Annotated in this window: 208 protein-coding genes, 1 tRNA gene, 1 other RNA gene, 1 pseudogene and 1 riboswitch (2 of these 212 cut by a window edge); of the genes and pseudogenes, 81 read left to right on the forward strand and 130 right to left on the reverse strand. The window is 42.7% G+C overall.

The window, feature by feature from the left end:
* Positions 1-1091, reverse strand: the start of a protein-coding gene (locus LDO73_RS12175) for an ATP-binding protein (protein WP_224058108.1). It extends 1459 nt beyond the left edge of the window; the window shows 1091 of its 2550 coding nt (coding positions 1-1091); its start codon is at positions 1089-1091; its stop codon lies off the left edge, out of view.
* 632 nt (positions 1092-1723) lie between these two features.
* Between LDO73_RS12175 and LDO73_RS12180 the strand changes: the two genes are divergently transcribed.
* Together LDO73_RS12180 and LDO73_RS12185 are read left to right on the forward strand one after the other, a co-directional pair.
* Positions 1724-2230, forward strand: coding sequence for a helix-turn-helix domain-containing protein (locus LDO73_RS12180; protein ID WP_224058110.1), 507 nt, complete (start codon positions 1724-1726; stop codon positions 2228-2230).
* Positions 2231-2235: 5 nt separating this feature from the next.
* Positions 2236-3072: pseudogene (locus LDO73_RS12185) on the forward strand (IS3 family transposase); the annotation flags it as partial.
* A 113-nt stretch (positions 3073-3185) separates the two neighbouring features.
* Here the strand turns inward: LDO73_RS12185 and zinT are convergent.
* Positions 3186-3827 carry a metal-binding protein ZinT gene (zinT, locus tag LDO73_RS12190; protein WP_423810854.1) on the reverse strand — a complete coding sequence of 214 codons (642 nt, stop codon included), beginning with the start codon at positions 3825-3827 and terminating at the stop codon, positions 3186-3188.
* Positions 3827-4090 carry a type B 50S ribosomal protein L31 gene (locus LDO73_RS12195; RefSeq protein WP_154602595.1) on the reverse strand — a complete coding sequence of 88 codons (264 nt, stop codon included), beginning with the start codon at positions 4088-4090 and terminating at the stop codon, positions 3827-3829. Before LDO73_RS12195 ends, zinT begins: the two co-directional genes overlap by 1 nt.
* A 365-nt stretch (positions 4091-4455) precedes the next feature.
* Between LDO73_RS12195 and LDO73_RS12200 the strand changes: the two genes are divergently transcribed.
* From LDO73_RS12200 to LDO73_RS12210, 3 genes are all read left to right on the forward strand, one after another.
* A complete protein-coding gene (locus LDO73_RS12200; RefSeq protein ID WP_224058112.1) occupies positions 4456-5433 on the forward strand; it encodes a DUF1852 domain-containing protein in 978 nt (325 codons plus the stop codon).
* A 44-nt stretch (positions 5434-5477) separates the two neighbouring features.
* A complete protein-coding gene (locus LDO73_RS12205) occupies positions 5478-6509 on the forward strand; it encodes a methionine synthase (protein WP_224058113.1) in 1032 nt (343 codons plus the stop codon).
* 222 nt (positions 6510-6731) lie between these two features.
* The gene (locus LDO73_RS12210) at positions 6732-7760 is read left to right on the forward strand and encodes an isoaspartyl peptidase/L-asparaginase family protein (protein WP_224058114.1); all 1029 of its coding nucleotides are present in this window, start codon (positions 6732-6734) and stop codon (positions 7758-7760) included.
* Between the two features lie 131 nt (positions 7761-7891).
* On the opposite strand, the gene LDO73_RS12215 is transcribed toward LDO73_RS12210, so the two are convergent.
* From LDO73_RS12215 to LDO73_RS12245, 7 genes are all read right to left on the reverse strand, one after another.
* Positions 7892-9274, reverse strand: coding sequence for an amidohydrolase family protein (locus LDO73_RS12215; protein ID WP_224058115.1), 1383 nt, complete (start codon positions 9272-9274; stop codon positions 7892-7894).
* Between the two features lie 57 nt (positions 9275-9331).
* The gene (locus tag LDO73_RS12220) at positions 9332-10282 is read right to left on the reverse strand and encodes a carbamate kinase family protein (RefSeq protein ID WP_132495710.1); all 951 of its coding nucleotides are present in this window, start codon (positions 10280-10282) and stop codon (positions 9332-9334) included.
* Between the two features lie 74 nt (positions 10283-10356).
* Entirely contained in the window at positions 10357-11919 is a 1563-nt protein-coding gene (locus LDO73_RS12225) for a xanthine permease (RefSeq protein ID WP_224058116.1), read from the reverse strand.
* A gap of 157 nt (positions 11920-12076) precedes the next feature.
* Complete coding sequence (locus LDO73_RS12230; RefSeq protein WP_036951080.1) at positions 12077-13492, reverse strand: DUF1116 domain-containing protein; 1416 nt, start codon at positions 13490-13492, stop codon at positions 12077-12079.
* Entirely contained in the window at positions 13492-15042 is a 1551-nt protein-coding gene (gene fdrA, locus LDO73_RS12235) for an acyl-CoA synthetase FdrA (protein ID WP_224058117.1), read from the reverse strand. The genes LDO73_RS12230 and fdrA overlap by 1 nt, the downstream gene beginning before the upstream one ends.
* Positions 15032-15955 carry a DUF2877 domain-containing protein gene (locus LDO73_RS12240; RefSeq protein WP_224058119.1) on the reverse strand — a complete coding sequence of 308 codons (924 nt, stop codon included), beginning with the start codon at positions 15953-15955 and terminating at the stop codon, positions 15032-15034. The genes fdrA and LDO73_RS12240 overlap by 11 nt, the downstream gene beginning before the upstream one ends.
* Before the next feature lie 18 nt (positions 15956-15973).
* Entirely contained in the window at positions 15974-16579 is a 606-nt protein-coding gene (locus LDO73_RS12245) for an ankyrin repeat domain-containing protein (protein ID WP_224058121.1), read from the reverse strand.
* 600 nt (positions 16580-17179) lie between these two features.
* On the opposite strand from LDO73_RS12245, the gene LDO73_RS12250 reads away from it, so the two are divergent.
* Entirely contained in the window at positions 17180-18115 is a 936-nt protein-coding gene (locus LDO73_RS12250) for a LysR substrate-binding domain-containing protein (protein WP_224058123.1), read from the forward strand.
* Here the strand turns inward: LDO73_RS12250 and LDO73_RS12255 are convergent.
* On the reverse strand, positions 18112-18966 hold the full coding sequence (locus tag LDO73_RS12255) for a LysR substrate-binding domain-containing protein (RefSeq protein WP_224058124.1): 855 nt from the start codon (positions 18964-18966) through the stop codon (positions 18112-18114). The two genes, LDO73_RS12250 and LDO73_RS12255, sit on opposite strands and share 4 nt — an antisense overlap.
* Positions 18967-19123: 157 nt before the next feature.
* Here LDO73_RS12255 and LDO73_RS12260 point away from each other — a divergent pair, with 157 nt between their 5' ends.
* Together LDO73_RS12260 and LDO73_RS12265 are read left to right on the forward strand one after the other, a co-directional pair.
* The gene (locus tag LDO73_RS12260; RefSeq protein WP_224058126.1) at positions 19124-19591 is read left to right on the forward strand and encodes a nucleoside deaminase; all 468 of its coding nucleotides are present in this window, start codon (positions 19124-19126) and stop codon (positions 19589-19591) included.
* 2 nt (positions 19592-19593) lie between these two features.
* Positions 19594-20778: a cyanate transporter gene (locus LDO73_RS12265; RefSeq protein ID WP_224058133.1), complete on the forward strand. Its 1185-nt coding sequence runs from the start codon at positions 19594-19596 to the stop codon at positions 20776-20778.
* Positions 20779-20821: 43 nt separating this feature from the next.
* Here LDO73_RS12265 and LDO73_RS12270 read toward each other — a convergent pair whose 3' ends face one another.
* Entirely contained in the window at positions 20822-21262 is a 441-nt protein-coding gene (locus tag LDO73_RS12270) for a PACE efflux transporter (protein ID WP_224058137.1), read from the reverse strand.
* Positions 21263-21359: 97 nt separating this feature from the next.
* Here LDO73_RS12270 and LDO73_RS12275 point away from each other — a divergent pair, with 97 nt between their 5' ends.
* The 7 genes from LDO73_RS12275 (at position 21360) to LDO73_RS12305 (ending at position 28763) form a co-directional block, all read left to right on the forward strand.
* Positions 21360-22244 (forward strand): LysR family transcriptional regulator, encoded by an 885-nt coding sequence (locus LDO73_RS12275; RefSeq protein WP_224058139.1) that lies wholly within the window; start codon positions 21360-21362, stop codon positions 22242-22244.
* Between the two features lie 217 nt (positions 22245-22461).
* Positions 22462-22653 (forward strand): hemin uptake protein HemP, encoded by a 192-nt coding sequence (gene hemP, locus LDO73_RS12280; RefSeq protein WP_336431843.1) that lies wholly within the window; start codon positions 22462-22464, stop codon positions 22651-22653.
* 395 nt (positions 22654-23048) lie between these two features.
* Positions 23049-25070 (forward strand): TonB-dependent hemoglobin/transferrin/lactoferrin family receptor, encoded by a 2022-nt coding sequence (locus LDO73_RS12285; protein ID WP_224058140.1) that lies wholly within the window; start codon positions 23049-23051, stop codon positions 25068-25070.
* Positions 25071-25095: 25 nt separating this feature from the next.
* Positions 25096-26145 carry a hemin-degrading factor gene (locus LDO73_RS12290; protein ID WP_224058142.1) on the forward strand — a complete coding sequence of 350 codons (1050 nt, stop codon included), beginning with the start codon at positions 25096-25098 and terminating at the stop codon, positions 26143-26145.
* Positions 26146-26160: 15 nt separating this feature from the next.
* Positions 26161-26982, forward strand: coding sequence for a heme/hemin ABC transporter substrate-binding protein (locus LDO73_RS12295; protein WP_224058143.1), 822 nt, complete (start codon positions 26161-26163; stop codon positions 26980-26982).
* A complete protein-coding gene (locus LDO73_RS12300) occupies positions 26979-27980 on the forward strand; it encodes a FecCD family ABC transporter permease (RefSeq protein ID WP_224058145.1) in 1002 nt (333 codons plus the stop codon). The genes LDO73_RS12295 and LDO73_RS12300 overlap by 4 nt, the downstream gene beginning before the upstream one ends.
* 3 nt (positions 27981-27983) lie before the next feature.
* On the forward strand, positions 27984-28763 hold the full coding sequence (locus LDO73_RS12305; protein WP_224058147.1) for a heme ABC transporter ATP-binding protein: 780 nt from the start codon (positions 27984-27986) through the stop codon (positions 28761-28763).
* A 56-nt stretch (positions 28764-28819) separates the two neighbouring features.
* On the opposite strand, the gene LDO73_RS12310 is transcribed toward LDO73_RS12305, so the two are convergent.
* Positions 28820-29737, reverse strand: a complete 918-nt coding sequence (locus tag LDO73_RS12310; RefSeq protein ID WP_224058148.1) for a bestrophin family protein — start codon at positions 29735-29737, stop codon at positions 28820-28822.
* Positions 29738-30240: 503 nt separating this feature from the next.
* On the opposite strand from LDO73_RS12310, the gene LDO73_RS12315 reads away from it, so the two are divergent.
* Entirely contained in the window at positions 30241-31182 is a 942-nt protein-coding gene (locus tag LDO73_RS12315; protein ID WP_224058150.1) for an ATP-grasp fold amidoligase family protein, read from the forward strand.
* A gap of 79 nt (positions 31183-31261) precedes the next feature.
* Here LDO73_RS12315 and LDO73_RS12320 read toward each other — a convergent pair whose 3' ends face one another.
* Entirely contained in the window at positions 31262-32404 is a 1143-nt protein-coding gene (locus tag LDO73_RS12320; protein ID WP_224061182.1) for an MFS transporter, read from the reverse strand.
* Positions 32405-33106: 702 nt separating this feature from the next.
* Entirely contained in the window at positions 33107-34684 is a 1578-nt protein-coding gene (gene prpR, locus LDO73_RS12325; RefSeq protein ID WP_263422572.1) for a propionate catabolism operon regulatory protein PrpR, read from the reverse strand.
* Between the two features lie 296 nt (positions 34685-34980).
* On the opposite strand from prpR, the gene prpB reads away from it, so the two are divergent.
* The 3 genes from prpB (at position 34981) to LDO73_RS12340 (ending at position 38569) form a co-directional block, all read left to right on the forward strand.
* A complete protein-coding gene (gene prpB / locus LDO73_RS12330; protein WP_224058154.1) occupies positions 34981-35871 on the forward strand; it encodes a methylisocitrate lyase in 891 nt (296 codons plus the stop codon).
* Between the two features lie 74 nt (positions 35872-35945).
* Entirely contained in the window at positions 35946-37100 is a 1155-nt protein-coding gene (prpC, locus tag LDO73_RS12335) for a bifunctional 2-methylcitrate synthase/citrate synthase (RefSeq protein ID WP_224058157.1), read from the forward strand.
* 14 nt (positions 37101-37114) lie between these two features.
* A complete protein-coding gene (locus LDO73_RS12340; RefSeq protein WP_224058161.1) occupies positions 37115-38569 on the forward strand; it encodes a bifunctional 2-methylcitrate dehydratase/aconitate hydratase in 1455 nt (484 codons plus the stop codon).
* Between the two features lie 86 nt (positions 38570-38655).
* Here LDO73_RS12340 and LDO73_RS12345 read toward each other — a convergent pair whose 3' ends face one another.
* The 5 genes from LDO73_RS12345 to LDO73_RS12365 form a co-directional block, all read right to left on the reverse strand.
* The gene (locus tag LDO73_RS12345; RefSeq protein ID WP_224058163.1) at positions 38656-38823 is read right to left on the reverse strand and encodes a hypothetical protein; all 168 of its coding nucleotides are present in this window, start codon (positions 38821-38823) and stop codon (positions 38656-38658) included.
* Positions 38811-39092 carry a type II toxin-antitoxin system RelE/ParE family toxin gene (locus LDO73_RS12350; protein WP_336431844.1) on the reverse strand — a complete coding sequence of 94 codons (282 nt, stop codon included), beginning with the start codon at positions 39090-39092 and terminating at the stop codon, positions 38811-38813. The genes LDO73_RS12345 and LDO73_RS12350 overlap by 13 nt, the downstream gene beginning before the upstream one ends.
* 403 nt (positions 39093-39495) lie before the next feature.
* Complete coding sequence (gene dbpA, locus LDO73_RS12355; protein WP_224061184.1) at positions 39496-40869, reverse strand: ATP-dependent RNA helicase DbpA; 1374 nt, start codon at positions 40867-40869, stop codon at positions 39496-39498.
* 64 nt (positions 40870-40933) lie between these two features.
* Positions 40934-41974 carry a galactose-1-epimerase gene (locus LDO73_RS12360; protein WP_224058165.1) on the reverse strand — a complete coding sequence of 347 codons (1041 nt, stop codon included), beginning with the start codon at positions 41972-41974 and terminating at the stop codon, positions 40934-40936.
* 148 nt (positions 41975-42122) lie between these two features.
* Entirely contained in the window at positions 42123-43052 is a 930-nt protein-coding gene (locus tag LDO73_RS12365; RefSeq protein ID WP_224058166.1) for a cation diffusion facilitator family transporter, read from the reverse strand.
* A gap of 377 nt (positions 43053-43429) precedes the next feature.
* On the opposite strand from LDO73_RS12365, the gene LDO73_RS12370 reads away from it, so the two are divergent.
* Positions 43430-43867, forward strand: a complete 438-nt coding sequence (locus LDO73_RS12370) for a universal stress protein (protein WP_224058168.1) — start codon at positions 43430-43432, stop codon at positions 43865-43867.
* A 60-nt stretch (positions 43868-43927) separates the two neighbouring features.
* Here LDO73_RS12370 and eco read toward each other — a convergent pair whose 3' ends face one another.
* On the reverse strand, positions 43928-44404 hold the full coding sequence (gene eco, locus LDO73_RS12375; RefSeq protein WP_224061185.1) for a serine protease inhibitor ecotin: 477 nt from the start codon (positions 44402-44404) through the stop codon (positions 43928-43930).
* 265 nt (positions 44405-44669) lie between these two features.
* On the opposite strand from eco, the gene LDO73_RS12380 reads away from it, so the two are divergent.
* From LDO73_RS12380 to LDO73_RS12390, 3 genes are all read left to right on the forward strand, one after another.
* Positions 44670-44882 carry a DUF465 domain-containing protein gene (locus tag LDO73_RS12380; protein WP_036951125.1) on the forward strand — a complete coding sequence of 71 codons (213 nt, stop codon included), beginning with the start codon at positions 44670-44672 and terminating at the stop codon, positions 44880-44882.
* 251 nt (positions 44883-45133) lie between these two features.
* Positions 45134-45490 carry a nitrous oxide-stimulated promoter family protein gene (locus LDO73_RS12385; protein WP_224061186.1) on the forward strand — a complete coding sequence of 119 codons (357 nt, stop codon included), beginning with the start codon at positions 45134-45136 and terminating at the stop codon, positions 45488-45490.
* An 890-nt stretch (positions 45491-46380) separates the two neighbouring features.
* Entirely contained in the window at positions 46381-47196 is an 816-nt protein-coding gene (locus LDO73_RS12390; RefSeq protein ID WP_224058170.1) for a helix-turn-helix transcriptional regulator, read from the forward strand.
* A gap of 152 nt (positions 47197-47348) precedes the next feature.
* Here LDO73_RS12390 and LDO73_RS12395 read toward each other — a convergent pair whose 3' ends face one another.
* From LDO73_RS12395 to xerD, 7 genes are all read right to left on the reverse strand, one after another.
* Positions 47349-50528, reverse strand: a complete 3180-nt coding sequence (locus LDO73_RS12395) for an FKBP-type peptidyl-prolyl cis-trans isomerase (RefSeq protein WP_224058172.1) — start codon at positions 50526-50528, stop codon at positions 47349-47351.
* Positions 50525-51025, reverse strand: a complete 501-nt coding sequence (locus LDO73_RS12400) for a hypothetical protein (RefSeq protein ID WP_224058174.1) — start codon at positions 51023-51025, stop codon at positions 50525-50527. Before LDO73_RS12400 ends, LDO73_RS12395 begins: the two co-directional genes overlap by 4 nt.
* A 691-nt stretch (positions 51026-51716) precedes the next feature.
* Positions 51717-53234: a lysine--tRNA ligase gene (gene lysS, locus LDO73_RS12405; RefSeq protein ID WP_224058176.1), complete on the reverse strand. Its 1518-nt coding sequence runs from the start codon at positions 53232-53234 to the stop codon at positions 51717-51719.
* A 7-nt stretch (positions 53235-53241) separates the two neighbouring features.
* Positions 53242-54343, reverse strand: a protein-coding gene (gene prfB / locus LDO73_RS12410) for a peptide chain release factor 2 (RefSeq protein ID WP_224058178.1) whose coding sequence is annotated in 2 segments (ribosomal slippage) — positions 53242-54264 and positions 54266-54343 — 1101 coding nt in all. Because the reading frame shifts where the segments join, the coding sequence is not laid out codon by codon here.
* A gap of 127 nt (positions 54344-54470) precedes the next feature.
* Entirely contained in the window at positions 54471-56204 is a 1734-nt protein-coding gene (recJ, locus tag LDO73_RS12415) for a single-stranded-DNA-specific exonuclease RecJ (RefSeq protein ID WP_224058180.1), read from the reverse strand.
* A gap of 8 nt (positions 56205-56212) precedes the next feature.
* A complete protein-coding gene (dsbC, locus tag LDO73_RS12420) occupies positions 56213-56914 on the reverse strand; it encodes a bifunctional protein-disulfide isomerase/oxidoreductase DsbC (RefSeq protein WP_224058181.1) in 702 nt (233 codons plus the stop codon).
* An 18-nt stretch (positions 56915-56932) separates the two neighbouring features.
* The gene (gene xerD, locus LDO73_RS12425; protein ID WP_224058183.1) at positions 56933-57835 is read right to left on the reverse strand and encodes a site-specific tyrosine recombinase XerD; all 903 of its coding nucleotides are present in this window, start codon (positions 57833-57835) and stop codon (positions 56933-56935) included.
* Positions 57836-57952: 117 nt separating this feature from the next.
* Here xerD and fldB point away from each other — a divergent pair, with 117 nt between their 5' ends.
* On the forward strand, positions 57953-58471 hold the full coding sequence (gene fldB, locus LDO73_RS12430; RefSeq protein WP_224058185.1) for a flavodoxin FldB: 519 nt from the start codon (positions 57953-57955) through the stop codon (positions 58469-58471).
* Between the two features lie 25 nt (positions 58472-58496).
* Here fldB and LDO73_RS12435 read toward each other — a convergent pair whose 3' ends face one another.
* Together LDO73_RS12435 and sdhE are read right to left on the reverse strand one after the other, a co-directional pair.
* Complete coding sequence (locus LDO73_RS12435) at positions 58497-58907, reverse strand: protein YgfX (RefSeq protein WP_224058187.1); 411 nt, start codon at positions 58905-58907, stop codon at positions 58497-58499.
* Positions 58888-59154 (reverse strand): FAD assembly factor SdhE, encoded by a 267-nt coding sequence (sdhE, locus tag LDO73_RS12440; RefSeq protein WP_036951240.1) that lies wholly within the window; start codon positions 59152-59154, stop codon positions 58888-58890. The genes LDO73_RS12435 and sdhE overlap by 20 nt, the downstream gene beginning before the upstream one ends.
* A gap of 291 nt (positions 59155-59445) precedes the next feature.
* On the opposite strand from sdhE, the gene ygfZ reads away from it, so the two are divergent.
* From ygfZ to LDO73_RS12455, 3 genes are all read left to right on the forward strand, one after another.
* Positions 59446-60432 (forward strand): tRNA-modifying protein YgfZ, encoded by a 987-nt coding sequence (ygfZ, locus tag LDO73_RS12445; protein ID WP_224058189.1) that lies wholly within the window; start codon positions 59446-59448, stop codon positions 60430-60432.
* Positions 60433-60443: 11 nt separating this feature from the next.
* Positions 60444-61064, forward strand: coding sequence for an HD domain-containing protein (locus LDO73_RS12450; RefSeq protein ID WP_224058191.1), 621 nt, complete (start codon positions 60444-60446; stop codon positions 61062-61064).
* 90 nt (positions 61065-61154) lie between these two features.
* Positions 61155-61892 (forward strand): hypothetical protein, encoded by a 738-nt coding sequence (locus LDO73_RS12455; RefSeq protein ID WP_224058193.1) that lies wholly within the window; start codon positions 61155-61157, stop codon positions 61890-61892.
* Between the two features lie 306 nt (positions 61893-62198).
* Here the strand turns inward: LDO73_RS12455 and gcvP are convergent, their stop codons facing one another.
* The 7 genes from gcvP to LDO73_RS12490 form a co-directional block, all read right to left on the reverse strand.
* Positions 62199-65075: an aminomethyl-transferring glycine dehydrogenase gene (gene gcvP / locus LDO73_RS12460; RefSeq protein ID WP_224058195.1), complete on the reverse strand. Its 2877-nt coding sequence runs from the start codon at positions 65073-65075 to the stop codon at positions 62199-62201.
* 191 nt (positions 65076-65266) lie between these two features.
* Positions 65267-65659, reverse strand: a complete 393-nt coding sequence (gcvH, locus tag LDO73_RS12465) for a glycine cleavage system protein GcvH (RefSeq protein WP_036951141.1) — start codon at positions 65657-65659, stop codon at positions 65267-65269.
* Positions 65660-65751: 92 nt separating this feature from the next.
* Positions 65752-66846 carry a glycine cleavage system aminomethyltransferase GcvT gene (gcvT, locus tag LDO73_RS12470; protein WP_224058201.1) on the reverse strand — a complete coding sequence of 365 codons (1095 nt, stop codon included), beginning with the start codon at positions 66844-66846 and terminating at the stop codon, positions 65752-65754.
* 475 nt (positions 66847-67321) lie between these two features.
* Complete coding sequence (gene ubiI, locus LDO73_RS12475) at positions 67322-68548, reverse strand: FAD-dependent 2-octaprenylphenol hydroxylase (protein ID WP_224058203.1); 1227 nt, start codon at positions 68546-68548, stop codon at positions 67322-67324.
* A 25-nt stretch (positions 68549-68573) separates the two neighbouring features.
* Entirely contained in the window at positions 68574-69752 is a 1179-nt protein-coding gene (gene ubiH / locus LDO73_RS12480; protein ID WP_224058205.1) for a 2-octaprenyl-6-methoxyphenyl hydroxylase, read from the reverse strand.
* A gap of 37 nt (positions 69753-69789) precedes the next feature.
* On the reverse strand, positions 69790-71112 hold the full coding sequence (gene pepP, locus LDO73_RS12485) for a Xaa-Pro aminopeptidase (protein WP_224058207.1): 1323 nt from the start codon (positions 71110-71112) through the stop codon (positions 69790-69792).
* Positions 71113-71275: 163 nt separating this feature from the next.
* Positions 71276-71854 (reverse strand): YecA family protein, encoded by a 579-nt coding sequence (locus LDO73_RS12490; RefSeq protein ID WP_224058209.1) that lies wholly within the window; start codon positions 71852-71854, stop codon positions 71276-71278.
* Between the two features lie 221 nt (positions 71855-72075).
* On the opposite strand from LDO73_RS12490, the gene zapA reads away from it, so the two are divergent.
* The 3 genes from zapA to LDO73_RS12505 all read left to right on the forward strand — a co-directional run bounded on the left by zapA (position 72076) and on the right by LDO73_RS12505 (position 73437).
* Entirely contained in the window at positions 72076-72405 is a 330-nt protein-coding gene (gene zapA, locus LDO73_RS12495) for a cell division protein ZapA (RefSeq protein ID WP_036951152.1), read from the forward strand.
* Positions 72406-72515: 110 nt separating this feature from the next.
* Positions 72516-72698, forward strand: a non-coding RNA gene (gene ssrS / locus LDO73_RS12500) — 6S RNA.
* Between the two features lie 136 nt (positions 72699-72834).
* Positions 72835-73437 (forward strand): 5-formyltetrahydrofolate cyclo-ligase, encoded by a 603-nt coding sequence (locus LDO73_RS12505; RefSeq protein ID WP_224058211.1) that lies wholly within the window; start codon positions 72835-72837, stop codon positions 73435-73437.
* A 37-nt stretch (positions 73438-73474) separates the two neighbouring features.
* On the opposite strand, the gene serA is transcribed toward LDO73_RS12505, so the two are convergent.
* Both serA and rpiA read right to left on the reverse strand, forming a co-directional pair.
* On the reverse strand, positions 73475-74725 hold the full coding sequence (gene serA / locus LDO73_RS12510) for a phosphoglycerate dehydrogenase (protein ID WP_224058212.1): 1251 nt from the start codon (positions 74723-74725) through the stop codon (positions 73475-73477).
* A 444-nt stretch (positions 74726-75169) separates the two neighbouring features.
* On the reverse strand, positions 75170-75829 hold the full coding sequence (gene rpiA, locus LDO73_RS12515; protein ID WP_224058213.1) for a ribose-5-phosphate isomerase RpiA: 660 nt from the start codon (positions 75827-75829) through the stop codon (positions 75170-75172).
* A gap of 197 nt (positions 75830-76026) precedes the next feature.
* On the opposite strand from rpiA, the gene LDO73_RS12520 reads away from it, so the two are divergent.
* Complete coding sequence (locus LDO73_RS12520) at positions 76027-76947, forward strand: LysR family transcriptional regulator ArgP (RefSeq protein WP_224058215.1); 921 nt, start codon at positions 76027-76029, stop codon at positions 76945-76947.
* On the opposite strand, the gene LDO73_RS12525 is transcribed toward LDO73_RS12520, so the two are convergent.
* From LDO73_RS12525 to nadC, 11 genes are all read right to left on the reverse strand, one after another.
* Complete coding sequence (locus tag LDO73_RS12525) at positions 76937-77665, reverse strand: oxidative stress defense protein (protein ID WP_224058217.1); 729 nt, start codon at positions 77663-77665, stop codon at positions 76937-76939. The two genes, LDO73_RS12520 and LDO73_RS12525, sit on opposite strands and share 11 nt — an antisense overlap.
* A gap of 115 nt (positions 77666-77780) precedes the next feature.
* A complete protein-coding gene (gene argO, locus LDO73_RS12530; protein WP_224058219.1) occupies positions 77781-78398 on the reverse strand; it encodes an arginine exporter ArgO in 618 nt (205 codons plus the stop codon).
* Positions 78399-78615: 217 nt separating this feature from the next.
* A complete protein-coding gene (mscS, locus tag LDO73_RS12535) occupies positions 78616-79488 on the reverse strand; it encodes a small-conductance mechanosensitive channel MscS (RefSeq protein ID WP_036951161.1) in 873 nt (290 codons plus the stop codon).
* A gap of 152 nt (positions 79489-79640) precedes the next feature.
* Positions 79641-80006: a YacL family protein gene (locus LDO73_RS12540; RefSeq protein WP_036951163.1), complete on the reverse strand. Its 366-nt coding sequence runs from the start codon at positions 80004-80006 to the stop codon at positions 79641-79643.
* Positions 80007-80139: 133 nt separating this feature from the next.
* Positions 80140-82737 carry a bifunctional aconitate hydratase 2/2-methylisocitrate dehydratase gene (acnB, locus tag LDO73_RS12545; RefSeq protein ID WP_224058221.1) on the reverse strand — a complete coding sequence of 866 codons (2598 nt, stop codon included), beginning with the start codon at positions 82735-82737 and terminating at the stop codon, positions 80140-80142.
* A 586-nt stretch (positions 82738-83323) separates the two neighbouring features.
* A complete protein-coding gene (locus LDO73_RS12550; protein WP_224058222.1) occupies positions 83324-83563 on the reverse strand; it encodes a hypothetical protein in 240 nt (79 codons plus the stop codon).
* A gap of 290 nt (positions 83564-83853) precedes the next feature.
* The gene (gene lpdA, locus LDO73_RS12555; RefSeq protein WP_224058224.1) at positions 83854-85281 is read right to left on the reverse strand and encodes a dihydrolipoyl dehydrogenase; all 1428 of its coding nucleotides are present in this window, start codon (positions 85279-85281) and stop codon (positions 83854-83856) included.
* Between the two features lie 205 nt (positions 85282-85486).
* Positions 85487-87364, reverse strand: coding sequence for a pyruvate dehydrogenase complex dihydrolipoyllysine-residue acetyltransferase (gene aceF / locus LDO73_RS12560; protein ID WP_224058225.1), 1878 nt, complete (start codon positions 87362-87364; stop codon positions 85487-85489).
* A gap of 13 nt (positions 87365-87377) precedes the next feature.
* Positions 87378-90044, reverse strand: coding sequence for a pyruvate dehydrogenase (acetyl-transferring), homodimeric type (gene aceE / locus LDO73_RS12565; RefSeq protein ID WP_224058227.1), 2667 nt, complete (start codon positions 90042-90044; stop codon positions 87378-87380).
* 213 nt (positions 90045-90257) lie between these two features.
* Entirely contained in the window at positions 90258-91034 is a 777-nt protein-coding gene (gene pdhR, locus LDO73_RS12570) for a pyruvate dehydrogenase complex transcriptional repressor PdhR (RefSeq protein ID WP_224058229.1), read from the reverse strand.
* A gap of 584 nt (positions 91035-91618) precedes the next feature.
* Complete coding sequence (gene nadC / locus LDO73_RS12575) at positions 91619-92536, reverse strand: carboxylating nicotinate-nucleotide diphosphorylase (RefSeq protein WP_224058231.1); 918 nt, start codon at positions 92534-92536, stop codon at positions 91619-91621.
* 101 nt (positions 92537-92637) lie between these two features.
* Between nadC and ampD the strand changes: the two genes are divergently transcribed.
* The 7 genes from ampD (at position 92638) to yacG (ending at position 98234) form a co-directional block, all read left to right on the forward strand.
* Positions 92638-93174: a 1,6-anhydro-N-acetylmuramyl-L-alanine amidase AmpD gene (gene ampD, locus LDO73_RS12580; RefSeq protein WP_224058233.1), complete on the forward strand. Its 537-nt coding sequence runs from the start codon at positions 92638-92640 to the stop codon at positions 93172-93174.
* 296 nt (positions 93175-93470) lie between these two features.
* Entirely contained in the window at positions 93471-93896 is a 426-nt protein-coding gene (gene ppdD / locus LDO73_RS12585; protein ID WP_224058235.1) for a prepilin peptidase-dependent pilin, read from the forward strand.
* 13 nt (positions 93897-93909) lie between these two features.
* The gene (locus LDO73_RS12590; protein ID WP_224058236.1) at positions 93910-95304 is read left to right on the forward strand and encodes an ATPase, T2SS/T4P/T4SS family; all 1395 of its coding nucleotides are present in this window, start codon (positions 93910-93912) and stop codon (positions 95302-95304) included.
* 4 nt (positions 95305-95308) lie between these two features.
* On the forward strand, positions 95309-96493 hold the full coding sequence (locus LDO73_RS12595; RefSeq protein WP_224058237.1) for a type II secretion system F family protein: 1185 nt from the start codon (positions 95309-95311) through the stop codon (positions 96491-96493).
* A gap of 155 nt (positions 96494-96648) precedes the next feature.
* Positions 96649-97254, forward strand: coding sequence for a dephospho-CoA kinase (gene coaE / locus LDO73_RS12600; RefSeq protein WP_224058238.1), 606 nt, complete (start codon positions 96649-96651; stop codon positions 97252-97254).
* 8 nt (positions 97255-97262) lie between these two features.
* Complete coding sequence (zapD, locus tag LDO73_RS12605) at positions 97263-98021, forward strand: cell division protein ZapD (protein WP_224058239.1); 759 nt, start codon at positions 97263-97265, stop codon at positions 98019-98021.
* Between the two features lie 15 nt (positions 98022-98036).
* On the forward strand, positions 98037-98234 hold the full coding sequence (gene yacG, locus LDO73_RS12610; protein ID WP_132495795.1) for a DNA gyrase inhibitor YacG: 198 nt from the start codon (positions 98037-98039) through the stop codon (positions 98232-98234).
* 82 nt (positions 98235-98316) lie between these two features.
* On the opposite strand, the gene mutT is transcribed toward yacG, so the two are convergent.
* The 3 genes from mutT to secM form a co-directional block, all read right to left on the reverse strand.
* The gene (mutT, locus tag LDO73_RS12615; RefSeq protein ID WP_224058240.1) at positions 98317-98715 is read right to left on the reverse strand and encodes an 8-oxo-dGTP diphosphatase MutT; all 399 of its coding nucleotides are present in this window, start codon (positions 98713-98715) and stop codon (positions 98317-98319) included.
* Between the two features lie 60 nt (positions 98716-98775).
* Positions 98776-101487: a preprotein translocase subunit SecA gene (gene secA, locus LDO73_RS12620; protein ID WP_224058241.1), complete on the reverse strand. Its 2712-nt coding sequence runs from the start codon at positions 101485-101487 to the stop codon at positions 98776-98778.
* A 95-nt stretch (positions 101488-101582) separates the two neighbouring features.
* Positions 101583-102110 (reverse strand): secA translation cis-regulator SecM, encoded by a 528-nt coding sequence (secM, locus tag LDO73_RS12625; RefSeq protein WP_154602537.1) that lies wholly within the window; start codon positions 102108-102110, stop codon positions 101583-101585.
* 86 nt (positions 102111-102196) lie between these two features.
* Here secM and LDO73_RS12630 point away from each other — a divergent pair, with 86 nt between their 5' ends.
* A complete protein-coding gene (locus tag LDO73_RS12630) occupies positions 102197-102718 on the forward strand; it encodes a DUF721 domain-containing protein (protein WP_211886293.1) in 522 nt (173 codons plus the stop codon).
* A 36-nt stretch (positions 102719-102754) separates the two neighbouring features.
* Here the strand turns inward: LDO73_RS12630 and lpxC are convergent, their stop codons facing one another.
* The 21 genes from lpxC to leuO all read right to left on the reverse strand — a co-directional run bounded on the left by lpxC (position 102755) and on the right by leuO (position 127960).
* Positions 102755-103672, reverse strand: coding sequence for a UDP-3-O-acyl-N-acetylglucosamine deacetylase (gene lpxC / locus LDO73_RS12635; protein ID WP_006660764.1), 918 nt, complete (start codon positions 103670-103672; stop codon positions 102755-102757).
* Positions 103673-103771: 99 nt separating this feature from the next.
* A complete protein-coding gene (gene ftsZ / locus LDO73_RS12640; protein ID WP_036951193.1) occupies positions 103772-104929 on the reverse strand; it encodes a cell division protein FtsZ in 1158 nt (385 codons plus the stop codon).
* Positions 104930-104986: 57 nt separating this feature from the next.
* The gene (gene ftsA / locus LDO73_RS12645; RefSeq protein WP_036951194.1) at positions 104987-106243 is read right to left on the reverse strand and encodes a cell division protein FtsA; all 1257 of its coding nucleotides are present in this window, start codon (positions 106241-106243) and stop codon (positions 104987-104989) included.
* A 44-nt stretch (positions 106244-106287) separates the two neighbouring features.
* Entirely contained in the window at positions 106288-107100 is an 813-nt protein-coding gene (ftsQ, locus tag LDO73_RS12650; RefSeq protein ID WP_224058243.1) for a cell division protein FtsQ, read from the reverse strand.
* Between the two features lies 1 nt (position 107101).
* Positions 107102-108022 (reverse strand): D-alanine--D-alanine ligase, encoded by a 921-nt coding sequence (locus LDO73_RS12655; protein ID WP_224058244.1) that lies wholly within the window; start codon positions 108020-108022, stop codon positions 107102-107104.
* A gap of 2 nt (positions 108023-108024) precedes the next feature.
* Positions 108025-109443, reverse strand: a complete 1419-nt coding sequence (gene murC, locus LDO73_RS12660; protein ID WP_154602698.1) for a UDP-N-acetylmuramate--L-alanine ligase — start codon at positions 109441-109443, stop codon at positions 108025-108027.
* A gap of 115 nt (positions 109444-109558) precedes the next feature.
* Complete coding sequence (gene murG, locus LDO73_RS12665) at positions 109559-110632, reverse strand: undecaprenyldiphospho-muramoylpentapeptide beta-N-acetylglucosaminyltransferase (RefSeq protein WP_224058245.1); 1074 nt, start codon at positions 110630-110632, stop codon at positions 109559-109561.
* Positions 110629-111822 carry a cell division protein FtsW gene (gene ftsW, locus LDO73_RS12670; RefSeq protein WP_224058246.1) on the reverse strand — a complete coding sequence of 398 codons (1194 nt, stop codon included), beginning with the start codon at positions 111820-111822 and terminating at the stop codon, positions 110629-110631. Before ftsW ends, murG begins: the two co-directional genes overlap by 4 nt.
* Complete coding sequence (gene murD / locus LDO73_RS12675; protein ID WP_224058247.1) at positions 111822-113147, reverse strand: UDP-N-acetylmuramoyl-L-alanine--D-glutamate ligase; 1326 nt, start codon at positions 113145-113147, stop codon at positions 111822-111824. Before murD ends, ftsW begins: the two co-directional genes overlap by 1 nt.
* 1 nt (position 113148) lies before the next feature.
* Complete coding sequence (mraY, locus tag LDO73_RS12680) at positions 113149-114231, reverse strand: phospho-N-acetylmuramoyl-pentapeptide-transferase (protein ID WP_224058248.1); 1083 nt, start codon at positions 114229-114231, stop codon at positions 113149-113151.
* Complete coding sequence (murF, locus tag LDO73_RS12685) at positions 114225-115583, reverse strand: UDP-N-acetylmuramoyl-tripeptide--D-alanyl-D-alanine ligase (RefSeq protein WP_224058249.1); 1359 nt, start codon at positions 115581-115583, stop codon at positions 114225-114227. Before murF ends, mraY begins: the two co-directional genes overlap by 7 nt.
* Positions 115580-117067: a UDP-N-acetylmuramoyl-L-alanyl-D-glutamate--2,6-diaminopimelate ligase gene (gene murE / locus LDO73_RS12690; protein WP_224058251.1), complete on the reverse strand. Its 1488-nt coding sequence runs from the start codon at positions 117065-117067 to the stop codon at positions 115580-115582. The genes murF and murE overlap by 4 nt, the downstream gene beginning before the upstream one ends.
* Positions 117054-118820: a peptidoglycan glycosyltransferase FtsI gene (gene ftsI, locus LDO73_RS12695; protein ID WP_224058253.1), complete on the reverse strand. Its 1767-nt coding sequence runs from the start codon at positions 118818-118820 to the stop codon at positions 117054-117056. Before ftsI ends, murE begins: the two co-directional genes overlap by 14 nt.
* Before the next feature lie 12 nt (positions 118821-118832).
* The gene (gene ftsL / locus LDO73_RS12700) at positions 118833-119153 is read right to left on the reverse strand and encodes a cell division protein FtsL (protein ID WP_224058255.1); all 321 of its coding nucleotides are present in this window, start codon (positions 119151-119153) and stop codon (positions 118833-118835) included.
* Positions 119153-120106: a 16S rRNA (cytosine(1402)-N(4))-methyltransferase RsmH gene (gene rsmH, locus LDO73_RS12705; protein ID WP_224058256.1), complete on the reverse strand. Its 954-nt coding sequence runs from the start codon at positions 120104-120106 to the stop codon at positions 119153-119155. Before rsmH ends, ftsL begins: the two co-directional genes overlap by 1 nt.
* A 2-nt stretch (positions 120107-120108) precedes the next feature.
* Positions 120109-120567, reverse strand: coding sequence for a division/cell wall cluster transcriptional repressor MraZ (gene mraZ / locus LDO73_RS12710; RefSeq protein WP_036951207.1), 459 nt, complete (start codon positions 120565-120567; stop codon positions 120109-120111).
* Positions 120568-121287: 720 nt separating this feature from the next.
* Positions 121288-122298 (reverse strand): catabolite repressor/activator, encoded by a 1011-nt coding sequence (cra, locus tag LDO73_RS12715; RefSeq protein WP_224058257.1) that lies wholly within the window; start codon positions 122296-122298, stop codon positions 121288-121290.
* 84 nt (positions 122299-122382) lie between these two features.
* Positions 122383-122874: an acetolactate synthase small subunit gene (gene ilvN, locus LDO73_RS12720; RefSeq protein ID WP_036951209.1), complete on the reverse strand. Its 492-nt coding sequence runs from the start codon at positions 122872-122874 to the stop codon at positions 122383-122385.
* Positions 122875-122876: 2 nt separating this feature from the next.
* Positions 122877-124604: an acetolactate synthase 3 large subunit gene (ilvI, locus tag LDO73_RS12725; protein ID WP_224058258.1), complete on the reverse strand. Its 1728-nt coding sequence runs from the start codon at positions 124602-124604 to the stop codon at positions 122877-122879.
* Positions 124605-124933: 329 nt separating this feature from the next.
* Positions 124934-126691: an AMP-dependent synthetase/ligase gene (locus tag LDO73_RS12730; RefSeq protein ID WP_224058259.1), complete on the reverse strand. Its 1758-nt coding sequence runs from the start codon at positions 126689-126691 to the stop codon at positions 124934-124936.
* Positions 126692-127012: 321 nt separating this feature from the next.
* Positions 127013-127960 (reverse strand): transcriptional regulator LeuO, encoded by a 948-nt coding sequence (gene leuO / locus LDO73_RS12735; RefSeq protein ID WP_224058260.1) that lies wholly within the window; start codon positions 127958-127960, stop codon positions 127013-127015.
* A 911-nt stretch (positions 127961-128871) separates the two neighbouring features.
* On the opposite strand from leuO, the gene leuA reads away from it, so the two are divergent.
* The 7 genes from leuA (at position 128872) to LDO73_RS12770 (ending at position 137722) form a co-directional block, all read left to right on the forward strand.
* A complete protein-coding gene (leuA, locus tag LDO73_RS12740) occupies positions 128872-130452 on the forward strand; it encodes a 2-isopropylmalate synthase (protein ID WP_224058261.1) in 1581 nt (526 codons plus the stop codon).
* 2 nt (positions 130453-130454) lie between these two features.
* Positions 130455-131546: a 3-isopropylmalate dehydrogenase gene (gene leuB / locus LDO73_RS12745; RefSeq protein ID WP_224058262.1), complete on the forward strand. Its 1092-nt coding sequence runs from the start codon at positions 130455-130457 to the stop codon at positions 131544-131546.
* A 1-nt stretch (position 131547) separates the two neighbouring features.
* A complete protein-coding gene (gene leuC, locus LDO73_RS12750) occupies positions 131548-132951 on the forward strand; it encodes a 3-isopropylmalate dehydratase large subunit (protein WP_224058264.1) in 1404 nt (467 codons plus the stop codon).
* Between the two features lie 11 nt (positions 132952-132962).
* Entirely contained in the window at positions 132963-133565 is a 603-nt protein-coding gene (gene leuD / locus LDO73_RS12755) for a 3-isopropylmalate dehydratase small subunit (protein ID WP_224058265.1), read from the forward strand.
* Between the two features lie 434 nt (positions 133566-133999).
* Positions 134000-135676 (forward strand): HTH-type transcriptional regulator SgrR, encoded by a 1677-nt coding sequence (gene sgrR / locus LDO73_RS12760; RefSeq protein WP_224058266.1) that lies wholly within the window; start codon positions 134000-134002, stop codon positions 135674-135676.
* 569 nt (positions 135677-136245) lie between these two features.
* Positions 136246-136929 (forward strand): DNA mismatch repair endonuclease MutH, encoded by a 684-nt coding sequence (mutH, locus tag LDO73_RS12765; RefSeq protein ID WP_224058267.1) that lies wholly within the window; start codon positions 136246-136248, stop codon positions 136927-136929.
* Between the two features lie 61 nt (positions 136930-136990).
* Positions 136991-137722: a TerC family protein gene (locus LDO73_RS12770; RefSeq protein WP_224058270.1), complete on the forward strand. Its 732-nt coding sequence runs from the start codon at positions 136991-136993 to the stop codon at positions 137720-137722.
* Positions 137723-137727: 5 nt separating this feature from the next.
* On the opposite strand, the gene LDO73_RS12775 is transcribed toward LDO73_RS12770, so the two are convergent.
* Entirely contained in the window at positions 137728-137967 is a 240-nt protein-coding gene (locus LDO73_RS12775) for a helix-hairpin-helix domain-containing protein (protein ID WP_224058272.1), read from the reverse strand.
* 216 nt (positions 137968-138183) lie between these two features.
* On the opposite strand from LDO73_RS12775, the gene LDO73_RS12780 reads away from it, so the two are divergent.
* Positions 138184-139059: an alpha/beta fold hydrolase gene (locus LDO73_RS12780; protein WP_224058274.1), complete on the forward strand. Its 876-nt coding sequence runs from the start codon at positions 138184-138186 to the stop codon at positions 139057-139059.
* 61 nt (positions 139060-139120) lie between these two features.
* On the opposite strand, the gene speB is transcribed toward LDO73_RS12780, so the two are convergent.
* On the reverse strand, positions 139121-140041 hold the full coding sequence (gene speB, locus LDO73_RS12785; protein WP_154602511.1) for an agmatinase: 921 nt from the start codon (positions 140039-140041) through the stop codon (positions 139121-139123).
* Positions 140042-140054: 13 nt separating this feature from the next.
* Positions 140055-141959, reverse strand: coding sequence for a biosynthetic arginine decarboxylase (gene speA, locus LDO73_RS12790; RefSeq protein ID WP_224058276.1), 1905 nt, complete (start codon positions 141957-141959; stop codon positions 140055-140057).
* Positions 141960-142648: 689 nt separating this feature from the next.
* Here speA and metK point away from each other — a divergent pair.
* Together metK and LDO73_RS12800 are read left to right on the forward strand one after the other, a co-directional pair.
* The gene (gene metK / locus LDO73_RS12795; protein WP_006661136.1) at positions 142649-143800 is read left to right on the forward strand and encodes a methionine adenosyltransferase; all 1152 of its coding nucleotides are present in this window, start codon (positions 142649-142651) and stop codon (positions 143798-143800) included.
* A gap of 171 nt (positions 143801-143971) precedes the next feature.
* Entirely contained in the window at positions 143972-145090 is a 1119-nt protein-coding gene (locus tag LDO73_RS12800; protein WP_224058278.1) for a Fic family protein, read from the forward strand.
* A 100-nt stretch (positions 145091-145190) separates the two neighbouring features.
* Here LDO73_RS12800 and LDO73_RS12805 read toward each other — a convergent pair whose 3' ends face one another.
* From LDO73_RS12805 to LDO73_RS12815, 3 genes are read right to left on the reverse strand one after another with little or no spacing between them, the layout of a single operon-like run.
* Positions 145191-145607 (reverse strand): DUF6691 family protein, encoded by a 417-nt coding sequence (locus LDO73_RS12805; RefSeq protein WP_224058280.1) that lies wholly within the window; start codon positions 145605-145607, stop codon positions 145191-145193.
* A gap of 4 nt (positions 145608-145611) precedes the next feature.
* Positions 145612-146049, reverse strand: coding sequence for a YeeE/YedE family protein (locus LDO73_RS12810; protein ID WP_224058282.1), 438 nt, complete (start codon positions 146047-146049; stop codon positions 145612-145614).
* Position 146050: 1 nt separating this feature from the next.
* Entirely contained in the window at positions 146051-146386 is a 336-nt protein-coding gene (locus tag LDO73_RS12815) for an ArsR/SmtB family transcription factor (protein ID WP_154602506.1), read from the reverse strand.
* A gap of 117 nt (positions 146387-146503) precedes the next feature.
* Between LDO73_RS12815 and LDO73_RS12820 the strand changes: the two genes are divergently transcribed.
* Positions 146504-147031 (forward strand): SprT family zinc-dependent metalloprotease, encoded by a 528-nt coding sequence (locus tag LDO73_RS12820; RefSeq protein ID WP_224061187.1) that lies wholly within the window; start codon positions 146504-146506, stop codon positions 147029-147031.
* A 31-nt stretch (positions 147032-147062) separates the two neighbouring features.
* On the opposite strand, the gene LDO73_RS12825 is transcribed toward LDO73_RS12820, so the two are convergent.
* From LDO73_RS12825 to hcp, 3 genes are all read right to left on the reverse strand, one after another.
* Positions 147063-148133, reverse strand: a complete 1071-nt coding sequence (locus LDO73_RS12825; protein ID WP_224058284.1) for a magnesium transporter — start codon at positions 148131-148133, stop codon at positions 147063-147065.
* 73 nt (positions 148134-148206) lie between these two features.
* A riboswitch (M-box (ykoK) riboswitch) is annotated at positions 148207-148379 on the reverse strand.
* Positions 148380-148707: 328 nt separating this feature from the next.
* A complete protein-coding gene (hcr, locus tag LDO73_RS12830) occupies positions 148708-149712 on the reverse strand; it encodes an NADH oxidoreductase (protein ID WP_224058285.1) in 1005 nt (334 codons plus the stop codon).
* 51 nt (positions 149713-149763) lie between these two features.
* A complete protein-coding gene (hcp, locus tag LDO73_RS12835) occupies positions 149764-151416 on the reverse strand; it encodes a hydroxylamine reductase (protein WP_224058287.1) in 1653 nt (550 codons plus the stop codon).
* Positions 151417-151688: 272 nt separating this feature from the next.
* Here hcp and clcA point away from each other — a divergent pair, with 272 nt between their 5' ends.
* Positions 151689-153077 (forward strand): H(+)/Cl(-) exchange transporter ClcA, encoded by a 1389-nt coding sequence (gene clcA, locus LDO73_RS12840; RefSeq protein ID WP_224058289.1) that lies wholly within the window; start codon positions 151689-151691, stop codon positions 153075-153077.
* Between the two features lie 172 nt (positions 153078-153249).
* Here clcA and tehB read toward each other — a convergent pair whose 3' ends face one another.
* The 5 genes from tehB to LDO73_RS12865 all read right to left on the reverse strand — a co-directional run bounded on the left by tehB (position 153250) and on the right by LDO73_RS12865 (position 157757).
* A complete protein-coding gene (gene tehB, locus LDO73_RS12845; protein ID WP_224058291.1) occupies positions 153250-154137 on the reverse strand; it encodes an SAM-dependent methyltransferase TehB in 888 nt (295 codons plus the stop codon).
* Between the two features lie 140 nt (positions 154138-154277).
* Positions 154278-155357 carry a linear amide C-N hydrolase gene (locus LDO73_RS12850; RefSeq protein WP_224058293.1) on the reverse strand — a complete coding sequence of 360 codons (1080 nt, stop codon included), beginning with the start codon at positions 155355-155357 and terminating at the stop codon, positions 154278-154280.
* Positions 155358-155579: 222 nt separating this feature from the next.
* Positions 155580-156353 carry a topoisomerase IV gene (locus tag LDO73_RS12855; RefSeq protein ID WP_224058294.1) on the reverse strand — a complete coding sequence of 258 codons (774 nt, stop codon included), beginning with the start codon at positions 156351-156353 and terminating at the stop codon, positions 155580-155582.
* 254 nt (positions 156354-156607) lie between these two features.
* Entirely contained in the window at positions 156608-157186 is a 579-nt protein-coding gene (locus LDO73_RS12860) for a YceI family protein (protein ID WP_224058296.1), read from the reverse strand.
* 13 nt (positions 157187-157199) lie between these two features.
* A complete protein-coding gene (locus LDO73_RS12865; RefSeq protein WP_036952053.1) occupies positions 157200-157757 on the reverse strand; it encodes a cytochrome b in 558 nt (185 codons plus the stop codon).
* Between the two features lie 433 nt (positions 157758-158190).
* On the opposite strand from LDO73_RS12865, the gene LDO73_RS12870 reads away from it, so the two are divergent.
* Entirely contained in the window at positions 158191-158820 is a 630-nt protein-coding gene (locus LDO73_RS12870) for a glutathione S-transferase family protein (RefSeq protein WP_224058297.1), read from the forward strand.
* Positions 158821-158907: 87 nt separating this feature from the next.
* On the opposite strand, the gene LDO73_RS12875 is transcribed toward LDO73_RS12870, so the two are convergent.
* Positions 158908-159528 carry a malonate decarboxylase holo-ACP synthase gene (locus LDO73_RS12875; protein WP_224058298.1) on the reverse strand — a complete coding sequence of 207 codons (621 nt, stop codon included), beginning with the start codon at positions 159526-159528 and terminating at the stop codon, positions 158908-158910.
* 223 nt (positions 159529-159751) lie between these two features.
* On the opposite strand from LDO73_RS12875, the gene LDO73_RS12880 reads away from it, so the two are divergent.
* Positions 159752-160729 carry an FUSC family protein gene (locus tag LDO73_RS12880; RefSeq protein ID WP_224058299.1) on the forward strand — a complete coding sequence of 326 codons (978 nt, stop codon included), beginning with the start codon at positions 159752-159754 and terminating at the stop codon, positions 160727-160729.
* 84 nt (positions 160730-160813) lie between these two features.
* Here the strand turns inward: LDO73_RS12880 and LDO73_RS12885 are convergent, their stop codons facing one another.
* Positions 160814-161506 carry a DAPG hydrolase family protein gene (locus LDO73_RS12885; protein ID WP_224058302.1) on the reverse strand — a complete coding sequence of 231 codons (693 nt, stop codon included), beginning with the start codon at positions 161504-161506 and terminating at the stop codon, positions 160814-160816.
* Positions 161507-161610: 104 nt separating this feature from the next.
* Between LDO73_RS12885 and LDO73_RS12890 the strand changes: the two genes are divergently transcribed.
* Entirely contained in the window at positions 161611-162246 is a 636-nt protein-coding gene (locus LDO73_RS12890; protein WP_224058304.1) for a TetR/AcrR family transcriptional regulator, read from the forward strand.
* Positions 162247-162334: 88 nt separating this feature from the next.
* A complete protein-coding gene (locus LDO73_RS12895) occupies positions 162335-162976 on the forward strand; it encodes an NAD(P)-dependent oxidoreductase (protein ID WP_224058306.1) in 642 nt (213 codons plus the stop codon).
* Between the two features lie 530 nt (positions 162977-163506).
* Here LDO73_RS12895 and LDO73_RS12900 read toward each other — a convergent pair.
* The gene (locus LDO73_RS12900) at positions 163507-163761 is read right to left on the reverse strand and encodes a helix-turn-helix domain-containing protein (RefSeq protein WP_224058308.1); all 255 of its coding nucleotides are present in this window, start codon (positions 163759-163761) and stop codon (positions 163507-163509) included.
* Between the two features lie 963 nt (positions 163762-164724).
* On the opposite strand from LDO73_RS12900, the gene LDO73_RS12905 reads away from it, so the two are divergent.
* Positions 164725-165609, forward strand: coding sequence for a helix-turn-helix domain-containing protein (locus LDO73_RS12905; RefSeq protein ID WP_224058309.1), 885 nt, complete (start codon positions 164725-164727; stop codon positions 165607-165609).
* Positions 165610-165697: 88 nt separating this feature from the next.
* Here LDO73_RS12905 and LDO73_RS12910 read toward each other — a convergent pair whose 3' ends face one another.
* From LDO73_RS12910 to napF, 19 genes are all read right to left on the reverse strand, one after another.
* The gene (locus LDO73_RS12910) at positions 165698-167740 is read right to left on the reverse strand and encodes a TonB-dependent copper receptor (protein WP_224058311.1); all 2043 of its coding nucleotides are present in this window, start codon (positions 167738-167740) and stop codon (positions 165698-165700) included.
* A 181-nt stretch (positions 167741-167921) separates the two neighbouring features.
* On the reverse strand, positions 167922-168350 hold the full coding sequence (locus LDO73_RS12915) for a DUF2946 domain-containing protein (RefSeq protein WP_224058313.1): 429 nt from the start codon (positions 168348-168350) through the stop codon (positions 167922-167924).
* Between the two features lie 179 nt (positions 168351-168529).
* A complete protein-coding gene (locus LDO73_RS12920) occupies positions 168530-169447 on the reverse strand; it encodes a DMT family transporter (RefSeq protein ID WP_224058315.1) in 918 nt (305 codons plus the stop codon).
* Entirely contained in the window at positions 169398-170081 is a 684-nt protein-coding gene (locus LDO73_RS12925; protein ID WP_224058317.1) for a hypothetical protein, read from the reverse strand. The genes LDO73_RS12920 and LDO73_RS12925 overlap by 50 nt, the downstream gene beginning before the upstream one ends.
* Positions 170078-171193 carry a HesA/MoeB/ThiF family protein gene (locus LDO73_RS12930; RefSeq protein ID WP_224058319.1) on the reverse strand — a complete coding sequence of 372 codons (1116 nt, stop codon included), beginning with the start codon at positions 171191-171193 and terminating at the stop codon, positions 170078-170080. The genes LDO73_RS12925 and LDO73_RS12930 overlap by 4 nt, the downstream gene beginning before the upstream one ends.
* A gap of 52 nt (positions 171194-171245) precedes the next feature.
* Positions 171246-171347, reverse strand: a complete 102-nt coding sequence (locus LDO73_RS12935; RefSeq protein WP_224058320.1) for a pantocin A family RiPP — start codon at positions 171345-171347, stop codon at positions 171246-171248.
* 383 nt (positions 171348-171730) lie between these two features.
* Positions 171731-172804 (reverse strand): cytochrome c-type biogenesis protein CcmH, encoded by a 1074-nt coding sequence (locus tag LDO73_RS12940; protein ID WP_224058328.1) that lies wholly within the window; start codon positions 172802-172804, stop codon positions 171731-171733.
* On the reverse strand, positions 172801-173358 hold the full coding sequence (dsbE, locus tag LDO73_RS12945) for a thiol:disulfide interchange protein DsbE (RefSeq protein ID WP_036952089.1): 558 nt from the start codon (positions 173356-173358) through the stop codon (positions 172801-172803). Before dsbE ends, LDO73_RS12940 begins: the two co-directional genes overlap by 4 nt.
* The gene (locus LDO73_RS12950) at positions 173355-175286 is read right to left on the reverse strand and encodes a heme lyase CcmF/NrfE family subunit (RefSeq protein WP_224058330.1); all 1932 of its coding nucleotides are present in this window, start codon (positions 175284-175286) and stop codon (positions 173355-173357) included. Before LDO73_RS12950 ends, dsbE begins: the two co-directional genes overlap by 4 nt.
* Positions 175283-175762 (reverse strand): cytochrome c maturation protein CcmE, encoded by a 480-nt coding sequence (gene ccmE / locus LDO73_RS12955; protein WP_224058332.1) that lies wholly within the window; start codon positions 175760-175762, stop codon positions 175283-175285. Before ccmE ends, LDO73_RS12950 begins: the two co-directional genes overlap by 4 nt.
* A complete protein-coding gene (gene ccmD / locus LDO73_RS12960) occupies positions 175759-175971 on the reverse strand; it encodes a heme exporter protein CcmD (RefSeq protein ID WP_224058334.1) in 213 nt (70 codons plus the stop codon). Before ccmD ends, ccmE begins: the two co-directional genes overlap by 4 nt.
* A complete protein-coding gene (locus LDO73_RS12965) occupies positions 175964-176707 on the reverse strand; it encodes a heme ABC transporter permease (RefSeq protein WP_224058335.1) in 744 nt (247 codons plus the stop codon). Before LDO73_RS12965 ends, ccmD begins: the two co-directional genes overlap by 8 nt.
* 136 nt (positions 176708-176843) lie before the next feature.
* Positions 176844-177446 (reverse strand): cytochrome c-type protein NapC, encoded by a 603-nt coding sequence (napC, locus tag LDO73_RS12970; protein ID WP_224058337.1) that lies wholly within the window; start codon positions 177444-177446, stop codon positions 176844-176846.
* Between the two features lie 9 nt (positions 177447-177455).
* Positions 177456-177905: a nitrate reductase cytochrome c-type subunit gene (gene napB, locus LDO73_RS12975; protein WP_224061188.1), complete on the reverse strand. Its 450-nt coding sequence runs from the start codon at positions 177903-177905 to the stop codon at positions 177456-177458.
* Between the two features lie 11 nt (positions 177906-177916).
* Positions 177917-178780, reverse strand: a complete 864-nt coding sequence (gene napH / locus LDO73_RS12980; protein WP_224058345.1) for a quinol dehydrogenase ferredoxin subunit NapH — start codon at positions 178778-178780, stop codon at positions 177917-177919.
* Positions 178767-179462, reverse strand: coding sequence for a ferredoxin-type protein NapG (gene napG / locus LDO73_RS12985; protein WP_036952102.1), 696 nt, complete (start codon positions 179460-179462; stop codon positions 178767-178769). Before napG ends, napH begins: the two co-directional genes overlap by 14 nt.
* Positions 179463-179468: 6 nt before the next feature.
* Positions 179469-181955 (reverse strand): nitrate reductase catalytic subunit NapA, encoded by a 2487-nt coding sequence (napA, locus tag LDO73_RS12990; RefSeq protein ID WP_224058347.1) that lies wholly within the window; start codon positions 181953-181955, stop codon positions 179469-179471.
* Positions 181952-182221 carry a chaperone NapD gene (gene napD, locus LDO73_RS12995; protein WP_006660695.1) on the reverse strand — a complete coding sequence of 90 codons (270 nt, stop codon included), beginning with the start codon at positions 182219-182221 and terminating at the stop codon, positions 181952-181954. The genes napA and napD overlap by 4 nt, the downstream gene beginning before the upstream one ends.
* Positions 182205-182696 (reverse strand): ferredoxin-type protein NapF, encoded by a 492-nt coding sequence (napF, locus tag LDO73_RS13000; RefSeq protein WP_154638098.1) that lies wholly within the window; start codon positions 182694-182696, stop codon positions 182205-182207. Before napF ends, napD begins: the two co-directional genes overlap by 17 nt.
* A 758-nt stretch (positions 182697-183454) precedes the next feature.
* Between napF and nrfA the strand changes: the two genes are divergently transcribed.
* The 7 genes from nrfA (at position 183455) to LDO73_RS13035 (ending at position 190552) form a co-directional block, all read left to right on the forward strand.
* Positions 183455-184888 (forward strand): ammonia-forming nitrite reductase cytochrome c552 subunit, encoded by a 1434-nt coding sequence (nrfA, locus tag LDO73_RS13005; protein ID WP_224058348.1) that lies wholly within the window; start codon positions 183455-183457, stop codon positions 184886-184888.
* A 45-nt stretch (positions 184889-184933) separates the two neighbouring features.
* Positions 184934-185506 carry a cytochrome c nitrite reductase pentaheme subunit gene (gene nrfB / locus LDO73_RS13010; protein WP_224058350.1) on the forward strand — a complete coding sequence of 191 codons (573 nt, stop codon included), beginning with the start codon at positions 184934-184936 and terminating at the stop codon, positions 185504-185506.
* Positions 185503-186174, forward strand: coding sequence for a cytochrome c nitrite reductase Fe-S protein (gene nrfC / locus LDO73_RS13015; protein WP_224058351.1), 672 nt, complete (start codon positions 185503-185505; stop codon positions 186172-186174). Before nrfB ends, nrfC begins: the two co-directional genes overlap by 4 nt.
* Positions 186171-187127 (forward strand): cytochrome c nitrite reductase subunit NrfD, encoded by a 957-nt coding sequence (gene nrfD / locus LDO73_RS13020; RefSeq protein ID WP_224058353.1) that lies wholly within the window; start codon positions 186171-186173, stop codon positions 187125-187127. Before nrfC ends, nrfD begins: the two co-directional genes overlap by 4 nt.
* Positions 187128-187150: 23 nt before the next feature.
* On the forward strand, positions 187151-188956 hold the full coding sequence (locus tag LDO73_RS13025; RefSeq protein ID WP_224058355.1) for a heme lyase CcmF/NrfE family subunit: 1806 nt from the start codon (positions 187151-187153) through the stop codon (positions 188954-188956).
* Positions 188949-190043 carry a heme lyase NrfEFG subunit NrfF gene (gene nrfF, locus LDO73_RS13030; RefSeq protein ID WP_224058357.1) on the forward strand — a complete coding sequence of 365 codons (1095 nt, stop codon included), beginning with the start codon at positions 188949-188951 and terminating at the stop codon, positions 190041-190043. The genes LDO73_RS13025 and nrfF overlap by 8 nt, the downstream gene beginning before the upstream one ends.
* Before the next feature lie 107 nt (positions 190044-190150).
* The gene (locus LDO73_RS13035) at positions 190151-190552 is read left to right on the forward strand and encodes a hypothetical protein (protein WP_154602475.1); all 402 of its coding nucleotides are present in this window, start codon (positions 190151-190153) and stop codon (positions 190550-190552) included.
* A gap of 57 nt (positions 190553-190609) precedes the next feature.
* On the opposite strand, the gene LDO73_RS13040 is transcribed toward LDO73_RS13035, so the two are convergent.
* Positions 190610-190846, reverse strand: a complete 237-nt coding sequence (locus tag LDO73_RS13040) for a GDCCVxC domain-containing (seleno)protein (protein WP_224058359.1) — start codon at positions 190844-190846, stop codon at positions 190610-190612.
* Between the two features lie 184 nt (positions 190847-191030).
* Here LDO73_RS13040 and yegD point away from each other — a divergent pair, with 184 nt between their 5' ends.
* Positions 191031-192383 carry a molecular chaperone gene (gene yegD / locus LDO73_RS13045; RefSeq protein WP_224058361.1) on the forward strand — a complete coding sequence of 451 codons (1353 nt, stop codon included), beginning with the start codon at positions 191031-191033 and terminating at the stop codon, positions 192381-192383.
* 55 nt (positions 192384-192438) lie between these two features.
* Here yegD and LDO73_RS13050 read toward each other — a convergent pair whose 3' ends face one another.
* From LDO73_RS13050 to LDO73_RS13105, 12 genes are all read right to left on the reverse strand, one after another.
* Positions 192439-193110 (reverse strand): ABC transporter ATP-binding protein, encoded by a 672-nt coding sequence (locus LDO73_RS13050; RefSeq protein WP_224058363.1) that lies wholly within the window; start codon positions 193108-193110, stop codon positions 192439-192441.
* Positions 193111-193140: 30 nt separating this feature from the next.
* Positions 193141-194844, reverse strand: coding sequence for an ABC transporter permease (locus LDO73_RS13055; protein WP_224058364.1), 1704 nt, complete (start codon positions 194842-194844; stop codon positions 193141-193143).
* The gene (locus tag LDO73_RS13060) at positions 194828-195874 is read right to left on the reverse strand and encodes a Fe(3+) ABC transporter substrate-binding protein (protein WP_224058366.1); all 1047 of its coding nucleotides are present in this window, start codon (positions 195872-195874) and stop codon (positions 194828-194830) included. Before LDO73_RS13060 ends, LDO73_RS13055 begins: the two co-directional genes overlap by 17 nt.
* A 433-nt stretch (positions 195875-196307) precedes the next feature.
* Positions 196308-197249 (reverse strand): fimbrial protein, encoded by a 942-nt coding sequence (locus LDO73_RS13065; RefSeq protein WP_224058368.1) that lies wholly within the window; start codon positions 197247-197249, stop codon positions 196308-196310.
* An 8-nt stretch (positions 197250-197257) separates the two neighbouring features.
* Positions 197258-197749, reverse strand: coding sequence for a fimbrial protein (locus LDO73_RS13070; RefSeq protein WP_423810891.1), 492 nt, complete (start codon positions 197747-197749; stop codon positions 197258-197260).
* A gap of 34 nt (positions 197750-197783) precedes the next feature.
* Positions 197784-198287 carry a fimbrial protein gene (locus LDO73_RS13075; protein WP_224061189.1) on the reverse strand — a complete coding sequence of 168 codons (504 nt, stop codon included), beginning with the start codon at positions 198285-198287 and terminating at the stop codon, positions 197784-197786.
* 43 nt (positions 198288-198330) lie between these two features.
* Entirely contained in the window at positions 198331-200967 is a 2637-nt protein-coding gene (locus LDO73_RS13080) for a fimbrial biogenesis usher protein (protein ID WP_224058371.1), read from the reverse strand.
* Positions 200968-201053: 86 nt separating this feature from the next.
* Positions 201054-201752: a fimbria/pilus periplasmic chaperone gene (locus LDO73_RS13085; RefSeq protein WP_224058372.1), complete on the reverse strand. Its 699-nt coding sequence runs from the start codon at positions 201750-201752 to the stop codon at positions 201054-201056.
* A gap of 63 nt (positions 201753-201815) precedes the next feature.
* Positions 201816-202352 (reverse strand): fimbrial protein, encoded by a 537-nt coding sequence (locus LDO73_RS13090; protein WP_224058374.1) that lies wholly within the window; start codon positions 202350-202352, stop codon positions 201816-201818.
* 77 nt (positions 202353-202429) lie between these two features.
* Positions 202430-202978, reverse strand: coding sequence for a type 1 fimbrial major subunit FimA (gene fimA / locus LDO73_RS13095; RefSeq protein WP_224058376.1), 549 nt, complete (start codon positions 202976-202978; stop codon positions 202430-202432).
* 145 nt (positions 202979-203123) lie between these two features.
* Positions 203124-203399, reverse strand: a complete 276-nt coding sequence (locus LDO73_RS13100) for a helix-turn-helix domain-containing protein (RefSeq protein ID WP_036952128.1) — start codon at positions 203397-203399, stop codon at positions 203124-203126.
* Positions 203400-204601: 1202 nt separating this feature from the next.
* Positions 204602-204678 (reverse strand) — tRNA-Arg (locus tag LDO73_RS13105).
* Between the two features lie 188 nt (positions 204679-204866).
* Here LDO73_RS13105 and folD point away from each other — a divergent pair.
* Positions 204867-205724, forward strand: a complete 858-nt coding sequence (gene folD / locus LDO73_RS13110) for a bifunctional methylenetetrahydrofolate dehydrogenase/methenyltetrahydrofolate cyclohydrolase FolD (RefSeq protein WP_036952132.1) — start codon at positions 204867-204869, stop codon at positions 205722-205724.
* Between the two features lie 17 nt (positions 205725-205741).
* Positions 205742-205954: a ribosome-associated protein YbcJ gene (ybcJ, locus tag LDO73_RS13115; RefSeq protein WP_224058378.1), complete on the forward strand. Its 213-nt coding sequence runs from the start codon at positions 205742-205744 to the stop codon at positions 205952-205954.
* A gap of 47 nt (positions 205955-206001) precedes the next feature.
* On the opposite strand, the gene LDO73_RS13120 is transcribed toward ybcJ, so the two are convergent.
* Both LDO73_RS13120 and cysS read right to left on the reverse strand, forming a co-directional pair.
* On the reverse strand, positions 206002-207075 hold the full coding sequence (locus tag LDO73_RS13120; protein ID WP_224058379.1) for a protein-tyrosine phosphatase family protein: 1074 nt from the start codon (positions 207073-207075) through the stop codon (positions 206002-206004).
* Positions 207076-207476: 401 nt separating this feature from the next.
* A complete protein-coding gene (gene cysS, locus LDO73_RS13125) occupies positions 207477-208865 on the reverse strand; it encodes a cysteine--tRNA ligase (RefSeq protein ID WP_224058381.1) in 1389 nt (462 codons plus the stop codon).
* A 300-nt stretch (positions 208866-209165) separates the two neighbouring features.
* Here cysS and ppiB point away from each other — a divergent pair, with 300 nt between their 5' ends.
* The 5 genes from ppiB (at position 209166) to LDO73_RS13150 (ending at position 213538) form a co-directional block, all read left to right on the forward strand.
* On the forward strand, positions 209166-209660 hold the full coding sequence (gene ppiB / locus LDO73_RS13130) for a peptidylprolyl isomerase B (protein ID WP_224058383.1): 495 nt from the start codon (positions 209166-209168) through the stop codon (positions 209658-209660).
* Positions 209661-209671: 11 nt separating this feature from the next.
* A complete protein-coding gene (lpxH, locus tag LDO73_RS13135; RefSeq protein WP_224058385.1) occupies positions 209672-210394 on the forward strand; it encodes a UDP-2,3-diacylglucosamine diphosphatase in 723 nt (240 codons plus the stop codon).
* Between the two features lie 169 nt (positions 210395-210563).
* On the forward strand, positions 210564-211079 hold the full coding sequence (gene purE / locus LDO73_RS13140) for a 5-(carboxyamino)imidazole ribonucleotide mutase (protein WP_224058386.1): 516 nt from the start codon (positions 210564-210566) through the stop codon (positions 211077-211079).
* Positions 211079-212164: a 5-(carboxyamino)imidazole ribonucleotide synthase gene (purK, locus tag LDO73_RS13145; RefSeq protein WP_224058387.1), complete on the forward strand. Its 1086-nt coding sequence runs from the start codon at positions 211079-211081 to the stop codon at positions 212162-212164. Before purE ends, purK begins: the two co-directional genes overlap by 1 nt.
* Positions 212165-212284: 120 nt before the next feature.
* A complete protein-coding gene (locus LDO73_RS13150) occupies positions 212285-213538 on the forward strand; it encodes a CynX/NimT family MFS transporter (protein ID WP_224058390.1) in 1254 nt (417 codons plus the stop codon).
* Between the two features lie 107 nt (positions 213539-213645).
* Here the strand turns inward: LDO73_RS13150 and LDO73_RS13155 are convergent, their stop codons facing one another.
* From LDO73_RS13155 to ybbA, 3 genes are all read right to left on the reverse strand, one after another.
* Positions 213646-215025, reverse strand: coding sequence for an esterase-like activity of phytase family protein (locus LDO73_RS13155; RefSeq protein ID WP_224058392.1), 1380 nt, complete (start codon positions 215023-215025; stop codon positions 213646-213648).
* Between the two features lie 232 nt (positions 215026-215257).
* Complete coding sequence (gene ybbP, locus LDO73_RS13160; protein WP_224058394.1) at positions 215258-217705, reverse strand: putative ABC transporter permease subunit YbbP; 2448 nt, start codon at positions 217703-217705, stop codon at positions 215258-215260.
* A complete protein-coding gene (gene ybbA, locus LDO73_RS13165; RefSeq protein WP_224058396.1) occupies positions 217702-218388 on the reverse strand; it encodes a putative ABC transporter ATP-binding protein YbbA in 687 nt (228 codons plus the stop codon). The genes ybbP and ybbA overlap by 4 nt, the downstream gene beginning before the upstream one ends.
* Here ybbA and tesA point away from each other — a divergent pair.
* The 5 genes from tesA (at position 218356) to LDO73_RS13190 (ending at position 222259) form a co-directional block, all read left to right on the forward strand.
* Positions 218356-218991 (forward strand): multifunctional acyl-CoA thioesterase I/protease I/lysophospholipase L1, encoded by a 636-nt coding sequence (gene tesA, locus LDO73_RS13170; protein ID WP_224058398.1) that lies wholly within the window; start codon positions 218356-218358, stop codon positions 218989-218991. The genes ybbA and tesA overlap by 33 nt on opposite strands.
* A 121-nt stretch (positions 218992-219112) precedes the next feature.
* Entirely contained in the window at positions 219113-219898 is a 786-nt protein-coding gene (locus LDO73_RS13175) for an SDR family oxidoreductase (RefSeq protein ID WP_224058400.1), read from the forward strand.
* Between the two features lie 63 nt (positions 219899-219961).
* Positions 219962-220819, forward strand: coding sequence for a co-chaperone YbbN (locus tag LDO73_RS13180; protein ID WP_224058402.1), 858 nt, complete (start codon positions 219962-219964; stop codon positions 220817-220819).
* Between the two features lie 13 nt (positions 220820-220832).
* A complete protein-coding gene (locus tag LDO73_RS13185; protein WP_224058404.1) occupies positions 220833-221783 on the forward strand; it encodes an SPFH domain-containing protein in 951 nt (316 codons plus the stop codon).
* Positions 221780-222259 (forward strand): NfeD family protein, encoded by a 480-nt coding sequence (locus LDO73_RS13190; protein WP_224058405.1) that lies wholly within the window; start codon positions 221780-221782, stop codon positions 222257-222259. The genes LDO73_RS13185 and LDO73_RS13190 overlap by 4 nt, the downstream gene beginning before the upstream one ends.
* Here LDO73_RS13190 and cueR read toward each other — a convergent pair.
* On the reverse strand, positions 222213-222623 hold the full coding sequence (gene cueR, locus LDO73_RS13195; protein ID WP_154637801.1) for a Cu(I)-responsive transcriptional regulator: 411 nt from the start codon (positions 222621-222623) through the stop codon (positions 222213-222215). The two genes, LDO73_RS13190 and cueR, sit on opposite strands and share 47 nt — an antisense overlap.
* A 117-nt stretch (positions 222624-222740) precedes the next feature.
* Here cueR and copA point away from each other — a divergent pair, with 117 nt between their 5' ends.
* From copA to ybaK, 4 genes are all read left to right on the forward strand, one after another.
* On the forward strand, positions 222741-225479 hold the full coding sequence (copA, locus tag LDO73_RS13200) for a copper-exporting P-type ATPase CopA (RefSeq protein ID WP_224058407.1): 2739 nt from the start codon (positions 222741-222743) through the stop codon (positions 225477-225479).
* A 144-nt stretch (positions 225480-225623) separates the two neighbouring features.
* A complete protein-coding gene (locus LDO73_RS13205; RefSeq protein WP_224058408.1) occupies positions 225624-226196 on the forward strand; it encodes an HdeD family acid-resistance protein in 573 nt (190 codons plus the stop codon).
* A 189-nt stretch (positions 226197-226385) separates the two neighbouring features.
* Complete coding sequence (locus tag LDO73_RS13210) at positions 226386-227192, forward strand: TraB/GumN family protein (protein ID WP_224058410.1); 807 nt, start codon at positions 226386-226388, stop codon at positions 227190-227192.
* Positions 227193-227228: 36 nt separating this feature from the next.
* Positions 227229-227708: a Cys-tRNA(Pro)/Cys-tRNA(Cys) deacylase YbaK gene (gene ybaK / locus LDO73_RS13215; RefSeq protein ID WP_224058412.1), complete on the forward strand. Its 480-nt coding sequence runs from the start codon at positions 227229-227231 to the stop codon at positions 227706-227708.
* A 44-nt stretch (positions 227709-227752) separates the two neighbouring features.
* On the opposite strand, the gene ushA is transcribed toward ybaK, so the two are convergent.
* The gene (ushA, locus tag LDO73_RS13220) at positions 227753-229423 is read right to left on the reverse strand and encodes a bifunctional UDP-sugar hydrolase/5'-nucleotidase UshA (protein WP_224058414.1); all 1671 of its coding nucleotides are present in this window, start codon (positions 229421-229423) and stop codon (positions 227753-227755) included.
* 272 nt (positions 229424-229695) lie between these two features.
* Here ushA and LDO73_RS13225 point away from each other — a divergent pair, with 272 nt between their 5' ends.
* Positions 229696-230686, forward strand: partial view of an MFS transporter gene (locus tag LDO73_RS13225; RefSeq protein WP_224058416.1) — the 5' portion only. It continues 224 nt past the right edge of the window; 991 of the gene's 1215 nt are visible here — the first part of the coding sequence; its start codon is at positions 229696-229698; the stop codon falls past the right edge of the window.

The raw sequence follows: 230686 nt of genomic DNA on the forward strand, positions 1-230686 counted from the left end.
TCTTTAGCTTTTGATTTTTCTGCTTCAACATTTTTTACTTCAAACTCTAACTCTGATTTTTTACTTGAAATGAGTCTCTCTAACTCATTAAGCTCCTTATCTAATTTTATTTTTTGAATTCTTGTTACTTCCTCCAGTTCCTCTGATTTTTGTTTCACTAATAAATCTTTGTTTTTAGCAAAGTAATTATCTAAATAAAGCCTTCCATCTCTACTTTCAGCTAAAAATTCTTGAACTATTTCTTGACCAAATGGACTAGAATCTAAAAAGTCACCTAACAGTTCTTTAAGTCTTATCAATCGTTCACTATTCTCTAGAACTTTATTTTTTTTTACATATTCATCAATGCCTAGAGATAACTTTTGAGCTTCACTTTTTCCTAACGGATTTTTGTTCTTAGACACTCCGTTACCAAAACCATTTTTAGTGAAATATGATACTAAACGAGTATCAGATATATAATCAACTTGCTCATAGGGTAGAATTGAAATATCTTTCAAGTTATTTATATAGTTTTTATTTTCACCTTTTATAGCCCAATCAGAAATTAATTTATTTTCGACTATACTTTTTAATTCTATTTTTGCAATATGGTCTTGTTTTAATTGTAATGGAGAAGGTGTTGATAATGGCGATAATTGCCAGTTGTTATCTTGTTTAGATGCTTTGAATGGACCATAAATATAATCATTATTTTCGATAAAAAATTGGTTACTCGATGCATCAATATCATGGCTAATATAACCAGTTTTAATATCAGGAAGTTCAGATTTTATAATTGGAATAAAATAATTTCGCTCAAGTCTCTCTACTTTATTCCCTAGTCCAAAATGTTTTTGATATCTAGAGTTATTCTTCCAATCATCATCGTTACTTTCATAAAATTCAGTAAGAATGAAAAGCTCATCATTTCCAAATTGTTGGCTAATATTTGTAAATCCTTTAGATATAAATATTCCACCATTTGGAAAATCGTTAGGGTTTATTTTTTCATACTCTCCACCTTCATTTATATAGGCAACTGGAATAACTAATCCCATATCTGGATTAGATATATGGTTTTCTTCTTTAATAACTAACACCCTATTCATAAGCTCTCTTTATCATAGTAATCAAACGCAATAATAACGCTATATATAATTTACAATGGTTACCATATTGAAATAATAAAAATCATCAAAACTTTTACTGTTCACCATCAAGAAAAATCAATTAAATTCATTTAATTTCAATTAATTACAAATAAAACATCATATTGTATCTTTAAATAATCTAATTATAATATCACTATTCCCGCTTATATCCACAGTGCTTCATCTATATTAGACATGCATCTCATAATTTAATTTTATGTACTATGCATATCGAATTGAAGAATTTCACTTAAGATTCATACCAACCACTAATGATGCTGAAATACTGAAAAACTTTAATAAGTTATATAGTTAGTCTTATTAAAGATAAAAAATAAGAAATTAGTTATTATTGCTGATTATGTAAAAATAATAATATTTTATACTGAATCAATTTGCATGGAGATGTAAAAAGAATTACCTAGATGTGCACATGATTTAGGTTACGTAAAAATATCTTTTCATAATCAATGCATTAAAAAATCACAGACTCAGTTCGACTCCCTCCAATCCAGAAAAAACCAAAAGCCCGCCAATTAATCATGAAGTGACCCCCAATAGTTGGACAACCAATTACTGGGGGTCTTTTTATGTCAAAATACAGTCGCGATTTAAAAATTATCATTGCTAATCAGTGTCTAGCCGGTGAAGCATCTCGCAAGCTTTCAAGAAAATATTCAATATCTTCTCGGCAAATTCGATATTGGTCACAAGTCGTTGCCATTCATGGCGATAACGCTTTCTTGCCCACACCCCATTTGCGTTGTGCAACTGCCAAATTTCAAGCACTTAAACTTATGTGGACAAACGATTGGTCTCTCGGTCACACTAGCGCCATACTGAATTTAATTTCCCCTGGGATCTTATCTGTCTGGCTTGATAGATATAATAAAAATGGATTCAAAGGGCTTGAATGTGGACCCAGAGGACGACCGACAATGAAACACCCTCGTATAACACCAGTACGCTCTGATGATGAAAAAACACTTGAAGAACTCAAAGAAGAGGTTGCTTATTTACGTGCAGAAAATGCCGTTCTAAAAAAGTTGGAAGAGCTGGAACAGATAAAACGACGCCAAGCAAAGAAAAAACGTTAGTTGTTTTAGCTCTTAAAAATAAGTACCCCTTGAAACACTTACTTTATGCAGTAAGCCTTGCAAAAAGTGTGTTTTATTATCATGTTAGCGCACTTAAGAAACCTGCAAATTATGAGAACGAACTGACACGTATTAAGTCTATTTATTATGAGCATAAAGGGCGTTATGGCTACAGGCGTATTCATTTAGCGCTAAAAAATGAAGGCATTACACTCAATCATAAAACCGTTCAGCGGTTATTGGGACAACTTAATTTAAAGTCGACAGTTAGGCCAAAAAAATATCGTTCATACCGTGGTGATGTAGGTAAAACAGCGCCGAATTATCTTAATAGAGATTTTACGGCAACCAAGCCGAATGAAAAGTGGGTCACGGATGTGACAGAATTTAAAGTCAATGAACAAAAAGTTTATCTGTCTCCCATAATTGATTTATATAATCAAGAGGTTGTCGCGTATAAGGTCGCTAAAAATACACGCTTAACGTTGGTCACGGAGATGCTAAAAAGAGGTTTATCTCGATTAACCAAAACACAAAATCCGTTATTACACAGCGATCAGGGTTGGCAATACCGAAACCCTAGCTATCAGAAACAGCTAGTTGATAATGGAATTAAGCAGAGTATGTCTAGAAAAGGAAACTGCTTAGATAACACAGTCGCTGAAAACTTTTTCGGCTTATTAAAATCAGAAATGTATCATGGGCATGATTTTCAAAATGCCGATGAATTAATTGAAAAAATTGACGAATATATAGAGTATTACAATACCAAACGGATCAAAGCCAAATTAAAAGGCCTGACTCCGGTTGAATATCGAAATCAGGCCTTACAAGCCGCTTAACTCAAAGTGTCCAACTTTATGGGGTCACTTCAATCGATGGGCTTTTTTTATATCCCACACAGCCTAATATAACCTAACTACCCCAATCACTTTAGGCTTCCTCCAGCAACCCATCAATGCTCCATCATTTCATGCACAATATCCTTACCGCTCATAGAATATGGATAATACGTTGGCCAATTCTCTAATTGAGTCAATAAAGCCTCCTGAGATTCATTCCCCATATAAAGATGGAAATGCCCAGCTTTCTCTGGAGCAATAATATGATCACTAAACTGGATAAACCTAGGGGCTTGGCTATTTTTAGCCTTACACTCAAATAAATAACGGACGCCCTTCTTGCCTGAAGAATAATTTAAAACTCGGTAACCCGCATAATCATATTGGCACTGAGAGACTTTATCCCCTCGGTGGAATTCAATAATATTATTCTCAATGCCAATCATATCCACATCGGTTTTATACCCTTTGGCATAATAATCTCGATACTCTTGCGCAGTTTTACCCTTATTCTTTTCAGCCTTATCTTGCATTACAGGGTCTAACGTTCCATTAGCAAGATAAGGCTCCACAGATTGCCAAACACCGTCCCAATCACTCAATTTACGATCTTTAACATCACTATCCTCAAAAATACCTTTTGCAGCATTGCGTTGCGCTTCTGTCTGCGGCTTATCATGGTGATGCCCATGCGCCATCGCTGTGTGGCTGAATAAACTGGCTAACACAAGCAGTGAAAGAATATTTTTTGTCATCATTTTTCCTCTCTGGTTTGAACAAAATTCCCAAAACGCTTATTAAAGCGAGCAACATTCCCTTCCTGTGAATGGGTTTTCTGTTTCCCGGTATAAAACGGGTGAGAATGCGAGGACACATCGAGAGGAACATACGGATAACTTTGCCCTTCAAACTCAATGGTTCTTTCTGTTTTTATGGTTGACCCAACCTTAAAATAAGCATCTGCCGCGGTATCGTGAAAGATCACCACTCGGTAATCTGGATGAATATTTGGCTTCATCGCCAGCTCCTTTGTTATGTTATAATATAACATTAATATTTTTTGGAGCGATTGACCACTCTTTTTTAACCATGAGTTTTATATGGGAAATACACGACGAATATCGACTTAAGATGCACTGAAATAATCTGCACATAATCCCATCAACAATAAATAAACTTGAATTTCCTTTACCTTGAATGCTGATCATGAACTTTCTTCATGTTCGAAGTGAAATTAAGTCGCTTTAACTCACCTATCCACTCTGGCATAAATTAAACATATTAACTTACTGGCTACATAAAATTGATGAATGAGAAAACGTGCAACATCTCTGTAATCAAGAAATAAACGCCGTTTTCCTATTAGAGCTAGGATGCAAAATCATGAATACAGAATTTACCTTTAATATTACGCGCAGCCTTTTTGATGAAAACTACAACCCATCGGAAAATACGCGGATTACCACCAACTTTGCGAATTTAGCCAGAGGCAAAAACCGCCAAGAAAACCTGCGTAACGCATTGTCGATGATCAACAACCGCTTTAATTCATTGGCGTATTGGGATAACCCTAAAAGCGATCGCTATGCTGTTGAGTTGGAAATTATCTCTGTCGAGATGAATATCGAAGAAAAAGACAGCGCCTTCCCTGTCATTGAAATCTTAAAAACCAACATCATCGATAAAAAAACACAGCAGCGTATCGAAGGGATTGTGGGGAATAATTTTTCATCCTACGTACGGGATTATGATTTTAGCGTTTTACTCTTAGAACATAACAAAGACCAAACAGAGTTTAGTATTCCGACTAAATTTGGCTGCCTGCATGGCAATATTTTTAAATCGTTTATTAACTCCGAAGAGTACAAAGCGAACTTTAATAAATCACCAGTGATCTGTTTAAGTGTCTCAAATAGAGATACCTACCATCGCACAGGAAATCAACATCCTATATTAGGCATTGAATATCAACCAAGTAACGCATCTTTAACGGAGCAATACTTCGCCAAAATGGGCTTACAGGTCCGTTACTTTATGCCGAAAAATAGCGTTGCCCCTTTGGCCTTTTATTTTACGGGAGACTTGCTGAGCGACTACAGCAACCTTGAGTTAATCAGCACTATTAGCACTATGGAAACATTCCAAAAAATTTATCGTCCTGAAATTTATAATGCCAACACGGTGGCGGGTGAATGCTATCAACCGAGCTTAAATCAGCAGGATTACTCATTAACCAAAATTGTTTATGACCGTGAAGAGCGCAGCCAACTTGCCATTGAACAAGGTAAATTTACTGAAGAGCACTTCATTAAGCCTTACCAAACGATCCTTGAAAAATGGTCAGCAAGCTATTCGCTTTAATAAACTCGCGCATTTAGAAAAAATAAAATAAAAGGTCACCTGCAATGAAAATATTATTACCCACTTCCACAGCCGGCAGCTTGCCGAAGCCATCTTGGTTAGCAGAACCTGAGAAACTCTGGTCGCCATGGAAATTGCACAACGAAGAACTTATCGCCGGCAAACAAGATGCCCTACGTTTATCACTGGACGACCAATTACGTGCAGGTATCGACATCGTGAGCGATGGCGAACAAACTCGCCAGCACTTTGTGACCACTTTTATTGAACACTTGAGCGGCGTGGATTTTGAAAAACGCCAAGTGGTAAAAATTCGTGACCGTTACGATGCCAGCGTACCGACCGTTGTTGGTGCTGTTGCTCGCCAAAAACCGGTGTTTGTGGATGATGCCAAGTATCTGCGTCAACTCACGGACAAACCGATTAAATGGGCATTACCAGGCCCAATGACCATGATCGACACTCTCTATGATAGCCACTATAAAAGCCGCGAAAAATTAGCGTGGGAGTTTGCTAAAATTCTTAACCAAGAAGCGAGAGAGTTAGAAGCCGCAGGCGTCGATATCATTCAATTTGATGAACCCGCATTTAACGTCTTTTTTGATGAGGTGAATGACTGGGGGATCGCTGCCCTTGAAAGAGCCATTGAAGGGCTGAAATGCGAAACAGCGGTACATATTTGTTATGGCTATGGCATCAAAGCCAACACCGATTGGAAGAAAACGTTGGGTTCTGAGTGGCGACAATATGAAGAAGCTTTCCCGAAACTGCAAAGCTCGAATATCGATATCGTTTCACTGGAATGCCACAACTCCAACGTCCCGATGGACTTGATTGAACTTATCCGTGGTAAAAAAGTGATGGTCGGCGCAATTGACGTGGCAACCAACACTGTCGAAACCCCGGAAGAAGTCGCCAACACATTGCGAAAAGCCCTACAATTTGTTGATGCAGACAAACTTTACCCATCAACTAACTGTGGGATGGCACCATTATCTCGCGATGTTGCTAGAGGTAAACTCAACGCGTTAAGCGCAGGCGCTGAAATCATCCGAAAAGAACTTGGTGCAAAATAAATTAACCCAGATTTGGCGATCTCATCAATCGCCAAATCTCATCATTTTTAAACCTTTTATCGCCATTCACACCCCTTATTCGTATTTACTGAAAATCCTTGAAATTCTTTCAACCATTATCACAGAAACCCTCTATCAATGTTGCTGGCTAGGTATTTTCCCTCCTATACTTTTTTTTGCTTAAAAAGTGACTAATAACAAAATAACTGGAAGGAAATAATCATGAAATTATCTCTACTAGGATGTTTATTGGCAGCTTCATTTTCTCTGCACGCTTACGCCGCAAGCGAGCCACCAATCCGATTAGTGATCCACGGGGGAGCCGGTACTATTACCAAAGACACCATTACTCCAGCACAAGAAAAAGAGTATCAAGCAAAACTGACCGAAGCCTTAGAAGCAGGCTACGCGGTACTCAACAAAGGCGGTAGTAGCCTTGATGCAGTACAAGCCTCTATTAACGTGATGGAAGATTCTCCGCTATTTAACGCAGGAAAAGGCGCTGTATTTACCCATGAAGGCAAAAATGAAATGGATGCGTCGATCATGGATGGCAGCAACCGTAAAGCGGGTGCTGTTGCTGGCGTCACCAACATTAAAAACCCGATTAATGCCGCTTATGCCGTCATGACCAAAAGCCCTCATGTCATGATGGTTTCTAAAGGTGCCGAGCAATTCGCCGCGGAACAAGGTATTGAAATCGTTGACCCATCGTATTTCCGAACTGATTTCCGTTGGCAGCAACTTCAAAAAGCCAAAGAAAAAGAGAAAGTGGTACTCGACCATGATGGTAAAACTGCCGCTCTCTTTATTGACCCAATGATGTATGACTACAAATATGGCACCGTTGGCGCGGTCGCTCTCGATAAAAACGGTAATATCGCCGCAGGGACATCCACAGGCGGCATGACCAATAAACGCTTTGGTCGTGTCGGTGACTCGCCAATCATTGGTGCGGGTAACTACGCAGACAACAATACCGTCGCCGTTTCAGCCACTGGCTCTGGCGAGATGTTTATCCGTACCGCCACCGCCCACAATATCGCCGCCCAAGTTAAATACAACAAAACGCCTATCGACCAAGCCGCCCGTAATGCGTTGGATGAAGTCAAAGAGCTGAATGGAAGTGGTGGTGTGATTGTGTTGGATAAATCCGGTAACTACGCGATGGAGTTTAATTCAGAAGGGATGTACCGCGGAACAATCGGTAATGATGGCAAACCTCAAGTCGCGATTTATAAAAACGATTAAGTTCATCGCATTTAAACTCGCTACGCAATAAAAATACAAAAGCCCACCAATGTGGGCTTTATAAACTATATCTATAAGCACGTTTCTATAAAATATGTCTCTACGGACTATGCCTCTATAAACAACGGCCCTCAGCCCAATGACTTTTGAACTGCGCCACTGGCCAAATACCCTTTATGGAACGCAGCTTGCCTTGGAGAGATACGCGCAACCGCCTCTGCTGAGCAAGAGGCATCCACCAGCACAAAACTGGCATCATCGCCTTTCGCTGGCCACACTTGCTTGCCCTTTTCATCCAATGGCAATACGTTGCCCGTGGCGATAGCAAGGGAGCGAGATAATGCCAGCTCATCAGGGCGCGTGTACAACTGCGCATATAAATTGGCTTTTTCTAACATATCCCCGAGACCAAATGGCGACCAGTGATCAATCACACTGTCAGTGCCTGTCATCACAAACACACCATTTTTATTCAGCGTTTTTAATGGCATATGTAATGTACCGATAGGCACGGTCGACGCTATCGTGATCTGCTGCTCAGCCAAGCGTTTTGCCATTGCATCGGCGTCTTCAGGGTTTAACATGGCTAATGCAAATGCATGACTAATCGTCACCTTGCCACGCAAGCTGCGGTTTTCATCCACGGTTTTTATCATATAGTTGATAGCGGCAAGTCCTGCCGGGCTTGTCTCATGCAGATGGATATCAACCCCTTTATTATAATCCAGTGCAATTTGGAACATCGCATCAAGAGATTTTTCCATCGCGCCATCCACATTGGTTGGATCTAGCCCACCCACATAGTGCGCACCCGCCTGCATCGCTTCTCGCATCAAAGGGACTGATTTTGAAAGCAGTAAACCATGTTGAGGGAAAGCCACAATTTCGCACGTGAGATCTTGCTGACGTTTATCCAACACCGTTTGCAGTGCTTCAAGGTTTTTTAACCCAGAAACAGGCTCAATATTGCAATGGCTGCGTGCGATGGTCGAACCGTGAGATTGAATTAAATCAATTAGCGCATGCGCCCTTTCTTGAGTAAAGGGTTGCAACTCAGGCAACATTTTCTGCTCTAAGGTAATCATATCCATGATGGTTTTACCTTCACGAGACTGTGGCGCTTGCCATGGTCCTCCGTAAAAGGTTTTATCCAGATGAATATGCATATCTCGAAATGCAGGAAGCATCAATTTACCTTGCGCACTGTATGCATTCAGAACGGTATTTGGATGCTGTTTATTGGGTAACACCGCCACGATTTTACCATCATTAATTTCGATGGTTTTTAGCTCAGTTTGTGTCCCAATCACCGTACTATCACGGAAATTAAAGCCTGTTTCGAGTAACGCATCATCAAGATAATAATGTTTATCTGTGATGCGAGAAACACCGGACTGCGGTACGCTTTGCGCCGCCGCGCCTGCAGAGACTGAACCTAATAATGTACAAGCCGCCACCACTTTTACACTTGTCGTCAGAAACTCTCTACGTCCAGATAACTGTTCTACATTCATAGCAATTCCTTATCATCGAGAGTTCGACCCCATCGTATGAGGCCGAACGAGTGAGGCTTAGCCTTGAATAATATGGGTTCCCGTCTCACCACGTAACGCCGCTGGTAGAGCTTCAGGCGTGGTGATAATCACGCGCTTACCGCCATTAGCGATAAACGATAAACTGGCTTCGATTTTCGGCAGCATGCTCCCCGCAGGGAAATGCCCCTCTGCCATATAGCGCTGCATGTCCGTCGTTGAGGTTTCACCAAGGGCTTTTTGTTCCGGTTTGCCAAAGTGAATACACACTTTTTCCACGCCCGTGGTGATGATTAATATGTCCGCATTGAGCTCTTTCGCCAGTAGCGTAGTCGATAAATCTTTATCAATAACGGCATCCACACTTTGATAGCCGCCCTGCCCATTATTCACAACAGGGATCCCACCGCCGCCTGCCGCAACAACCACATAGTCATGTTCGGTTAATGTGCGAATTGCCGCTGACTCAATGACACGTTTAGGTTCAGGGGATGCCACTACACGGCGATATCCACGCCCTGAATCCTCAACAAAGTGCCAATCAGGGTTTTCCTGCTGCAATACATCCGCTTGTTCTTTACTGAAAAACGCGCCAATCGGCTTAGTCGGTGCAGCAAAGTTCGGGTCATTTTTATCGACTTCCACTTGGGTGACTACCGTTACTGCTTGGCGATGTTGCTGTTTAGCTAATACGTTAGTGAGTGCTTGCTGAACTAAATAGCCAATCCCCCCTTGCGTATCCGCCACACAGTTAGCTAGAGGTGTTAGCGGTAAGCCTTCAGTCACATGAGCAATTTCAGCACGACGCAAATCCAACCCAACCTGCGGCCCATTACCGTGAGTCAGCACAATATTGTAATTACCTTTGAGCATATCGCTGATGTGCTGAGCCACTTCTTGAACCGCTTTTTCTTGAGCTTCAATGGATTGGCTGCTGTTATCTTTAATAATACTGTTGCCCCCGATGGCAACAACCACGAGTTCTTTCATGATTAAGGATCCTGATACCGAAAATTTGGTAGATAGCAGGTGTACCACGTACACCTGCTATAAAGATTGGCTTATTACGCTGATTTACTGAGCTTCTCAGCTTTTTCAGCTTGTTGCTGCTCCACTGATTGGCGACCATCTAAAAAGTGTTTGATAACAAACAAAGCCGCCATCATGAGGTATGCGTAGACAAACATCAATGCCGGGCCTGTTGCAATACCCACAGCCGGAGAATGGATGATGCCAAAGAAGACCAATACCGCCCCCACTGCCGCTGCAATCGCGCCACGTAACGGCTTGTTTAAAATAGCGAAGATAGCGATACAGCCCCATAACATACTTGCCAACGGTGCGCCGTTACCTAAGTGAACCAGACCTTGATAATAAACGCCTTTATGTAACAGAACTTCTGTACCAATAGCGCTTGCAGACGTCCCAGCCGCTCCCATGACACTATTAACCATCGTCAATGCCCAGTTCGCAATCCATGGGAATAGACAGATGAAAATCACAGGCACTTCGACTTTCGGTGTTTCTCGCACCACTTGGTTGGCTGTCACGACACCGATAAACACTAAGATAGGGACAATGGCCGTCATTGGGATAACCGCAAGCATAAATGCTCCGATACCAAATAACGGGACGATAAACATAGTGATACCGGATGCTAATGTATAGCCCACACTCGCGCCCATCGCTTTCCAACCCGCATGGCCCACATACACAGTCACCGGGAATGGGTTACCCAGCACGACACCCACGGTTGAAGATAAACCGTTTGCTAGCATCACTTTACGTGTGTTGTATTCATCACCCGCTGCGTGAGCACTTTCAATATTTTCAAGGTCAAAGATGTAGTTCGCTAAACCTAAAGGTACCGCTGAGGCCAAGTACGGCAGTGCGTGCGGTAAACCTTGGAAGAAGCTATCCACATGGATACTTGGCGGGTTAAAACCAAATGATGCCATGGATGCCGTAATCGCTTCTGGGCTTTGTAAGCCAGAAATCCAGGCTAAGGCTGAACCTGCGATAAGCAGCAGCAACCCTGTAGGAATACGTGCAAAGATAGGCTTTTTACCAAACCAGTTGATGAAAATTAACAGCAGGACAATAAACGAAACCGTTGGTGCTTCAAATGCTTGCAGCATCGGGTTCATTGCCAGTAACAATAATCCGAGACCCGATAAGCACGATAATAATACGGTACGTGGGATCATTTTACGGATGGTTTCACCAAGGAAAGATCCACCCACTAAAATCATCGATTCCACAAAACACCAAACCAACGCAATTTGCAGAGCAAATTCAGGATCTTTGGTGGTTTGGTAGACCGGCATGATCACTAAGAAGGTCACGGTGAAGATAGAAGGTGCGCTTGGCCCTGATGGTAGTGCCGTGACGTCATTGCGTCCCGTTTGCTTGATCATCTGCTGACCAAAGTAAGCGTAACTTATACTGGCAAGTAATACAGCAAAACCAAACGCTGGAGCGATACGACCATAAACAATTTCCGCTGGGATGCCGACAACAAAAATCAGTAAGCCCATCATGGTGAGTAGGTTCGTGAGGTTATTGGTCATCAAACCAAAATAGGCCGCCAAATCACCACGTTTCCATTTAATATTTAATAGACTCATATTTTTACTCCCATTCCCTTCAGACCTTGAGCAGCACGTTGTTGACGGTCTATCTCTTATGCCACTGAATAATTTAGGGAATGCGTTGCTTTATTTTTATCGCCCGACCGGAGCCGGGCATTATTTTTTGCTTAGTGAGCTTTGGGCTCAATCACCACTATGCATAGTGTTTCGCGTAAGAAAGCATCGCTTTTTCGAAGCAATCAAACGGAGGATGCACAATCCCTGCCCCAATCATTCCAATACCCGCATCTTTATGCGCAATCGCCGTGTTAATCACCGGAAGAATGCCACTTGCTGCGACTTTCGTGATATCAATCGCTGTCGGAATTCCCATAAAACCTAGCAATGGAATGGTGACGTTCGGGTTTTCACCAAGGGTGATTTCACGCATTTGGCGAGAGAAATCCACCGCTTCCTCAACGGTTCCCCCTACAAGCGCCACGATAGCCGGTGCTGTCGCCATCGCAAATCCACCAATCCCGTAAGTTTCTGTGATAGCCGAGTCACCAATATCTAAACCTGAATCTTCCGGTTTATAACCCGCGAACATTGGACCAATCACTTGCTGAGAAGGACCTGTAAACCATTGCCCCGGTAATCCGCTAATACGTAAACCAAACTCATAACCATTACGCGCCATGGTCGTAACAACAGTACTGTATTCAATGCCGTGTGCTGCATCCATTGAGGCTTTACACATTGCCATCCATGTAGGACCGGAGAAATAGTCGCTACTTGCAACGAAATCAAACACCTCTTTTTGCTGTGCAACCGTAAAATTGGTTTGAATAATTCCCGTGGTCAACGCTTGGATCAGCAGTGTTGTTCCCGCATTGTTACGGTTATGGCATTCATCCCCCATATGTAATGCTTGTGCCAACATTAAACGCAGGTCAATTTCACCCACGATTTTCATGGCGTCACGCAGCATTGGCCCCAGCACATCACGCATCCAATTCAAACGGTCAATAACGCTTTGGTCATTGGCACCCATGCGCAAAATTTTTGCCATCTGCTCACTCAAGTTAGTGAATGCGCGGTTGCCGTAAGTTTTGTTTTCGACAATATGCATAAACATCGATGCAGATGTCACGCCAGCCATTGAACCTACGCAATCATGTTCATGGCATGGGGAAAAGATAATTTCACCAGAAGCCGCAACGCGTTCCGCATCCGCTAAGTCTTTTGCCAATCCTTCAAAAACTAAAGCACCAGTCACCGCGCCTTTCATCGCGCCACACATATCCTTCCATGCCACTGGCGGGCCTGCATGTAGAATGGTGTTTTTCGTCATGCCCGGTACCACATTAATGGCTTGGTCATAACCCACGAGCACTGGCTGGGACTGAATAATGCGCTCAAGCGCTTGTGCGTTCGCCACTGCGATTTTTTCTTGTAACGCTGCGTTGCCTTCAATTTGGTCAAGCGCGCGGATCACGGCAACGTTACCTTGTCCCGGCGGCGTCCAATTCAGTTGAGTCACCGGAACGTGCTGTTTTTTCAGATCATCACTGAACATCTCAATGCCGATATTGATAACGTTCAATGGTTGTTTAAATAATGAAGTCATTACGCTTTCTCCCCTTTCCAGACAAACTCACGTCCTAATAAACCTGTATTGGTACTGCTACTCGCCCAAATAACACCTGCGTCAGTGAGCATCTTGACCTGAGCATCCATCGATGGCGTATCTTGGTCAGTACCCAGCACATAGCCGAGGATCACCAGTTCACGCCCTTCTTGTTTCGCTATCTCTTTTGCTGTTTTGATAGCGTCAATCATCACACCAACCGGATCTTCATGAGAGCCAAAGCCAAGCACGAAATCCATCATGATCACGCCAACTTCTGGGTCACGAGCTTCTTGCAGTAAACGTTCGATACGGTTTGTTGGGTCGATCATTGGGTGTGGCTTACCGTTGGTAAAATCATCATCACCAAAGTCGAGGAAGGTATGGGCGACACTTTTATTGATATCTTTCAGACGGAAGTCAGGGTTAGGCTGAATATTGCTGTAGACGTCATCGTATTTTTCCAGCGCTGCAAACATTGCTTCATCACACAATGTACCGCCACAGAAAAGACCACGAATGTATTTTTGTTCCGGTTTGAGTAAAGCTCTCACTTCATCAATCAATGGCAGATTGAGAGGATGAAGGTCTAAATCCTCTTTGCGAATGCCAGTCAGCAAAACGGCTTTCAGAGCAGCTTCTTTGGTGCTTTGGGCAAAGGTTAAGCCTGGTTTATCATCCGGCAACGGTTGGCTTCCTAAGAAACAAACCACCACTGGCTTATGGCATTTTTCAGCTTGTTCTAACACTTTTTTGGCAACCGCTGGCGCTGGTGGCTTAGAAATGAGCGCAATGACTTGGGTTTCATCATCCGCATCCAGCATTTTGAGTGCATCAATCATCATGATGCCACCAATTTTTTCACTCAGGTCACGACCACCCGTACCAATTAGCTGAGAAACCCCCGCACCAAATTCATGGATGCGAACACTCAGTTCTTGGCTCCCTGTACCGGATGCCCCAATAATTCCGATGCTACCGCGACGAACATTGTTACCAAAACACAGGGCTGTCCCATTAATGATCGCCGTTCCGCAGTCTGGCCCCATCATTAACAACCCTTTTTGACTCGCCAACTGTTTCAGCGCCAGCTCATCGTCAATCGAGACGTTATCAGAGAACAGCATCACGTTGAGATCATTTTCGAGTGCAATACGCGCTTCACGAGCCGCAAATTGCCCATTAACAGAAATAACCGCTAAGTTGGCATCAGGAATGTGCGTTTTTGCAGAATTAGTCGTGGCATATTTGGCTTCATGCTGCCCGCCACCTTGGTTTTTCTTATTAAACAGTTCTTCGATAGCAATCAATGTCGCATCATTGGCTTCATCACTAGGCCCTTTAATCACTATCATTAAATCGCCGTTTTTTGCTTCTTCTAATTCCGGTGTTAATAAACCTAAGTTTCTTAATACGCCTTTATTCATTTCTGTTGCCATTGCCACAAATGCTTGCTCAACATTTTCAAGTTGGTTGGCTTTGGTGGAAATAGACATCAATGACACGGAATCAAAATAGGTATTCTTTTTTATGACCACTTTAGTCGACATGTGTTTCTCCGAAATAATGAGTCAGAAACAGCGCATCGCGAATGCCAAATAGCATGTCGCAACCTGAACTAGACCCGATATTTAAAATCTCTAAAATTTGTGGATAAATATTTGTTTCTCGCCCATCAACTAAACACTGGATCAGTTGATGCATATTTTCGCGATACTCTTGGTTTAATGCTTTTTCTAACGTGATGGCACTGATAGGTGTTGTATTCGCCTTGCTTTGCGAAATTCCTTGATAAAAACTCTGATAGAAGGAATTCGCAGGGTGATGTTTCAACAACAAAAAAGCCATCAGTCCCACTAAATAATCATCTCCCGAAGGTGTTAACCCAATTCCTAACCCAACAAACTGGCTTACAATATTAATCAATGCTTGGTGCCGTTTATTGAAAAATAATTTAATTAAACTAGAGCGTAATTCATTTAATTTCTTTGATGATTCAAGATAAAAATAATTCTCCCCTTGGTAGTTAAAAAGAGAGTGTGTTTTATCATTTAAAATAGAATCAATTTCGTTAATTTTAGACTGAAGAAAATAACGGTATTTTTCTTCGGTTAATTTATCATTAATAAAATAAACCGTTGGTGGGATCCATTTCTTACATAATAAAAATGAAACAGCATATTTCTCACCAATATGAATTTCATTATTTAAAATACAAACAGAATCCCCCGCCATGATATTTAACGGTAAAAAATCCTTATTAATTATTCGGCAACTATTGGGTCCATTATCCGTTTGCGAACTAAGCAAGGTATAAAGTTGGTTATTAATAGAAAAATTAATGGCTTTATTGAATACTTGCTCGACATTCCCTGTTAATAATGGCTGATGCAAAAGATCCAAGAAATGCACATCAGCCGTTAACCCATAAATGTTTTGCCGCTGAGATTGGTGTCTGTCCACAATCCCCCTTATGGGTGGTTACGCACCCGCTGCAATCAGTAATTCAGCGATTTCGTGATAGCCTTTTTCCTGTGCCAGCTCTAACGGTTTTTTGCCATATTTGTCCGTCATATGTGGATTAGCACCGTGCTCTAACAGCATTTTTACGATTTGCTGCTGTTTTACACCACCATCATTCAACACAATCGCTTCTAGCAATGGCGTCCAGCCGACAAAGTTGGTGTGGTTAACATTAATGTCCGTGTTTTCAAGTAATTCACGCACAATTTCCACATGCCCTTTTTCACTCGCTGGCGTGATCCCAACACCACCAAAACGGGTTAATAAATCTAAATTCGGGTTAGCAGGTAATACCAAGCGTAATAATGTTAAATCATTATTTAGGCAACTTAATAAAAATGGGTTAAAACAGGTTTGATCTTGTTTATTAATATCAGCACCCGCATGAATAAGAAAATCAACGCACTCATAGTGCTGATTTAAACTGGCATTCACAATAGCAGTTCGACCTTGGCGATTGGTGCTATTAATATCAACACCTTTTTCAAGGCAATTTTTTAAAATAGCTAATTGGCCTTGCTCTGCTGCTTTAAGAAAATCTTGAACGAGTGTGCTTTCTGTCATAACGCTCTCCAAATTTAGCTATTTAAATTTCCAGATAGCCAAATTAAATATGAATTAAAGATTATTTAGCATGGTTAGAGCATATCAATTGCCATTAATAAATAGAATCCATTTAAATTTAATTCATCAATCCGCCACCTTATTATTGATTTAAATTCAACAATCGAGCATTTTTGTGCGTGAAAGCATCCTTCACTGACCTTTATTGATGTTTTTTTGTCTGTTTTCTATGCAACTTGACCAAATTATTTTGTTAATCTGTTGGCCAATTTATTCTTTCTTCAATTTTGTGACAGCCATCAAATCAAAGGTTTTTAAATTGTTAACATTGTGATTTTTTTGTTTATAAACTCGATATCCCCTAATGGTTATTTTTCCATTTAATTCAATAATATTAATTAGTTTGAATGTAAACATACGTTTCATTAGTTGCTTTTTGTGGTGACATAAATTAAATACTATTTATTGTACAGAATAGATAAATATCCCCGCAGAGGGCTATCAATAATAATCGATAAAAAGCCTGTTTTTTAAGCTATTGAATTGTATTCACAGAAAATGTTATTTAGGCTAATTTTTACACACTTTGGGACACGACACATGAACTCTATTTTTACCGAAGAAAATTTATTGACCTATACCACCGCCGCTAAATTTGCCAGTTTCAGTAAAGCGGCTGAAGAACTTGGGATTACTACCTCAGCAGTAAGCTACACCATAAAACGTATCGAAACCTATTTAGATGTCGCCCTGTTTATCCGCGATACCCGTAATATTGAGCTGACCGAAGCGGGATACTATTTTTATCGCAAAGCCACCGACCTTCTGAATAATTTTCATCTCATCAAAAAAAGTATCGATTCCATTGAACAAGGGATTGAAGCCCGTGTTCGCATCTGTATCAATCAGTTGATCTACACCCCTTACCATACGGCGAAATTACTGCAAATCTTGAAAAAGCAATTTGGTACCTGCCAGATAACTGTTACCACGGAAGTGTATAACGGTGTTTGGGATGCCATTATCAATAACCATTCGGATATTGCGATTGGGGCTCCGGGTACACTCATGGATGGCGGCGGGATTGATTACACAGAAATTGGAGCCATACACTGGCAGTTTGCGATAGCGTCTAGCCACCCTTTAGCCTTAATGCCTGAGCCAATTGCCGAAAGCCAGCTACGCCTCTATCCAAATATTATGGTGGAAGATACCGCGCATACCATCAATAAACGCGTTGGGTGGCTACTGCACGGGCAAGAGGCAATTCAAGTGCCCGATTTCAACACTAAATGCCAGTGCCAAATCTTAGGTGAAGGGATCGGATTTTTGCCAGACTATATGGTCAAAGAACATGTAAAAAACGGTGTCTTAGTCACTAAGCAAATACAAAACCCAAGGCAGGATTCTCACATGCTATTAGCCACTCAGCACTCTGCAACAGGGTTAGTCACCCAATGGATCAGAAAAGAATTTATGGCAAATGGGGTATTAACAGAGCTTTACAGTGACTTACTCAAGCCCATCGCCAATTAACACGGTTCTAATTGATGAGCCAACTGCTCCGCCAATACTGAAACCATCTCCGATGATTCTTTGTGAAAATGCATCGCCAGTTCCATCTCTTGGGCAGGAGGAAAACCCTCTTCTGCTATCAAGATTCGATGCTGGGGTAATTTAGCGCGTACGGGTAACAGGCTAACCCCTAATCCGTCGGTAATCGCACTTTGGATACCCGCCAGACTGGTGCAAGTGTAAGTGATGTGCCAAGGGCGTTGCTCATTATCTAACAATCTAAACATATCATTCCGGTATAGCCCATTTTCTGGAAAAACAATCAGTGGAATAGAATCAGTGAGGAGAACATGTTGCTGGCGACTCGCTAGCCAGCAAAGAGGCTCTGACCAATGATAATCACTATGAAATTCCCCTTTTCGTTGTTTCACAATGATCAAATCCAACTCACCATGCTGATAGCGTTGCTGTAGTTGACGACTCAATCCGCTAGTCACTTCTAATCGGACATTAGGATGCGCTTGCATAAATGCGGCTAATGTCGGTGTCACTAATCCCGACGCCAAATCTTCAGGAAACCCTAATCGCAGAGTTTGAATAATCGCATTTCCTGTTATTTTCATAAAAAACGTATCATTAAGTGCCAGAATATTTTTTGCGTATCCCAGCAAGACTTCTCCCGTTTCTGTCAGGGTTAACATCCGGTGCCCCCTGACGAACAGCGGTTGCCCAACAAGACTTTCTAATCGCTGAACTTGCTGGCTCAACGTCGATTGCGTTGAATTTAATTGTTGTGAAGCCACCGTAAAATTTCCCGTTTCCGCGATGGTAACGAATGTTTTCAATAACACAAAATTAAGCAGTGAATTCATTTTATTAATACCTGGGATTTAATTATTTAATTTTTAAATATCATAATTTTTGATTAGATTGAAGGGAACAACGCATTTGATGGACATTACTGAAATGACACCATGTCAACTCATCAGTAATCTTATTAGAATACTCGATAAATCAGGAGCACAAGCCATGCTCGATAAACAATTTTTACAACATGCAATCACCCTCGCCGCTGACAATGTCGCCGCAGGTGGACGCCCGTTTGGTGCAGTGGTAGTCAAAGATGGGCAAATTATCGCCACTGGCGTAAATCAAATGCTGGAACGGCACGACCCTACTGCACACGCTGAATTACTTGCATTACGCCAAGCGGGAGAAGTGCTAAATAGCGTCAGACTCGATGACTGCACCGTCTATGCTAGCGGTCAACCTTGCCCGATGTGCCTTGCTGCTATCCGTATGTCTGGCATTAAACGTGTCGTTTATGCCTATTCGAACCAAGATGCAGAACCTTTTGGATTATCGACTGAAGCGATAGCTGAGGCATTAAGAGTCTCTCCTGACCGACAAAATGGTTTGCAATTTATCCAATTAAAACTGAAGGATGAGACGCAATCCATGCTGTATCAAACTTGGTGGCAACGGCATCACGCGTGAACATGAAAAAACCACTTTCTGCCTCTTTCGGCTTGATTCTGACGATTGCCCTTGTCGGCATCAATTTACGCCCCTTTATGACAGGGCCTGGGCCCGTCATCGATAATATTATTCAAACCACAGGAATGAGCTACCAGAGCGTTTCGCTGTTAACGCTGATCCCCATGTTACTGATGGGTTTTGGGGCTTTGGTCGTCCCCGCGTTAAATCAAAAATTAGGCAACAAGTTGGGTATCAGCCTCGCGATGTTACTGCTGCTGATAGGCTCTTTCTGCCGATTATTTGTTTCTGATGCGAACGCACTGTTAATGACTGCATTTTTGTGTGGAATGGGAGCGGCTTATATTCAAGCTGTTTTCCCCGGTTTGATAAAATTTTCGTTTCCACAAAAAATGGCCGCCATGACGGGGTTATATTCAGCCACGTTGATGGTTGGTGGCGCGCTCGGAGCGCAATTAACACCGCTAATTACCCACCTTTCTGGAAATTGGCAGAGTGGACTCGCATGGCTTGCATTTCCAGCACTGATCGCCCTGATTGCCGCCATAATCAATATTCGCTCTTCAGAAACGAAAAATACACCAGCTCAGCTGAGTGTATTGACCTATCTTAAACAGCCCAGAGCGTGGTTATTAATGGCGGGATTTGGTTTAGTGAATGCGGGTTACGCAACTGCCGTAACATGGCTAGCGCCTTTCTTCCAACAACAAGGATTCAGTGCCACAGAAAGTGGTTCTCTGGTGGCGATTTTAACCATTTTCCAAGCTGCGGCGGCACTGATGATCCCGGTATTAGCGTCCCATAATATTGACCGCCGTTTTTGGCTCACTGTCACGCTGGTAAGCCAAGCATTCGGGTTTGCTGGGTTAATCCTGTTTCCTAACTCGATACCGTTGCTGTGGGTGGGTCTGCTGGGCTGCGGTTTGGGTGGTTGCTTCGCCTTAACCATTATTACCTCTTTAGATCATATTCCTCATCCTGCTAGCGCTGGGATCCTGACTGCCTTAATGCAAGCAGGCGGTTTTATCATCGCGGCTTTTGGACCTTTGGTTGCGGCAGCATTACAGCAATTTAGCCACAGCTTTACCCCTGTTTGGTTGCTACATTGTGTCTTGGTTATTATGACATTACTGCTATTTCTGCGTTTAAATCCTAAAGGATATCATCAGATTTTTAGCGTAAAATAAGCTTAGTCACCTAGGGGATGGCCTCATTGCCATCTCCATCACATTACGCTGTGGTTTCTTCTTGCGCCAATACAGATTTTGGTAACCCAAAAATTTTGTCAAATGCCCAGTTAAAGAAAAAAGTATAAATCGGGATAAAGATAATCAGGGCAAAATCTAAAATAAGTGCCTGCCAGAGCGATATTGATAGCCACCATGCAATCAGTGGGATCAAAAATACCACCAGCGTTAGCTGGAATAGCACCGCATGGACGAAACGACGCCTAAACGTTCTAATTCTTGATTTCTGCTTTGATTCCCAATATTCAAATGCCACATTGAAAATAAAATTCCATGTCACTGCAATTGTGGTGATCACCAGCGCTAAAGGTCCTGTGGTTCCCGCGGAATTCCCCGAAAGAAAAGCCAGTGCCAATGATGAAATCATCCAACCAATAACTTCGTAGCTCGTAATAAAAACGACTTTACGTTTAATACCTTGCATTTTTTATCTCATATTCTGTTTGCCGAAGACTGGTAAATTAAATCAACATTAATGATAATAAAAGTCAGCTACTATCAATAAAACTGAAAGGTCTGAGATGCCATTTAATAGCGAAAACCTGATGATTTTTTTAACCGTACTCGATAAAGGCTCCTTTTCCGCAGCGGCAAGAGCGCTGCATAAAGTGCCTTCCGCAGTCAGTATGGCGATTGCCAACCTTGAAGCAGAGCTTGGTTTTTCGCTGTTTGAGCGCCATACACGAGAACCCAAACCTACAGAACAAGCGCTTTCCCTTGCTCCATATGCCCGTAATATCGTGGATAGCTTGCGTCAGTTGAATGTTTTCTCACGGGAGCTCACTCAAGGCGTGGAAAGCACACTCACGATCGGAGTTGCCGAGGGGGTTAACCCCAATGTGTTAGTTGAGGCATTGCACACGCTGAGCCAACGTTATCCATTGATGCATGTAGAGCTGATTACTGCGCCTCAAGACGATATTTTACCGTTACTGCACAGCGATCGCCTTCAACTGGCTATTGCCTTTGGTGGGCTATATGTCAATGCTCAGGAACAATTCGAATGTATTGGTTATGAATCATTAACGGCGATCATCAGCGCCGATTATTCCTCAAGTAAATCGAATAATGTGCTGTATATTGAAGATCTCGTTCAGACACGCCAAATTATTGTCGCGAGCCCTCACCACCCTATCAGTGATTTTCGCTCTATCGTTTCTAGCCATTATTGGCGTACGGATAGTTTTACCATGGCGTTAGAATTGGTTAAAAAAGGGATGGGTTGGGGAAATTTACCTGCTTCATTAATCAAAACTGACTTAGAGGCAGGTTTACTCAAGCGTTTAGAATTTAAAAACACCCCGAATGGCTTAGTGCTTCCTGTCCATGTCGTTTGTTTAAAAGGTCAAGTACTCAAACGTGGCGCTCAAGAGTGCATAGAGCTTTTAAAAACGAATATGTACTAACAATTTTGAGTCATTTCAAAATCGGTTCAATCCCCCCAAAACGTCGAGTAAATTCCTATTACATCATAAATGTAGCTCCCATTCGCGATGCGACTCTTTTGCCGGTGAGCTATGTTTGTTGATCAATTGTGAAAATCACTTGATATTGCCAATGCTTTTAAAGATAATAATTATCAATATCATTCTTATTGACAACAAAATCTATGTGGTGAATAACATGACCAAGCCACTTTCTGACATTATTGAAGAAACCGCAAAATCGACCTCATTGACTGATTTTGCTGCTAAAAATGGGCTTATTGAAAGCCAAAAATTATTAGGTGCATCCGGCAAAATTTCCATTGAGCACCGGGGTGAAATTTATCAATTGCGCCAAACTCGCACAGGTAAATTAATTCTGACCAAATAGTATTTTAATCTTCACAACGCAGTTTGCTTTAAAAATACTGTTTGTTTTAAAAATATTGTTTGTTTCAAAAATACAATTAGCTTTAAAAACACAATCTATCTCGCAAGCCACCTAAGTCGTCATGCTAGGCAGCCAGCTTAACTCTATACATCAGGACACAGTTTCTTATGGTGTTTATTACGGGCTTTGCTGCTGTAAATCTGGATAACCTCAAGGCGAACTTTCGAACCCTATCATCGCTTGTTGGGTTCAAATACCCCTTTTCCCCTATTCCGTTGAAAGCGTCTTTGTCTCAACACCCTATAAACACGCCATAACGCTCTGATGATAAGTCTGTCTTTAACGGTGCATCGCACTCATCAAAGAGTTAACAATTTTTAGGGAGTATCACCTGTATGTCTCAAGTATTACGCTTATCTGTGCTGGCGAGTGCCTTGCTGCCTCTAATGGCAACCGCGCAGACTGAAAAATCACCAACGAACAATAACCATTTAACTAACAATCACCATGATGTGATGACGGTTTATGCCACGGGTAATGAGCGAGATAGCTTTAATACGCCAATGATGGTTACTGTCATTAAAAATGATTCACCAGAAACCAAAACAGCCAACAATGCTAACGATATTTTGCGGAAAGTGCCGGGTATTGCACTGACAGGAACTAGCCGCACTAACGGCCAAGATATCAGTATGCGAGGGTTTGACCGTCGTGGAATTTTGACGCTAGTCGATGGCGTTCGCCAAGGTACAGATACTGGGCACATTAACGGCACATTTCTTGACCCTGCGCTTATCAAGCAAGTAGAAATTATTCGTGGTCCGTCAGCGCTTTTATACGGCAGCGGCGCGATGGGTGGCGTGATTGCTTGGGAAACCGTGAATGCAAAAGATTTACTGCGTGAAGGTCAAAATCAAGGTTTCCGCGTGTTCACTCAAGGCGCGACTGGGGATCACAGTTTTGGCTTTGGCGGCTCCGCTTTTGGTAAAACCGATGATTTTGACGGTCTATTCAGCTTTGTGACGAAAGAAAGCGGTGATGTTCGTCTTGGCGGCGGCGAGAAAATGGATAACAAAGAAACCATTGCCAATATGCTCGGTAAAGGAACATGGCAACTGGATGATGCGCAAACCCTGTCTGGACAAATTCGTTATTACAATAATGATGCCTATGAGCCAAAAGACCCACAACAGCTCGCCACCAGCAACGATAATAAACAGGTTAACCGCACGACGCGTCAGCGTGACTTGCAAGCAACCTATCAGTTAAACCCTGACGATAATTCATGGCTCAATTTAAAAGCGACTCCGTATTACTCTGATGTGAATATCACCTCCAAAGGGAAAGAATCAAACTACGAAGGCCGCAGCCAAAAAACGTATGGTATCAAGCTGGATAATCGCTCCGATATCTATGAGTTACCACTCGCTGCACATAACTTCACCTACGGTACTGAAGCATATCGTCAAAAACAGACTCCTTACGCTGGAACCACTCAGTTCCCTGATGCGGAGATCACCTTTGCTGCTGGCTTTATTCAGGATGAAATCACCTTAAAAGATTTGCCTGTTTCCTTCATTTTGGGTACCCGCTATGACAACTACAAGTCCACCGCTAAGGGCAATAAAGATGTCAAAGAAGATCAATGGTCATCAAAAGCGGCGGTGAGCATCACGCCAACTGATTGGTCAATGCTGTTTGCGTCATACTCTGAAGCCTTCCGTGCCCCAACGATGATGGAGATGTACAACGACTCCCTTCACTTCAAAGGTGGCCCTATTTCCAACTATTGGCGACCGAATCCAGACTTAAAACCTGAATCCACACGTACTGCGGAATATGGTTTTGGTTTACGTTTTGATGACCTACTCATGGCTCGCGATAACCTGCGCTTCAAAGCCAGCTATTTCGATACTAAAGCCAAAGATTACATTAACACCTACGTCAATACAGACCGTGTTAACTGGAATAATAACTACACCACATCCATCAATACTAAGCGTGCAAAAATTTGGGGAACGGATGTGTCATTGGATTACACCACTGACTACTTTGCGTGGGGGCTCGCCTATAACCACACCGTCGGCGTCAATGAATATACTGGCAAAGCCATTGAATCCATTAAACCAGACTCGCTTACCAGTAACCTCTCCGTTCCTATTGCGGACAGCGGTTTCTCTGTAGGCTGGTTAGGTGAGTTCACTACCCATACCGATTTCGATAAAACATCCAAATTGAAGCAACAACCAGGCTATGCCGTTCATGATTTCTATCTAAATTATCAAGGAGATGGAAGTCTTAAAGGGTTAGGTACCAGTGTTGTTTTAGGAAATGCTTTTGACAAAGAGTATTACTCCTCTCAGGGGATTCCCCAAGATGGTCGTAATGCTAAGCTGCTCGTCAGCTTCCAATGGTAATTCACACTACATAAAGGAGAAACCTGTGAATTCAGCACTTTTCGAACGTTATCAACAAGCCAAAGCAGATAATAAAGCTAAGTATGCGAGAGATCTCGCTGCTTATCTGAATGTTTCTGAAGGGGAATTATTACATAGCCGTGTTGGGCGCGATAAAGCTAAACGCCTGAGCATTGATGCGCCAACGTTATTAACTGCTTTGGAAGCTGTCGGTCCAGTCAAGGCTATTACCCGTAATGAATATGTGGTTCATGAGCAAGTAGGCCGCTATGAAAATGCCAAATTTAGCCCTCATGGTGGTTTAATTCTCAATCCACGCGCACTGGATTTGCGGATGTTTTTCTCTCATTGGGACAGCATTTTCGTGCTCACTGAAGAGGCAAAACGGGGTGAACGTCATAGTATCCAATTCTTTGATAAACATGGCGATGCACTGCACAAAGTGTATACCACCGATGAAACCGATATGGATGCATGGAATGCGCTTATCGAAAAATATACCACCACCGAAAACCCACTGTTAACCGTTGAAAAAGCCCAGCCGCACCACGCACAGCCAATCAGCGATGAGCTGAAGCAACTGCTTGACCAAGAGTGGCGCAATATGACGGATGTTCACCAATTTTTCATATTATTGAAAAAGAACAATTTAAGCCGCCAACAAGTGTTCCGCGCGGTCAGTGATGATTTAGCTTGGCAGGTGCCAAATGATTCTTTCAATCAGTTGGTTAATACTGCTTTCGCGGATCAAAACGAAATTATGATTTTTGTCGGTAATCGTGGATGTGTGCAGATTTTCACAGGAAAAATCAAACGTTTGATGCCACACCAAACTGAAGGTTCTGATATCAAATGGCTGAACATTTTCAACCCTGATTTCACGCTGCATATGATTGAAAATGGCGTTGCGGAGTGTTGGGTTACTCGTAAACCAACGGAAGATGGATTTGTTACCAGCCTTGAAGTGTTTGATGACCAAGGTAACCAAATCGCACAAATGTACGGACAACGCACTGAAGGGACTCCAGAGCAAGAGCACTGGCGTCAACAAGTCACGTCCCTGCCAAGAATCTAACACAGGTATTTGACTATGAAACAATGGCTTCTAATGGTAATCACGCTGGCAACCTCGTTGGTTGCCCATGGCGCTGACCGTTTAGTGACACTCGGTGGCGATGTGACTGAAATTGTCTATGCGCTCGGTGCACAAGATAGTCTGGTTGGGCGCGACAGTAGCAGTTTACATCCAGAGCAAGCGACTAAGCTGCCCGATGTCGGCTATATGCGAATGCTCAATGCAGAAGGAGTTCTCTCTTTGCGTCCGACGCTGGTGCTTGCTAGTGAGCTTTCCCGACCTTCAATTGCATTAACCCAAATAGAAAAAAGTGGCGTTAAAGTGATTAAAGTTACAGGAGAGCCGAAATTAGAAGCCATTCCTGAGAAAATCACCACTATCGCACAGGCAGTGGGACTACCCGAAAAAGGGAAAACATTAGTCGAACAATTTAATGCCGAGCTACTCGCTGTACCCACCAGCCCGATTAATAAAAAAGTAGTCTTTTTAATGAGCCATGGCGGGATACAACCGATGGCTGCGGGGCAAAAAACAGCAGCCGATAGCATGATCAAGGCTGTTGGTGCACAAAATGCAATGCATAACTTCTCCAGTTATCGCCCACTATCCCAAGAGGGGTTGATATACAGTCAGCCTGACCTCATTGTGGTTTCTGAGCAAGGTGTAAAATCCTTAGGTGGCGTTGACAAAGTTTGGGAATTACCGGGGTTAGCACTCACTCCGGCAGGAAAAAATCGCGCTCTTTTAGTCGTGGATGATACTGGAATGCTGAGCTTCAGCTTAGGTACGCCCAAAGTCATGCAGCAGTTAAGAGAGGCGTTAGAAAAAAGCGAATGAGCCGTTTTAAGCACCCTTTATTTAAAATTTTGATGTTATTGGTGCTACTGGGGGCAGTCACTGTGGCTGCCTCCACCGCTGGCGCAATTCACTTACCTTTAAAAGCACTTTGGTTCGCACCATCAACCGACCCCGACTGGCAAATTTGGCTCACCATTCGTCTACCAAGAGTGTTGCTCGCCATTTTAGTGGGGCTGGCTTTAGCGGTTTCCGGTGCGATGATGCAAGGGCTATTTCGCAACCCTCTCGCCGACCCAAGTTTATTAGGGATCAGCAGTGGTGCCGCATTGTGTGTGGCCGCATTCATCATTTTACCGTTCTCTTTGCCCACATTAATGCTCAATTACGGTCATCTTGGCGCTGCATTCGTTGGCAGTTTAGCGGTTTCGCTGATCATTTTTAGCCTCAATAAAATGTCTAATGGCAATTTGGCACGGCTGCTATTAGCAGGGATTGCCATCAATGCCCTGTGTATGTCGCTAATTGGGGTACTAAGCTATATGAGTAATGACCAACAATTACGCACATTTAGTTTGTGGATGATGGGGTCATTAGGCAATGTGAATTGGACATCGTTAGCAATTGCCGCCAGCGTGATTATCCCCACTTGCTTGATCTGCTTGTGGCAAGGCAATACGCTGAATATTCTGCAATTAGGGGATGAAGACGCCCACTATTTAGGGATAAATGTTGAACGCAGCAAGTTTGTTTTATTATTCCTAAGCGCCTTATTAATTGGCTGCGCCGTTGCCATGAGCGGTGTGATTGGCTTTATCGGCCTCGTTGTTCCTCACTTAATCCGAATGACATTGGGGCCTGATCATCGTTGGCTTATTCCTGGTTCTGCCATTGTAGGTGCTTGCTTACTCTTAGTTGCCGATACCCTTGCTCGCACTTTAGCGATTCCCGCAGAAATCCCTGTGGGCTTGTTAACCGGTTTGATTGGCGGCCCTTACTTTTTATGGCTAATACTGCGCCAACCTGCAGGAAGGATCTAACAGATGCCCAATTTACTCGAAGCTAAAAATCTCAGTTATCGAATTAATAACCGAACATTAATCGACGATATCAGTTTGTCTATACAGCAAAATCAAATGGTTGTGATTATTGGTCCTAATGGTGCCGGTAAATCCAGTTTACTGAAATTGCTCACAGGCTACACATCTCCCTCTCAAGGTGAGTGCCAGCTAGAAGGTCGCCCATTACCTGAATGGGAGCCTCAAAAGCTAGCTAAAAAACGCGCCGTAATGAAACAGCATAGCCATTTACAATTTGCTTTCAGTGTTGAGGATGTTGTGGCGATGGGAAGAACGCCTTACGGTTCTGAACATAAGCAGCACGCCATTGATACTGCAATGGAGCAAACCCATTGCACCCCACTACGCCATCATGATTATCGCCAATTATCCGGTGGTGAACAGCAGCGTGTTCAGCTTGCTCGAGTGTTAGCTCAGTTATGGCAACCGGAGCCAACACCAGCCTGTTTATTTCTTGATGAGCCCACTTCAGCCCTTGATTTATACCACCAACAGCACAGTTTACGGCTATTGCATCAGCTTACCCGTGAAAAACCACTCGGGGTTTGTTGTGTATTGCATGATTTGAACCTCACCGCACTCTATGCCGATAAAGTGTATCTTATTCATCAAGGGAAATTAGTTGTGGCTGGAACGCCACAAGAAGTATTGACTACCGAGAATTTAACCCAGTGGTATCAAGCTGATTTAGGAGTGCAAACGCATCCAGAAACGGCAACCCCTCAGGTTTATCTGCGCCATTAATAAACAACCGCGGCTTTCATCATGCTCTATCACATCATGAAGACCGCGGCTTAACATCATAATAAATTGAAGTATTTATTTGGCTTAGGTGGCATCGGTAGTTGCTTAGCGTCAATCATGTCGAGGGCATTGCGTTCAAGCCCCGTACATAACGCATTCAGTGGCAAGCTGTTGTCTAATACATCAAATGGATCTTCCAGTTGTTCCGCTAATGCGTCCCACGCTAAAAACGTATAGGAAACAAATACTGAAACCAAGGGAGTCATGTAATGTAAATCCCCTACCAGTGCAAACGGCAATAATGTACAAAATAAGTAGACCGTACGTTGCAGGATCAATGTATAAGCGAAGGGGATCGGCGTATTCGAAATACGTTCACAGCCGCCTAGGACTTCAGATAACCCGTTCACATCTTTATTGATGGACTGAAACAGAACATCACTGATCAGATTGTTATCCCGTAACGCCCCCACACTCAAACCAATATGCATAAGAATTCGGCTGGTGGGAAAAGGGCTTTTAATAACATCTAAAAAAACATCTCGCGGCAATAAACGATACAAATCGATATTTGGATTAGTGCGTCTAAGTTCGTGATTTAAGCTCCAACTAAATGCAATCAGCAGATTAGCAAATGTACGATGCGCTTCAGGATCATTCGGTAATAATCCTTTTATATTTCTTAAAATATTACGTTGGTTGGTTAATATTGCACCCCAAAGCGTTCTTGCTTCAACTAAACGGCTGTAGCAGGCGTTATTACGGAAGCCCAAAAAGATAGCTATCGCTATCCCTAATAAGCTAAATGGGGCTATTGTTAGATGTATTCCTAATTGCTCGTACCATTGATAGATTAAAATAGCGACAATGGACATCATAATATTAAGCGATAATCTAAAGGTGATTTTAGACAACACGGAACCGTGCCAGTCGAACAACCTAAAGAACCAGTGTTGATGCGGGCGAATGACCATAAATTAATAATAATTGAAAGGATAGTTATGTGTGATGATTATCACATAAATTATTTCAGCAATCCATATCTTGATGAGCCCATCCATTTACGCACCTTAAGCTAAATAGCTTAGTAATGGACTATTTAATTTTTTATCTATTCTATCTCATATTTATTATTTTCCATTTTTTTAATATTTCAGGTATTGACTCAGGTTGATTTATGATTAATTTAATTCAGTCAATACTAGCATTTGAAATACTTATTTAATTCAAAATTAATTTCTGAGTAAATTAAACAATTGATATACAGCAAGCGAATATAATCAACTGATTAATTTATGGCTATATTTTGACTAAATATCAGCTAACTAGCGTTTCATTAAGTCAAATCCTTAAGGAACTCTTAATATTAGCAATAATATTACCGTTATCATTTAATCAGCATTTAAAAAATGATTAATATAATTCCAATTATAAAAAATTAATAAAATCTTAATTTATTAAGAATGGTTGCTTGTTTATGAAAAAAACAGAATATTTCCTAAAAAAATTCCGCACGCTAATCGTGAGTGACAAAAGTTATCTCACGAACAAATTTATTAAAAAATTAGGGTATTACCCTAACTTTAATGCGCCGAAAAGTTTTAATGAAAAAGTGAATTTCCGTATGATCCATGACCGAAATCCACTACATAGTCAATTCGCTGATAAACTCGCAGTGCGCGATTATGTTACGCAAACCATCGGTCAAGAACATATCGTTCCGATTCTCGCCACTTATCAACATGTGGATGAAATCGATATTGCAAAGCTGCCCCAACGCTTTGTATTGAAATGCACCCACGACAGCGGCAGCAGTATTATTTGTACCGATAAATCACGGTTTGATTTACAAAAAGCCAAAGATAAGTTGTCATTCCATTTACTCAAAAATCTCTATTACATTACTCGTGAACGTCATTATAAAAATATCCCTGCGCATATTATTTGCGAAGAATATATCGATTTGTTTGAGCAGAAAAAGAGAAAGCTAGTACCCGAAACCTGTCGCATTCATTGCTTCTCGGGTAAACCAGTCTACGCAGAAATCGATTATGCCGACGAAGATGGCACCGAGTTTATCAACCTTTATGATACGGAATGGCAATTACAACCTGTGAGTTTTGGTTATCCTCAAATGCTAGAACCGGTCAGTGAGCCAACACAATTTAGGGAGATGCTAAGACTGGCTGAAATTTTAGTGACGCCATTTGATTATTGCCGAGCTGACTTTTTAATGGCAGAAAATAAACTCTATTTTAGTGAACTCACCTTCGCACCCAATGCGGGACGTACCGTGATCAGCCCACTCTCTTGGGACTTTAAACTTGGGGAGTTATGGGAGCAGAAAATCACAACGCCAAACATGCTTCATTCACGCAAGCCTGAGCTCGCTATCGCCAACCTCAATAAGAAAAAATAGCCATAAAAAAACGCGCTACTCATTCAAGATAGCGCGTTTTTTATTTTCATTGCCAATGGCAGCTATTTATCAAACCCGGTCAGTTTGCCAATACACTTGCCTTACGACGTAAACTTGCAATCAGCATATAAATTGCCGTCACTAACAGCACAATAAAGAAGAAATTCGTTAACCCGCTATGTTGTTCTGACAAGGTACCCGCCGCAATAGGTCCCATCGCAGAGCCCACGCTATAACTAAATAACATCACTTGGGTCGCTGCCACAATAAATGACGAATCCAAGTTATCGCACGCTAAAGTAATCGCAATCGGATACAAGGCAAATGATGACATTCCCAGCAGAGCTAGCGCCACAATCATCGCCACATAGTCTGATGAAATATAAATCATCCCCATCGCGAAAACACCTAACAATGAAACCATGGCTAATAATAAGGTTTTGCTCATCATTACCGACAACTTACTGATCACTGGCTGTATTAACATGCCACCCAAAATAATGGATGCCATCAAAACGCCAACTTGATCCGTCGTAAAATTATCTTTTTTCAGGGATAGCGGCATTAACCCATAAATGGTTCCCATCACAATACCGGATACCATACAGCCTATAATGGCTGGCTTACTTAAACGAGTGATCTGCTTAAATGATAATTTTTGATGCAAGCCACTTGCCGGCTGCCCTTGGCGTATCAATAAAGGCGGTAAAACTGCCACAAGCAGTAAACCGAGTACCACAATAAAGGGAACAACCCCCTGGGTGCCAATCACACCAATAGCAAGCTGCCCGAGTGTTGTTCCCCCATATAATGAGGTCATATAGAAACTCAGTCGTTTTGCTCGCTCTTTTGGGTTATCGCCAATCAATAACCAAGATTCCACCACGACGAAAATCCCTGCCACCGCAATACCCGCAATTAAACGGTTTGGTAGCCAAGCTTCAATAGTCGGTGTCCATGGCAGTAAAACAACCGTTGCTGCCAACATTAATAGGAAACTAATAAAGGAGAGACGGTGACCAATTTTTGCGATCACAGGCTCAATCATCATTGAGCCAACTAATAAACCAATATAGTAGGCACTCGCTAACCAGCCTGCATATTGCGTATCAATGCCAAAGCTACCCATCGATAGCGGGATCAAGCTCATCAGGTAACCTGAAGCAATAGCAAATAGTGTTAAGCCTGCAACAGGTACAAAGGTATTGTCGCCTTTACGCATTAACATGGTGGACATTTTCACGTCCTACTCTCCAAAAATAAGATAAATATTGTGCGCTGCAGACGTCGATACTCACGGTAAAATCATTCATAAAAATGAATATATTTTAGCGACTAGTGCAGTGATGAAATTAAATAGATGAGGCCAATTTGAGCGCAATATAGATCTTTCGAGGCGGGAATGACAATGAGAAAAACTAATGATGACTAGTAAATTTATTTATGTGAGAAAAATCACGTTTTTTTATGCAGTAAAACCCCTTAAAAAACCGCCATAAAAACACACAATCAATTTATTATCAATAAGATAGCCAAGAACATCCAAAATCCCTATCGTTACTTTTTGAAACAAAATCTCCTACTCCCATTCCCTCTTTCAAAATATATTTATCACTTTTCTTAAAAAGAAATCTATTCAAAACTCATTTTGCTAATTAATTAGCCTCAAGCTTATTAATATACTTAATTAGTGGTATTCATTATCCACCCCTCCATTTTTATAAATTATTATTATCTTTTTTTAATAATTGTCTTCTAATTGCCCTCTAATTTCGAGTTGTCTTCTAACTAGTTTTTGCTGTGGCAAGGCGGTAAGCATCAGTTAGCCTGGGGAGCATACATGAGTATGTGACTCAGGTAACTTATGCGAAACCAACACCGCCACAGTGAAAACTAGGACGAAGCAACACAGCTACAGTGAAAACTAGGACAAAGACAGGCGACGCCATAAAGTCGTTCTACTGATTCCTAAATACTCCGCCACCGCCTTACGATCCCCATTAAACCTTGCCATCACTTCCTCTAGCGTCTCGGTTCCTTCCTGAGACTTTGCCGGATTTACCTCTGTTCGCCTTTCTGGTGATAGCATCTTGAGCATGTCTGGGTTGATGCTTTTATCTGCATAGGCACTACAATAGAGTGCGACACGCTCCATTAAATTACGTAATTCTCGTACATTGCCTGGCCATAAATAGGAAAGAAAAAAGTCTCGACAGCTGAGAAGTTGCTGAACTCTAAAGGCTGGAAGAGGCAGTTGTAATCCGGCAAAAGCGAGTTTCAATAATCGCTCTGCAAGCGTGAAGATATCCTCGTTACGCTCTGATAATGCGGGAACTTTCATGCGAAGGACACCTAATCGATAGAAAAGGTCGCCACGGAATCTGCCTTGCGCTACCCATTCATCAAGGTCGCAGTGGGTCGCACAGATCACACGAACGTTAACCTGTAGCGGTCGATAACCCCCAACTCGTACCACGGAACGTTCTTCCAACACACGCAATAACCGAGTTTGTAACGCTATTGGCATTTCACCAATTTCATCAAGAAAAAGGGTTCCGCCATTCGCCAATTCAAACAACCCTGCCCGGCCGCCACGACGTGAACCAGTAAATGCGCCTTCTTCATAGCCAAACAGTTCAGCTTCCAATAATGTTTCAGGAATGGCACCACAGTTAACAGCCACAAATGGCATTTGCTGTTTACTGCGTTTTTGCTGATTAAACAAGCTGTATTCGTGATGAATAGCTTGTGCCACCATCTCTTTTCCCGTGCCACTTTCACCTTGTATTAACACCGTGGCATCTGAACGGGCATACAACATAATGGTTTGACGAACTCGCTCCATTGCAGGTGACAAACCAATCAGGTCATTAATCGTGTGTCTAACTTTTGCTGTATTCTGCTGAGGGTAACGTGATTGTTCAGTCACATGGCGGTGGGACATTCTGCTGAGTTCGATAGCATCAGAAAAGGCTTGTCGAATGGTCTGTGTGGAGTAGATAAAAATCCCTGCCATCCCCATTTCTTCAGCGAGATCTGTAATTAATCCCGCCCCCACAACGACGCTTATCCCCATGGCTTTTAGTGCTTTAAGTTGCGCTCGAGCATCTTCGGCGGTGACATAACTGCGCTGTTCAATCTGTAATCCAAAACTATGTTGAAACTGCTCTAACGCAGGGATAATTTTTTGATAACTAATAATGCCGACTTTATCGCTAATTTCTCGCGCTTTCGCTAATGCTTGCATCACATCAAAGCCGTTAATATTCACAATAATAACAGGAACCGAAACATGACTTTTTAAATAAGCCCCATTGGAGCCTGCACTGATAATCGCGTCACAGTGCCCTTCTTTTAAACGGCGTCGAACTTCTTCCGCAGCGTGCTCGAAACCCATATTCAGTGGAGTGATGTCTGCTTGTGCACTAAATTCAGGGCTAATATCACGAAACAGCGTGTAAAGACGAGACACTGATACCGTCCAAATAACGGGTTTTTCCATTGTTATTCTCCTCCGCCGGGTTTGCTCTGTTCTGGGTTTGCTTCGCACTTTGATGTTTCATTTTTGTTTCATGAAACAATATATCGATTCAATGAAACGTTCTAACCAATTAGTTAAAAAGTGGCTTTCTTGTCACATAAAAATAAAGGTTTTTATCTTATTGATATTTAAGATCTAATAACAATTTTTGTTTTTCCTTCCAGACTGGCACATCAATTGCTATCTAACTATATTAAGTAAAAGTCATATCGTTAATAACAGTCATTTACAACTGATTAACCAACTCTGAGGTGTTTATGTCTAGCCGTTCTGCAGGTCAAAAATTTCGAGAGGCCGTTAACAGCGAATCCCCTCTTCAATTGGTCGGCACTATCAATGCAAACCATGCACTCCTAGCTCAACAAGCTGGCTATAAAGCCATTTACTTGTCTGGCGGCGGCGTTGCTGCTGGCTCATTAGGGATCCCCGATTTAGGCATTTCTACGCTGGATGATGTGTTGATTGATATTCGTCGAATTACTGATGTCTGTGACTTACCGTTAATGGTGGATGCGGATATTGGCTTTGGCCCTTCCGCATTTAACGTAGCCCGTACCGTCAAATCGATGGCGAAAGCAGGTGCTGCGGGGCTGCATTTGGAAGACCAAGTCGGTGCAAAACGTTGTGGACATCGCCCTAATAAAGAAATTGTATCTACGCAAGAGATGGTTGACCGAATCAAAGCCGCAGTTGATGCCAGAACAGATGAAAATTTTGTCATTATGGCACGAACTGATGCGCTGGCCGTTGAAGGGCTTGAGGCCGCTTTAGAGCGAGCAAGTGCTTACATCGAAGCGGGTGCCGATATGCTGTTTCCCGAAGCAATTACTGAGTTAGGGATGTATCAGCAATTTACTCGTCATACGCAAGTACCTGTATTAGCTAACTTAACTGAGTTTGGTCAAACTCCGTTATTTACTTTGGATGAGCTACGGAGTGTTGGCATCGCTATTGCCCTGTACCCACTCTCCGCTTTTCGCGCCATGAACAAAGCCGCTGAACAGGTGTATACCACTTTGCGTCAGCAAGGTACCCAGAAAAATGTCGTGTCACTTATGCAGACCCGTGAAGAACTCTATAAATCCATTAATTACTATCAGTATGAAGAAAAGCTGGATGCGTTATTTTCACAGAATAAAAAACGTTAATCCCTTTTCTAGCACCACATAAACCATCAATAGAGCAAGTTGTAATCTCTTCTGCCCCCTACAAGGAATCAATGATGAATGAGCAACTTAACAGTACTGGATTCAAGCCAAAAAAATCGGTCGCCTTATCAGGTGTAACCGCTGGCAATACTGCACTTTGTACCGTGGGTCGAAATGGTAATGACCTCCACTATCGAGGCTATGATATCCACGATTTAGCCACTCAGTGTGAATATGAAGAGGTGGCTTATTTACTGATCCACGATAAACTTCCTAACCGCACTGAATTGTCGGCGTACAAAGAAAAACTTAAGCCCCTAAGAGGCTTGCCGACAAATGTAAAACAAACATTAGAATCCATTCCTGCCAATACGCACCCAATGGATGTCATTCGTACTGGCGTTTCGATGATGGGTTGTGTATTACCAGAAAAAGATGTGCATACAGTCGCTGGAGCTAAAGATATTGCCGACCGATTACTCGCGTCTCTGGGTTCCATTTTGCTGTATTGGTACCACTTTAGTCACCATGGTCGCCGAATTGAAACCATGACTGACGATGACTCCATTGGCGCACACTTTTTACATCTGTTACACGGTAAAAAACCTTCTGCTCAGTGGGAAAAATTCATGCATATCGCCTCTATTTTATATGCAGAACATGAGTTTAACGCCTCGACATTTGCAGCTCGCGTAATTGCTGGAACAGGCACCGATTTCTACTCCTCAATTACAGGCGCTATTGCGGCATTAAGGGGACCGAAACATGGTGGTGCCAATGAAGTCTCATTAGAAATTCAGCAACGTTATGCCTCTATTGAGGAGGCTGAACAAGATATTATGGCCCGAGTTAAAAACTCAGAAGTCATTATCGGCTTTGGTCACCCTGTATACACCTTGGCGGATCCCCGCCATCCAATCATCAAATCCGTCGCTCTGCAGCTTTCAGAGCAAAGTATGAATCGGCATTTGTATACCATTGCAGATCATATTGAATCCGTTATGAAACGTGAAAAAAATATGTTTCCTAATCTCGATTGGTTCTCTGCAGTGGTTTATCACTTAATGGGGGTCCCTACTGCGATGTACACCCCATTATTTGCTATCGCACGGATTGCCGGATGGTCAGCTCATGTGATTGAACAACGCCAAGATAATAAAATTATTCGCCCTTCAGCCAACTACACGGGCCCAGAAAATAAACTCTTTGTTCCCATTGAACAGCGCTAATTAAGGTAAAAATAATGACCACGCAAAATCAAACGGCTCCACATGTTCAATTTGATAAAGTGATGACGGACATTGTCGATTATGTTCTTGATTTCCCTATCACTTCAACGTTAGCTTACGATACTGCCTATTATTGTTTACTGGATACGCTAGGCTGTGGAATGGAATCCCTTGAATATCCGGCTTGCAAAAAGTTATTAGGCCCTATAGTTCCAGGTACACACGTCCCAAATGGCACCAAAGTTCCCGGAACACAGTTTCAATTAGACCCGGTGCAAGGGGCATTTAATATTGGAACCTTATGCCGCTGGTTAGACTTCAACGATACTTGGTTAGCTGCGGAATGGGGACATCCCTCCGATAACCTCGGTGGCATTTTAGCCACAGCCGATTGGCTTTCCCGTGAAAATCTCGCTAAGGGCAAAAAACCGTTAGTGATCCGTGATGTCCTCACCGCCATGATCAAAGCTCATGAAATTCAAGGCTGCATCGCCCTCGAAAACGCGTTTAATAAGGTCGGTCTTGACCATGTTATTCTGGTCAAAGTGGCCTCAACTGCGGTCGTGGCTCAAATGCTAGGACTCTCCCGGGAGCAAATTCTCAATGCGGTTTCCCTTGCATGGGTTGATGGTCATAGCTTGCGTACCTATCGACACACGCCAAACACAGGCTCCCGTAAATCATGGGCAGCAGGTGATGCCACCTCTCGTGCAGTTCGCTTGGCGCTTATGGCGCAAAAAGGCGAAATGGGCTATCCAACCGCATTAACCGCAAAAACATGGGGCTTTTACGACTCTCTGTTCCGTGGTCAACCGTTTAAATTCCAGCGACCTTATGGCTCTTATGTGATGGAAAATGTATTGTTCAAAATTTCTTTTCCGGCAGAGTTTCACGCTCAAACCGCAGTTGAAGCCGCTTTACAACTGCATGAGCGCCTTAACTCAATGGGAAAAACTGCTGACGATATCGAGTCTATCTCAATTCGTACCCATGAAGCTTGCGTGCGCATCATTGATAAACAAGGCCCATTACAGAACCCAGCAGACCGCGATCATTGCATTCAATATATGGTGGCAGTTCCGCTTATTTTTGGTCGCCTCACTGCATCTGACTATGAGGATAGTATCGCTCAAGATAGCCGAATTGATGCGCTACGTGCCAAAATGCATTGTCATGAAGACCCTCAGTTTACGCAGGATTATCATGACCCGGAAAAACGCTCTATCACCAATGGTCTGACTATCACATTAAAAGATGGGCAAACCTTGAATGAGGTCGTGATTGAATACCCTGTTGGCCACAAACGCCGCCGCTCAGAAGGTATGCCACTATTACTCAAAAAGTTCAGAACCAACTTAGCGCGCCAATTCCCAGAGGCTCAACAATTGCGAATTTTATCAGCATCATTGGATAAGCCATTGTTTGAGAATATGCCTGTTAATGAATTTCTCGACTTATGGGTGATTTAGTTTTGTTATTTTTTTGATTTACAGACAGTCAAAGGCTCCACGCTATCGAATACCATTGACTGTCTGTTCATTGCAAATACCACGGTTTATGGCATTTGTGGCACAAGTGTAGAAATATCATCTTGTCCCGTGACAATATTTTCCGCTGGAACTAATGACACCATCACTTCTTCTCTTAACTTTTCGACCTCTTCATCAATCTCTTGACGCATTTCTGGTGAACATTTTTCTAATAACTCGTTTAACGTAGCCATAACCCCTCCGGTTTCACTAAGTGGGATGCATATTCTGCATCTGCTGATTTAATCAACTTGATATAAAACTGATTTTCATCACAACCTTTTTTATTGCCTGCACATAACACAATTCCACAACTTCTTGGATCAAACGCAAAACAGACTCGAATGGGTACCCCCGAAACTTGGATCCTGAGTTCTTTCATATGAATAAATTTAGAAAGTTGTAATCTATCTGCATAAGGGCGTCCTAAATGGGGCCCATATTCAGAAAGGATCAAAAGCATCGAAAGTACCTTCTTTTTCACTTGATAGTTTTGAATTTCTAACCAATCGTCAAACAAAATCCTCGTTCTTATCGTCCATGTCAACAAAACAAATCTCCTTACTTTAAGAAAAAAACTCAACTCTCTGGTTATTAAGAAAAACTCATTTTCTAAAAAAATAAAAATCAAATAACCGATTAAACACGGGACATGGCTGTTATAACCAAAAAATTAAGTAGATTAAATAAAAAAAGAAACTCGATAAAATGAATGGAATGCGCTTCGCAGAAATCGTGGCAAGAATAAAACAGACGAGATAATATCAAAGTAAATTATTAAGTTTTATTTGCTTATTTTAATTGTAATAAAAACAAAAAAGCCCCAGTTTACTCAACTAGGGCCTCAAATACGTAGGTTTAGGAATTTACTTTAGCAATCTCGCTCTCACTGATTTGCCTTTGATTTTACCTTGCTGTAATTGCTTCCACGCTTTGTTTGCCACTGATTTTTTAATCGCAACGTAGGCATGAATTGGGTGAATCGCGATTTTACCAATATCATCACCTTCTAGACCAACGTCACCGGTCAATGCGCCTAAAATATCTCCAGGACGTATTTTCGCTTTTTTACCGCCATCTAGGCATAAGGTTACCCATTGGGCTTCTAATGGCGTAATGCGTAGCCCTGTCGGCTCAGCTAGCCAATTCAGCTTCATGTTAAGCATCTCTTCGAGCACATTTGCGCGTTGAGCTTCTTCTGGTGAGCATAGGCTTATTGCTAAGCCGCTTTGTCCTGCACGAGCTGTACGACCAATGCGGTGAACATGCACTTCAGGATCCCAAGACAACTCAAAGTTAATCACCATTTCCAATGCTTTAATGTCTAAACCCCGAGACGCCACATCCGTCGCAACTAAAACTCGGCTGCTACCATTGGCAAATTGGACTAAGGTTTGGTCTCGATCACGCTGTTCCATATCACCATGCAATACTAAGACACTTTGACGGCTATCCATTAGAGCATCATATACCGCCTGACAATCCTTTTTTGTGTTACAAAACACGACACAAGAAGCCGGCTGTTCACGGCTTAGTAGCTTTTGCAGTAAATCAATTTTGTCATGTCGAGACACTTCATAAAACTGCTGTTCCACATCAGGTAGTTCGTTAACAGAATTGATTTCAATGGTTTGTGGATTATTTTGGATGCGTTGGCTAATTGTCGCAATACTATCCGGCCATGTTGCTGAGAATAAAAGTGTTTGTCTATCTTCTGGTGCGAAAGAGATTACTGCGTCAATATCATCCGCAAACCCCATATCTAACATGCGGTCAGCTTCATCAAGTACCAGTGTCTGTAAATGATCTAACTGCACCGTTTCTTTATGTAAGTGGTCAAGCAAACGTCCCGGTGTTGCCACTAAAATATGAGCTGCATGTACTAAAGAATCACGCTGAACACTAAAAGGTACACCGCCACATAAGGTTAAAATTTTGAGGTTAGGAATATAACGCGCTAAACGACGTAATTCATTCGCGACTTGATCCGCTAATTCTCTTGTTGGGCATAAAACAAGGGATTGTGTATTAAAGTTTTTTGCATCAATACGTTGTAATAGCCCTAGGCCAAAAGCAGCCGTTTTTCCACTCCCTGTCTTAGCTTGAGCTCGCACATCTTTGCCAGCAAGGATAGCGGGTAATGCCGATTCTTGAATTGGGGTCATGGTTAAAAAGCCCAATTCATTGAGATTGGAGAGTTGCTCCGCAGGAAGCGCATTTAGTTCAGCAAATGAAGTCACAGTTAACATTCCGAATAAAATAAAAGAGATCATCACGAGGGATCATAGCCCCTCGCACATGATACTAAAAAATAAATTGATAGCGAGTTTGGCTGGTATAAATATGATTAGCTTTGGCAATAATAGGGTTTTCGCCATCTGATTCTGTATGTTCTAAACCATCAAATGGGTATTGTGGAGCCAACACTACCCCAGAGAATGGCGTATAGGTTTTGCTTTTACCTAAAACGGAGATTAAATGGTTCCCCGTATACAAATGGATTGCAGGTGATGTACTCACCATATTCATTTGCACATCACCATTGGGAGAGCCCAATGTCGCCACAATTTGTCGCCCATCAACGACTGACTCATCAAACACAAAAGTATGGTCGTATCCACCTACCGCTTGTTGCTCTTCATCTTGTAAAAAGTCAAAACCAATGCGTTTCTTTTTCCTAAAGTCGAAATAAGTGTCAGTGACTTCACGCCATTCCCCCGTTGGGAGCCCTTCACTATCCTGCGGCAAGAAATACACAGCCTGCATTTGGAGATCATGCTCAAATGCAGTGCGATCAGACTGTTCACCCGCAAGATTAAAATAGGTGTAATTAGTCAAGTTAACAGGGCAATCTTGGTTACATTGATATCGGTAATTAATGACCACTTGGTTATCGTCAGTGAGCTCATAATGCACTTCAACTTTTAACTCCCCCGGAAAACCTTGGTCACCATCAGAAGAGACAAGGGTAAAAATCGCTTGCTGCTGGTCAGGCTGAGCGATTGACCATACTCGATAACTGAAGTTATCATTCCCACCATGCAGACAATGTGCACCTTGATTATGTGCAAGTTGATACTTACATCCTTCAAGGTCAAAAGTGGAATTTGCAATGCGATTTGCGACTCGCCCTACCGTTGCGCCAAAATAGACTCGCTGCTCCATTTGAGCAGCCATATTAGGTGAACCTAAAATGATATCGCGTTTACCACTCGCCAACGGTAATATACAGCTCACCCAGCTGGCACCTAAACTACTCAAAATAACTTTCAGTCCCTGTTTATTTGTGAGTGCTACGACCTTCGGTGTGCGTAGAGTGTGACGTTGTTGCTTGGTAAACTGCATTTTTCCTTAATATTCCTTATATTTCCACTTATCGTGTAACCAACATAATTTAACAATAATAAAACGAATTCTCGATAACGTAAAAAGAAAAAAGCTGAGCGCATAATACGTCAGCTTTTTCAAAAATGCTTAATACTTATTCTAGGAATCAATGCAAACAATCTTTATCGTAAGGATCTAAGTGGGTCATAACATCCAGTATTTGTGGATTTTTCATTAACTGTTTCCGTACGTTCACAGCAATATCATGCCCTTCTAGAATTGTCATTTGGCCATCTAATTCTAAGTGAACATCCACGAGGAAAAAGTCGCCAGATTTGCGTGTTTTCAAATCATGGAATCCTTTAACGCCCGGAATACCTCGAAGAACATCGCTGATTTGTTCGAGTGTTTCTTCATCAGCCCCTTTATCCATTAAATCTTGCATAGACTGATAAGTGAATTTGAACCCCATACGGAAAACGAATGTCCCCACAATTAAAGCGGCAATGGGGTCAAGAATGCGGATACCGCATAAACTACCAATAATCCCGATAGCGACCACTAATGAAGAGGCTGCATCAGAACGTGCATGCCAAGCATTCGCCACTAACATGCTTGAATTTACTTTATTTGCCACATGGAGCATGTAGCGGAATAAGCCTTCTTTCGCAACCAAAGCTGTTAGTGCAGCGACTAATGCAATCGTATGAACTTCTGGGATTAAGTCTGGGTTAATCATTTTTTCGACCGCGGACCACCCCATCCCCACACCTACGATCAACAAAATAATCCCTAAAATAAGGGATGCCCCATTTTCATAACGAAAATGGCCATATGGGTGGTCAGCATCAGGTTTTTTATGACTTTTTTTATTCGCAATAAGGACAACAAAGTCTGCAACTAAATCCGAAAGTGTATGAATACCATCAGCAATTAATCCTGATGAGTGAGAAAATATACCGACAATAATTTGCCAAATAGACAACAGTGTATTTACAGCCACACTGATCAATGTACTTTTTTTTGCGGCTTTAAATTTCTCTTGTTGTAATTCGAATTCATTTTTCCCAGAAGCTGGAATTTCATGTTTATGCATAGTTTATTTTCTTAATGAAAAACAAAATAATTATCATTTAAATATAGTTTATTTTCAATGACTTAATTGACCTCAATGATATTCTCATATTATTTGTTAAATGTCCCATAATAAATTGTAAACAATTGATTTCATTGATTGAGAATGGTTATTCTTTATTTTTCTATCCCTGATAAGGTAAAATGCCATAATCAGATAAAAGCCATAAATAGAAGATATTCATGACTAGCCTATCCTCTATTATAGATAGAGTGTAGGTTTATCTTTATTAGATAGCCATTCTCCTGTGAATCCAACGTCACAAAATCATAAGTGTAATATGACTTATAAAATGATAGGTATATAATCAAATTAAAATAACAAATGAAGAGGTGGCTATGTATAAGAAAATATTGGTTCCTATTGATCTGTTAGAAGATGATTTAAATTCAAACATCATCAAACATGTGGAAGATTTGGCAACACTAGGTAAGCCTGAGATTCATTTTTTCTCGGTGATCCCGAGTGTAGAATTGTTTTTTGGTATTGAAGTCGCTATTTTACCTGAAAGTCATAAAAATTCGGCTGAGCGTGCAACACTCGCAATGCGGGCATTAGAAGAAGTGATCAAAGATACTAAAATTCCAGACTCTCAAATTACATGCCAAGTAAGCATTGGTTCAGCAAAAGATGAAATTTTAGATTACGCAAAAACCATTAATGCTGACCTGATTGTCGTCGGTTCTCATCATCCAAGCACATCCACTTATTTATTAGGTTCGACTGCATCCGCCATTGTGCGTCATGCTCAAACATCAGTGTTTGTCGTTCGTTAATCTAAAGCTTATAAAATAATAATGCCGCACCAAAGAAAACTGATGCGGCATTTTTATGCATTATTTCTTAGCAGAGTTCATTAATTTATCGTCTGTCGACCAAATACGGTATTTCACTTCCATATCTTTTGGCGCATAAACAACAATTGGGAGTTTGCTGTTATAACGAACAAATGCCTCATCACCTAACTGAGTGGTAATAAAGCGATCTTTTGCAGGTTCGCTACACGCCATCAACGTTGAAGCTGGTCCTTTCACTTCCTCTAGCTTGTAATAGTTGTAACCCCAACCCTCTAAGGTTTTTTCTTCTAAATCTCCTGAGAACCATTGACGGTTACAATCCGCTTTGATGGTTTTACCGATAACCAGCTCAACCATGTAGTCATATTCATTTTGCTGAGTATCAAGCTGGATCACATGACGAGTCATACCCGATTCTGCTTTCGGGTATGGCGCGATCTTTCCTAAATCTTCAGTCGCCATTGCACAAGAAGACACTGCCACCGCAGCCATTACAGACAAAATCGCTTTTTTCATCATAAAATTCCTATTGGTAAAAAAATAACAACATTAAAAACTAGGGTTTGATACATAGTAGGTCAATTCAACCACTTTAATCACTATAGATGATTCTTAATTACAAAAATATAGATAACTCATTAATCCTTTAGTGATAATACTTAATATTAGTATAAGGATCATAAAATTAATAAAAATTATGTAAATCTCCCCCAGAGATATGTACATAAAACAATCAATGGTTATACTGAAAGTGAGGCTTAATTCATTCTGAGGAGGTAGTATGTTATCTGCTGATCAAGATTTAGTTTCACAATTAATCTCCACACATCCCCGCTTTCAATCTCTCTATGAGAAGCATCACCAGTTAGATAAAGAAATTAGCAAGCTTGAAGGGCCTTCAGGTGCCGGCTATAACGAACAGGTTGCCAAACTTAAAAAAGAAAAACTACATCTAAAAGATGAAATGCAGAGAATAATGCAAACCAGTCGATAAGGTGCCTTTAAGCTACAGATAATCTTACTTTATCAAGTAACATTGGAGTCTTAGCTTCAGTGCATTTGGCTCCAATAAAGCTAGCTGCAAGACAATTGACGATAATTCAGTGTTAATGGCATAAGAAATTTCTCTTATGCCATTTTTGTTATTAATAAGGGCAAAAAATGCTTTTATATTGATTTAATCGTCTATGAATAATCACCTTAAAGATATATATTAAATATACCTTTAAATGTGGGGAAGCGATGATGGTGGGTAAAAGAATATCTCGGGAAATCGTAACGATAGACAAAATGATAAAAATCTATGAAAAGGCGCACCCTGCTCCTGCAGACGCTCCTGAACATTACCAAACACTTTTTTCCTATGCGATTAAACGCCTAAAAAAATGCCGTTATGGTGAAGAGAAACCAGCCTGTAAACAGTGTCCTATACATTGCTATCAACCGAAGCAACGTGAGCAAATGAAAATTATTATGCGCTGGGCTGGACCAAAGATGCTTTATTGTCACCCCATCTTAGCAATCCGCCATCTTATTGATGATAAAAAACCAGTCCCCGAATTAACACCAAGAAAACGCACAACATCTAATAGGGGTGAATAACTCTGAGTGCAAAATATTTCACCAAACCAATAGTAGATAACACACCCGTAAAAACTAAATATCCTATGTAAATGTTAAAGATATTTAACCACTAACTATTCGTCTAAATCTTCGATTTATTTTCATTATCCTATTGGTTTTTTGTCACTTTTTAAAACATCACTAATCCGACATTCAATTTCTGACAAACAAAGTCTATTTACTTAAACACATCATAAACATTCCCCTTTCCAAAAATGACGTTCTTATAAAAATTAGTAACCAATAAAAATTAATAATCAAAAACCATGTTTATAAAAAACCAAAAAACCATAACCCAAACCTATACATGTTAAAAATGAGATTTAAATCTCAATATTTAACTTAAATAAAGGATTTTGAGAAAAATAACAAATCTTAATGATTTAAAATATTAATTGATAATGAGACTAACTATAAAAAACATTAGATAAATTTATTATTGATGCTTTTAACGAATGTATCCCAAATGATTTATATCGCTATTATTTATGATAAAACACAAATAATGACTACTTACCTTTAAAAGACAAAAAAACAACAAAAAAGCGTAAAAAAACATAAAATATTAAACCCTGCAAAATATATAAAAACCAGAATTTAAAACTATAGTTACCGGTAACCTTCAGAACAAACGAGTGGAGCACTAAATGATTCACTCGAAATAACCGATGAATGCAAGCCAATACATCGTAAAAACCATATTTTGAAACATTTATTAATACTTTAATTTACGATATGACATATAAAAAAACAGCTCATATAATTTTAATCATCAAAGTTATAGTGATTTTTTATATCAATAGGCGTTAAAAAATTGATATTTGATTTCAGCTATTACTTAAAGAGCTAATTTTAATAAAGGTGCTACCATGAACAGTAAATTAAGTCATCAGGTGATAAAAAAAGTACGCATAGATAAAAGTAACCCACATGCGATACTCGATTTAACCTCTAAGGGCCTTATCATCATAGAAAAAGGATCAATATTGCTGGAAACTCCAGCCGCAAATGAGAGCCTACATGAAGGTGATATTCTCTACCATAAACAAGGGTCATACTCGTTTAAAACAGAAAATAATACATTAGATGGTGAATTCTTATGGATCTCATTAGATGATAAGTTTTTACGTGAGTATTTGTCTCATTACGGCTCTCAACTAAGTGAGATTGAGAGAACTGAAAATGCCGCTAATGACATCATCAAGTTTACAACAAGCCCATTAATTAATGAGCTAAAAAACAGCTTAGAACCATTTATTCAAACCCAATATCCTGAATTGATCCTTAAATTAAGGATTAATGAGCTACTCTTGTTACTGTCTTACAGTGAGCAAGGCGCAACCTTATTATCCAATTTACGACAACTCAGTAATCGCCAAGCTGAGCGTTTGCAGACCTTCATGGAAAATAATTATTTAAAAGAGTGGAAGTTAAATGAGTTTGCCAGAACATTTGGCATGGGCTTAACAACATTCAAAGAGCTATTTCATACTGTTTATGCAACATCACCACGTTCTTGGATCAGTGAGAAGCGCATCATGTATGCACATCAATTATTGATAAATACGTCGATGAGTATCGTGGAAGTATCTATGGAAGCTGGCTTTTCAAGTCAGTCATACTTTACTCAAAGCTATCATAGGCGCTTTGGTTATACCCCCAGTAGGTCGCGTAAAGCCGCCTAGTATCTTCCTCACGTTATATGCCCTGTCAGTATAGGATTCATGCCTTAGCTACACTGACAGAAAGGCAACCCCGAAATAAATCATATCGTTGGAAATAAAAAAAGAGCCTACTATTTTAGTAAGCCCCTTATACCTATTTAGAACCTGGTTAATCAGTTCGCTTGAATCACTTTCAAATCAATAATTGACATTGAATTTGGAGGTATTTCACCAGGAATACCTTCTGGGCCATAACCCCCTTCAGGTTCAATATAAATTTTGACCATTCCGCCTACACCAACTTTTTCTACGAAAGAGTTCATCGGTGGTGGAAGTTGATCATAAGGCAACACCATTGGATTTTTCTCTGTATGCATAACAGTCACCTTACCATCGGTGAGTTGCTCACGCATAATTAATGTGATTTTCTTATCTTTCACATTTGTAATTGGCGTACCTTTTTGTAAAACCTTATAATAAGTGTAATTATCTAATTTACTGTATTTCTGCTGTTTTATATCCTGCAGGATTTTCTGATTCTGCTTTTCATTCTCTTTGGCAATAGTCGTATTATCCGCAGATGGAATTTGGATAATCGTCGGCGTCTTACCTGTAGGTGTTTTTTTGCTCGCTCTTAATGCATCATTCTCTTCACGTAACTGAGTCACGCGCTGATTAAGATCCCTAATTTGCGTTTTCAGTCCCTCATCGGTTGAAAATGTTTTCAAGGATGCCAGCTCATCTTTTGCTTTATTTAAACTATCTTGAATACTAGCAAGCTCCAGCTTAGATTTGTTATCCGCCGCTGTTTTTTCATCGAGCTGTTTCTTAAGTTGAAGCAATTCCTGATCTTTTTTCGATAGATTCTCTGCATTAAACTTTTCAGCATCTAACTTCAACGCATTCAGTTGTTTGTTCGCTTCTAGCAGCTTTTGCTCGATTTCAGCTTGCTGTTTGTTGCGATTGGCAATGTCACTTTCAAGCTTAGCAATCAATGCTTCTTTTTCTTTGGTTTGTGACATCAACTGAGTATTTTGAGACTCTAGCTGCTGTTTATCAGACAGTTGCGCTTTTAACGAATCTTGAATGCTTTTATTCTCTACATCTAACTTTGTTAAAGCTTCTTCCCGGCCTTTAAGTAAGCTAATTTGCTTATGCAATTCTGCCGTTAATTCTTTGACTTGTAGGTCAGTATCTTTGCCTGCAAGTTCAGTCTGTTTTTCTAATTCAGTACGCAGTTTTTGTACTTCAGTATTTGCTTGTGCTAACTGTTTTTTCGCATCTGCATAACTTTGCTCATTTGATGCTAGTAGCGCTTGTTGCTGGGTGTACTGATTTTGGCTATCCGCCAGTTGCTTAGCTATTTTTTCGTGAGCATTTTGCTGAGTAGCCTGTTGTTTCTTCGCTTCTGCTAACTCAACATCCAGCGCATTTTTTTGCACTAATTTAGCGGTTTGCTCAACTAATGTTGCTTGAATTTTATCGTTCTGCTGTGACTTCTCCGCGAGTTGAGTCAAGAGTTTCTGGTTTTGCTCAGATAAATCTTTAACTTGTTTGTCGCTAGCTTGAGCCATCAACGCTGCGTTATTTTCCAGCTGTTGCTTCACGTTTTGCAAGTCTGTACTAGCCTTAGCTAGCTGCTGCTTAGAGGTGGCCAATTCAGCTTCTACCGCAGATTTTTGTTTTACTTTATCTGTCAGCTGCTGATTTTGTTGTTCAAGCTGCTTAACCGCGTCTTGCTGTTGTTTTAGCGCGGATTGGACATCATTTCTTTGTGCTTGAGCCAGCTTTAGCTCATCTTCACGCTGTTTCAGCAAGGCTTCTTGCTGTAATAAGTTAGCATTCACCGACTTCAACTGCTCATCCGTATTGCCAGATGACTGCAATTGCTGCTTCGCGTCAGATTGCAGTTTGGCAATCTCGGCAGTTAATTGCTCGATACGCTGATGCGCATCCGTGACTTGCTTATCTTTGTCGGTCAGCTGCTGCTTCATTTGCTCAGCCAATTGCTGATTCTGTTGTTCAAGCTGCTTAACCGCGTCTTGCTGTTGTTTTAGCGCGGATTGGACATCACTTTTTTGCGCTTGAGCCAGCTTTAGCTCATCTTCACGCTGTTTCAGCAAGGCTTCTTGCTGTAATAAATTGGCATTCACCGACTTCAACTGCTCATCCGTATTGCCAGATGACTGCAATTGCTGCTTCGCGTCAGATTGCAGTTTGGCAATCTCGGCTGTTAATTGCTCGATACGCTGATGCGCATCCGTGACTTGCTTGTCTTTATCGGCAAGTTGTTTTTTCGCATTTGCCGCTTCAATCACGCCATCACTCAGCTGTTTTTCCAACTGCTTGATAGTGTCTAATGACTGATTATTTTGTTTGGCAAGGTTATCCAGATTAGCTTGCTTTTCAGCTATCACTTTCTGCGATTTGGTTAATTCATTGTTCAGCTCATCGATAACAACTTTATTATCAACGGATTTTACAACATTTTGTAATTGCTCAATTTGCAACTTACTTGCTGCGATGTCGTCACTGAGTTTAGCTATCGTCGTTTGCTTTTCAGTAATGATGCGATTTAGTTCAGCAATGCTTTTATTGTAATTAGTCAGTTTAGTGACTAACTGACCATCAGTTAACAGCCTATTGTACGAAATTAGCTCACCAACACCTTGAGCAACGCCAAAGCGATACAGGTTCTTTAATTGCTGCTGCTCAATGAGTTTTGCCAACTGAGCCAGATTGACTGAGTTATCAGTCCCTGCTTTCTTCGTGAAACTCGAAGAATATAAGCCGAGAGGATCAATAATGACTTGGTATTTAGCAAAATCCTTCGCCAAATACTTAGGATTCCATTGATTGCCTTGTAGCAAATAGGAAGATGCAGGCTGGTAAGATTGAGACTCAGAAGGCAACGAACAGACGTCGATAACAGGCTGTATTTCTGTGCCTGCTACTTGGGCTGGTTCTGTTACTTGAACAGGTGTTTTAGGCTCAACAGGCGTTACTGGCGATGTTTTCGTACTTTGAGATTGAGATGACGTCACCGTATTCGATGATCGCTGAGCCACCTTTTTCTCTTTCGTATTCTTTGCTTTACCCGTCGTGGCTTGACGGTTTTCCTTCGGCAGAGGAACTGGCGAAAGAGTGGATAAGACATCATAACCTTGGGCTTGTGATTTAACACTCAGTGGTACTTCGACAGGTCGAGGCTTTGGCTTTTGACCTTCATTTTCAGATTGAAGGTAAGTATCAAAGTCATCGATGACATTATTAAAACGCTCCGCGTAGGAAGCTGTTGAAAAACATGTCGAAAAAAGTGCCAGAGAGACACAAAGCCTTAGGTTAAGTCTCATAATCCATTAATTTTCTGCAAAGTTGATTCCGTTGATAGCACTGCGTTGTAACGCACCTTAGCACAAAGAACTTTTGTTTTAGATTCAATCGCCATTTGTAATAGCTCAATGGTATCTGGGCTAGCAGTTGCTTCGATTTGTTTGTACAGCTGATTAATTTCACTCACTTCTTTAAATGATCCTACCAGACGGTTGTAACTTTCTGGTGATAGCGTTTTCAGTGAACTGAGTTCTTTAATACACGTATTTAGTGGCGCAACACCTTGCTGTTCAACAGTATTTGGTGAACTTTTTAAAGCGTTATTTAAAACATTCTGAGATTCAGGATAAGAATCATCAGCCTTACTATTTTGCTGTGTATCATTCGTTGCTGCTGTGGTGGTTTGAGAATCAGCTGATGCCGTCTTTTGCGCATTTGGACCAGTGACACAGCCAGAAAGTAAAACTGTGCTTACCGCAAGCAAAGACGCGACATAAAATTTATTTTTTAAAAACATATATTTACCTTACCAGTACTTTTCTTCGCTATTATTATGATGTCCTAGAAACCTAGTGTAAGCTAAAAACTCGCTATTTTCTATATAGCCGAATAGAGAAATAGAGACTTCTCATAAATCTTATGCATTTTTATTTTGTGCCAATTTAGTTTTACAACCACGGAATTGTTATTTTAGTACATTAATACTCGTATCTCTCTAAATAAGAAATCGCATACTTGTGTTTATTGATTATTCTTGCACGTTAATTAACATCAAAAACACATTTTATTAGTAATAAATCAAAGTAAGCTTTGTTCGCTCATCTTATCTTTCAGGTTTTTATTAACTTAGGTTAATTAATCAAATTAAAACCATGACATTACAAACAGGTACATTTGCTCAGTCAAAAATTGAAAACACTCACATTTTGAAATATTACAATGAAATGATAAAGATCACTCCGATGATAAAGATAGGTATTGAGTAAAATAAAATTCTACACTTATTAAAGCAGCCAATGAATAGCAGTTATCTTAAAAAGATATTGAGCTTAAATTAACGCATAACGTGATGTAACGCAGATTTTTATTTTTATACTGGAAAGGTACAACAAATTAATTGTGGGTTTGAATGAGGGAATTAAATAAAAATATCATGATTAATTGAGAAGATTCATGCCCAGCTATTAACTGGGCATGAAAAACAAAGCTTAAGCTTTGCTAGGACGTAATGCAGGGAATAGGATTACATCACGAATAGTATGGCTATTGGTAAATAGCATGACCATACGGTCAATACCAATACCTAAACCTGCTGTTGGTGGTAAACCGTGCTCTAATGCAGTCACGTAATCTTCGTCGTAGAACATCGCTTCATCATCACCTTCGTCTTTTTGACGAACTTGCTCAGCAAAACGTTCTGCTTGGTCTTCTGCGTCATTTAACTCAGAGAAACCGTTACCGATTTCACGGCCACCGATGAAGAATTCGAAGCGGTCTGTAATGAATGGATTGTCATCATTACGGCGCGCTAATGGAGAAACTTCAGCTGGGTATTCAGTAATAAAAGTCGGCTGAATTAAGTGGCTTTCAGCAACTTCTTCAAAGATTTCGCACTGAACACGACCTAGGCCCCAGCTCTTCTCAATCTTGATACCAATAGACTGAGCGATCGCAACCGCTTTATCCATATCATCCAGATCAGCAACATTAGTTTCTGGACGATATTTGCAGATAGCTTCTTTCATGGTCATTTTGGTAAATGGCTTACCAAAATCGAACTCTTGCTCACCATATTTAACAACGGTATTGCCTAATACTTTCTGCGTTAAGATACGGAACAAGTCTTCAGTCAGCACGATCAGGTCACGGTAATCGGCATACGCCATATACAGTTCCATCATCGTAAATTCTGGGTTATGACGTGGAGATAAACCTTCGTTACGGAAGTTACGGTTGATTTCGAATACACGTTCAAAACCACCTACAACTAAACGCTTCAGATACAGTTCTGGCGCAATACGCAGATACATATCGATATCTAACGCATTATGGTGAGTCACAAATGGACGCGCAGAAGCACCACCCGGAATGACTTGCATCATTGGGGTTTCTACTTCCATGAATCCATGCTCAACCATGAAGTTACGAACTTCAGCTAAGATCTTAGAACGAATGATGAAAGTGTTGCGAGAGTCATCGTTAGCAATCAGGTCAAGGTAACGTTGACGATAACGAGTTTCTTGATCTGATAAACCGTGGAATTTGTCTGGTAATGGACGCAGAGCTTTAGTCAGCAAACGAACTTCATGACAGTGAACGGTCAATTCGCCTGTTTTAGTTTTAAATAAACGACCTTTAGCGCCTAAAATGTCACCTAAGTCCCATTTTTTAAACTGCTCGTTGTAGATGCCTTCTGGCAGATCATCACGTGAAACGTAAATCTGAATACGGCCGCCAACATCTTGCAATGTTGCAAATGACGCTTTACCCATGATACGACGAGTCATCATACGACCCGCGATAGTCACTTCAATATTCAGGTCTTCCAGCTCTTCAGCTGATTTTTCACCAAATTCAGCGTGAAGCTTATCGGAGACATTTTCACGACGAAAATCATTTGGGAATGGAATACCCTGTTCGCGCAACGCAACCAGTTTTTCTTTACGGGCTTTGAGTTCGTTATTTAAATCGGGAGCTTGTTCTGCACCCTGTTGCTCTTGAGACATTTTTTCCTCACAGGCCAGCTTTTAAACTAGCTTCAATGAATTTATCCAAATCACCATCCAGCACGGCTTGCGTGTTACGCGTTTCCACACCAGTACGTAAGTCTTTAATGCGTGCATCATCAAGGACGTAAGAACGAATTTGGCTTCCCCAGCCAATGTCCGATTTATTCTCTTCCATCGCTTGCTTATCTGCGTTCTTCTTCTGCATTTCCAGTTCGTATAATTTCGCTTTTAACTGGCGCATGGCTTGATCTTTGTTTTTATGCTGTGAACGGTCGTTCTGGCACTGAGTCACAATGTTGGTCGGTATATGGGTAATACGTACCGCAGACTCAGTTTTGTTAACGTGCTGACCACCCGCACCCGAGGCACGGTATACGTCGATACGTAAATCAGCAGGGTTAATTTCGATATCAATATCATCATCAACTTCAGGATAGATAAACGCTGAACTAAATGAAGTATGACGACGACCGCCGGAGTCAAATGGGCTTTTGCGCACTAAACGGTGAACACCCGTTTCTGTTCTTAACCAGCCATAGGCATAATCACCGATGATTTTAATTGTTGCAGATTTTAAACCCGCCACATCACCATCTGACTCTTCGATAATTTCTGTTTTGAAGCCTTTTGACTCAGCCCAACGCAGGTACATACGCATGAGCATACTCGCCCAATCTTGCGCTTCTGTACCGCCAGAACCTGCTTGTAAGTCGATGTAGCAGTCAGCACTGTCATATTCACCGGAGAACATACGGCGGAATTCAAGCTGTTCTAACTTGCCTTGCAGTACTTCTAACTCAGCGCCCGCTTCGTTGAACGTTTCTTCGTCATCAGCTTCTATCGCTAATTCTAATAAACCTTCTACGTCTTCAATACCTTGGGTCAGTTGGTCAATTGTCTCAACAATCGCCTCAAGGGAAGAGCGTTCTTTGCCAAGTGCTTGAGCGCGTTCGGGTTCATTCCAGACATCCGGCTGCTCAAGTTCTGCATTCACTTCTTCTAAGCGTTCTTTCTTGGCATCATAGTCAAAGATACCCCCTCAGAACCATTGTCCGTTCAGACAGGTCCTGAATTTTGCTTTTTACTGGGTTTATTTCAAACGTCATTTTCACTATCTTATAGTTGATCAATAAAGATAAATATTTCCATTCACGAACCGTTTAGTATAACGGAATTCCTGTCAGGTTTATAGGGCATCAATCCTCTATTTCTGAGCGAATATTTATCGTGATTTTAATCGGGCCAAATATGTTCAATCATCAATTGCACATTTTTATTACCGCGAAACTCGTTCACATCTAACTTAAACGCAATTTTAGCTTTTTTGACGCTATTATCTGGCCATCTGCGGACATCAATGTTGAACATGATGCCATCCAACATCGGCCCGCCATTGACGGGTTCTAACATCAATTTTAAATGTTTCTCGCCCACCAGTTTTTGTTGTAATAACTGGAAGTGCCCATCAAATACAGGTTCAGGAAAAGACTGCCCCCACGGGCCGCTTTCGCGAAGTAATTCCGCCGTCTCTAATGACAGTTGATTACGCAATAATTCGCCGTCACTCCAAATAACGCCCGATAATTGCTCAGGTTGAATAAGTTCTCCCATCAGCATTTCGAAATGGTACTTGAATGCGTCAAATTTGCTCTCTTCAAGCGACAGACCCGCAGCCATGGCATGTCCACCAAATTTTTGCATTAAACCCGGTTGCAACGTATTTAATCGCTCTAATGCATCGCGCATATGTACGCCCTGCACAGAACGGCCAGAGCCTTTTAATACCCCATCTCCAGCAGGCGCAAATGCAATAACGGGGCGATGAAATTGCTCTTTAATTCGTGAAGCCAAGATCCCAACCACCCCTTGATGCCACTCGGGATGATATAGCGCTAAACCGTTCGGTAACTGATTTTCGCTGTATTCTATTTTGTTAAATAGCACCAGTGCTTCTTGCTGCATACCCGCTTCAATTTCACGGCGAGTCTGGTTTAAACCATCTAACTCATTGGCTAGCTGTCGCGCATGCGCCATATCATCTGTCAGCAGTAATTCAATGCTCACTGACATATCATCAAGCCGACCAGCGGCGTTAAGTCTTGGCCCTAGTGCAAAGCCAAAATCATTCGCGACCAGACGAGAGGCATCGCGTTTGGATACCTCAATTAACGCTTTGATCCCAGCACAGCAGCGCCCTGCTCTCACTCGATTCAACCCTTGATGCACCAGAATGCGGTTGTTCGTATCCAATGGCACCACGTCTGCTACAGTACCCAGAGCAACTAAATCAAGGTATTCCGCTAAATTAGGCTCGCTGATCCCTTGCTTTTCAAACCACTGCTGCTGACGTAAATGGGCTCTTAACGCTGACATTAAATAAAACGTTACCCCCACACCAGCCAGTGATTTCGATGCAAATTGGCAATCATCAAGGTTCGGGTTGATGATTGCATCGGCTGTCGGTAACGTTTCTCCCGGTAAATGGTGATCGGTAATAATCACCTTCATACCATACTCGTGAGCAGTGACCACGCCATCATGGGAAGAAATACCGTTATCTACCGTAATAATCAGGTCAGTTCCCTGCTTATAGGCTTCATCCACTACCAATGGCGTTAAGCCATAGCCGTTTTCAAAGCGGTTCGGGACGATGTAGTTTAAATTCCTATACCCCATCGCTTTAAGCGCACGGATAGCTAATGCTGTGCTCGTTGCACCATCAGCATCAAAATCCCCAACAATAGTGATTTTTTGGTGTTCCACCAGCGCTAAATAGAGCAGCGTTAGTGCACTTTCAACCCCTGATAGCGAACGGTAATCAAGTAAATTAGACGCTTTACGCTCCAATTGAGCGAGAGAGGTTATCCCTCTAGAGGCATAAATGCGCTGTAAAAGTTCAGGAACATCAGGTAATGCCGCGGCATCACCCGTTAATTCTCGTTGGCGTAAAAAAGTTTCGACATTCACAATGATGATTATTTCTGTTCAAGTATTTGGAGTAATTCGTCAGGTTTTAAAAAGCCAGGGAGTACTTGTCCACTTGGTAAAATAATGGCTGGCGTTCCCGTAACTTTAAATAATTGACCTAATTTCAAATGATTGCCTAAATCGATTTTACAATCGTCAATCATGGCAACTTCGTCACCTTTAAACGCTTTAGTCAACGCATCTTGTGGTAATGCATTACACCAGATTGATGCCATCTGTTTTGCTGTATCGCTGTCTAAGCCCTGACGAGGAAATGCTAAATAGCGTACCGTCACCCCTTTACTGTTTAACTCGCCCACTGTTTCGTGTAATTTTTTACAGTAGCCACAGCTAATATCAGTAAAGACTGTCACCGCATATTTTTCATTGGGTGCTTTGAAGGTGATCATCTCGTTTTTCAACGCTTCCATCTTCTTCAACAGAGGCTGATTGCTGATATTCACCGGAACTTTTCCGCTAAGATCATAAATTGGACCTTGTAACAGGTATTTACCGTCATCCGTCACATAAATTACGCCGTTATCCGTTTCCACCGTATTTAACCCCACAATTGGGGAAGGCTTAATGGATTCCACTTGCATATTATAATGTGCGAGTTTTTCGATAATCAGTTTTTCTTCTGTTGCGCCATAAACTGATGCCGTTAATGAAGCGATGCAGGCGGCTAAAACAAGTAATTTGCGTTTCATATTTATCCTTTTCACCCATCACCCTCTCGGATGATGCTGCTCATGTAAAGCACGTAGCCGCTCAGTAGCGACATGTGTGTAAATTTGGGTTGTAGATAGGTCACTGTGACCTAACAACATTTGTACAACGCGCAAGTCCGCGCCGTGATTCAATAAATGGGTTGCAAATGCATGCCTTAATACGTGAGGAGATAACGCATCCCCATCAATATTAGCAAGAACCGCATAATATTTTATTCGGTGCCAAAATGTCTGGCGGGTCATCTTCGTACCACGTTTGCTTGGAAATAAAATATCGCTGGTTTTCCCATTCATTAGGTCTGGTCGCCCCTGCGCTATATATTTTTCCAGCCAGTAAATCGCCTCTTCTCCCAGAGGGATCAAACGCTCTTTATCACCTTTCCCCACGACTCGAACGACGCCTTGGCGCAAGCTGATATCCGAAAATGTTAGCCCTGTCAGCTCAGAAACTCGTAATCCACAGGCATACAGTACTTCTAACATGGCTTTGTCCCGTAACTCGAGCGAATCTTCAGTTGCAGGTGCATTCAATAAATCTTCAACTTGTTTTTCACTAAGATCTTTGGGTAATCGCTGCGGAATTTTTGGTGCTGCGATTACCGCGGAAGGATCATCCGCTCTTATCTTTTCGCGGTAAAAATATTGAAACAACCGGCGAATTGAACTTAATAAACGCGCAGAACTTGCGGCTTTGTATCCGCCATCAATTCGTTCCGCGAGAAAAGATTGCAAATCAATCGATTGAACATTTTCCAAATGCAATTGCTGTGCATCTAGCCACCTATCTAACGATTGCAGATCATTACGATAAGATGCCAAGGTATTTTCAGCAAGATCTTGCTCCAACCAAATTGTATCAAGAAACTGTTCAATTAACGGATTTAGTTGTTTACTTTCCACGCCAGATCCTATGCCTCTTTATTATTACAGTGCAATCTATTATGCCTGATTGTAGCACCATCTGTTACAATACGTCCCTCGTGATAAAAACCAGCGCTGGATATAGTAATAATATATATGAAAATAGGTCTTTTTTACGGTTCAAGTACCTGCTATACCGAAATGGTCGCAGAAAAAATACGTGACATTCTTGGTGATGATTTCATTACTCTCCATAACGTCAACGATACACCGCCAAAATTAATGGAACAGTACGATGCTCTTATTTTGGGGATCCCTACGTGGGATTTCGGTGAAATTCAGGAAGATTGGCTAGAAATTTGGGAAGCGCTTCCCAAACTTAACCTTGCGGATAAAATAGTCGCAATGTATGGCATGGGTGACCAAGTTGACTATAGCGAATGGTTTTTAGATGCACTCGGAATGCTCTATCACCAGCTTAAACCGACTGGCGCACAGTTTATTGGCTTTTGGCCGACTGAAGGCTATGAGTTTGAAAGCCCGAAACCACTCACGGAAGATGGTAAGATGTTTGTGGGCCTTGCATTAGATGATGTGAACCAGTTTGAACAAACCGATGAGCGTATCGCACAATGGTGCGAGCAGATCCTACTAGAAATTGAAGCGGCTCTTTAAGCGCCAAATACAACCAACTGCAATATCAAATATCAGGATATTGCAGTAGTAATTGATTGAGATTGCGCCAATTCTCTTCACAAACAGAATCCTTTGCAATCCACAAGCGAAGCTTCTGAGGCTTACCTTGCAGCGCATTAAGCGTTAATAAAATGCCAAAGCGGCTACACCATGGCGCTTTAATAATTTCCCACTCATTCTTTTTCCATTGAAGCTTGTTGCCATTCACCAATACAGCCACACCTTTGACTTTACTGATATTTTTTTGGCTTTTTGCCCAACTTGCTACCAACACAACTAATAATGGTAGCCAAATCATTGAATTACCTGGAGCCCATGGCGCAACAAGCAAAATAATGCCCGTTACCCCATGAAGGCAGGTAGAAAAAAGCTGAGTTTTCCATGAAATGGAAAGATTAGATTTCCACAGGACCACGATTTTTATTTCTTTCTTGAATGAGTTTAATCATAGAGAACAGTTCTTCGTCCTCTGGACGCCCGTGATTCATCAGCCAATTGAACAAATCCGGGTCTGGGCATTCGAGCAGGCGCACAAAAACACGCTTGTCGTGGTCTGTTAGCTCGTCATATTCATATTCAAAAAATGGCATGATAGAAATATCAAGCTCACGCATGCCTCTTCTGCACGCCCAATGAATTCGCGCCTTGTTATTGATATCGATTTGACTTTGCCCGCTAGGCATTCCATTATCCATTTCACTACGACCTTTTGTTGCAGTTGACTGATAAGATTGATTATTTTAAGTACTCTATCAGATAATCTGTCAATAAAACATGCCACACTCTACATAGTTCACATTTTAGGTTGTAAAATACCGTTTTTCTACAAACTATTTACCCTCATATGCTGAATAATAAGCTAATGGAACTTTAATGCGGGTTTAGGCTTGCAATGTGACCTAGCTATTTTACCATTAAGCACCATTATCAGATAAAGAACAACAGGTGAAATCATGACTTCCCATGTAGACAATGCACAACAGTTCCCCCTCGATTCTCAGTCTTTACCCCTTGTTTTGATTTCACTGGAAAACTGGGAACTTATTCATCTCCACGGCGCAGATGCAGAAAAATATCTGCAAGGACAAGTCACCGCCGATATCAGCACACTTGAGCACACACACACACTAACCGCCCATTGCGATCCAAAAGGAAAAATGTGGAGTGACCTACGTTTATTCCATCACTTAGGGGGTTTTTCTTATATTGAAAGACGCAGTGTTGCTGATGCCCAACTCGCAGAATTAAAAAAATACGCGGTTTTCTCTAAAATCACTTTTGAAAAGAAACCGGAACTGAAATTACTGGGTGTAGCCGGTCAAGGCGCGAGAGACGCGCTGGCTTCGCTATTCACCTCATTACCCGATAGCCAAAACCAAGTCATCGCAGAAGGCAACAGTACCCTGCTGCATTTTGACCTTCCCGCAGAACGATTTTTAATTATTACAGACGAAGCGACTGCACAAAACATCACAGATACATTGAATGCGATACTGGTTTCCGACCAGCAATGGCTAGCATTAGAAATTGCAGCAGGCTTTGCCGTTATCGACCAAGAAAATAGTGCCCAACATCTGCCACAAGCTGCAAATTTACAGGCCATCCCTCTCGGGATTAGCTTTAAAAAAGGCTGTTACACCGGTCAAGAAATGGTGGCTCGCGCTAAGTTTCGTGGTGCCAATAAACGCGCTATGTACTGGCTAACTGGCACAGGTTCCTCACTTCCTACTATCGGTGATGGTGTTGAGTGGCAACTGGGCGAAAACTGGCGTCGTACCGGAACAGTGCTTGCCGCTGTACGTTTAGGGAATGGAGAACTTAGCATCCAAATCATCATGAACAACGATATGGAAGCCGATAGCGTGTTTCGCGTTATGGGTGACGAACAAAGTCGTCTTACCATTGCACCACTGCCTTATTCATTAGAAGAAGATAAATAATTGAGGTTTTTATGTCATCTGCAATAAGTAATAAGCCACTCGACGTTTTGAATTTTGGGGCTTTTACTGAAGTCGTCCAATTTTTGATGGAGCTCGATAAACTAAAAAGCGTTTATCGCAAAAATAAGTTATTAAACCGCGAAAGACATGAAAACACAGCTGAACATAGCTGGCAGTTTGCTGTTGCGGCGATGGCTTTTGCCCCTTATGTGCCAGGTGTTAACCTAGAGCGTGCCATTAAACTTGCGCTCGTTCATGATATCGTCGAAATCGATGCGGGTGACGTTTTGGTGTTTGATAATGCCGCTCGTGAAGCTATTCATGATGAAGAAGTCAAAGCGGCTAACCGCCTGTTTAATTTATTGCCAAGTCCGCAAAATGCCGAGTTTTTAGGTTTATGGAATGAGTATGATGCCGTCGAAACATTGGAATCGAAGTATGCCAATGCCATTGATAGAGCGATGCCGATGCTATTGAACTTGCATAATCAAGGTCAAAGCTGGGTTGAAAATCATATTCGCCATGAGCAAGTCGTCAGCAAATGTGACTATATTCAGGAAATCCTCCCTGAATTTTGGTTGCAGCTTAAACAGCAATTAGAGCAAGCCCATCAAAAAGGCTGGCTGCTGTAGTGATAGATAGACCGTAATAAATAGGTCGTTAACAATCGATTGTTAATAATCCTGTAGCTAATCAATGGTATTCAAAGGAATGATAACCAAATGGGCATAGATGTTTCAAAAGATAAAGAAGTCACATTCAATGGAGAGCATGAGCGAAGAGTTGTGACTTCTACTGAAAAAAAAACCAAAATGTCTCTCATTGGGTCCCACACCAAACTGTCTGTCTTCAGCATTTATCAACGAACCAAATTTGGCGATTCAGATAGAGACGGTAATCCTTTAATGTATGCGTTAAAAAATGTATTTAGTTACACTATTTCGCATCGTGAAATTTATAAACTTAAACCTTCATTCATCAATATTCTAAATAAAATAGAAGATGAAATTACCACTCAAAATAGTACCCTCGTCGTAATGCCATCTTCAGCAAAGGTTGTCACCTTCCTAGCCAATCGAATAGCACGTAAGTTTGCTCTACCTCTGCACCATAATTGCTTTATGAAGAGAACGACAAGTGAGGTTTTAGATGATTTTTCGATAAAAAAACTCGCTATTAAAAGTTCACATAAACGTGACCTCAATAAAACTTTATCTGAATTACGCAGCCTGCCTAAAAATACGATTTTTACTATGAAGAAAGTCCCCAATAAAGTTCGATTCTATTTTTCACCTTGGAAAATGAGTCCGAACTTTGATATGAATAAATTACATAATAAAAACATAATATTAGTCGACGACTTACTTTCAACTGGCTGCATATTAAACTCAGCGATGTCTGAACTCAGTAATTATCCTGTTACTTGCAATACCGCAATTTGCTTGCTAAGTAATCTTTAGACTGTTGTGAAGTCTATAAAACCAAGCTATACTCCAAAACGTTATACCAGAGCCAACATACGCCCTTGGCTCTATAAATATGAAGCATTCTGAAAGGAATGTGGGTTCGTGCTAGCACCTTAGTGATGGTCCAGTTTATAAGAACAAAGTAATCACTCGGAGAATGGCAGCGACATTCCCCAACATACTAGTTGTAAAAAACGTATTTTGAAGCCACTTCATTCCGAAGTGGCTTTTTTATTACCGTTACATAAAAAACGCCAGATAAATATCTGGCGTTTTCGTATTAAAAAGCTAGAAAATTAATTACATATACTCATCGATAGGCACGCAAGAGCAATGTAAATGGCGGTCGCCATAAACATCATCAAGGCGTTTTACCGCTGGCCAGTACTTGTTCACTCGTGTTGCGTGAGATGGGAATGCAGCCAGTTCACGGCTATAACCATGTTTCCACTCTTCTGCCAACTCGGTTTGAACGTGTGGCGCATTGACTAACGGGTTATCTTCCAGCGTCCATTGACCTTGTACCACTTGGTCAATCTCATCACGGATAGCCAGCATTGCATCGATAAAGCGATCGATTTCCACAATACTTTCTGACTCAGTTGGCTCGATCATCAACGTACCCGCTACTGGGAATGACATAGTTGGTGCATGGAAACCATAGTCAATCAGGCGCTTAGCAATATCCAGCTCACTGATGCCCGTATCTTTCTTGATTGGACGCAGATCCACGATACATTCGTGAGCCACATAACCTTCTTGTCCGGTATAGAGGATTTCATAACGACCCGCTAAACGCTTCGCTATATAGTTAGCGTTCAAGATTGCCACTTGGCTAGCTTTTCTCAGCCCATGGGAGCCCATCATGCGAATATACATCCAGCTAATTGGCAGAATAGAAGCGCTACCAAATGGCGCAGCAGAAACCGCACCTTGTTCGGTCAGCATTTCTTGAGTGACGATAGAGTGCCCTGGTACAAACGGTGCTAAATGTTTTTTCACACCGATAGGTCCCATACCTGGACCACCACCGCCATGCGGAATACAGAAGGTTTTATGCAGGTTCAAGTGAGAAACGTCGGCACCGATAAAGCCCGGTGTTGTCAGCCCCACTTGGGCGTTCATATTCGCGCCATCTAAGTAAACTTGCCCGCCATATTGGTGAATAATTTCACACACTTCGCGAATGCTCTCTTCATACACACCGTGAGTTGACGGATACGTCACCATCACGCAAGAGAGTACAGCACTGTGCTCCTGCGCTTTTTCTCGCAGGTCAGCAAGGTCAATGTTACCTTCATCATCACAACGTACCACCACCACTTCCATACCTGCCATGTGAGCAGATGCTGGGTTAGTTCCGTGAGCAGAGGCAGGGATCAAACAGATATTACGTGCGCCTTCATTGCGGCTTTCATGGTAACGGCGAATCGCTAACAGCCCCGCATATTCCCCTTGTGCCCCTGAGTTAGGCTGCATACAGACGGCATCGTATCCCGTTAATTGAACTAACCAATGGGAAAGCTGCTCAATCATTTGGTGATAGCCTTGCGCCTGCTCCGGTGGGCAGAACGGGTGTAATTCACCAAATTCAGGCCACGTAATTGGCAGCATTTCCGCAGCGGCGTTAAGTTTCATGGTGCAAGAACCTAATGGGATCATCGCTTGGTTCAGCGCTAAATCCTTACGTTCTAAGCTATGCATGTAGCGCATCATTTCCGTTTCGCTATGATAACGATGGAAATTTGGATGGGATAAAATCACATCATCACGCAACATGGCAGCTGGAATTGCACTGTCACTTTCTGAAACTTGCTTATCTAATTTTTCGAAATCCAGTTTTTGATCGGTACCGGTGATCACAAAGAACAGTTCGTTGAGATCTTCGCGTGTGGTGATTTCACTGAACGTAACGCCCACTGCACCGTGAATATCTGTGCGTAAGTTTATTTGCGCTTTTTCGGCACGCGCTAAAACAGCCGCTTTGTCTGCCACTTCGATAGCCAGAGTATCGAACCACGTTTTATGGCGTAGAACGATGCCTGACTCCGTCATCGCTTTAGCAAAAATCGAGCTAAAGCGATGAATGCGCTGCGCAATCATTTTCAAGCCTTCAGGCCCATGATACACCGCATACATCGCAGCAATATTGGCCAGTAAAACTTGGGAGGTACAAATGTTGGAGTTCGCTTTTTCACGGCGAATATGTTGTTCACGGGTTTGCATCGCCATACGTAGTGCAGTATGACCCGCAGCATCACGAGAGACCCCGATAATGCGTCCCGGCATCGCACGTTTAAATTCGTCTTTACAGGCAAAGAATGCCGCGTGAGGGCCACCATAGCCCATTGGTACACCAAAACGCTGCGCTGAGCCGAAAACAATGTCAGCCCCTTGTTTTGCCGGTGCCGTCAATAACACTAATGCCATCATATCGGCAGCTACACAGCTAACAATATTCTTCGCTTTTAGTTTGGCAAATAGCTCGCCGTAATCATGAATGTTCCCCGTGGTGCCCACTTGTTGCAGCAATGCACCAAACACACCTTCGTGTTCCAATACTTTTTCCGCACTGTCGACAATCACTTCAAAGCCAAATGTGCCCGCACGAGTCCGTACAACATCAAGGGTTTGAGGATGGACGTCATCTGCAACAAAAAAGCGCTCTGCATTTTTCAATTTGCTGATGCGTTTTGCCATCGCCATCGCTTCCGCAGCGGCTGTCGCCTCATCCAGTAAAGACGCTGATGCTAAATCTAAGCCCGTTAAATCAATCGTTAATTGCTGGAAATTCAGCAGTGACTCAAGACGACCTTGGGAAACTTCGGGCTGATAAGGAGTGTAAGCCGTATACCAACCTGGGTTTTCGAGCAAATTACGTAAGATAACAGGAGGAAGGATCACTGGAGCATAGCCCATACCGATGTAACTTTTATAACGTTTATTTAGGGAGGCAATCCCTTTTAATTCTGCGAGCGCTTCCTGCTCGGTTGCACCGCCGCCAACTCTTGGCGGCTCAGACAGTAAAATGGCCTTCGGAACAATTTTGTCCATTAAATTATCGAGGGATGTCGCGCCAACAGTACCTAACATGGTTTTTATTTGTTGTTCTGATGACCCTATGTGGCGCGAGATAAATTCTGAACGGTTTTCGAGTTGACTCAGTGACATCGACATATCTGTGTTCCCATCCTTTTTGCTATGCGTAGCGTAGGTTATAAGACTCTAGCGATGATAAAACCTATTGATAAACTGCGAGATAAGTAGACTAGTTCAAACTAACCTTGATTAAAAAATATTCATTATGTTCTTGATATTTCGCACTGTAGCAAGCTATCACGCTACAGTGCGAAACATGATGCTGTGGATTACTCTTCCGCAGCGATCATGCTTAAATAGCCCTGAGCGTCGATAAGGTCAGCTAACTGCGAGTCATCGCTCATCTTAATACGGAAAATCCAGCCTTCTTGATATGGCGATTCGTTCACCAGCTCTGGAGAATCGCTGAGTGCACTGTTAACTGCGATGATTTCACCACTAATCGGTGCATAGATGTCAGATGCTGCTTTCACAGACTCAACGACAGCACAGTCGTCCCCTGCGCTCACCACATCACCCACATCCGGTAAATCAACAAACACCATATCGCCTAAAGTTTCTTGCGCATGTTCAGTAATCCCAACGGTGAATTCACCATTGCCTTCATCACGCAGCCATTCGTGTTCGCGGGTATATCTTAATTCTTTAGGTGCATTGCTCATTTCTAGCCTCTCTTTTGATTCTGAGAATATGTTTTTGAGAAAAAGTTTTTGAAAAAACGTTTTAAAATCAATTTGTATTAGAAAATATCTAATTACACTAATGCCTTACCTTCACGGACAAATCCTGGCTTCACCACTTCAACCGGCATTTCCCGCTGACGAATTTCAACGATAGCGTGATTTTTAATGTCACTCGGTACACGCGCTAGCGCGATACTGAAACCTAACGTTGGAGAGAATGAACCACTGGTGATCACTCCCTCATGCAATTTACCTGATTCATCTGTAAAGCGCACAACCTGTTCGGCACGTAAAATACCTTTTTCGCGCATCACGATGCCCACCAGCTTATCAGTACCTTTCTCTCGCTGTTTTTCCAGCGCTTCACGACCGATAAAGTTTCTGTCTTGCGGCTCCCAAGCTATTGTCCACCCCATATTGGCCGCTAATGGAGAGATAGACTCATCCATATCTTGCCCATAGAGATTCATACCCGCTTCAAGGCGCAGAGTATCGCGAGCACCTAAACCTGCTGGGTGAACGCCTGCCTTCAGTAATTTATGCCAAAAATCCACGATTTGCTGTTTCGGCATCGCAATTTCATACCCTTTTTCACCGGTGTAGCCCGTGGTCGCAATAAACAGATCCCCAGTTTGAACACCATAAAAAGGCTTCATATCTTTAATGGCAGCACGTTGTTCTTCGGTCAGTAAAGTGTGAACTTTCTCTTGAGATTTCGGACCTTGAACGGCAACTAACGCCAAATCATCACGTACAGTAATCGCTACCGCATAATCTTTCGCGTGCTGCTCAATCCATGCAATGTCTTTGTCTCGCGTCGCAGAGTTAACCACAAGGCGGTAGAAGTCATCTTCAAGGTAATAAACGATCAGGTCATCAATCACACCACCAGATGCATTCAGCATACCGGTATACAGTGCGCGACCTTTGATGGTGAGCTTAGCGATATCATTGGCGAGAAGATAACGAAGAAAATCACGGCAACCTTCGCCATGTAAGTCAACAATCGTCATGTGGGAAACATCAAACATTCCTGCATCGGTTCGAACAATATTATGTTCGTTGATTTGCGAACCATAGTGCAGTGGCATCATCCAGCCATGAAAATCCACCATTTTTGCACCGCAGGCTATATGCTCATCATATAGAGTCGTTTGCTTTACCATGAATACCCTCTTTACATTACTGTGTCTGATGGGGTGATTGCGTAATGAACGGCATAAATTTTTTTCTGTGAATCCCGTTTCATCAAAACGCAAATCATCGGATTTGATTCAAAACTGCTAACATTCAAAATTGGATGCTATAAATAAAAATAGGGTGATGTACTCTCTGTATTACTGATTGCGCCCTCACATTACCAGTGGTTTTTGTTAAATAATTGAGAACGATCACTCAATCCCTTCATATTTGGCTTATTAGTGCGCAAAATATCATCGTAATTGAGACTTACTCCAAAAATGCGGATAAATTCAGAAAAATAGATTAATTAGAAAAACTAATCCGAAATTATAGATAAATTAGTTTTTCTCAGCTATTGGTAGACTAGGCTGACGGCTAACGAGACGGAATGAGAAATAAAAAACCTGAGCATTTAAAATTAAACACTCAGGTTATTTGAAAGAGAAAATTCAGGCGGAATTAAGCGTTATTAGTCGGTAGTTGCTTTAACCATTTAGGCATATCCGATAAGCCCATCGCGTGGTTCAGTAATTGAGGTTTAACACCCGGTAGACTGTCCGCTAAAACAAGGCCAATGTCTCGCAGCAATTTCTTCGCAGGATTGTTGCCATCAAACAGTTCACGGAAACCCTGCATTCCCGCTAACATCACCGCAGCGCTGTGCTTGCGGCTACGTTCATAGTCACGCAAATAGAAATATTGACCAAAATCTTTACCTTCACGGTGCAGCCTTCTGATTTCACCAATCAGCATGGCGACGTCCATAAAACCAAGATTCACACCTTGACCGGCTAAAGGATGAATGGTGTGAGCCGCATCCCCAAGTAGCGCTAAACGCTGCGCCGCAAACTGACGTGCATAGCGCCCGGTTAATGGGATAGTCAAACGGTCGCTTTCTAATTGGCAAAAACCTAAATTAACATCAAATGCGACGGTCAATTCTTTCTCAAATTCTAACTTATCTAAATCTTGGCGGCGGGCAGCAGCTAAGTTTGGTTGAGACCAAACAATCGAACATAAGTGCGGGTCGCTTAACGGTAAGAATGCGAGGATGCCTTCCCCATTAAAAGCTTGGCGAGCAATGCCTTCATGTGGGAGTTCGGTTCGAATGGTTGCCACCAGTGCAGTATGTTCATAATCCCAGAAAGTGAGCGGGATATCCGCATGGCTACGTAGCCATGAATTTGCACCATCTGCCCCGACGATCAAGCGAGCAGTTAACATATTTTCATCGTCTAAAGTGATGAAAACGTCATTTTCTCCCCACACTACCTTTTTGATAGTTGCAGGGGCCAGTAAAGTCACATCACGCAATTGGCTGGCTTTTTGCCATAAGGCATCGCGCACCACATTATTTTCAACGATATGACCTAAATGCGAGAGATTTTGGTCTTGAGCCGAAAAAGCAATACGACCGAAACTGTGGTTATCCCACACTTCCATCCCGTTATAGGCGGCAGCACGCATCCCTTTAATTGCTGACCATACATCTAAATGAGTCAATAATTTTTCACTGGCGGCATTGATTGCCGACACGCGTAACGCATGGGGATCGTTAGCAGAGAATGGCGTTTTAGGTGGATGGTTTTCAACGACCGCCACACGTAAACCACTGCCTTCGAGTCCACATGCCAGTGCGAGCCCAACCATACCACCACCGGCGATAACCACATCAAACGATTGCATATTTTTATTCCTCTTAGTTTTGTGGTTATTTATGTGCGACCCAGCCAAGGGTTTGGCGGGCTAAAACATCACGAACAGGCGGCAACATCTCCATCGCCATCAGACCTAAATTACGCCCCACAATTAATGGGAAGCAACGATTAGCAAATAAACGCACCAGACCATCAGTCATGGTGACGGTTTTTTCTCGGTCGGCTAATCGGGTGTGTTGGTACTGACTGAGCAATGAATAACTGCCAATATCTTGCTGATTATTATGAGCATTGACGACTAATTCAGCTAATTGCATGACATCGCGGATCCCAAGGTTGAAACCTTGTCCCGCAATGGGGTGTAATGTCTGCGCTGCATTTCCCACCAGCGCAACACGGTGACTGACAGGATTCACCGCTTTCCTTAACACTAATGGGTAACAATTACGTTTACCGGCTTGGGTTATTTCCCCTAAACGCCAGCCAAAGGCTTGCTGTAATTTACGAATAAAGGTTTCATCATCCCACGCATTAATATCGTCAGCATGTTCTTGGTGATGACACCAAACTAACGAGCTACGCCCTTCAGACATAGGTAATAATGCCAAAGGACCAAATTCAGTAAAGCGTTCGAAGGCACGTCCAGCAGGGTCAATCGATGTTTTCACATTGGCAATAATCGCCACTTGTCCATAATCATCTTGCTGCCATTGCATGTTGCAAGCTTGGCCAATCGCAGAACGGCTACCATCCGCCGCCACTAATAGGCTGCCCCTGATTTGCTCACCGCTGTCTAATGTTACCGTCACATTATCCACGGAGCGCTCGACGAGCTCCACTTTAGCAGGACAATAAAGTGTAACGCCGGGGGCTTTACGTAACAGTGAAAATAAACGTGCGCCCGCTTCATGCAATTCGATCACATTACCCAATTCAGTGATTTGGTGATCTTCCGCATGAATATTAACGAACCCAGCGTGCCCTCTATCGGACACATGAACGTGATTAATGGGGGTGACGCAATCAGCAAATGCAGCCAAAACACCTATCGACGATAAGTACTGGCAAGTGCCGTGAGCTAACGCAATCGCTCGTGCATCAAAGCCCGGATGCTGACCATCCGGTTGAGATGCTTCGATAAGTGATACCGAAACACGTCCTTGACTGAGTGATGAAATTGCCAGCGCCAATGTCGCGCCAGCCATTCCTCCCCCAACAATAATCACATTCATAGGTTGTTAATTACCTTCTATTATTACTTTTTACTGCTTAACCTAAGCGTTTTTTAGCCGCTGCCATTAACGCTTCAATTTCATCAGGATCTTTGACAACCATCGCTGTTAAGTTTTCATTCCCATCTTCAGTGATAAGAATATCGTCCTCGATACGTACGCCAATACCACGGTATTGAGGCGGTACATCAGCATCTGGCGCAATATATAATCCTGGTTCAATGGTCAGCACCATGCCCGGCTCTAAAATGCGGTCTCTTTCTACACCGTAAAAACCGACATCATGAACATCTAAGCCCAGCCAATGGCTTAAACCATGCATAAAAAATGGATGATACGCTTTGTTTTCGATCAATTGTTCGACATCACCCTGCAAAATGCCTAATTTCACTAAGCCTTCAGTTTTAATGCGAACAATTTGACGAGTCACTTCGTGGATACTGCTGCCAGGACGATATAGTTCTAATGCGGTATTGATAGATTGAAGAACAATATCGTAGATTTCACGCTGCTCTTTGGTAAATTTTCCGTTCACAGGAAAAGTCCGGGTGATATCCCCGGCGTAACCTTCTAACTCTGCACCAGCATCAATCAGAACTAAGTCCCCGTCTTTCATCGCACATTCATTTTCTGTGTAGTGCAAAATGCAGGCGTTTTCGCCACTACCGACGATGGTGTTATAGGATGGAAAACGCGCACCATGGCGAGTAAATTCATACTCAATCTCACCACAAAGCTGGTATTCATACATATTCGGGCGGCAAGTTTCCATCGCACGAATATGAGCTAATGCCGAGATTTCCCCCGCTTTGCGCATGACCGCCATTTCTGCATCCGACTTAAATAGGCGCATTTCGTGCACCATTGGACGCCAGTCAATGACTGTACGAGGGGCTTTTAAGTTTCGACGGCTTCCTCGACGCAGGACATCCAACGCACCGAAAACCAGTTTATCCGCGTAATCAAATTCACCTTGAGCGTGATAAACCACATCGAGGCCATTGAGTAATTGATAGAGTTGATCGACGATTTCATCAAATGGCAGCGCTTTATCAACACCTAATTTTTCGGGTGCCGCATCTTGCCCTAATCGACGCCCAAACCAAATTTCTGCTGTGAGATCGCGAACACGGTTGAATAGTACGGTGTGGCTATGTTTCTCGTCACTTTTTATTAAAACTAAAACCGCTTCTGGCTCACTAAATCCAGTCAGATACAGAAAATCACTGTGCTGGCGATACGGATATTCGCAATCCGCATTACGTTGTGCTTCAGGTGCTGAGAAAATAATAGCAGCACTTGCTGGTGCCATTTGAGCCAATAATGCATTACGACGAGAAATAAATTCCTGCTTATTCATACCGTTATTGCCTTATTATTTGGGTTTTAGATTGGTTGCTTGTTTGATAATTAGCTAAAAATCAAACGGCAATCAGTTTAAATTAGGTAAATCCGTTCCTTAACCGTAGGTGACTGACAATGCAGAAAGCCTATAGTTAATGGTCTCTACCCAATATTATAGATTAGTGAAGAACGGGCTTGATATTCTCGACAGAAGTTGGGCCTTTTTTCGGCTCAGCTAATGCGATGTAACACAGTTGAACGGCAACTCTCACATATTCAATAACTTCTTCTAATGCTTGCTCTAACTCTTCTTGGTCTTCTTCTTCATCATAACCAAGCATACCGATGTTACGTAGATCAGTAATTACTTCACTAATCTCTTTTCTATCAGTCAATTTAGGTTGAGCTACGCCAATACCAAGTAAGAAATGGTTGACCCAGCCAGCCAGTGCGTCCGCATGGTCAAACACAGAAGCATCTTCATCTGGAAATAGCATATTGAATGTAAATTCGGTGTCATCTAATGCTTCAAATGTGAGGTCATACAGTTCACGCAGCGGTTGTGAAACGGTTTGTGGAAACGCAAGTCCGTCATTCGCCAGATCATGAACAAGTGTTTGCCAACCATGGTCACGGCTTCCTCCACAAATCAACCCGGTTATTAAACCATGGATCTCGGCGGCAGTGAGTGCGATTGAGTGCTGTTGGAGTAAGTTGTCCAACGATTCATAGTTAGGTAAAGATTTTTGTATAGACATCTGAATTCATCATGTTAGCTTGGGATTCGTGATATGCTACCACCAAGGATAGCCGCTAGACCAGTCTGCTTTTTTTATCAGAGTTATTATTAGCTTATTTTTATTCTAAACTAGTAATATATCGCCAATGCCTATCTAAGCATAAGCTATGCAAAAATTAACAACATTTACGCCAAATGTCCTACTTTTATTGGCGAAAACGATTTTAGTATGGAGGTACCATGTCCGCACAACCCGTTGATATTCAGATTTTTGGGCGCTCTATGCGCGTTAATTGCCCAATAGAACAAAAAGAAGCGCTCTTAGAGTCAGCAAAAGAATTAGAAGAACGCTTAAAAACGTTAAAAGACCGAAGCGGTGTCACTAACACTGAACAACTTATTTTCATTGTCGCATTGAACGTCTGTCACGAATTAGCACAAGAAAAGACAAAAACGCGCGATTATGCTTATAATATGGAAGAGAAGATAAAAGTATTGCAGCAGACGATTGAACAAGCATTGCACGATCAGGTAAAAATCACTGAGAGGCAGGTATTGCCCCTAGAGTAAATATGCTTATTAATCAATCACTAGTAAAAAAATAAAACGAAAAATTAGGTTGCATTTATACTCTAATTTCGTACAATGAAATCACTGAGTAACGAAAGTTCTCAAAACAAATTTCTCTGAGATGCGCGTCAGTGGGTAAGTCCCCTGAGCCGATATTTCATACCAAACAGAATGTGGTTATTGCGCTGGTGAGCATGCCTGATTCGCTCAGGAAGCCTAAAGGTTGCTAAACTGCGTTCACCTTGAACCAAGGGTTCAAGGGTTACAGCCTACAACGGCATCTTGGAGACCTCCCTTCTATTTAGTCTGCACTGTATTCTTTGCACAATATCCCAAACCCACGCTAAAAATTACTTATTCCTATTCCTTGCGATATACTGTTTCGTAGGTTTTCCACGAATTATCAACTTGATATTAGGAATATGATTTATGGAAATGGTTATGTCAGATGCGCTTTCTTCACTACGTCAGCAAATCCGTAAATCGATTCGAGCAACCCGGCGGGAACTGACGCCTAAAGCCCAAGATGATGCGGCACAACGTATTATCGCCCACACACTTAATCACCCAAAAGTCGCAAAAGCTAAAACTATCGCCCTGTTTCTTTCGTTCGATGGTGAAATTAACACACGCCCATTAATCCAAACCCTTTGGGATCACGGAAAACAAGTTTATCTACCCGTTATTCATCCTTTTAATCCTCATCACTTATTATTTTTGCACTACACGCCGAGGACTATCTTAGTAAAAAATAAATTTAATATTGAAGAGCCACAATTAAATCTGTTGGATGTATTACCCATCGAGCAACTGGATATTATGATGATCCCGCTGGTGGCTTTTGATAGCCAAGGACAACGATTAGGTATGGGGGGTGGATTTTATGATAGAACATTGGCTAATTGGCAAAAAACTGGCTTTTATCCTATTGGGCTCGCCCATGATTGTCAGTTAGTTGAAGATTTACCTGTTGCGCATTGGGATATTCCGTTGCCAGAAATTATTACCCCGAAAAAAATATGGCGCTGGTAAATACCAACGCCATATTTCGATAACAATTTAAATGTAATTAGAACAGCAGACGAGCGCGGATAGTGCCCGGTAGAGATTTTAATTTCAGTAATACTTCATCCGCTTGGCTTGGTGACTGCGTCAGTACATCAATAACCACATAGCCCACATTACCTGAAGTTCTCAGATACTGCCCGACCACGTTAATGTTATTTTCAGTAAACACTTGGTTGATACTGTTCATGATACCAGGGCGGTTTTCATGAATGTGCAGTAAACGGTTAGTATCATCCATATGCACTGGCAGAGAAACTTCAGGGAAGTTAACCGCAGATAATGTTGAACCGTTATCTGAGTATTTTGCCAGTTTGCTTGCCACTTCTAAGCCGATATTTTCTTGCGCTTCTTCTGTTGAACCACCGATATGTGGGGTCAGAATCACGTTATCGAATTTAATCAACTCAGAGATGAATGGGTCATTAGGATCGTTGTTTGCTGCTGGCTCCGTTGGGAATACGTCAACCGCTGCCCCTGATAATTTCTTACTTTCTAACGCTGCGCTTAATGCAGGGATATCAACGACGGTACCGCGTGATGCGTTAATGAAAATCGCACCTTGTTTCATTTGCTCAAACTGCGCTTTACCAAACATGTTTTTCGTGCTTGCGGTTTCAGGCACATGTAGGCTAACCACATCGCTCATTTTTAATAATTCTGGTAATGAACGAACTTGAGTTGCGTTACCTAATGGTAATTTGTTTTCGATGTCGTAGAAGTAAACATCCATACCAATTCCTTCAGCTAAGATCCCTAACTGAGTACCGATATGACCATAACCGACAATACCTAAGCGCTTGCCACGAGCTTCAAAGCAGCCTTTCGCTTGTTTTTCCCAGATCCCACGGTGAGCTTGCATATTCGCTTCAGGAATACGACGTAACAGCAGTAATAACTGGCCTAGTACCATTTCCGCCACGGAACGGGTGTTGGAGAATGGTGCATTAAAGACAGGAATACCGCGCTTCGCTGCTGCATCGAGATCAACTTGGTTGGTTCCAATACAGAAACATCCCACAGCCACCAGCTTTTCAGCTGCGGCAAAGATCTCTTCCGTTAAATGAGTACGGGAGCGGATCCCCACAAAACGTGCGTCTTTAATCGCTTCTTTTAATTCTTCGTCCGACAGCGCGCTTTTGTGATATTCGATATTGGTGTAACCCGCTGCTTTAAGGTTATCCACAGCACTTTGGTGAACACCTTCGAGCAGTAAAAATTTAATTTTGTCTTTCTGCAAAGATACCTTGACCATTTACCCTACCCTATCGTTCTTAATTTTTGACCGATGAATTTCGTATGAACTCAAAATAATTCGAGATGCACGCCATGAAATTAAGGCACTCCCGCCCCCTCACATGCACCTTGAAATAAAACGAGAATACCAACATAGCAAAATCCAGCGCAGTAGCAATACAAACGATTGCTTAGACTCTGCTAAAATGTGTGATGAAAAAGAAGTTATGTGGTGGAAAATCTAGAGCGGTAACACAAAATAAGCATTTTGCCCACCCAATGGGCATTTGTGTGAGATATATCACCAAAATAGTGGAAGGTAAAAAAAATTTAAATAATTTTCATGTTGATGATATTTACAAAAGTCATTAACTATCAAACTATCTAGTTAAAAACCTTTCTAATCAAAAAAATAAGCCAGTGAACTCGAAAATCCACTGGCTTATCATTACAATCTGATTAATTACAACTTAATGGTTTTTACGCCGTCAGCCGTTCCCATCAGCACGACATCCGCGCCACGGTTAGCAAATAATCCGACTGTTACCACACCAGCAATCCCGTTGATTTTATTTTCTAAAGCGACTGGGTCGAGGATCTCTAAGTTGTGAACATCTAAAATAACGTTACCGTTATCCGTCACTACATTCTCACGGTAAACCGGCTGACCGCCCAGTTTGACTAGCTCACGAGCCACATAGCTACGCGCCATTGGGATCACTTCCACTGGCAGAGGGAATTTACCCAGTACGCCCACCAGCTTAGATTGGTCTACGATACACACGAATGTTTTCGCAATCGCAGATACAATTTTTTCACGGGTTAATGCTGCACCGCCGCCTTTGATCATGTTCATGTTACTGTCAACTTCGTCAGCACCATCAACATAAACATCTAATAAGTCCACGCTGTTACAGTCAAAAACGGGAATACCCAAGGATTTTAATTTTTGCGTTGACGCTTCAGAGCTAGAGACTGCACCTTCGATTTGCCCCTTCATCGTTGCTAATGCATCAATAAAGTGAGACGCGGTAGAACCTGTACCAACACCGACAATCGTGCCTGGTTTAACATATTCTAGTGCCGCCCAACCTACTGCTTTTTTTAATTCATCCTGAGTCATACGAGAGCCTTATACTGAAATAATAAGTCATTAAGTAGATGTCCAATAGTATATACCGGACATCCAGCAAGTTGCAGTATTGTTATTAGGGATTGTGCACTACTTCTTATGAAAAATACCCTTTAGGAATATTTGCAAGTGTTATCCCTAAAAATATGGCATAGTGATTAGCAGAATAACAAGAAGGAGAGTTTTTGATGAAGCGCCCTGATTATCGCGCCTTGCAAGCACTGGATGCCGTCATTCGTGAACGCGGATTTGAACGAGCAGCACAAAAATTGTGTATCACCCAATCTGCAGTTTCTCAACGAATCAAACAGTTAGAAAACCTTTTTGGTCAACCTTTACTCGTGCGTACCGTTCCGCCACATCCGACTGAACAAGGTCAAAAACTGCTTGCACTGCTTCATCAAGTAGAATTACTCGAAGAACAGTGGCTTGGGGATGAAAACAGCGGCTCTACCCCATTATTGCTCTCCTTAGCAGTAAACGCCGATAGCTTGGCAACATGGTTCTTACCTGCATTGAATCCGGTACTGGGTAACACCCCCATTCGCTTAAATATCCAAGTGGAAGATGAAACCCGCACCCAAGAACGTTTAAGACGTGGTGAAGTGGTGGGTGCTATCAGTATTCAGCCACAAGCGCTGCCGGGCTGTTTAGTCGATAAGCTGGGCGCACTGGACTATATTTTTGTGGCTTCTCCTGGCTTTGCCGCTAAATACTTTCCTGAAGGTGTTACTCGCGCATCGTTATTAAAAGCGCCAGCCGTGGCTTTTGACCACTTAGATGATATGCACCAAGCTTTTGTACAACAAAATTTTGGTTTATCTCCGGGCAGCGTGCCCTGCCATATTGTTAACTCATCGGAAGCGTTTGTGCAGCTAGCAAAACAAGGTTCAACATGCTGCATGATCCCGCATTTGCAAATTGCCAGTGAATTAGAAAATGGTGAGCTGGTCGATTTAACACCGGGATTATGTCAGCGTCGTATGCTTTATTGGCATCGTTTTGCGCCAGAAAGCCGCACGATGAAGAAAGTGACTGACGCCCTGCTGAAAACAGGACGCCAAATGCTAAAACAAGATGATGAAATTGCTGCCGAAATTAACGCTTAATTTCAAAAACCACATCGACTTGATCATTAAAATCAATACTTTGTTGCTCATAGGTCTCATCAACATTGAGATCTTGAGCAGTTGCTTTCAACGCACCACCACGGCTGCGCATCGCCATTGGGTATGGTACATCTGATGGAGCATTATAATTAATGCTGTAAATCGGCCCTAACTGCGCATTAAACCCTTTCGCCAACGCTTCAGCCTGCTGCTGAGCATTCTTCATTGCTTGGTCACGCGCTGCATTACGATATTTCTGCGGATCATTCACGCCAAATTGGACTGAATTAATTTCATTCAATCCTGCCGCTAATGCACCATCGAGCAGAACATTCAGTTGATCCAGTTTTTTCACTTTCACTTCAACGGTTCTTGTCGCGGTATACCCTTTTAAGGATGCTTTTGCAGACGAACTATAATCATAATTTGGTTGCGTACGCACATTGGCAGCTTCAATATCTTGCTTTTCAATGCCATTTTTCTTTAGGAATTCATAATATTCAGCAACACGCTTATCAACGGCGGCTTTCGCAGCAGCGGCATCTTTATTGGTCACTTGCACATTAATGCTCAGCGTTGCCATATCTGGTGCCACTTTCACAGCACCACTTGCTGACGTTGAAATATGCGGACCTTCTGGTACGGCACTTGCCAATGACATGGTTGGTACCGCAAGACCTGCCAGCAGGGCAGCAACAACGATAGATTTCAATTTCACAGAACCTCCCAATGGTATTTTTCTCTACAAGAAAAAGGAAGCTCATCATAAACTTCCTTTGATTAAGGTTCACATTATCATATTCAGCGCAAACTGCGATTCAGAATAATGCTAATTAATAACCCAAACCATGCATCATGAGTTTAAATGCAATAAACCACATGACACAACCGACAAACAGGTTAATAAAACGCTGGGAACGTGGTTTATTCAGTATAGGAGAAAACCAAGCGGCTAACAGGGCTAATAAAAAAAACCATACGAATGAAGCCGTCAAAGCCCCTGCAGTAAACCATGGACGTAACTGGCTTTCTAGTTGCCCACCGACACTGCCTAATACCACAAATGTATCCAAGTACACATGAGGATTCAGCCAAGTGACGGCAAATAAAGTCACAATCGCTTTCCAGCGTGTCATCGTTTTGCTTTCTAGCTGTAAGACCTCATCATCTGGGGTCATTGCGGTACGAAATGCACCATAGCCATACCACGCTAAGAAAGCGACTCCAGCCCATGTAATTAACGCCATCAATAACTCAGACTGGCTTAATAGCGCACTGCCACCAAATACACCGGCAATGATTAAAATTGTGTCACTTAGTGCGCATAATAATGCACTCATCAAATGAAATTGTTTTCGGCTACCTTGTTGCAATACAAATGCATTTTGTGGCCCCAAAGGTAATATCATTGCAGCACCTAGCAACGCCCCCTGAAAATAAATCGTAAACATGCAATTTTTCCTAATAATTATTCAGACTATCTGCAAAGAATGATATCCAGAAAAAATTATTAGTGAAAACGATTAACTCTAATGGTCCATAAGTAAGGCTAATCAGGATTGGCGATAAAAAATGATAAAAAATAAGGATGGGGTTAAGGACAAAGTGCAAATAAAAATGGCGCAACTTTTTAGATCACGCCATTTTTAAGGATAAATACGTTAATACTTATTCAGCAGAAATATTTTTTGCGCTGGTATTAACTTGGTGAAGATGGACATCCATTTGTGGGAATGGAATACCAATATTGTGCTTATCAAGAGCACGCTTAAAGTTTTCCATTAAATCCCAGTAAACTGGCCAAGTATCACCATTCGTTGTCCAGAAACGCACTAAATAGTTTAATGAAGATGGTGCCATTTCATTCAAACGGATAGTCACGCCTTTATCATGCAGAATACGCGAGTCCGCAGCAACAATATCACCCAATACTTTTTTAACCACATCAATATCAGAATTGTAAGCAACACCGACCATGATATCTTGACGACGAAGCGGCTCACGAGTCACGTTGATGATGCTGTCGCCAATAATTTTACCATTTGGGATCACCACGATACGGTCATCTGCCGTTCTCAATGTGGTTGAGAAAATTTGCACGCTCTGTACTGTACCGTCAATCGCGCCAATCTTAACAAACTCACCCGCTTTTAATGGTCTGAATACCACCAGCAGAACGCCTGCAGCAAAGTTACCTAATGAGTTTTGTAATGCTAAACCAACCGCTAAACCGGCGGCACCCATTACCGCGATGACAGAGGCAGTTTGTACGCCAATTTTTCCCAGCACAGCAATTAAGGTAAATGCCACAATGGTATAACGAGCAATAGCAGATAAGAATTCGCTAACAGTGGAGTCAATTCCTCTCATTGTCATCACGCGATTCAACCCACGGCTAACCCATTTAGCAATCATCAACCCCACAATTAAAATAACAAGTGCGGAAACGATATTGACGACATACTGGACTAGCAGATCCTGATTTGCCACAAACCAATTTGTTGCATCATTCAATGCGCCTGTAACATCATCAGTATTCATATGTATATCCTTTTCGATCAAATTTAGACTAGGAAAACTCGCTCAATTCAATTAGTAACCTTGGAAACTATTAGTAAATAATTGAATAACACGCTTAAAATAATAGCTATAAATTATCAAAATATAAAATTAATCGATAAATAAAATGTTATTTATCGATTTTCGATAACAAACTCACGGTAGTCATCCAACATATCGAAAAAGTCATTTACGCCACAAAAGGCAATACTTTCATTATCATAGTAACTCATCCCCTCTTCTAAGCCATCCGTCTCAAAGGCTAACTGGTTTGCACGGATCATCACTTCCTCATCATCGAGAATAAGTGTGTATTCGTGACCAATAAACTCCCATTGCTTTTCACTGCCTTTAATCAGTTCATAATTTTCTGCAATGGTATCCAGTAAACTGAGGTCGTTTTTGATTTCCTCATTTAGCCAGTAACCGATAGCTTCATGATCCATTGAAAATTTAGCGGTAATACTTCCTGTAATATCCTTTAAGAATTGGTAGTCCATATGCAATACCTCACACTTTGCGTCTTTGAATTAAGTATAACGCGAGATGATGAATATGAGTGAGAGGTTTCATTGAGACTAAAAAAACAAAAGGCTCCACGATGGGAGCCTTTAGACATAAATTAACGATAAATTAAACAGCAGTTTGGAAAATCACACCGTCAGCTTTTTCAGTGTACTGATCCAGTTGGTCAAAGTTCAGATAGCGGTATGTATCTTCCGCAGTCTCGTCGACTTTATTCATAAACTGTTGGTACTCAGCTGGCGTTGGTAAACGACCTAACAGAGAAGCAACCGCGGCTAACTCTGCGGATGCCAGATACACATTCGCCCCTGTACCTAAACGGTTAGGGAAGTTACGAGTCGATGTCGAAACGACTGTCGCACCATCAGCCACTCGAGCTTGGTTACCCATACACAGTGAACAGCCTGGGACTTCAATACGCGCACCACTCTTACCAAATACGCTGTAATAACCTTCTTCCGTTAATTGTGCGGCATCCATCTTCGTTGGTGGCGCAACCCACAGGCGAGTTGGTAATTGACCTTTATGAGAATCCAGCAGTTTACCTGCTGCGCGGAAGTGACCAATGTTGGTCATGCAAGAACCAATGAATACTTCATCGATTTTTTCATTCTGAACATCAGACAGTAAACGCGCATCATCTGGGTCATTTGGCGCACACAGAATTGGTTCCTTGATCTCATTAAGATCAATTTCAATCACTGCAGCATATTCTGCATCGGCATCGCCTTCGAGTAACTCAGGGTTCGCTAACCAGTTTTCCATACCCTTGATACGACGTTCAATGGTACGACGATCGCCGTAACCTTCGGCAATCATCCACTTCAATAGAACGATGTTGGATTTCAGGTATTCGATGATTGGTGCTTTATCCAATTTGATAGTACAACCCGCTGCGGAACGTTCGGCTGACGCATCTGCCAATTCAAATGCTTGCTCAACTTTCAGCTCAGGAAGACCTTCAATTTCCAGAATACGGCCAGAGAAAATGTTTTTCTTACCTTTTTTCTCAACAGTCAGTAAGCCATCTTTAATCGCATACAGTGGAATAGCATGAACGAGGTCACGTAATGTGATACCCGGCTGCATTTGCCCTTTGAAGCGAACTAATACGGATTCTGGCATATCTAGAGGCATAACACCGGTTGCGGCGGCAAAAGCCACTAAACCAGAACCTGCTGGGAATGAGATACCAATTGGGAAACGCGTATGTGAGTCACCACCAGTACCAACAGTATCTGGCAATAGCATACGGTTTAACCAAGAGTGAATAATACCGTCCCCCGGACGCAGAGAAACCCCACCGCGATTCATAATAAAATCAGGCAACGTATGGTGCGTAGTAACATCGACAGGTTTTGGATAAGCCGCCGTGTGACAGAATGACTGCATGACTAAATCTGCAGAGAATCCTAAACACGCTAAGTCTTTCAGCTCATCACGCGTCATTGGACCCGTGGTATCTTGAGAACCGACAGAGGTCATCTTAGGTTCACAGTATTCACCAGGGCGAATACCTTGACGACCGCATGCACGGCCAACCATTTTTTGTGCTAACGAATAACCACGATTGCTTTGTGCAACAGGTTTCGCAAGACGGAACATATCCGTTGCACCTAAACCTAATGCTTCACGCGCTTTCGTCGTTAAGCCACGACCGATGATCAGCGGAATACGACCACCAGCACGAACTTCGTCAACTAACACATCCGTTTTTAATTCGAATGTTTCTAACAATTCGTTAGTTTCGTGGTTACGAACTTCACCTTTATATGGATAGATATCAATCACATCCCCCATATTCAGCTTAGATACATCCACTTCAATTGGCAGTGCACCCGCATCTTCCATTGTGTTAAAGAAGATAGGAGCAATTTTACCGCCCAGCACCACACCGCCGCCGCGTTTATTAGGCACGAATGGAATATCATCGCCCATAAACCATAAAACGGAGTTCGTTGCTGATTTACGCGAAGAACCAGTACCAACGACATCACCCACATAAGCCAGCGGGAAGCCTTTTTTGTTCAGTTCTTCAATTTGTTTAATTGGACCTACGCTACCCGCTTCATCAGGAACGATACCATCGCGTGCGTTTTTCAGCATTGCTAAAGCATGCAGAGGGATATCTGGGCGCGACCATGCATCTGGTGCAGGGGATAAATCATCGGTGTTTGTTTCGCCAGTCACTTTAAATACAGTCACTGTCATTTTTTCGGCTAATTCAGGGCGCTGATTGAACCAATCGGCATTTGCCCATGATTCAATCACTTGCTTAGCATGTGCATTTCCCGCTTTCGCTTTTTCTTCGACATCGTAGAAGTTATCGAACATCAGTAAAGTATGGGAAAGTGCTTTCGCTGCGATGGCTGCCAATTTAGCATCATCAAGCGCTTCGATTAGTGCGTGAATATTGTATCCGCCCTGCATGGTACCAAGCAGTTCGATGGCTTTTTCAGGGGAGATCAGAGGGGAGGATGTTTCGCCTTTTGCGATCGCGGCTAAAAATCCAGCTTTAACGTACGCTGCTTCATCGACGCCCGGTGGAACACGGTTGGTCAGCAGGTCTAACAAGAAATCTTCTTCACCTTTGGGTGGGTTTTTCAGTAACTCGACTAGTGCAGCTACTTGTGACGCATCTAATGGCTTAGGGACAATCCCTTGAGCGGCACGCTCGGCTACGTGCTTACGGTATTCTTCTAGCACGACGTTCTCCTCGCTTCTTTGTTATTTATATACCCGGCTGTCTGCACCATCCTGAAAAAATTATCATCCGGTGCCAGGTCAGAGGAATTTGCTCACATAATCTCAATGGCGACAAAATTATGTCCAGCTTCGGGCGATCAGCATAGCAGAATTTAAACGTAATGTTAATTCATTCACAAGAAAGTAACATTCTTCTGCTAACTTAACCCATTAACAAACTTTATAGGGCAATTTTTAAGCTTGAAACATCATAATCCATTATAAACATCCATTAAGACCCTACTTTTTATAATCCATTTCATAACTGAAAGCACCCTAATTAGTGCCTTTTTTCATCCCTTATCACAAATTATATTTAATAACTCATTTTTACTTATCTGACTAATTGATAAGGCAAATCATTGCGATTGGTTTAAAATTTTTTAACGAATTTTATGGAGTTTATTGGTCTTTTTAGTTCAACCAGATTACTGAGAGGAAGCAATAAAAAAGAGCCTATAAAAATCTAGACTCTTCAATTGAAACTTAAATTATTTCAAATAATTGATTGATAAATGAAAACTTTCTAAATGAGAATAATTCAATACTAGCCTTCATTTTTAAGCGTATCACGAGCTTCAACTAAAATAGATATCAAGTCATCTAATGGCATCTTTGCAATAAAATTATTTGATAAATCAGAACCAAATAATTCAACTTCTAAATTTTCCGTTCCTTTATCTTGATTTATTTCAGCGATCCTTTGCCATCCTAATTGCACTTCTAATGTCAAATTTTCATATTTCATAGGACTTGAAAAAAATAATTCTAAGTTTTTTTCTTTCATTTTTCTTTAGCGCTAATAGTGTATTGGGACATCTATCAATACAAGTGAGGGAGATTAACTTAATTATGTAAAATTAAACTAAAGGCTCTAACTGTAAAAGATGATCTTTAGCTTTTCCTATCAATGATAGAAAATCATTATACTTAAACTCTAAAAATTCAGAGTCTGGATAAATAATGATATTTATATAATTAAGAAAATAAGTTAATGCATTTATTCATTAAAATAAAAAAGACCAAAACATTTCTGCTTTGGTCTTCAATTCGCTTATTTTTTGCTAAAAAAGAAATTTATTTTTTCTTTTTCGCTTTAGCGTTTGGTAAGTCAGTGATACTACCTTCGTAGATCTCTGCCGCCATACCAATTGATTCGTACAGTGTTGGGTGAGCATGGATAGTTAATGCTAAATCTTCAGCATCACAGCCCATTTCGATTGCCAGGCCGATTTCGCCCAGTAATTCGCCGCCGTTAACACCAACAACCGCACCACCGATAATACGGTTAGATTGCTTGTCAAAAATCAGCTTAGTCATACCTTCAGAGCAGTCAGATGCAATTGCACGACCTGATGCAGCCCATGGGAATGTTGCTGTTTCGTAGCTGATGTTTTTCTCTTTCGCTTCTTTCTCAGTTAAACCAACCCAAGCAACTTCTGGCTCAGTATAAGCGATTGATGGAATCACTTTAGGATCGAAATAGTGTTTCAGGCCAGAGATAACTTCTGCTGCAACGTGACCTTCGTGAACACCTTTGTGAGCCAGCATTGGTTGACCAACAATGTCACCGATAGCAAAGATGTGCGGTACGTTAGTACGCATTTGTTTATCAACATGGATGAAACCACGATCATCAACTTCAACGCCAGCTTTACCTGCGTCTAAGTTCTTACCATTAGGTACGCGACCGATAGCGACTAGCACTGCGTCATAACGTTGTGGCTCAGCAGATGCTTTTTTGCCTTCCATTGAAACGTAGATACCATCTTCTTTCGCTTCAACAGCAGTCACTTTGGTTTCTAACAGTAAGTTGAATTTCTTGCTGATTTGCTTAGTGAATACTTTAACCACGTCTTTATCCGCAGCTGGGATAACTTGGTCAAACATTTCAACCACATCAATTTGTGAACCCAGTGCATGGTATACAGTACCCATCTCAAGACCGATGATACCGCCACCCATTACCAGCAGACGCTCTGGAACTTCTTGCAGTTCTAATGCATCTGTTGAATCCCAAATACGTGGATCTTCATGAGGAATAAATGGTAACTGAATTGGACGTGAACCCGCAGCAATGATCGCATTATCAAAGTTGATAGTGGTGCTACCGTTTTCGCCTTCAACAACCAGTGTATTCGCGCCAGTAAATTTACCCAGACCGTTAACTACGTTAACTTTACGGCCTTTCGCCATACCCGCTAAGCCACCAGTCAGTTGAGTAATTACTTTCTCTTTCCACAGACGAACTTTGGAAATGTCAGTTTTTGGCTCGCCAAATACGATACCGTGCTCAGCTAATGCTTTAGCTTCTTCGATAACTTTAGCAACGTGCAGTAATGCTTTAGAAGGGATACAACCAACGTTCAAACAAACTCCACCAAGAGTTGAGTAACGTTCTACCAAAACAGTTTCTAAACCTAAGTCAGCGCAACGGAATGCCGCAGAATAACCTGCTGGGCCTGCACCAAGCACAACGACTTGGGCTTTAATTTCAGTACTCATCATGACCTCTTTTTGTTTTGTCCAGCGGGGCCGCCGAATAAACGAATTTTCCACTGGTAAAGTACACACCGCAAGCAGTTTACAGAATTGTTAACATCCTGAAAAGGCTGAATACGTGACGTAACTCCCAACCTTTCGTTGCAACAGCGAAAAACTCTGCCCCAGCCTAAATAAAACAGACCGGTCAATTGACCGGTCTTATTAGTTACATTACCAGACGGCGAATATCGCTCATCAGTTGTCCAACTAAAGTAATGAAGCGCGCACCATCAGCACCATCAATCACACGGTGGTCAAATGACAGCGACATTGGCAGGATCAGGCGTGGAACAAACTCACTACCATTCCAAACTGGTTTGATAGAAGAGCGAGACAGACCCATAATTGCCACTTCTGGCGCATTCACGATCGGTGCAAAACCGGTAGTTCCGATACCACCTAAGCTAGAGATAGTGAAGCAACCGCCTTGCATGTCAGCGGCGGTCAGTTTACCTGCACGCGCTTTCTTAGACACTTCACCCAGCTCACGAGATAACTCCATAATGCCTTTTTTGTTCACGTCTTTGAAAACAGGAACCACTAAGCCATTTGGTGTATCTACAGCGATACCGATGTTGATATATTTTTTCAGGAACAGACGCTGCGCATCTTCTGAAATAGAGCTGTTGAAACGAGGCATTTCTTCCAGAGCACGAGCAACCGCTTTCATCACGAAGACCAATGGAGTGATTTTCACATCCAGTTTTTTCTTCTCAGCTTCTTTGTTCTGCTGCTTACGGAACTCTTCAACTTCAGTGGTATCCACTTCTTCCATCAGAGTTACGTGCGGGATCATGACCCAGTTACGGCTCAGGTTAGCGCCAGAAATTTTCTGGATACGACCCAGCTCAACTTCTTCAACTTCACCAAATTTGCTGTAATCAATTTTCGGCCATGGAAGCATACCCGGTAAACCACCGCCAGCTGCTGCTGGTGCTTCTGCACGTTTAATTGCATCTTTAACGTAAGCTTGAACGTCTTCACGCAGGATACGACCTTTACGACCTGTACCTTTCACTTTCGCTAAGTTCACACCAAATTCGCGAGCTAAACGGCGGATAACTGGTGTTGCATGAATATACGCATCGTTCTCAACAAATTCATTTTTGCTATCAGCAGCTTTAGCTGGAGCGGAGGCTACTGGCGCGGCTGCTGGAGCTGCAACTGGAGCAGAAGCAGGAGCTGCTGTAGGTGCTGGTGCTGCGCCCGCAACTTCGAAAGTCATGATCAGGGAGCCAGTTTTAACTTTGTCGCCAGTCGCAATCTTAATCTCTTTAACTGTACCTGCGAATGGTGCCGGTACTTCCATTGATGCTTTGTCGCCTTCAACGGTGATTAAAGATTGTTCAGCAGTTACGGTGTCGCCAACTTTTACCATTACTTCGGTAACTTCAACTTCATCACCACCGATATCTGGTACGTTAACGTCTTTGATTGCCGCTGCTGCTGGTGCCGCAGCGGGTGCCGCAGCTGGTGCTGCTGGAGCAGAAACCGCTGCCGCAGGCGCTGCGCCAGCGACTTCGAATACCATGATCAGCGAGCCAGTTTTCACTTTATCGCCAGTCGCAATCTTAATCTCTTTAACTGTACCTGCGAATGGTGCTGGTACTTCCATTGACGCTTTATCGCCTTCAACGGTAATCAGAGATTGCTCAGCCGTGATTGCATCACCGACTTTAACCATGATCTCAGTGACTTCAACTTCATCACCACCGATGTCTGGTACAGCAACTTCTTTCAATGCTGCAGTAGCAGGAGCAGCTGGTGCCGCTACTGGAGCCGCAGGCGCTGCTGCTGGTGCAGATGCACCTTCTGCTGAATCAAAAATCATGATTAATTTGCCAGTAGTAACTTTGTCACCCACTGCAATTTTAATCTCTTTAACCACACCCGCTTGTGGAGATGGGACTTCCATAGAAGCTTTATCACCTTCAACAGTGATGAGCGATTGCTCTGCTTCTACTTTATCACCAACTTTTACCATTACTTCGGTGACTTCAACTTCATCAGCACCGATATCTGGCACTTGGATTTCAATAGACATTGATTATTACCTCTTATGCCAAACGTGGGTTAACTTTATCTGGGTTGATGTTGTATTTTTTAATCGCTTCTTCAACGACTTTAACATCAATCTCACCACGTTTAGCCAATTCACCTAACGCTGCAACGATGACATACGTTGTATCCACTTCGAAGTGGTGACGCAGGTTCTCACGGCTGTCAGAACGACCGAAACCGTCAGTACCTAATACACGGTACTCACTGGCTGGAACATAAGTACGGATTTGTTCAGCGAACAGTTTCATGTAGTCAGTCGATGCAACAGCTGGCGCATCATTCATAACTTGCGCGACATAAGGTACACGTGGCGTCGCTGATGGGTGCAGCATGTTCCAACGCTCACAGTCTTGACCATCACGAGCCAATTCAGTGAATGATGTTACGCTGTATACATCAGAACCAATTCCGTATTCCGCAGCCAAGATATCTGCAGCTTCACGAACGTGACGCATCATAGAACCAGAACCTAATAACTGCACTTTACCTTTTTTGCCTTCAACTGAAGCCAGTTTATAGATACCTTTACGGATACCGTCTTCAACGCCTTCTGGCATTGCGTGCATGTGATAGTTCTCGTTCAGAGTCGTGATGTAGTAGTACACGTTCTCTTGTTTCTCACCATACATACGCTCTAAACCGTCTTGCATGATAACCGCGACTTCGTAAGCGTAAGCTGGGTCATAAGAAATACAGTTAGGGATAGTCAGTGATTGAATATGGCTATGACCATCTTCGTGCTGTAAGCCTTCACCGTTCAGTGTTGTACGACCAGAAGTACCACCGATCAGGAAGCCACGAGCTTGTTGGTCACCTGCTGCCCACATTAAGTCGCCAATACGTTGGAAACCAAACATAGAGTAGTAGATATAGAATGGGATCATAGGCAGGTTGTTGGTGCTGTATGATGTTGCAGCCGCTAACCATGAAGAGCCTGCGCCCAGTTCGTTGATACCTTCTTGCAGGATCTGACCTTTAGAGTCTTCTTTATAGTAAGCAACTTGCTCACGATCTTGCGGAGTATATTGTTGACCTTTCGGGCTATAGATACCAATTTGACGGAACAGACCTTCCATACCGAAAGTACGTGCTTCGTCAGCGATAATTGGTACTAAACGCTCTTTGATTGAGTTGTTTTTCAACATGACATTCAGTGCGCGGACGAATGCGATTGTTGTTGAAATCTCTTTAGATTGTTCTTCCAGTAATTGACTGAAATCTGACAGAGCTGGAATTTCCAGTTTTTCATCAAATTTAGCGCGACGAGCTGGTAAGTAACCGCCCAGAGCTTGGCGACGTTCGTGCAGATATTTGTATTCTTCAGAATCTTTATCGAAAGTGATTAATGGTAGTTTTTCGATTTGATCATCAGCAACTGGCACATTGAACTGATCACGGAAGTGGCGAACGCCGTCCATGTTCATTTTCTTAACTTGGTGAGCAATGTTTTTACCTTCTGCTGTTTCACCCATACCATAGCCTTTGATGGTTTGAGCTAAAATAACAGTTGGTTTGCCTTTAGTTTCTTGTGCTTTTTTGAATGCTGCATACACTTTCTTCGGATCGTGACCACCACGGTTCAGCGCCCAAATTTCGTCATCAGTCATATCTTTCACTAATGCAGCCGTTTCTGGATAACGGTTGAAGAAGTGTTCACGTACGTATGCACCATCGCGTGATTTAAATGTTTGATAATCACCGTCAAGGGTTTCGTTCATCAATTGAACCAGTTTGCCGGTTGTATCTTTACGCAGCAGCTCGTCCCAACGGTCGCCCCACATAACTTTGATAACTTGCCAGCCAGCGCCACTGAAGATACCTTCTAATTCGTTAACGATTTTACCGTTACCGGTTACTGGGCCATCAAGACGTTGCAGGTTACAGTTAATAACGAAAACTAAGTTATCTAACTTATCGCGAGTTGCGATAGTAATTGCACCTTTAGATTCTGGCTCATCCATCTCACCATCACCTAAGAACGCATAAACACGCTGTGCTGAAGTGTCTTTCAGACCGCGGTTATCCAAATATTTCAGGAATTTAGCTTGGTAGATAGCATTGATTGGCCCCAGACCCATAGAGACGGTAGGGAACTGCCAAAAATCAGGCATTAATTTAGGGTGCGGATAAGAAGACAGACCGTTACCACCAATTTCTTGACGGAAGTTATTCATCTGCTCTTCAGTTAAGCGACCTTCTAAGAATGCACGCGCATAGATACCTGGGGAGATATGGCCTTGGAAGAAGACTAAGTCACCACCGTCATTATTGTTATGAGCGCGGAAGAAGTGGTTGAAGCAAACTTCATATAAAGTTGCGGAAGACTGGAATGATGCCATATGACCACCCAGTTCTAAATCCTTTTTAGATGCACGCAGAACGGTCATTACAGCGTTCCAGCGAATTGCAGAACGGATACGGCGTTCTAAATCCATGTTACCAGGGTATGCAGGCTCATCTTCAACAGCAATTGTGTTGATATAATCAGAACTACCAGATGCACCAGCGGCAATGTTAACACCACCTTTACGTGCTTCGCTTAATACCTGTTCGATAATAAACTGTGCACGATCAATACCTTCTTCACGGATGACCGATTCAATCGCCTGTAGCCAGTCGCGAGTTTCAATCGGATCCACGTCATTTTTTAACATATCTGACATGGTGTATTCCTTATCTGTTATCTATTTTATATGGTTATATGGAGCCTATCTTCCTGCCATTTTCTTCATGTTAATGAAAACAGCGGGAAGATAGGCCCTGATGTAGTTGCCGCTTTATCTCTAATTAAGAGCACTCACAGTAATGTAGACGCAGCAGTCAGGATCTACACTACCAATTTTAAATCTGGTCTAGCTTTAAAGCTGATTCTTGCCTTAAATCTGATCTAGGTCTGGATGTTGCTGTAAGCGACGTAATGAACGCTCTCGGCGAGTCTGCTCACGCCCGATGTCTAGTAGCAAATCTTCGATAAAAGCAAGATGTCGATGAGACGCTTCTCTCGCTTTTTCAGGTTCCCTTGCGACAATAGCAGAAAAAATCTGTTCTCTATGATCGCTTACCGCGTTGTACATCTCTTTACGGGTATATAGAAACTCGAAGTTCTGGCGGATATTTTGCTCTAACATAGGGATCATGCAACGTAACAAGTGTAACAGCACTACATTATGAGCAGCTTCCGTTACAATCAGTTGATACTGTAATACCGCATCTGATTCCGCGTTAAGGTCACCACTCTTCTGAGCTGATTTAATCAATTCATAGCTTTGGCGAATACGCTCTAAATCTTCTTCCGTACCACGTAATGCCGCATAGTAAGCAGCGATGCCTTCTAATGCATGACGAGTTTCAAGAAGATCTAATTGAGATTCTGGGTTACCAGCAAGTAATTCGGTCAATGGGTCACTAAAACTTTGCCACATCTGTTTTTGTACAAATGTGCCACCACCTTGACGACGAGATAGAAGACCTTTGGCCTCTAAGGTTTGAATAGCTTCACGCACTGATGGCCTTGAGACATCAAATTGCTTAGCAAGTTCACGTTCAGGAGGCAGCTTTTCGCCGGGGCGTAAAGTCCCCTCGAATATGAGATGCTCAAGCCGCTGCTCGATTACATCTGATAACTTTGGTTGGCGAATTTTACCGTAAGTCATAATCTGCCATTTTCATAGTGAGTAATTATTGATTATCTAGTACCCAGTGTTAATTGGTCATACCAATTATTTTATGGCTTAATAAAGTAACAAAGTATTCACTATCTGTCCATAAAGACCTTGAGCTAAATCATAAAATCCTGCAAGTTTTAACGGTTTATTTTAAAAAAAGCATTAATTAATAACCAAGCCTTGATTAAACAACACACAATTTTAACAAAAAACATGACTTTTTATGCCAAAAAACCCCAGACTGAACCGTTACAGCTTACCAATTATCGCATTAAAAATCACAAAAATGGAATAAATAAGCAACCAGTGAACATTAAGCATCTTTTTACAAAAAAATACCCCTAGCATGGTTAATGATTTGTTAAATCCATAGTTAGTAAAAATACACTTACTAGTTAATCATATGAAAACTGCATACCAATGGTAAAAAGTATTCCGTAAATATTCAGTACAATTCAATAATCATGAGTGGGCGTTCAAAAAATAGTCGCTATCTATATAGTCATTCATTTTTAGGGGGAGATGTATAATCTATCAACCTCCCCGTTATCTTTGTCGCCTCACTGTCTAGCTTAAACTAGCTCCAGCTGGCTTTCCGGTTCAATGAATCGCATTGAGAGGTCTAATGCCTGAATATGTTTTGTCAGCGCGCCTACTGAAATAAAATCAATACCTGTCAATGCAAACTCTCTGATCGTTTTATCTGTCACATTTCCTGATACTTCTAAAGCAGCTTTACCATCCGTGAGAACAACGGCATCTTTCATCATGTCAGTCGTAAAGTTATCAAGCATAATAATATCCGCTTGAGCTTTGAGAGCCTGTAACAACTCTTCTAGATTTTCTACCTCTACTTCAATAGGAACATCTGGATGTGCTTGGCGAGCAAGCGAGACAGCTTGGGAAACAGATCCCGCTGAAATAATATGATTTTCTTTGATTAAATAAGCATCAGACAAACCTAATCGGTGGTTATATCCGCCCCCCATGAGCACTGCATACTTTAATGCGCTCCGCAAACCTGGGATAGTTTTACGGGTATCTAATAATTTAGTTCGAGTACCGTCAAGAAAAGCAACATACTTTGCTGTCACGGTGGAAACCGAAGATAGCGTTTGTACAAAATTTAACGCCGTTCTTTCACCTGTGAGTAGAATTTGAGAAGGCCCTTGCATCTCACATAATACTTGGTCTGGTGAAACCTTATCGCCGTCTTGAACCTTCCAATCTACCTTAACTTTATTACCTAGTTGGTAAAAAACCTCCTCTAGCCATTTTTGTCCGCAAAAAACACCTTCTTCGCGGGTAATAATTCGAGCTGTCGCTTGCGCCTCTTCATTTAATAGCTGCCCTGTAATGTCCCTTTTATAATCAATGACCTGTCCGAGATCTTCTTTTAAAGCAACACTGACCATAAGAGGAATATCAGTAATCAATCTTGCCATTAAAAGTTTGCGTCTTTCTTGTTCATCATAGCGTCGTGTAGTCATTATTTACTCCAAAATATGCACCCGTATGGATCTCAACTATGCTAATCTTTCTTAATTACGGGTACTTACAAAAAAGAAAAGAGCATACTATGGATACTGATATGAAAATACATGATGGTTGGCTAAATAATGTGACTCATATCCCTTCCCCATATCATGATGACCGCCCTGAGGGCGAAGAACCTACACTTCTCGTCATTCACAATATTAGCCTTCCACCAGGACAGTTTGGTGGCCCTTATATTAACCAACTATTTACTGGTACTTTAAATCCCGGAGAACACCCTTTTTTCGATGAAATTAAACATCTACGTGTTTCGGCTCATTGCCTTATTCGTCGGGATGGTGAAATTATTCAATATGTTCCTTTCAACAAGCGTGCATGGCATGCGGGGCAATCAAATTATCAAGGACGAGAAAAATGTAACGACTACTCTATTGGCATCGAGTTAGAAGGTACGGATTATGAAGCCTTCACTGAAGCTCAATATGTAACTTTAACCAAGCTCACTAGGTTACTGATAACTGAATTCCCGCAAATCGAGCAGAATATTACAGGTCATAGCGATATTGCTCCCCATCGAAAAACTGACCCAGGCCCTTACTTTGATTGGCAGCACTATAAAAACGCACTCTAAGCTTTGCCCATTGATAATTTTTACGAATTATCCGTCTATTATCTTAGCTAATGAGAGTAACCGTCCCATTAGCTCCTCTTCCTGATGTACCTATATTTATATCAGTCTGACTGACTCATTTTTATTAGAAAAAATATTCTTGATATGTTTTTGCGAGAACGCTCGAAATAAAATGAGACAACTCACCATTTGCAAGATCACTTTACAAAGCCACTCGTAACCTGAATTTTCAATTCGTATTTTCACTAAAAATGTTTTTTATGATGAAGCCTCACATTATCAAAGAGGTTTTACTCATGGATCAGAAAGGATTTTCCTTAATCGAAATAATGGTTGTTATCGCAATAATTTCAATACTCAGCGCAGTTGCTATACCGGGTTATCAAAGCTATATGCAAAAAGCAGCCATGACTGACGTACTACAAACTATCTTGCCTTATAAAAACAGTGTGGAACTGTGCAGCTTTAACCAAGGTCTTTTAGCCAAATGTAATTCAGGAAAAGAAGATATACCGAGCAATATAAAAGGAAAATATCTAAAACAGATTGATGCAAAAGCAGGTGTCATTACCTTTGTTGGTGAAAAAACATTAACCGGTCTTACGGGTATTTTGACACCCACGAACTCAACAGCTACATCACCATTTTCATGGAGCATCAGTTGCCAAGCTGATAATAATGCAGATCTAAAAAAACTTTGTGAAAAAACATTGAGCTTCTAATTAAGGAATTAACATGCGCACATCTAGGGAAAGCCATTATATTTTCAAAGAACTCAAAGTGCTTTGTGACAAAAACTATATCGTGATTATCGATTACAACGAAAAAAGGTTATCCATAGCCACAATAGAAAAACCCAATGATAATTTATTATCCACATTACGTTTTATTGCCAGCGTACCAGTTTGTTATGAAATATGGCCTAAAGAAAAAATTGACCATTATTTCAATCGCCATGTTTTAGAAATCAATGAAAATGAAAATACTTATCAGGCTAACACTATTGAACTTATCAATGTGGTATCTCCTGCCGTTGATTTTGTCGATGATTTATTAAAGATGGCAGTAAGAAAGCGTGCATCTGATATTCACCTTGAACCAACCAAACATAACCTAAAAATTCGCCTTAGAGTAGATGGAAAACTCTACGTTATCCCTTCACCACCCCATGAAATAAACAACGAGGTCATTGCTCGAATAAAAATATTATCAAAAATGAATATTGCAGAAAAAAGAATACCGCAGGATGGGCAGATGAATTGGAGCTTTGAGCGCAAGAATTTCAGCATCCGCCTGTCCAGCATGCCCACACTTCATGGTGAAAAATTAGTTCTGAGATTATTAAATACTCAGCTGAAATATTCTCTTGAACAAATTGGAATGTGCCCGACTTTATTACCTCTACTAAAAAACACCTTACAAAAACCACAAGGATTGATTCTCGTGACAGGGCCCACGGGTAGCGGTAAAACTGTCACTCTTTATAGTGCACTGGAATACCTTAATCAAACATCAAGAAATATATCTACCATTGAAGACCCTATTGAGATCCCCCTTGGGGGGATCAACCAAACACAAGTACACGAAAAATACTCACTTACTTTTGCTTTTATTCTTCGAGCACTACTTCGACAAGATCCTGATGTTATTATGATTGGTGAAATTAGAGACGAAGAAACTGCTCAGATAGCTGCTCGAGCCGCACAAACAGGCCATCTTGTTCTATCAACGCTCCATACTAATTGTACAGTCAGTGCTATTACACGCATGGAACAACTAGGTGTTGATAGAAACCAGCTTCAATCTTGTTTAAAAATGGTTATCGCTCAGCGCTTAGTTAGAAAACTTTGCACATACTGTAAACAAGAAACAGCACGTATTACTCCGATAAATACAATACGAAATATTCATGAATACTACTCTACAGGATGCGAACATTGTTTTTCTGGATTCATGGGACGCACCGCAATATATGAATACCTCGATCAAACACAACTCGACTTTATATTAAAAGACAAGGGTGAGTTATCTGATAATTTCAAAGGTTTATTTCAAGCCAGCCTTGAGCGAGTCGAAGCTGGAGAAACAACATTACAAGAAATTTATTCTATTATCGGAAAAGGAGAGTAAATTAATGTTTGTATATAAATACACTTCACTTGAAAGTAATTCGTATATAACTGATAGCTTAGTAGCAAAAAACAAACAACAGGCTTTTTTAGAGATAATCAAGCGAGGTCAAACTCCAATATCAATAAAATTAAAATCTATATTTATATTGGATATGGAAAACTTAAACTACAGAATTCATTTCTTTCACCAGCTAAATATACTATCTTCCTCAGGTATTAGTTTATTAAAATGCTTTCAACTACTTCGACTTAATTGCCATTTACCTTTTTGGAGGAGCCTCATTAATCAGGTAATCAATGATCTAGAGAAAGGTATTAGTTTTATTAAAAACCTAGAAAATCACCCGAATATTTTTAATAGTACAACAATAAGCTTAATCGTAATCGCCGAAAAAACGGGAAATTATGATGAAAGCTTTTTGATTATCAAGAATATGCTTGAACATAACCAGAAAACATCAATCTTAATAAAAAAAGCTTTACGTTACCCAGTTACCCTTATAGGGTTCTCAAGCCTATTACTCATCATCATGCTGGTTTTTGTCATTCCGCAGTTTGTTGAAATTTACGAAAGCTTTCAACAGGAATTACCGTCCATAACAAAGGTAGTCATTATAATATCTGATACTCTGATTGAAAATGTTCAATGGATGATGTTCACACTGCTCACAACTATATTTTTATTTATTAAACATAAAACTTTCATGTCCAGAAAACTGAGTCATATAACTCAACATCTTCCTTATATCAATAACATCATCAGAGCCAAAAACTTGAACATCTATTTTTTAACATTATCTTCCACACTAAAATCAGGATTATCTCTCATGGAATGCCTTGATTGCTCTACTAACACGATAATGCATCATAAATACAAGGAAGAGTGTCATGAAATTTATCACTCTATTCTTAAAGGAGAGTCACTATCTGATGCAATGAAAAATACACAACTTTTTCCAAAATTAGCAATTCAGTTAATTTCTTTGGCAGAAGAATCTGGCAAGCTAGAATACTTTGCATTATATTTATTTAAGTATTATTCACAACAATATAAGACTATTACAGAGCATCACCTTAAGAGCCTTGAACCTATATTACTCTTATTTATAGCTATCATTATCTGCTTAATAATGTTTGCAATGTATTTGCCAATATTTAAATTAGGCTCAGTCATTTCTGGAATGTAGCTTATTGTCCAAAAAAAAACAGTTCAATTTAGATAGTAAAAATAGATTGGAATCACACATATATCCATAACATGATGGCTTGACTCAATTGTATACAGACAAATTAAAACTTTCAGTGTAACCTGACTTATTTCCCGTGAACTAATGAATCATTTATGTCTTATATTGTTGCCCTCACAGGGGGGATAGGAAGTGGCAAAACAACTGTTGCCAATGAATTTGCTAAACTTGGGGTGCCCCTCGTTGATGCTGATGTCATCGCCCGCCAAGTTGTTGAACCTAATACCCCTGCATTGCTCAGCATTCAACAGCACTTTGGTCAAAAAGTGTTAAACCATGATGGCACTTTAAATAGAGTTTTTTTACGGACAGTTGTTTTTTCCGAACCGAAGGAAAAAGCGTGGCTAAATGCGCTGCTTCATCCTTTGATACAACAAGAAACACAGAAACAACTTCAGCGGGTTAACTATCCTTATGTTTTATGGGTAGTCCCCCTGCTTATTGAAAATAAAATTTCGCATTTAGCAGATCGTGTTCTTGTTGTTGATGTAACAAGAGAAGAACAAATAGAGAGAACTATTAGACGCGATGACACCAGCCTAGAGCATGTTATTAATATATTAAATGCTCAAGTATCTCGAGAAGAAAGGTTGTCGTATGCTAACGATATCATCACTAATCATACAGATGATACTGAGCTGCCAAATAGAGTTGCAGAACTACACAAGCAATACCTAGCACTTGCAGCACAAAAAGAATAGGAATGAGCATGAGCGAAAAAATCGAAACAACTTTGGTTACTTATGAATATCCAATGAATGAAAAAATTCGTTCTTGGCTGCGGCTTGAAACATTACTAATGCAAATCTATGAACAGAGCCATATTACCTCCTACTCCTCTGGAATTGCCTTTTTCCGCTCTGTTTCTGAACTGATTGAAATTTTGGATAGAGGCGAAGTTCGCTCTGATCTTATCAAAGAACTCGAAAAACAAAAAAGTAGGCTACTCGGTTGGGCCGATGCCCCAAATGTTGATAAAACATTAATCACCTCTCTTTTAAATGACCTAACACCGAAAATAAGTAATTTAATGTCCGCACCTCGATTTGGCCATCAACTACGTAATGATAAAATTATTAGTATGGTACGCCAACGTCTCAGTATTCCCGGTGGATGCTGTAACTTTGATTTACCCACCCTTCAACTGTGGCTAAACATCCCTCAATCAGATAGAGATAATGAAATCAAAAGCTGGCTAAATAGCTTAGACCCTCTGCAAGATGCCTTAAAAACCGTGTTATTACTAATCCGTCAGAATGGAAATTTTGAATCTGCCGAATCTCATAATGGTTTCTTTCAAGGTAATGTCGAAGGAAAAGAGCTTTTACGTATTAGATTATCGCCAGAGCATTTGATATACCCTCAAATTTCAGGGCATAAAACGCGTTTTGCCTTACGTTTTCTTCATATCGATAGCGAGAATGGTATACTCCCAGACGTAATTCGTTTTCAGTTAGCCTGTTGTTAGTTTGAGAGTCAATGTATGAATGAAATTATTGAAGTCAATTGTCCGACTTGCCAAAAAGTCGTGACTTGGAATGAATCCAGCCCTTTTCGTCCATTTTGCAGCAAAAGATGTCAATTGATTGATTTAGGTGAGTGGGCCGCCGAAGAAAAACGCATTGAAAGCCAAGGAGATATTTCCGATAGCGATAATTGGAGTGAAGCACCTGAGCATTAATTTCACTTTAACTATGTTGATAATGAAAATAGCCCAATCTCTGCATTAGGCTATTTTCATCTTCATTACTGGCGACTGGTTATTACGCGTCCTTGGTCAACATATCAACAATCACGCGATTAGCAGGTGGAAACTCTTGTGCAATTAAGCTTTGCTGCTCAATCCAACGTGATTTTTGCCCTTCTTTTCCATAGGGCTCATTTTCCCAGCCTGAAACCATAAAGAAGTAGAGCGTAATAAATCTATCGTCAAATTCATGATCAACTTGATGGAATAAATCACAGTCACTCACCGCAATACCCACTTCTTCTTCCAATTCACGGATCAATGCATCCTTAGGATTTTCCCCTTTTTCTAACTTTCCACCAGGAAACTCCCAAAACCCAGCCATGTGAGTACCTTCAGGTCGCTGAGTAATAAAAATATGTTGCTGAGCATTACGAATGATCCCAGCGGCAATATGCAGATGTTTTTTTTCCATAATTTCTTCACTAAAAAGGCGGGTTTCCCCGCCTTTATTGATTATTTACTGAATTCTAAATTAGTTTAAGCGGCCATGGCACTGCTTGTATTTCTTACCGGAACCACAAGGGCATGGATCATTACGACCAATTTTATTACCTTGAGTTGCAATCTTCGCTTCCGCTTCTGTCATTAGCGATTCAGTTTCAGCCTCATGGCTTAAATGCTGCTTCTTCGCCAAACGTTCAGCTTCTTCACGACGTTGTTGTTCTAAGGCTTCAACTTCTTCCGGTAAACGTACTTGTACTTTTGACAAGGTACTGATCACTTCATATTTCAATGCTTCTAACATGTTGGCAAACATACTGAAGGATTCACGTTTGTATTCTTGTTTTGGATCTTTTTGTGCATAACCACGTAAATGGATACCTTGACGTAAATAGTCCATGGAAGCTAAATGCTCTTTCCATAATGTATCTAGCGTTTGCAACATAACGCCTTTTTCAAAATTACGCATTGCTTCGGAGCTAACAATTTCTTCTTTACGCTGGTAAATTTCAATCGCTTTTTCCATGATACGTTCACGCAAGGTTTCTTCGTGAAGCTCAGGCTCTTTGTCTAACCACTCTTGAATTGGTAAATCAAGGTCAAAATCGTTCACTAAACGTTTTTGCAGGCCATCGATGTCCCACATTTCTTCCAGTGATTGAGGCGGAATATACGCATCAATAATAGTGGTAAATACATCTTCACGAATGCTGTCTACGGTTTCTTTAATATCGCCGCCATCCAGTAATTCATTACGCTGAGTATAGATGGCACGACGTTGATCACTTGCCACATCATCATATTCAAGTAATTGTTTACGAATATCGAAGTTACGGCTTTCAACTTTACGCTGTGCGTTAGCAATTGCTTTTGTGACCCAAGGGTGTTCAATAGCTTCGCCTGGTTTCATACCCAATTTTTTCATCATGCCCGTTACACGGTCTGATGCGAAGATACGCATTAAAGCATCTTCCATTGACAGATAGAAACGTGATGAACCAGCATCACCTTGACGTCCCGCACGACCACGTAACTGGTTATCGATACGGCGAGATTCATGACGCTCTGTACCGATGATATGTAAACCGCCAGCCGCTAACACTTCATCGTGACGAATTTTCCAGTTCGCTTTAATTTCATCAATTTGTTCTTGCGTTGGGTTCTCTAACGCAGCCACTTCTGACTGCCAGCTTCCCCCTAACATGATATCGGTACCACGACCTGCCATGTTAGTTGCGATGGTTACGGCACTTTTTTGCCCCGCGTTAGCGATAATGTCAGCTTCCATGGCGTGGAATTTCGCATTCAATACGTTATGAGCAATTTTTGCTTTAGTCAGCGCATGCGAAATTAATTCAGATTTTTCAATCGAAATAGTACCAACCAGAACGGGTTGACCTTTGGAAGTTTTATCACGAATATCTTCAATAATTGCATCAAATTTGTCTGCTTCAGTCATATAGACTAAGTCAGGCATATCTTTACGAACCATTGGGCGGTTAGTTGGGATAACAATCGTGTCCAGCTTATAGATAGAGCTAAATTCGAATGCTTCGGTATCCGCAGTACCGGTCATACCCGCGAGTTTTTCGTATAAGCGGAAATAGTTCTGGAAAGTGATCGATGCCAACGTTTGGTTTTCATTATGGATCTCAACACCTTCTTTTGCTTCAACAGCTTGGTGTAGACCATCAGACCAACGACGCCCTTCCATTGTACGGCCAGTATGTTCGTCGACAATGATAACTTGGTTATCTTTAACAATATAATCAACGTCACGGGTAAACAGTGCGTGGGCACGTAAACCAGCCATAACGTGATGCATCAGCATGATGTTAGTTGGAGAATAAAGCGACTCGCCTTCATCCATTAAACCTGCTTTTGCCAGTAACTCTTCAACCAGAACCAGACCGCGCTCTGTGATTGTTACCTGGCGAGATTTTTCATCAACAGAGAAGTGACCTTCACCTTGGAAAGTGTCTGAGTCTTCTTTTTCTTGGCGAACGAGTTTCGGGATCAGTTTATCCACTTTGATGTACAGATCCGAGCTATCTTCCGCTGGGCCTGAAATGATCAGTGGAGTACGTGCTTCATCGATAAGAATGGAGTCCACCTCATCGACTAATGCGTAATGCAGTTTACGTTGAACGCGATCTTCTGGGCTAAATGCCATGTTGTCACGTAAATAGTCAAAACCGAATTCGTTGTTGGTACCATAAGTAATGTCATCCGCATAAGCTTGGCGCTTCGCAGGTGGAGCCATACCTGACAAGTTAATACCAACTGTTAAACCTAAGAATTCGAATAACGGACGGTTATTTTCCGCATCTCGTTTTGCTAAGTAGTCGTTCACTGTAACAACGTGAACCCCTTTGCCTGATAATGCGTTAATGTATGCTGGCAGCGTTGCAGTCAGTGTTTTACCTTCACCTGTACGCATTTCTGCGATACAGCGCTCGTTCAGTACCATACCGCCGATTAACTGAACGTCGAAGTGACGCATACCGAATACACGTTTGCTTGCTTCACGCACTGTCGCAAACGCTTCAGGGATCATATTTTCAATGCTTTCGCCTTGTTTTAAACGCTCACGGAATTCTACGGTTTTGGCTTTCAGCTCGTCATCCGATAATTTCTCAAACTCAGGCTCTAGCTTGTTAATTTTTTCCACTTCTTTACGCAGACGGCGCAGAGTACGGTCATTACGGCTACCAAATACTTTGGTTAATAATTTAGTTAACATATTTTTTCTCAGGTAAATCAATTAATTATTTGAATCAGTGATTTTTGACACGATGAGAAGCGACCTAATGGCAGGCTTTACATCGTTAAATGGATTTAGGCGAAGAAGGGGCCAGCCCGAATGCCATGTACCTGAGCAACCCAAATCGCAGGCTGATAAACAGTAAAGAGAGGGTAGATATGTTCGCTAGCTTGAGTCGTTGCCACATCCCATTGTAAAGATCGCTGCGCCAACATCGCATACAGCGTATCTAACATTAATTGAGGGGCAAATAGTGTCTCTTTTTGTAGCTTACTTTTATCGGTATCTTCATCTTCAGTTGCTGAAAAGGCAAAAGTCAGTTGGCGGATAACATTACGTACCGCATGTTGCTGCCAGTAATTGACCGAGTAAGAAGATGAGGATGAAGAGCGTTGAGAGTTCTGCTGTGCAAATAAGTTATCGAAAGCATTTACAGCTTGGCTTTGTCGATTAGCTGGCGCAGAATTAACTTGAGTTTGCTGAGATTCTGATAAGGCATTTAAAATTGTAGGCAAGCCAACACCTGTAGCCACAACACCCAATAACAGGTGGGACCAAAAGTATCGTCTACCTAAATGTCGCCAAAAATTTAAAATGCCCATCAAACTCTTATATAATTTATAGATTAAAGTATGATTCCCAATTATGTTCTGACATCTTTAGCAATCGCGCAAAATGAGAGTTCACAATGAGAGATAGTCATCCACAAGCGCTTTTCGATGTACTCGAAGAGTCTCTGGCGAAAACATCAAACACTTTACAAACTATTCAGCGAAATGCAAAAGCTATTCTAAAATTGAATCGTGTTGTAAAAAGTTTGCTGCCAGCGGAAATTAAACCCATGTGTCGGGTGGCAAACTACCGTAATAACATTATGGTTATCGAAGTGGCTAATGCCAGTTGGATGACCCGCCTTAATTATGAAAAAATTAACCTTCTTTCTGCATTAAGGTCGTCTATTCTACCATCTTTATCTTCCATCGACATCAGAATCAACCCCGATCTTATACGAAAATCTAAGCAAAATAGCTCATTGAATAAGCAATCAGTGAATCAAAAAGAAAATCGTAATCAAAGAAAGATTAGCACGCAAACTGCTGAGCAGTTATTAAGATTAGCGAAAAAGAGTCCGAAGGGATTAAAAGAGAAGTTTGAGCGGCTGGCTGCATTAGCCGGAGAGAGTACTAATGCAACCAACAGAAAAGGCTAACTCTGGCTGACAGAGATAGCCGCATAATAGAAACTATTATGCGAATACAGTCGAAGGCGCTTTGAATGCCAGAGGTAATTCAGCTTCGTCTTCAAAGGTCACTAGATCCCAAGCAGATTCTTTAGCCAGAACCGCTTGCAGCAATTTGTTATTCAGTGCGTGACCAGATTTAAATGCAGTGAATGCACCAATAATGTTATGTCCACACATGAATAAGTCACCAATTGCATCGAGCATTTTGTGACGAACGAATTCATCTTCAAAGCGTAAACCATCTTCGTTGAGTACTTTATAGTCATCAACGACGATAGCACAGTCAAAACTACCGCCTAAGCATAGGCCTTTCGATTGCAGATATTCAATGTCACGCATGAAACCGAAAGTACGCGCGCGGCTAATTTGGTTTACAAAAGATTCCGCAGAGAAATCCATTGCATAGCGTTGCGTGCTGCTATCAATTGCAGGGTGTTGGAAATCAATAGTGAAATCAAGGCTAAAGCCATTGTATGGAGACATTTCTGCCCACTTATCACCATCTTCAACACGTACAGTTTCTTTAATGCGTAAGAATTTCTTCGCACAATTTAATTCTTCAATACCGCCATCTAGCAGTAAGAAAACAAACGGTGCAGCACTGCCATCCATAATCGGGATTTCAGGCGCATTGACTTCAATAACAATGTTATCGATGCCTAATCCTGCTAAAGCAGCATTCAAATGTTCAACCGTCGAAATACGTACATTATCTTCATTGACTAAGCAAGTACATAACATAGTATCGCGAACTGATTTCGCATCTGCCGGAAAATCTACCGGTGGATTAAGGTCAGTACGACGGTAGATGACCCCGGTATTGGCCGGTGCCGGACGTAAAGTAAGCGTAACTTTCTTGCCGGTATGTAAACCAACACCAGTCGCTTTAATAATACGTTTAAGTGTCCGTTGTTTGATCATCGTATTTTCTCGCAATGTTATAAGTCCTACTGGCTATCTTAATTGATAACCAGTAGAAAATTTTAGCACAAAAAGCGGAAAAACCAATCTAATTAAAAATTAATCGGCCTGTTTACGCAAGAAAGCTGGGATATCTAAGTAATCCGGCTCTTTATTTACTTGTGTATTTTGGTCGTTAACGGCTTTTGCAGCTGGTTTTTCATCATTTAATGAAGACATGCTATTTTGCATTTGCTGATAGCGTTGCTCCATTGAAGCTTGCTGAGACATTTTATTGCTCACTAAAGTAATTTCTGGACGTTTGTCCATACCAATACCAGTAGCAACAACAGTCACGCGCAATTCTTCATGCATTTCTGGGTCTAAAGAAGTACCGATTACAACAGTCGCATTATCCGATGCGAATGCGCGAATGGTATTACCCACTGTTTCAAATTCATCCAAGCGCAGGTCAAAACCAGCAGTGATGTTGACCAGAACACCACGCGCACCAGATAGGTCGATATCTTCCAGAAGTGGGCTAGAAATTGCCATTTCAGCAGCTTCTTCCGCTCTATCTTCGCCACGAGCCACACCTGAACCCATCATCGCGTAGCCCATTTCTGACATTACGGTACGTACGTCAGCAAAGTCCACGTTCATTAAACCTGGGCGAGTGATCAGCTCAGCGATACCTTGAACTGCACCTTTTAATACGTCGTTAGCCGCACCAAAAGCATCCAGTAAAGAGATACCACGACCAAGTACTTTCAGTAGCTTGTCGTTAGGGATAGTGATCAGCGAGTCAACGTGCTTAGACAGCTCAGTGATACCGGCTTCCGCGAATGCCATGCGCTTTTTGCCTTCGAAATTGAATGGCTTAGTCACGACAGCAACGGTTAGGATACCTAATTCTTTAGCAACTTCAGCAACGACTGGCGCAGCACCAGTACCAGTACCACCACCCATACCTGCAGCAATGAATACCATATCTGCGCCATCAAGAGCATTGCGCAGTGCTTCACGGTCTTCTTCTGCCGCATTACGGCCGACTTCTGGGTTTGCACCCGCACCCAGACCTTTGGTAATACCTGTACCGATCTGAATGGTTTGCCCGACTGCGGTTTTACGCAGGGCTTGTGCGTCAGTGTTGACTGCAAAGAACTCAACACCCTCAATGCGCTCGCGTACCATGTGTTCAACGGCATTTCCGCCGCCGCCGCCAACGCCGATGACTTTAATCACCGCATCGTTGGTTAGCTCCATTGGTTCAAACATAATGTCTCTCCGTTTTGTGCTTACTATTGAAGCTAATAATATGCTTCTAAATAAAAATTAAAATTCTTTTCTCAACCAGCTGGTGAGCTTACTAAACCACCCGCTAACTGAAGCACGTTTTTCCGTCTCGGTATCATCGCCAAGGTGGCTTTCTTTACCGTAATGCAGAAGCCCTACCGCTGTGGAGTAGTATGGCTCCTGAGCATAATCCGTTAATCCTGTTATATTAAGTGGGGTACCGATTCTGACCTGTGTATGGAACACTTTTTGGGCACACTCAACTAGCCCATCAATCTGTGCTGCCCCGCCCGTCAAAACTATCCCTGCCGCTAAGTGGTGTTTGACACCTTGCTGGCGTAACTGTTCCTGTAAATTTAAAATTTCTTCATTTACTAAATTTAACAGCTCAGTATACCGTGGCTCAATCACTTCCGCTAAGGTTTGACGCTGTAAACTTCTCGGTGGACGACCGCCAACACTCGGTACTTCAACCGTTTCATCTTTACTCACAATCGAACCGACTGCACACCCGTGACGCACTTTGATAGCTTCTGCGTCTGTTGGCGGCGTACCAAATGCGTAAGCGATATCACTTGTAACCACATTACCTGCGTATGGGATCACTTTGGTATGACGCAAAGCACCACCCGTATAAACCGCCATGTCCATTGTGCCACCACCGACATCAACAACACAGACACCTAATTCACGCTCGTCTTCAGTCAACACACTGTAGCTTGCAGCAAGGCCAGCAAAAATAAGCTGGTCAACTTTTAATCCACAACGTTCAACTGCTTTCACAATGTTCTTCGCCATATCGTTATGGCAAGTGATCAGATGAACTTTAGCTTGCATGCGAACACCAGAAAGACCGACTGGATTTTTAATACCTTCTTGGTAGTCAATCGCGAATTCTTGCGGGATAACATGCAAAATTCGGTGTTCGTCTTTAACTCGGACAGATTTCGCAGTGTGAACTACGCTGTCCACGTCTTCTTGTGTCACTTCTTCTTCTGAGATTGGCACCATACCAATCTCATTTTGGCAGCTCACATGTTTACCTGATAATGCAAGGTAAACAGAAGAAATTTGGCAATCCGCCATTAATTCAGCTTGGTCAATCGCTCTTTGGACGCATTTAACAACCGACTCAAGATCGTTAACGCCACCTTTGTCCATTCCGCGAGATGGACAGCTTCCCACTCCAATAATATTAACCATACCATCGGGCAGAATTTCTCCTACAAGGGCTGACACCTTGGAAGTTCCAATTTCAAGGCCTACCACTAATTTTCTGTCCGTTGCTTTAATCATTTGCTTCTGCCTATCTGCCTAATTTGAGTTATTAGCAATTTGTCTTATTGGAAGCCTTGCGGTGCGTCAACTAATAAAGGAGCCCACCCCACCGCTGCCCCACTGGTATAACGCAAATCAACATAGTCGACGCGTTTATCAGTCGTTTGCTGTAAAAGCGGATAAAGCTCAAGAAAACGATTTAACCGCTCTAACACATCTTTTTTCCCAAGTTCGACTCTTACATCATTATCTAAAATAATCTGCCATGCATGGCGCGCTGTCATAGAAACGGATTTTAGTTTCAAGTTATTTTTCGCCAAAATACCACTTAGTACAGCAAATTCTTTCAAAACCTCTGTTTGGCTTCCTTGCGGACCATACAGCATTACATAATCGCCTTTGCCATTTTGACTTGGTGGAAGGGTAAATACACGCCCTTCTTGGTCGACCAAGTTTTGGTCATTCCATCTTGCGTAGGGTTTGTACTCCGCAATATGGATTTTTAATTCATCCGGCCACTGTTTACGCACTGTAACTTGGCGTATCCACGGCATCATACTGATTTGGTTTTGAATCGCATTCACATCCACCGTCATAAAGGTGCCCGGCTGACCTAATGACAAAATTGCCTTTCGCACATCATCATTGGTGGTGTAGTTGCGCTCTCCCGTTAATATCAGTTTGGACATTGGCAGCCTATCGGCATCCTTCATCCAGTTCATCACAGTCCAGCCGCTCCACACAATGGTGCCGACAACCATCAGGAAGAAAATCAATCCGCCCAAAAAAGCCCCATTACTTGGTCTTAAGCGCGGATCTTCATCTTGACCGCTATTCTGATTATGATGCCTTACGTTTAACGCTGCCTGTGACATATCAACTAGCCAATTCCAAAATACGTACCACTAACTGCGAAAAATCCAAACCTGCTTGACGCGCAGCCATTGGAACTAAACTGTGACTGGTCATTCCCGGCGAAGTATTCACTTCGAGTAAATAGAACTCCCCATCACTATCTTGCATCACATCAACCCGTCCCCAGCCACGACAACCTACCGCTTGATAAGCCTGCATTGCGATATCTGCCAATTTCGCTTCGAGGTCGCTGGTTAATCCACTTGGGCAGAAATATTGAGTCTCATCGGACAAATATTTCGCTTCATAGTCATAAAAAATACCCGGTGGCTGAATGCGAATCGAAGGGAGAACCTCGTCACCCAGTACCGCGACCGTATACTCAGGACCACTTAACCACTTTTCAATCAATAACGTATCGTCAAACTGGAAAGCAAGCTCAATGGCTTCCGGCAGAGCATCCAGAAAGTCAACTTTGCTCATTCCAACACTGGAACCTTCCAAACTCGGTTTAACGATAAGTGGCAGTCCTAAGTGCTTAACTTGCTGAGCTAACTGCTCTTTTTTAATATTAGTATATTTCTGCTTGTTAAGTGAAATATATGGAGAAACACTTAACCCAGCACCTTGCCAAAGTTGTTTGGTGCGCAGTTTATCCATACTCAGCGCAGATGCCATTACGCCACTACCTGTGTATGGAAGCCCCAGAAACTCAAGCATTCCTTGGATCGTGCCGTCTTCCCCGCCACGACCATGTAAGGCGATAAACGCTTTATCAAACCCAGCTTCTTTTAATGTCACAACAGGAAAATCTTGGGTATCAACTGGATGCGCATCAACGCCCGCTTGGCGTAATCCCGCCAATACAGCATTGCCAGACTGAAGTGACACTTCACGTTCAGCTGATGTGCCGCCAAATAGAACCGCGATTTTTTCTGTCATGCTTATTCCTCAACCATCGGTGGCTGTAATTTCGTTTCTGCTAGGTTTTTGGCTATTTTACCAATATTTCCTGCGCCTTGAACTAAAATTAAGTCGTTATCATCAAGAACTTGTGCCAGCATATGTGAAACTTGTTCAGGTTCTGCCACAAAAATAGGATCAACCTGCCCGCGACTGCGGATTGTACGGCATAATGAGCGACTATCAGCCCCCGGAACTGGCTTCTCACCCGCAGAATAAACTTCTAGCATTAGCAAGACATCTACCTGCCCCAGCACGTTTGCAAAATCATCGTATAAGTCACGAGTACGTGTATAACGATGAGGCTGGAAAACCATAACAATACGTTTATCTGGCCAGCCTGCGCGAGCAGCTTTAATGGTGGCATCCACTTCTGTTGGATGGTGACCATAGTCATCCACCAACATCACTTCGCCTTCTTTACCATTCACATTGCGCAGCGCATAGTTACCTAAGAAATCGAAACGACGACCTGTACCTTGGAATTCCACTAATGCAGACAGAATGTGTAAATCGTCGATGCCTTCTTCGGTTGCCACCGCAACAGCTGCCGTGGCATTGAGCGCATTGTGGCGACCAGGTGCATTCAACACAACGGTCAACTCTGGCATACCTTCACGAGCAATCGTGAAAAAGCCTTGATTCCCTTTTTGCTCGTACTTGGTGATACGAACATCCGCATCGTCACTAAAGCCGTAAGTGGTAATGTAACGACCGATTTTTGGTAATAATGAACGGATCACTGGGTCATCGATACACATCACTGCACGGCCATAGAATGGCAAGTTATGCAGAAAGTTGATGAAGGTATCTGTCAGGTTTTCAAAATTGCCCTGATAGGTATCCATGTGGTCAGCTTCAATGTTTGTCACAACCGCAACAAGTGGCTGTAAATGCAAGAATGAGGCATCACTTTCGTCCGCTTCTGCGATTAAATAACGACTACTACCTAAGCGCGCGTGTGTTCCCGCTGACTTAACTAATCCGCCATTCACAAATGTTGGGTCTAAACCTGCTTGAGCGTAGATCCCAGAAATCATTGCCGTTGTCGTTGTCTTACCGTGAGTGCCCGCCACTGCGATACCATGGCGGTAACGCATTAATTCAGCCAGCATTTCAGCACGGCGAATAACTGGGATACGTAGCTCTTTTGCAGCTTGAATTTCAGGATTCTCTGCAGAGATAGCCGTAGAAACCACTACCACACTCGCGTTTTCAACGTTTTCAGGACGATGATTAAAATAGATAGTGGCACCTAACTCAGTCAGTTGCTGAGTCACCGCGTTAGGTGCTAAATCTGAACCACTAATTTCATAACCTTCGTTAGCCAACACTTCAGCGATACCACCCATGCCAGCACCACCGATGCCGACAAAATGAATGTGCCGTACTCTACGCATTTCTGGCACTGATGTTCTTAATTTCGCTAACTGTTGTGTATTCACTGTATTTCGCTTCTCTATAAATTCTGTCTACATTCTATTTTGTATGGTCAGGCTACTTGCGAGATTTACGCTATTTCGCGACATCGCAAATAACCGCCGCAACACGTTCAGTTGCATCCGTGATGGCACAGCTATAGGCTTTATCTGCCATCGACAATAATTCGGTTCTATCCCACTTATTGAGTAACTCAACAACGGCTTCAGGTGTAAACTGCGGTTGTTCAATAATCTTCGCAGCCCCTGCTTGTTCTAAAGGCAGTGCATTCCAATACTGTTGGCGGTCTTTATGCTGGAAAGGAACAAAAATCGCGGGTAAACCTGCCGCGGCTATTTCACTAACAGTTAATGCACCTGAACGACAAACCACAATATCAGCCCATGCGTAAGCTTGCGCCATATCATCAATAAATTCAGTCACTTTAAACTCAGAATTGCCTGAATTTTGCAAACAATCATTATACAGTGCTTCTGTCGATTCCTTACTGCCTTTTCCAGCCTGATGCCAGATATTTAACTGTTTGCTCACATTTCCAGCAACTGCAGGCATGACTTGATTTAAAATTCGCGCCCCTTGGCTACCGCCTACAACCAATACGCGTATCGCGCCTTCACGGCCAGCTAAGCGCTCTTGCGGTGTAGGCAATGCCAATACATCTTCACGCACTGGGTTACCTACAACGGGTGCATCAGGGAATGCGCCGGGGAAAGCTTGTAAAACACGTTTAGCAATCTTTGATAACCATTTATTGGTTAATCCCGCGATCCCATTTTGTTCATGAAGAACAACAGGAACACCACATTGCCAAGCAGCGATACCACCGGGACCAGACACATAACCGCCCATACCAAGAACGGCATCGGGTTGATAGCGCTGAATAATGGTTTTCGCTTGACGAATGGCTTTATAGATACGCCAAGGCGCACCAATTAATGCGCCAATCCCTTTGCCTCTTAAACCCGAGATCTGAATAAACTCAATATCAATACCGTGTTTCGGTACTAAAGTGGCTTCCATGCGATCCGCGGTACCTAACCAGCGAATTTCCCAACCTTGAGCCTGCAAATAATGCGCCACAGCTAAGCCGGGAAATACGTGTCCCCCAGTTCCGCCTGCCATAACGAGTAATTTTTTTGCCTGACTCATTTGGAACTCCTTACAAACGCCTGAGCTTTCTCAAGTCGTGTTTCATAATCAATTCTAAGTAACACAGCGATCGCCGCTGACATTACTAATAAGCTCGATCCACCGTAACTGATTAACGGGAGTGTTAAACCTTTAGTTGGCAACATACCTGCCGCTGCCCCCACGTTAACCAATGCTTGGAAGGTAAACCAAATACCGATGGCACATGCGAGATATCCACCAAATAATTGGTTGGTCAGTAGCGCTCTACGCCCTACCATCATCGCTCTAAACGCCAGCATGAATACCATCAGTAACACCAGAACCACACCTACATAGCCCAACTCTTCAGCCAGTACGGAGAAAATAAAGTCAGTGTGTGCTTCCGGTAAATATTCTAATTTCTGTACTGAGTTGCCCAGACCTTGCCCAAGGAGCTCTCCTCGACCAAACGCCATCAAAGATTGCGTTAACTGATAGCCACTACCAAACGGGTCATCCCACGGGTTTAAGAAGGATGTCACGCGGCGTAAACGATACGGTTCAAAGACAATCAAAGCCAGCACGCCTACACCACAAGCCGCGATACCAATAATAAACGGCGCTAAACGCGCACCAGCTAAAAACAGCAACCCTAACGTAGTCACAACCAGTACAACCACCGTTCCTAAGTCTGGCTGCAACAGCAGCAATAACGCCATCATGATCAAAATACACATCGGTTTTACGAAGCCGAAAAACTTGGTGCGCACTTCATCTGACTTACGAACTAAATAGCTGGAAACATAGCAAAACAGCGCGAACTTCGAAATTTCTGCAGGCTGAATTTTCACAATACCGATATCAATCCAGCGTGATGCCCCATTGACGGAACTACCGGCAACCAACACCACTGCCAGCATGCCCAATGCGCCCATCAGCAAAATAAAACTGTATTTTTCCCATGTTGCCATCGAGACCCGCATTACCCCTAAAACCAGAAGGAATGCAACGACCAAATACACCACGTCACGTTTAGCAAAATAGAATGGGTCATCCGTTAATCGCTGTCCGACTGGCATCGATGCGGAGGTCACCATAATGAAGCCGATTGCCGCCAGACCGAATGCTAACCAAACCAATGTACGGTCGTAGAGCGTCGTGCCTGAAATCACGCCATTCTTTTCACCAATGATCCAGTTTTTTAAACGCAAAGCACCCGGTATGGTCATTAACCTAACTCCTTAGCGAGCTGAGCAAAAACATCACCTCGCTGCTCAAAACTTTTGAACTGATCTAAGCTGGCACATGCTGGAGATAGCAGCACCATGTCGCCAGATTTTAACAACGGCGCAATTTGGCGCATACTCTGTTCCATCGTATCGGTCAGTACGGATTTTTCTGGTGCGAGTTCCGCTAATTGCTGACCGTCACGACCAAAACAGTACAAACGGTAGTTATCCGCCGAAATGTATTCTTTGAGCGGAGAAAAATCGGCTGACTTGCCGTCCCCCCCCAGCAACAAGTAAATGTTGCCATCCACATGTAAACCATTGAGTGCAGCTTCTGTACTGCCCACATTGGTCGCTTTCGAATCATTGATCCAACGCACACCGCGATTGAAAAAGACCAACTGGAAGCGATGTACTAAACCGGCATACTCTTTTAAGACTTTAAGGCTAGCTTCACGAGGAATTGCCACGGTATCAGCTAAGGCTAATGCAGCCAGTGCATTCATATAGTTATGCTGCCCAGTCAGATGCATTTGTGCCACATCCACCACCACTTCACCTTGAGCAACTAAGACACGTTTTTGTGTATCAAAGTAGTAATCACCGCTATTTAAACCAAAACTGGTGTATTGGCTAACGCTCTGGCCATGTGGAAGTGTTAGCGGGTCTTGCCCGTTCACAATGCAGTGTTGCGCATTATCATAAATATGCAATTTTGCTGCGCGATATTGCTCAAGCCCCAATGGATAGCGATCCATATGATCTTCAGTTACATTCAACACGGTCGCAGCCGCTGCTCGTAGGCTAGACGTGGTTTCCAATTGGAAGCTAGACAGTTCCAACACAAACAGGCTATGCCCTTGATTAAGCAACGCAAGTGCAGGAATACCAATATTCCCGCCCACGCCGACGGAAATACCAGCCGCTTTCGCCATTTCCCCCACAAGGGACGTTACCGTGCTTTTACCATTAGAACCTGTGATTGCGACGATTGGCGCATCTGCCTCACGGCAAAACAGCTCGATATCACCCACAATCTCAATACCGTTACTTGCAGCTTCCTGTAACTGTGGCGTTGCCAACGCAACGCCTGGGCTAGCTACAATCAGATCGGCTTGTTGCAACCATTCATTATTTAAGCTGCCGCTATGGCAAGCAACATTCTCAGGCAGTTTATCAACACCAGGTGGCACAGCGCGGGTATCCATCACGCGAGGAACAACCCCACGAGCAAGGAAAAAGTCAACGCAGGAAAGCCCAGTTAAACCTAAGCCGATAATCACTACGTTTTTCCCCTGATACTGCTGAGCCTGTGAACCAATCATCTTAACGCACCTTCAATGTTGCTAGTCCAATCAGAACTAACATAAGAGAGATAATCCAGAAACGCACGATAACGCGTGGTTCTGGCCAACCTTTCAATTCATAGTGATGGTGAATTGGTGCCATACGGAAAATTCGTTGACCACGTAATTTGAAGGAGCCAACTTGTAAAATCACCGACAGTGTTTCAACCACAAACACACCGCCCATGATGACTAATAAGAATTCTTGGCGCAGTAAAACAGCGATAGTTCCTAATGCTCCACCTAATGCCAGAGAGCCTACATCACCCATAAACACTTGTGCTGGGTAGGTGTTGAACCATAAGAAGCCTAAACCTGCCCCAACAATCGCCGTACACACAATCACTAATTCCCCCGCATGTGGTAAGAATGGGATGTGTAAGTAGCTAGCGAAGTTGACGTTACCCGTTGCCCATGCCACTAAAGCAAAACCTGCGGCAACAAACACGGTTGGCATAATTGCTAAACCATCTAAGCCATCCGTTAAGTTAACGGCGTTACTGGTTCCAACGATAACGAAGTAAGCCAGTAAAATGTACAGCACGCCTAATTGCGGCATCACATCTTTAAAGAATGGCACAACCAGCTGAGTCGCTGGCGTATCTTTACCAATAGTGTACATAGAGAATGCAACGATTAGCGCCAGCGCTGATTGCCAGAAGTATTTCCAACGTGCGATAAGGCCACGGGTATCTTTTCGAACGACTTTGAGGTAATCATCCGCAAAGCCCACAAGACCGTAGCCGACTAAAACGAGGAGAACACACCACACATACGGGTTATCTAAACGCGCCCACAATAAAACGGATACGCTAATAGAGAACAGGATTAAAATCCCCCCCATTGTTGGGGTACCGCGTTTACTAAAGTGTGACTCAGGGCCTGCATCACGGACAACTTGACCAATTTGCATTTTTTGCAGGTAGGCAATCAGGCGTGGCCCCATCCACAGAGCAATACCCAATGCTGTCAGCAAACCGACAATGGCTCTGAACGTCAAATAGGAAAAGACGTTAAAAGCAGAAAATTTATGAACCAATAACTCGGCTAACCAGACTAACATTCGAAGCACTCCTTCAATGCATTCACGACATCTTCCATCGCGGAGCTGCGTGAACCTTTAACTAAAATAGAAACAACATCATTCTGCTGTGCTAGCGGAATTAGTCGGGTTAGTAAATCTTGTTTTGCTGTAAAATGCTCGCCACGTTCGCTAGATTGGCTAATAACTTCACTTAACTGTCCAACACTGAGCACTTTATCTAAACCCACTTGCTTCGCGGCTAAACCAACACGTTCATGACACTCATGGGCATAATCACCAAGCTCCCCCATGTCACCGACAACTAAAATGCGATAGCCCGGCATTTTCGCCAGCACATTAATCGCCGCAATCATCGAACCATCATTGGCATTATAGGTATCGTCCAGTACGACTTTCGTCTCACTTAAACTCACTGGGAATAAACGCCCCGGTACCGCTTTCGTAGTGGCTATACCTTGTTTGATATCTTCTAAGGTTGCACCAACAGAGATGGCTAATGCACTTGCCGCTAAAACGTTGGCAATGTTATGCACACCCGGTAATGGCAATGTGATCTCAACCTGCCCTACTGGCGTATGCAGTGTGAAATCCGTTGTAAGCTGCTTGATTTGAATATCTGAAGGGTAGAAATCTGCTTTTTCAGTCAGCGAATAATACCAAACGGTTTGACGAGGGTTAAATTGCCACTTATCAGAGTAGCTGTCTAAGTTCACAATCGCCGTGCCTTCTTCTGGCAGACCTTGGTAGATTTCACCTTTGGCTTTCGCAACACCTTCTGGGGAGCCAAAACCAGCAAGATGCGCACCAAATAAGTTATTCACTAATGCAGTTTCTGGCTTAACAATATTGGTGGTGTATTCAATTTCATGTGGGTGATTCGCCCCCATTTCTACCACGGCAAATTGGTATTCATCCGTTAAACGGAACAGTGTCAATGGAACACCAATGTCATTATTCAAGTTGCCTGCGGTATACAATGTTTTTCCGCGTTGCGCCAGGATCGAGGCAGTCATCTCTTTCACGGATGTTTTGCCGGAAGAGCCGGTCAACCCGACCACTCTCGCTTTAGACTGTTGGCGAACCCAAGCGGCGATTTGCCCCATCGCAATACGCGTATCTTCAACAATCACCTGAGGGCAGTTCACATCCAGTTGATGGTCAACTAACAGTGCTGCGGCACCCGCATCAACCACTTGAACGGCAAAGTTATGGGCATCAAAACGCTCGCCTTTTAAGGCAATAAACAGGCAGCTAGCATCAATTTTACGGCTATCGGTACTCACGTTTAATAACGCTAATTCGTTATTGCTCGCTTTTTCAATGCGACCGTGAGTGATTTGAGCCAGTTGGGTTAAGGTCATCGGGATCATGCCATCACCCCCAACAATCTTGCGACAGTCAAGCGGTCTGAATAATCTAAACGGCGAGAACCAATAATTTGATAATCTTCATGACCTTTACCTGCCACTAAAATCACATCATCGGGTTGTGCTTGTAAGATAGTGCTAGTGACGGCTTCTGGGCGTCCTGGGATCGCGAATACACGGCTAGAATCCAAAATACCCGCCATGATGTCGTTGATAATATCCAGCGGATCTTCGCTGCGAGGGTTATCGTCGGTGATCACGACTTTATCAGCGTATTGTTCAGCAGAAGCACCCATCAGAGGACGCTTACCTTTGTCTCTATCACCGCCACAACCAAAGACACACCACAGCTTGCCTTTACAATGCAAACGCGCTGCCGCTAACGCTTTTTCTAATGCGTCAGGGGTATGAGCATAATCCACAACCACGGTTGGCTTGCCCGCAACGCTGAACACTTCCATACGACCACAGACTGGCATTAACGCGCCGGTTGTCGCTAAAAGCTGCTCTAATGGGTAATCCATCATTAATAGTGTCGCCATCGCCAGCAATAAGTTGCTTACGTTAAACGCCCCCATTAATGGGCTTTCAAATGAACCTTCACCCCAGCTTGACGTGAAATGAATAGTTGCGCCTTTATCGTGATAATCCACGTCAGTGGCTTTTAACCATGGACCTTGCCAGTTAGCCGGAATACGATTTTCCATCGTCACGGCACAAGCTTGTGGTAAACGTTGTAACCATTTCAGCCCAACTTCATCATCCGCATTAATAATTTGAGTTTTGGTTTGATGAGTCGAGAACAGTAACCATTTAGCGGCTTCGTAATTAGCCATATCACCATGATAATCAAGGTGGTCACGGCTTAAGTTAGTGAATACTGCCGCATCAAATTGTAAAGCAGCAACACGACCTTGAACCAAGCCATGAGAAGACACTTCCATCGCCGTCAACGTCGCTTTTTTATTCAGTAGTTGAGTCAGTTCTAATTGGATATCAACGGCTGAGCCCGTGGTGTTCTCACTTGGAGAAACTTGTCCCAGTAGCCCATTACCTACCGTTCCCATCACTGCCGATGTTTCGCCTAATCCTTTTGCCCATTGTGCAATTAATTGCGTCGTGGTGGTCTTACCGTTGGTCCCCGTCACACCCACTAATTTCATTTGGGATGAAGGTTGATGGTAGAACTCACCCGCTAATGCGGATAAACGGTTGTTTAAGTCGTTAAGATAAATGACAGGTACACCATGAATAAAGCGAATTTCGCCTTCTTCGGCTTCGCCTTGCGCTTCTGCGATAACCGCAGAAACGCCTTGCGCGATAGCTTGAGGAATATAGTGTCTACCATCTGACTGATGGCCTTTTACAGCAATGAACAGATCGCCCGCGGCAGCCTTTCGACTGTCTAGCGTCATCTCTCGTAAAGAGACATTTGTTGTACTCACACCAAATGGGGCGAGGAGTTCACAAAGATTACGATCTGCCACTTTTAACCTCTTTTTGACTGTTCACGATTTCACTTTTATCGTCTGTTTGCAATGCATCTGGCTCAACGTTCATGAGACGTAAAACCCCGCCCATGATAGAACCAAAGATAGGTGCAGATACTGCACCTCCGTAGTACTTACCGGCTTTTGGATCGTTGATTAACACAACGAGGGCATAGCGCGGGTTGCTTGCGGGTGCAACCCCTGCGGTATAAGCGATATATTCGTTGATATAGCGCCCTTCAGGTCCGACTTTTTTCGCGGTACCTGTTTTAATTGCAATACGATAGCCTTTAATTGCGGCACGTGTTCCCCCTCCGCCTGGCAGAGCAACACTCTCCATCATATGCACAACGGTGCGCATTATCGGCTCAGGAAACACTCGCGTCCCCGGAACAGGCGGGTCGACTTTAGTAATCGATAACGGGCGATATATCCCGAAACTACCGATCGTTGCATAGGCACGCGCAAGTTGTAATGGCGTCACCATCTGCCCGTACCCAAAAGAAAAGGTGGCCCTTTCTAAATCAGACCACCGTGTTTTTTTACTTGGAAAGATGCCACTACTTTCCCCGACTAACCCCAGATTAGTCGGCTTGCCAAACCCAAAGCGGTTATACACGTCCACCAGCTCTGTGGCAGGCATCGCTAACGCTAATTTTGAAACACCAACGTTACTCGACTTCTGTAAAATACCCGTAATGGATAACTCTGCGTAACGCGCAACGTCTTTGATTTCATGACCATTAACACGATACGGATAGGTATTTAATACGGTATTTTCTTTCACAATTTTGTTTTGTAGTGCACTCATCACCACAAGCGGCTTCACGGTAGAACCCGGTTCAAAAATATCCGTGATAGCACGGTTACGCATGAAATCCATCGGCGTACCCGCAAGATTATTTGGGTTATAGGATGGACTGTTTGCCATCGCTAAGATTTCCCCAGTATTCACATCCACCAGGATTGCCACACCGGACTCAGCTTTGTTCTCTTGAACGCCTTTCGTCAGCTCGCGATACACAATGGATTGAATACGCTCATCGATACTGAGCATCAAGTTATGTGCTGCTTGGCTATCGACGGAAGAAACGGTCTCAATAACACGTCCATTACGATCTTTACGTACGGTACGTTCACCCGGAGAGCCTTTTAACCAACGGTTAAAGCTTTTTTCTACCCCTTCAATACCTTCACCATCGATATTCGTTACGCCTAATAAGTGAGCAGTAACTGGACCTGATGGGTAATATCGGCGAGATTCTTTACGTAAATAGATCCCCGGAACTTTTAGTTTGCGGACATATTCACCGATGGAGGGATTAACTTGACGAGCGAGGTAAACAAAGCGCCCTTTCGGGTTAGCAGAAATTTTGGTAGTGATTTGTTCAAGAGGAATATCTAATGCATCGGCGAGTGCTTTCCAGTGTTCATCGTTACTGACGCCGCCTTTTTCAAAGACCTCTTTAGGATCAGCCCAGATAGCGTTGACCGGAACACTGACCGCTAATTGGCGGCCTTCACGGTCACTGATCATCCCTCGAGCTATTGATACTTCTTGAACACGCAGGGAGCGCATGTCTCCCTCTTTAACGAGTTTCTCTGGGGCAATAATTTGTAGGTACGCAACGCGAGTCAACAACCCTGCTAATGCTAGTCCAATACATCCACACAACAAAACAAAACGCCAGCGAACAAAGCTGGTGACTTCTTCTGTTTTCTTGTTCTTAGCGGGTTTGGTTGCTTTCATTCTTAACCTTCGTTATTGCTTAGAAACAATAATATTTTCTTGGGATGGCTCCACATGAACCATTTGTAATTTCTCAACAGATAAACGCTCAACACGGCTGTGACTGGCTAACGCATTCTCCTCAAGGATCAAGTTTCGCCATTCGATATCGAGAAAATCTTTCTCTTCATACAGCTTATCTTTGGCGGCAGTCAGCAGTCGTGTTTCATGAGCGGTAGTCACCACAAACACAGCGCTAATCACTATCGCGGCTAGCAAAATCATCGGAATAACTCCGTAACGAAATAAATCGCGACCGATAACTCTGGCTAAACTGTGTCTTTCTGGTGTCATTACTCTACCGCTCTCTCTGCAAAACGTAACACCGAGCTACGTGCTCGTGGGTTTTCGTCAACTTCAATCTCGGAAGGCTTCATTTTGCCTAGTGCGCGTAATTTAGCAGCACCTAGCGCTTTGATTTGTGCCTCTGTCAGCGGAATTCCCGCAGGAACAGAAGGTCCGGTACTGTTTTGACGAATAAAGCGTTTTACTAATCTGTCTTCCAATGAATGGAAGCTGATCACGGATAAACGCCCTTCAGGCGCTAACACCGACATCGCACCATTTAATGCTTTTTCAATCTCTTCCAGCTCGCTATTGATATAAATACGAATCGCTTGGAAGCTGCGGGTTGCTGGGTGCTTGTGTCTGTCTTTAATCGGACTGACTTTGGCAATCAGCTCCGCCAAGTGGCGCGTACGCGTTAGCGGCTCTTCTTCTGGATTATGGTTACGCTCAACAATGGCTCTTGCGATGCGCTTTGCAAAACGCTCTTCACCAAATGTTTTTAATACCCATGCAATATCATCCGCTTCTGCCGTCATCAGCCATTGCTGCGCTGATTGACCACGAGTTGGATCCATACGCATATCCAGTGGCCCATCACGCATAAATGAGAACCCACGTTCTGGGTCATCTAACTGCGGTGAAGAGACGCCAAGATCCAGTAACACACCATCAATCTTGCCTACTAAGCCTTCTTCTTCCACATAATCTGCAATTGCTGAAAATGGGCCATGCTTAATCATAAAACGTGGGTCATCAATCCCTTGAGCGGCTTTAATTGCCTCTGGATCACGGTCAATGGCAATCAAGCGACCTTGCTCCCCAAGTTGGCTTAAAATCAAGCGAGAGTGCCCGCCACGACCAAATGTGCCATCAATATAGATACCATTAGGTTTAATATTTAAGCCATTCACTGCTTCATCGAGCAGTACTGTTACGTGTTTAAATTGCTGCTGTGTCATTGTTATAGTGACAAATCCTGTAGACGGGCGGACAGCGGTTCGTCGGCTAGACGCTCAGCAGCGATGTCATTTTCCACCTGCTGGTACCACATCTGTTCATCCCAAATTTCAAATTTATTTATTTGGCCCACCAACATGACCTCTTTTGTTAGCCCTGCGTGTTGACGCAGCGTGCTAGCTAGCAAAAGACGTCCTGCATTGTCTATCTGACATTCACTGGCATGACCAAGTAAAAGGCGCTGTACTCGACGTTCTGCGGGGTTCATGGTGGATAACTTAGACAGTTTTTCCTCAATGATTTCCCATTCGGGTAAGGTATAAAGCAGTAGGCATGGCTGGTGAAGGTCAATGGTACACACCATTTGCCCTTTCGATTCCTCGCTCAGCATTCCTCGATAACGAGTAGGCACGGTTAGCCGCCCTTTGCTGTCGAGATTAACCAGTGTAGCCCCACGAAACATACCTGATTTTTCCCCTTTAATTCCAACTGCCCCACTTTACCCCACAATTCTCCACTTATAAAGTTTACGAATGGTATGAAAACGTTGTCAAGCCAGCCGCACGTAGCTTTAGCTTTATTTACAGAACGTTTTAGAAAAGAAAAAGTTGGAAAAAATCTTACTTGGAAAGAAAAAGAGAAATAACGAGTTGATATAATTCACTTATTTTATAAAACGCAGGTAAAACATATTTAGATCCATTTCATTGCTGCAAAATCATACAAATTTGAGTAAATGATATATACGTCTCATTTTTAATCAGTTTATTTCGTGTCTATTTTTTACCTTTTGATCATCGTTTATTGATGAACATTTAAACAAAACTACCAAATAATACGTATTTCAATATAAAATCATTATATTTCAACACATTAGATAACTGTTTTAATTCACAGTATTATTTTACTCATAATAATTTGCTCATTGTATTTATCGGTTTTTTACGGGTTAAAAAAAATTAATTTGTCAAAAAACCAAACAATGCAAAATAATCAAAAAAAGTATTAGGAAAACTCCTAAAGTGAAATATTTACAGGATGACGCAATAAAAAATCGCAATCGCCCATTAATTTCACCAAAAAAAAGCCCCTAATAGATAGGGGCGGATATATTACTAAGAATCTTGGTTAACATCACTAACTATTAAACTGGTTTTTTCACTAAGTGGATAAGGTTTATCCACTACTCTTTGCGACCTAAACTACCACGGCGACATAAGTCCCTGCGAATTCGACGAATTCCAGTTTCTGGCTTCAGTTTCTCGTCTAGGCTGGCTAATACCAATTCTAAAATACGCTCCGCGATATCACGGTGGCGCTGAGCAAGAGACAGCACAGGACAACCGAGGAAATCCAGTAATTCATTATCACCAAAGGTGCTGATAACCATGTTTTCAGGTAAACGGCCATTGCGCTTCAATGCCACATCCAACACGCCTTGGAGCAAAGAAAATGACGTTGTAAATAGCGCATCCGGCATCGCGTTACCGCTATCTAGCCAATGGGAGAAAACGTCTGCTGCGGCATCACGCTCATAACTATTGGCGTAGAGATAATTGACTTCGCGAGAGTCCCCTTCCCACGCTTTACGGAAACCTTGTTCACGTAAATAGCTAACAGAAAGTTCAGGTAATGCCCCGAGATACAAGACCGATTCAGCTGAGAATTTGCGTAATTCTTTAGAGATCATCAGAGCATCTTCTTGGTCATCACCCACCACGCTAATGAAATGCTCTTTTTCTAATGCTCTATCCAGCGCGATGATAGGCAGTGAACGGTTCGCCCAGCGCTGATAAAACGGGTGTTCTGGAGGTAATGCGGTAGACACAATAATCGCGTCAACTTGGCGCTGAAGTAAATGTTCAACACAACGAATTTCGTTGTCAGGTTGGTCTTCTGAACACGCAATTAAAAGCTGATATCCGCGCTGACGAGCTTGTCGCTCAAGATAATTGGCGATACGGGTATAGCTAGTATTTTCAAGATCAGGGATCACCAACCCGATTGAGCGAGTGCGACCTGCGCGTAACCCTGCAGCGACTGCGTTTGGATGGTAATTGTGCTCTCTGACGACTGCCATCACTTTTTCTACAGTTTTATCGCTGACTCGATACTGCTTGGCCTTGCCGTTGATCACATAACTAGCCGTTGTGCGGGAAACACCCGCTAGACGGGCTATCTCATCCAGTTTCACGTTAACCTCTTTGCAATTTGGGAAACAGCCCCGAGTCATTCGGGGCCTTAATCCGCTCTATTCTACCTGCGGCGGATAAATTTTTCATCGCATAATTTTATCGCCACGAGAAACACCAACGATCCCTGAGCGTGCAACTTCAACAATTTCAGCAACGCCACGTACAGCTTCAAGGAATGCATCCAGTTTATCGCTTGTTCCTGCGAGCTGAACGGTGTACAGCGTTGGCGTCACATCCACAATTTGCCCACGAAAAATATCGGCACTTCGCTTAATTTCATCGCGCCCATAACCAGAAGCTTGCAGCTTCACTAACATGATTTCACGCTCGATATGGGCTGACGCGGTCAGCTCACTGACTCGCAGCACATCCACCAACTTATGTAGCTGTTTTTCAATCTGCTCTAGTACTTTGGCATCCCCTTTTGTCTGGATGGTCATCCGTGACAATGTCGGATCGTCAGTCGGTGCTACGGTCAAGCTTTCGATGTTATAACCACGCTGTGAAAAAAGCCCAATCACGCGAGATAGTGCCCCTGATTCATTTTCTAATAACACTGATAAGATACGACGCATGATCAAGTCCTCTCCGTTTTACTTAACCACATTTCATCCATTGCTCCACCACGGATCTGCATTGGGTAAACATGCTCAGTTTCATCAATATTAATATCTACAAACACCAGACGCTGGTTTTCATTCACTTCGACTAGCGCTTGTTTCAGCTTATCTTCCAGTTCATCTGGGGACGCAATCGAAATACCTATATGTCCATACGCTTCGGCTAGTTTTGTAAAATTCGGCAATGACTGCATATAGGATTGCGAGTGACGACCTTGATAAATCATATCTTGCCACTGTTTTACCATGCCTAAGAAACCATTATTCAGATTCAGAACCAACACGGGTAAACCATATTGCAGCGCAGTTGAAAGCTCTTGAATGTTCATCTGAATACTACCGTCGCCAGTCACACACACAACCGTGGATTTAGGGTGCGCTAACTTAACGCCTAAAGCAGCCGGCAAACCAAAGCCCATGGTGCCTAAGCCCCCGGAGTTGATCCAATGGCGTGGTTTATCAAACGGATAATAAAGCGCGGCGAACATTTGGTGCTGCCCCACATCTGACGTCACATAGGCTTCACCGTTGGTTAAGCGGTAAATAGCCTCAATGGCTTGTTGTGGCTTCACTTTGTTTGGATTTAATGCGTATTTTAGACACTGTTTTTCGCGCCAAACACCGATTTCCTTCCACCACGTTAGCAGTGCCGCTGTATCTTGCTCGGCAGCCGCATGATCCAGTTGAGCAATCATCTGTTCTAACGTGAGCTTGGCATCGCCAACAATGGGAATATCCGCTTTGACTGTTTTTGAAATTGAGGTTGGATCCACATCAATTTGGATCACCGTCGCATTCGGGCAATATTTTTCCAGATTATTGGTGGTACGGTCGTCAAAGCGAACACCAACTGCAAAAATCACATCAGAATGATGCATCACTTTGTTGGCTTCGTAAGTACCATGCATGCCCAGCATACCCACCGATTGTTGGTGGGTTTCGGGGAATGCGCCTAGCCCCATCAATGTTGATACCACTGGCAATTGAAGTTTTTCAGCTAACGTCATTAGCTCAGCAGAGCAATTGGCATTGATAGCGCCGCCACCGATATACATTACTGGCTTCTTCGCGGCGACTAATTTGGTCAGCGCTTTCTTAATTTGACCTTTGTGCCCTTGTAAGGTTGGATTATATGAGCGCAATGAGACAGATTCAGGGTAGCGATAAGGGAATTTAGCGGCCGGATTCACCGTATCTTTTGGAAAGTCGATCACCACAGGCCCTGGGCGTCCGCTCGCCGCAATATAAAACGCTTTTTTGATGGTTTCAGGGATCTCTTTCGCGTGTTTGATGAGAAAACTATGCTTTACGATTGGACGCGAAATCCCCACCATATCGCACTCTTGGAATGCATCGTTCCCAATCAGTGAGCTGGCGACCTGCCCCGATAAGACCACCATGGGTACGGAGTCCATATACGCGGTAGCAATACCTGTTATCGCGTTGGTTGCGCCGGGTCCTGACGTTACTAACACCACGCCGACATCCCCTGTTGAGCGCGCATAGCCATCTGCCATATGCACCGCAGCTTGTTCGTGGCGAACCAAAATATGCTCTACGCCACCCACGGTATGCAGTGCATCATAAATATCGAGAACTGCGCCCCCCGGATAGCCAAATACGTGTTTAACTCCTTGGTCAATCAATGACTTGACGACCATTTCTGCTCCCGACAACATCTCCATGAGTTTGCCCTCAGACTATTTGCAAGTTAACAGAGAGCCGAACGACCCTCTTTAATTTTTATTAAGTTAGTCATAAATTCAGCTATTAACATATCCCTACCATTTGTGGGACGCAAATTTGATTTCGCAGAGAAATTAAGGAAGATTTCATTTTGTCTTAAACATGAAAATTCGGCAGATTCATTGACTAGTTTTCAATCAAAATAGAGCGGAAATAACTAAAAGATAAGCAAAAATAGTGGCAACGCGATTTTACATAAATTGCAGGTAAAACAAAGCCCTTCAGGGATAAACACTGAAGGGCTTAGAAAACATGATTAAATATCGAATTACTCTTGATACATGGATTCAATTTCTAATCGGTAGCGCTCTGAAATAATTTTACGGCGTAATTTCAGCGTAGGCGTTAATTCACCTTTCTCCATTGAGAAGTTGCTTGGTAACAGTGTAAAACGCTTCACTTGATGGAAGTTTTCCAGATTTTTTTGTAGCTCTTTGAGACGACCTTCAAACAACGCAACAATTTTAGAATCTTTTAACAGTTCCAAACGATCACGGTATTTTAAGTTAATTGAATTGGCATACTCTTCAAGGCTGTCATAGCAAGGCACAATCAGCGCAGAGACAAATTTGCGCGCATCGGCAATGACGGCGATGTGCTCAATGAAACGGTCTTGGCCTAAAACACCTTCGATAACTTGTGGCGCAATATATTTCCCGTTAGACGTTTTCATTAAATCTTTCAGTCTATCTGTAATATATAAGTTGCCTTGCTCATCGATTTTTCCGGCATCCCCTGTACGTAACCAGCCATCAGCAGTGAATGTATCAATCGTTTCTTGCGGGCGATTATAGTAGCCTTTCATAACCACTGGGCCTTTGACTTGGATCTCGTCGTTTGCTCCAATGCGCACAGAAATGGCAGAAAGAGGCGTACCAATAGAGCCTAATGGGTATTTATTCGCTTCCCAACACGAAACTGTCGCGCAGGTTTCACTCATTCCATAGCCATATTTAATATCCACACCCGCAGATAAGAAAAACGCTATCACATCATCATCGAGACGCGCCCCTGCCGCTGGCATAAAACGAATACGCCCTCCAAGCCCTTGGCGAATTTTGCTCAGAACCAGTTTATCTGCCAACGCATATAAGCGGTTGTTGATAAATGAAAGCGATTTCCCCTTAGCCATCGCTTTCACTTTTTGTTTCCCTATCGCAATCGCCCATTTGAAAATCGCACGACGCATGAAAGGCGCTTGAGATACTTTACTTTGTACTGCGCTGTAAACTTTCTCATAGAAACGTGGCACAGCACACATCACCGTTGGCTTAACATCAGCAAGTGCCTCTTTCACCAAATTGGTATTGGTTAAATAGACATTACGCGCGCCACTGTGCATGACATAAAAACTCCATGCACGCTCAAAAACATGGGAAAGCGGTAGAAAACATAGTGAAACATCGCCTTCGGACAGTTCTAAACGGTTGTCATGAAGATAAAGCTGGGCTGCCATATTGTAGTAATCCAGCATCACCCCTTTCGGTTCACCCGTGGTGCCCGAGGTATAAATAATAGTGAATAGGTCACTTAGATTTTGAGCTGCAATTCGCACATCTAACTCAGCTTGATAATGAGGCTGAGCGAGGGACATAAATGTCGATAAGTGCATACTATTAGCCACTTGACCATCTAGTTCGACATTATCGTCTAATGTAATGATAGTCGTAAGTTGTGGGCAAAGAGCCAATAATTGACAAGCAACTTGGTATTGTTCTTGAGCACCAACAAAGAGGATCTTAATGTTAGCGTCATTAATGATATAGGCGGCTTGATCGATACTGCTTGTGGCATAGAGAGGCACCGTCACGGCTTTGATTTGTAATACCGCGATATCGACCAGAGACCAGTTCATACTATTATGAGCAAAAAGCCCAATATTCTCTTGCGGGGCAACATTCATCGCCAAAAGCTGACGGGCAATCGCGGTAGTTTTAGTATCGACTTCCGCCCAAGTCAGTTCTGATTGATGTCCGTTGTCCCATTGACTGAAAGCTATCCGATCCGCTGACTCGCTCGCGTCCATTCTGGAACGTATGCGGTTAACAATATGATATGGATATAGATTTTCAGTAATCAAAGTGTATTCCCTATAGGTCATTAGAATTTTAAGTCATTCGGCAAACTCACAAACAACCTAATCTGATACTTTTTATTATTTTCAGCTTACATCTGTTAGCTGAATATTCGGAGTGTATAGCGGAAAGATAAACGAGGAAAGGAATAAAGTGTAAATTTTTTGCAAATGCTACAGACACAACAAAACTCGCCACTCTTTTCATCATGGCGAGTTAGTATTCAGGGGAATAAGCTAATGTTAGCTTAGAATGAATTAAATCAATTTAGCTTACAACTGTTCTATCATTTGGCAAAACTGCGCTTTCATCCATTGATGGCCTTTATCTCGCGCCGTCGATTCATGCCACGTTAAATAACATGGGCGAGAATTATCTTCCCAAGGCAGTGATAAGGTACGTAGTTGCAGTTGACTTGCATGATGTTCCACTAACCATTTAGGTGCGATCGCCACTAAATCTGTTTGTGCCACAATATTCAATACACTATTTAAGTCAGTTCCTTGATAACTGACAGTGTGTGATAGTTCCGTATTATGGTAATACAGTTTGCTAAATGATCCGATATTATCCATTGCCATAATAGCGTGTCTTTCATTCACTAATATTTCTTGATTAATGGTATTTTCAATTCTTGGATGGTGACTAGCCACAACTAAAACCAATTCATCATTAAATAAAACCTGATGTTGATACTCGGGTTTTTCGAATTGATTATAACCCAAGAAAAAATCTATCTCTTGGTATTTTAATTGATGCGCTATGTTATTCCCTAAAAAAGAATGAATAAAAACTTGAATATTTGGCGACGCAACTTTAAATTTATCAACAATTGCTGCTGCTAAGCGAATATCTAATGGAGAGCAAATAGATAAGTTAAATGCTCTTTCGCTTTGCTTAGGATCAAACCCTGCGCCCGGTAATTCATTATGCACCAATTGAAGCGCTTGCCTTACTGGCCCAAATAATTGTTTAGCGCGCGAAGTAGGTTGAATACCACGCCCATAACGAACAAATAATTCGTCATTGAACATGGATTTTAAACGAGATACCGCGTTACTTACTGCTGGCTGAGACATACCGAGAACTTGCGCTGCACGGGTGACATTTTGCATTTGCATCACAACATCAAAAACAGTTAATAAGTTCAAATCAACATTACGCAGATGAATATCGCTACTTTCTTTTTTTGCTGTTGAGATCGTATCAAAATCAGTCATTTTTAACTCCACTAAATATATTTATCATTTTTAATTAATGAACATAATCCATCAAAGCAATGTTGACGAAAAATATAAAATCATTAAATATTATTTTTAAAACAACTTATACATGATAAGTTATTTCGCTTTCCCTGCATTTATTAAAACGACGCTTCTATTCTTTTTGCCCATAAATTAGAATCGAGGTATAGATATCATCATAAAATGCAAATATTCATCAGTGTAATGGGTGCGTGTAACTTATTAAAGCCAGCATCATTCCGATAAAAATAATAAAACAAATTCAAGAATAAATCATAATAAATCTCTTCTATAAACGCGCTTGAATCCCATTATCAGATTAATTTTTAATTATTTATTTATTAGATAATTAACCTTATTTGAAGCATAACCCCAATCAATACCAGTGAGGATTCTTATCTAACCTCTGCATAGTTTCACTACATAAACATAATAAAAATCATTATGTTATAAAAACATCATTACACCATTAATTTTTAGGCGAAATTTTAACCTGCTTTTAACCGCATAATATAGCCAAAAACATCATAAAAATTACAAATATCAGACGCAAACTCTAATAACCAATAACAACTCGCTTTCGAGCATTTAGCGCTCAAAAAATTAAGTTTGACATCATTATTGAAATCACGTATCAATAAATGCAGATTATTTGAAATTAAAAGAGAGACAGTTAACTATGACATTTTCTATCCGCCTACTAAGCCTACTACTACTCGCAGCCAATTTGCGCGGTATGCTTATGGATGGAAAGTAAAACAAATACTGTCCACAAACATAAAGAAGCCCGCGCAACCAGCGGGTTTTTTTATGCCTGCGGCTAGATGGGAATGGAATCGAACAAACAGAATTAAAAACAACAAAATTTAGTCTATGAGGAACGCATTATGAGCAACCAAGTTATCATCTTCGATACGACCTTACGTGATGGCGAGCAAGCCTTGCAGGCCAGCTTATCAGTTAGAGAAAAATTACAAATTGCTTTCGCGTTAGAACGCTTAGGTGTCGATGTTATTGAAGCTGGGTTCCCTGTCTCATCCCCAGGTGATTTTGAGTCTGTTCAAACTATCGCCCGTGAAATCAAAAATAGCCGTATCTGCGCATTAGCACGCTGTGTTGAAAATGATATTGATGTGGCGGCTGAATCCTTGAAAGTGGCTGAAGCATTCCGTATTCATGTTTTCTTAGCGACATCCAATTTGCATATGCAAAAAAAGTTAAACAAAACGTTTGATGGTGTCATGGATATGGCGATTAACTCTATTAAACGCGCACGTCGTTATACCGATGATGTGGAATTTTCGTGTGAAGATGCGGGCCGTACTGATATTGATAACTTATGCCGCATTGTCGAAGCGGCCATCGGTGCAGGCGCAACCACCATTAATATCCCAGACACCGTCGGCTACACTACCCCATATCAATTCGGTGGCATTATCTCTTCTTTATATGAGCGCGTGCCTAACATTGATAAAGCCATCATCTCTGTTCATTGCCATGATGACTTAGGTATGTCAGTCGCTAACTCCATCAGCGCCGTTCAAGCCGGTGCTCGCCAAGTGGAAGGTACCATTAATGGATTAGGCGAACGTGCAGGAAATACCGCGTTAGAAGAAGTGATTATGGCGATTAAATTACGTGAACAGATGTTAGGTGTGCACACCAATATCAATCACAAAGAAATTTACCGCACTAGCCAGTTAGTCAGCCAATTATGCAATACCCCTATTCCTGCTAATAAAGCGGTTGTAGGCAGCAACGCATTCGCGCATTCATCAGGGATCCACCAAGATGGCGTGTTAAAGAATCGCGAAACTTACGAGATTATGACCCCTGAATCCATCGGCTTGAAAGAGCAGCAATTAAACTTAACGTCCCGTTCAGGCCGTGCTGCCGTTAAACATCGCATGGAAGAGATGGGCTATAGCGAAGGTAAAGATTTCAACTTAGATGAGCTGTATACCGCATTCTTGAACTTAGCGGATAAAAAAGGGCAAGTCTTTGATTATGATTTAGAAGCGTTAGCCTTCTTCGCGAAACAACAAGACGAAACTGACCATTTTGTCATGGATTACTTTAGCACACAGTCAGGTTCAAGCATTGTTGCCACTGCTACCGTCAAAATGCAGTGTGGTGACACAGAAAAATCAGAAGCGGCAACCGGAAATGGTCCTGTTGATGCTATCTATCAAGCCATTAGTAAAATCACCAACTACCCAATGAAATTGGTTTCTTACCAATTATCCGCAAAAGGCCAGGGTGAAAATGCCTTAGGGCAAGTGGATATCGTCGCTGAATGTTTTGGCCGTCGTTTCCACGGTATGGGATTAGCAACGGATATCGTTGAGTCATCCGCAAAAGCTATGGTGCACGTATTAAATAGTATTTGGCGTGCAGAACAAGTCGAAAAAGAAAAACAAAAAATCTCTGACCAAGAGTCACAAATTAATACAAAGGAAGCGGTGTAAACATGTCTACGAATTTTAATGTTGCGGTATTAGCGGGCGATGGAATCGGCCCAGAAGTGATGGCTCAAGCTCACAAAGTATTGAACGCTATTAGCAAGCGCTTTGCTATCACGATTTCAACCAAAGAATATGATGTGGGCGGCGCTGCCATTGATAATCACGGGGAGCCATTACCGCAAACGACGGTCAAAGGTTGTGAAGAGGCTGATGCCGTATTATTCGGCTCAGTCGGCGGTCCAAAATGGGAACATTTACCACCAGACAGCCAGCCTGAACGCGGCGCATTATTACCATTACGTAAACATTTTAAATTATTCAGCAACTTACGCCCTGCTCGTTTATACCAAGCATTAGAAGCATTTTGCCCATTACGCGCAGATATTGCTGCTCAAGGGTTTGATATTTTATGCGTCCGTGAATTAACCGGCGGGATCTACTTTGGTCAGCCAAAAGGACGTAAAGGCGAAGGCGCTGAAGAATATGCTTTCGATACCGAAGTTTATCACCGCTACGAAATTGAACGTATTGCACGTATTGCTTTCGAGTCTGCTCGTAAACGTAGCCATAAAGTGACTTCAATTGATAAAGCTAACGTTTTACAAAGCTCCGTATTATGGCGCGAAGTGGTTAATCAAATTGCCAAAGAGTACCCAGACGTTGAAGTTAATCATATGTATATTGATAACGCAGCGATGCAGATGATCAAAGCCCCTTCTCAGTTTGATGTGGTACTGTGCTCGAACTTATTCGGTGACATTATTTCCGATGAGTGCGCCATGATCACAGGATCAATGGGTATGCTGCCTTCCGCCAGCTTAAATGCTGATGGCTTTGGTTTGTACGAGCCTGCTGGCGGTTCCGCACCAGATATTGCAGGCAAAAATATTGCCAACCCAATCGCACAAATTTTGTCGGCATCCATGTTATTGCGCTTTAGTTTAAATCAAACGGAAGCGGCGGATGCCATCGAAAGAGCGGTGAATAAAGCATTAGAAAATGGCTATCGCACTGCGGATTTAGCGGGCAATGGTCAATCAATCAGTACCAGTGAAATGGGTGATATTATCGCCCGTTATATTGAAGAAGGGGTTTAACATGTCGAAGACTTTATACCAAAAATTATATGACGCTCACGTTGTCCGTGAAGTTGAAAACGAAATCCCTTTAATTTATATCGATCGCCATCTGGTGCATGAAGTGACTTCACCGCAAGCGTTTGATGGTTTAAGAACCAAAAATCGCCCGTTGCATCAACCAAGCAAAACATTTGCCACCATGGATCATAACGTGTCAACGCAGACTAAAGACATCAATGCCTGCGGCGATATGGCGCGAATTCAAATGCAAGAGTTGATGAAAAACTGCGAAGAATTCGGCGTGACTTTATATGATTTAAACCACCCATATCAAGGTATTGTCCATGTGATGGGGCCAGAGCAAGGCATCACTTTACCGGGTACAACCATCGTTTGTGGTGACTCTCATACTGCCACTCACGGCGCATTCGGCGCATTAGCCTTTGGGATTGGGACGTCCGAAGTTGAACACGTCATGGCGACTCAAACTTTAAAACAAGCGCGAGCCAAAACCATGAAAATTGAAGTGGTTGGTAAAGCACCTGCAGGGATCACCGCAAAAGATATCGTATTAGCCATCATTGGTACGACGGGTAGCGCAGGCGGAACGGGCTACATTGTCGAATTCTGCGGTGACGCGATTGAAGATTTGAGTATGGAAGGTCGCATGACCGTCTGTAATATGGCGATTGAATTAGGGGCTAAAGCGGGCATTATCGCCCCCGATGAAACCACCTTTAATTACATGAAAGGTCGCCAATTTGCACCGAAAGGCCAAGATTGGGATGATGCAGTCGCGTATTGGAAAACCTTAAAAACCGATGATGATGCGAAGTTTGACAAAGTCATCACCATCCAAGCCGAAACTATTGCACCGCAAGTCACTTGGGGAACCAACCCGGGGCAAGTGATTGCGATTAACCAGCCGATCCCTGCACCAGAATCTTTTGCTGACCCCGTCGAACGTGCTTCTGCGGAAAAAGCCTTGGCGTATATGGGATTGGAATCAGGTATTAAATTATCTGACGTGAAGATTGATAAAGTGTTTATTGGCTCTTGCACTAACTCACGCATTGAAGATTTACGCGCTGCGGCTGCCATTGCCAAAGGGAAAAAAGTCGCGTCTGGCGTACAAGCCATTGTGGTACCGGGTTCCGGCCCTGTCAAAGCCCAAGCTGAGCAAGAAGGTTTGGATAAAATCTTTATGGATGCAGGCTTCGAATGGCGCTTACCGGGCTGTTCAATGTGCTTAGCGATGAATAACGACCGTTTGAATCCGGGTGAACGCTGCGCATCCACCAGCAACCGTAACTTTGAAGGTCGTCAAGGTCGTGCGGGTCGTACCCACTTAGTCAGCCCTGCAATGGCTGCTGCCGCAGCGATTAACGGCCATTTTGCTGATGTTCGTGACATTCAAATCTAAAGGAGAAAACCATGGATAAGTTTATTAAGCATGTTGGGATTGTTGTCCCTTTAGATGCCGCAAACGTCGACACCGATGCCATTATTCCAAAACAATTTTTGCAGAAAGTCACACGCACAGGCTTTGGTCAGCACTTATTTAATGACTGGCGTTTTTTAGATGATAAAGGTCAGCAACCTAATCCTGATTTTGTCTTGAACAAACCTGTATTTAAAGGCGCTAGCATTCTGTTAGCCCGTGAAAATTTTGGTTGCGGTTCATCTCGCGAGCACGCGCCGTGGGCATTGACCGACTTCGGTATCCAAGTGGTTATTGCCCCAAGTTTCGCCGATATTTTTTACGGTAACTCGTTTAATAACCAATTGCTGCCAATTAAATTAAGCGAGCAGCAAGTAGATGAGATGTTCAACTATGTGAACAGCCACGAAGGTTGCCAGTTTACCGTCGATTTAGACGCGCAAACCGTCACCGCCGGCGATAAAGTGTATACTTTTGAGATTGACAGCTTCCGCCGTCATTGCATGATGAATGGCTTAGACAGCATCGGTTTGACACTACAGCACGTCGACCAAATCAAGGATTACGAGCAAAAGCTCCCCGCCTTTATGAATTAATCCCCAGCCCACTTCGGTGGGCTTTTTCTTGCCCATAAAAGTAGAACTCAATTCCTATAAACAACACCTATCAATAAACCCTTCCCCATTATTTCCTAATATGCCATGATTTCAAATAATCATGATTCTGGGTTATATCAAACCGTTTTTTCAAAATAGTTCATGTTGTGGCAAGGCGGCAAACAAACTAATTCCTGGGAGCATACATAAGTATGTGACTAGGATTAGTTTGTGAGGCCAACACAGCCACAGCATGAAATATGAAGAAAAAAAGCCGATATGCATTCACATACCGGCTGGTAAAAATACCATTACTCAATAAAAGGGGGAGTAAACCTGCAACAGACAGGTCAATAGAGCTACTTACTGCCCCCTATTATCTACGGAATATAGGATATTAAAATTGATGCAATTTATTCTGGAGTTCCTCTTTTATGTCTAATTCTCGATTACAAACACAATTTGTACGCTTGTGGCAGCACTTTCAGGGAAAAAACAGTGAAACCACATTGCAAGATATTGCCGATATTTTATTTTGCTCTCGCCGCCATGTTCGCACTCTGCTCAATAATATGCAGTCCCATGGTTGGCTCAGTTGGCAAGCAGAATCAGGACGAGGAAAACGCTCCGCATTAATTTTTCATATTAATGGATTAGAACTACAACAAGCGCAAGCTGAGCAGCTTTTAAAAGAAGAAAGTATTGAAAAACTCGTGGCCCTTGTTGGCGATAAAGAGACTATCCGCCAAATGGTCTTATCGGAGCTCGAGCGAAGTTATCGACAAGGTAAAAACTTACTGCGCATCATTTATTACCGTGATTTTCCCAATTTACTTCCTGGCACCCCAATGCGCCGCTCTGAAATCCACTTAATGAGTCAAATATTTAATGGACTAACTCACTTAAATGAGGAAAAAGGGGAAGTGGAAGATGGTATTGCTCACCACTGGCAAGCCATTAACGAGCAACATTGGCGCTTTTATTTACGTCCGGCTATCTATTTTCATCATGGACGTGAAATGCAAGTGGAGGATATTATCCACTCTTTATTACGATTAAAGCAGTGCTGGCCGCTATTTTCACATATTCACTCGGTCACCTCTTCGCAGCCTTATGTGATTGATGTCCATCTAAGCCATCCTGATACGCAATTTCCTTGGTTACTCGGTAGTCCACATGCCGCCATTCTCCCCAAAGAGTGGGAAACCATCAGCGGCTTTAGTCAGCGCCCTATTGGTACGGGCCCTTATGAAGTAGAAACCAACATTCCGCAGAAACTCACCATCAGCGCTTTTGATCGCTATTTTGGCTATCGCGCCCTACTCGATGAAGTGACCATTTGGGTAGTGCCTGAATTGTCTGAGCAGATGGTGTGTACCACATTAAAAATGGATGGTGATAAACGCCACAATGACTCCCTCGAAAGCCGCATGGAAGAAGGTTGCTACTTTCTGTTATTCGACCAACGCTCCGACATTTCTCAACGGGAAGATGTGCGTAAATGGCTGTGCAGCTTTTTAACCCCCGTCAACCTACTGGCGCACTGTGAATCCTTCTATCAACGCCACTGGGCACCTGCTTATGGATTACTGCTTCATTGGCATCACAGTAAAATGCTCTCCCAGCGCACCAAACCTGAAGACTTGACTGAGTTAACTGTCACTTTTTATCGCCATCATCATGAATTCTATGCCATCAGCCACATCATGAAGCGAGTCTTAGAAACCCAGGGAGTGGAGCTTAAAATTAACATCGTTGATTATGATGATTGGTTTAACGGGGATGCGAAGAGCGATATTTGGCTCTCCACCGCCAACTTTTATAAGCCTCTTGAATTCTCTATCTTCGCCACGTTGTACGAAATGCCGCTATTGCGTCAATGTTTGGGGAAAACTCTTGATGAAGAGTTACAACTGTGGCGTCAGCAAAAATTGGATGTGGAATCTTGGTGCGAGAGCTTGATTGATTCCCAAGTCTTCCACCCAATTTTTCATCACTGGTTAGAATTACAAGGACAAAGAACGATGCGAGGTGTTCGTATGAATACCTTTGGCTGGTTTGACTTTAAATCAGCTTGGTTTAAGCCAACTGAGGATAATACACAGAATTGATGATAGTTATAAACAGTTAGAGTGAGTAAAATGGATTTTATTCACTTTTTCTGTGGATATCCATGTGAACAACCAGATAGTAATCGGGGTATATCCCAACTGTTCATTTCTAACAAAAAATCACACTAAAAAATAAAGCATTATAAATCATAACAATAAATGAATTTCATCTGAGATATCCACTGCGAGTTTTCCCATCTTTTTTTGTTAGGAGTTCAACTGAGCAAAGATCAATCAATGCATGATTTATCCACAAGGAATGTACTTAACTTACCCGCTTTTTGTGACGAGCTTCAATAAATGACATTAGTCAAGGCTGTAAATGCACACAGTAATCGCAGTTTTTCACAGTTATCCAGAAATCCTGTGGATAACCTAGTGCATGATCCTGTGATTATCTTGGGATGAAGTTGAATAACCCTAAATATTCATAATCCCGCCAGTGATTATTATCTAATATCTACATATATATCATGAAGTTAAATACAGGGACTAAAAAGTGTTATACTCATCCTACCTTGTGACCATTTTCTTGGTTATTTTTTAAACATAACGAAATTTTGTCGCCTATGTCTTTTATACCGCCTTCACCACCAGAAAATGAAACCGTCTTATTAGCTAGAGCACAAGCCCTTGCTGGCTATACGCTTGGTGAGCTAGCAACTATCGCAGGTATCCCAATCCCGCCCGATCTTAAACGAGATAAAGGCTGGGTCGGGACACTGTTAGAGTATTTTTTGGGTGCAACCGCAGGCAGTAAAGCCGAACAAGATTTTGCAGATATTGGCGTGGAGCTTAAAACAATCCCAATCGATCGCCATGGCGTACCATTAGAAACGACGTTTGTCTCTGTCGCACCACTCACGGGCAATAGTGGTCTGACATGGGAAAATAGTCATGTGCGCCGCAAATTATCTCGTATTCTGTGGTTCCCGATAGAAGGTGAACGCCAAATTCCACTTGCCCAGCGCCGTATTGCAAACCCTCTGATTTGGAGCCCTTCTGCGCTTGAAGAACAGCTTTTACGCCAAGATTGGGAAGAGTTAATGGACTTAATTGTGCTGGGAAAAGTTGAAATCATCACGGCTCGTCACGGACAAGTTCTACAAATTCGTCCCAAAGCGGCGAATAATAGAGCGTTAACCGAAGGTATTGGTGAATTTGGGCAGCCAATAATGACATTACCGAGAGGTTTCTATTTAAAAAAAGATTTTACAGGTCCATTATTAGCGCGGCACTTTAACCTCAGTTAATTGGTCAAGGCATCGCCTGTGCCAAACAGACGATTTTTTATTCCATTTTTAAGGCAATAAGATGTTTGAGTGGTTCTTAGATCCCCATGCTTGGATGGCATTGGCAACATTAACAATTTTGGAAGTCGTACTGGGTATCGACAATATTATTTTCTTAAGTATTGTCGTCAGTAAATTACCCGCCCATCAACAAAATAGCGCCAGACGTATTGGGTTAATTGCAGCAATGGGTATGCGCTTGGCACTGCTAGCGTCCATTGCTTGGCTCGCACGCCTCACCACACCGCTCTTCACATTAGCTGAACATACCGTTTCCGCCCGCGACTTAATTTTGTGTGCCGGTGGCTTATTCCTCATTTGGAAATCCAGTCAGGAGATTTTCGATACCATTGAAGGGGAAGACGATGATGGGATAGCCCAGAAAAAAGTCACTTCATTCTGGGGGGCCATTATGCAAATCGCAATTTTAGATATTATCTTTAGCTTAGATTCCGTGATCACTGCTGTAGGGCTATCTGACCATCTGTTTATTATGATGGCTGCGGTGATTATGGCGGTTATGATCATGATGTTCGCCGCGAAACCGATTGGTGATTTTGTGGAACGTTACCCTTCGGTCAAAATCCTCGCACTCTCTTTCTTGATCCTTGTAGGCTTCACTCTATTACTTGAAAGTGTTCAGGTACATGTTTCAAAAGGCTATATTTATTTTGCTATGTTCTTCTCCATGTCAGTACAAATGCTCAATATTCTGCGCAGCAAAAAGTGGAAAATGAAAAATAAACAGTCATAGCCAACTTAACGTAAGGCGTTCTTTGCTGCGGCAATAGCGCCTTCCACCGCTTTTTTAGCTTGAGGGCTGTTTTTCCAACAACTTGACCCCGTTAGTGCAGCGCCCGAAATTAAAATTTCATCATAAGAGGCTTCACTTAACTGCGCTAAAGACGAAAACCCCATTTGCTCTAATCGGCTAATGACCGTTGGTCCAACTCCCTTCACTGCTAATAGAATTTGCTTTTCTGAGTCTGAAAATCGCATAAATTATCCTTTTGGCTGTAAAACAGCCGTAATTGAGCGTATATTTTGCAATTAGCCTATTTCTTAATTTAAAATTCTGAGCTGTCTCTAACAGATTGAGCTACCTGCCCTACAAATCTGTTTTAGCAAATAGGAAATAACAACGGTAAAGTCATTGACGACTCGCGATAGAAACTAACATGTCGCACTAAAAATTCTATCTTGTAGGTATTTATTATGTATAGCAACAAAATATCCAATACTCGCCATATGTCGATGACATTATCTGATGGGCGACTTTTGTGTTGGTATGAATCTGGTCCTGAACAGGGGTTCCCTGTAATTTTTTGTACTGGCGCAGGGATGAGCGGTACACTTGGCTTTGGCATTGACCGTCTTGATGAGCTAAATATTCGCTTAATCACCCCAGAACGTGCTGGACTGGGTCAATCCACCTTTGATGAGCATAAATCCCTACAACGCTTTGCTCAAGATATTCAAGAACTTCTGAATACTCAAAAACTGCCGTTATTTTCCGTTGTCGGTTTCTCTCAAGGTGCCGTTTTCGCCATGGCACTCGCCTGCTACGCCTCCCCAGTTTCATTATCGCTTGTGTCAGGACAAGACCAATTTGAGTTTCCTGCAACCCGAGCGCAATTAAAACAAGATGTGGTTAATATGCAGGAACAAGCCATTCATACCCCCGATGCTTTATCGGAATGGTTGATGCGCAATGTGACCTCACAATGGTTACTGGCGTTTATTCTTAACTGCAGCGCAGAGATAGACCAGCAAATTTATAGCGAAGAGAACTTCTTAGCTGCATACAGTGACTGTATGGAACGTGCATTTATGCAAGGTAACCAAGGCTATGTTCAAGATCTCTTAATCGCCCTGCAGCATTGGCAGTTCAATCCTGAAGAGATCCATTGCCCTGTCGCGCTGTGGTATGGCGAGCAAGATGTGAGTTCTGTGCATTCCCCTGATTTTGGTAAAACACTGGCTCAGCGTTTTCCTGACAGCGAACACTTTTTGTTCTCTCATGAAGGTGGCTCAGTTCTGTGGACACAAGCCTATTCCATTCTTGCCCAATTGAAAGAACGCAGCCTTTAGGTATAAAAAAAGGTGCCCAATGAAACATTAGGCACCTTAACTTTAAATCGCAGATTAAAACTTATTTCTTAGACGCTTGGATATATAACAGTTCCAATGCAATCGTCGCTGCGGCTAATGCCGTAATTTCTGATTGGTCATAGGCTGGCGCAACTTCCACGACATCCATCCCAACAATATTCAGTGACTTAATGCCACGCAGCAGTTTTAACGCTTTATCAGATGTTAACCCACCAATCACTGGTGTACCGGTTCCTGGCGCAAAGGCAGGATCCAGACAGTCAATATCAAATGTCAGATAAACTGGCATATCACCCACGATCTGTTTGATCTGAGCAACCATGTCATCCACACCACGATCATTCGCTTGAGCGGCATCCAATACAGTGAAACCGTTGTCAGAATCATGTTCAGTACGAATACCAATCTGCACAGAATGATTTGGGTCGATCAAACCTTCTTTTGGCGCATGATAGAACATGGTGCCGTGGTCATATAAACTACCATTACCGTATGTGTCAGTGTGCGCATCAAAATGTACTAACGCCATTTTACCGAAGTGCTTCGCGTGGGCTCGCAGTAATGGCAATGTCACAAAGTGGTCACCACCAAACGTTAGACAACGTTTACCGGATTCCAGCAATTTTTCAGTATGAGCTTGCAATTTGTCGCACATATCTTGCGCGTCACCGAATGCAAACACCACATCGCCGCAGTCAACCACGTTGAGTTTGTTTTTTAATTTAAAATCCCACGGCCAACGGTGGCTTTCCCACGCAAGGTTAGTGGAAACCTGACGAATAGCAGCAGGCCCATGACGGCTACCTGCGCGTCCTGAGGTTGCCATATCAAATGGAACACCCGTGATCACCCAATCAGCATCAGAACTGTATGGTTGGAAATTTAACGGAAAACGTAAAAAACCAAATGCGTTTGAAACCAGTGAATTATCAACCTGATTTCCTAATGTGCTATTAATCATCACTGTTCCTTAATCATTCATCTTCTAAGTAAGTGTAACCGTACAACCCACTTTCAAACTCGTTCACAAAATCTTTTTGCAGCTCGTCACTCAGCCCAGTGCCTTTTACTTGCTCAATAAAGCTTTCTAACAGCACTTCAGGAACCAGCTTCACATATTGCAGCATATCGGCGACGGAATCGCCCTCTTCACTTTGCAGGTAACGAATACTGCCTTGGCTATCAACCCACACATCGATGGCGGCAGTATCACCGAATAAGTTGTGCATGTTGCCTAAAATTTCTTGGTATGCACCTATCATAAAGAAGCCAATCATCGGTGGATTTTCTGGATCATACGCTGGCATTGGCATGGTAGTTTCCACCCCATCACCGTCAACATAATGATCAATAATACCATCTGAGTCGCAAGTGATATCCAATAATACCGCACGTCTGTCTAACGGCTTATCTAAGCCTTCAATTGGCAAGACTGGGAACACTTGGTCAATTCCCCAAGCATCAGGGAGCGATTGGAACAGCGAGAAATTCACATAGAATTTATCCGCCATACGCTCTTGCAGCTCATCAATAATTGGACGATGGGCGCGGCTGCTAGGGTCTAAATCTTGCTGAATACGGCGACAGATATTTAAGTATAGCTCTTCTGCCCATGCACGTTGTGTTAAGTCCAACACGCCATGCGCATACTGAGTATGTGCTTCTTGCAAGTCAAACTGGCTATCGTGCAACCATTCGCGCAAAGAACGGCTATTGCCTTGATGCTGCATGGATTCCCACGTTTCCCATAACGAAACCAGTGAACGTGGCGCATCTTCGCTCGGCGGTGTGGTTTTGGTGAATTCGTTACGCTCAACCCCAATCACGTTAGAGACTAACACGGTATGGTGAGCGGTCAATGCACGCCCAGACTCAGTGATCACCGTTGGGTGTGGCAAATTAAACTCTTCACACGCATCGCCAATCGCCCAAATCACGTTATTCGCGTATTCGTTCAAGCCATAGTTAACCGAACAATCTGACTGAGAACGGGTACCTTCATAATCAACGCCTAAGCCACCGCCCACGTCAAAGCACTGAATGTTGACACCTAATTGATGCAACTCGACGTAGAAACGGGCTGACTCACGAACCCCTGTCGCGATATCACGAATATTCGCCATTTGAGAACCTAAATGGAAGTGCAATAATTGCAGGCTATCCAAACGGTTCGCATTGCGTAAAATTTCGACTAACTGTAGAACTTGTGTTGCAGCTAATCCAAATTTAGATTTTTCACCGCCACTCGCCTGCCATTTACCTGAACCTTGGGATGCTAAACGGGCACGAACACCTAAACGAGGCGTCACTTCCAGTTTTTGAGCTTCTTCAAGCACCATCTCGATTTCAGACATTTTTTCGATAACCAGGTACACTTTGTGACCCAGTTTTTCGCCAATTAATGCCAGACGAATATATTCGCGATCTTTATAACCGTTACACACAATCACAGTGCGCGTGCGCCCTGCGTTGGCTAATACTGCCATTAACTCTGCTTTTGAACCCGCTTCTAACCCTAAAGGTTCACCAGAATTCACTAGCGACTCAATCACTCGGCGTTGTTGGTTAACTTTAATTGGGTAGACTAAAAAATAATCACCTTTATAACCGTATGATTCACGCGCACGTTTAAATGCCGCGTTAATTGACCGCAAGCGATGTTGCAAAATTTGAGGAAAGCAGAACAATGCAGGCAAGCGTAAATGCTCTTGCTCTTCTTTAACTTGATAGACCAATTCGGCAAGATCGACGATGGTATCTGGATTTTCAGGATTCGGGCAAACACAGACATTTCCGCGCTCATTCACCTGATAGTAACCACCTCCCCAATACGCGATATTGTAAGTTTGGCGTACTTTGCGGGCGATATTATCATTCATAATAAACTCCTAATATGGAGGGGTGAGTGATGCGTTCTCCTTCCAGACAAGCAACGACCAAGAGCATGATGCAACTGGGCAGTAATGTCAGGGAAACAGCGATACTCAGATTGTAATTAAAAGTGCTTAGAACTTCTAAACGGTGACAATATACATCCATAGACTTAGCAGGCTACTACATTATAGATTACTGACTAAGTATTAAGGATCTATGATAGGTATGACGGTAACTTCGCGATGAAGTCAACATAGACAGGAAAGTAAAAGCCAATGTCACGCGGCGATCCGCATATGACGGTTGGGTACTGTTATTCAGCAGATTATGGATCATTGCCCATTAACCCCCAATATAACTGTTTTCCCCTTAAAATTTTAATCGTGTATTAAAATTCAATCGGTTAAAACATTCCTGATAGATAGCAGATGCGTGTTTGACCTGCTGGTATATAACGGGAAACAACGACCATCCGTTACGGTCGCAGTTTATACCTCGAATAGCCCAAAAATGCAAAAGCAAATTATCCAAAATGCTATTTTTATAATAAAACGAACTGAATTAGTGAATTATACCCTTGTCATTTTATAGCTTAAAAATTGGTAGAAATTCTCTAATGAAAAGTCTAGAATAGCCGTCTAGATGTTAAAACATCCAACTATAATGTTCTTTGAATTCTTAAGGTATTAATCTCATGTCTACACACCTCTTTACTTCTGAGTCCGTATCAGAAGGGCATCCTGATAAAATTGCAGACCAAATTTCTGATGCGGTCCTTGATGCTATTCTTGAACAAGACCCAAAAGCGCGCGTAGCTTGCGAAACCTATGTCAAAACCGGCATGGTCATGGTTGGTGGTGAAATCACGACCAGTGCATGGGTCGATATTGAAGAAATTACGCGTAAAACCGTTCGTGAAATCGGTTATACCAGTTCAGACATGGGCTTTGATGCCAACTCCTGCGCAGTATTAAGCGCAATTGGTAAACAATCACCAGACATCAACCAAGGTGTTGACCGTGCAGATCCTTTAGAACAAGGCGCTGGCGACCAAGGTCTTATGTTTGGTTATGCAACTAACGAAACTGATGTATTAATGCCTGCACCGGTGACTTATGCACACCGCTTAGTGCAGCGCCAAGCTGAAGTTCGTAAAAATGGCACACTGCCATGGTTACGTCCAGATGCGAAAAGCCAAGTGACCTTCCAATACGATGACAACAAAATTGTCGGTATTGATGCGGTGGTTCTGTCCACACAGCACTCAGAAGATATTGACCAAAAAGCTTTACACGAAGCGGTTATGGAAGAGATCATCAAGCCCGTTCTGCCGGCTGAGTGGTTATCTCCAGCAACTAAATACTTCATCAACCCAACAGGCCGTTTCGTTATCGGTGGACCAATGGGTGACTGCGGTTTAACAGGTCGTAAAATTATCGTTGATACCTACGGCGGTATGGCACGTCACGGTGGTGGTGCATTCTCTGGTAAGGATCCATCAAAAGTTGACCGTTCTGCTGCTTATGCTGCGCGTTATGTTGCAAAAAACATCGTTGCTGCGGGTTTAGCTGACCGTTGTGAAATCCAAGTTTCTTACGCTATCGGTGTCGCAGAGCCTACCTCTATCATGGTAGAAACTTTCGGTACTGGTAAAGTTGACGAAGCATTGCTCGTGAAATTAGTTCGTGAATTCTTTGACTTACGTCCTTACGGCCTAATTCAAATGCTGGATTTATTACACCCAATGTACCAACAAACAGCTTCTTACGGTCACTTTGGTCGCCCACAATTCCCGTGGGAAAAAACCGACAAAGCGGCTCAACTACGTGAAGCTGCTGGCCTGTAATTTTCGCTAACGTCACTGACGCTAACCGCAAAAATCAGCTTAAAAAACCCATCTTAATGATGGGTTTTTTGTATCTAAAATTGCTCTCTAATGTAATGAGTCAAATAATCTTTCTATTCGCCTCATTTTTTGGGTAGAATAAATATGATATTCACCTCATCGGAGCACAACATGTGGATCTGGGAACAACCTAATTGGCCTACATTTACCTTTGACCAAACGCAGTTACAAACACGACTGCGCGATGTTGTTTTTCTTCAAGGTAAACTTAATGGCCGATGCGATACCTTTGATACGCGCCAATATGTATTAGATAACATCCTTTCTAATATTATTTATTCCAGTGATATTGAAGGTGAGAAGCTCGATGCACGTTCCGTGCGCTCTTCCCTTGCTAACCATTTGGGTATTTCCGATGATGCCCCTTTCCCGATAGATCAAAAAACGCATGGCTTAGTTGAATCTGCCTTAGATGCGATTAACAACCTTGAAGAACCTTTAACAGCTGCGCGGCTTTGCCAATGGCATGCTTTAATGTTTCCTGCAAATGATAGCCTGTTTAATAAAATCACCGTTGGATGTTTTAGGCCTAGTGCAATACAAGTCCTCTCAGGGCGATTAGACAAGCCCACTATTCATTTTGAAGCGCCGCCATCAGAGCAAATTCCTCATGAAATTGAACAATTTCTGTCGTGGTTTAACCACAGCCAGCATGACTCGACATTAGACCCAATTCTTCGAGCTGGCATTGCCCATTTATGGTTTCTCACTATTCACCCGTTTGATGATGGAAATGGTCGAATAGGACGTTTAATCATGGACTTAGCCTTAGCCCAAGCCGAGAAAACCACGGTTAGGTTATATGCGATGTCCCAACGTATCAATGAACAAAAAAAGCAATATTATCAAATACTCGAACAATCCCAACGTGGAAATATTGACCTCACCCAATGGCTGATTTGGTTTATCGACACACTACATGGAGCCATCAATGAAACCTTGCAGCAGATCCAATTAACCATTGAAAAGACAAAATATTGGAATCGATTTGACCAACGTATTTTGCGCCCAGAGCAGTTAAAAGTGCTTAATAGGATGTTGGATGGTGACTTTGCTGATGGGATCAATAACCGTCAATATATGGCGGTGGGAAAAGTGAGTCGCTCAAGTGCCACACGCCATTTAGCAGAGCTTGTTGAGCATGGTTTTCTTGAGGAAGGCGCTAGCGGTGGGCGCAGTACACGATATCGCTTAAGCCAAGAACCGCTATTTACGGGTTCATGGTGTTAAATCGATGAGTCAATTAACTGACTTATTCGCCTCATTTTTTGGGTCGAATAACCAAATTAATTGACTCATTCATCTTGATGACTTTTTGATGCGTTGAAACTTACTTTTCAGTTCGTTGAAATAGTTGGAAAATAGCTATTCCGGCTATCATCGCCAACGTAAACAAAATACCTTGAGTCAGTCCCATACCAGTTAACAAAATAGCAGGTCCCGGGCAAATCCCCCCAAGCCCCCAACCTAAACCGAACAGCACGCTGCCTATCACTAATTTTTTATCAATAACTTTACTGGTTGGGATCTGCAATGGGCAATTTAATACACTGGTTTTACGCTTTTTCACTAACTGAAAAGCGATGCCGCTTATCACCATCGCCACTGCCATGGTGACCAATAAAGAAGGATCCCAATTTCCCGTAATATCCAAAAATGCCAAAATTTTTGCAGGATTACCCATACCGGCTAACAGCAAGCCCAACCCAAATAAAATACCGGAAACTAACGCGATAATGATTGGCATCACTTTATCCTCTTAACCCAAAGTGGTTAATCACAGCAACCGTGATAAAGGCCACCAGCATAAAAATAGCGACTGCGACCATGGAACGACGGGAAAATCTCGCCATACCACAAATGCCATGCCCACTGGTACAACCGCTACCTAATCGAGTCCCAAAGCCCACTAACAACCCCGCTGCAATCAATAATGGCGTGCTTGTTGCAATAGTGACTTCTGGCGTATACACAAAGGTAATAAGCAGTAATGGTGCAACCAAGATCCCGATGATAAACGCCAGTTTCCACGCTGTATCCCCTTTCGTTGGTTTCAGAGCCCCCGCTAAAATCCCGCTGATCCCTGCAATTCGCCCATTAAAAATCAATAATATTGCCACCGCTAAACCAATCAAAACACCGCCAATTGCCGCAGAGCCCGGCGTAAAATGTGCCCAATCAATCGTCATTTTAATTCCCCTTCACAGGACAATAGAGTTGATACAAGGTATTGAGTAAGGTAAATAATTTCTCATCCGCAATGGAGTAATAGATTCGCTTACCTTCACGACGCGTCGCGACTAATCCTTCATTTCTTAACACGGTTAACTGCTGGGATAACGTCGGCTGTACAATCCCTAACGAGGCTTCTAAATCACTCACACAAGCCTCGCCTTGAGTTAACTGGCACAGCAGTAACAATCTGTCTGGATTCCCCAGTGTTTTTAATAATGACGCAGTTTGCGTTGCTGCTTGGGTCATTGCTAAAAGCAGCTGTTCTGAGTTGGGTTGTTCACTCTTTGGCATCATTCAATCTCTAGTTACTTATCTATATTATTATACTTCATAATAATATATGTTTTGATATATTGATTGTCAATTATCACTTGTTAGAACTGTATGACTTCACGTATTCTTGACGCCATGAAAACAATCCGAGTACCCATTCTGCTCCAGCAGCGAGTGATGAAAACCCTGCGTGAAAAGCTTGCGTTAGCTGAAGAAAAACTGGAACAGAAATTTCCAGAGCCAACCATCAACTATAAACAACGTGGTACCACCGCGGGCAGCGCCTATTTAAAAGATTGGGAAATTCGCGTTAATCCGACGTTGTTAATTGAAAATCCAGATAATTTTGTGGACGAAGTGATCCCCCATGAGCTCGCTCATTTGCTGGTTTACCGTGTATTTGGGCGTAAAGGGGTCTCCCCTCATGGCAATGAGTGGAAATGGATGATGCAGACGGTTTTAGGGGTAACGGCGAAACGGACTCACAACTTTGCAGTGACCAGCGTCAAAAGCCAAACTTTTCGTTATCTTTGTGGTTGCGACACAATTCATGAACTGACCATCAGAAGGCATAACAAAGTCGAGCGTGGGGAAAACCAATATTTATGTCGAAAATGCGGGGAAATTCTCAAGCGAGAAATTGAATCAGCGGCAGAGTGTTAATTCCCTGCCGCATCAAGAGGTAGGACTGAACTTAAGCGAACTCCGTCATCACTAATTTCGCGATTTCAAAGTAAATAATCAAGCCGGTACCATCAATAAATGTTGCGATAAATGGCGCAGAAACCACCGCTGGGTCAACCTTCAGCTTCTTCAGAACCATTGGGATAATAGAAGAAACAATCGCACTCCACACGGTAATAGCCACAATCGTTAAGCTCACCACGATAGTCACTTCATGACCGACACCTAAGATCCAAGCACGAATTAACGCCGCGCCACCAATGGTGATAGCCACTAAGAACGAGGTTGAAACCTCTTTTTTCAATACCGCTCCGAGGTTACGTAAACTCACTTCCCCCAACGCCATCGCTCTCACGAGGGTCGATGTGATCTGAGTTCCGCTGTTTCCGCCGGTACCAATCAATAATGGAATAAAGAACGCCAGTGAAATGGCGGCTTCAAGTTGCTCTTCGAACGCTTTCAGCACGGTTCCAGTATAGGCTTCAGCCACAAACAGCATTAATAACCACACAACACGCTTACGCCATAAAGTGACTGGACTGGTGGTTAAATATGGCTCTTCGAGTGGCGTAGTAGCACCCTGCAATTGTGCATCGAGGGTATTTTCGTCTTCAATAAGTTCTGCAATATCTTGAGGACGTAATACACCCATTAACTTACCAAACTGAACAACCGGGATCATATCCAAACCACTGTGATTAATTAAATCATAAACATCATGGCGTGATTGTTCAGGGGAAACAGAGAAATAATTGTGGCGCATAATATCCGACACTAATAAATCTTCTGCTGAGGCAAGTAATGATTTAACGGACAGAATTCCATTTAAATAGTTTTCACTATCTACGACAAATAAATACGTTGGAATTTGTTCGCCTTCGAGATGTTCAATAAGATTTTTCTTCACACACGCCACAGAGTCGGCAACCGATACAGGCAAATATGATTGGCTCATATATGCGTGAACAGTTGAATCATCAATTTTAGTTGGTTGTGTTTGATTAGACTTTTGACGAGCGTCTTTCATCGCGGATTGTGCAATAGCTACTGCACCCGCTTTGTTCTGGGTAGAAAATGACATTTTTTTAGTCCCTATTACTGTTGTTTACTCAAACAGTACTCACATAGGGGCGAAACCAGATGAGAGAATGCGTTTGCTATCTCTTCGTCTCGGTTTTAGCACTATACAACGTATCCTGAATAAATCAGGAAGTTACATGGGGATATACCTTCGGTCGATATATCCTGTCCTAATCTTGGGCGTCTCTCGACGTCGTCAGATCAGTAACCTATGTTTGTATAGGAGCCTCGCCTAACGAGTTACTGCACTTTGGATGCGGCGCGAATTATACCCACTGAGTGTTCAATTACCACCCTTTTGCCCCGCTCTTTTTTTTATAGCCCACCCTTGTTTAAGATTTGTTTAAGTTAATGTATATCAAGAATTCAGCGTGTAACCATTTGTAACTTTAATAGAAGCTTATATTATTCATAATACATAACGTCATAATCACGCTATGAATTACTTTATTATTTTTTGATTATCTTTTGCCACTCAAATAAATCGATTAATAAACAAAAAAAGCCACCTTATTTATATTCATAATAAGATGGCAATTAATGAGGCATTTAAATTTTATATTATCGAAAATCGATTAAGCGATTTCTGTGTCGCCTTGTAATTGGCAACTACACGCCAAAACATAACCGTTAGCAATTTCATCCGCAGTTAATGTCATGGTGCTACTGGTTGTGTAATTCCCCGAAAGCACTTTTGTTTTGCAACTACCACACACCCCTGCGCGACACGCGGCAATCACCGGTTGTTTATTCTGTTCTAACGCAGACAGCAGTGATGTACCCACAGGTACATTGAAGTTCACTAAACGATGGCGAATTTTTAAGTTCAGCACCTCTTCACTCACGGCCTCATCACCACCCGTAGTAAAACGCTCCATAAAGAAGTGTTCCGCAGGTACGCCCAATGCCTTAGAAAATTCCTGCACATTTTTCATATACGGAACAGGCCCACAAGTCATTACCACACGGCCATGAATATCTGGTACTAACTCCAGCAGTTTTTCTTGGCTCAAGCGACCTTGTGCAACACCGCCGTTATCAGGTGTTTCCGGCATGATGCACAGTTGCAAACGCTGCGGATATTGCTGGACCAATCTTTGCCACTCACTGGCGAAAATGACCTGCTTTTCATCTCGCACATTAAACAGCACTTTGACATCCGTTTCAGGGCGATTCGCCATCAACCAACGAGTCATCGACATAATCGGTGTGACGCCACAACCGGCTGCGAGCATTAAATATTGGTGGCTTTGTACATTGGCACACGTAAACTCCCCTTGCGCCTCAGACAACCAAAGATAGTCTCCCGGTTTCACCGTTCCTGTCAGCCAACAAGAGCCTGCACCCTCGTCTAATCGTCTCACCGTAATGGAGATAAAACGGCTTTGTCCTGGCGATGAAGACAAGGTGTAAGCGCGCATTACGTCATCACTGTTTTTGATACTCACCAGCGCGTACTGCCCTGGTTCATATTGGTAAAAATCATGATTAATCAGGTTAATTGTCCAAACATCTGAGGTTTCCTGCACTATCGAGTGAATTTGCATTCTGTTCGGACATAGGCTTGTTGGCATGGTCATGGGTTACTCCTTGCAAGGGGGAAAGCCGCTTCCCCCCTGAATTCCTTCTAATTACGCTGGCAGAATTTCCGCCAGATCTTGTTCAACCGTGGTAATGCTGCGCATACCGAATTTTTCATTCAGAATATTCAGCAGGTTTTCGGTTAAGAAACCCGGAGCCGTTGGACCGGTGTAAATATTTTTCACACCCAGCGCTAGCAGGGTTAACAAGATCACAATCGCTTTTTGCTCGAACCAAGAAAGGATCAGGCTCAGTGGTAAGTCATTCACACCACAACCTAATTTCTCTGCTAAGTTCACCGCTAACATAATGGCAGAATAGGCATCGTTACATTGACCCACATCCAGTAAACGCGGTAAGCCTTCTAAGGTACCGAAGTCCAATTTGTTGAAACGGTATTTACCGCAAGCCAGCGTTAAAATCAGGCAGTCTTTCGGTACGCTGCGAGCGAAATCCGTGTAGTAGCTGCGCTCACCACGGCTACCATCACAACCACCGACTAAGAATACGTGGCGTAATTTTTTCTGAGCAACGAGATCAATCACCGCATCCGCAGCACCCAGCAGAGTTTGACGACCAAAACCGACAGTAATTTTGTGTTCGATTTCAGTGTATGGGAAGCCCGCCATTTCCTGCGCTTGCGCTATCATTTCAGCAAAACTGTCGCCTGTAATGTGTTTCACGCCCGGCCAACCCACAATGCTGCGAGTCCAGATACGCGCTTTATATTCACCCACATCAGGGTCGATAATGCAGTTAGAGGTCATTAAAACTGGGCCAGGGAATTTCGCAAATTCCACTTGCTGATTCTGCCAACCGCTGCCGTAGTTACCCACTAAATGCGCGTATTTTTTCAGTTCAGGATAACCATGAGCAGGCAGCATTTCACCGTGGGTGTAAATATTAATGCCTGTGCCTTCGGTCTGTTCTAACAACATTTTTAAGTCTTTCAGGTCGTGACCTGAAATCAAAATGCATTTACCTGCGACTGGACGCACGTTAACTTCCGTTGGAATTGGATGACCAAATTCTCCCGTTTCGCCTGCATCCAGAATTTCCATGATTTTGAAGTTCATCATGCCGATAGCCATCGCATTGTCGAGCAGCTCATTCATATCCGCAGGCAATGTGCCTAACCAAGCCATAATTTCATGGTATTGAGCATAAATCTGGTTATCATACTGACCTAAAACGTGAGCGTGCTCCATATAGGCCGCCGCGCCCTTCAAACCATACAGGCACAGCATACGTAAGCCATGAATATCATCGCCAATTTGCGCTTTATCGATATCTAACGCAAATTGTGCAGCTTGCTGTTGCAGTGTATCAATATCCTGCCCTGCTAATTGCAGGTTGATCAGCGGGTGGTTAAATGCCACTGCGCTATTCACTGACAAGCAGTGTTTGATTAATTTATCACGCAGATAAATCGCTTCACGGGCATAACCAATAATACGTTCAGAATCGAAGTTAACGTTGGTCAATGTAGAGAAGAAAGCGCGCGGCGCAAAACTGTCGACATCATGATCAATAATGCCCAGTTCACGAGCCACCACCGCACTAGCAGATAAGCTTTGCAGGACAGCAACTAATAAATCTTGCAGGTCTGAAGTTTCAGCGGTTTTACCGCACATACCTTGCGAATAAGCGCAGCCATTTGCTGCGGGTGTTTTAATTGTTTGTTCACATTGCACACAATACATGGAGGAAACCCCTTTAAGTTGCATTTCATATACAACATTAAGATTACCCCTTTTAAATAAATAGAAAAGCGCCTTAAAATTCTATTTGAAGGTTTGTTGATCTACATTAACTTTCACTATAAATAAGAATTATTCAATGTTGTAAAATAGGCTGTTTTGCTGATCTCATTTGATTTTTCTCTGGGGTTTCAAAGCAGTATTGCTATACTATGTTTATCATTCATACTTCATAAGTTATTGTTGTTAAATCATTTTAAGAGAATCAAAAAGCGATGATGCAGGCTAATTCGACTCCAAAATCAGACAACAAAACCCACTTTAGTTTTTTACGTCATGTAAAAGAATCCGATAAAACTCCACTCAAAGTGCTTGTTTTAGCGGCTATTATTGGTGCCGTCGTTGGGCTGATAGGCTCCCTATTTATGCTAGGTACTGAGTGGGTCAGCAATATTCGTATCTCGTCTGTTAACCAATATGTCACCAATAAATGGTTGGTGATCCCCGCTATGTTTGTGGCTTCAGCCCTATTAGCTATGCTCGGCTATTATTTGGTTAAACGCTTTTCACCTGAAGCGGGAGGCTCCGGGATCCCTGAAATTGAAGGGGCATTGCAAGATTTGCGCCCTGTCCGTTGGTGGCGAGTGATCCCAGTGAAATTTGTCGGTGGATTAGGTACGTTAGGTTCCGGCATGGTGCTCGGTCGTGAAGGGCCTACCGTGCAACTAGGGGCAAACATTAGCCAAATGTTTTATGACCTATTTCGCCTCAAAGATAATGAATCTCGCCATACATTATTGGCTGCGGGTGCCGCTGCGGGTCTTTCTACCGCCTTTAATGCCCCATTAGCGGGAATTCTGTTTATCATCGAAGAGATGCGCCCACAATTTAAATACAGCCTTATTTCCATCAAAGCCGTGTTTATTGGCGCTGTGAGTGCCACCATTGTTTTTCGCCTAATTAATGGTGAAGCCGCGATTCTGAATATTGGGCAATTTTCCTCAGCCCCCATGGAAACCCTATGGTTATATCTGATTTTAGGCATGTTGTTTGGGATCGTGGGCATTGGCTTTAACCGCTTCTTGCTCTATCTGCAAAGTCTATTTTTAGCTTTCTACCAAAATAAAATTTCACGATTTGTTTTGATGGGAGGCTTGATTGGTGGTAGCTGTGGCGCTATCAGTGTATTTGCTCCTGAAGTTGTAGGGGGTGGCTATAGCGTGATCCACCAAATGGTCGCCAATAGTTTCACCATCACCATGCTAATGGTATTTTTTGCCCTGCGCTTTTTAACTTCAACAATCAGCTTTAGTTCTGGTGCGCCGGGAGGGATTTTCTCACCGTTATTAGCACTTGGTACGTTATTTGGGGGTATTTATGGTTATGCGGCGCTGGAGCTGTTCCCAAATTATTCAATTGAAGTCGGTACCTTTGCGATTGCAGGTATGGGGGCATTGTTTGCAGCTACAGTACGTGCACCGTTAACGGGGATTGTCTTAGTGTTGGAAATGACCAATAACTATCAATTGATTTTACCGATGATTATTACCTGCATTGGCGCAACGATGGTGGCGCAATTCTTAGGGGGTCGACCACTTTATTCTGTACTGCTCGAAAAAACCTTAGAGCGTAGTGAAAAACAAGCGGCAGATTCAAAAGCCTAACATTGGTTTTATGCCCCAATATAGAACGTAAAATGGGTTGCCTAGGCAACCCATGATGTTGATGACAAAGAGGGATAAAAGAGTGGTTTTTCCCTCTTTGTGTTATCAGGCGAAAATCAATAAATTGATTTTCCTCGTTAATTTAACAACCCATTATCTTCGCTATCGCAGGTTATTTTTTCTTGGCAATCAATGTTGCAAAGTTCAGTTTAATTCGATTACCTTGCGCATCCGTTCTATGCAAGTGTCCTGGATTTTCATTGTATTTGAGGATTTCCCAGTCTTGATAATATTGCTGCAATTCACCCGGTTTTAAGAAACACTTAAATGGCACCATATCCAGTGGCGCATCCGGCGTTTCTACCGCGCATACCACTATATTAATCCCACCCGTTCGGGTATGTGATTGCATATCCGCGATAATGTCAGCAATTTTATCCCGTTGTAGGAACATCAATACGACTGTGGAAATAATCAAATCATAGTCACCTTGGATTTGGTGACTGTTAATGTCATACAGCGCGGTATCGATATTTTCTATGCCCGATTGCTGCTTAACAGTTTCAATGGCTTGAATGTGATTTTGGTTAATATCCACCGCCGTCACATCATACCCTTGCTGAGCAAGATAGAAGCTATTACGCCCGCGGCCTGAACCTAAATCCAACACTTTGCAAGGTTTTGCTAGGTTATTCTCGCAAAGATAGCGTACTTCAGAGTGAGGCTCGCTGAGATCATACTGCTTATAAAACTTAATTTCAGGGCGGCATAAAAAAGAGAGTTGGCAACGCACATCATCGCTGCAATCGGCAATGCGATGCCAGACTTGTGGCTGGATCACGGGCGGTTGATTTTGCGTATTAAACGTAAATTTTTGCTCGCTGCCATCTTCATTGAAAATAATAAAATTGAGGGAGCCTTGTAGCACCTTCAATTGGGCGAATGTATCTTCTTTGGTGTTATGGCGGTCTTGGAACATTAACGGAATCGAAGCCTTATCCCAAACAGGCATGGTTTTGTAGCACACTAATTCAGTCATGGGGTTACCTTTAAGTTGCATATTAAATACATCTTATGACGTTCATCTCGATAGTGCAACGTTTTCATAGATAAAGAATAGATGAGTTGATGTGCATCAACCTCCTGCTGCTCAGGAGGTTAAATTCAAAATCGTGGACTTAGAAACCTGACTTTATAAACTTAGTAACCCAACTGCTCTGCACTCAGCCCTAAAAATTCAAACGGTTTGGTATCAACATATTGCGCGGTCGCGTCACCCGAATAAATATGGCTTTGCTCTTCACCGAGATCTAATTTCTTCACTTTTCCGGTCTCATTAGAAAAATCAATTTTCTTTAGATCCGTCCAAAAAATGTTTGGCGTTAAAGCAGACTCAAAGAAATAGAGTTGACGTTTGCTGTCAACCAGTGTGCGCCAACGGGTAGAAGAAATCTCAGGGGACGTTTCCGACGTTAAACCGTATGGAACAGACACATTACGGATCACCCCAAACACACTAGCAACCGCTTTATTTGGCGTTGTTTTTTGTGGGATAGCATTGATGTAAAACTGCGCTCGAGCGAAACGATCCGCTGAACGGTTGGTTCCCGGTAGCATTACCGTGCCACCAATACCTTGCCAATACTCTTGCATCGCTAACTGCTTTTCATACGCCGGCGAGTTAGTCATTACTTGGTATTTACGGTTATGGTGAATGACTTGTTTGCCATCGATATATTCGATAATGGCGCTATCACCGCTCGCATCGGAAAGTGATAAATGTAGAGTCGCTAAGCGATTTTGTCCCGGAACCTTGTCAGTTGCGACTATTAATGGCGTTTTTTCTAATGCGGCAACGGCTTCTTCAACCGTGGCATAGTTGTCCAACATGTATTGTGCCCATAACGAAATAGACAGCGCAGGCTTTTTATTATCTAACTCAGGGTATTTCGATTCGGCGAGCCAGAGTAAGTTTGCTACTAACCCTTTTTCATTAACGCCATCAGTCGTAGAAATATCGTAACCTGACGCTATCACGCTACCGTATTTGGATTTCCATTTGAGTGATTTTGGCCCTGCCACGCCATTTCGCTCCATACCTCGTGGAAAAATCCATAAATTGGTACCCACATCATATTTCCAATCCATGGTTCTACCTGTCATGATTTGTTGGTCTTCCCCGAGATAAACAACACGGGTACAAGCCTGAGAAACCATGGCAGGAACATAAATTGCAGCGATGGTTAAGAGCGTAACAATGCTTTTCTTCACAAATCGCATCTTGCCTCCAAATGGTATTGAATGAGTAGCGCAGATAAGCCACGCGAATAAATAACTATTATTTATATTAGACAGTATATCGTTTTCAGCGTGTTTTTAGCGGATGGATATTGAAACAAAATGCAACAAGGATTAACTCAATCAAACTGCTTACGTTTTACAGTGAGTTAATCCTATAAGGAGATGAGTTTTATCAATTCGTTAGCCTGTTGGCTTCCGTCACTACTTTTTGCTTAAAGAAAACCAATAACGCAATAGTCCAGCTTTTTTCTGCGTGTCCGCAATATTCAGCGTCGAGTCATACAGGCTAATTGTAATTTCGCATACCTTGGCAGGATTTTTTTTGCCTTCATCGATATTAATCAACATGGTGACGTCATTACCATATTTACCCATTAATTCGATTCTCAACGTCTCCATGATTTGCTGATATTCATCTTGAGACAACGGCATATATTTCTTACCCGCTTCACTGGAAATTAATAATGCGTTGATCGCCCCGACCTGTTTCAATAATACATCTTGGCTTTTCTGCGGCGGTATAACATTGGAAGGATCCCTTAACTGCGGGAATAGAGCGTCATAACACATTTTTCCTGACGGGTCTTGCTCTAACAATGATTTGATATTGTCGTTCACTTTAGCGGCAAAATTAATCACTGTTTCATCGGAGGCATAAGGCATGCGCTCAACGACCAACTTCATTGATTGGCTAACAACCTGATCCAATAATTGACGGCGTAAGTCTTCATTAGCAGGATCATATTGAGACATTAAAGGCTCAAAGCTCTGGTAAGTGACAGGGCTTAATTTTTTGATTGTGACTAAAATCGGCAGTTCTTTTTCAACTTGAGCAATGGCCTCTGAATGAATTTCACTATTACTTTCTGTCGATAGTACGTTGTTGTCTTTACTTAACCAGTAAAAACCCAACGCAACGATAATAAAAATGATGCTAACGACTACTGCGATTTTGCGTGAACTGTTTGTATTCAAAGTGAATCTGCCTTTTAACTATCTGTCTTTTAAACAACTGTCTTTTAAAAACAAAAAAACCAATACTCAATAATAAAATTCTTATTATCATTCTAGTCGTAAATGCGTCAATATCGCTATAGGAATAAGAGTAAATGTAAAAAAAGCAGAAAATTAACCATTCCAATCCGTATATCGAATGAAAAAACCGCAGACACTTATTTCAGTCTCTGCGGTTTTGATAAATCGAAGGAAAAGTATTTCAAAAATACGAATTACTTAACTTGAACACCTTCAACAGATAGCATTAATTCAACTTCTTGGGATTTAGGACCTAAATCAGATTTGATATTAAACTCTTTCAGTTTAATGTTCCCTTTCGCTTCGAAGCCTGCGCGGTAGCCACCCCATGGGTCTTTACCTTCACCCGTTAATTTTGCATCTAAAGTGATTGGTTTCGTCACGCCATTTAAGGTGAAGTCCCCTGTTATGAGGTATTTGTCACCCTCTTTTTTCACTTCTGTGGAGACAAATTTTGCTTCTGGGAATTTTGCTGCATTTAAGAAATCTGGGCTACGTAAATGCTTATCACGCTCTGCGTGGTTAGTGTCAATGCTGCCAGTTTTAATCGTCACTTCAACTTTATCTTTCGCCGGATCTTTCGCGTCGTAAGTAAAGTTACCATCGAAATCTTTAAAGCTACCGTATAACCAGCTGTAACCTAAATGTTGGATACGAAATTCAATAAAACCGTGTTGACCTTGTTTATCAAATTGATAGTTTTCTGCCAGTGCAGATCCTGCTGATAATAATAAAGTCCCTGCAGCAAGACCTAAAATAGATTTCTTCAACATAACTCTCTCCACGTTATTTATCGGGATTAAAGCCCAACATTCTTTTTAAAGTAATATCACCATCAAAGAAATGGTGTTTTAAAGCTGCAAATGCATGCAGAACAGATAACAAAACAACAGCCCAAGCTAAATAAAGATGAATCTCACCTGCTGTATCGGCTTGTTCTGCTGCACCAGTAAATAATGCAGGTACTTCGAACCAACCAAATACACTTATCGCTTGTCCATCCGCAGTTGAAATTAAATAACCACTGATCAAGATAGAGAATAAAATAATATAAATTAAAAGCTGAACCGTAATTGAAGCAAATTTCGTTAATTTGCTATAGCTTGATAACGGCTTAGGTGGTGGAGAAATAAATCGCCAAACCACACGAAAAAGCATGATAAAGAATAGCAACATCCCTATGCTTTTATGTATTTCCGGGGCTTGATGGTACCAGGTGTCATAGTAGCCTAATGACACCATCCATAAGCCTAATGCAAACATTCCATATACGACAATTGCGACCAACCAATGAATGAGCAGCGAAAGATGCCCATAACGAGTGGCGTTATTTTTCCATTGCATAGTTTAAAAACCATATAGTTTTAAAGGTAATTACTTGTTTTACCAAGAGTGAATAATCATAAGGTTAATCTGGCTTTATTCCTATCCCAAAGTTAAACAAATATTTTGTCGAAGATATTCAAATAGTATCATCATCATGATGAAAAATAGGTGAATTCTATTTTTGTTATTACAAGCGTAAACCTTTAATAAAGAATCTTCTATTTATGTAAATAGATTACACCTAATAACCTCTAGGATTATTTATCCTGCTGATTTTCTTATTACCCATCTTAATATGATAGATGAATTTGTTATAAATATAGTTCAGCATTTCTAAAATAGGTAGGTGAGATTTTTATTTCAACGAATAAATTAACCTAATTTTTTCGATTCCTGCTAAATTGATGCTCTATCTATAGGTTGTTTTTTCTTTATTCTTAGAGGCTAGCGTATGTATACATTATGGATTGCCAACAAAAATTACTCTTCATGGTCTCTAAGGCCTTGGGTCCTGTTAAAAGCATTGCAAATTCCTTTTGAAGAGAATATTTGCTTCTTCGAAAATGGCAAAAGTAGCCATGAAAAATTTAGCCGCTTTTCACCCTCCGGCTTAGTGCCATGCCTGATTGATGGCAATAAAACCATTTGGGACTCATTGGCAATTTGTGAGTATGTTGCCGAAGATTTCCCTCAAGTTTGGCCGACTGAAAAATCAGCAAGAGCCTGGGCTCGCTGCGCAAGCGCTGAAATGCATGCAGGTTTTACCGCACTACGCCAACAGTGCCCGATGAATGTGACAAGAAATGAGCCTCTTGGTGAAATTTCCCATGAACTGCAAGGAAACCTAAATCGCATTCAGCAATTATGGCAGGAAGGGTTTGATAAATTTGAAGGACCTTGGTTAGCAGGAAAACACTTTACTGCCGTTGATGCATTTTTTGCACCAGTAGCGTTTCGTATTCAGAGCTACCAATTAAAAGTCAATGAACAAGCTCAACAATGGATTGAACGCATTATTGCATTACCGGCGATGCAAGAGTGGAAACGTGCCGCAGAAATCGAGCCAAATATCGAACACTAAAAAAACACCTGTACGAGCATCAAAATTAATTTTTGAGCAGTTTGAGTAAGAAATAGACCCAAACTGCTTGTTTTATTCACAAATCACCTAGAGGCTTTCATCCCAAGGATCGGCAGCCATCACATCCCCCGTTGGAGTATGCAGCGTCACTTGGTCATTTTTAAACCATTCCGCTAAAGAAAATCCGCCTTTCGGTGTTTCCACATGAATATCAATTGGGCAATATGGTGTATTCGCTTTAATAGCAAACTGCGCAAAATCTTCTTTTTTCTGACGAGTTGGGCAGCGGATAACAACATCAAGGTCACAATCTGTCAGCATACTTTGAATATCTGTCGCCAATGTATAAGCGCAGCTTCCCGTCACTCCCCATTTCCAAGGCCAATTGTGCTGAGAAATTAGCAACAAAACTTGGATAGGCGGTAACGCAATAAACATCGAACGTTGCAGCTCAATAGAATTTGAAACTAAAGATTCCACATTCATAATGTGCGTGATAGCAAATTTTGAAATTTGGGTTGTCACACGCTGATGGGGCTTAATACCGCGAATGGCCACAGTGAGTTGGTTTTCACCTGCCTTCTCTCGGTGCACAATAAGGGGTAGTTTACTGTTCCACTGCGTTTGAACCCATTCCGGCAGGGTATCAAGAGGAACATCGTTGTTACTACCAACCCAAACAAAATCATGGGGATTAATTATTTGCATGTATTCTTCCTTATCATGACGACAAATTGCTCTCGCTCTGCGCTATTATGCATTTTTTCAGATAGATGAATACATTCACGCATAATCAACATCTTTATTTATCCCATCAAAAACAAAGGTTCATAGGTTACTGAAAGGGAAATTTGTCTTCAAATAGCAATATGTTATCATAGAATACTCTTAATAATTAAAGAGTTAGATAACGAATTTTGAGCATCATAATATGAAGAAAATCCCTGCGATCCATGACGGAATTCTGTTCAGCAGCTGCTTAGTTTTAAGTGCCCTCACTGCACTCGCACTGATCGACGTTCAGGCCGCCATGTGGGCAGCATTTTCGACGCTCTACTCATTTAACCTATTTAACGCCGCTAAAGAATATAAAAATTACCTCTATACTGCTTTTTGGCTATCCATGATTTTAGTCGCTATCTATATTGGCGATACGCTACGTTTAGGCACTGGGTTTTATATTTATCTGGCAATATTCTCATTTATCTATTATCAGCTCTATGGCACAGATCCGATCATGGACTTGACCATGAAATTCATGATTATCATGTCCACCATTGGTACAATCTTGCCTGAAGTGTCAAAAAGCCTGACATTAGGTTTTTTAATTGGCAGTGGCGTCACCTTGCTCACCTATTATTTTCTCAGCCACAAAATGACTCGCCATTCCATTATTACGCCACTTACTGTGGAAAAAAATCTATTTACCCTACGTAAAAATATTATTCCACGGTCAATGACCTATACCATTGGATTATTGTTAACTTTGGCTATCCCTCGGATGATAGACTTAGGGCATTTCTATTGGACATTGCTGACTTTCGTTTTTGTATTGCACCCAAAATCTGAAAGTATTGTGCACATTACACTGCAACGGGTGGCGGGTAGCTTAATTTCCGTGTTATTCCTATTCCTGTTATTTAATACCCCGTTGATGCCTTATATTGGGCTAGTGGCTATTTTAGTTTTCGCCTTTTTGCTACCAATGAGTTTTCATCACGGCTATACCTTTATGACTTTTGTCGTCACCAGCCTAATCCTCTCGGTTCTTGAACAAGTGGTTTATTGGCGTCATCCGGTCTATACCTTATTATTTGACCGTGTGCTTGAAACTGCCTTGGGTGGAGCTATCGCCATTATCACGAGTATTATCTTGAAACTATTTAGAGAAAAAAGCCCGGAAAGCTAACGATACTCAGAGGTATAGCGCCAGCCATCCAGACTTTGTTTATAGTTTAATTATGTTGATATCTCGCTGAAGCTCTACCCTATTTCACCATGGTAATGGCGCATTTTCCCCATTCGCGTGCTCGCCGTAATACAGCGATGGCAAAAAACGAGACAAATAGGTAAATTCGTTATAACAGTGGCGCATTAGCTCTAATCCAATTTCATCGGACAGCTGTGTGCGCGGATCCTCAAGAGATGCCCCTAGCAAGAAACGGCTACGTAATACACAACCAAACTCAGTATCACGGGCTAGATGCATCATTTTCCCATCAATAGGATACCCCTTGGCATCCATTTCAATATGCTCACCAAAACCAATCGAAGAGCAAACCGCACCGGAAATATGCCCCTCTTTGATGGCTTTTTCATACGCTGAAGCCTCAAAGAAATCCGTTGGATCTCTAAATTTTAACTTCGCTGCCACTGGTGGGATCGCACCGAGAGACTCAACAGCATGAATGGAAGCGCCAATAAAACTCTCCCCTTTTTGCCATTTTTCATCCCAGCCGTGATGAGCAACATGGTCATGGGGATGCCACCAGCGGATATGTTGTGTGGTTTCAAAAAAGGTAAACCACCATGCTAACATTCGACCTTTACAACCCTGTAAGTCAGTGCGAACGGCGACCGTTAATAACCCATTTTCATCACGCTCAATACCCATTTCCATGCGTAATGGATGTGGAAGTAGCAACTGATTTATGTCGTCAACTGCCCATGTTTGATTTGTTTTCATGATGACCTACCTATCTCGATTAATTAGGAAACTTATTTTGTTTCCTAATTAGTTTTGAGCTAAAATGAAAAAAAGTCAAGATAGCAAAATGAGGTAAGCCATTTATGTCAAACAGCAGCGAGAAGAAACCAGCTCGAGGTCGCCCAAGTATTCCTGAGGGGCTTCTCAAAGAAAAAATCATGAATGCAGCACTGAGCTCACTACTTGAAGATGGATACCAACTCACCAGTATTGATAATGTGGCAAAACGTGCAGGCGTGGCTAAAAAAACCATTTATCGGTTTATGGAAAATCGCGAAGAGCTTGTAGAAAGAGTGGTACTCAATTGGACGGATAGCTTTGTGCCATTGTTTGAACAGAAAGCTACAACCCACAATGAGCTATTTAGTTTGTTACAGAATAATTTAGAAATTATCGCGAAAACTGTTCTTTCCCCAGAAGCCGTTGGACTGTATCGCTTATTACAAACGGATTTTGCACACAAAGAATTGCTATTAGAAAAATACCAACAAAATGGTATTGAGCGCAGTCGCCAATTACTCAATCAATGGCTAACCCGCCATGCGCAAGACGAAGTTATCCAACAGCATGACTTTGCCATTATCAGCGATTTGATCCTCTCGATGACAATAGCTGAACCATTACGGCAAATTTCATTAGGGCTTTCCCCTGCAGGGCTTACACCCGGATTTCAGCAGAGGATCTCTCATGTGATTGATTTTTGTCGCGCTAGAATTTAGATAAAAAACAACCAAATAAATTTTCATGCTCTATACTTTCATTATTATTCATCAAACCTGACAAATGAAAAGGCAGCTGGAGCTAAACATGAAAATATCGATCCTAGGAGCCACTGGTTTTGTCGGTAAAGCGTTGGTTTCTGAAGCCTTAATGCGTCATCATCAAGTCACTGCGATCTCTCGTCACAGCAATCAGCTTCCTCAACATGCTCATTTAATTGCTGAATCTGGAGATATTACGGATGTGGCATGGCTAACATCTCGGCTTAAAGGCCAAGATGTGGTGCTTAGTGCATTTAATGGTGGATGGAGTAATCCTAATCTGTACCGCGATACTGTTGCAGGAAACCAAGCAATCTTAGAGGCAGTAAAAAAAGCAGGTATAAAACGATTTATTGTGGTTGGCGGTGCCGGAAGCTTAGAAATCGCGCCAGGTGTTTTATTGCTCGACTCCCCAGATTTTCCAGCCAATATCTGGCCAGGAGCCCAAGCGGTCAAAGAATTTAAAACGACCTTGGAATCTATCGATAGCTTAGATTGGACGTTTGTTTCTCCTGCCGCAATGCTTGAAGATGGCGCTCGAACAGAAACCTTTCGCCTTGGTGGAAAACAGCTATTAATGAATGGTAACACCCCCGCAAAAATATCTGTTCAGGATTTAGCGGTGGCGATATTAGATGAGGTAGAGCGGCCACAATTTATCCGTCAGCAGTTTACAGCTGCATATTAATACTAATAAATGGATGACGAGTAAATCATGACTAAATGTATCAATTTATTTGTTTAACATAAAAAGTAATACAATCATTAACGTTTAATAAATATTCGTATATTCCCGTATAAAATATGACTATTCACTTATAAATGATTAAATTAAGATTATTATTATTTAAATGCAGTTAAATTCAGCCATCAATATAATTTAATTTTTTGCGTTATCAATTCACATTAAGACTAGAGTTTTATTTTATTTTTTGACGCGATGATTTTGATGAGCTTTATGAGACTATTAATAATAGGCAATTATTGTATGCGAGCATTGTATGTGAAAAGTATTACATGCAGGTATAATCTAAAAATAGAGTATTAAGCCGGAAGAAACAACCTATAATAGTAAAACAGATAATCTCTTCCGGTCAGATGATTAAATTCATGGAATCTCTTTTATAAAAACAGGGTCGAAAATGGAAAATCTTCTACTTTCCTAGTGATAACCAACCTTTAAAAATAAATGATTGAAAACATAACACACTGATATTTTTAATGAATTGTACTTCTAGTGCCACTATTTATGTTCACAACACCATATAAGAATGATGCAGGTTCTAAGTTAAATAAATACGCAAATTGAAAAAGAGAATCAACATCAATGCAGCTTTCTCCACTCTCGAAACGATTCATTTCATCCTCAGAGACACCAATTAAATCAGCCGCTTGCTGAAGACTCATTTTATGACTCTCTCTTTGCATACGGATCTTAATCCCTAACTTTTTCGCAATTTCATTTTCATTCATAAATACTCCTTTTACTATTAGATTGAATACCAATTATGAGGGCAGCTAAATTATCATCACACCAGGTTTAATTAATTGACTTACGTTAATAAAACGCGACATACATCACATCATTTAGTGACTTTCATAAATAGATATTTTTCACTTAAAACTGTAATTGGTTGATTTAAATTACAAATAAAACCAATCATCCATGTAATATAAAAATAAAAGCGTGATAGAAATCACATAAAATTCAGATTATTACCTGTGTATATTTACTTATCATGCCCATCAAATAATGATGTAAGAATTTAATTACTCATTTAATGATGTTCTTCAGCATGAGCTATATTACAAAATCATAAAAACAATGATCAAGGATTATCTTAACTTTTTTCAAATAATGATAGCTTACGTTTATATACTTAAATTTATTCTTATATTTTAAATCATCTACTAATGACTTATTCACTAAACAACAAGCAATATCATAATAATAACTGACTAAATCATCTATCACTATCAGAATAATTTTTTATCATTTACTTAACTTTTCTCAAATAACTCATTTTGTCATACAAAGTATGAATATCAATGAATGATGATTGAATTATATTCATACTAACTGAATCGAGTAACCTATTGAATATTTGCTTTAATTTTATTCATTCGTTAAACGCTTTCATTCTATTTGTATGAATAATATTGTTTTTACATAACGACTAATTTAACAAAAAATGCGTTGTAGGCTATCAAAATTTCAGTGTATTCCTAATACGTTATCTCTGTTTAGTCAGCTAACTAATCATCATTTAGAGTGATGAAACCCGATTAAAACTTACTTAACTTCACATTGCTTATAAAAAAATTGTCAGTAGACATGCTATCCTATGTTCAATTACGATGAGTTTTATCTAACTTTAATGCATAGATTTGGCGCTTAAAATAACGCCTGTTGCAAAAGTGACTGGAAAGGTAACCATGCTACAAGAAAGTGTTATCAGGGAAATTATTCTCTGGATCGAACAAAATTTAGAGTCGCGGCTCTCCCTTGATACCGTTGCTGATAAATCTGGATACACTAAATGGCACTTTCAACGATTATTTAAAACCCAAACAGGTCTCGCGTTAGGTGCTTATATTCGCGCTCGTCGTTTATCCTGTTCTGCGGTTGCTTTGCGCTTAACGAGCGATAGTATCATGGATATTTCTCTACGCTATCGTTTTGATTCACAACAAACTTTTTGTCGAGCATTCAAGAAACAGTTTGGTGTAACACCTTCAGAATATCGTAAACGCTCAGGCTGGCATATTGAAGGTTTTTGCCTTCCTCTGCGTGAAAGTAAAGAACTCGAAGCTCATGTGGAATTAGTTGAATTAAAAGAGATCCACTTAGCGGGAATGACACATCGCTACACACAAGGCATTAACGAGTGGAACTTAAAAACTGAAGAGCTACGACGCCAGTATTGGAAAAACTTTTTAGATAAAAACAAGATTGTTACTAAAAATTTGTATGCTATCCACGGGGTTGATACAAGCTCCGATGAAGAAGGCCGTTTTCTCTACTCCACTGCATTTGATAACAACGATCTTGATGTCATACCACCATTTACTAAAAAACTGATGGTTCCTGCTGGCAATTATTTGCAAATTAAATTTATCGGTAATTTACAAGGCACTGACTATAACGACATTATTTACACCGTTTATGGAAAAGTGCTGGCCGAGATGGATATTGCTCGCGGCTTAGGGGCTGATATCGAACATTATGTTTTAAAATCAACACCAACTTATGAGGATTTTGTTAGCCACCCTCATACTTACATCCAAGAGCTGAATTACTATATTCCTGTGATTGCCTAGTTCTTATTACTGTATAGCGCCTGTTATCGCATAAAAACTAACAACCCGCTTTTACACGGGTTGTTAGCTTCATTCAGTGCTGAGTAGATTAGAACGTGACGTTCAATTTACCCCAGAATGTTCTACCCGGCTCATTAACAGGGCTATTAGACGAATAACCAAATCCGCTATTACCTGCTAAGTTCAAGTGCTCGCTGTACGTTTTATCAAACAAGTTATCGACCCCCGCACTCAGCTTCACATTTTCATTGATGCGATATGCCGCATTCATCGAAAATACCGTAAAGCCCGCGCTCTCACTGAAGTCTTTTCCGACAACGTTACCTTCGTTGATTGCCACGCGATCTTGGCGACTCACCATGCGTACCAATCCGGTCGTTGTCCAATCGCCTTTCTCCCACGTTAAACCTAAACGGCTTTCCAACGGTGGCATTTGAGGCAGTGCACGCCCATCAGTTCTATTTTTCCCCCAAGAATACGCAAGACTTGCATCCGCTTTCCACTCATCGCTGAGTTGATAAGCAACCCCCATTTCACCGCCCATGATCATCGCATTGACGTTTTCAACTTGGCTCATTCTGGCGTTAGTTGGGCTATAGCGGAATAAAATAAAGTCATCAACGCGCCCTACATAAGCGGAAACCCATGCATTGGCTTTATCATCACTGTATTTTGCACCAATATCTAACTGTGTCGTTTTCTCGGTTTTCACGTTGTCGAAAACATTTTTGCTGCCATTCGGACCCATTTTTGGCGAGAATAACTCCCAATAATCTGGGAATCTTTCTGTATACCCTACCCCTGCGTATAACATCACCGGCGTTTCAGGTAATGCATGTTCGTAGCGAACGAATCCCGCTGGCATGACTGTGTTACGACCGGATGATCCCACATCGGTGTAATTATCCACCAATACGCGATCTACACGCCCGCCACCAATTACCTTGCCTTGCTCGCTCGCCGTCCAAGTTACCTCACTAAATACCCCATAATCTTGGAATTCGGCATCTTTTTTCCAGCTATTATTATTGTTTTTACGGTGTTTATTGGTCTGCATATCTGCCCCAGCACGCAGCTCATAATCACGCCATAACCACGTCCCCATGACTCGACCGCCCATCGTCTCGCGGTCAACACGCATTTTCATTGGCATATTCATCATCATGCCGTGCCCGCCATGACCACCGCCCATATGCCCGCCGCCTGATCCCATTGTGCTCATTGGGCTACGCAGTGAGTAGTTATCCATAATATGGTCGGCGTAGTTGTAGTAAACATTTCCTTCGATTTTATCGAATACATCTCCGATATTGCTTTTCTCGAAACGTAATCCTAAGCTTTCACGCTTAAATTGAGAGCCATCCATTCCTCGCCCTGCATATCGCGCTTCACCATCACCTTTTCCTGCGGAAAGCTCGAGTAATGTGTATTCATCCGGCGTCCAGCCCACTGCAACATCCGCATTCCATTTATCCCATTTAGACGGTACTTTGTCTCCGTTACCATCTTTATAGTCATTAGAGCGAGATTTATTGCCCGTCAGGCGCACATAGCCTTTCTCATTTCCCAAGCTCACATCCGCATTAGCATCCCAACGCTGGTTTGACGCCGTCAATGCACTCGCATTACCTTGAATGCCGCCCTCAGTAAAGACAGGTTTTTCACGCTCAAAACGTACAGTACCCGCTGAGTTTCCAGGTCCCCATAATACGGTTTGTGGCCCTTTCACCATGGTAAGCAAGTCAAAGTTTTCCGGTGAAATATAGGACGTCGGTGCATCCATACGGGAAGGACACGCACCCAACATTTCACTGTCATTCGTCATGATCTTAAGACGGGAACCAAACATGCCACGAAAAACAGGGTCACCATTTGTACCGCCATTACGGATTTGGGAAAATCCGGGGATTGTTTTCAAGTAATCAGAGCCATCACTCGCCGGTACTGGCTGTCTTGGGGTTTTCGGCGATGTCGAAATAGTTAACGGCGAGTCCACAGGAGCCGTGACAATCATGACCGAGCTATCGGTGATTGAACTTTGATTTTCTTCTTTAGCAAAAGTGGATGTTGATGCGATAGCTGAAATCACCAGCGCAGTCACAGGTGAAAATTTAAAATTAATTGAGTTCATTTTTAGCCTATTTTTATCTGTTTCTTACTGCCATTGGCTCAATGAGTTAATGACCGCTCGGCTTCTTTTGAAAAATAGCCTAGCCTCCTGAAAATGAAGCTCAATTTCAGGATAAGCGAAGTGGTTTTGTCCATTGAAGACAAAATGCAGTTTTAAATTACGTTAAATAAAGAAATAAGAATCAATAGGATGTGGGTGGTGCGCGAGCTAGCTGTAATGACCAAGGACGGAAAATTCGTAATTGAATACAACGTTCGAAAGGAACAAAGATAGCGAGGGTTGCTAATTGGCGGATCACCGCAGCAACAAATAAAATCAAAAATGGGAAGTGAACAAGTAGTTGGCAGTAACCACACGCGATGTCTTCCATCGGTGATTGCCCGATTCCCGTCATCAGCATATGGTTCATCGCACCGCCATCTTCGCAATGTTCAGACAATGGCATTTCGTGATGCTGCTGCATCGAATGCTCCGCTATTTCCCCATGCTCCATCGAGCAGTTATTCATGTGTGACATTGATTTTGAAATCAATGGCGCAACGAATAACATCGCTACAGCGAGTAAAGCAAGATAAGCGGCAAATTGTCGAATCGCGTGACGTAAATGCAACGGTTTTCCGGTGTTTCATAGCCTATAGATGGGCGCAGATTGTATCGTAATAAGAGGCTTATTGTTATTGTTTTTTGGCATTATTGTTAAGGCAAAATGCAGCTCGCAAGCCTGACAAAAAAACTAACTAACTTGGGTTAGGCAATACAGCGTTAATTAATATTGGTAAAATGTACCCGTTAGTTTTTCTTCTTCAAAAAGACTAAAGCGACACTAGTAAAAATCAAAACCATTCCAATCAACATATTCATGTTTATTGCTTCACCTAAGTAGTAATACGAGATAAGCACACTCATCATCGGTGAAATAAGAATCGAATAAGACGATAGTTCAGCCCCGCCATTATCAATCATGTAAAACCATAAAATGTAAACTAATACCCCATTTGCTACACCGATAAAAATCACGGGAATCAGCAATTCCGTCATCAATCTACGGTAACTCAATCCATAGCTTGTCAAATCTAAATTGGCAGATAGAAACATCGTAAAAACCAATATAATCAAAAATGAAGTGATATTTTGATAAAGCACCTTTGAAAAAACATCAACGTTGACGGCAATGTGTCCTGATAGAAAGGTTCCTAGCGCCCATACAAATGCACTTAGCAATATAATCACTTCACCATAGCTCATCGCATCAAATGAGGTAAAAAACAGAATTCCAAGCCCACAAAGTACCGAGACAACCAACGAGTTCAAGATTATCTTTCGCTGGCTTATCATCACAAAGCAAGACGTTATCGCTGGCATGGTATAGACCAATACTGACGCCTTAACGGAGTCCGTAAATTGGAGCGCAATGTTGTTTAATATTGGCACGAGGAACATATTTAAAATGCCAAGAGGAATGCAACGAATAAAATGGCTCGCTATAAATTGCTTTTTATATATAAAGAAAAATACAAATAAAAGCACCAGCAAAGCTATCAATGCGGAGTAGAATCGGAATACCCATGCCCCAACAATTCCAATACCGATTTTCGAGATCGGAAATCCCATCCCCCACAGTATAGATATTATCGCTGCAAATATAATGACCGTATTTTTATGCGTCATATCGAGCAACCACAGCCATTCTTTTAGCGCCTCTAACACCTACCGAATTCACCATTGAGACAAAATGGGGAATACTTTTTTCTCCCGTATCAATAATTAATGTACTCAAATACGTTGGTACTAATGCTTCTATGATGTTTTCTTTCTGTTTATCCAAAATAAAAGTCAAGCCACCATGGTTACGTTCCCAACCTTTCGTAAAGTTAATGACAATATTAATGCAGGAACCTGAGTCGCAGTGTGTGGTTAGGAAATCCCCTAAATCAAACCAGCTTAAATAACATAGCGATAATTCATTGATACTTTTTTCCGTTATTTCAGACAGAAAGGATTTGAATTCTGTGCTATCTAAAAAGGTCTTAATCGCTAAAAAGGATGAAACCTCGTTTCCTTGTTGATTATCGGTTATTCGCCTAAATGAATAACAGAAATTCCCCTGATGGTATTCTTGCATTGCTTTTTCTTTTTCTTGTTCTATCTCGATATTAGGATGCTTATTTATAAAATAATCCATTGGACTAGATTTATTTTTTATAATAAATGACCATTCAGAATCATTAATATCAAGAAAATCATCATAAAATTTATCTAACTCTGAAAAGTATTGTTCGATAGGAAACTGAACATATCCTTTGTTATTAAAGCTATTAGTTAACTCATGAATTTCTCTCACAAAAGCTCCTCTGTCATTTTAAAATCTCTTAGCGAAAAGAATATTTTCCTATTTTTCAATACCACATCATCATAGCCAGTAATTAACTTAACAATTTGGTCTGTTACTAATCCTGACATGACTGCAAGAGATGGTGTACTTTGCCAAGCATTCACTTTTCTCTTTCCATTTAAAAACTGGTGTTTCATTCTTGCTAATTGAAATTTTTCAACTTCATGATTCTGGCTATAGAATTTATTTCTAATATTATTTTTTACCGCATGATAACTTGAATTATGCCCATCATTTAAATAAATAGGCCCAACCGAAATATCTAAAGGGTCTCCCCCCAATTCAATTACCGGTATTTCTTTTTCATGGGCGATATCATGAATGACACCTTCAACTGTATTTTTTCTAAAATAACCTAAACTGGCCCATGCAATTAAAATGACATCTACGCCATCTAAAATTTCCATCAACCGATCTCTATCCGTCGTTGCAAACTCGTTGTACTTCTCAACCTTGGTATATCTATTATGCCGTTTAATACCTATTTCAGCAGCTTCAACTTTCGCGCTTCCAATATCATCAAAAGTATAAAGAACTTGCCTGTTTAAGTTAGAAAGCTCAACGACATCACCATCTACCAATCTCAATGTGCCTATACCTAACATAGCTAACTGCATTGCACACCAGGTCCCCCATCCCCCCATACCTAAAATCAAAACTCGACTATTTTTGAGTTTTTCTTGGTACTTTAAACCACCTACTTTTTGACTATCAATTAACGAAAACTGTAATAACTGCCTATCATATAAATTTATTTCTTGTTGACTAAGAATATCCGAATAAGTATCTGAAATTTCCATGACGTCTAACTGATTAAGCTTATTAATAAACTCAATAATACATTCTTTATCAATATTAAACCCTAAAGATTTCAATTCCTTTACTATTCTGGGGATAGTATGCTCTCCATCAAGTTTGGGTAATAACGATATAACCCACTCTTCCGGACTTTTAATAATGCAACCCTTTTGTGGTATTTCCCCTATGCAAATATCACCATCATCAGATATTAAAATATGATGTGAGCATTTAATTAATGGTTTTAGTAGCGAAAAATCCATATTTAGCCTCCATTAAGAAAAGCCGCATTTAGCGGCCATTCAATATAACTCGTTATTCTAACTCGATAGATTCATCTTCGTTGTACATCGCATTCTCTTCATTAATCGCAGAGACTCGTTCATTAAGAATAATGAATTCCATACTTATACTCATAAAAGTTACCTCGCACATTATTTAATATAGGATTTTAACAAACTGCGCATTAAAGTTAATTAATATAACAACGCTCTGTCAATGATTATTTAAACAATAAAAAAATATAGTTATCTAAATATAGATTTAAATATAAAAACAACCAAAAAAAATAACGTTAGTAAACAACTTAATCTATTGATAGCAAATAAAGTTAAATGAAAAAAATAATGAACCAATAAAATATCGTGACTTTTTTTTTATAATAGAACATCTAAAAAATATTATTTTAAAACCCAATTCTATTTTTAAGTTTATTCCTCTTTTTACATATTGATTTCATAATAAAGGGAGCCGAAGCTCCCCTTATTCAATCACATTAATACCCGACACCCCGAAAACCGTTATTTCCCTTCCGGTGCCTCTTTCTTCTCATGCAGCATCATCAGCGATTGCTCGACACTGCGTTCAATAATCTCTCGGCGCTGATCATTTTCAGGCAGCAGCTTTAACATCATCTGCCAAGCCGAAATTGCTTCGGGATAACGCCCTTGCTCGAACGCATTGAAGGCAAATATGCTGAGCGCTTTAACGTTAGTTCGATTTTTGGCAATCAGCTTTTTGAGTAGCTCATTACCTTCTTGGTTATCACTTGGGTCTGACGAACGGGTTAATACCTCCGCATAGCCTAATGCGACTGCATCATCGTCCGGGGATAAGCGGTAAGCACGCCCATAAGCATCGGTTGCCATGGTGGCGTTCCCTAATACCATCCCAATGCGACCGAGCATCACCCAGCCATCAATATTTTGCGGATCGTCCTGAAGGCGAGTACGTAACCCTAAAGCCAAGTTCTCCATCTCTTCATTATTCAGTGGAAGTTCATTAGCATTCAGCGCTCTATCTAACAATGCTGGCGCTTGTTGGTAAGCCACATTCCAATCTTTCACTTTGCTGTAGCTACCCACTTCATAATACGCCGCACCTGCAACACCCAGCGCTATCACAATGCCAGGGACATACACCCAAGCACTCGCACGGCTAGCTTCTGGCAGCAGTTCGTCATCATCATCGTGAGCAACTTGGCTGGCTCTGACGCGCTTTTTAGAACGAGCATAAATCAACCATCCCCCAACGGCGATAGCCACAAATGGCATTCCCCATAACATCACGGTTAATGGTGTTAATGGCGGGTTATACGTCACGAAATAACCATATCTCGCGACCATATAATCGACGATTTCATCGCGGTTTTTTCCCTCTTGCATCAGCTCATACACTTTCTGGCGCAAATCGAGAGCGATCATCGAGTTCGAATCAGCAATACTGTTGTTTTGGCATTTCGGGCAACGTAACTCTTCCGTCAACTTACGAAATTGCTGCTCTTGCTGTTCATTTTCGAACGTGAAAACTTCCGTGGAAGCCAAGCTTACACCTGCGCTGAGCGCCCACATCATCAAGGCAATCACATATTTCATTGATTTGCCTCCTTGCTATAACGATCCCACAGCGGCTTCAACTCGTTTTGCCAAACTCGTTCATCAACTGCACCGGCGTGGCGATAACGAATAATTCCTTGCCCATCAATTAAAAAGGTTTCAGGCGCGCCATACACACCGAGATCAAGCCCCAGCATCCCTTGCCCATCGAATAAACTTAATGCGTATGGATTACCCAATTCGCGCAGCCAGCCGATCGCTTTTTGGCGATCATCTTTATAATTCATCCCCACAACGCGGATCCCTTGGGATGCTAACTGATTCAAATATTGGTGCTCAGCACGGCAAGTCGGGCACCATGTCGCCCATACATTCAATAAAATAGGTTGCCCTTGGATCAGTACCTTGGTGTCATATTCCTGCCCCGGATTTTCCAAGGATTCCAAACGGAAAACAGGCACTGGCTTGCCAATCAAAGCAGACTCTAGCAAGCGGGGATCGTCCCCTTCAGCATTACGTACCAATTGCCATAACAGCACGGCTGCAATCGCCGCAAAGATAACAAAAGGAATTAAAAAAACTTTGCGATTCATACAGCTTCCCCTTGCAGCTTGCGACGACGATAACGCGAGTCAAACAGGCAGCATAACGCGCCTATTGCCATAAATACCCCACCCGCCCAAATCCAGCGGACAAACGGTTTATAGTACAAACGCAGGGTCCACACATTTGGGGAGATCTCCTCCCCCAACGCCGCGTATAAATCACGAGTGATCCCGCCATCAATAGCCGCTTCCGTCATCACTGAACGGCTAGTGCTATAAAAACGTTTCTCTGGATGCAACGTGGTGAGCACCTTGTCATTCTCTTTCACGGTGATAGTGCCAATCACCCCTTGATAGTTTGGCCCATCTGCTTCATGTACCCCATTAAATACAAAGGTATATCCGCGAATGGCAATACTGTCATCGGGTTTCATTTTGACATCACGTTCAATACTGTAATTCTGGCTAAAGGCGATCCCCACGATAGTCACCGCTAAACCAAGGTGTGCCAGTACCATTCCCCAATAGCTTGAGGTCAGTTTGATTTTTTTACTGATACGCACCTTCATTTCAGCAAAGGCTAAAATAACAATCCAGCACGCCATCATTAAGCCCAGCACTGTCAACGCTTCAACTCTGTCTTGCATTAACCAAGGCAGTAAGAAAGAAAGAATCAATGTCAGCACTAACGCCATCAGCAGTAATTTGCGAATAGCCGCAGGACGGTCACGTCCCCAACGCACTAGCGGTCCAATACCCAGCAATAGTGCAAACGGCACCATCAAGGCAATAAACATAGTGTTGAAGAACGGTTCACCAATGGAAATCGTTCCCAAACCAAGTTGTTTATGGATAAGTGGCAGCAATGTACCTAACAACACCACCAACATGGCGGCTGTCAAAATCACGTTATTGCCCAATAGCAGGGATTCCCGAGACCATAATGCGTTGTTCACCTTAGAGCGTACTTTATGACCGCGAATCGCAAAGACTAACAGCGAGCCACCGATCACCAACACCATAAAGGCAAGAATAAATAGCCCTCGTGCGGGGTCTGAAGCAAAAGCGTGCACCGAAACCAATACGCCTGAGCGGACTAAGAACGTGCCCAATAAGCACAGTGAGAAGGCAAATATCGACAATAATAGCGACCATGCTTTGAAAGTGGCTCGCTGCTCAGTGACTGATAATGAGTGGATTAAGGCCGTCCCCACTAACCATGGCATAAACGAGGCATTTTCGACCGGATCCCAAAACCACCAGCCACCCCAGCCTAATTCGTAGTATGCCCACGCCGACCCTAACATAATCCCCAGCGTTAAGAAGAACCATGCTGCTAGCGTCCAAGGACGTGCAAAACGGGTAAAGGAGCTATCTAAGCGCCCACTGAGTAATGCTGCAATCGCGAAGGCGAAGGCTACCGAGAAGCCCACATAGCCCATATACAGTAATGGCGGGTGGAAAATCAGTCCCGGATCTTGCAGCAGAGGGTTTAAGTCACGGCCTTCAATCGGGAAAGATGGCAAGGTGCGAGAGAATGGATTTGAGGTAAAAATGATAAACAGCAAAAAGCCGACACTCACCATCCCCATTACCGCCAGCACACGCGCCACAATATCCAGAGGCATACGGTAACTGAATAACGCCACCGCAAATGTCCAGCCGCTCATTAGCAGCACCCACAGCAACAGTGACCCTTCATGAGCGCCCCATGTTGCCGCCACACGATACCAAATCGGTAATTGTGTATTGGAGTTATTTGCCACGTAGGTAACGGAGAAATCATTCACCACAAAGGCATTGATCAACACCAAAAATGCCCCTGCGATACAAAGAAACAGCAACCATGCTAATGGTCTAGATGCCGCCATTAGGCGGGCATCATTACGCGCCACGCCCCATAGAGGATAAAAAGAGAGTAATACAGAGACCCCTAATGCTAAACACAGCAGGATATTACCAATCTCAGGGATCATGATGCATTGTCCTTATACATTGCAGCTGGACGTTTATGGTTTTCTTGCATCGCTTGCTCAATTTCTGGCGGCGTGTAGTTTTCATCATGTTTGGCTAACACTTCTTTCGCCATCACATGGTTATTCGGTTCTAATTCCCCTTGTACCACCACACCTTGCCCCTCTTTAAATAAATCAGGCAAGATACCGTCATAGCTGACATCAATTTCGGCTTCCGCATCATAAACGGTAAAAGTCACTTTCAGCGAGTCTGGGTCGCGCACAACAGTTCCTGGCATCACCATGCCTCCGACACGTAGACGCTGTCCAACTTCAGGGACTTTTTGGGTTTCCCGCTTCCCATAAATCACTTCACCGGGAGTATAAAATAGGTCGATACTGGAACTTAAGGCGTATAGCACCAATGAAAAAGTCAGCCCAACACCTAAAATAATGGATGAAACCAACCACAGTCGGTTACGGCGACGAATATTCACATCCCCTCCCTACGCGCTCTAGCGGCTTTTTGTCTTGCTTCTCGCGCTTGTTGCTGAACAATCGCGCTAAAAATCATTTTTCGTTGAATATAGGTATGGATGCACAGTGCCGTTAATGGCAAAAGGGTTAGCGCAACTGCTAACCAAACATAAAATCCATATCCGCCCATGGCGATAAAGTCACTCCAAGAGGCAAAAGCACTATTCATGATGGTTCCCTCGCTTAGTCATCAGTTCCAGTACCCAAGGTCGGTTACGCTCTAACATTAATAGCTGGTTACGCAGACGAATTAGCGTCAACGAAATAAACAGGAATAAATACCCCAGAATAGCTAAACGTAATGGTGTACGCATCGCTGGATTAATGCTTTCTTGCATACGTGTTGATGGTTGATGCAGGGTTTGCCACCACTCAACTGAGTAGTGAATAATAGGCAAATTGATCACCCCAATTAACACTAAAATGGCAGCCGCTTTTCCTGCTGTTCGGCGGTCATCAAAAGCGTGCCACAAGGCAATGATCCCAACATATAAAAATAACAGGATCAATTCAGACGTCAGACGCGCATCCCATACCCACCAAGCTCCCCACATCGGTTTACCCCATGTGGCACCGGTGACAAGCGCGATAAAGGTGAATACAGCGCCGACGGGTGCCATTGCAGCAATGGCTAACTCAGAAATTTTCATCTGCCAGACAAGGCCAATGAACGCAGTGATAGCCATAGTGGCATAAATCCCCATCGACCACATGGCCGCAGGGACATGAATATAGATGATCCGGTAGCTATCACTCTGTGTTTTATCGGTTGGTGCAAAACCAAAGCCCCAAACCCAGCCCACCGCCAGAAAGATAACACTTAACATAATGAACCATGGAGCCAGTCGCCCACATATTTTATAGAGGTTCATTGGAATTGCTAATTGGTGAAGCTTTTTCCACATAGTTAATAGCCCCGATTTATCTCACAAAATGCTGTGCATTAATATTAGCTACAATACACAAAAACCACGTAATTTTATTGATTTATCACAAATACAACTTAGGCTAGCTGACTCAATTAGCCCACTAGCCTATTTCTTAGAAGCCAGGTTCCACTTCTCGCATATCTGGTAGCTTATGCGCAATACCTTTATGGCAATCAATACAGGTTTTTCCGTCTTTTAATGCTTGGTCATGCATTTTTGCAGCGACACTTTTTTGAGCGGTAAAATCCATATAGTCGAAGTTGTGACAGTTACGGCATTCTTGGGAATTGTTATCCTTCATCCGTCGCCACTCGTTCTGCGCCATTTCTAGACGATGCGCTTCAAATTTTTGTGGTGTATCAATCACGCCAAAAATCTTACCGTATAGCTCTTTACTGGCTTTGATTTTCCTTACCATTTTTGGCACAAACTCATGAGGTACGTGGCAATCAGGGCAGGTCGCTCTCACCCCACTACGGTTAGTATAGTGAATGGTATCCATATACTCTTCGTAGACGTTTTCACGCATTTCATGGCAGCTAATACAGAACTCTTCCGTGTTCGCTTTTTCCATTCCGGTATTGAAACCGCCCCAGAAAATAACACCGCCGACGAAACCGATAATCAACAACGTACCCAACGCTAAACGGCTTGGACGCCACCACCACTGCCAAACTCGGCGAATGATCCCCGGTTTATCATTTTTATTAGTCATATTCGCCCCTTATTTCCCGAAGCCTTTAGATGGGGTAAAGGTATTATCGATAATCGGCGCAGTATCAGATTGAGGAACATGACACTGTAAGCAGAAATAACGATTTGGTGCCACTTCACCTAATACTTTACCCGTCGCATCCATAAAGTGTGTTGGGCTAATACGTGGTGCGCCAGTAGTACGATAATTTTCCACACCGTGGCACTGCAAACAACGGTTTGTATTGGTAGTAATTTGATACCCTTCAACGCTGTGAGGGATCATCGGTGGTTGGTTAACGTAGTTCAGTGCCATTTTTTCCTGCTCTTTAGGAATATGAATGCCACTTTCTGGTGTACCTGACACTTCTGGTGATTGAGCCAGATCGACGCCATTCGCCGACCATGCAAAACTGCTCACGACAACGGCCATACCCGCTATCCAACGGCTTAAAGCTCTTTTCAGGACCGTTTTTTTCAGGATAAAGTTTTTCATGATTTAGCTCCCGAACTCCATTTTAGTGTTATTTTAAAAACGTCCTCAGCACAGACATCGATACAGCGACCACACGTTGTGCAGTCTTTTGCCGTGATCTCTGCTGGGGCTTGTTTATCAAGAACCGGAACGCGCAAAACTTGCGGCTCAGGACAAACGTGGAAACAATCCATACAGCGGTTACACTGCTCTTTTTTATGGGCAGTCACGACCAAAGCCCCTTTACACCCCGCGACACCATACAGTGCGCCGAGCGGGCATAAGTGACCACACCAACCATGTTCCACGACCAATAAATCGAATAAAAACAGTGCAACTAAAACTAAAGCGCCGCTACCAAAACCAAAAATCAAGCTACGTCCCATCAGAGAAACGGGGTTAATCCATTCCCAAAGCAACGTACCTGTTAATGCCGATCCCAACAAAATCACACCCAGCAAAACATAGCGGATGTAACGTGGGATCGTGGCGGATTGATTAAATTCGAATTTTCGACGTAGCCATGCCGCCGCATCCGTGACCGGATTCACAGGGCATACCCAACTACAGAAAACCCGTTTTCCTAACAGGGCATACACCCCGAAAACAATCCCTGCACCGATTAACGCGGAGATCCCCGGTAAGTAACCACTTGCTAAGCTTTCAAGAGTAATCAGCGGATCCGTCAATGGGATCGTATCCAGTAATAAGCTGCTACTGTAGTTGCCATGTAAGATCCACACGCCAAACCATGGACCACTTAAAAACATGGCTAACACTAACAACTGACTGGTACGTCTTAATACCAACCATTTATGGCTTCCCCACCACCCTTTTTTCGCCAGAGCCTCACGTCCGGCATCGTGCTTACGATTTGCCATTGTTTCCCTCCAGCCAACCAAAACGGTAATGGTGACCTAATTCCCCTTTCGCCAGCGAACGTGGCAATACTTTAATTGCCGATTCCTCAAGCACACACGCTTGTTCGCATTTACCGCACCCCGTACAGTAATTACTGTTCACAGTCGGTAAGAAACGCGCGTGTTTACCGGTTCGATGGTTTTGTTCAAGTTCCAGTGTGATAGCTTCGTCAATCACAGGACAAACTCGGTAGCACACATCGCATCGTAACCCTTGAAAGTTCAAGCAGTTCTCTTGGTCGAGTAACACTGCCAGTCCCATACGTGCATCATTGATAGAGGCAATATCCTTATCCAACGCACCACTTGGGCACACTTTGGCACAAGGTATGTCTTCACACATTTCGCACGGGTTTTCACGAGCAATAAAATACGGTGTACCGGCTGCCATGCCAGACGCCAAAGTGGCGAGTTTCAACATGTCGTAAGGACACGCTTGCACACATTGACCACAGCGCACACAGGCACTTGCAAAGGCACTTTCGTCTAAGGCACCCGGCGGGCGAAGATGCACTCCGCTCGCTCGAGAGGTTTGTTGCTGAAGCCCCAGTACCACACCAACAGCCGCCAGTCCACCCGCTGCGCGAGCAACATCACGCAAAAAACGGCGGCGACTATTCTGGGAACTCGGTTTCTGGGACATACGCAATTACACCTTTTCTAATTTAACCGCACATTTCTTGTAATCCGTCTCTTTCGATAGCGGATCCGTTGCATCCAAAGTGAGGTTGTTCACTAACTGAGATGCATCGAAGAATGCCATATAAATCAAGCCTTTTGGTGGTCGATTACGGCCACGAGTTTCCACGGTTGAGAGCACTTCACCACGGCGAGAAAGCACTTTTACTTTATCCCCACGGCGTAAGTCTTTCGCTTTTGCGTCCAGCGGGTTCATAAACACTACCGATTCAGGGAATGCACGGTGTAATTCAGGCACACGGCGAGTCATACTGCCAGTATGCCAATGCTCAAGAACACGTCCTGTGGATAACCATAAATCGTATTCTGCATCTGGCGCTTCTGCTGCTGGTTCAAATGGCAGTGCAAAAATCACCGCTTTACCATCTGGCTTGCCGTAGAATTGATAACCCTGTCCGGCTTTTACGTAAGGGTCATTACCTTCGCTGTAACGCCATTGAGTTTCTTTACCATCCACGACTGGCCAGCGGATACCGCGAGCTTTGTGGTATGCATCAAAATCAGCTAAGTCATGACCATGACCACGGCCGAAACTTGCATACTCTTCAAACAGCCCTTTTTGCAGGTAAAAGCCGAGTTCACGGGATTCATCATTCAGCTGATCAGCGGCCAGTTCTGTAATTGGGAATTTGGTCACTGATTCGTTAGCAAACAGAATGTCGTATAACGTTTTTCCACGATATTCTGGTTTCTTCGCTAATAACTCTTCCGGCCAAACGTCTTCCGCTTTGAAGCGGCGAGAGAACAGCACCATCTGCATTAAGTCAGATTTTGCTTCGCCCGGTGCAGGCACTTGTTGACGCCAGAATTGAGTACGACGCTCTGCGTTACCGTATGCCCCTTCTTTTTCTACCCACATTGCAGTTGGTAGAATTAAGTCCGCCGTCAGTGCGCTGACAGTTGGGTATGGGTCAGATACCACGATAAAGTTACGCGGATCACGCCAGCCCGGCATACGCTCTTCATTAATATTTGGGCCAGCCTGCATATTGTTATTGCACATCACCCAGTAGAAATTGAGCTTGCCATCTTTTAATGCGCGGTCTTGAGCAACAGCATGTAATCCCACTTTTTCTGGGATAGTTCCCGCTGGTAACTTCCAAACGTTCTCCACTTTTTCACGGTGCTTTTCGTTGGTGACTACCATGTCGGCAGGTAAACGGTGAGAGAAAGTTCCCACTTCACGCGCGGTACCACAGGCTGACGGCTGACCCGTTAAGGAGAACGGCCCACAACCTGGTTGAGAAATTTTACCGGTCAATAAGTGCAGGTTATACGCCAAGTTATTCGCCCAGACACCACGAGTGTGCTGGTTGAAGCCCATTGTCCAGTAGGAAACCACTTTCACATTAGGGTCTGCATACAGCTTAGCTAGCGCTTCTAACTGATCTTTCGGAACACCCGTCATTTCAGCGGTTTTGTCGAGGGTATATTCCGCAACAAATGCTTTGTACTCTTCGAATGTCATTGGATCAGAGGCATCTGATCCTGGGTTTTTCGCCTTCTGCTCTAAAGGATGCGTTGGACGTAAACCATAACCAATATCAGTAACCCCACGACGTAAATTAACGTGTTTATCGAGGAAGTCCTGATTCACCGCATTGTTTTGAATAATGTAGTTAGCAATGTAGTTGAGGATCACTAAGTCTGATTGCGGCGTAAAGACAATGCCGTTATCCGCTAATTCGAAGCTTCGGTGTTTAAATGTAGACAGTACCGCCACACGAACATCAGGGTTAGATAGACGACGGTTGGTGATACGCGACCATAAAATTGGGTGCATTTCCGCCATGTTCGACCCCCACAGCACGAAAGCATCTGCATGTTCGATATCATCGTAACAGCCCATCGGTTCATCCATACCAAAGGTACGCATAAAGCCTACAACCGCTGATGCCATACAGTGACGCGCATTTGGGTCTAAGTTATTTGAACGGAAGCCACCTTTAAATAGTTTAGATGCAGCATAACCTTCCCAAACCGTCCACTGACCGGAACCAAACATTCCGATACCTTCTGGACCTTTCTCTTTGAGGGTGGTTTTGACTTTCTCTTCCATCACATCAAAGGCTTTTTCCCATGTTATTGGGGTAAATTCACCGTTTTTATCGTACTCACCGTCTTTCATACGCAGAAGCGGTTGAGTTAAACGGTCTTTTCCGTACATGATTTTTGGTAGGAAATAGCCTTTAATGCAGTTCAAACCACGGTTTACAGGGGCTTCAGGGTCACCTTGGCTCGCAACGATACGTCCGTTTTGCGTTCCGACTAAGACCCCACAACCTGTACCGCAGAAACGGCAAGGTGCTTTATCCCATTTAATGCTTTCTTGCTGACCAACCACTGCTTTCGCAATACTTGGTACGCCAACGCCTGCCGCCGCAGCAGCGGCCGCTATCGCATTGGCTTTCATAAAGCTACGACGACTGAGTTTCATACTTTTTCCTCACATTGCTCATCCTGCTGGTGATAAACCAGTGAAACATCCAATACACCATCGATATCACGGATGAAATCGATAGTATCTAAAAGCGTTTTGCTGTCTTCCCCTTCCACAACCACAATTAACTTGCCATTTTCAGGAGAGGAAATAGCCACTTCGCAGTTGGGTTCTTGATGTAATTCATCTGTCACAGCTGGAATGCGTTCACTTTTGACTTGAACAATCAAACTGCAAACTTGCCAGTTATTGTGCATCTTCATGCTCCATGGTAATGGCTGATACAGGGCATCCCGCGACACATGCGCCACAACCTGTACAACCCTGCATATCAATGTTTGGCTGGTAAATACCAGCCAGTGATGGACGAAAGGCGATCACTTGAGGCTCACAACTGTCTTCACAACGGCGACATTCAATCGATTTGTACGCCAGACAGTGTTGCCCAATGGCAATCTTGATATTCCAAGGCTGGGTATTTTGAGGAAGGAATATAGGCTCAGGACAGGCTTCTGCACATGCATAACAGAATGTGCATTCACCACGCTGAAAATCGACCATGGGATAGCCACCAGGACCCGGTTGCAAAATTGCAGTTTCACAACTCGATATACACTGGTTACAACGAGTGCACTGTTCAATAAAACGTGCTTCGCTACCACTCCATGGTGGTCGAATTACGGGTGCAGCATTACGCCAAGCCCCCGTTAAAACTCCCCGACGGGTGATATCAACCATGTTTATTTCCTTTACATTGCCCAACCAAAAACTGCTAAAAGAGACTGATAAACCGTACTTTTTATATGATTATTTATTGTGAATATTAATTAGCTAACTATCAAAAATACATACTACCTAGTAGGTAAACTTACTTTTGGCATTATTATGAAGAAAATAGTCATTCTTTGACGTTTCACATCGAAGACAAAGTTCAAACATCGAGAAATGCGGATTTGAGGTCGTTTTATAATTATTCATTAACATTTCATAAATATGATTTGCGAATTTAAACCTTATTTTTAATAGTCAAATTTATAATTAATGAAAATATATACCACTAAAGTAGTATATGATGAGCACTTTTACAAAAAACTATATTTACTTTTTTTGATTTTACGCACGTTTTAATTCAAAAATTAACCAACTTATTTATCTATCATATTAGTAAAAATATAATTTATGATAAATATCAGTATGATAATTAAAATCACAAAGTGTAAATAACAATCATTATTATTTGATAATTTAATCCACACTCTGCGTTAAAAAATAAAATTTAATATTTTTTTATTTATTCAACTTTCTCCATTTTTATTATTTTTCATCGATTAAAAAGTAAACTCATTTTAATTATTGATCAAAGACAATATTTTTTGTGTGGTTTTTTGCTAATTATATAAGTTGGCAATTGTCTGATAGCAATAGTGCGATTGTTATCAAATATAAAAATAAATACAGCTAATGGGATGGCTGGCTTAAAAACACTCGAGGCCCTTATGGCAAAGATAAGAAATAATGCACTGTACCTACTGAGTGTGCTTGCAGGGATATTTCTATTTACCTCTGTACAGGCACAAACTCCAACAAAAGATTCCACATCAACCATCAACGCTCGAAACGAAACGTTTGAAGCGGCACACCCTGATCAATACCATTCATGGCGAGCGACTTCAGAACAATCACAACGAGAAGATGCACTGGCTGAAGATCCGCGCCTAGTCATCTTATGGGCTGGGTATCCATTCTCTCGTGACTACAGCAAGCCTCGTGGTCACGCCTACGCGATTACCGATGTTCGTGAAACACTGCGAACAGGTGCGCCAAAAAATGCTGAGGATGGCCCTCTTCCTATGGCATGTTGGAGCTGTAAAAGCCCTGACGTTGCTCGGTTAATTCAGGAACATGGGGAAGATGGCTACTTCAAAGGTAAATGGGCAAAAGGTGGCCCTGAAGTCGTCAACGTATTGGGCTGTGCGGATTGCCACAAAACAGACTCCCCTGAGTTTGCCAAAGGTAAGCCTGAGCTCACTCTTTCTCGCCCATATGCTGAGCGTGCCATGGAAACCATCGGCAAACCTTTCGATAAAGCGAGCCGCTTCGACCAACAATCTATGGTGTGCGGTCAATGCCACGTTGAATACTATTTCTCTGGCGAAACCAAAGCGGTGAAATTTCCTTGGGATAACGGCACCAAAGTCGAAGACATGGAAGTGTACTACGACAACATTGCCTTCTCTGACTGGACAAACTCCCTGTCTAAAGCCCCAATGATTAAAGCTCAACACCCTGAGTATGAAACTTGGAGCGCAGGCATCCACGGCAAAAACAATGTGACCTGTATCGACTGTCATATGCCGAAGCTGCAAAACGAAAAAGGCGAACTCTATACCAGTCATAAAATCGGCAATCCATTCGATAACTTTGAACAGACTTGTAGCAGTTGCCACACACAAAGCAAAGAGCAGCTGCAAAGCGTTGTTGCTGAGCGTAAAAAAGCTATCCAAGAGATGAAAATCAAAGTGGAAGATCAGTTAGTACGCGCCCACTTTGAAGCTAAAGCCGCTTGGGATGCGGGTGCAACCGATGCTGAAATGAAAGATATCCTTGCCGATATCCGTCATGCACAGTGGCGTTGGGATTTAGCTATCGCGTCACACGGTATCCACATGCATGCTCCAGATGAAGGGTTACGTATGCTCGGTGGTGCAATGGATAAAGCCGCCGATGCGCGAACAAAACTGGCGCGTTTACTGGGTTCAAAAGGCATTACTCATGAAATCGCGATCCCGGATATCTCCACCAAAGATAAAGCGCAGCAAGCTATCGGCTTGGATATGCAGAAAATTAATGCCGAAAAACAAGAGTTTTTAAAGACAGTGGTACCCGAATGGGATGCACAAGCTCGTAAAAACGACCTGTTAGCCAAATAACCACTCACCCCAGTTCACTGGGGTGCGATAACCAATGGAGTGAATATGAGCGTACTACGTTCGTTATTAACTGCTGGGGTGCTGGCGTCAGGCTTGTTATGGGCGATATCCGCGTCGGCAACACCACAAATGGCTGAAGAAGCTAACAAAGACGGTCGTTGGCAAGTTACGCAGCAGCGTAATCCAGACAAGGCTTGCCTTGATTGCCATAAACCCGATAAAGAAGGGATGCATGGCACCCATGCTGAGGTCATCAACCCGAATAATAATTTGCCAGTGACGTGCACCAATTGCCACGGCAAACCGGGTCCCAATCACCGTGAAGGCGTCAAAGACGTCATGCGGTTTAATGATCCAATGTACAGTGTGGAACAACAAAATAGCGTCTGTTTATCTTGTCACTTACCTGAACAACTGCAAAAAGCGTTTTGGCCCCACGATGTTCACGTGACCAAAGTGGCTTGTGCGAGTTGTCATGACCTCCATCCAAAGCAAGACACCATGAAAGTGCTGAGCGATAAAGGTAAGGTCAAAATCTGTGTGGATTGCCACTCAGATCAGCGAGATAACCCGAACTTTAACCCCGCTGCGGTGAATGTTCTTAAGGAGCAGCCATGAGTTGTTCTCGTCGTCAATTCATAATCTATTCAGGCGCACTGGCGGCGGTAGGCGGTGTGGCGGGGCATTCCCTCGCCAATACCATGAAAGTTGACGGGGTGCGATATGGCATGATCCACGATGAAACACTGTGTATCGGCTGTACCGCCTGTATGGATGCATGTCGGGAAGTCAACCAAGTTCCAGAAGGCGTATCACGCCTAACGATTATTCGCAGTGAACCTATTGGTCAATTTCCTGACGTCAAATATCGGTTCTTCCGCCACTCTTGCCAACATTGTGAACATGCCCCATGTGTCGATGTATGTCCTACAGGGGCTTCATTCATTGATAAAACCACGGGGATTGTGGATGTAAACCCCGATCTGTGCGTTGGCTGTCAATACTGTATTGCCGCCTGCCCTTACCGCGTCAGATTTATTCATCCCATCAGCAAAACCGCCGATAAATGCGATTTTTGCCGTAAAACCAATCTCAAAAAAGGGAAGCAACCAGCTTGTGTCGAAGCGTGTCCAACCAATGCGTTGGTGTTCGGTAATTTAGATGATCCAAACAGTGCGGTGTCGCTAATGCTCCATGAAAAACCGACCTATCGATTCAAAATTGCACTGGGAACGAAACCCAAAATGTACCGAGTTCCCTTTAAATATGGGGAGGTTAGCCAATGACAACCACTTCAGCTTTTCATTTTGAGTCGTTAGTCTGGGACTGGCCTATCGCCGTTTACCTGTTTTTGATTGGTATCTCTGCGGGGTTAGTGGTTCTGGCAGTATTGATGCGCCAATATGTCCCCAATGCTGCCACCAGCAATAGTACTATCATGCGTACCACGCTAATTTTAGCCCCGACTACCATTATTCTCGGTCTACTGATCCTCATTTTCCACTTAACCCGTCCATGGACGTTCTGGAAATTGATGTTTCACTACAGCCCAACTTCTGTGATGTCCATGGGGGTGATGCTGTTTCAAGTTTACATGGCAGTGCTAGTGGTTTGGCTGGCTAAAATTTATGAGCAGGAGCTCATTGGGTTGCAACAAAAATGGCTTCCTAAGCTAACAATAGTACCTCGCGTTTTAGGTTGGTTAAGTCGCATCATGCGCGGGTTAGATATTGCTATGCTAGTCTTAGCCGTATTACTCGGAGCTTATACGGGATTCTTGTTATCGGCCCTAAAATCCTATCCGTTCTTAAACAACCCAATATTACCGGCTTTATTCCTCTTTTCAGGAATTTCGTCGGGACTGGCGGTGAGTTTACTGGCAGTAGTCCTGCGCTATCGCAAAAATGTTCATAACCCTGAAACGGCCTTTTTACACCGCGTAGAAAGCTTCGTCGTCTGGTTAGAGATATTTCTGCTAGCAGCCTTCTTTGTGGGGTTGGCGCTCGGTGATGATGGCAAACTGCGTTCGTTAATTGCGGCATTAGGCGGTGGTTTCTGGACGTGGTGGTTCTGGCTTGGCGTCGTGGGGATTGGGTTTGTTATTCCCCTTGCGTTGAAAAAATGGCAACAACAAGGTAGCCAAGCTTTTCGGGTTATTGTGGTCAGTGGCGCAAGCTTAATTGGCGTGTTTTTCCTGCGTTTCTTTGTCCTGTACGCCGGACAATTAACGGTCGCATAACCGACTTAGAATAAAGGTGATACTTGGAAATTTTCCTTCCCGAAATAGGGTTTATCAGTTTGCTACTGGCGCTGTGTATCACCGGCTATCATACCCTGTTGGGGTTTATTGGCGTTTTCAGGCACGTCCCGAGGCAAATGTCTCAGGGCGTGCTCTGGACATCTTTGCAATTCACTTTTTTATTAACTGCGTTTCTCTGCTTAACCGCCAGCTTTGTTTTCAGTGATTTTTCCGTTATCTATGTAGCTCAACATAGCCACAGTTTATCCCCTCTGGTTATCAAAATTGCTGCCGTCTGGGGAGGGCACGAAGGTTCGCTGCTTCTGTGGGTGCTGTTTTTCTCCGGCTGGAGTACCTTCTTTGCATGGCGTTATCGCCGCCAAAATAGCCCGTTTTTCCCTTTAACGTTGTGTGTACTGGCGGCTATTTGCACGGCATTATTACTGTTTGTTGTGTTCTATTCCAACCCGTTTGAACGCCTGTTTCCGCCTGCCATTGAAGGGCGCGATCTCAATCCGATGCTGCAACATTGGGGGCTAATTTTACACCCGCCGCTACTTTACCTTGGTTACAGCGGATTGATGCTAGTGGCAGCGTTAGTGCTCGCGTCATTAATGGCGACGCCCACCCTACTTCCTGAAAATTCCAGCCAGCCTATTGCTCAATTGTGTTGGCGCTTTGCGGTTCCAAGTTGGTGCATACTCACTAGCGGTATCATCCTCGGTTCTTGGTGGGCATACAGTGAATTGGGCTGGGGAGGATGGTGGTTTTGGGATCCGGTTGAAAACGCATCCTTACTTCCTTGGCTTTCAGCCACGGCATTGCTGCACAGTTTATCCATTACTCGCCGAACAGGGCTGTATCGCCACTGGAGTCTGTTGCTGGCGATTATCACATTAATTTTAGCGCTGCTCGGTACACTGATTGTCCGCTCTGGGATCTTAGTGTCCGTTCATGCGTTCGCCTTAGACAACGTGCGTGCCGTTCCGCTATTTTTGCTATTTAGCATTTTAAGCCTTGGTGCGCTGTTTATTTATGGTTGGAAGGCAAAATTTCCCCTTCAAGAGCCTCGGCGAAAAACATCACGAGAAATCTATTTATTACTGACATTGATTTTGTTTACCACGGTTTTATGCATCGTACTGACTGGCACGTTATACCCGATGCTCTATGGGCTATTAGGCTTAGGTAAAATTTCTGTCGGTGCTCCGTATTTCAACCTAACGTTATTGCCATTTGGTCTGTTCATGCTAGTGGTGATGGTGCTTGCCACGCTCAAATATCGTGATATTGCCAAGAACGAAAATCACAAGCCACTTCAACGGCTGTTGATTATTGTGCAGCAAAAGTTTCCTGCCCTTGTCGCTCACGCTGGGGTTGTTCTGTTCGCCATGGGGATTACCCTTTCCTCAACACAAAAAGTAGAAATTAGCCAAAATATCGCCGTCGGGCAATCTATCTCAGTTGGCGGATATCAATTCCAATTTCAGCAATTGCAACTGGCAGCTGAATCCAACTACACCACCGAGAAAGCGCTGATCCATGTCAGTCAAAATGTAGATGAAAATATCGCTCAAAACTCAAAAAATGGCTTTGTTCTTGTCACTGAGCGCCGCCTATATATGGCTCGCCAGCAACTGATGATAGAACCGGGGATCCACTGGGGGTGGCTGCGTTCTTGGTATGTAGTGCTGGGGGAAAAAACGGGCACTGAGCGCTATGCAATGCGTTTTTATGTACAAGAAGGCATTCAATGGATTTGGGGTGGTGGATTTGTGATGTGCTTAGGTGCGCTGATGAGTTGGTTTAGGGGGCGAAAAAATGATTAAAAAAATCGTTATGCTACTTCTGCTGCTGTGCTCCTTGAATGCGTACGCCCAAATTGTGGATACATGGGCATTTAACTCCAATGAGGAGCAAGAATTATCCTTGCAGATCGCTTCACAGCTACGTTGCCCACAATGTCAAAACCAAAACTTGTTGGAATCCAATGCACCTACGGCAGTCAGTATGCGCCATCAAGTCTTTAAAATGGTCTCTGAAGGGAAAAGTGAATCTCAGATTAAACACTATATGACCGAGCGTTATGGTGACTTTGTTTTATATAATCCGCCATTAACGCTTAGCACCCTACTATTATGGTTACTTCCCGTATTTGCTGTTCTTTTTATTATCTTTATTTTATGGAAAACATTAAAAGTAAAAAATAGAATTAATCCGCGCGTTATTTTATTAGATAATGCGATTCCATTAATAGAAAAATACAACCAGACTCACTCTGACATACAATTATTACCGGATATCAATAATGAAAAAATACTTCAGTATTCTCATTGGAATAAGATAAGTAATGCCCTTATTGTCATCATAATCTGCATTATGATAGCGGGATATTTTTTATTACCGCGATTCAATTCAACACTTGATTTATATCAAAGACAAAATGACCCTATTTTGCTGTTTACACCCTTAGAGCGTGAAACGCAGGATCTACAACGTTTACAAGCAGATATCCGCCAATCCCCTGAAAACAGTGAGCTTTGGGCTGTTTTAGGTGAATACTATCTTTATCAAAATAGCTATGAAAATGCTTTAATTGCCTATGGCTATGCACTCAAGTATCGCGGAGAGAATGCCCAACTCTATGCCGCAATTGCCACGGTGATGTATTACCAAGCCGGACAAGTGGTTACAAATGACACACAAAAAATGATAGACAAAGCATTGAGTCTAGATAAGAATGAAGTCACCGCATTGATGTTATTAGCCTCAGATGCCTTTATCAATGCCAATTACACAACGGCGATTAATATCTGGCAAAACCTACTTGATAGTAATAATCCTAGAGTCAATCGCGCTCAAATTATTGAAGCCATTCACATGGCTAAATTAATGGAAAATAGTGGGAAACAGTGAATAAAAATAATAAAGGCTCCTAAACCTTTATTACCTCGCGGTATCCATAATTGATAAAAAATAATAATAAGTTTATTTATTAAATATAATAATCTAGAAAAAATATCATGACGAATAAGATGCTTTCTATCTTAGTGATTATTCTTATCGCAGGAGGATCATTTCTTGCAGGAGTAATGGCTAACTACACACCTGATTTAGATGTTATCAAGAAATCCGAGCGGGCTGTGGAAGACTTGTTAAATTTCCCTAAAACCGTCGAATTTAAAGATGTGAAATACCATGTCATCAGAGAGACCTCTGATCGCGGTATGCTAGGCTACGTTTGTGGTCAAGTTCTGGTATTTGATGCAAAAAATAGCTATACCTACAAACGTTTTATGGTGAAAACGTACCTGAATGAAGATGGTAGAAATATCGTTTCCATTCCGCTATTAGATAGAGACGAAATGGAATTTCCACTTGAAGAATTTAATTACTTGTGGCGTAAAAATTGTCAAAATAGATAATTATACTTAATTGAATATTATCTATTCCCCACGAAATTAATGATTTTTCTCTGTGCCTTATTTACAGCAACATGAAGGCTTGCCTGTTAATTCTGCTTCTTGAATTGGCGGGCATTTCACCGTGCCATAAGAACAAAAAACGCAGCAATCCCCTTCCAATGGCTTTAGTAATACACCGCAACCTGTGCATTCATAAAACCACTGACAAGCATTGGTTGGCATCTCTTCCATTTTCGAACACCCACATTCTGGGCACGTAATTTCAGACATCAATTCAATCTTGACTTGGCTCATTTGATCCTCGATAGGGTATTTCGCAATAAATAATTCTGTTCATCCTACAAAATTATGTTGCCCTTATCCTTGCGCCAAATTAGGTTTCCCACACAAAATAAAAATGCGGTTCCAATAGCATTTCCCGCAAGGTTGATATACAGTTTTCCACTTTTTTCAAAGCACCCTAGATTTTGGAGGCGAAATGTTTATTGGTTTTGACTACGGAACATCTAACTGCTCCGTCGCAATCATGAAAGATGGCAAACCGCAATTGTTACCCCTTGAAGGCAGCAATTTTTATATTCCATCAACCTTGTGTGCGCCGACAAGAGAATCGGTTTCAGAGCACTTATTTCGCCATCTGAATATTTCTCCGACAGACTCAGTAGGCCAGCAAATCCTCCGACGCTCTATTGCGTTTAATCAGGATGAAGGCATTGAACTGGAGCCGGAAGATATTGTTTTCGGGCAAGCTGCGCTGGACTTATATTTAAGCGACCCTCGTGATGTCTACTATGTAAAATCACCTAAATCTTTTTTAGGTGCATCAGGCTTACACGAAACCCAAGTGAGTTTCTTCGAAGATTTAGTGTGCGCCATGATGGCAAATATCAAGCATACTGCCGAAGCAAGTACCCAACAAACCATCACTGACACCGTGATTGGTCGCCCAATTAACTTCCATGGACGTGGTGGTGAACTGGCGAACCAGCAAGCGGAAGCTATCTTATTAAAAGCCGCTAAACGTGCTGGGTTTAAGAATATTGCCTTCCAGTTTGAGCCCGTTGCCGCTGGGTTAGAGTATGAATCTACTCTCACCAATGAGAGGACCATTTTAGTGGTGGATATTGGTGGGGGAACCACCGACTGCTCACTGATCCAAATGGGTCCAAGTTACAAAGACAGCCACGACCGTACAAGCTCTTTGTTAGCCCATACAGGTCAACGTGTTGGCGGAAACGATCTGGATATTTTCGTTGCCTTAAAACAGTTAATGCAGCTTTTTGGCATGGAAAGCCAATATCAATCGGGGATCAAAATGCCTCTGTTGCAGTTTTGGAATCCGATTGCCATTAACAATGTGGAAGCACAAAAAGAGTTTTATTCTCGCGCTAACCTCAATGCATTAACCCGCTTACAACAAGATGCTCAAGAGCCAGCTTTGCTCGCCCGTTTACTCGAGGTTTATCACCAAACACTGGGTTACAGCATTGTACGCAAAGCGGAAGAGGCGAAAATCGCGCTCTCTGACGAGCAAAATTATTTAGCGAAAATTGCATTATCAAAAGAGCTGCTTGAAGTGAATATTGGACGTGATCAATTGATTGATGCGATTGAATCACCAAAAAGCAAAATGATTGAGTTGGTAAAAGAAGCCGTTGTACAAGGAGGCGTTCAACCGGATGCTATTTTTGTCACCGGGGGTAGCGCCCGATCGCCTATCTTACATCAAGCGATTCAAGAACAACTGCCGAATATTCCCATTGTTCGTGGTGATGACTTTGGCTCGGTGACTGCTGGATTAGCCCGCTGGGCGCAAACCTGTTTTAAGTAAGTTTATTTGCCAATGCCGCTTTCGCGGCATTGTTTTTTCGTTACTCTTCGAGCAGTTACTCTTCGAGCAAACGCCCCTCTTTTAAGTAGCTGATTTTATTTGCCATTAACTGGGCTTCATCTTCACTGTGGGTCACTAACAGCGCCGTCTGCCCCGCCGCACGTAAAATATCCCGCACTTCTTGCCCTAAGCGTTTTCGGCTATCTGGATCAAGGCTCGAAAGCGGTTCATCCAGCAACAGCACCGCAGGCTGTGGCGCTAACGCTCGTGCTAAAGCAATGCGCTGCTGCTGACCACCCGACATTTCGTGAGGATAACGTTCAGCTAAGCCGCTCAATTCAACCAACGTTAATAGCTGTTGAACGCGAGCCTGTTGCTGCTCTTTAGGCTGTTTTCTAAGCCCAAATGCCACGTTCTGCGCCGCCGTTAAATGAGGAAACAAGGCGTAATCTTGGAAAACCATCCCAACATTACGCTGTTCAGGTGGCAGATGAAGATGCGGGCCAGCAACACAGCGGCCTCCCACGTAGATTGTTCCTTGCTCTACCTGTTCAAACCCAGCAATCGCTCTTAATGCCGTGGTTTTTCCGCATCCTGAAGCCCCAAGTAAGCAACCAATTTCACCAGCATCAATATGCAAAGAGAAACCATTAAGCACATGGTTACGTTGATGTTTATTGCCATAAGAAACATGGACATTGTCAAGAACTAAGGTTGAATCTGACACCGAAGACATTCCTTAACATAATCATTTTTATTAAGATGACCGTTTTGATTGAGATGAAGTCAGCTGACTGCGCGCTAAGAGGATCACAGGCAATGTCCCTGCTAGCACAATTAATAGTGCTGCAATCGCGCCTTCTTCATAGGTTCCTCGCGCCGCCTCTGCATACAACGAGGTTGCCAACGTCTCAAAATTCACCGGACGTAACAGTAATGTGGTCGGCAACTCTTTCATCGCATCAGCAAAGACCAACAATGCACTGGTGACGAGTGCTGGACGTAATAGCGGAAGATGCACACGAAAGAACGTTCGCAGCTCGCTTTCCCCTAGCAGCCTTGAGGCTTGTTCCATACTCGGCGGAATGCGGGTTAACCCAGCATCAATCGCCCCAATGGAGATAGCCATAAATCGAATTGAACAGCAGATAACCAATAAAATTCCCGTTGATAACAGCGGTAATCCTCTAAAATCCAATAGCTCAGCAAGAAAATTATCCAGCGCCATACCCGGTGTTAACAAACCTATTGCCAATACCGTTCCGGGCACTGCATAACCCAGCGAAGCAATTTTCATCAAGGTTCGTCGCCATTCTTGAGATGAACCGGAGATCGCACTCGCTCTGGCATACCACGCCACCACAATGCTCACCAACGTCACAACGACGGTGACACCCGCCGCCAGCAATAATGAGTTTTGTAGTGACTGCAACAGGCTGCTTGAGATTGTCATGCTGTCACTGATGCGTTTAAGGCTTTCCCACCCTAAAAAAAGTGCCGGTGCTAAAAAGCCTAACACGACGGGTAGTGCGGTGACGCACGTCGCTAATATGGCGCGCCATCCCGTCAAACGCGATGGCAAGATCCCTCGCATTTGCCGCCCAGTACTGTAACGCTGATTTTTTCGACCGTAATATTCTAATGCTAACAGCAAGATAATCACGGTTAACATCGAGCAGGCAATTTGCGCCGCAGCGGGCAGATCAGAGCGAGTCACCCATGTGGTGTACACCGTCACGGTCAATGTATTCACACCTAAAAATTCCGATGCGCCGATATCATTGAGGGTTTCCAGCAGAGCGAGGCTTGTGCCCACCACTAAGGCAGGACGCGCCATCGGTAGAGCCACTCGGAAAAATGTCCCCGTTGAACTGAGTCCAAGGGTTCGAGCCGCTTCCAGCAAATGAGCTGGCTGACTCATAAACATGGCTCGCATGGTCAAGTAAACATAGGGATAAAGCACCAGACCAAGCAACAAAATGGCCCCCGTCATCGAACGGAGATCAGGAAGGCGGAATTGGCGTGGTGAATCGTACCCTAACACGCTACGAATAAATTCTTGAATCGGTCCAATAGGGTGCAGTAAATCTAACCATGCAAACGCCACAATGTAGGTTGGCATCGCAAGGGGCAGTAGCAGCGCCCAGCTAAACAGCTTTCGACCAGGGAAATCAAACGCTGTCACCAGCCATGCACACCCTGCGCCAATGGTCATCACCATTGCACCAACACCCAGCAGTAAAATTAAGGTATTTAAGGTGGCATCGGGAAGCACATAGCGCATCAAATGTTCCCAATGGTCGAATCCTGAGCTTGCAGCCAGACCTAATAAAAACAACAAAGGGGTCAGAACGCCAAGCGTAATGACCACCACAGAAAGAGTTAATGGCGAGAAACCAACACGCGGTAACCCGAAAGCCCCGCGCGTAGAGGTTAAGCCAGTTTTATTGATCGAATCCAACTTTATCTACCAACTGACTCGCTTGTTTACGGTATTTCACAATTTCGGTAAGTGGAAGGGTATCCACATTGATTTCCCCAATCGCGTTATTGATAGTGGCATCCAGTGGAACGCCTTTGCGAATTGGGTATTCATAGTTTGCTTGCGCGTACAGTTGCTGAGCAGGAACAGAAACCAGATATTCCATCAACTTAACCGCTTCTGCTTTATGGGGAGCATGACGCGCAACGGCTGCGCCAGTAATGTTGACGTGTGTTCCACCGTGAGTAAAGGTTGGCTGAACCACTTTGATAGCATCCCCCCATTTACGTGCGTCAGTGCCTTCTTTGGCATTTTTCATATGACCCACATAATAAGAGTTAGCTAAACCAACATCGCAGATACCACCAAGAATATCACGAGCGACATCGCGATCACCGCCCGTTGCTTTACGTGCTAAGTTGGCTTTCACGCCACGTAACCACGCTTCCGTTTTCGCTTCACCGTCGTGGGCAATCATTGCCGCCACCAACGCTGTGTTATACGGGTGCTGACCTGCGCGGATACAAATTTTGTCTTTCCATTTAGGGTCAGCTAAATCTTCATACGTGATGCTAGTTAACGGTAAATCTTTTTCCGCATACAGCACTCGAGCGCGCATCGATAAACCAAACCATTGGTTATCTTTATCGCGTAATGAAGCAGGAATAGCATCAGTTAATACTTTTGAATCCACAGGCTGCGTAACACCTGCTTCGACTAAATCGATGAGGTTACCCGCGTCCACCGTCATTAATAAATCCGCAGGGGAGTTTTTACCTTCCGCTTTGACGCGCTCTAACATGCCGTCTTTGACATAGACAGTGTTGACATCAATAGCCGTTTCTTTGGTAAAGGCATCCAGCAGTGGCTGAATCAGTCCCGGTTCACGAGTGGTGTATAACGTTAAGGAATCTTTTGCCATGGCAGGCAGTGCGCAGGTAACAATAAGTGATGAGGCCAACGTAATTAAACGCATTTTATTACGTAAAAAATACAGTTTTTTCAACATGTTGCTATCTTCTCCAAGGTGAAGTGACGCTTGAACTAGTATATTGAGTATTTTTAACAGGTCGAAAAAAGTATATTGATAACCAATCTCGTTTGCAAATTATTTTCATCGGTTAATAATACGCATTAATGACTATTAAAATTTATTTATAATTTATTATTTGGCATTTATTCTTTCGTGAAGGATTTTTTGCGGGTGGTCTGCACTCAGGGTTTGTAGAATAAAAGCCAAGATTACCAAAACGATAATGATGACTATATTCTACAATAATATTAATGGATTAAGTTCTCATTGATGGGCCAATGATAAAAAATCCACTGCCCCTATTACATACGGATCAATAGGATTTCCGCTGGGTATATTGAATATTTATTTAACGCAAAAAGGCTCAAGATATTCCTCCTTGAGCCTTTTCATCTGTCTAATTCATTCACTAATCATACATAAATGTCACGCCAATCACCGACTGCACTTTCCCTGCGGTCACCTGACCTTGAGTTCTTGAATATCGCGCACTTAGCCCTAAACTCGTCGACGAAGTTCCTACTCGACCTAACTGGACGTTTTGGTTTGCTGGAATTGCATTACCATTGCGAACCATTTGGATCCCTACCCCTTTTGCAGCATTAGCACCGGATAGGGTATTAGCAAAAATATTGCTGCTCGTATCCGTTGTACCTGTTAAATAATAGGAGATATTTTGGCTCGAAGCGCAATAGATAGATAAGGGTACCGGTTGAGCACTTCCCGGATATTCCGGTAAATTGACTACCACATTACGCGAAGAAACATCACAGCCACCAATAGGTACCACAACATCATTGTTGGCATACAAATTCCATGTAAAGGTCGATGTATTGACGTTACCGCCCCCCACGATGTTAGAACCAACTTGGTACATTACCAATGTTGCAAAGTGGGTTCCTCGGTTAACCACTACACCACCCGCCGCAGATATGGGGGTTAAATACAATTGGGTATTCCATGCTGTGTAATTGCCCGATGGAAAATCTTGCTGGTGAGTTGGGTTAGTCAAAGGGAACGTATAGCTTGAGCCATAATACCGTAATGAGCCCCGAAAGTTATTTAATACCCCACCATAAGCGGAACCTCGGATCATGTTTACTTGGTCACGTCGCGCTGTTGGGTCATCGTTCTTACAAAATATCGAACTCGACAAATCGACCACTAAGTTTTGACCTGATTGAACACTTGGCTGCAAGTTAACATACGCATTGGCTGTTACAGGGCTTTGCGTATAGCTTAAAACGTTTCCTGTTGAGTCGTAACAGGTAAAAGCAAATGCCGAAGAAACCCCGACAAAATAGATAAATGCGTTAACAAAGATTAACTTAACTAGCTGTTTTATATTCATAATTTTGCTCACAGATACGTGTAGGTAACATCAATTGCCGCTTGGATGGAGCCTTGTGTCGCCCCTCCTCTCACCGATATTGCCCTTACCTGTAAAGGAAAACTGGTTGAAAGCGTAGCATCGCTGACTGGCACGCGTTTTTGTGCGCCGTTATTTAAATTATTACCCGATGAATCTTGAAGTTGCAGCTGGATATTGCCTGCCGTACCTTGGTTTTTGTAGTATCCCACCGAATCAGCGACACCTTTAAAAGTCGCCATGACCACCGATGTGCCAACAGGGCAATTGGTCAAATCCAGCGACACAGTATGCCAATCCGATGCCGATCCCGGTGAGGTCAAATTGAACGTGTAAAGGTCTCCCAAATCCACATTGGCCGTCTTGGTTGATACCGTACAAGGCTTCGCAACAACGCTCCCATTGACCGTCACTGTTACGTCAGCCGCATGTGTGGAGGTTATTGATGAAGATAACAGTCCCAAAATTAAAGCTGTCATCATTGTTGATTTATACGTCATTCATCGCATCCTCTATTTACTGAAATTCGAGCGTAAATGTGGCGGTTGCTCGAATATGCCCTGCCGTAACGGGCAGTTTTGACGCCATTAAACGTGCATTGAAATTGAGCGTATTGGCTTTTCCTGCCACTAAAGGCGTCCATGCAATATTATTCGAGTCCGCATTGAGGACTAATGGATCTTTAGCACTGTCTAAAATCTGAATACCTGCCCCTGTCGCATTTGCGCTACCAGGTTCTAATGCCAGTAAGGTTTTGTTATTCGAGTCTGCAATACCGACAAACCCGACTTTGACTGCTGTTACCGCAGAACCGCAGGGTGTTAGCTCAATACGAAACGGCACCGTCGGTGTCACTTCCCCCACTGAGTGCAACTGTTTCACCGCATTCAGTAGCAAATCTACCACTTGGTTTTGTGAACCGGGAGCCACAGCACAAGTGTTATCTCGCACATTGCCTGTAATGTTAATGGTGCTATCCGCCGCCAATGCATTGGAACATAAGCACAAAGAAGTCAGCATTGAGGCAAAGAAAATATTGGATTTATCAAACACTATTGGCTCCTTAGAGGCACTCGGCACTATACTTGCTGAGGATTTCATATTGGCTTTCTGCTGGCAGTGTGTAATTGACCTTACACTGAGCATCTGCCCCATCCCCCCAACGTGCGATTAATTGTCCGGTTAACGGCAGCCCTGTTAAGTAAACTTGCCCATCTTCCGCCACAATATTGCCACCACTATTTTCGCCAGAAGAGACAACTGAACCGAATGGCACCGGTTTTCCATGGCGAGTTAACGTCATCAGAACTTTGATCCCAACTTTCGGTTGGAAATCAGCGCGAACTACAGCGCCACGAGTTGGCACCACATTCATGACCGGATCATCCAGATCCACGTTGTTCGCTAACGTATTGGTATTCAAAGCAATACGGTTTTCACGATATTCAGTGGCATAAGGTAAAACCGCATAGCCCCGCCAGTCAGTCTCAACCCCAGTTTGGTTTTCAACTTTCACATGCCCCGCACCCGGCGCTTTCACTAATACCACGGTATCGTTCATCGGCTGACTCAGTGTTAATCCATTTTCATGGGCTAAGACCCCTCCACTCACACCGTAGTAAACTTGGCGAATATTATCGGCATAGCTATAACCGACGTTGGCATTTCCATAAGCCCCGCGATAGTTCAGTGACGTATAGCCTGTCCCCGAAGAGTTACCTTGCCCACCGCCTGCATACCCAGCTTGAACGCTATAACTTAAGTTATTGTCTTCCAATAACGTTCCGTATAAACCGGCCGTGTTGTTCACGCGACCTTTGAGATCGTGAGAAACGTTGTAACTTGCGCTGGCATTACGCCAGATAGACTGACTGTCCGAACGTAACCAATGGCTAAAGGGAATGTTGACGTTCAATGCCAGCATTTGGTCATTGCCATCCTGCCATGAGTTTTTGGACAGACTGTAACTTAATCCCCAACTAATCCCTTTAATCAGCGTGTTAATCCCTACCTGTAATTGCTTATCCGCTTTACTGGTATTCCAATATGTTTCATGACTACCCGTCACATACATAGTGGATTGCTCACCCAACTGCTGAGTTAGGGTTAACTGAATTTTTTCGCGCTTGTTATAGGCTAAGTTGTAATAGTCAGAAAACTTAGGTGTCACTTGGATAATGCCGTCTTGCGTCGCAAGGTTATACCCTGACATCCGCTTGTAGGTCGTATCCGCAAATGAGTAGTAACCCTTTGTTGAATACCGATAACCCGCCAGCTGAATAATCGTGCCAGTTTCATTCAGGGACTTGTTATATAAGAAACGAATTGACTGCCCTTGATGGTTACTGTCATCCGGTAATTTGGCATTTGCATGGGTAATATCGATAGATAACGCCCCAAAGATACCGATGTTTTTACCTACCCCTGCGTTAAAAGCTTGGTAGCGATTGGCTAACTGAGTTCCGCCATAGAGCGTCCAACCATATGACAAACCGTGCAGTAACGTAGTTTGTAAGAATGTCGGTTTTTCCTGATTGCCGCTTCCCGAACGGTAATCCCCTACAGTGACGGCATATTGAGTATGCCCCTCACGTTGTAGCAGCGGAACGGATGAATATGGCACGGTAAAGCTCTGTACGGATCCATCAACTTCAGTGATCGTCACATGCAAATCACCGCTATTTCCCGCAGAATAGAGATCGTTAATCACAAATGGTCCCGGTGGGAATGTGTTGCGATAGATCTCATAACCATTTTGTTTAACAGAGACATCCGCTGTACCACGAGCGATCCCTCGGATCACGGGCGCAAATCCTTTTTGACTTTCAGGCAGCATATTGTCATCCGAGGCTAATTGAACGCCTCGGAAGTTAACGCTGTCAAAAATTTCTCCCGGTGTGTAGCTATCACCCAGCGTTAAACGAGAGCGGATCACATTGATACCGCGCTCTAAATAGGTATTGATATGTTCCCAGCGAGTTTCGCTATTCGCCGTACCTGTGCTGTGGCTCCATGTGGAGTTATCCCGTAAGCGCCACGCGCCAAAATTTAAACCACTTTGTAGATTCAAATAGTTATAGCTACTGTTCTTTCCGTCTTGGTTACGTGCACTACTTCCCGTCAGGCTATAGTTTAAAATGCCTGCCGTGATCCCTGAATCCCAAAGCTCCGGTGGAATAAAGCCTCGTGCTTTGTCTTTCATAAACAGTTGTGGAACAGTGATATATAACCGTTGCAAACCCACATCAAATCTCGCCGTTGAATCCTTCACGGTGGATGATAATGGTTCACAGGTATCTTTGGGTTTCGTCTGTAATTCTGGCAGCGCTAATGTATTGATCCCCATCTTGGCCAATTCATTAGGCGTTAAACAAGGGGATAGCTGTTTATCATTTTTATCCAGAACAAAGTTCACATCCCGGGTGAGTAAATAACCATCATTAAGATAGACATCAACACGATAAGTCCCTTCAGGAACTTCTTGCCCTTGTTCAAACGCAGATAAATCTGCGACTGCCGAAGGATCATCCGCTAAGAAACGAGGGTTAAAATATAACTCTGCCGTCGCCCATGTTGGATAAAGGCATGCGCCTATCAAGAATGCCAGCGGAACCAAAGGAAAATGACGTTCGAATCTGCATCCCAAAAATGATCCTTTTTTTGAAATTAATAGCCCTTTTTCAGATGTCAGATGTGACATGTTCCCTCCGCTCAACAATGTTGCTCAGCAAACTTTCCAAGTTGGAATGATGTTTAATTATTTTCGAGAAATAAAAACGTAAGTTTTTACTGCATTTTTCCTGTCATTTTCGGCGTTAGTGCGCCGTAATCATTAATGGTTTGATAGCTAATGGCACCATTTCCATTGGAAGGAACATTCACTGACGCATCACCAAATGGAGGAACAAGCACGTTATCCAATTTCGCTACACCGATTTTTAAATCTGTGACTGTGGCAAAATAAGGTGTTGGGTTAACCACAATCAGTGAGCTACCTTGGCGCTTAAAGCGTAATTCTTCAGCCACTTTATCCGGTGCAATGGAGAGACCTGTTGGACGGTAATACAGTTTAATGCGGCTAATAATCGCTAACTGCAACGTGTTCTCGCTCATGTTCGCTTTATCCATTGCGGGAATCGCTTTCACATTCAGCCAAAACAGCGTTTCTCTGTCTTTCGGCAGTTGGTTATTGGTCGCATCAATAATGCGCAGTGTATTTTCTTTAACACCTTTCATCGTGAAAAGGGGCGGTGTAATTGCAAATTGGCTATCTTTTTGGCCATTGGCATTTTCAACCCACGATTGGATCAGAAAAACGCCCTTTTCATCATTATTGGTCACAGCAAGTTGAACCTGCTTTTGATCCGCAGGATAAATCACTCGCGTTGCACCTAATGCAACACCCGCATAAACCTGAGTGGATACGGTCGAACAGAGTAAAAGTAATAAGGCGGTAATGAACTTATATGTTTTTCTAGCTTTCATGTTTACATCTGTCCTTTTTTACTAAAAATTTAAATGAATATGTCACTGTCTTTTTCGGTATTTTTATTCATAAGTCAGTGAGAATAGTGCTTGTGCATTCGCTTTTCCGCCCATGATGCTCTCGCTTGTCGAGCGATACTTAGCAACAAAATGCAATGTCATATCCCCATCACGCAGATTAGCCATTTTACGTGGGGCACTATTCACCGGAATTAAGGTATTTTTTGAATCAAAAATGGCTACTCCTACACCTCTTGCAGTGTTAGGCCCATCACCGATGGAAAAAATATCTGGGTTCCTTTCATTAGCCACACCATTGAAGGTTATGGATACATACTCGCTGACTGCATTGCTACACTCTCGAAGGTGAAGATCAAACGCAGTCGGTGCTGAATCTTGACCTGGAGCCTTGAATGCATTGGTGCGCACTTGCCCCATATTCACGACTAAATTACGGTCTGAAGTTTCAACAGTGCAGCCTTCTGCGATTAACTCTCCTTGAAAGCGCATCCCGCCACCAGGAAGTTGGACTTTCCATTTATTTCCAGCTTGCAAAAATGGAGAAAACAGAAGGAGTGAAACTGCCAGCAGCTCTCTCATAAACTTCCACCTTTTGGTTCGTGAATAAAAGCCATCCTTGGCTTATCAAATGGGATATCCCTAATCCTTTTTAATGATTACTCGTATTGAACTGCGAAGGTTGCATCTGCGTTAGCAACACCAGCAGTTGTTGCACCCAGTGCGAAGTAACGAGCTTGGAATGGCAGAACGTTTGCACCGTCATTCAGAGTGATAGGGTTACTGAATGTTGCACCATCCAGACCCAGAGGTGCGCTCTTACCATCTAAAATTTGAATACCAACGTTAGTAGCTGCACCTGAAGCTGAAGAAGCAACAGATAAAACAGTTGGGTTAGTTGCATTTGCAGCAACACCGGTAAAGGCAACTTTTGCAGAAGTAGCAACTGTAGTATCACAGTCGTTTAATTGGATGTTGAAGCCAACAGAACCACTGGTATCGCCCAATTTAGCTAATTTAGCAGTACGAACTTGACCTAAACGAACAGTTTGCTCCACAGAACCAGCATCAACAGCACACGCTGCATTCACTAGCTCACCTTTAAAGTGTACCTGACCGCCATTTACGGTTGTTGTTGCAGCCATTGCAGCGACTGAACCTAAAGATAAAGCTGAAATAACAACAAGTGCTAGTGATTTAACTTTCATAATATTTCCTTATGTTTATTTATTAAGTACATCTTGATAGAAAAAAATACAGACTTCATGACACCATAATTAAAACGACCGAATTTAATTAAATTGCCTAAAACAATTTAATTAAATTTGAATGATTTTAAAAAACAAGAGCCCATCACTCTATTTTCGAGTGTTTGTATACACTAGAATCAAACAGATACTTCATTTTTTCGAAGAAAACATCAATATCTCTGCTACTCATCTCAAGTGCATTAAATAGTATGATGAGCTTGTCAAATGATATATTATTCACGCCGTTTTCATACCGAGATATTTGCTGCTGGCTAACATTAATACGCTTCGCCAATTCACTTCCGGTTAATCCTGTGCGCCTACGGTAGTCTTTTAACATCCTGCCAATATTATTTGATAATGGTTCATAATCTCGCATTTCAAACCTCTCAGATCATATTTCGCTGATTATTTTTTTATATTTTCAATATAGGAAAATACTCTTCAGCTGTTATTAAGTTATAGAATTAAAACTGTAGTTAAAAATTGTTTTTTTCGATCGAAAAAGAGCTATTTGATATACGCAGGCTATCAATCATAAACATTAATTCATTTAAATCAATAAATAATCAAATATGAGTAAACAATTAAAATATATAAATCAACAATTTATGAGCATCCAAAAATATCCAAATAAACAATCGAAGATATTTCTTTAAATGAAATAAGACACGCATAACACGATATACATGTGAAATAGACACAATAATTTACAATAAGAACCAATATATAAAAACAAAATCGTTAATTAATGAGAAATAACAACCACTACATTACAATTAATTCGCGAAGATAAAGATAAAAACAAATCAAAAAAAGATAATCGATATTGGAATATCAAGAAAATCATAAAAAAACAATAAAACAGCACAAAAGTGTAATACATACAAAAAACCCAAATTAAGGGTTGAAAACAATTCTCAAGAAAAACAAAAAACTGAATTCATTATAGCCATATATAAGAATAATCCTAGCAACAGTTAAATAAATATGTAAATAATTATTAAATCCACTACTTCACCTTTATTTCGTGTTTTTAATCATAGTATTTAATTTAAATTTAATAATTTTATAACTTATAAGGATCAGGGATTAAAAACTGAATGGTTAAAATATAAAAAACCAAGTTCTATTAAAATAAAAATTATTTAAATTCATTATTAAATTTTATCTTAATGGATTCCTCCAAAAATAGCTTAGAAATATTAATGTATCAACAAGAAAAAACACGTAAAATGAATACACCTAAACTGGCTAGATGTTTTTATAATTGAATGGACTTGTTGAATTGAACTTATCAAAAAAACGTTGGTTATTGGAAAGGTAATAAAAGAAATAGAAACCTATTAGTTAATACTTTCAGGGAAAAGACGTTAACCCGGCAGAATGCCATGTTCGGCCGCCGTAATGACGTCCCCGGTAGTAAGGTGGTTATTTTTTATTCTGACAGCAAAAAGAATTCCAAGGTGAAATAATCACTCAATATATTGATTCTGGTGGGTTGTTCTACTGGTTTGCTATGAATTTCAGGCATAAAAAAAGACATCCTTTGATGTCTATTGATACGCGCTTACTTGGGAATGGTACGCCCTACAGGATTCGAACCTGTGACCTACGGCTTAGAAGGCCGTTGCTCTATCCAACTGAGCTAAGGGCGCATTGTATGCGCAGGCAGCCTATCTGGCTGATGGCGTTGAATTATACGGTTGCTGAGCGCCGAGTCAATGGCTTTTCACTACTTAAATAACGATATGCCCACTTTATCTATCAGATAGACCTGACATTATGGGTAAGTTCTGACAAAATAGAGGCATCCCCCGTGTCTCATATATGGATTAAGTTACAGATGTTAGCAAAAATTATTGATGGGAAAACGATTGCGCAAGCAATTAGACAGGAAGTTGCTCAAAAAGTACAAACTCGTATTGCCAATGGTAAACGAGCTCCCGGGCTTGCCGTTATTCTCGTAGGCGCTAACCCCGCATCTCAAATTTATGTTGGCAGTAAGCGACGTGCTTGCGAAGAAGTTGGCTTTATTTCTCGCTCCTATGATTTACCAGACACGACAACTGAAGCTGAACTGCTCAAGCTGATTGATGACCTTAACCAAGATAATGAAATTGATGGTATCTTAGTTCAGTTACCATTACCTGCTGGCATTGATAACGTCAAAGTGATTGAACGCATTCATCCCGATAAAGATGTCGATGGGTTCCACCCTTATAATGTTGGTCGCTTATGCCAACGTGCGCCTCGCCTGCGTCCTTGTACCCCAAGAGGGATTGTGACCTTACTTGAGCGTTATGACATTAATACCTACGGTTTAAATGCCGTTATTATTGGCGCATCAAATATTGTTGGTCGTCCGATGAGCCTTGAATTATTATTAGCAGGCTGCACCACCACCGTCACTCATCGCTTTACCAAAGATCTCGAACAGCATGTCCGTAATGCGGATTTACTGGTCGTAGCTGTCGGTAAACCTAACTTTATACCGGGCGAATGGATCAAACCGGGCGCTATCGTTATCGATGTGGGTATTAACCGCTTAGAAAATGGCAAAGTGACTGGAGATGTTGATTTCGATGAAGCGTCAAAACGCGCTGCATGGATCACGCCAGTACCGGGCGGTGTTGGGCCAATGACCGTGGCGACACTGATTCAAAACACGCTACAGGCGTGCGAAGAGTACCACGATATTTAATGTAATTTGGAGTCACAATGGATATTTTTCATCTTGATGGTCATCCCCATATCGAGCTATGCGACCTGCTAAAAATTGAAGGTTGGGCAGAAAGTGGAGCGATGGCAAAATCAATGATTGCTGATGGCTTAGTGCAAGTTGATGGCGTTGTTGAAACGCGCAAACGCTGCAAAATTGTCGCAGGCAAAGTCGTTTCTATGGGAAGCGAACAAATTCAGGTTCAAGAATAAGTTAGCCTAGGTAAGCTGAGGCTATTATCAGCTTACCTCTCCTTTAATTACGATGAGGTTTTTCGCGTCGCATCAAGAAACCGCTGCAAATCGAGCAACGTATTATATTGCTTCTCTGTTTGCACCATATCCGCATTACCTGATGTTCGAAGTCCAAGCACAATATCATCAACTTTCAATGTATTATCTTTTTTAGTTAGCTGCATCGCAGCGGCTAAAACACCTGCACGCCCAATTCCAGCTTTACAATGAATAACGGGAAGGGGTTTATTTCTTCCTTCGATGTCTACCCCTTTATTTTTATAGAGTTTAAATAAGCTACCTTCATTAATGATCCCTATGATCCGGTTTAATTTAATTAATTCTTCAATTGCCACCGTCCCACCATCATCCCAATTAGTCACGTGGATCACAGGGAGTGAATGCTTTTTATAGCCATTAACAATATCCATTCTATATTGGCTAAATTCCAACGGTTTCCCTCCTGTATTTGCTTGTTTAGGCTCCACTTTATAGTCATTTTTTTCTCGTTTAGCGGTAACTTCAATAGCGCCATATTTTTGATTACTCATAAAGTAAGGTGGAAGCTTTTCCTTTTGAAAAAGAGAGCCGTGAATCTCTTGCTTTGATGCTAAAACAACCAATATTGGTGTCTTGTTTGCCATGAGCATAGATAGATGATTCTCAATGGCTTGAGCATTATCTTTGGGATATTGGCAGCGAATGACTAACTTTTTCCCATTAATTTGTAGTCGATTTGCAGCAAGAGGTACAACGGATTTATCGGCGATCTGTACTGATATCTGCGTGTGTTTCGCACTACCTATATTGGGATATCGCTGTCCTTTATCCTCAGTGTCGTATTCAATTTTTTTTTCATTCATCAATAACTGCGTTTTTTCAGTCAATTTATCGAATGCCGTAGCTTGAGTAGCGGCTTCTATATTTAATTTTAACTTTGGTCTATTTCTTCTGACGGGTGTTGTTTCAGCCAAATGAGGGCTAAGTTCGGAGATATTTTGGATAGACTTAATACGTTCAGGGAGATGGCTTGTATTTGATGATACTGGAAATTCTGTCGATTGAGATACGGTTAGTCGATTAGCGTTTATTGGAAACATATTTATCCTTATCTATGTTTTCATTGTGAGTGAATTCACCGTTTCGGTGACCCAATGTTAAATTCCATTGTTAACATTTCATTGAACAGTATCGACAACCGCCCCACCCTACGCTTGCAAATTTAGCCGCTGCATCCATAAAAAAACCCACCAAAAATTGATTATTTTTAGTGGGTTTTATTCTTATTTGTTAAGCTGATTAAGCTAGTTAAGCTCAATTCTCTAAATTATTCGAATTGTAGGCAAACAGGTGTTACGTGAAAAACGATAAAGGACAATATTCTAAATAGTTCGTGTTGTGGCTAGGCGGCTAGCAAGGATATCTCGGGGAGCATACATCAGTATGTGACCCGAGTAGCCGAGTGACGCCAACAACGCCACAGCGCGAAATATGAAGAAGATTACTTGCGACGCCACGTCGTGCCAGCAGACGAGTCCTCTAACACAATCCCCATTGACGTTAAAGCATCACGCGCCTGATCCGCCAGCGCCCAATCCTTACTTTGACGCGCATCGTTACGCTGTTTAATTAGCGCTTCGATTTTTGCGACTTCTGCATCATCTTCGCCTTGTGCACCACCTTGCAGGAAGGTTTCAGGATCTTGCTCTAACAGCCCCAGCACTTTTGCCAGCTCACGTAATTGAGCCGCCATGCCGTTTGCCGCATCCATATTTTCAGTTTTCAGGCGGTTTAATTCACGCGCCATATCAAACAATGCCGAATAAGCTTCTGGTGTATTGAAGTCGTCATTCATCGCTTCGCAGAAACGGCTCTTATACGTTTCACCGCCTGCTGGTACTGCCGATTTATCTGTGCCACGCAGCGCGGTATACAGACGCTCTAACGCGGTGCGAGCCTGCTTTAAGTTCTCTTCAGTATAGTTAAGTTGGCTACGATAATGGCCTGAAAGCAGGAAGTAACGTACTGTTTCCGCATCGTAATATTCTAAAACATCACGAATAGTGAAGAAGTTATTGAGAGATTTAGACATTTTCTCTCTGTCAACCATCACCATGCCAGAATGCATCCAGTAATTAACGTATGGGCCATCATGGGCACAAGTAGATTGCGCAATTTCATTTTCATGATGCGGGAACATTAAATCTGAACCGCCGCCATGAATATCAAAATGGTTGCCTAATGATTTACTGTTCATTGCCGAACATTCGATATGCCAACCTGGGCGACCTAATCCCCACGGTGATTCCCAGCTTGGTTCACCCTCTTTGGACATTTTCCATAAAACGAAATCCATTGGATTACGTTTTACATCAGCCACTTCAACACGGGCACCTGCTTGGAGCTGGTCTAAGTCTTGACGAGATAACAGCCCATAGTTTGGATCAGTTTTAACTTCAAACATTACATCGCCATTCTCTGCGACGTAAGCATGCTTACGCTCTATCAAGCTTTCAGTTAGCTCAATAATTTCATGAATATGGCGAGTGGCACGCGGTTCGCTGTCTGGACGTAGGATATTTAATGCATCAAAATCTTTGTGCATTTCCGCTAACATGCGCGTCGTTAACTCTTCCACGCTTTCATTATTTTCAGCGGCACGTTTAATGATTTTGTCATCAATATCAGTCACGTTACGCACATAATTCAAGTCATAGCCTAAATAGCGTAAATAGCGGCTAATTGCATCGAAAGCCACAAAGGTACGACCGTGACCAATATGACACAAATCGTAAATGGTGATGCCACACACGTACATCCCAATCTTTCCAGCATGGATGGGTTTAAATTCTTCTTTTTGGCGAGTCAGTGTATTGAAAATTTGTAGCATCGATTTATTTCCATTTTATTAGTACGTGTATACCTATCATACATCAGATTATCGCGATGTTGAGGGTAAAATATCCAGATTCAACCTTACGAAAATAGCACGGTATTGAATCGCGATCACCCGAAGAAAGCAAGGTTAGCGCCTGACTTTATCGCCTTAATTATTAGGTCACTGTTATGGGATAACCTATTTTGCAAACACACTGTCGCTTCAAGTCAGGTTTTATCTGTGATATAAACTTGCTGATCTCAACGCTTTCGCAAGTTAGCGCATAAAAAACAATTATTCAGGATAGCTATTATGGTTACATTTCATACCAATCACGGTGACATCGTTATCAAAACTTTCGCAGACAAAGCACCAGTGACTGTCGAAAACTTTTTAGCCTACTGCCGTGAAGGTTTCTACAATAATACCATTTTCCACCGTGTTATTAACGGCTTCATGATCCAAGGCGGTGGTTTTGAGCCGGGCATGAACCAAAAAGACACTAAAGCGACTATCAAAAACGAAGCTAATAACGGACTGAAAAACAGTCGTGGTACATTAGCAATGGCTCGTACTAACGATCCACACTCAGCAACAGCACAATTCTTCATCAACGTCGCTGATAATGACTTCTTAAACTTCCGTTCAGAGCGCCCAGATGGTTGGGGTTACTGCGTATTTGCTGAAGTGGTTGAAGGCATGGACGTAGTTGACAAAATCAAAGGTGTTTCTACTGGTCGCAGTGGACATCACCAAGACGTACCTCGCGAAGATGTTGTGATTGAAAAAGTGACTGTCAGCGAGTAATCCCTGAATTTATGTCCACTTATATCATTGCAGATTTGCATTTAAGTGAAGATGAACCGGCGATCACCGCCGGTTTTCTGACATTTATTGAACAACAAGCCATCCACGCTGACAGCCTGTATATCCTCGGTGATTTTTTCAATTATTGGATTGGCGACGATGATAATACCCCTTTGCATCAGCAAGTGGCTCAAGCCCTAAAACAGCTGAGTGAACGTGGTATTCCTTGCTATTTCATTCATGGCAATCGCGATTTTTTATTGGGTCAACGTTATGCAAAACAGTGTGGCATGACAATTTTGCCCCAAGAAACCTTACTTGAACTTTATGGTAAGCGTATTTTAATTATGCACGGTGATACGTTATGCACCGACGATGCCGCTTATCAGAACTACCGTAAAAAAGTCCATACACCTTGGATCCAGCGGATATTTTTACTTCTACCGCTCTTTATTCGCCGCCGCATTGCACAAAAAATGCGTCGCAATAGCCAATATGCCAGCAGTATGAAATCCGAAGCTATTATGGACGTCAATTCTGACGCAGTGATTGATGCCTTAAACCGACATCAAGCACAATGGATGATCCACGGACACACTCATCGCCCTGCTATCCACGAGATTAATCTCAGTGGTCAACTTCATTTTCGTGGAGTCTTAGGCGCATGGCACAGCGAAGGCTCCGCCTTTGTGATCAACGAAAACGGTATTGAGCTTATTTTCTTTCCTTTTTAACATCCCTATCTTGATAAAGTCACACGGCTAAATTGTTAGTCGTCAATACGACTGTTTGCTTGTTTTATAATCACGCAAACGTTTTCCTTGCCCAATTACCGTGATATGATCGGGGCAATTCACATTCCCACCCTTAGGGTGATATTTTTCAATACAGGGATCACACCAAATGACAGCCCAAGTTCCTGCTCAATCTGCGGCAAAAATCGCCATTGTTATGGGTTCTAAAAGTGATTGGACAACCATGCAGCATGCCGCTGACGTGCTGACCGAACTGCAACTGCCTTTCCATGTTGAGATTGTTTCCGCACACCGCACGCCAGACAAACTGTTTTCCTTTGCTGAAAATGCCAAACAGAATGGTTTTGATGTGATAATCGCTGGTGCCGGTGGTGCTGCCCATTTACCAGGAATGTTAGCCGCAAAAACACTGGTTCCTGTCCTTGGAGTCCCTGTACAAAGCGCTGCATTAAGTGGTGTCGATAGCCTGTATTCTATCGTTCAAATGCCAAAAGGCATTCCCGTTGGCACACTCGCCATTGGTAAAGCAGGTTCTGCTAACGCTGCGCTGCTAGCCGCACAAATTTTAGCCACTCATGATAGTGAGCTATTCAACCGCTTATCCGCATGGCGTGAAACACAAACCAACGACGTATTAAATAACCCAGATCCGAGGGAAGTGTAATGAAACCGGTTTGTGTCCTTGGTAACGGTCAATTAGGTCGCATGCTACGCCAAGCTGGCGAACCACTGGGTATTTCTGTCTTTCCTGTTGGATTAGATGCGGAGCCTGAAGCTGTTCCTTATCAGCAAAGTGTGATCACCGCTGAAATTGAACGCTGGCCAGAAACCCCATTAACCAAAGAGTTAGCGCGTCATAATGCGTTTATTAACCGTGATATTTTTCCACGGTTAGCTGACCGCTTCCCACAAAAAAGCCTGTTCGACTCGTTAAGTTTATCCACAGCACCTTGGGCACGATTAGAATCTCCAGACCAATGGCCAGAGTTATTCGCCACTCTGGGTGATTTTTTGATAGTGAAACGCAGAACAGGTGGCTACGACGGCCGTGGTCAATGGCGTGTTCGCCCTGGTGATGAACAAGCGCTCCCTGCGGAAATTTACGGTGAATGCATCGTTGAGCAAGGGATCCCATTTGATGCTGAAGTCTCCGTAATTGGTGCCCGTAGCCAATCTGGTGAATCCGTATTCTACCCAATCACCCATAATCTTCACCAAGAAGGGATTTTACGTACCAGCGTGGCTTTCCCTGATGCAAACCCAGTCCAGCAACAACAAGCACAGGCGATGCTCAGTGCCGTGATGGATGAGTTAGGGTATGTCGGTGTGATGGCAATGGAGTGTTTTGTCGTTGGCGATAAACTGCTGATCAACGAAATCGCCCCTCGCGTTCACAATAGTGGACATTGGACTCAAAACGGCGCTTCCATTAGCCAATTTGAACTCCACTTACGCGCAATTTTAAATTTACCGATGCCGACGCCTGAAGTTTTCAGCCCTGCGGTGATGGTCAATTTAATTGGGACTGATGTTAATCAAGAATGGTTAAATTTACCTTTAGTCCATTTACATTGGTATGAGAAAGAAGTGCGCCCAGTACGTAAAGTGGGTCACTTAAATCTGACTCATAGCGATGTTCATCAACTCGAAAATACCCTCGATAGTTTGATCCCAATGCTGCCAAATGAGTATAAAAGTGGCATTGAGTGGGCAAAAACAAAATTAGGCTGGTACTCTCGCCAAAAATAGGGAAAATAGCGCTATTCGTGCCCGAAAGTGATATTTCGGGCATTGTGCTATTTTTGCCCTACTTTTATAGTGATTACTTGTGAGTGATGACTAACTCACTAGGGCACCACTGGAGTGCATATGCCAGAAACACAAGCCTCACCATTTAGCCCATTATACCAATGGTCAATTCTTATTCTCCTCGGACTGGTTTACTTCCTTGCTACCGCCACTACCTTCACCTCATTAGGCGTAGTATTACCGAGCATGATTGGCGAATTAAAATGGAGTTGGACGGAGGCAGGCTTTGGTTTTACTTTACTCGGTTTAACCTGCGGTTTAGCGAGCTTTCTACCCTCATTGCTGATACGTAAAGTTGGTGTTCGTCTTACGCTGCTTTTAGGCATGCTTGTGTTCTGCTCTGGCTTTTATAGCCTCTATTCCACCGAAGCAATCAGCACCTATTTCTTAGGTACCGCCTTGATTGGCGTCGGGTTTACACTATTAGCGACCGTTCCGGGCACCTATGTACTTTCTCGCCTATTTGAAAAGCAATCTCTGGCATTTGGCTTGTACTTCACGATTGGTGGGCTAGGCGGTGTTGCAGGTCCTTGGATTTACTTCTACGCATCGAATCAATTAGGCTCTTGGCGGATGCACTGGGTATTGTGTGCAGTTTATCTTAGTGTCGTCACAATCATCACTATCTTGGCATTACGTGAAGGGAAAAAAGAACAAGATCACGCCAAGAAAGTGATGCAAAAACAAGTAAGCCATACGAGTAAACCTATTTATCGTACCGCTGAGGTTTGGACAGTTCGCCGCGCACTACGCACTTGGCAATTCTATTTAATTGCCGCGACTTATACCTCTTTCTTATGGTGCGGCATTACAGTAAACAGCTTTGCAGTGGCACACATTGAAGAGCGTGGATTTGGCATGACTATCGCGGTTTCTTTGCTGAGTACCATGGCGTTTGTGAATGCATTTTCGCGCTTCTTAGGGGGCGCTGCGGGTGAATGGCTGGAGCCGAAGCGTTTATTGATCGGTAGCCTAATTATCATGGTGCTTGGCGTCGTGGCACTGAGTATCTCCACATCATGGTTCTGGCTGATTTTGTTCGTAATTTGTGTGGGTGTCGGCTACGGCATGACCTTCTTAGCGTCCAGTGTTTTGCTGTCTAATTATTTTGGTCGCGGGCCTTATTTAGAGTTGTTCTCCGTCGTCAATTTAATCTCAACAATTGCCTGTTTAGCGCCATTTATCGCAGGTGCAATTAAAGATATTACAGGCAGTTTTACCCCTGCATTTTTGACCATTGCCGCTCCGGTTATCGTGATCCTATTTTTTACTTTAATGATGAAGCCCCCTGCTTTAGAAGTAAAAAAAGATTAATCCCTAAAAAGAAAAACGCTCGGGGTCACCCGAGCAAATATCAAACCAAGGGAAAAACAAGGATCCATTTACACGTTCTACTTCTTACCTGTCTAACCGGCTGAGAACTACTTCAATAGCTCTGGTACTCTCAGCAAGATAAATTCATTATCATCTGCTTGATTGGGCTCACGACTGGAAGAGAACGGGTAATTATTATCGTTACCGACGATAATATGTTCATTATCCACCACATCCACGTTTTCAATCGTAAAGAATGGGAAGGTAAATACCCCATCATTTAGCGGTTTTCTGGCTAGCTTGTTAGGGTCTTGGATGTTCATTAAGTCAACATAGGCTTGTTTATCCACTGCATCACCTACATTTTTATCAGAAAATTCAATACGATAAACACGTTTAAATTTGGCTAAATTGCTAAAACAGTTTTCTTTGTTTTTTACGCCTTCAGCGCACGCTTTATCCGCAGTACCTTCGCCATTATCGCGTTCGATAATCAAGCCGTGAGTATCATCAATTAGGTTAAAATCACCAATCGCATTTTGATTATCTTCAAAAACATATAACCAACTGCGTCCAGTCCAATCCTGCTTTTTCACATCAAACTCAAGAATACGTGCCGCTTTTTTACCATTCACATTCTCATAATCTTGTTTATCTTCTTGCCACAAAGCCCCTTCCAACATTGGATAAAGTTTTGATCCATCCGGCGATGATGCCATTCCCTCAAAACCTTTTGAGCGATTGACTTGGAAAGTCACTTTATCCGTAGGTTTGCCCGGCGTTGTCAGTGTGTAGTGGTCAGGGGAAACGACTTTCTTGCCTTCAACTTGCGTTTCAAATAGCGCCAACACTTTGCCATCTAAATCCATTTTGATGAGATAAGGTCCAAATTCATCTCCAACCCACAAGGCTCCATCTGCAAACTGAAAACTTTCTGGATCAAAGTCACTGCCCGTTAAGTAGCGCTGCTCACTACTCTCATTAATAATATGAAAAGGGATAATTTTATTAGGGTCGTGGAAAAAAATTGTTTTCAACGGGTTAGCTTTTCCCGTTTTAAAATCAATATCATATTGGGTTAAATACAGCATCGAGTCGGGGGAATTCATTTTATTCCCAAAACCGTTATCTGTGAGCACCCAATAGGTACCATCATTCATACGCTTGATACCTGAATGACCTTGTAACGGCTGCCCCTTGATTGGAACAAACTTGCCTGTTGGACGCCCATCAGATTTCCCTTCCACTTTACCCAGTGTATCAACACGGGTTCCTGTGGTGTATTTACCACTGTGTTGCATATCCGAAGGTGCATTTTCCGGCGTTGGTACTGTCGCATCCACCGATAAAATGGCATGTCCAGCGAGTGTTGCAGGCACTTGTTTTTGCGAAACTTGTTGAGCTACCCCTGCGGTGCTAAATGAGAGTAAACCAATTAATAAAGAAAGTGATGTCAGTTTAAAAGTTATTGGTGTAAGGCGAGCCATTGTTATTTTTCCTATTTAATGCCATCAATAATTGATAACGGAATCATAACCATGGTGAATGAAGGTTTTGTGAAGGATTAGAGACAGTTCGTTTAACCAGCAGCACTAACAAAATAATATTTATTTGATGTCGGATACCTAAACTTAAAAAACTTATACAGCGAAGCTCAAGCATCCGATTTTCATTTTCAAATAGAATAGCCACCTCAGTCGCTATTCTATTTTTTTCCCATTAACCGTTTGATAATCGGCGATGTTGGTTACCAGTGCCGAGTAATCGCAGTCCCAGCCAACCGCCACACACCGATAACAAGAACCCAGCACAGAGCGGTAATAGCACCCACAAACGCCATTCTGGCTGCCACGGGAAATCAAACACTTTAGTTTGCAGTAACCATAGCGCGACTTCAGCCCCAAATGCCGCAGCAAGCCCAGCCATTCCACCGAGTAAGGCAAATTCACTCCATAAAGTACGGCGCATCAGTTTTTTGCTCGCACCAAGGGTACGATACACGACTAACTCCCGCTCTCGTTGGCTCATACCGACTTGAATCTGTGCGAGTAACAATAATAAGCCACAGAAAATCACTAAGACCACCATCACTTCTAAAGCTTGGCTGACCTGCTGTAAAATCTGCTGAATTTGCGTGATGATTGCGCCAGTATCCAGCACATTAATTGTCGGATACTGATGACTCAGTTGTGTTAACAGTTGTCCATCACCATCATAATGGAAGCTACTCAACCATGTTTCTGGCATTGGCGATAACGTTTCCTCCGCAAAAATAAAGTAGAAATTTGGGCGCAAACTTTCCCAATCCACTTTACGAATACTGCTCACTTTAGCCGTGAAAATCTGCGAGCCCGCATTGAACGTCAATTTATCGCCAATTTTTAGTCCCAACTCTTTAACGACGGTTTGCTCAATGGAAACTTCTCCCGCTTTCGGCGGCCAATTCCCTTGCTCTAACTCGTTCGCTGGCGGCAATGTTGATTGCCACGTCAAGCTAAGCTCTCGTCTAACAGTGTTATTATTAGGGTCGCGAGTATCCGCCCACTCAATCGCAGACTGGTCATTAATTTCCGATAAACGCGCTAACACAACCGGATTAAACTCCGTTGGTGTGACTTGGTACTGCTTTAAAAGCTGCGTTACGGGGGCAAGCTGAGACTGAGTCATGTTGATCAGAAAATAATTCGGGCTATCCGCGGGTAGCTGCTGTTGCCAGCGATCTAAAAGATCCCCTCGAACCAAAATCAACAACGCCAATAACATAAATGACAGTGAAAACGCGCTCATCTGCGTGATAGTTTGTAATGGCTGGCGCAATAAGCGACTCACTGATAAACGCAAACTTAGCTGGCGAAACTGTATTTTCCTCAGCAACCACAGTCCTAGCCAACCGATCACGGCAAGCAGCACGGCCACCACAACAATCCCCAGCAAAATTGACCATAATAGTGGGTTTACCCCCGCAAACAGGAATAACCCGCCGACCACAATTAGCGTAACCACAGGCAAATAATAATACAGCGGCCAAATTGGTGATTTGGCATCTTCCCGTAACACTCGAGAAGGCTGGGTTCCCATTAATTGGTAGTAAGGACGGATCCCCACAATAATCGCGATAATAAATAACGTTGCCACCGCCCAAATCCACGGCCAAAAACTGGCGCTCGGCAAGGCTTTAGGTAACATTGCCGACAATATTTGCATTAAAATGCCTTCAAAAGCCAGTCCCAGCAAAGAACCTAATAATGCCGCAGCCACTAAAATCACTAACCACTGGCCGATAATCCACTTACGTAGCGCACTTCGGTCAGCCCCCAAGGTCTTTAATACCGCTATCAGTTGGTGACGGCTTCGACAATAATGGGTCATCGACACCACCACCGCCGCAATCGCCAATAACAGTGTTAGCAACACCGATAACAGCAAAAATTGCTGAGCACGCTTAAAGGTTTTCCCCACCGCGCCGCTGTCATCATCCAAGGTATACCAGCGCTGATCGCTACGTAACTGAGCATCATATTTCTCTTTGAATGCATCAATCACTTGGCGAGAACCCGCAAACATATCGCGATACGTTAAGCGGCTTCCAACTTGAATCGCCCCTGTTAATGGCGCATCTTCAATCGAGATCAATACCCTTGGCGCAATCTGAAATGGGTTAAAACCACTATCAGGTTCCTGAATTAACGTCCCTGAAATCGTAAACGTCCCATCGCCGATATCAATCTGTTCGCCAACCTTTAAGTTCAGTAATTCCAATAATCTCGGGGCGACAAGAATATGCCCTTTGGTGGGTTTTAATCCCGCAGGCTCGGTCACTAAGTCACCATATAGCGGATAACTCGCATCTGCCGCTTTCACTAACACTAACTGAGGACGCCCCTCTTCATCAGCAGTAGAATACGCCATGGTCGAAAATGAAATTTGCTGGCTCAACGTCAGCCCTGCTTGCTGCCCCGCGGCAAGCCATGTTTGCTCGCTCGGATGAGACGAACGCAGCACCAAATCCCCCGCGAGTAGCTCTTGGCTCTGATAGCTCATGCTATTTTCAATACGATCGCTAATCCGTCCTAATGCCAGCACACAAGCGACTGCCAAGGTTAATGCTAGCCACACAATCAACAGAGATGGCGTTTTCCATTCACGCCAAAACCAGCGCCAAATCATGACTCTTCCCTCAATTGCCCGTCAACCAACCGTAGTCGACGTTGGCAACGCGCAGCTAACTCATTGTCATGGGTGACCAAAATCAGCGTAGTGCCATGCTCTTTATTCATCGCAAATAACAAATCGGCGATTTTATCTCCCGTATGGCGATCTAGGTTCCCTGTCGGTTCGTCAGCAAATAAGATTTGAGGCTGGCCATTAAATGCCCGCGCCAATGCCACACGCTGCTGTTCACCGCCCGAAAGCTGAGCTGGCATATGCTTTAAGCGATTTCCTAACCCTAAATCCGTCAGTAAACTCACCGCCTGTTGATGACTTTTGGCTTCGGATTCGCCGCGTAGCAATGAAGGTAATTGAACGTTTTCAAGCGCATTCAAGGTTGGAATAAGCATAAAGGATTGGAAAACAAAGCCGACACTTTGCGCCCGTAGCCGCGCCCGCGCTTCTTCGTCCATGGTTGTTAAGTCTTGGTCAAGCAATTTCACGATTCCGCTAGTGCCGTCATCCAATCCAGCGATAATACCTAACAAGGTGGATTTTCCCGACCCCGATTCACCAATTAAGGCGATTGTCTGACCAGACTCGACAATTAGCTCAACTCCTTGCAATATAGTCAGTTCATGTTCACCTTGACCAACACGTTTAATGAGATGATGAACTTCAAGAATATTTTGCGCCGACATATATTGGTTTTTCTCCTGTTAGTCACCGCGAGTGGACAAACACTCGCGGCAACGAAACTATTGATCCTCGGTGATAGTCTTAGTGCAGGCTATCGAATACCAGCCGAGCAAGCTTGGGCAACATTACTTGCCGAACGTTGGCAAAAAAAGTCGCCACCGATTTTAGTTATTAATGGCAGTATCAGTGGTAATACCGCCTCTCAAGGGTTAGAGCGTATCCCCACTCTCCTCGCCCAGCATAAACCTGATTGGGTGCTGATTGAGCTGGGAGCTAATGATGGTTTGCAAGGGCTATCTGTTGAACAGTTAGGTATAACATTACAACAGATTATTGACCAAATAGAGCAAAATGGTGCTAAACCGCTCTTAATGCAAATCCGTATCCCGCCAAACTACGGTAAACGCTACACATCCAGCTTTGAAAAAGTGTACCCAACGCTGGCTGAAAAAAATCACCTTCCGCTGATCCCATTTTTTATGGAAAGCGTGATCACCAAGCCAGAATGGATCCAACCTGATGGTATTCACCCTACTGAACAGGCCCAGCCCACGATTGCAGATTTTATGGAAAAACAGCTATCGCCCTATTTGTTATCAAAATAATGTTATTAGCCAAATAACCTTATTAACAATAATAAAGTTATTAGCTAAATAAATTTGTTAGGTAAATAAATTATAATGAACCAATATGATAGCGAACATTTAGCCCAGAGTAGGTAAAGTTATGCAAAAAACGGTATTAGTGACAGGAGCGTCAAGTGGCATAGGATTGTGCGCTGCACAAACTTTAAAACAGCGTGGTTATCGCGTGATAGCCACCTGTCGAAAACAGGCTGATATTGAACGATTACAAGCACTTGAATTCGAAACTGTGGCGTTAGATTTAGACGATCCTGCAAGTGTTGAAGCCGCTGCTCAGCAGGTTCTGACGCTCTGCAATGGGAAACTTTTCGGATTATTCAATAATGCAGGTTTCGGAGTATATGGCCCATTACATACGGTGAGCCGCCAACAATTGGAATCCCAATTCTCCAGTAATTTTTTCGGAGTTCACCAATTGACCTTCCTGCTGCTTCCCGCCATGCTGCCACACCATGAAGGTCGCATCGTGCAAACCAGCTCCGTAATGGGGATTATTTCAACGCCCGGTCGCGGAGCCTATGCCGCCAGTAAATATGCACTGGAAGCCTGGTCAGATGCATTGCGCTTGGAGTTACAAGGTTCTGGTATCCACGTTAGCTTAATTGAGCCAGGTCCCATCCACAGTGCCTTTACCCAAAATGTGGCACAAACTCAGCAAGATAAGCCGGTTAAGAATCCGGGGATTGCCGCAAAATTTACGCTATATCCTGAGGATGTGGTCAAAAAATTGATTTTAGCATTAGAGAGTCCACGTCCACATGTACGCTACTCTGTCACATTATTAACGGTTTTTGTGCGTATACTAAAACGCGTATTACCCGATAAGCTGATGGACAAAGTTCTCGTGGGTCAGGGCAAGAAAGATTGAAAAAACAGAACTAAGCCCCCATCTCATTGACATGATTAATAACGAATTTTAAAGAGACTCTTTATGTTAGCTAACGCACAAATTATTGATATTAACGAGACCAACCTACACCAGACCATCGAACAATCCATGAATGTGCCTGTCATGTTCTACTTTTGGTCACCACGTAGCCCACAAAGCTTAGAATTCACCAGCATGTTAGAGCGCATAGCTCAAGACTACGCGGGGCTGTTTATCCTCGCCAAAGTTAACTGTGATGAAGAACAAATGATCGCCAGCCAGTTTGGTTTAAAAGGCGTTCCGACGGTTTATGTACTGCAAAATGGTCGCCCGGTTGATGGTTTCGAAGGCCCACAACCTGAAGATGCTGTACTGCAAATACTCTCTCGCGTATTACCAAGCCCAGAAGAGTTAAAAGCCGCGCAAGCCGCTGAATTAGTGGCAGAGGGCAAACTTCAAGAAGCCCTACCATTACTGAAAGAAGCCAACCAGCTTGCGCCTAAAAACAGCGATATCACGCTCTTGCTAGCCGAAGTGCAAATTGGTTTACATTTAATTGATGATGCTGAAGCTTTGTTAGCCACTGTGCCAATGCAAGATAAAGACAGCCGTTATCAAGGATTAGTGGCTCAAATCGAATTAACCAAGCAAGCTGCGGATACCCCAGAAATTCAGCTGCTGATAAAAGAATTCAATCAAGATCAAGAAAATACCACGTTAGCCGTTCAACTGGCGTTAAAGCTTCACGAAGTTAATCGCAATGAAGAGGCGTTAGACATGCTGCTCACCTTCTTACGCAAAGACTTAAACGCAGGGGATGGCGCAATCAAAAAAACCATGATGGATATCATGTCAGCAATGGGAACAGCTGATGCACTTGCGAGCAAGTTCCGTCGCCAAGTTTATTCATTACTTTACTAGTTAAGGATTATCTATGGATTTGCTCACGTCTGGTGCGTTACCCGTTATTATTCTTGTCATTATTGCCGTTGTTATCGTTACCACTTGCGTAAAAACGGTACCTCAAGGCTTCCAGTGGACGGTTGAACGTTTTGGGCGTTATACCCGCACTTTACAGCCGGGTTTACACCTTTTAGTGCCATTTATGGATAAAATTGGTCGCCGTATCAATATGATGGAACAAGTCCTTGATATTCCATCCCAAGAAGTTATCTCCCGCGATAACGCCAACGTCACCATTGATGCGGTCTGCTTTATTCAAGTGATTGACCCAGTGCGTGCAGCGTATGAAGTCAGCAATTTAGAATTATCCGTTCTGAACCTCATCATGACCAACATCCGTACGGTTCTTGGGGCGATGGAGCTGGATGAAATGCTCTCCCAGCGTGATTCTATCAATGGCCGCTTACTGCACGTAGTGGATGAAGCCACCAACCCGTGGGGCGTAAAAATCACTCGTATCGAAATTCGTGATGTCAAACCGCCAAAAGAACTGGTCAGTGCGATGAACGCTCAGATGAAAGCGGAACGAACCAAACGTGCCGATATTCTGGAAGCCGAAGGTATTCGTCAAGCGGCTATCTTAAAAGCGGAAGGTGAAAAGCAGTCGCAAATTTTGAAAGCGGAAGGTGAACGTCAATCTGCCTTCTTACAAGCGGAAGCGCGTGAGCGAGCGGCTGAAGCAGAAGCTAAAGCAACCCAAATGGTCTCTGAAGCGATTGCAGCGGGTGATATGCAAGCTATCAACTATTTCGTGGCGCAAAAATACACTGACGCCCTTACTAGCATTGGTTCTGCGGAAAACAGTAAAGTGATCATGATGCCACTAGAAGCCAGCAACTTAATGGGCGCGATTGGTGGGATCACTGAACTCATTGGTGAAAGCAAAAAAGCGAGCTCAAACAAAAAGCAGGCTAAAGAATGATAGAGCTTATCAGCACTCAACCCGTCTGGTTTTGGCTATGTCTTGGGGGACTATTGCTGATTGCTGAGCTTCTTGGTACTGGTGGCTACCTATTATGGTCTGGTATTGCTGCCGTCGCTGTTGGAGTGATCTCCTTTGCGTTGCCATTTCTCAGCTGGGAATGGCAAGGTATCTTATTTGCGGTGTTTACCGTTGTTTCCGCTGTTTTATGGCGAAAATGGCTCAGCCACCGCAAGGCCAGCAGCGCAGATGATGTCAACCAAATCAGCCACCAGCTAGTTGGCGTCAAAGCGCGCTTACTGACGGATACCGAAGAGGGATTTAGCCGCGTACGCCTTGCCGATGGCAGTTGGCGTGTATACAGCGACGTCCCTTTAAAAGCTGAGGCCGAAGTGGAAGTGACCGCCGTGGACGGAAACACCCTAAAAGTTAAGCCTTACCATGGTGACAACAGCCACGCGCCAGATGGTCAATAATCGGGCAGTCTGCCCCTTCATCACCGGGGCAGACATCCACTAACTCTTGTAACGTATCCCGAATCGCCGACAGCTTTAAAATCGTCTGCTGAATTTCATCAATTTTTGCTATCGTCGCACTTTTCACATCCGCACTGTGGCGGCTTGGGTTACGAAACAATCCCAGTAATTCTCCGCACTCTTCCAGCGTAAACCCCACATCTTTGGCTTGCTTCAAGAGCATCAATTCATCGAGATGTCTGGCTTGATAATAGCGGTAACTATTATCCCCGCGTTCCGGTGGTGTGATCAGCCCTTTATCTTCATAAAAGCGAATTGCTTTGGCAGTCAGACCGGTTTTTTTGGCAATTTCACTAATATTCATAATTCCCCTTGACCTTCCCCTTGTGGGAAGGTTTAACCTTAACTACATAGCGGATTATAGACTGATTTTGTGTACAAATTATAGCCCCTCATTATGAGAAGGCTCGGAGAATCAAAAATGAAAATAATTCTATCCTTACAAGGCTTGAGCTGCATGCATTGCGTCGGCTCCGTGACAAAAGCACTGCAAGCACGCCCTGATGTTGAATCGGTCAACGTCACTATTGATTACGCGGTGATTGAAAGCAGCGCTAGCGCCGAATCCCTCATTCAAACCATTGTCGATGCAGGTTATGAAGCCACTGAAGCCACTGCGCCAAATGTAGAGTTGCAACTCTCTGGCTTAAACTGCATGAAATGCGCAGGGAAAACCCAGCAAGCATTAGAAGCTGTTGAAGGTGTTGCTGCTGCGGTTGTGGATACTCAACTGGCGAAAGTTTATGGCACAGCCTCCGCAGCCGATTTAATCGCAGCAGTAGAAGGCGCAGGATTCCACGCTGAACTTGCCCAAGAAGGTGCTAGTTCCCCAAAAACTGAGCCGCTGAAAACATCAATTGAACAGCCGGAAACGGATTCAGCGGCAGTTTGCGATATTCCGGCACAAGAGTCTGACCTCGGCGAACAACCTGAAATTGCGGTGACCGATGACAGCATTCAATTATTGCTCGATGGCATGACTTGCGCCAGCTGCGTCAGCAAAGTACAAAAGGCACTTAATAGCGTACCTGGCGTGGAAAACGCGCGAGTGAACTTAGCGGAACGCAGTGCGTTAGTGACAGGAACCGCTAAACCCGATGAGCTGGTTGAAGCTGTCGTAAAAGCAGGTTATGGCGCTGAAATCATCCAAGATGACGCCAAGCGCCGTGAACGCCAGCAAGAAGTCGCTCAAGCTAATATGCGCCGCTTCCGTTGGCAGTCTGCGCTAGCCCTTGCTTTAGGTGTGCCCGTGATGATTTGGGGTATGATTGGCGACAACATGATGTTAAGCGCTGATAACCACAACATTTGGCTCACTATCGGGGTGTTAACGCTGTTGGTGATGATTTTTGCAGGTGGGCATTTTTATCGCAGTGCATGGCAAAGCTTAAAAAATGGCAGCGCCACCATGGATACCTTGGTTGCCTTAGGTACTGGGGCAGCTTGGCTCTACTCGATTGTTGTCAATATTTGGCCTGAGATGTTCCCAGAACAAGCTCGCCATCTTTATTACGAAGCCAGCGCCATGATCATCGGTTTGATTAACTTAGGTCATGCCCTTGAGCAGCGCGCACGCCAGCGTTCTTCCAAAGCCTTAGAGCGATTGTTGGATTTAACGCCACCAACGGCCCGCGTTGTCACCGAACAAGGGGAAGTCGATATGCCCCTCGCCCAAGTGAAACAAGGCATGGTTTTACGCTTAACCACAGGGGATCGTGTCCCTGTCGATGGTGAAATTATTGAAGGCGAAGTATGGCTGGATGAAGCGATGCTAACGGGTGAACCTATCCCGCAGCAAAAAAGCCGTGGTGATGCGGTACACGCAGGCACCGTTGTACAAGATGGTACCGTGTTATTTCGCGCTGCCGCAGTAGGTAGCCAAACTACCTTAGCGCGTATTATTCACTTAGTCCGTCAAGCGCAAAGCAGTAAACCACAAATCGGGCAATTAGCTGACCGAATTTCGGCAGTGTTTGTCCCTGTCGTGGTGGCTATTGCCGTGATTTCAGGGGCAATTTGGTACTTCGTGGGGCCCGCTCCACAAATTACCTACGCACTGGTTATCACGACCACGGTACTGATTATCGCCTGTCCGTGTGCTTTAGGCCTTGCAACGCCGATGTCGATTATATCCGGTGTAGGCCGTGCTGCAGAATTTGGCGTATTGGTGCGTGATGCCGATGCGTTACAGCAAGCCAGTAACCTCGATACCATTGTTTTTGACAAAACGGGCACCTTGACTGAAGGCATGCCACAAGTTACCGACATTCACCTGTTCAACGGCTTTAATGAGTCACAAGCTCTGCAGCTTTCGGCGTCCCTCGAAAGTGGCTCTAACCACCCACTAGCACGCGCCATTGTCAATCGTGCCAAAGGTCTGGATGCGGTTGCCAATCAGCAGTTTAGAACGCTCGCTGGATTAGGTGTCACCGCGGTTGTTGATGGTAAAACTGTGTTACTTGGCAATCAAAAACTGCTGGCTGAAAACCAAATTGATACCCGTGAAATCGATGAAACGCTCCACCAACAAGCGTCTCTTGGGGTCACGCCAGTGCTATTGGCAGTTGATGGTAAAATTGCGGCATTGCTGTCTGTTCGCGACCCATTGCGTGAAGACAGTATCAGCGCCCTCGCTCGTCTGCATAAACAAGGATTCCGCTTAGTGATGCTGACAGGGGATAACCCAGTGACAGCCAACGCTATCGCCAAAGAAGCAGGCATTGATGAAGTGATTGCCGGCGTAATGCCAGACGGAAAATCTGCGGCAATTGAAGCTTTGCAAGCCAAGGGTCATAAAGTGGCGATGGTGGGTGATGGTATTAACGATGCTCCCGCCCTCGCTCGCGCTGATGTTGGGATTGCCATGGGTGGCGGCAGTGATATTGCGATTGAAACTGCGTCAATTACCTTAATGCGCCAAAGCCTACATGGCGTTGCCGATGCAGTGTCTATCTCCAAAGGGACTCTGCGTAATATGAAACAAAACTTGTTTGGGGCCTTCGTGTATAACTCGTTAGGTATTCCGATTGCCGCTGGTATTTTATACCCAATTACTGGCACGTTATTGAACCCTGTTGTGGCAGGAGCCGCCATGGCGCTCTCTTCCATTACCGTGGTCAGCAACGCCAACCGTTTATTACGTTTCAAACCTGAAAAATAGCCTTATCAAGCCACCTTTACACCTTAAAGGTGGCTTTTCCAACATTTTGACTCAACGCAATAAATCGCCCGAATACCTCAGTGACTTCATCATTCCTGTTCTATAATTAAGTGATTTTAATTATTTTCACTGTTTGAGGGTTCCATGTTAAATATTAATCGCGAAAAACTCACCAACTTAGCCAATGGTGACGTGAAGAAGCAACGTAATATTTTGGCGGTTCTCGCCGTGTTATTACTGCTAGGTGGTATCGCCTGTTTAGCTAATCCGGTCGCTTCTGGCATTGCCGTCAGTGCTATTGTAGGCGTGTTATTAATCTTAAGTGGCGTCGGAGCCATTGTGAGCATCCTGAGCACCACTATCTATACGGGTTGGTCTCGTCTCTTTGGATTTGTCATCGGGATTATTTACTGCATCGTCGGTTATGCATTTATCAAAGAGCCTTTACAGGGCTTAATCGCCATGGCAATGGTGATTGCGGCGCTGTTTATTATTGGCGGGGTAATGCGCCTGTATGCCGGTATCCAGCAAATTAAATCTGCGGGTGGTTGGATGCAGATTATTATCGGGGTTCTGGACTTCTTTATTGCTTATTTATTAATTGGCAATGGTCCTATTACCTCTATTGCGCTGTTAACCGCATTAATCGGTATAGAATTAATTTTTAGTGCGTTTGGTTTATTCGCTCTATTAAGCCTATTGAAGCGCAAAGACTAATTTGCATAATGATTCACGTAATATAATTAATAGCGCCTGATAATGAGGCGCTATTTTTTTATCGGCAGTTCTTCTGTTTAGTGATAGACCCTATTTTATTCATAGACCGTATCGTGCGGTGTGATTCGCAAATTCCCACAAGATTGTTTACTCTGTTTGTCTCAATCGTTAAATCAGGATAAATATCACATGGGAAAACTACTCGAAAACTTAAAAAGTTGGCTGCACCGGGGAGTGGCTCCGAATTATCCTTATCCTGCTGTTGATGTTCGCTTACCTAATAATATAAAGCTGCACATTGTTGGCAGTATTCATATGGGAACTGAAAATATGTTTCCCTTATCCGCAACCTTGCTCGATAAAATCAACCATGCAGACGGGCTGATTGTTGAGGCGGATATCACTCAAGCAAACTCCCCATTTCCAGCGTCTACCGCCTTGATATCACCAATTTCACAGCGATTAACGGACGCCGAGTTCGCCCTGTTTTTGCAATACTGCCAAGAAATACGCCAATCCCCCACTCAGTTTGACCATCTCCCCTCTTGGCAAGTCGCCCTGACCATGCAAGCCACCCAAGCGCAGTTGTTGGGTTTACGGGGTCACTACGGGATTGACTACCAACTGATCCATAACGCGCTAGCCCAAAATAAGCCCATCATTGAGCTAGAAGGTGTCGACTCCCAAGTGCAATTACTGCTCGATTTACCCGATGATGGTTTGCCCTTATTGCAAGATACCTTAATCCATTGGCGCGCCAATGCCCGCTCCTTGCAAACCATGATTAGCTGGTGGCTAGATTTTCAACCAGAAAATTGCGTTACATTACCCAATACCTTTAGCGAAGGGGTTTATAATGTGCTGATGACCCAGCGTAATCAGCAATGGGCGAGCAAGCTGAGAACGTTGCCAGCAGGTAATTATGTGGTTGCGGTAGGGGCTCTGCATTTATTTGGGGAACAGAGCTTAATTGATTATTTACGAAACGATAATTGATAAAACCCAGTCATTAAAAAAAGAAAAGGAATAATTATGACTCCGGCAGTAAAATTACTGGAAAAACAAAAAATTAACTTCACGCTACACCCTTATGATCACGACCCAAATGAGAGTAATTTTGGTGATGAAGCCGTCCAAAAATTAGGCTTAGATGCCAAGCAAGTCTTCAAAACCTTATTAGTCGCACTTAATGGAGATCAAAAAACCTTAGCGGTGGCTGTCACCCCAGTTTCTGGGCAGCTTGATCTCAAATCTGTCGCCAAAGTATTTAAAGTCAAAAAAGTGGAAATGGCCGATCCGCAAATTGCCCAAAAAACCACGGGGTATTTGCTGGGTGGGATCAGCCCATTAGGTCAGAAAAAGCGACTTCCAACCGTGATTGATAGCCAAGCCCAAGAATTTACGACCATGTTTATTTCCGGCGGTAAGCGCGGTTTGGATTTAGAACTCGCCCCAAGCGATCTGGCGAGTGTACTAAATGCCAGCTTTGCAGATATTAAAAAAGAATCGTAAAAAACAAAAAGCCCCAAAAGGGGCTTTTTCATACTGATTAGCGATTATTTATTTTTATAAACAATCTCACCTTTTGGCTCGTAATCAGCGGCTTTTAATGGAGAATGTTTCTCAATATAGCCTTTGAGCACTTCCGCATCCACAAAACCAGTGTTGACGTAATTAGGGTGAGTATCGATAGCTGGATAACCGTCACCGCCAATGGCGTTAAAGTTTAATGTCGCCATCCGGTAAGTTTTGTTCTTATCGACTGGCTTGCCATCAATCTTCACGTCGCTGATTGTGCCATCGGCATTCAGAGTCAGGCTCACATTATAGAACTGACCGTAAGCACCAGAGTCGGTCTTCATATTAGCGACCGCTTGCAGATACGGCAGAACCTCTTCACCTTTAAAGTCCACATACACTAATTCGTTAGCAAATGGCTGAACTTTCAGGACATCTTTATAGGTAATATCGCCGCTTTCGATGGAGTCACGCACACCACCGCCGCTCATAATGGCAAAATCAGCCCCTGCACGCTCTTTTTGAGCCGCTAGCAGTAAGTGCCCCATATTGGTTTGCTCAAAGCGCACTTTATTACGGTCGCCCATCAGCTTGCCTTCCACTGAACCGACTTTCACACCTAATTGCTGGTCACCTTTATCTTGATAAGGGGTTAGCAATTTTGTCATTTCAGGGTTATGGGTAATTTCCTGCGTGTAGTAGACATAATCCGATGAACCATCGTCTTTCTTCACTTTTTTCTTCAGGTTAATTGGGATCAGCTGATAATGTTTTAAGGTGAATTTACCGTTTTTGAATTCAAAATCGGCGCGACCCACATATTTACCCCACTCATGGGCTTGAACAATCCAGGTGCCATTTTGGTTGTCTGGCGCACATGGGGTTCCCGGCACATAGTCTTCTTGTTTGTAGTTTTTATTCTCTTGAGACATACAAACAGGATCTTGTGAGTGACCACCCACTATCATATCTAAGTAGCCCGCTGGTAAGCTGCGCGCCATTTCCACATCCCCCGGTGCGTTAGAACCGTGGTTACCATCATCGTAGTGCCCCATATGGGTTGCCGCGATAATAATGTCAGGTTTCTCTGTCGCGCGTAGCTCTTCCACCACTTTTTTGGCTTCAGCAGCAGGGACGCGGAATTCAACATCAGGGAAGTTCGCAGGATTACCGATTTTCGCGGTATCATCCGTCGTTAAACCTAAAACAGCAATTTTTACGCCTTGCTTATCAAAGACTTGATAAGGTTTAAATAGACGTTTTCCTGTACTGGTCTGATAAATGTTGGCAGATAAGAATGGGAACGTTGCCCATTTTTCTTGCTGTTTGAGGACGTCTAGCGGGTTATCAAATTCGTGGTTACCAAGCGCCATCGCATCATAGCCCACTAAATTCATCCCTTTAAAATCTGGCTCGGCATCTTGTAAATCAGACTCTGGTACACCGGTATTAATATCCCCACCCGAGAGTAATAAAACACTGCCGCCTTGCTTCGCCACTTCGTCACGAATTTCATCAACCACAGTTTTCTGTGCCGCTAAGCCATACTCACCTTTTTCATTGTGCCAAAAATGACCATGGTGATCGTTAGTATGCAAAATAGTGATGTTATAGGTTTTATCTTTTTCCCACGCATTTGCCATCGCTGCGGGTAGCAGCGCTAACGAGACAGTTAATGCGCATGCGGATGCTTTAAATGTCAGTTTCATACATTCTCCCTGCTGGTATAGAAATCTCTACCGATTACGTAGTTTGTTATGAGTTAATAAGCCATGTGTTAATAGACTCAGTCTTATAGCATAAAAATGATGGCAAGATCTGAGCGGCTATGCACAAACAGAATGCTGTTACAAAGAAATGAGATCTGGATCGACTAATATTTTCCACCAATTTACTCATTCCACTCATATTGCCATTTAAATAATTTCTATATTAGTTATATTGGTTACAATTACGCAACAAACTAAATAAAGTGACGATCATGAGTGAGCAAACAGCAGCGAATGGCGGAGCCAAACCCGCCAATAAAACGGGAAAAACCGTATTCAGTATTCTGACGGCAATCAGTGTCTCTCATTTACTGAATGACATGATCCAGTCGCTAATATTAGCAATTTATCCCTTATTACAATCTGATTTCTCCCTTAGCTTCGCTCAGATTGGGATGATCACCCTCACTTATCAAGTCACGGCATCACTTTTACAGCCGATTATTGGTTATTACACCGATAAGCACCCACAACCCTATTCCTTGCCGATAGGCATGAGTTTTACCTTGTCGGGATTACTGTTATTAGCGATGGCAGAAACCTTCCCAACCATCTTAATAGCCGCTGCGTTAGTGGGTACTGGCTCTTCTGTCTTCCACCCCGAATCGTCAAGAGTCGCGCGGATGGCATCCGGTGGACGCCATGGTTTAGCACAATCCTTTTTCCAAGTGGGCGGTAACCTCGGTGCATCATTAGGCCCTCTACTCGCTGCACTGATTATTGAACCTTATGGCAAAGGCAACATCGGCTGGTTCTCGTTAGCAGCATTACTCGCCATTATTATTCTTTTGCAAGTTAGCAGTTGGTATAAACAGCAGCATCGTGCAGCAAAGAAAAATCCCGTCATTCACGGAGAAATTAAAGTACTGCCCCGCAAAGTGGTGATTGGCTCGCTCAGCGTTTTATTAATTTTAATTTTCTCAAAATATTTCTATTTAGCGAGTATTAGCAGCTACTACACTTTCTATTTAATCGATAAGTTTGGTGTTTCGGTACAAAACGCCCAAATTCACTTGTTTGTATTTTTATTCGCCGTTGCGGCGGGTACCATGATTGGTGGTCCAATTGGCGATAAAATTGGGCGTAAATATGTTATCTGGTTTTCTATCCTTGGTGTTGCCCCATTTACGTTGATTTTACCTCACGCGTCACTATTCTGGACGGGCGTCCTGACTGTGATCATCGGGATGATTTTAGCTTCGG

The organism is Providencia alcalifaciens (genome assembly GCF_915403165.1).
Taxonomy (GTDB): domain Bacteria; phylum Pseudomonadota; class Gammaproteobacteria; order Enterobacterales; family Enterobacteriaceae; genus Providencia; species Providencia alcalifaciens_C.

Coding starts and splice junctions, on each gene's coding strand:
- LDO73_RS12180 (WP_224058110.1), top strand. CDS start 1,724: ATGTCAAAATACAGTCGCGATTTAAAAATTATCATTGCTAATCAGTGT.
- zinT (WP_423810854.1), bottom strand. CDS start 3,827: ATGACAAAAAATATTCTTTCACTGCTTGTGTTAGCCAGTTTATTCAGC.
- LDO73_RS12195 (WP_154602595.1), bottom strand. CDS start 4,090: ATGAAGCCAAATATTCATCCAGATTACCGAGTGGTGATCTTTCACGAT.
- LDO73_RS12200 (WP_224058112.1), top strand. CDS start 4,456: ATGAATACAGAATTTACCTTTAATATTACGCGCAGCCTTTTTGATGAA.
- LDO73_RS12205 (WP_224058113.1), top strand. CDS start 5,478: ATGAAAATATTATTACCCACTTCCACAGCCGGCAGCTTGCCGAAGCCA.
- LDO73_RS12210 (WP_224058114.1), top strand. CDS start 6,732: ATGAAATTATCTCTACTAGGATGTTTATTGGCAGCTTCATTTTCTCTG.
- LDO73_RS12215 (WP_224058115.1), bottom strand. CDS start 9,274: ATGAATGTAGAACAGTTATCTGGACGTAGAGAGTTTCTGACGACAAGT.
- LDO73_RS12220 (WP_132495710.1), bottom strand. CDS start 10,282: ATGAAAGAACTCGTGGTTGTTGCCATCGGGGGCAACAGTATTATTAAA.
- LDO73_RS12225 (WP_224058116.1), bottom strand. CDS start 11,919: ATGAGTCTATTAAATATTAAATGGAAACGTGGTGATTTGGCGGCCTAT.
- LDO73_RS12230 (WP_036951080.1), bottom strand. CDS start 13,492: ATGACTTCATTATTTAAACAACCATTGAACGTTATCAATATCGGCATT.
- fdrA (WP_224058117.1), bottom strand. CDS start 15,042: ATGTCGACTAAAGTGGTCATAAAAAAGAATACCTATTTTGATTCCGTG.
- LDO73_RS12245 (WP_224058121.1), bottom strand. CDS start 16,579: ATGACAGAAAGCACACTCGTTCAAGATTTTCTTAAAGCAGCAGAGCAA.
- LDO73_RS12250 (WP_224058123.1), top strand. CDS start 17,180: ATGAACTCTATTTTTACCGAAGAAAATTTATTGACCTATACCACCGCC.
- LDO73_RS12255 (WP_224058124.1), bottom strand. CDS start 18,966: ATGAATTCACTGCTTAATTTTGTGTTATTGAAAACATTCGTTACCATC.
- LDO73_RS12260 (WP_224058126.1), top strand. CDS start 19,124: ATGCTCGATAAACAATTTTTACAACATGCAATCACCCTCGCCGCTGAC.
- LDO73_RS12265 (WP_224058133.1), top strand. CDS start 19,594: ATGAAAAAACCACTTTCTGCCTCTTTCGGCTTGATTCTGACGATTGCC.
- LDO73_RS12270 (WP_224058137.1), bottom strand. CDS start 21,262: ATGCAAGGTATTAAACGTAAAGTCGTTTTTATTACGAGCTACGAAGTT.
- LDO73_RS12275 (WP_224058139.1), top strand. CDS start 21,360: ATGCCATTTAATAGCGAAAACCTGATGATTTTTTTAACCGTACTCGAT.
- hemP (WP_336431843.1), top strand. CDS start 22,462: ATGACCAAGCCACTTTCTGACATTATTGAAGAAACCGCAAAATCGACC.
- LDO73_RS12285 (WP_224058140.1), top strand. CDS start 23,049: ATGTCTCAAGTATTACGCTTATCTGTGCTGGCGAGTGCCTTGCTGCCT.
- LDO73_RS12295 (WP_224058143.1), top strand. CDS start 26,161: ATGAAACAATGGCTTCTAATGGTAATCACGCTGGCAACCTCGTTGGTT.
- LDO73_RS12300 (WP_224058145.1), top strand. CDS start 26,979: ATGAGCCGTTTTAAGCACCCTTTATTTAAAATTTTGATGTTATTGGTG.
- LDO73_RS12305 (WP_224058147.1), top strand. CDS start 27,984: ATGCCCAATTTACTCGAAGCTAAAAATCTCAGTTATCGAATTAATAAC.
- LDO73_RS12310 (WP_224058148.1), bottom strand. CDS start 29,737: ATGGTCATTCGCCCGCATCAACACTGGTTCTTTAGGTTGTTCGACTGG.
- LDO73_RS12315 (WP_224058150.1), top strand. CDS start 30,241: ATGAAAAAAACAGAATATTTCCTAAAAAAATTCCGCACGCTAATCGTG.
- LDO73_RS12320 (WP_224061182.1), bottom strand. CDS start 32,404: ATGCGTAAAGGCGACAATACCTTTGTACCTGTTGCAGGCTTAACACTA.
- prpR (WP_263422572.1), bottom strand. CDS start 34,684: ATGGAAAAACCCGTTATTTGGACGGTATCAGTGTCTCGTCTTTACACG.
- prpB (WP_224058154.1), top strand. CDS start 34,981: ATGTCTAGCCGTTCTGCAGGTCAAAAATTTCGAGAGGCCGTTAACAGC.
- prpC (WP_224058157.1), top strand. CDS start 35,946: ATGAATGAGCAACTTAACAGTACTGGATTCAAGCCAAAAAAATCGGTC.
- LDO73_RS12340 (WP_224058161.1), top strand. CDS start 37,115: ATGACCACGCAAAATCAAACGGCTCCACATGTTCAATTTGATAAAGTG.
- LDO73_RS12345 (WP_224058163.1), bottom strand. CDS start 38,823: ATGGCTACGTTAAACGAGTTATTAGAAAAATGTTCACCAGAAATGCGT.
- LDO73_RS12350 (WP_336431844.1), bottom strand. CDS start 39,092: ATGCTTTTGATCCTTTCTGAATATGGGCCCCATTTAGGACGCCCTTAT.
- LDO73_RS12360 (WP_224058165.1), bottom strand. CDS start 41,974: ATGCAGTTTACCAAGCAACAACGTCACACTCTACGCACACCGAAGGTC.
- LDO73_RS12365 (WP_224058166.1), bottom strand. CDS start 43,052: ATGCATAAACATGAAATTCCAGCTTCTGGGAAAAATGAATTCGAATTA.
- LDO73_RS12370 (WP_224058168.1), top strand. CDS start 43,430: ATGTATAAGAAAATATTGGTTCCTATTGATCTGTTAGAAGATGATTTA.
- eco (WP_224061185.1), bottom strand. CDS start 44,404: ATGAAAAAAGCGATTTTGTCTGTAATGGCTGCGGTGGCAGTGTCTTCT.
- LDO73_RS12380 (WP_036951125.1), top strand. CDS start 44,670: ATGTTATCTGCTGATCAAGATTTAGTTTCACAATTAATCTCCACACAT.
- LDO73_RS12385 (WP_224061186.1), top strand. CDS start 45,134: ATGGTGGGTAAAAGAATATCTCGGGAAATCGTAACGATAGACAAAATG.
- LDO73_RS12390 (WP_224058170.1), top strand. CDS start 46,381: ATGAACAGTAAATTAAGTCATCAGGTGATAAAAAAAGTACGCATAGAT.
- LDO73_RS12395 (WP_224058172.1), bottom strand. CDS start 50,528: ATGAGACTTAACCTAAGGCTTTGTGTCTCTCTGGCACTTTTTTCGACA.
- LDO73_RS12400 (WP_224058174.1), bottom strand. CDS start 51,025: ATGTTTTTAAAAAATAAATTTTATGTCGCGTCTTTGCTTGCGGTAAGC.
- lysS (WP_224058176.1), bottom strand. CDS start 53,234: ATGTCTCAAGAGCAACAGGGTGCAGAACAAGCTCCCGATTTAAATAAC.
- dsbC (WP_224058181.1), bottom strand. CDS start 56,914: ATGAAACGCAAATTACTTGTTTTAGCCGCCTGCATCGCTTCATTAACG.
- fldB (WP_224058185.1), top strand. CDS start 57,953: ATGAAAATAGGTCTTTTTTACGGTTCAAGTACCTGCTATACCGAAATG.
- ygfZ (WP_224058189.1), top strand. CDS start 59,446: ATGACTTCCCATGTAGACAATGCACAACAGTTCCCCCTCGATTCTCAG.
- LDO73_RS12450 (WP_224058191.1), top strand. CDS start 60,444: ATGTCATCTGCAATAAGTAATAAGCCACTCGACGTTTTGAATTTTGGG.
- LDO73_RS12455 (WP_224058193.1), top strand. CDS start 61,155: ATGGGCATAGATGTTTCAAAAGATAAAGAAGTCACATTCAATGGAGAG.
- gcvP (WP_224058195.1), bottom strand. CDS start 65,075: ATGTCGATGTCACTGAGTCAACTCGAAAACCGTTCAGAATTTATCTCG.
- gcvH (WP_036951141.1), bottom strand. CDS start 65,659: ATGAGCAATGCACCTAAAGAATTAAGATATACCCGCGAACACGAATGG.
- gcvT (WP_224058201.1), bottom strand. CDS start 66,846: ATGGTAAAGCAAACGACTCTATATGATGAGCATATAGCCTGCGGTGCA.
- ubiI (WP_224058203.1), bottom strand. CDS start 68,548: ATGCAATCGTTTGATGTGGTTATCGCCGGTGGTGGTATGGTTGGGCTC.
- ubiH (WP_224058205.1), bottom strand. CDS start 69,752: ATGAATGTGATTATTGTTGGGGGAGGAATGGCTGGCGCGACATTGGCG.
- pepP (WP_224058207.1), bottom strand. CDS start 71,112: ATGAATAAGCAGGAATTTATTTCTCGTCGTAATGCATTATTGGCTCAA.
- LDO73_RS12490 (WP_224058209.1), bottom strand. CDS start 71,854: ATGTCTATACAAAAATCTTTACCTAACTATGAATCGTTGGACAACTTA.
- zapA (WP_036951152.1), top strand. CDS start 72,076: ATGTCCGCACAACCCGTTGATATTCAGATTTTTGGGCGCTCTATGCGC.
- LDO73_RS12505 (WP_224058211.1), top strand. CDS start 72,835: ATGGAAATGGTTATGTCAGATGCGCTTTCTTCACTACGTCAGCAAATC.
- serA (WP_224058212.1), bottom strand. CDS start 74,725: ATGGTCAAGGTATCTTTGCAGAAAGACAAAATTAAATTTTTACTGCTC.
- rpiA (WP_224058213.1), bottom strand. CDS start 75,829: ATGACTCAGGATGAATTAAAAAAAGCAGTAGGTTGGGCGGCACTAGAA.
- LDO73_RS12520 (WP_224058215.1), top strand. CDS start 76,027: ATGAAGCGCCCTGATTATCGCGCCTTGCAAGCACTGGATGCCGTCATT.
- argO (WP_224058219.1), bottom strand. CDS start 78,398: ATGTTTACGATTTATTTTCAGGGGGCGTTGCTAGGTGCTGCAATGATA.
- mscS (WP_036951161.1), bottom strand. CDS start 79,488: ATGAATACTGATGATGTTACAGGCGCATTGAATGATGCAACAAATTGG.
- LDO73_RS12540 (WP_036951163.1), bottom strand. CDS start 80,006: ATGGACTACCAATTCTTAAAGGATATTACAGGAAGTATTACCGCTAAA.
- LDO73_RS12550 (WP_224058222.1), bottom strand. CDS start 83,563: ATGAAAGAAAAAAACTTAGAATTATTTTTTTCAAGTCCTATGAAATAT.
- lpdA (WP_224058224.1), bottom strand. CDS start 85,281: ATGAGTACTGAAATTAAAGCCCAAGTCGTTGTGCTTGGTGCAGGCCCA.
- aceF (WP_224058225.1), bottom strand. CDS start 87,364: ATGTCTATTGAAATCCAAGTGCCAGATATCGGTGCTGATGAAGTTGAA.
- aceE (WP_224058227.1), bottom strand. CDS start 90,044: ATGTCAGATATGTTAAAAAATGACGTGGATCCGATTGAAACTCGCGAC.
- pdhR (WP_224058229.1), bottom strand. CDS start 91,034: ATGACTTACGGTAAAATTCGCCAACCAAAGTTATCAGATGTAATCGAG.
- nadC (WP_224058231.1), bottom strand. CDS start 92,536: ATGACTACACGACGCTATGATGAACAAGAAAGACGCAAACTTTTAATG.
- ampD (WP_224058233.1), top strand. CDS start 92,638: ATGAAAATACATGATGGTTGGCTAAATAATGTGACTCATATCCCTTCC.
- ppdD (WP_224058235.1), top strand. CDS start 93,471: ATGGATCAGAAAGGATTTTCCTTAATCGAAATAATGGTTGTTATCGCA.
- LDO73_RS12590 (WP_224058236.1), top strand. CDS start 93,910: ATGCGCACATCTAGGGAAAGCCATTATATTTTCAAAGAACTCAAAGTG.
- LDO73_RS12595 (WP_224058237.1), top strand. CDS start 95,309: ATGTTTGTATATAAATACACTTCACTTGAAAGTAATTCGTATATAACT.
- coaE (WP_224058238.1), top strand. CDS start 96,649: ATGTCTTATATTGTTGCCCTCACAGGGGGGATAGGAAGTGGCAAAACA.
- zapD (WP_224058239.1), top strand. CDS start 97,263: ATGAGCGAAAAAATCGAAACAACTTTGGTTACTTATGAATATCCAATG.
- yacG (WP_132495795.1), top strand. CDS start 98,037: ATGAATGAAATTATTGAAGTCAATTGTCCGACTTGCCAAAAAGTCGTG.
- mutT (WP_224058240.1), bottom strand. CDS start 98,715: ATGGAAAAAAAACATCTGCATATTGCCGCTGGGATCATTCGTAATGCT.
- secA (WP_224058241.1), bottom strand. CDS start 101,487: ATGTTAACTAAATTATTAACCAAAGTATTTGGTAGCCGTAATGACCGT.
- secM (WP_154602537.1), bottom strand. CDS start 102,110: ATGGGCATTTTAAATTTTTGGCGACATTTAGGTAGACGATACTTTTGG.
- LDO73_RS12630 (WP_211886293.1), top strand. CDS start 102,197: ATGAGAGATAGTCATCCACAAGCGCTTTTCGATGTACTCGAAGAGTCT.
- lpxC (WP_006660764.1), bottom strand. CDS start 103,672: ATGATCAAACAACGGACACTTAAACGTATTATTAAAGCGACTGGTGTT.
- ftsZ (WP_036951193.1), bottom strand. CDS start 104,929: ATGTTTGAACCAATGGAGCTAACCAACGATGCGGTGATTAAAGTCATC.
- ftsA (WP_036951194.1), bottom strand. CDS start 106,243: ATGATTAAAGCAACGGACAGAAAATTAGTGGTAGGCCTTGAAATTGGA.
- ftsQ (WP_224058243.1), bottom strand. CDS start 107,100: ATGTCACAGGCAGCGTTAAACGTAAGGCATCATAATCAGAATAGCGGT.
- LDO73_RS12655 (WP_224058244.1), bottom strand. CDS start 108,022: ATGACAGAAAAAATCGCGGTTCTATTTGGCGGCACATCAGCTGAACGT.
- murC (WP_154602698.1), bottom strand. CDS start 109,443: ATGCGTAGAGTACGGCACATTCATTTTGTCGGCATCGGTGGTGCTGGC.
- murG (WP_224058245.1), bottom strand. CDS start 110,632: ATGAGTCAGGCAAAAAAATTACTCGTTATGGCAGGCGGAACTGGGGGA.
- ftsW (WP_224058246.1), bottom strand. CDS start 111,822: ATGACCATACCGGGTGCTTTGCGTTTAAAAAACTGGATCATTGGTGAA.
- murD (WP_224058247.1), bottom strand. CDS start 113,147: ATGATTGGTTCACAGGCTCAGCAGTATCAGGGGAAAAACGTAGTGATT.
- mraY (WP_224058248.1), bottom strand. CDS start 114,231: ATGTTAGTCTGGTTAGCCGAGTTATTGGTTCATAAATTTTCTGCTTTT.
- murF (WP_224058249.1), bottom strand. CDS start 115,583: ATGATCCCGATGACCTTAACCCAACTGGCTCAAATCACTCACGGTCGC.
- ftsI (WP_224058253.1), bottom strand. CDS start 118,820: ATGAAAGCAACCAAACCCGCTAAGAACAAGAAAACAGAAGAAGTCACC.
- ftsL (WP_224058255.1), bottom strand. CDS start 119,153: ATGACACCAGAAAGACACAGTTTAGCCAGAGTTATCGGTCGCGATTTA.
- rsmH (WP_224058256.1), bottom strand. CDS start 120,106: ATGACACAGCAGCAATTTAAACACGTAACAGTACTGCTCGATGAAGCA.
- mraZ (WP_036951207.1), bottom strand. CDS start 120,567: ATGTTTCGTGGGGCTACACTGGTTAATCTCGACAGCAAAGGGCGGCTA.
- ilvN (WP_036951209.1), bottom strand. CDS start 122,874: ATGCGTCGTATCTTATCAGTGTTATTAGAAAATGAATCAGGGGCACTA.
- ilvI (WP_224058258.1), bottom strand. CDS start 124,604: ATGGAGATGTTGTCGGGAGCAGAAATGGTCGTCAAGTCATTGATTGAC.
- LDO73_RS12730 (WP_224058259.1), bottom strand. CDS start 126,691: ATGGACGCGAGCGAGTCAGCGGATCGGATAGCTTTCAGTCAATGGGAC.
- leuO (WP_224058260.1), bottom strand. CDS start 127,960: ATGACTGATTTTGATACGATCTCAACAGCAAAAAAAGAAAGTAGCGAT.
- leuA (WP_224058261.1), top strand. CDS start 128,872: ATGAGCAACCAAGTTATCATCTTCGATACGACCTTACGTGATGGCGAG.
- leuB (WP_224058262.1), top strand. CDS start 130,455: ATGTCTACGAATTTTAATGTTGCGGTATTAGCGGGCGATGGAATCGGC.
- leuC (WP_224058264.1), top strand. CDS start 131,548: ATGTCGAAGACTTTATACCAAAAATTATATGACGCTCACGTTGTCCGT.
- leuD (WP_224058265.1), top strand. CDS start 132,963: ATGGATAAGTTTATTAAGCATGTTGGGATTGTTGTCCCTTTAGATGCC.
- sgrR (WP_224058266.1), top strand. CDS start 134,000: ATGTCTAATTCTCGATTACAAACACAATTTGTACGCTTGTGGCAGCAC.
- mutH (WP_224058267.1), top strand. CDS start 136,246: ATGTCTTTTATACCGCCTTCACCACCAGAAAATGAAACCGTCTTATTA.
- LDO73_RS12770 (WP_224058270.1), top strand. CDS start 136,991: ATGTTTGAGTGGTTCTTAGATCCCCATGCTTGGATGGCATTGGCAACA.
- LDO73_RS12775 (WP_224058272.1), bottom strand. CDS start 137,967: ATGCGATTTTCAGACTCAGAAAAGCAAATTCTATTAGCAGTGAAGGGA.
- LDO73_RS12780 (WP_224058274.1), top strand. CDS start 138,184: ATGTATAGCAACAAAATATCCAATACTCGCCATATGTCGATGACATTA.
- speB (WP_154602511.1), bottom strand. CDS start 140,041: ATGATTAATAGCACATTAGGAAATCAGGTTGATAATTCACTGGTTTCA.
- speA (WP_224058276.1), bottom strand. CDS start 141,959: ATGAATGATAATATCGCCCGCAAAGTACGCCAAACTTACAATATCGCG.
- metK (WP_006661136.1), top strand. CDS start 142,649: ATGTCTACACACCTCTTTACTTCTGAGTCCGTATCAGAAGGGCATCCT.
- LDO73_RS12800 (WP_224058278.1), top strand. CDS start 143,972: ATGTGGATCTGGGAACAACCTAATTGGCCTACATTTACCTTTGACCAA.
- LDO73_RS12805 (WP_224058280.1), bottom strand. CDS start 145,607: ATGCCAATCATTATCGCGTTAGTTTCCGGTATTTTATTTGGGTTGGGC.
- LDO73_RS12810 (WP_224058282.1), bottom strand. CDS start 146,049: ATGACGATTGATTGGGCACATTTTACGCCGGGCTCTGCGGCAATTGGC.
- LDO73_RS12815 (WP_154602506.1), bottom strand. CDS start 146,386: ATGCCAAAGAGTGAACAACCCAACTCAGAACAGCTGCTTTTAGCAATG.
- LDO73_RS12820 (WP_224061187.1), top strand. CDS start 146,504: ATGAAAACAATCCGAGTACCCATTCTGCTCCAGCAGCGAGTGATGAAA.
- LDO73_RS12825 (WP_224058284.1), bottom strand. CDS start 148,133: ATGTCATTTTCTACCCAGAACAAAGCGGGTGCAGTAGCTATTGCACAA.
- hcr (WP_224058285.1), bottom strand. CDS start 149,712: ATGACCATGCCAACAAGCCTATGTCCGAACAGAATGCAAATTCACTCG.
- hcp (WP_224058287.1), bottom strand. CDS start 151,416: ATGTATTGTGTGCAATGTGAACAAACAATTAAAACACCCGCAGCAAAT.
- clcA (WP_224058289.1), top strand. CDS start 151,689: ATGATGCAGGCTAATTCGACTCCAAAATCAGACAACAAAACCCACTTT.
- tehB (WP_224058291.1), bottom strand. CDS start 154,137: ATGCAACTTAAAGGTAACCCCATGACTGAATTAGTGTGCTACAAAACC.
- LDO73_RS12850 (WP_224058293.1), bottom strand. CDS start 155,357: ATGCGATTTGTGAAGAAAAGCATTGTTACGCTCTTAACCATCGCTGCA.
- LDO73_RS12860 (WP_224058296.1), bottom strand. CDS start 157,186: ATGTTGAAGAAATCTATTTTAGGTCTTGCTGCAGGGACTTTATTATTA.
- LDO73_RS12865 (WP_036952053.1), bottom strand. CDS start 157,757: ATGCAATGGAAAAATAACGCCACTCGTTATGGGCATCTTTCGCTGCTC.
- LDO73_RS12870 (WP_224058297.1), top strand. CDS start 158,191: ATGTATACATTATGGATTGCCAACAAAAATTACTCTTCATGGTCTCTA.
- LDO73_RS12875 (WP_224058298.1), bottom strand. CDS start 159,528: ATGCAAATAATTAATCCCCATGATTTTGTTTGGGTTGGTAGTAACAAC.
- LDO73_RS12880 (WP_224058299.1), top strand. CDS start 159,752: ATGAAGAAAATCCCTGCGATCCATGACGGAATTCTGTTCAGCAGCTGC.
- LDO73_RS12885 (WP_224058302.1), bottom strand. CDS start 161,506: ATGAAAACAAATCAAACATGGGCAGTTGACGACATAAATCAGTTGCTA.
- LDO73_RS12890 (WP_224058304.1), top strand. CDS start 161,611: ATGTCAAACAGCAGCGAGAAGAAACCAGCTCGAGGTCGCCCAAGTATT.
- LDO73_RS12895 (WP_224058306.1), top strand. CDS start 162,335: ATGAAAATATCGATCCTAGGAGCCACTGGTTTTGTCGGTAAAGCGTTG.
- LDO73_RS12900 (WP_224058308.1), bottom strand. CDS start 163,761: ATGAATGAAAATGAAATTGCGAAAAAGTTAGGGATTAAGATCCGTATG.
- LDO73_RS12905 (WP_224058309.1), top strand. CDS start 164,725: ATGCTACAAGAAAGTGTTATCAGGGAAATTATTCTCTGGATCGAACAA.
- LDO73_RS12910 (WP_224058311.1), bottom strand. CDS start 167,740: ATGAACTCAATTAATTTTAAATTTTCACCTGTGACTGCGCTGGTGATT.
- LDO73_RS12930 (WP_224058319.1), bottom strand. CDS start 171,193: ATGGATTTTTCGCTACTAAAACCATTAATTAAATGCTCACATCATATT.
- LDO73_RS12935 (WP_224058320.1), bottom strand. CDS start 171,347: ATGAGTATAAGTATGGAATTCATTATTCTTAATGAACGAGTCTCTGCG.
- LDO73_RS12940 (WP_224058328.1), bottom strand. CDS start 172,804: ATGAAATATGTGATTGCCTTGATGATGTGGGCGCTCAGCGCAGGTGTA.
- dsbE (WP_036952089.1), bottom strand. CDS start 173,358: ATGAATCGCAAAGTTTTTTTAATTCCTTTTGTTATCTTTGCGGCGATT.
- LDO73_RS12950 (WP_224058330.1), bottom strand. CDS start 175,286: ATGATCCCTGAGATTGGTAATATCCTGCTGTGTTTAGCATTAGGGGTC.
- ccmD (WP_224058334.1), bottom strand. CDS start 175,971: ATGAATAGTGCTTTTGCCTCTTGGAGTGACTTTATCGCCATGGGCGGA.
- LDO73_RS12965 (WP_224058335.1), bottom strand. CDS start 176,707: ATGTGGAAAAAGCTTCACCAATTAGCAATTCCAATGAACCTCTATAAA.
- napC (WP_224058337.1), bottom strand. CDS start 177,446: ATGACTAATAAAAATGATAAACCGGGGATCATTCGCCGAGTTTGGCAG.
- napH (WP_224058345.1), bottom strand. CDS start 178,780: ATGGCAAATCGTAAGCACGATGCCGGACGTGAGGCTCTGGCGAAAAAA.
- napG (WP_036952102.1), bottom strand. CDS start 179,462: ATGTCCCAGAAACCGAGTTCCCAGAATAGTCGCCGCCGTTTTTTGCGT.
- napA (WP_224058347.1), bottom strand. CDS start 181,955: ATGAAACTCAGTCGTCGTAGCTTTATGAAAGCCAATGCGATAGCGGCC.
- napD (WP_006660695.1), bottom strand. CDS start 182,221: ATGAAGATGCACAATAACTGGCAAGTTTGCAGTTTGATTGTTCAAGTC.
- napF (WP_154638098.1), bottom strand. CDS start 182,696: ATGGTTGATATCACCCGTCGGGGAGTTTTAACGGGGGCTTGGCGTAAT.
- nrfA (WP_224058348.1), top strand. CDS start 183,455: ATGGCAAAGATAAGAAATAATGCACTGTACCTACTGAGTGTGCTTGCA.
- nrfB (WP_224058350.1), top strand. CDS start 184,934: ATGAGCGTACTACGTTCGTTATTAACTGCTGGGGTGCTGGCGTCAGGC.
- nrfC (WP_224058351.1), top strand. CDS start 185,503: ATGAGTTGTTCTCGTCGTCAATTCATAATCTATTCAGGCGCACTGGCG.
- nrfD (WP_224058353.1), top strand. CDS start 186,171: ATGACAACCACTTCAGCTTTTCATTTTGAGTCGTTAGTCTGGGACTGG.
- nrfF (WP_224058357.1), top strand. CDS start 188,949: ATGATTAAAAAAATCGTTATGCTACTTCTGCTGCTGTGCTCCTTGAAT.
- LDO73_RS13035 (WP_154602475.1), top strand. CDS start 190,151: ATGACGAATAAGATGCTTTCTATCTTAGTGATTATTCTTATCGCAGGA.
- LDO73_RS13040 (WP_224058359.1), bottom strand. CDS start 190,846: ATGAGCCAAGTCAAGATTGAATTGATGTCTGAAATTACGTGCCCAGAA.
- yegD (WP_224058361.1), top strand. CDS start 191,031: ATGTTTATTGGTTTTGACTACGGAACATCTAACTGCTCCGTCGCAATC.
- LDO73_RS13060 (WP_224058366.1), bottom strand. CDS start 195,874: ATGTTGAAAAAACTGTATTTTTTACGTAATAAAATGCGTTTAATTACG.
- LDO73_RS13065 (WP_224058368.1), bottom strand. CDS start 197,249: ATGAATATAAAACAGCTAGTTAAGTTAATCTTTGTTAACGCATTTATC.
- LDO73_RS13070 (WP_423810891.1), bottom strand. CDS start 197,749: ATGATGACAGCTTTAATTTTGGGACTGTTATCTTCATCAATAACCTCC.
- LDO73_RS13075 (WP_224061189.1), bottom strand. CDS start 198,287: ATGCTGACTTCTTTGTGCTTATGTTCCAATGCATTGGCGGCGGATAGC.
- LDO73_RS13080 (WP_224058371.1), bottom strand. CDS start 200,967: ATGTCACATCTGACATCTGAAAAAGGGCTATTAATTTCAAAAAAAGGA.
- LDO73_RS13085 (WP_224058372.1), bottom strand. CDS start 201,752: ATGAAAGCTAGAAAAACATATAAGTTCATTACCGCCTTATTACTTTTA.
- LDO73_RS13090 (WP_224058374.1), bottom strand. CDS start 202,352: ATGAGAGAGCTGCTGGCAGTTTCACTCCTTCTGTTTTCTCCATTTTTG.
- fimA (WP_224058376.1), bottom strand. CDS start 202,978: ATGAAAGTTAAATCACTAGCACTTGTTGTTATTTCAGCTTTATCTTTA.
- LDO73_RS13100 (WP_036952128.1), bottom strand. CDS start 203,399: ATGCGAGATTATGAACCATTATCAAATAATATTGGCAGGATGTTAAAA.
- folD (WP_036952132.1), top strand. CDS start 204,867: ATGTTAGCAAAAATTATTGATGGGAAAACGATTGCGCAAGCAATTAGA.
- ybcJ (WP_224058378.1), top strand. CDS start 205,742: ATGGATATTTTTCATCTTGATGGTCATCCCCATATCGAGCTATGCGAC.
- LDO73_RS13120 (WP_224058379.1), bottom strand. CDS start 207,075: ATGTTTCCAATAAACGCTAATCGACTAACCGTATCTCAATCGACAGAA.
- cysS (WP_224058381.1), bottom strand. CDS start 208,865: ATGCTACAAATTTTCAATACACTGACTCGCCAAAAAGAAGAATTTAAA.
- ppiB (WP_224058383.1), top strand. CDS start 209,166: ATGGTTACATTTCATACCAATCACGGTGACATCGTTATCAAAACTTTC.
- lpxH (WP_224058385.1), top strand. CDS start 209,672: ATGTCCACTTATATCATTGCAGATTTGCATTTAAGTGAAGATGAACCG.
- purE (WP_224058386.1), top strand. CDS start 210,564: ATGACAGCCCAAGTTCCTGCTCAATCTGCGGCAAAAATCGCCATTGTT.
- purK (WP_224058387.1), top strand. CDS start 211,079: ATGAAACCGGTTTGTGTCCTTGGTAACGGTCAATTAGGTCGCATGCTA.
- LDO73_RS13150 (WP_224058390.1), top strand. CDS start 212,285: ATGCCAGAAACACAAGCCTCACCATTTAGCCCATTATACCAATGGTCA.
- LDO73_RS13155 (WP_224058392.1), bottom strand. CDS start 215,025: ATGGCTCGCCTTACACCAATAACTTTTAAACTGACATCACTTTCTTTA.
- ybbP (WP_224058394.1), bottom strand. CDS start 217,705: ATGATTTGGCGCTGGTTTTGGCGTGAATGGAAAACGCCATCTCTGTTG.
- tesA (WP_224058398.1), top strand. CDS start 218,356: ATGATGAACTTCAAGAATATTTTGCGCCGACATATATTGGTTTTTCTC.
- ybbA (WP_224058396.1), bottom strand. CDS start 218,388: ATGTCGGCGCAAAATATTCTTGAAGTTCATCATCTCATTAAACGTGTT.
- LDO73_RS13175 (WP_224058400.1), top strand. CDS start 219,113: ATGCAAAAAACGGTATTAGTGACAGGAGCGTCAAGTGGCATAGGATTG.
- LDO73_RS13180 (WP_224058402.1), top strand. CDS start 219,962: ATGTTAGCTAACGCACAAATTATTGATATTAACGAGACCAACCTACAC.
- LDO73_RS13185 (WP_224058404.1), top strand. CDS start 220,833: ATGGATTTGCTCACGTCTGGTGCGTTACCCGTTATTATTCTTGTCATT.
- LDO73_RS13190 (WP_224058405.1), top strand. CDS start 221,780: ATGATAGAGCTTATCAGCACTCAACCCGTCTGGTTTTGGCTATGTCTT.
- cueR (WP_154637801.1), bottom strand. CDS start 222,623: ATGAATATTAGTGAAATTGCCAAAAAAACCGGTCTGACTGCCAAAGCA.
- copA (WP_224058407.1), top strand. CDS start 222,741: ATGAAAATAATTCTATCCTTACAAGGCTTGAGCTGCATGCATTGCGTC.
- LDO73_RS13205 (WP_224058408.1), top strand. CDS start 225,624: ATGTTAAATATTAATCGCGAAAAACTCACCAACTTAGCCAATGGTGAC.
- LDO73_RS13210 (WP_224058410.1), top strand. CDS start 226,386: ATGGGAAAACTACTCGAAAACTTAAAAAGTTGGCTGCACCGGGGAGTG.
- ybaK (WP_224058412.1), top strand. CDS start 227,229: ATGACTCCGGCAGTAAAATTACTGGAAAAACAAAAAATTAACTTCACG.
- ushA (WP_224058414.1), bottom strand. CDS start 229,423: ATGAAACTGACATTTAAAGCATCCGCATGCGCATTAACTGTCTCGTTA.